The following is a 186,295-nucleotide window of genomic DNA, read 5'->3' as shown; positions in this document are numbered from 1 at the left end:
CTGTGGGAATGGCATATCCGTTATGGGCGATGAGGGTGCCTCGTCATGGTGCCTGAAGCCGTCGCCGCCGGAGACTCGGAGGCACTCCTCAAGAGCGGTGGCGTCAACGTCGGAGCGACTAGATGCATAAAATTGAGCACTATAATGGTTGAGGTAGGCGTTCGTCAATGGGGGTCGACCGCTCTGGTGAGTTTCAGAAGGCGGATTCTATGGTTATTTCAGGCGGCGACCTCACGTGGTCAGGGTGTCGCCTCACATACTCCGCCACTTTGAAAGGACAATCATCATGGGTACGACAATGGCTCGCCGTATCGCAAGTGCCGGCTCACTCATCCTGCTGACCGCAGGCGCTCTTCTGATTCCGACTTCGGCAGCAAGTGCTGCTGAGAGGGACGGTGTCTGTGACGTTGGAGAGGTCTGTCTCTACTACAACAGCAACGGGGAGGGCTCGCTTTCTGATTTCAGCGGCTCCATCCCCAACTACGGTGGCAGTCAGCCCAACTGCTATGAGTTCAAGGGGTCTGGAAATGGGCAAGGCAAGTGCGTGAAGAATAACGCGGCCTCGGTCTGGAACCGGACGGGCCGGTCGGTGACAATTTACTACAACTCCAACCACTCAGGACCTAGTCAGACGATCCCTGATGGTGAGCCGGTGAACCTCCGACCTGAACTCAAGAATGAGAATGCGTCGCATGAGATTAACGACAACGTTAAGTTGTGCGTGAATGGGAACTGCCCCGTATAGTCTGGGCTGAGCTGATGGAGTGTCGTCAACAGTGGTGCCAGCCGACGTCAACAGATGTCGGCTGGCACCACTCTCGTCATCCACACTCCCGTGGTGTCTTTTTCGCTTTGCCCGGTAATATTGGTCGTGCTGAGAGTGCTTGCTTGGAGGTGTCCTCATGGGTAGAGAGACATCGGGGCTCATCCCCGAAGAAGGCGTCACCGGGAGAATTCCATTCGACGGGCAGTGGCTGACTGAGATCAGCCCCACGCGCCGCGTCCCGAGCCACGGGACCGATCTGTTCGCCACCACGTACGCGCTCGACTTCCTCGCCGTCGACGATGACGGTCGCACGGCGCCTAAGCGCAGCCTGCGTACGGTCTTCGCCACCGAATCGCCAGAGCTCTTCTACGCCTTCGGGCGCCCCCTGTACTCACCCGTTGCAGGAACTGTGGTGTCTGCTCACGACGGCGAACCCGACCATGAGGCGCGCCGCTCCATGCTGACACTCATCCCGCACGGATTGAGCCAACCCCGGCGGATTCGGCGGGGACTGACCGCGATCCTCGGGAATCACGTCATCATCCGGGTTACGGGCAGCCCTTATTACGTTGGACTCGTGCACCTTCAGCGAGGGTCTGTTCAGGTGTCGCCAGGTGAGCGGCTGCGCGCCGGCGATCAGATCGGCAGATGCGGCAACTCCGGGAACTCCACGCAGCCCCATCTCCACATTCAAGCCATGGACAGCCCTGATGCCTATGCCGCCAAGGGGGTCCGCTCCGGTTCGAGGAGTTCCGGCAACGCAGCCCGCAGCAAGATGCTCCCTGGGAGTTTCGCCGGCAGTCGTGCCCCGAGCAGGGCTCGATCATCGCTCAGCCTTGAGGCGACGCTACAGAATGAGCCTCGGATCCGGCGGATGTCCCCTCGTGGGGCCGCCGCGCCCTGATCGTGGCAAGAAGCGGGGATCGGCCTACGGCGCAGTACGCAGTTCCCGCTCGGAGACGTACTTCTCCGGCGAGGACTGCATTCTCCTGCAAGCCTCTGAGATCCGGCCGCAGTCGTGTGGGGGAGAAGTACGTCCTGGATGGACAACGCAGTCCCCAACCCGCACCATTCCGGTGTCCACACAGCGGACATGAACGCTGCGGCGACGTAGGGGTCCAAGCGGAACTCCCGAGATTCCGGGGTCGTCGTCCAACCGCATCTACTGTGGAGCCAGCCATGTCGATGTGTGGACACCGAGTCGCTGACGCGACGCGGGAGAAAAACAAAGGCATCAGTTCGGATCATTTAATGAGATGAATTTTGCGACCGAGGCATGAACTTCTGGATTTCCGGCCCAGTATGCATGCCTGGCGTCCGGAATCATGAATACTTCCGCATTTGGGATTCGATTTCCAAGGATTGCTGCGTTGCCAGGATCGGAGATAGGGTCGTTCGTGCCGTGCAGGATCAAAGTGGGGGCCGTAATGTTTTCTGGGGCTGGCCCGTCAGGGCGGTCTGAGGCCTTGCTGTGGATGCTCATTGCTTCCGGTGAATGAGGTGGGGGGAAGACGCTGGTGGCTTGTTGAGGATTTGCTGCGATCCAAGGATCCGGATAGAAGAGTGAAACTAGTGCGCTTGGGTCGCCGGATGCTAGGGCCGCTGCTCCAGTGGTAGGGCGAGGTAGTCCAGTTCCGTCACCAACGCTGGTGCCCCCAATGATGAGTGTAATAATGCGATCTGCATGCTCCGCTCCGAGCCACTGAGCAATTCTTCCTCCCATTGAGTGTCCGTAAACGTGCGCCCTGTCGATGCCTGCGTGATCGAGGATGGTTACTACATCCTTTGCGAAATCTCTCGTCGACCATTCTGAGTTCAGTGGCGCTGTGTTCTGGCCGGTGCCTCTGTGGTCAAGGAGTACGATGGTTCGATTGGTGAATTCGCTGAGAACGGAGTCCCATCCGTGGTGGTCGAGTCCCCTTCCTTGGATAAGCACTAATGGAGGTTTGGGTGATAATGTGTTTCTTATGGAGTACCAAAGGCTGCCGCCGTTTGACAGTGTCACAAAAGTCATGATTCGATCATATCATGAAAACTTAAAAGCTGTTCGCTGGGGTGGTGGGGATGATGAGATTGCGTTCACGAGTGGGAGATTGTTTTTACTGTCAGTGGCTCTTGTGTGTGGTTCCGTTTGCATTCTTGTCTCGAATCGTCCCCTGAGTCTCACGTCCTCTCTCTCTGTCATTTTGACGCCTAGACTAACCCTATTCTCTCCTCTTGAGAAGGAATCTGAATAAATGCGTTTATGTCAGCCAGGCTGTGATGCCGTGGATGATGGCCGCGATCGACGGGCCGATGATCATGGCCACCTCTCTGCGTCGGATACCGATGCCGGCGTCGACGATCTGGACCACCATTGCAGCCATGAGGACCAGCCTCACGGTAGTGATGTCTGAAGCGGCGACAAAAGGTACGGCTGCCGTCATCACGCCGAGGGGAACCGCTCGAGCCGCATACATCTGAGCGAAGAACCTCTCCCCGGCGCTGACCTCTCGCGACTTGCTCATGATCTGAGGTTGGAAGACAGCCAGCAGTGATGACAACGTACTGATTGTTGCGGCGATAGCGTTGAGAATCTGAAGTATGGCAATCGGCACCGTTAATCACCTGAGAGGAGGAAAGGTGGAGAGAGCCTCAGCCGGGGATCGCGCTGCCGTCGTCGCCCTCGCCCATGCGGATCCGCCAACGTCTTGAACCGCCGTCGGACTGGGAACCGGAGGGCATACGGACCATGCCCTCCTGGGCGATGGTCGACACGAGCCTGCCGGATGAGTCGAAGACCTGTGCGCGCGCCATGCCGCGGCCGCCCTGTGAGGACGGGGAGTCCTGCACGTAGAGCAGCCAGTCGCCCATGTCCACGTCCCGGTGGAACCACTGGGCGTGGTCGAGGGTCGCCAGACTCATGCCCTCGCTGCGCCAGGACAGTCCCTGGCTTCGCAGCACCGGCTCCAGCATCACCTGATCGCACACGTAGGCCAGCAGTGCCCGGTGCACAGTCTGGGCGGTCTGCTCCGGGATGCGGCTGCGCGAGCGCATCCACAGGTGCTGGCGACCGACACGCTCCTTGGTGGGGCGCAGGTAGAGATTGCCCTCCACGTGCCTGAGGTCGAAGGCCGCCGTTCGCCCCAGGAAACGCGCCACCGGATGGTCGATCGTGCGGAAGATCTCCAGAGCGCTCGTCAAGTCCTCAGGGCGCGGAACCGAGGGGGCAGAAACATGGAGGTCGGCCCCCTCCTGCTCCTCCTGGAAGGAGGTGAGCATGGTGAGGATCGGCGTGCCCTCCTGGGAAGCGGTGGTGCGTCGTTGGGAGAAGGACCGCCCGTCGTGCAGGCGCTCGACGGCGAAGGTGATCGGTGTGTCGGGCTGCCCGCCCCTCATGAAGAAGGCATGGACCGAGTGCGGCAGACGTTCACCGTCACCGTCGTCCTCGATCGTGGCCGCCGCGGCAAGCATGCCCTGGGCAACCACCTGTCCTCCATAGACCCGGCCCGAGAGCTGGGGCAGAGAGCCTCCGGAGAAGATGTCCTCCCCGTCACCCGCCGCCAGGTTGAGGATCCGGGTCACCGACCCGAGAGGCTCCTCCGTGGCGGCGGGGACGGGGTAAGGGACTGTCACAGGCCGAGCTCCTCCAGGATCGGCAACTGAGCACGCACCGCCGTGCGCGCGTCCTCGGCCGTCGCTGCGTCCAGGGCGATCCTCGCCAGCTCCTGGCACTCGGCGAACGTGACGGACTTCAGGACGGCGTCGACATCCGGCAGCGCGCGTGCCGTCATCGACAGAGAGGCGACTCCCAGACCCACGAGGACGGTCGCCAGTGCCGGGTCCGCTGCGGCCTCACCGCACACGCCCACCGGGCGTCCCTTGGGGGAGGCCCCTTCACACGCGGTACCGATCAGACGCAGGACGGCCGGCTGCCAGGCCGTGGACAGGTCGGCCAGCGAGGACAGCAGACGGTCGGCCGCCATGACGTACTGGGTGAGGTCGTTGGTACCCACGGAGGCGAAGTCGGCGTGCTCGAAGAGCTTGTCGGCCATGAGCGCGGCGGAGGGCACCTCGATCATCATGCCGGCCGTCTTCAGACCGTAGGAGCGGGCCTTCTGCGTGAAGGCCTCCGCCTCCTCGGCCGTGGAGATCATCGGGGCCATGACCCACACCTTGGCCTCAGTGGCGGCCTCGGCCTTGGCCAGGGCCTCGAGCTGGTGGTCCAGGACCTCGGGGTCGCGGCGCGTCGTGCGGTAGGCGCGCACACCGAGCGCCGGGTTGGCCTCGGTGGCGTCGGTCAGGAAGGGCAGCGGCTTGTCCGCACCGGCGTCAAGCGTGCGCACCACGACCTTCTTGCCGGGGAACGCCTCCAAGACGCCCTGGTACGCCTCCACCTGAGCCTCCACCGTGGGCTCCTCGGGCTGGTCCAGGAAGCAGAACTCGGTGCGGAACAGGCCGATGCCCATGGCCCCGGCCTCTGCGGCACTACGGGCGCCGGCTGCGTCACCGACATTGGCCAGCAGCTGGACCTCGTGGCCGTCCTTCGTGGCTCCGTCACCGTTGAAGACGCGCACTCGCGAGGCGATCTCCCTGGCCCGGCGCAGAGCATCCTCGGAGGGGTTGAGGGTGATGCTCCCCTTGGTGCCGTCGACCAGGACGATATCGCCCTCGGCCAGTGCGTCAGTGACCTCCTCACCGGTGCCGACGATCGCCGGCATGCCCAGGGCTCGGGCCAGGATCGCGGTGTGCGAGGTGGGGCCGCCCTCGGAGGTGATGAAGGCGATGACCTTCTCGGGGTCCAGCAGCGCGGTGTCGGCCGGGGCCAGATCCGTCGCCACGAGCACGAAGGGCTCAGGCAGACGGGGGATTCCCGGCATCGGGGACTCGGTCAGGACGGCGACGATGCGGTCGCGCACGTCCTGGACGTCACGAGTGCGCTCGGCCATGTAACCGCCCAGCGACTCCAGCATGGCGGCCAGTGTCCCTGCCGACTCCCACACGGCTCGCTCTGGAACCAGGCGCTTCTCGCGCACCATGGCCTGTGCGGTCGAGGTCAGGGTGGGGTCGGCCGCCATCTGTGCTGTGGTCTCAAGGAGGGTTCGGGCCTCGGCCTTGGCCTCGGCCGCGGACAGCTCCAGGCCCTTCTTGACCTGCTGGGCCGCCAGTGCGATGCGCTCGCACTCCTTCTCGACGTCGCGACTGGGCTCGAGGGTCGCGATCTCGGGCTCAGGAATGGGGGGTGCCATCCTGGCGACGGGGCCGGCCACAAGGCCAGGGCTCACACCGATGCCGGACAGAGTTGTGGAGGTGGTGTCGGACGCTGTCATGTGGTGCTCCTCATCGGAGACGAATGGGGATCATCGCTCATTGTGCCCCGACTGTGGCCGGAATGAGGCGTTTCCGCCAGGGGAATAACGAGCTCCTCTGCGGCGTCGTCAAGGCAGCTATCGTGTTCCCGTAAGGTTACGTGAGGGAACGCCGTCAAGCGAGGAAGGTGCTCCCGCACGGTCGTCTCCCGCGCGGCAGGCCCCCGCTGCCTCCGTGGGCATGCGTCCTTCCTTCCGCCCCGGATTCTTCGCCGCGGACAACGCGGAGGTGGGATAAAGTGATCGTGAGCACGAAGGGCCTCATTTGCCCGACCAAGCGCATGACTGACGGGGATTGCGTGAGGACGGCAACCGGGAAGGAGAAGCCATGAGCACTGCATCAGACATCGTCGCCGGTCTCGGCGGCCAGGAGAACATCACCGATCTCGAGCCGTGCATCACGCGTCTGCGTGTCGAGGTCACCGATCAGACGAAGGTTGATGAGGAGGCGCTGCGAGCGGCCGGTGCCTTCGGCGTGGTGCGTTCGGGCCGTGTCGTCCAGGTCGTCGTGGGGCCCACGGCGGACAACCTCGCCTCGGAGATCGCGGCTCTCTGACTGATCAGCCCGTTCCCGGCCGGTCTGCGCGGGCGCTCGGTTCCAGCACCTTCATCGCGGGGCCGGGCGACCCGTTTGTCCTGGTACGGCGTTTAGGCGCATGCCGGGAACGGGGGGCGGTCTCACCGGCTGGTCAGTCGACGGCCGGCCGACCGTGCGGTCCTGGGCACACGTTCCCCGAGCTTCTCATCCGCAGTGGCGCCATCCCGGGGCGTCGCAGTGAAACAGCTGCAGCAAAACTTCACGAGACACGGTGCGGCGGGTGCACAACCCTCAGCCGCTAGGGCACACTTGGACACTGCTAGTCCTGCTAGCACCCGCATCCCGATCCAACCCATCCATCCCCAGGGGTGATGGCGGAGCGCAACCCTGCTCCATGCCCGCTCCATGGCGCTCCACCGCACATCTGCTCACGCAAGGCTGACCCACGCACATGAACGAGTTCAACGACGACCAGCTACCTGCTTCTGAGAGCCTCAAGCAACTGGCTGAGGCGCACGGCGTCTCCACCGAGTACTGGGACTATCACGGCAACCTTGCCTCTCCCTCAAGCGCCACTCTCAGGGCCGTGCTCGCCGCGTTGGGGGTGAGCACCCACTCCGAGGAGGAGATCGGGCGCGCTCTGCGAGAGGTCGAGGACGCCCCCTGGAGGCAGACGCTCGCTCCCACGGTCGTCACGCGCGGCGGTGTCGAGTCCACCGTCCCCGTCTACGTGCCCGACGGCGCCAGGGTGCGGGTTCGCGTTGAGCTCGAGGACGGCGACGTCCGTGAGCTGACTCAGACCGAGGACTGGACCGTGCCCCGGGAGGTGGACGGCATCAAGCGTGGCCGCGCCTCCTTCATCCTCGGTGCCGATCTGCCCCTGGGGTGGCACCGGATCATCGCCGAGGTCAGCCCCGGCTCCAGCTCCACCGACCAGGCGGCCCCGCAGGGGGCTCACGCCGCACCGCCCGCCGACGGCGAGGCGGACACCGTCACAGTGACCTCGGCTCTGGCGGTCACCCCCAACCACCTCGATCTGCCCGAGTCCCTCGGTGAGCGCGGTTGGGGAGTCATGACCCAGCTGTACTCGACCCGCTCACGCAGGTCGTGGGGGACCGGCGACACTGACGACCTCACTGAGCTCGCCGCCTTCCTGGGGGACCAGGGGGCCGACTTCCTGCTCATCAACCCGCTGCATGCGGCTGAGCCGGTGGCGCCGATGACTCCCTCGCCCTACCTGCCGGTGACGCGTCGCTTCGTTAACCCGCTCTACATCCGGCCGGAGAACATCCCCGAGGTGGCCCACCTGTCCGGCCCCAAGCGCTCGCTGGTGCAGTGGGCCTTCGAGGAGGTCAAGGACAGTGACCTGAGTGCCGAGCCGATTGACCGCGATGCGGTGTGGAAGGCCAAGCGCGAGGCCCTCGAGGTCATCTTCGCCGCCGGTCGCTCCTACTCCCGTCAGCGAGACTTCGAGCGCTTCCGCACCGAGCAGGGCGAGGGTCTGGAGCGCTTCGCCCTGTGGAGCGCGCTGGTGGAGAAGCACGGGCCCCTGCAGTCCTGGCCCGCCACGCTGCGGGAGGCGGACTCCGCATACGTGGCCAACGAGGCGCACCAGCTTGCTGAGCGCATCGACTTCTTCGCCTGGTTGCAGTGGATCGTCGACGAGCAGCTGGCCCGTGCCCAGGCCGAGGCCCTCGCCTCGGGGATGGCCCTGGGCATCATGGATGATCTCGCCGTGGGTGTGCACGCGCAGGGCGCGGACGTATGGTCCAACCCGGAGGCATTCGCCTCCGGAGTCACCGTGGGGGCCCCGCCGGACATGTACAACCAGCAGGGCCAGAACTGGTCCCAGCCGCCGTGGAACCCTGAGTACCTGGCGCGCAGCGCCTACGCCCCTCTGCGTGACATGGTGCGAACGGTCCTGCGTCACGCCGGCGCACTGCGCGTGGACCACATCATCGGCCTGTTCCGCCTGTGGTGGATCCCCGAGGGCATGGGCGCGGACCACGGCGCCTACGTGCGCTACGACCACGAGGCCATGCTCGGCGTCGTCCTCCTGGAGGCTTACCGGGCCGGCGCCGTCGTCATCGGTGAGGACCTGGGAACCGTGGAGCCCTGGGCGCGCGACTACCTGGCCAGTCGCGGTGTGCTGGGAACCAGCGTCCTGTGGTTCGAGAAGCAGCACGACGGTTGGCCCCTTCAGCCCCAGGACTACCGCAGGCTCGCCCTGTCCACGGTCAACACCCACGATCTTCCCCCGACTGCCGGCTACCTGGCTGACGAGCACGTCGATCTGCGCGAGCGCCTCGGCCTGCTCACTGAGCCGGTCGAGCAGGTGCGTACTGAGGCACGCATTGAGCGTGACCGGATGACCGCCCGACTGCGCGAGCACGGTCTGCTGGGGGACGCACCCACGGAGCGTCAGGTCGTGGAGGCCCTGCACCGTTACGTGGTGCGCACCCCCTCGGTCCTGGTCGGTGTCGCTCTGGTCGACGGCGTGGGGGAGCGGCGCGCTCAGAACCAGCCCGGCACTGACCAGGAGTACCCCAACTGGCGGATCCCCCTGGCCGACGGTGCGGGCGAGGTTGTCCTGGTCGACGACCTGCCCGAGAACGCACGCCTGGGCAGCCTGCTGAGCGTCGTACGAGACGAGATGTCCCCGCAGGACTGAAGACTCTCGGTCCGAGCTCACCGGACCAGACGGGCCGGAGCCGGGTAGGCCGCTGAGACGCTGTGGTCCCGACTGTCACACCGACGGTCGGGACCACACGTAGTGCAGGCGGGGCCGGATGAGACCGGACCCGTGCTCGGGCCTAGGCCCAGGTCACAAGTGTGTCGCCGGCTGTGACCCTGCGGCCGGGTGACATCGGCTCCACAACGGACTCGTCGCCCTCCAGGGCGATGACTGGGACGATCGGGTTGAGCCCACCGGCCTCGATTCGAGCGGGGGACCAGCTGATGACGGGACTGCCCGCATCGACGGTCTGTCCCTCATCGGCCAGGAGAGTGAAGCCGCTGCCCCCAAGACTCACGGTGTCCAGCCCCAGATGGACCAGGATGCTGCGGCCGTCATCGTTGGTGACGACGTAGGCGTGGGGGTGGATCTTCGTGAGTGTCCCACTGATGGGGGCCAGGGCGCTGACCTCGTCCCCGGAATCGGGGTCCGGGGAGACAGCTACACCGGGGCCGACGATCTTGCCGGAGAAGACGGGGTCGGGAACGTCGTCGAGAGCGATGACGAGACCGGATACCGGGGACTGGACGGTCAGGCTCACCGCAGGTCCTCGATGTCCTCCGCGATCGTGTCCGCGTTGGGGCCGACCACGACCTGCACGATATCGCCGAGCTTGACGACCCCGTGCGCGCCCGCGGCCTTCAGGGCAGGCTCGTCCACGAGGGAACCGTCCTCCAGCTCGCAGCGCAGCCGCGTGATGCAGGGCTCGATCTCCACGATGTTGTCGAATCCTCCGAGAGCGTCGACGATGCTCTGTGCCTGAGACATGGGTTCCTCCTGGGTCTTCCCGGGCGGCTGCCGGGATCGGTGGGTGATGGTGCCGAGATGAGGCATCAGGACGTAGGGGAGGTGCAGTCAGGTGCGGCACCTTCGCCGGTACCGGACTAATGGTCCATACCAGTACCCCATGGTACAGGTCGCTCGGAGGTTGTCCAGTACCGGCCTTCAACGACTCCTCAAGGCTATGAGCGGTCGGGGCGGAAAGCGGGCTTGGGTGCGGCCACCGGGACCCACAGGGTGTAGCGGTCGGCTCGGAACAGGGTGCGCGAGTAGTCGATGGCGCAGTGCTCGTGGAAGGTGCGTCGAGTGATGTCCAGGGTCGGGGCGCCCTCCTGGACGGACAGCAGTGCTGCCTCCGGGGCCGTGGCCGCGTGGGCCTCGATCATGTCCTCTCCCCACTGCGGCGCCAGGCCGGCCTGGGACAGCTCGGCGTAGACCGAGAAGTTCGGGCTGGTGCGCAGCAGATCGGGAAGGAGCCCTGCGGGGATCCAGTTCTCCTCGATCGCCATGGGGATGGCGTTGGCGGTCAGTAGGCGACGCAGGTGGTGGACCTCGGCCCCCACCTCGAGCTCAAGCGCCTCCGCCACGCTCTCCTCGGCGGCAATGGTCTCGGCCTGCAGCATGACGACACCGGGTTCCATCCCGCGCCGCTGCATCTCCTGAGTGAAAGAGGTCAGCCGAACCTGCAGGTCGAGCTTCGGGGGTGCCACAAATGTCCCCTTGCCCTGATGCCGCTCCAGGATGCCGTCGACGACGAGGGTGTCGATGGCCTGGCGCACGGTCATGCGGGAGACCTCGAACTGCTCGCACAGCTCACGTTCGGACGGCACCGGGCTGCCGTTGGCGAGCCCGTTCCTGACCAGATCCAGCAGGTGATTGCGCACAATGACGTACTTTGCCGGCTTCTTGCCTGCGTTCTTGGGCATGGGGCTCCCCTGGTTGACAGTGAGTGGAGGCGGCCAGAGAAGGGGGTGGCCGCGACCACTGCTTCCGCTCCGTCGCGTCGACTTTCATATCATTATGGCCGACGAGCTGTATCCCGCGCTTGACATTGAAGGGTCTATCGGTTTTTCTGGTGGTACTGGTCCAGACGTGTTCGGTGTCGATCCGTCCCGACTACCACCGTCATGGTGGCTATCTCTGACGCGGCAATGCAGCCGCTCGATCCTGAACTGGAGAACATCATGTCAGACAAGAAGAAGACGGGCGGCGCCTTCGCCCTTGCTCAGCGTCTGGGGAGATCCCTGATGCTGCCCATTGCCACGCTTCCGGCGGCGGGTCTGCTGGTGCGTCTGGGGCAGGCGGACATGCTCGGGGCCGAGGGGCTCGCCTCGAAGCTGTCCTGGGTGCAGCCCGTCGCAGACATCTTCGCCGCGGCCGGTGGGGCAGTCTTCGACAACCTGCCCCTCATCTTCGCCGTCGGCGTCGCCGTGGGCTTCGCCAAGAAGGCCGACGGCTCCACCGGGGTGGCCGCCCTGTTCGGATACCTCATCTACCGAGCCGTCACCTGGACCATGTCGCCCATCATCATGGGCAAGCCCGACCCCCTGAGCAAGGAGACCCTCGACTGCCTCCACTCCTTCGACCCTGCCACCGGCAAGATCGCACAGGTCGGCCCCTGGAACCAGGGAGTCAAGCTCTGCGACATCCCCACCCAGACGCCCATCAACTACGGCGTCCTGGGCGGAATCGTTATCGGCGTCGCCGCCGCCCTGCTCTGGCAGCGGTACTACCGCGTCAAGCTGCCCGACTGGCTGGCCTTCTTCGGCGGACGCCGCTTCGTCCCGATCGTCACCTCCGGCGCCTCCCTCGTCATCGCCCTGGTCATGTCGGCGATCTACCCCGCCTTCAACTGGCTCATCAACGAGCAGCTCGGCGGCTGGCTCATCCATGCCGGAAACTCCAAGGGCGTCAGCGGCGCCCTGGCGGTCTTCGTCTTCGGTACCGTCAACCGGCTGCTCATCCCCTTCGGCCTGCACCACCTGCTCAACTCCGTGCCCTGGTTCCAGCTCGGCTCCTGCCAGACGGCCTCCGGGGACACTGCGCACGGTGACATCACCTGCTTCTTCCAGGGCGTGGACGGTTCGAACTCGTGGACCGGAGGCTTCATGACCGGCTTCTTCCCGATCATGATGTTCGCGCTGCCCGCTGCCGCACTGGCCATCTGGCACACGGCCAAGCCCGCCAAGCGCAAGGCGACCGGTGCCCTCATGATCTCGGTGGCCCTGACCGCCTTCATCACCGGTATCACTGAGCCCCTCGAGTACGCCTTCGCCTACGTGGCCTTCCCGATCTACGCCGTCCACGCGGTACTCACCGGATCGTCCCTGGCCATCGCCAACCTGCTGGGCGCCAAGGACGGCTTCGCCTTCTCCGCCGGAGCGATCGACTACCTGCTCAACTTCGGCAAGTCCGCCGAGCTCTCCGGAGGCGTGGTTCGCGGCCCGCTCATGATTGTCATCATGGGACTGGTGTACGCCGTCATCTACTACTTCCTCTTCAGGTTCCTCATCGTCAAGTTCGACTTCAAGACCCCTGGGCGCGAGGACGACGACGTCGACGCCTTCGCCGCCGCGCAGGCCGCCGCCGCCAAGTCCACGGGCAAGAAGCCTGCGGAGTCATCCCGGCGCTGAACGATTCGGGTACTGGGACGTCGGGGCCGGTACCTCACGGGCTGGGGCCGAGCGCGTCATGCGCTCGGCCCCAGCTCATTGCGTTCTCCTGAACCCGGTGTCCGGGCCGGAGCACGACGCGGCTAGTGGATACTCGAGCTCTCAGCGGCTTGCGCCCTGGCCACGCGCAGCGTGTCATCGAGGTTCTCGCGCACGATCCGTCGCAGCGCGGCCGGTGCCTGGGCGTGGGACTCCAACCAGCCCGTCAGGGCGGTGGCCGGGTCATCAGCGCCCTCCAGGCCCACCGTGACGCAGGACCACAGGCCTGTCAGCAGATTCTCGGCCATGTGGAAGGTTCTCGAGGACCATACGGAGTCGATGGCCTCCACATACGCGCCCACGAAGGGAACCAGCAGTTCAGGGCGGCGCTCGACGTTGGTCAGGCCCCGCAGCACGCGCACCTGGGTCTCATTGGGCATGGAGGCGTCATCGACGAGCGCTCGCCACGTGGCCTGCTTCGCCTCCGGGGTCGGAATCGATGCGCGAGCCTCGGCGGCGCGCTCCCGTCCTGTGGTCGTGCGGTCCCGAGCCTCCTCGGCACGGATCTGCTCCTCCCCGCTGCGGCCGGCGGTCACCAGACCGATCAGCAGGTCCCACCGCAGATCCTGGTCGATGTCGAGCCCGCCAAGGGTCTCGGTCCCCTCCAGAAGACCGGCGACGACGTCGAGCTGCTCTTCAGTGACGGCGTGAGCGGCCAGCGCCCGGACCAGCTGAAGCTGCTTGTCACTGCCGTGCTGGGCGGCTCGAGCCAGCTCCAGCAGCCGGTCGGCCGTTCCCGGAGCGAGATCTCGGCGCGCGGTCGGGGGCAGGAAACCGGACAGGCAGGTGGTGACCCGGCCCAGAAGACCCTGGATGACCGAGGAGTGCTCCTCCACGGCCAGCGCCCGCAGTGCCGCTTCAAGGAAGCGGGAGGCGGCGAGCTCGCCGTCGCGCACCATGTCCCAGGCCGAGGCCAGGACGATCGAGCGCGGCAGGGACTCGGAGAAGGCCTCGATGTGATCAAGCCCGAAGGACAGAGACGCCTCATCGAGGCGCACCTTGGCGTAGGTGAGGTCGTCATCGTTGAGGATCATGACGTCGGTCCGCTCAGAGCCGACCAGCTCGGGAACCTCAGTCATCTCGCCGTCGACATCGAGCTCGATGCGGTGGGTGCGCTCCAGGCGCGCCTCGGCGCCCCTGCCGGTCAGGCTGTAGCAGCCGATCGCCACTCGGTGCGGGCGCAGAGATGCCGGCGAGTCGGCGGGGATCTCCTGACGGACGGCCGCCTGGGTGATGACGCCGTCGGCGTCGGTGGCGAGCTGCGTGCGCAGGGTCGTCACGCCGGCCTCCTGAAGCCACAGACGGGTCCAGGTACCTAGGTCGCGGCCCGAGACCGCCTCCAGCTCACGGAGCAGGTCGCTCAGCTCGGCGTTGGCGTAGGCATGCGCCGCCAGGTAGCGCTGGATGCCGGCGAAGAAGTTGTCCCTGCCCACGTAGCCCACGAGCGCGGCCAGGACCGAGGCTCCCTTGGCGTAGGTGATGCCGTCGAAGTTGACCTCGACGTCGTGAAGATCGTTGATCTCTGCGGCCACGGGGTGGGTGGAGCTGAGCTGGTCCTGGTTGTAGGCCCATCCCTTCTCCAAGGTCTGGAAGGTCGTCCAGGCCTGGTTCCAGCGGGTGATCTCGGCAGTGGCCAGGGTGGAGGTGTACTCGGCGAAGGACTCGTTGAGCCACAGGTCGTTCCACCAGGTCATGGTGACCATGTCTCCGAACCACATATGTGCCAGCTCGTGCAGGATCGTCACAGCTCGCCGCTCCACGCGGGCCTCGACGGGCCTCGAGCGGAAGATGTAGTCATCACGGTGGGTGACGCAGCCCGCGTTCTCCATCGCCCCGGCATTGAACTCGGGAACGAAGATCTGATCGTACTTGGTGAAGGCGTAGGGAGTGGCGAACAGGTCCTCGTAGTAGGCGAAGCCCCGCTTGGTCAGGTCCAGGATCTCCTCCGAGTCCATGTGCTCGACCAGGCTCTTGCGGCAGTAGACGCCCAGGGGCACGGTGCGTCCGTCGTCGGCCACGTACTCGTCGGTCGCACCGACGTAAGGCCCGGCGACGATGGCCGTGACATAGGAGCTCATCGGTTCGGTGGGGGCGAAGACGAAGGTGTGAGCGTCCCCTGAGCCGTCGGGGGCCTCAGTGGGAGTCGGCTCAGGAGTGGGGGAGTTGGACAGCACCGTCCAGCTCGACGGTGCGGTGACGGTGAAGGTGAACGAGGCCTTGAGATCGGGCTGCTCGAAGACGGCGAATACCCGCCGGGAGTCGGGGACCTCGAACTGGCTGTAGAGATAGGTCTCGCCATCGGCCGGGTCGGTGAAGCGGTGCAGTCCCTCTCCGGTGTGCATGTAGGCGCAGTCGGCGACGACGACCAGTTCGTTGTCTGCGGCCAGATTCTTCAGTGCGATGCGCGAGTCCGCGTAGACCTCGGCCGGGTCAAGAGGGAGTCCGTTGAGGGTGATGGAGTGGACAGTCGGTGCAACGAGGTCGATGAAGGTGGAGGATCCCGGTGCGGCCGCGAACCGTGCCGTAGTGGTGGAGCCGAAGACCGTCTCACCGCGCGTGAGATCGAGGACGACGGCGTAGCTCTGGGTCTGTACGGTTGCGCTGCGCTCGGCGGCCTCAAGACGAGTCAGGTTCTGGCCGGGCATAAGAACTCCTGTCTGAAGGGGAAGCGCGGCCCATGGGGGCGCGCCGGGCGATTGTCTCACCTTCTGATCGGCACTGGCAGCGCCTGGAGCGCTGCATATAACGGCGCCGGGGGACGACACGTCACATGTCGTCCCCCGGCGCCGAGGCTGTTCCCGTGGTTCGGGGAACGTCAGCGGATCAGGTCAGATCGGCTCAGGCCTTGTTGCGGCGACGCAGGACCAGCGCTGCGCCTCCGGCCACGGCGAGGAATGCGGCGATTCCGCCGAAGATCATGCCGTTGGCGCCGGTGTGGGCCAGAGACCGGTCGCTGTCCTTGGTGGTCTCACCGCCGGCCCGGTTGTCCGAGGAGGACTCCTTGGCGTTCGAGTTCAGGTTGTTGACCTTCTGATCGGTCCCACCCTTGTTGTCGCCACCGGCCTGCTTGCCGCCGGCGTTGGCCTGCTTGTCACCGGCGTTGGCGTTGCTGTTGTTTCCGCCGTTGTTGCCACCGGCCTGCTTGTTGCCGCCGCCGTTGTTCTCGGAGGCCTTCTGCTCAGCGGCCTTCTGCTCGGTGGTCTGCTGCTCAGTGGCCTTCTGCTCAGTGGCCTTCTGCTCGGTGGTGGTCTTGTCGCCACCGCCGTTGGCCTGCTTGTCGCCGCCACCGTTGTTGTTGCCGCCGTTGTTCTCGGAGGCCTTCTGCTCAGCGGCCTTCTGCTCGGTGGTCTGCTGCTCAGTGGCCTTCTGCTCGGTGGTCTGCTGCTCAGTGGTGGTCTTGTCGCCACCGCCGTTGGCCTGCTTGTCGCCGCCACCGTTGTTGTTGCCGCCGCCGTTGTTCTCGGAGGCCTTCTGCTCAGCAGCCTTCTGCTCGGTGGTCTGCTGCTCAGTGGCCTTCTGCTCGGTGGCCTTCTGCTCGGTGGTCTGCTGCTCGGTGGTGGTCTTGTCGCCACCGCCGTTGGCCTGCTTGTCGCCGCCACCGTTGTTCTCGGAGGCCTTCTGCTCAGCAGCCTTCTGCTCGGTGGTCTGCTGCTCAGCGGCCTTCTGCTCGGTGGTCTGCTGCTCGGTGACCTTCTGCTCAGTGCTCTCAACGGTGAAGGTGTGGTTGGAGACCGTGGTCACGGTCTGGCTGGTGGCCGTCTCGCTGTGGTGGGAACCGGTCAGCACCAGGAGGTACTCGCCATTGGCCGCGTCAGCGGGAGCGGGCAGGTTGCCCGTGAGGTTGCCGTTGGCGTCAACCGTCAGCTCGCCAAGGGTGTAGGTGATGCTGGAGTCGCTCTTGCTCTTGAGCACGACAGTCACCGTCTCGCTGGCGTAGAAGCCCTGGGCGTTGAAGGTGAAGGTCTGGGCCTGGCTCTCTGTGCGGGCGGAGACCTCATAGGAGCCGGTGATGCGCGTGTCGTCGAAGTAGATCTGAGTCTGCTGCTGCGTAGTCACCTGGGCCATCTCAGTCTTGCCGCCGTTGGTCGTGCAGCCGGCGCCGATCTTCCACCCCTCGGTGGTAGTGGCAGCAGAGGTGCCGATGGACTTGATGAGAGCCGCCAGATCGAGGTCTGAGGTCCAGCTGCCGTCCGAGGCCGCTTCGGTCTTGACGACGTCGGAAACGGTGCCGTCCGGTGCGTACAGCGCGATGCCGACGGTGGCCTGCTTCCCGGTGCAGCCGGTTCCCGAGACAGTGAAGGACGTGTTGGAGCTGGCGGAGACGAAGGTCTTCTCCTGGGTGATCTTGAAGCTGCTGCCCTCGCTGGTCTTGCCGGGGGCCGGCGTGGCCTCGGCGGTGCTGCTGGGAGCCGAGCCGGGTTGAGTGGTGCTGCTGGGGGCCGGCGTGGCCTCGGCGGTGCTGCTGGGAGCCGGGCTGCTGGAGCTGCTCGGGGTGCTCGGGCTGTTCCGGTTGGAACTGTTGGCAAGAGCAGGGGAGGCAATGAGCGAGGCTCCGGTCATTGCGGCCACCGCGCTGGCTGCGGCCAAGGGGCGTCCAAGACGCATGTGTCCTCCTAGGTCTGACGGGGGAACGATGGGTGTCGGTGATCCGATTTCTTCACCGACTCGTTATCTACCGTAACGAGGAATAGGGCGGGGGCGCGGGTCTCCGAGGTGATACCAGTCACATACGGGAGTGTCCTCGCTCACGTGAGAATATGGATGGCGGCTCGGGAAGAGCGACGAAAGACTGATACGGCGGGGAACGCTCGGGGTGTCGGTGGTCGGCGATTAAGAGGCTGCTGGTCGACAGGTTTTGGGGCTGTACCCATAGCGGGCCAGCAGGGCGCGCGACTCCTGGTTGGGCGAGACGATGATCGATTCGTCCCGAGGCCCTGTCGGAAGGTCGATGATCGTCGTGGTGGCTCCGGCCCTCCTGGCTTTCGAGGCGCTGCGTCCCAGCGCGACCAGGTCGCTGAGTCCGGTGCCTGAGTCCAGGGTGATGTTGCCGGCCACGGTGTGCGCCAGCTGATGGAGTGCGACTGGGTTACTGGCCTTCTGTCCAACGGCGGACAGCACTGCCTGCATGACGGTGGTCGTGGACTGTGTGCGGCGCTGGGCGCCATCGGCCTGATTCATGGTCACCCACGTGCCGTCGCGCAGAATCTCCGGGTGCCGTGAGCGGACAAGAGCCAGGGCGTCGATCCCACTGAGCCGGTGGCGTCCGGGATGGGTGAGATTCAGTCCGGTATAGGCGTCCCGAACCGGCTCGGGAACGTCCACCTCAATGCCTCCCAACGAGTCGATGATGGTGGCGAACTGAGCCATATCGATGGTCACCAGATGCGTGACGGGGATCCCCAGGCCGGTGCACAGGGCATCGACCGTGTTCTGCGGTCCGGGGACGTAGGTGGTGGCCAGGCGGTCCAGCTCCCTGCCCCTGCTGTTGATGGTCAGGTCCCGGGGCAGGTTGATGACGGTGAGCCCCTCCTGGGAGGGACGTACGAGGGCGATGACATCAGCGCGGGAGCCCTCCACCTCCTGAGTGCTTCCGTAGCGGTTCTGGTCGCCCGGCACGGTGGCGCGGGAGTCGGTCCCCAGGATCAGCCAGGTCTCGCCGGCTGTCGGAGAGGACGCGGAGGGCATGGCGATATCGACGCGTGCGGGGCGATGAACCAGGACGGCCACGTCCGTGCCCAGTGCCAGAGCGGTCGTCATCACTGCGGCGCTCAGGCCAACGACGATCCTGCGTCGCCGCGACCAGTGCCTGATGCCATGGCGGCCGCTGCCTCGGCGGTGCTGCAGGGGCCGGGAGGAAGCGGCGTCGGTGGGGTCCCCAGTGTCGGCTGAGGCGGCTGAGGAGCCTGCGCTGTGCTCGTCGTTGGAGGTGGAGTCCATGGTTTCAGTGTCCGCTGCGGGGCGGTGCTATTGCCGGAAGGCGCGGTTGTGCGCGCCGTATGAGGGGTGCGGGATAGAAAAAAGCCGCCGGGGAGACGGCACGCGGTGGTGCTGTCTCCCCGGCGGGATGTGTTCCCAGTCAGACTGGGGGGATGCGATCAGGCCTTGCGGCGACGCGCGATGAGGGCGCCACCACCGATGACCACGAGGGCCGCGGCAATGCCGCCGAAGAGCAGGCCGTTGGCACCGGTCTGGGCCAGGGGCTTGTTGGAGGTGGAGGCCGCCGGAGTGGCGCCGTTGTCGGCCGGGGTGTTCACGCTGCCACCGTTGGCGGGAGCGGTCGGGGCGGCGGTGGCGCCGTTGTCGGCGATGCTGTTGCCGTCGTTGGCCACGAGGTCGAAGCGGTGGTCCTTGACGACGACGGTCTTGGTGCTGCTGCCGCCCTCGCCGTAGCGGGCTCCCTCGATGGTCAGCGTGTACTCGCCGTCGTCCACGTTGGCGGGAGCCGGCAGTTCGCCCTTGACGTTGCCCTCGGCGTCAGCCGTCAGCTTGCCGATGGGGTAGGTCTTGGAGGGGTCGGTCTTGCTGACCAGGGTGAAGGTGACCTCCTCGTTGGGGGAGAAGCCCTTGACGTCCATCTTGAAGGTCTGAACGCCCTTCTCGTCGGTGCTGATCTCGTAGGTGCCCTCCACCTTGGTGTCGTCGAAGGCGATGCCCTCCTGTGCCTGGCCCTTCTCCTCGCCGTAGGTGACGCAGCCGGCTCCGATGGACCAGCCGTCGGCCGTGCCGTCCGTCTTGGCCTCAACGCCGGTGGACTTGACCAGGTCGGGGATGTCCAGGGTGGTGGACCAGTTGCCCTCAGCGTCGGGGGTGGCCTTCACAATGGTGGACATAGTGCCGTCAGGGGCGTACAGGGCGACACCGACCACCGCGTCCTGGCCGGTGCAACCCGTTCCGGACACCGAGAAGGCGGTGTCCGTGGGGCTGACGATGTTCTGCTGGTCGTCGGCGAACTTGATGCTGCCATCGGCCAGGGCGGGCGAGGCGGCGAGGGAAGCGCCGATGGCGGCAGCCATCACGCTCGCGGCGGCCAGGGGGCGTCCAAGACGCATGAGTACTCCTAGGTCTACGGGTGTAGGTGGCAACCGGTGAGACGGGGTGTCACCGCGTTGTTATCAACCTTAGCGTTCTATGGGAGGAGGTTCCATCGTTTTCTGTGAATGAGGTATCGGCCTCAGTGCCGAGTAGTTGCGGCTTATCTTATGTGGGCCAATGGGTTCTGGCTTGCGGGTGCGGTTCCGAGCGCCCGGATCCGTTACCAGATGGAGACCCGTTTGTCCGGGGCCAGCCACAAGGCGTCGTCGGACGTGACGTCGAAGGCCTCGTAGAAGGCGTCGACATTGCGCACGATCCCGTTGCACCGGAACTCGGCCGGCGAATGCGGGTCCACGGTCAGAAGCAGCTCGGCGTAGTCCGGGCGGCTCTTGGAGCGCCAGATCCGAGCCCAGGAGTAGAAGAAGCGCTGTAGACCAGTGAGTCCGTCGATGACGGGAGCCTTCTCCACTGAGGGGATACCGGCGTCGGCCAGGGCCAAGGAATATGCCTTGAGGGCGATGCCCAGGCCACCCAGGTCGCCGATGTTCTCCCCGATGGTCAAAGCGCCGTTGACGTGCGGGATCTCGGTGTCCTCCGTGCCCGCTGCCCGGTGCTTGTCGACGACGACCTCGGGCGTGTAGGCGTCGTACTGGCTGATGAGCGCGCTCGTACGCTCGGTGAAGGCATCCCGGTCCTCCTGAGTCCACCAGTCGCTGACCTTTCCGGTGCCGTCGAAGGTGGAGCCCTGGTCGTCGAAGCCGTGGCCGATCTCGTGGCCGATGACAGCGCCGATCCCCGCGTAGTTCACGGCGTCGTCGGCCTGCGGGTCGAAGAAGGGAGGCTGAAGGATCGCAGCGGGGAAGACGATCTCATTCATGGTGGGGTTGTAGTAGGCGTTGACCGTCTGCGGGGTCATGTGCCACTCGTCGCGGTCCACCGGCTTGGACAGCTTGCTCAGCGAGTAGGCCATATCGGCCCGCTCCACGCTGCGCACCGAGGCCAGGACGTCCCCGGGGACGATCTCGACGGCGGAGTAGTCGCGCCAGCGCACCGGGTAGCCGATCTTGGGGGTGAACAGAGCCAGCTTCTCCAGGGCCCGTTCCCGCGTGGCCGGACTCATCCACTCCAACGAGGAGATGGACTGGCGGTAGGCCTCGATGAGCCGGCCCACCAGGGTCTCCATCATTGACTTGTGCGACGGCGGGAAGTGCCGCTCCACGTAGATCTCGCCCAGCGCCTCGCCCAGACAGGACTCCACCAGGCCGACGCCGCGCTTCCAACGGGGGCGCAGCTCGTCAGTCCCCTGGAGCGTGCGGCCATAGAAGTCGAAGTTCTCCTCCACGAAGGCTCCTGACAGCAGGGTGGCGCGTCCGTGAACGACGTGCCAGGCCGCCCAGGCCTTGAGGTCCCCCAGGTCGGTTTCCTGCCAGACGCCGGCCGCGTGGGGGAGGTAGTCGGGCTGGGTGACGATGGTCTCGTTGAGGAAGACGGTCTGCTCGATGCCGGCGGTTCGGGCGGCCGCGCGAATCCCTTCACGCCACTCGTGCCAGGGAAGGCCAGGCGCCGAGTCCACGATCTCCTGCCAGGACATCGGGTTGTTCATCTTCTCCACGTCACGGCATGTGACGCGGTCCCAGTGGCCCTTGGCCAGGGCGGTCTCCACGGCCATGACCCGCTCGGCGAGGTCCTCACCGGAGGCGCCGAAGGACTCCGTCAGACCCGCCAGCACCAGCATCCTGGCCACGTGCGCCACGTAGGCCTGGCGCAGCGGGGCCTGAGCCTCCTCGCGGTAGTACGACTCGTCCGGCAGCCCCAGCCCCGACTGGCCGATCCAGCTCGTATAGCGCTCCGGGTCGTTGATGTCGACCTCGACATCCGCACCGACGACGCCCATGAAGCCGATCGGCGTCATCTTGCCCAGCGCTCTGGCCAGCTCCTCCTTGGAGGAGGCCCCCAGCACCGGCGCCAGCTCCTCAGTCAGTGGCTCGGCCCCGAGCTCCTCCAGGTGGGCCTCGTCCATGAAGGCCTCGTAAAGGGCGCCGACTCGGCCCCGGTTGGTGGCCAGGACCTCCGGGGCACTCTCGGACGCAACGGAGGAGAAGTGCTTGGCGAGCTCCTCGACGATCTGGCGGCAGGCGGCCTCGGCCTCGTCGCGCAGCGTGGTGAAAGCACCGCTGCTGGGGCGGTCCGCCGGGATCTCGGCGGTGGCGAGCCACTGGCCGTTGACGAATCGGAACAGGTCGTCCTGGGGGCGGATGGAGGTGTCGGTGTGCCCCGTCTCCAGCACTCCGGCGAGAACCTCGCCGGCAGTGGTGCCGGAGGCGCTCGCCGGCTGAGAGTCCCGGATTGGTGAGTCGGATGAGGAGCCGGTGGGAATCGGTGAGGTCGCGGAGGCGTCAGTCATAGCGGACACGCTAACCCGGTCCGGTGCCGTCCGGCGTCCTGACAGCACCCGTGCCCTCATGGTGCGAAGCGCTGTTCGCGTGAGGCACAATTCTGCCCATGCGCATCCATATTGCCTCCGACCACGCCGGTTTCGAGCTCAAGAGCGCCGTGATCGAGCACCTGAGGGAACAGGGGCACAGCGTCGTCGACCACGGAGCCCACTCATACGACCCGGATGACGATTACCCCGCCTTCTGCCTGGCCTGCGGGGAGGCCGTTGTGGCCGACGCCGGCAGTTTTGGCATTGTTCTCGGGGGGAGCGGCAACGGGGAGCAGATCGCCGCCAACAAGGTCGACGGAGTGCGCGCCGCCCTGGCCTGGTCGATCGAGACGGCCCGACTCGGCCGGCAGCACAACAACGCTAATGTCGTCGCCGTCGGAGGGCGCATGCACGACCTGGACACGGGAATGGAGATTATCGACGCCTTCCTCGCCGAGCCCTTCAGCGGGGATGAGCGCCACGCGCGTCGTATCGCGCAGCTCACCGACTATGAGCGTCGCATTCACGGGGACGCCAAACCGGCAGCGGATCCCGGCGGCGCCTCCACCCCCACCGGGGCCTGAGCATGCCGGAGGGGCACACCATCCACCGGCTCGCCGCCGCCCTTGACGAGCTCTACGGTGGTCAGAGCCTGCGCGTGCGCTCGCCGCAGGGGCGTTTCGCGGACGGAGCGAGCCGTCTTGACGGTCAGGTCCTCCTGGGCAGCCAGGCCCATGGCAAGCACCTCTTCCTGCCCTTCGGCCCTCGCGCCGACATGTCCCTCGACGACGCCTCCGTCACCTGGCTGCGGATTCACCTGGGCCTCTACGGGGCGTGGACCTTCGACGGCGACCGTGAGTTCACGGCGCCCCACGCCATCGGGGCGCCGCGTCGGCGCGTCGGTGAGCGCGGCGAGCATGCCCTCAAAGGTGGGGGAGGGTCGGCCCTGGCCGGGCTGAACGGTGGGAGCCTCGAAGCCGAGGGGCAGGATGCAGCCACGCATGGGCCCGCCCCCGAGGAGTGGGAACCGCCCGAGCCGCGTGGCGCGGTGCGGCTGCGGCTGCTCGGCGAGCACGGGGTGGCCGACCTGACCGGGCCGGCGGCCTGCGAGCTGCTGGACTCCGAGGGCGTGGCCGCCGTGCGCCGTCGCCTCGGCCCGGACCCGCTGCGTGCCGACGCCGACGTCGAGTCCTTCGTGGCCAAGGCGCGCTCGCGGCGCAAGAGCATCGGGGAGCTGCTCATGGACCAGGCCGTCATCTCCGGAGCCGGCAACATCTACCGGGCCGAGACGCTCTTCCGGGTCGGGGTCTCGCCGTTCCGAGCGGGCAACCGCATCAGCCAGGAGCGGCTGCGGGCCATCTGGGAGGACCTGCGTCCCCTCATGGAGTACGGGGTGGCCACCGGCTTCATCACCACCGTCGACCTCGACGACGTCCCCGACCCCCTGCCACCTGACGACCCCGAGGCCGGCCGGTGGTACGTGTACCACCGCACTGGCCGTCCCTGCCTGCGCTGCGGGACCCCGGTGGCGGAGCGGGAGGTCGCCTCCCGCCGGCTCTTCTGGTGCCCGACCTGTCAGGCCCACTGAAACCGGCTGGTGACCCTCCGGGTCCCACTAAGGTGGCGGCATGTCGAACGCCTCGCCCGCCCTGCACTCCTCGAGCTGGTCCTCCTCGACCGCCGGCCTGCTGACCCGCGACCATCACCTGACCGTTCCCCTGGACCGCAGCGGGCAGGGGGACTTAGCCCCGGACGGCACGGAGACCATCACTGTCTACGCCCGTGAGATCTCAGTTGCCGGCATCGACCCGGTCTCCCGGCCGCCACTGGTCTTCCTTCAGGGCGGGCCGGGCTGCGAGGCACCCCGCCCCAGTGCCGACTCCGGGCTCGGCTGGATCGGTGCGATCCTCGAGCACCACCGACTCATCCTCGTCGACCAGCGCGGCACCGGAGCCTCCAGCCCGGTGGACCGGCCCGATGCCGCCGGCACCCCAGTAGACACCGCCCGGCTGCTCACTCATCTGCGTGCCGATGAGATCGTCGAGGACTGCGAGGACCTGCGCCGCGCTCTGGGCCTGGAGCGCTGGAGCCTGCTGGGCCAGTCCTTCGGAGGGTTCTGCGTCACCCGGTACCTCTCCGAGCATGCCCAGAGCCTGGAGAAGGTCTACATCACCGGTGGCCTGCCCGCCGTCGGGCACAGCATTGACGAGGTCTACGCCCTCAGCTACGAGGCGATGCGCCTCAAGAGCGAGGAGTACTACGCCCGCTTCCCCCAGGACCGCGACCGCATGGCGTCCCTGGCTGAGAAGGCCGGTCGGGGCGAGCTGAGGACGGCGGCTGGAGACCTCGTCGGACCTGAGCGCCTGCGCTCGCTCGGCGCCCTGCTGGGTGGAGCCGGGGGCGCGGACACGATCCACTACCTCCTGGAACGCGACCCCGACTCATGGGCCTTCCGCTACGACCTGGGACAGTGCCTGCCCTTCGGCGGCAGGTTCCCGCTCTACGCCGTCATCCACGAGTCCTGCTGGGCCGACACCGGCACCACCGACTGGGCGGCCCAGCGGGTGCGCCCCGCGGTCTTCGACGACGATCCCACCCTGTTGACAGGTGAGCACGTGCGCCGTGATGCCTTCGTCGAGGACACCGGCCTGCACCCCTGGCTGGAGGTGGCAGACCTCCTGGCCGCGCACGAGTGGCCGGCGCTCTACGACCCGACCCGCCTCAGGTCCACGACGACCCCCGGGGCGGCCGCCGTCTACGCCCGCGACGTGTTCGTGCCGATGACCACCTCCCTGGAGACGGCCGCGCTCATCCCCGGCCTGCGCATCTGGATCACCAGCGAGTACGAGCATGACGGCTCACGCGCCTCCGGCGGCCGGGTCTTCAACCGCCTGCGCGACCTGGCCACCGGAGTGGTCGCCCGCTGACCGGGTGCATGAGTGCGCTCAGCGGGTGCCCCAGGGGCTTGCCGGAATACTCGAGGGACGGCATGAGGCGGTCTCCGGGCCACTGAGAGGCGGCTCAGATGTAGATGGTCGGATCCATCATGAGCTCGGGGTCGGTGCGAGGGTCGCGGGCTCGGCTGGGTACGCCCACGGCGACATAGCCCTGCGGGAGGTTCTTCACCAGGACCGCGTTGGCACCCACCTTGGCCCCGTCCTCGACGACGACCGGCCCCAGGACCTTGGCGCCGGCTCCGATCTGCACATTGTTGCCGATGGTGGGATGACGCTTGCCGGGGCTCATCGACACCCCGCCCAGTGTCACTCCGTGGAACAGCAGGACGTCGTCGCCGACCTCGGCCGTCTCGCCGATGACCACGCCCATGCCGTGGTCGATGAAGAAGCGCTCACCGATGACTGCGGCCGGGTGGATCTCGATACCGGTGAAGTTTCGGGCGGCCTGAGACAGGGCGCGCGCCGCGAAGCGGTGCCCCTTGTGCCACAGCTTGTGGGCGGCCCGGTGCGCCCACAGGGCGTGGACGCCCGGGTAGAGGAGGGCCACCTCCACGTTGGAACGGGCGGCGGGATCGCGCCTGCGGGCCGTGGCTAGGTCTTCGCGGGCCAGGTCCAGAAGGGACCGTTCGGAGTTGTGCATGGTGTGCTCCTCTGGTGGGTGACGGTGCGGCCCAGGTCGGCTTGTGAGCCTTCACCTCACCCGCTGCGCCGGTGACAACACCGACGGCGGCTCACCTGTTCCCAGGATCGCCGCCGTCGGGGCCGTCAGTCGAGGTAGTCCTTGAACAGAGGCGTGGACAGGTAGCGCTCACCGGTGTCCGGCAGGACGGTGACGATGGTCTTGCCCTCCAGCTCGGGGCGCCTGGCCAGCTCGCTGGCGGCGGCCAGAGCAGCGCCCGAGGAGATCCCCACGAGGAGGCCCTCCTCCGCCGCGGCACGGCGTGCGTAGGTGATGGCGACGTCGGAGTCGATGTGGAGCAGCTCGTCCCAGATGCCCTGGTCGAGGATCTCGGGAACCACGTTGGGGCCCAGACCCTGGATCTTGTGGGGTGCGGCCTGCCCCTCGCTCAGCAGCGGGGACTCGGAGGGCTCGACGCCGTAGATCCTTACCCCGGGCTTCTCCTGGCGCAGAACCTGGCCCACACCGGTCAGCGTGCCCCCGGTGCCGATGCCGGCTACGAAGACGTCGATGTCACCCCCGGTCTGCTCCAGGATCTCCCGGGCCGTGGTCTCGCGGTGGACCTTGGGGTTGGCGGGGTTGGTGAACTGGGATGCCAGGATCGAGTTGGGGATGGCCGCCTGGATCTCCTCAGCACGCTTGACCGCCCCGGCCACGCCGCCCTCAGTGGTCAGCACCAGCTCCGCACCGAAGGCGCGCATGATCGCCCGGCGCTCCTTGGACATGGTCTCGGGCATGGTGATGATCACCTTGTAGCCCAGGGCCGCACCCACCATGGCCAGGCCGACTCCGGTGTTCCCGGAGGTCGCCTCCACGATGGTGCCGCCGGGCTTGAGGTCACCGGACTCCTCTGCGGCGCGCACGATGGACAGAGCGATGCGGTCCTTGACCGAGGCGGCCGGCTCGAAGGCCTCCACCTTGGCCAGGACGGTGGCGGGGGCTCCATCGGTGACACGGTTGATGCGGACCAGGGGAGTGTTGCCGACCAGGGCGGTTGCGTTAGGTGCGTACGTCATAGTGATGTCCTTCGGATGTGGGTTGGGTGAGCCCTGTGGCTGCGGTGACCGGCGGCGCTGCGCGATGAGGCGACGTCGGGCCCGCAAGAGCTCGTGAGAGGAAGAGAAATGGGGACGGTCCGCGTCCGTCAGGGGTGGCCACGTCGTACGGAGTGGCTCAAACAGCAGGGGTGACCGCCTGCTCCGGGAGCGCCGGGCATGCGCGCAGCGGTACGCGCACAGATGTCATGGCCTGGCGCCCTACCGACACCGGCAGCAGCACGCGGGCGCGATGGGCATGGAGGACATGGCGGACACGGTGCACATGACGGTCATAACCATCACGGGTCCTCCTCTGTTCCTCAAGGCGACTGACTGCGCCTGCCTGGGCGTGACTGCTCATAGGGTCGTCCGGGGCTTGGTGCCCCGGCCGTTGGCGAGAACCCTACCCCGTGACCGACGGCGATCGCCACATCCGTCCGTCATCTGTTCGCATCGTGGTCGCGTACCCGTTGACGATCACGCGTGCCGCGAGGGCGTCTCAGGGGGATCGGGGAGCCCGATCGTCGTCAGGTCGGGGACACAGGTACTTCGACCAGCCGGCTGCCGGCCGGTTCGGCCCTCCCCTCGCCGCGAGTCAGGGCCGCCAGCGGAGCCTGCAGGAGCGCAGGATCGGCGCAGGAGGTGGCCAGTACGAGGACCGCGTGGGTCGGTCCCCAGATCGTCTCCTCAACGCGAATGGTCGGGACCGGGATGGTGGCACTGTCCTCCACCGTTGGCCCCGAAGTCGCGGTGCGATCGCGGGAGCGCAGCTCGGCCTCGATCCTGCCGGCCTGAGCCACTGGCACCCGCAGGTCCCATAGGTGAAGCCGGGTCAGGGTGACGCGTGCGGCCGCATGCAGTGCTTGAGCGGTTGCCTCGGAGTAGGCGCGTACCAGGCCGCCGGTTCCCAGGAGCGTTCCGCCGAAGTAGCGGGTGACGACGACGGTCGTGTTGGCCAGTCCCGTTCCCCGCAGCACGTCGAGCATGGGCTGGCCGGCTGTGCCGGAGGGCTCGCCGTCGTCGTTGGAGCGCTCGGTGGGCGGGGGAGGGGCGGCCAGGGAGTGTCCGTCCGAGAGGTCGGTGAGCGTCAGTGCCGAGCAGTGGTGGCGTGCGTCGGGGTAGGTGGAGCGCACGCTTGCGATGAAGTCGCGGGCCTCACTCATGGAGTCCGTGCGACAGGCGCGCGCCAGGAAGTGGGACTTCTTGATCTCCACGTCGATCTCGGGCTGCTCCCCGTGGGCCAGAGTGATGAGCCCGGGGGATCCCTGCTCTTGAGATGGTTGGTGCGATGGTGTGTGAGGGGCTTGCGGGGCCATGGCAGGATCCTCGCACGGAGCGGCTGCGGGACCGATGTCACACGTATTGAGGCGGTCCTGGACTGGAAGCGGTCCCGGCGATGTCGTTATGGTGTCCCTCGGTCCAGTTTCGAGGGGTCGTCCGATCCCCAGGTTCATGAGAGAGGAGCGGGCCCATGGCAGTGCCGAAGCGGAAGATGTCCCGCAGCAACACCCGCAACCGCCGCTCACAGTGGAAGGCCAAGCTCACCGAGCTCAACACCATCCGCGTCCAGGGCCGCGAGATCTCCGTGCCTCGCCGTCTGGCGCGGGCCTACAAGGAGGGCCTCATCGAGCAGTGAGGTTGCCGGTGGAGGGGTGAAACCCTTCATCCATGCGGGTGTAGCTCAATGGTAGAGCCTCTGCCTTCCAAGCAGATTGCGCGGGTTCGATTCCCGTCACCCGCTCTGTGAGCCGAAAGGGGCCGCTCCTCGGCGGTCCCTTTCGTCACGCCACGGGCTGTGGCGCAGTTTGGTAGCGCACCTGCTTTGGGAGCAGGGGGCCGCGGGTTCAAATCCCGCCAGCCCGACCGGAGAACCCCGGCACGATCATCATCAGGAAGGAGGCGTGATGGCTGACAGCATCATCCCGGCTCTCGGGGCGTGGTGGCGCAGCAAGGGGCAGCGGCGCGACGCCGGCGCGTTCCTTCCAGCCGGGGCTTCAACCACTCCCTACGACGGCTCTGCCGTCCCGGTAGGCTCCCGCCGGTTCACCTTCGAGATCGCCTACTCGGCCGATGCGGGCTCCCAGCTGGACCTGCGCGTGAACTGGTTCAGTGAGGCGAAAAAGAAGGTCTCTGGCCCGTTCGACTTGAAGAGTGCGCCGCTGGCTGCGGGGCAGGGGGCGACGGTCGTCGCGGAGGTTGAACTGCCCGCTAACCCGAGTCCCCTGTGGCTTCCGTCCGTTAGCGTCCCTGCGGCAGCGAGCGACGTCCTGGTCTCATCGCTGAAGGTGTATGAGACTCCGGTCCCGCCGGCCCCGGCCGGCCCGTCCGTGACTGTGTGGGATGGGGGCCGTGAGGTCGCGGCGACCGTGACTGTGTGGGACGGGGAGAAGGAGATCCCCGTCAGTATCCAGATCCAGGCATAAGGGGAGTCATGGCAGACGAGAAGACCGAGTACTGCGGGCCGTCACAGGTAACCATCAACATTGGGGCATCGGGGGTGAAGATCAACGATGAGGGGAAGCCGCAGGCCCCGGCCGGAGACCTGTCGGCGTACGTCACCCGTGAGGCGGCGGACGCCGCCTACGCGACCAAGATTCAGGTCAACGGCATGGGTGACAGCATCCGTGCTACGCGGAACACCGCGGAGCAGACGAAGGCCGACGCGGCGAAGGCCGCCGAGGTGGCAGGGCAGGCTGAGGCGCTGACGCAGCAGCTTGCCCGGAACATGGTCCGGTTCGCGCCGGTGGTCCGCCTCGATGCGGGTCAGCCGGTCCCGGCCGGCACTCCGCTGGGGGCGGTCATCGTCCGCTCGGCGGATCCCGTATCCGCGAGCCCGACCCTGTTCCCGCCGATCAGTGAGTGGCCGAAGGTGAGCGCAGCGGAGACCGGCGACGGTGTGCGCCTGGACTCCCAGTACCCGGTGCTCGCTCCTGGCCTGGACCAGTTGAAGCCCTCGGAGGGGACGTGGCACCTGACTGTGCGCTACTCCTACCCGGGTGGGAACTTCGGTGAGGAGGAGGGGCAGGCGGCCCTGTACACGGCTCGCCGCTTCCAGGAGGCCGGGCACCCGGCGCAGGTTGACCAGGGCGCCAAGATCACAGACCTGACCGTCCGGAAGGGCGACCATCAGGTGCTCGAACTGGATATCCGGCCGCGTGAGGTTGACCCGAGCGTGGGTGACGTGTGGGGCGTCTGGTTGGAGGCTCCAATCCCGTCGTTGACGGTTCACGACGTCGTTCTACGCCGTACTGTCTGACGGCTGAGATGGCTTCTTGAACAGCTAGGCGCCTCCGCTACCTACCCGGGTAGTGGGGGCGCTTTCGTCGTCTCTGAGGGTGCGTTTTTGGCTTGATTCCGGGGTCTGCGTGGCGTCTCGGAAACATGGCGCGTTGATGGCTGGTTTTGGGATGGCTGGTCAGTGGTTCGGTGAGTGTTTTCAGGGGGTCACCCTTGGGATGTCACCTGCTTTGGGAGCGGGGGCCGCGGGTTGAAATCCCGCCAGCCCGACTCCTCGTCCTGTGGGCGACAGCATGATGTCCAGGTCGTCTCAGGGGTGCGTCGATGCCGGATGTGTGGCTCGTGAATATGTCGATGCGGCCGACGGCCATGACGCACCGTGCCCGGCGTCTCCGCCTGTGTCCAGACTCATGCGCCAGGTGCGGGCGCAGCATCGATCCCACTGCCCGTTTGCCCTAAGATGGCACGGATTGACGCCACAGACGCGCGTCGGCCGAACACCTCCGAGCGTGTCGGTGTTACCGCAGAACTCAGACCTATGGGAGCAACCCCCGTGAAGACCACTGTCGAGAATCTTGACCCCAGCCGCATCAAGCTGACCGTCGAGGTCCCCTATGAGGAGCTCAAGCCCAGCCTGGATGCCGCCTACAAGGAGATCGGCTCCCAGATCCAGGTCCCCGGCTTCCGTCGCGGTCACGTCCCCAACCGGGTCATCGACCAGCGTGTCGGTCGTGGGGCCGTCATCCAGGAGGCCGTCAACAACAAGCTCTCCGACTTCTACCGGGACGCCATCACCGAGGCCGAGCGGGTCCCCATGCTCCAGCCCGAGGTCGACGTCGTCGAGCTGCCCAACGCCACCGGTGAGAACGGCGGCCAGCTCGCCTTCACCGCTGAGGTCACCGTTCGGCCCGTCATCGAGCTGCCGGACCTGAGCAAGACCAAGCTGACCGTGGACGCCGTCGAGGTCACTGACGAGGACGTCGACACCGAGCTGGACAACCTGCGTGCCCGATTCGGCTCGCTGAAGTCCGTGGGTCGCAAGGCCAAGACCGGTGACTTCGTCACCATCGACCTCAAGGCCGTCATCGACGGCGAGGAGGTCGACTCCATCTCCGGCGTCTCCTACGAGATCGGCAAGGGCAACATGCTCAAGGGCCTAGACACCGCTCTGCGCGGTCTGAAGACCGACGAGTCCGCCACCTTCACCACTGAGCTGGCCGGCGGCGAGCACGCTGGTGAGCAGGCCGAGGTCACGGTGACCGCCACCGCCGTCAAGCAGCGTGAGCTGCCCAAGGTCGACGACGAGTTCGCCCAGCTCGCCTCCGAGTTCGACACCGTCGAGGAGCTGCGCGAGGACCTCGTCAAGCAGGTCACCGAGCGCAAGACCGGCGAGCAGGCAGTCGCCGCCCGTGATGCTCTCCTGGAGCACCTGCGCAGCGAGGTCACCTTCGATGTGCCTGAGGCCGTCGTTGAGGCCGAGGTCGCCCAGCACCTTCGGGCCGAGGGCAAGGAGGGCGACGAGGAGCACGCCAAGGAGATCCGCGAGGACATCGTCACCGGTGTGCGCGACCAGATCATCCTTGATGTCCTGGCTGAGGATCTCAAGGTCGGGGTGGCTCAGGACGAGCTCCTGGAGTTCCTCTTCCAGACCGCTCAGCAGTACGGCATGGAGCCCGCCCAGTTCCTCCAGGGTGCTCAGCAGGCCGGTCAGATTCCCGCCTTCGTCTCCGAGGTCGCTCGCAACAAGTCGCTGGCCATGGCGCTGCGCCAGGCTGCAGTGGTTGATTCCAAGGGTGAGACCGTGGACCTGTCCGCCTTCATCGGTTCTGATGAGGATGACGCCGCCGCGGCAGCAGAGGCCGCTGCCGTTGCTGCGGCGCAGGACGCCGACTCCGCTGAGGACGACGACGCCGAGTGAGTCCACGGCGCTCGGACGCATGAGTTGACGTGCGTTCCCGCCGCTCACGCGGGACGCTCCGTGTCAAAGAGATGGGCCCACCTTCTGGAAGAAGGTGGGCCCATTGCCGTATGGAGAGGCGTTGTTGGGACGGGGCTGCCTGCGTCGGCTGGACGTGTCCCGGATGAGAATCAGCTCGCCGTGACAAGTTCCTTGCGCTTGGGACGGATGACTCCGAAGTTGCGCTCAGGAATCGCCATTTTGAAATAGTAGGCAACCCCGATGGGAACCACGATGAGACTGACGAAGAGACAGTAGAACGGCTGGAAGATCAGCCACTTGTTGCCGTGGTCCCAGTGAAGCCACACGATAGCGGCGTAGTAGATGAACAGTGCGAGCAGAAGCGTCCATCCGGGATTCACAACGGCTATCCACCTGAGGACGAACATGCTGATCACCACGATGCCGCTGTACAGCCACAGGAAGGGGTGCTGGAAGACGAATCTGAAATTGACGATGAATAGTCTGAAGGAACCACCGCTCCATGCGATCCGCTGGCGCCACCAGGCGTACAGCGTGTCGGGTGCATTGGTGTTGACGTGGGCAAGAATATGGACGGCCTTGTAACCCAGTGCGTCTCCGATGATTCCGGACTCGATGTCATTTCCCTGGAAGAACAGCGAGTGGCGGGCCATGATCTGACGCATGACGTCGGTCTTGCCAATATGAAGGGCGCCGCTGAGCAGCCATGGCATGATCCTGCGGGCGCGCATTGAGACGACGTATTCGTGGCGCTGCATCTGGACGATGAAGGGGCCCTTTTTCTGGGGCACGATGGTCACCGAGGCGAAGTCGGCCTTATTGGCCACCAGGGCGCCAATGATGTGGGTCAGCGGCTCCTGCGCCGTGGTGTCGGCATCAAGGCAGACAATGTAGGAGTTGAGAGGCGCGGCCAGCAGTGCGTCACGTACGACTGTGTCCCGGGTGATGCCCGAGGTGCTTCGCTTGCGCCCCACCTTGCGCGGGACGTAATCGCTGCGGAAAATCCTGAATCCATAGCGAATGGCGATGTCCTCAAGATCGCGGTAGAACTCCTCAGACTCACCGGAGGTGGTGCACAGGACTACTCGATTGCCGTAGGGGCGTAGGTAATCCGCGTTCTGCAGGTACTTGACATTGCCGTAGATCGGTACGAGGACGCTGAAGTCATCTGAGGTGATGTTCGAGTTCAGCTCCACAGCCTTGTACCACTTTGAGGTGATGCCGGCCCAGATATCAATTCCGATCCAGAAAAGAATTCCCACCAGCAGGGTAATGACGATCATGCGGTGGTCCTCTCTGGTACATGGAGTTGTGCGAGCGTGCTGAACACGGGTAACCCCTTACTGGGTGGTGCGGCAGGCGGAAAAGACGTGCTGTTCGAGTAGGGACGGGGTTATTGAATGTTAAAAGAATGTGGTAGGCTGACGACGGTGAGGAGCGGAGCTTTGGTGGCCGTCAGGCAGGCGGATGCTCCAGCGTTCTCGGGTGGATAAAATCGATGGTGCCACGCCCGTCTCGCTGATGCCACGGTGTGGGAAGCGGGTCACGTTAAGATCTCGGGCGCCTACAATCTAACCTACGGACGATTTAGTTTTCCTACAAGGGTACGTGAGTTGGCTTACCGCCGCTTCGCCTCCGGGTGCTCGAGTGAGGCGCAACACTGCGCGTCATGCTCCAGATGAAGTCCGGTTGCCCGGGTGCTGCGACGCGCCTGGACAGGGTGTTTGATTTAGTGGATCTCACAAGGATGTGGGGTGGGGGCGAACACCTCAGTGCTTCGCTCCCCACCCCATGCGGTGGCGGCCGTCGACCGGCCGGCTGCTGATTGGTGGCGGTTGCCCGCTCCTGGGCTACTTCTCGGTCGCCGCAACGACCTTGTCGACGTCGACCATCACCAGCTGCATGCGGCACGGCGTCACGGCCGTCAGGGCGTGACGGTCGCCGGGTGCCAGATAGATGACGTCCCCGGCTCCCATCCTCTCGGTGCGCTCGCCGATGGAGAAGTCCATCTCGCCCTCCAGGAGCGTGACGATCACTGCCCGGGGGGAGGAGTGTTCGGTGAGGACCTGACCGGCGTCGAAGGTGAAGACGACGGTGCGCAGGATGTCGTTATTGACGACGACCCGCGAGGTGGTGGCCTCCTCGGAGATGGGGAGAGTGGCATTGAGACCGAGCCGGAACAGGGACTCGGTGGATGGGGTGCTGGATGAGGGGGGCATGTGTGCTCCTTCGGTGCTGGACGATGTGGGTGATGAGGGCGGTGAGGGTTGTGAGGGCCGAGTCGACCACGCCATGAGGCTGTGGCATCCCGGGTGCCGGACGACGACCGTCAGGGCAGACAGTACCGGTGACGCGGCCGAGGGGTGCTCCGTCGGGGCTCCGACCACCTGAGGAGACGCCGTGATCGTAGAGGGATGCTCGATGTGGGTCCTCCCTCGGCCGGTGCACCTGCGCCGTTGGCGAAAAGGGTGCGATGGCGGGCATGGTGGCCGGGGCCGTCGCGTTAGCGTTGGCGACACCGACCATGAGAGGACTGACGTGAGCGAGCTCTACACACCCGCTGCGGTCGCCCCTCCCCAGGCAGCCGACGCCGCTGGCGCGGGTCTGGGGTTGACCGACTCCATCTATAACCGACTCCTCAAGGAGCGCATCATCTGGCTCGGATCCGAGGTGCGTGACGACAACGCCAACGCCATCTGCGCTCAGATGCTTCTGCTGGCCGCCGAGGATCCCGAGCGGGACATCTACCTCTACATCAACAGCCCCGGTGGTTCGGTGACTGCCGGTATGGCCATCTACGACACCATGCAGTACGTCCAGCCCGACGTCGCCACCGTGGCCACGGGCCTGGCCGCCTCCATGGGACAGCACCTGCTGTCGGCCGGTGCCAAGGGCAAGCGCTACCTCACCCCGCACGCCCGCGTGCTCATGCACCAGCCCTCCGGCGGTGCAGGGGGCTCCGCCACCGACATCCGCATCAACGCCGACCTCATCATCAAGATGAAGCAGGAGCTCGCAGAGATCACCGCGGCCAACACCGGGCACACGGTGGAGGAGATCATCGCCGATTCCGACCGCGACCACTGGTTCTCGGCCCAGGAGGCCCTGGAGTACGGCTTCGTCGACCACATCGTGCGCTCCAGCCGGGAGATCGGCAAGCAGAACGGAGACAACTGACATGTCCTCGACCCGTCCCTACTTCGAGGCCATCGCCCGCCAGGCCGGTGCCATGCCGCAGGCCCGCTACGTGCTGCCCCAGTTCGAGGAGCGCACCGCCTACGGCTTCAAGCGTCAGGACCCCTACGCCAAGCTCTTCGAGGACCGCATCGTCTTCATGGGCGTCCAGGTCGACGACGCCTCCGCCGATGACATCATGGCCCAGCTCCTGGTCCTGGAGTCCCAGGACCCCGACGGCCTCATCACCATGTACATCAACAGCCCCGGTGGATCCTTCACGGCACTGACAGCCATCTACGACACCATGCAGTACATCAAGCCGCAGGTGCAGACCGTCTGCCTGGGGCAGGCGGCCTCCGCCGCCGCCGTGCTCCTGGCCGCAGGCAGCGAGGGCAAGCGCCTGGCGCTGCCCAACGCGCGCGTCCTCATCCACCAGCCCGCCATGGAGGGGATGCAGGGGCAGGCCAGCGACATCGAGATCGTCGCGAACGAGATCGACCGCATGCGCTCCTGGCTGGAGGACACCCTGGCCGCGCACACCGGTCGGGACCGAGAGAAGATCCACGCCGATCTCGAGCGCGACAAGATTCTCACGGCCACAGCCGCCAAGGAGTACGGGATCGTGGACCAGGTGCTCACGTCTCGCAAGGCCCCGGCCTCCCCGCACTCCTCCTGAGGAGTTGTCGGGGTGCTGACCGGGCAATCGACGCTGTGCTGATACTGCGTGCGGTGCTCCCCTCCGCGATCGGCGGGAGCGCCGCACGCACAGTCGGTGGAAATAAAACTCGCAAACGCTGGCAGCGTGTTGCTCAACGTGGCATATTGCGGACTGGACACGCCGCCATGTCCTCGGCGCACCTGCCGACTCAGCCCGTAGGCTGACGCAGGGCCGCCCGGGCGCGGGGGGCCGATGACGAACCTGGAGGAAACTGTGGCACGTAACGCTGAGAGTGTGGATCTGCTCAAGTGCTCCTTCTGCGGCAAGAGCCAGAAGCAGGTCAAGAAGCTCATCGCCGGGCCCGGTGTCTACATCTGTGACGAGTGCATCGAGCTGTGTAACGAGATCGTCGATGAGGAGCTGAGCGACTCCGGCGCCGGTGTGCCTCTCGAGTTGCCCAAGCCCCAGGAGATCTTCGACTTCCTCAACCAGTACGTCATCGGTCAGGAGGCCGCCAAGCGCGCCATGAGCGTGGCGGTGTACAACCACTACAAGCGTGTCCAGGTCAAGGAGCGCTCCGTGGCTGAGGGCGACGGCCTGGAGCTGGGCAAGTCCAACATCCTCCTGCTGGGCCCCACCGGGACCGGTAAGACACATCTGGCCCGAACGCTGGCTCGCCTCCTCGACGTCCCCTTCGCCATCGTGGATGCCACGGCTCTGACCGAGGCGGGGTATGTCGGTGAGGACGTGGAGAACATCCTCCTCAAGCTCATTCAGGCCGCTGACGGCGACGTCAAGCGTGCTGAGAAGGGCATCATCTACATCGACGAGATCGACAAGATCGGTCGCAAGGCGGAGAACCCCTCGATCACCCGCGACGTCTCGGGTGAGGGCGTTCAGCAGGCACTGCTCAAGATCATCGAGGGGACAACGGCCTCCGTGCCGCCCGGCGGCGGGCGCAAGCACCCGCACCAGGAGTTCCTGGAGATCGACACCACCAATATTCTCTTCATCGCCGCCGGCGCCTTCGCCGGTATCGAGGAGATCGTGCGCCAGCGTCAGCGCAAGGAGTCCGGTGCCCAGATGGTGGGCTTCGGGGCGCAGCTGACCAGTAGCACCGGCTCGCAGGACGTCTTCACCTCGCCGGTGCGTCCCGAGGACCTTCACAAGTTCGGCCTGATTCCCGAGTTCATCGGCCGCCTGCCCGTCATCGCCACGGTCCAGGACCTGGGAGTGCGTGAGCTCGTACGCGTCATGACCGAGCCCAAGAACGCTCTGGTCTCGCAGTACCAGTACCTCTTCAGTCTCGACGGCGTCGAGCTGGAGCTGACCGATGCGGCCATTGAGGCGGTGGCCTCCCTCGCCCTGGAGCGCAAGACCGGTGCCCGTGGGCTGACCTCCATCGTCGAGGAGGTTCTGGGGCAGGCCATGTTCGAGGTCCCCTCTCTGCCTGAGGTCGGGCGCGTCGTCGTCGACGCCGATGCCGTCAGGGGTACCGGGAAGCCCAACTACCAGTCCGGATCGGGCACGTTGCGCTCGACGAACAAGGTGGGGGAGCGGAGTCGGACCGCATGAGCGAGGGGCAGGGCGGTGTTCCTCCGCAGCTGGCCGTCTACCGGGACACCATCGACAACCTCGACGCCGCCCTTGTCCATCTCCTGGCCGAACGCTTCCGCTGCACCCAGCAGGTCGGCCTGCTCAAAGCCCGGCTGGACCTGCCGCCGGCCGACCCCGGGCGCGAGAGGCAGCAGGTGGCGCGTCTGCGGGCCCTGGCCGAGGAGTCCGGTCTTGACCCGATCTTCGCCGAGAAGTTCTTCACCTTCATCGTCGCCGAGGTCATCCAGCACCACGAGGAGATCCGCGACGACCACGAGGCCGAGCGCACCAAGCCGACGGAGCCGTAGGAGTCAAGAGTTGATCCCGCGAGCAGCCGGGGGCGTCCGCCTCTGCCGTTGATCCTTCTCAGTTCTGCGACGGTGAGACAGTGGTGCTGGGGACGAGCGGCGTACGCGTGTAGAGAGCCTCGATCTCGGCCGAGAAGCGCTTCTCCGCCTCGGCGCGACGCACCTTGAGCGAGGGGGTCAGCAGGCCGTTGGCCACCGTGAAGTCCGTGGGCAGCACCTCGAAGGTGCGGATCGACTCCGCCCGTGAAACCGCCTCATTGGTCCGGGCCACCGCCCTCTCCAGGGCGGCGCGTACCCGCGGGTCCCGGGCGGCGTCGACGACGGTCATCTCCTCCAGCCCGTGGGAGGACAGCCACAGCGGCAGCATCTCCGCATCCAGGGTGACGAGTGCCCCGACACATGGCCGGTTCTCGCCCACGACGAGCACCTGACTGACCAGCGGGTGACCCCGCAGACGGTCCTCCAGCGGGGCCGGAGCGACGTTCTTCCCCCCGGCGGTGACAATGAGCTCCTTCTTACGCCCGGTGATCCTCAGGAAGCCCTCGGCGCCTTCGAAGGAGCCGATGTCCCCGGTGCGCAGCCAGCCATCGGAGGTGAAGGCCTCGGCCGTGGCCTCGGGGTTGTCGTGGTAACCCGCGAAGGTGCCGATGCCTCGAACCAGGATCTCTCCGTCGTCATCCAGGCGGATCGCGCAGCCGGGAAGCGGGGTGCCGACCGTCCCGATCCGGGTGGCGTCTGGCAGGTTGACGCTGCACGGTCCCATGGTCTCGGTCAGGCCGTAGCCCTCCAGGACGGTGACCCCGGCGCCGCGGTAGAAGTGCCCCAGGCGCTCGCCCAGAGGCCCGCCCCCGGAGACCACGTGCGTGACCTGCCCTCCTAGTACGGAGCGCAGGGTGGAGAAGACGAGCCTGTCGAAGGCGGCGCGCTGAGCCTTGAGCCGGCGAGATGGTCCCTCGGGCGTGTCCAGGGCCCGCGAATAGGCGATCGCGGTCTTGGCCGCCAGGCGGAAGACCTTCTGCTTGGCGCCGGTCGCCTTGGCGTCCGCAGCGTTGTAGATCTTCTCGAAGACCCGTGGCACGGCCAGGACCGCCGTGGGTCGGAAGGAGCCCAGGTCGTTGACGAGATTACGCACGTCGGGCACGTGCCCCAGCACACCCGAGCGCGAGCAGACGATCGCGATCTCCACGAACCGGCCGAGCACATGGGCCAAGGGCAGGAACAGCAGGAAACGGACCTCGGCCCCGCCCAGGACCTCGGGTACGTGCGGGCAGACGTTGACGCATAGGTGCACGAGGTTGCCGTGGCTGAGCTCGACGCCCTTAGGGCGGCCGGTCGTGCCGGAGGTGTAGACGATCGTGGCCAAGGACTGTGAGGTCAGGGTCGCGGTGCGCCGGTCGAGCTCGCCGGCGTCCACGCCTCGACCGGACTTGATGAGCCCCGGGACGTCCTCGCGCTCGACGCACAGCACCTGCAGACTCTCCAGCTCGGGCACGGTGGAGGCCAGTGCGCCGACCATGGAGGCCATGGCCTCGTTCTCCACGATGATGAGCTTCACGCCGGCGTCGGTGAGGATCCACTGGGCCTGCTCGGCCGAGGAGGTCTCGTAGACGGGGACCACGACCAGGCCCGCCTCCCAGGCGGCGAAGTCCAGCAACGTCCACTCATACGACGTGTGCGACATGATGCCGACGGCGTCTCCGGGCTGAAGACCTCGGGCCACCAGTCCCGCGGCCACTTCACGCACCTGGGTGCGGAAGGCGCTGGCGCTCATCTCCCGCCAGCGCCGTCCCAAGGGGGACTTACGGGCGATGAGCCCGCCGTCGGGACTGCGGCGCACGCGCTCGGCCAGCGCCCAGGGTGTTGTCATGCCGTCATGAACCGGGACCAGGAGCTCGGTGGTGTGCTCTCCGGACGAGGCGGAGGGGTTGGAGTCGGCTGGTCGGGCGGAGGCGTCGGTCATGGTCGTAAGTATGCCCGCCTGAGGCGAGTGGTGACGTTTGCTCCCGTTTACTCCTGCGGTCCTTTGCGTGTGGAGCTGTAGATGTCCGCGATGACGTCGGCGTGGGCCTCCATGACCGGGCCGCGCTTGACCTTCAGCGACGGGGTGAGCAGGCCGTTGGTCTCAGTGAAGTCGGTGGCCAGCACCCGGAAGGCGCGGATCGACTCGGCGCGGGAGACCGCGCGGTTCGTGCGCGCCACGGCCCGGTCCAGGGCGGCGAGCACCTGCGGGTGGGAGGATGCCTCGACCACGTCCATGGCCGCCAGCCCGTGGTTGCGCAGCCACTGGGGGAGCATCTCCTTGTCCAGTGTGATGAGTGCGGAGATGAAGGGCTCCCCGTCCCCGATCACGAGCACCTGGCTGATGAGCGGGTGACCGCGCAGGCGGTCCTCGAGCTGGGCGGGGGCGACGTTCTTGCCGCCGGCGGTGACGATGAGCTCCTTCTTGCGTCCGGTGATGCGCAGGTAGCCGTCATCATCGAGGGCGCCGATGTCGCCGGTGCGGAACCAACCGTCGGCGGTGAAGGCCTCGGCCGTGGCCTCGGAGTTGTTGTGGTAGGTGGAGAAGACGCCCATGCCGCGGACCTGGATCTCGTCATCCTCACCGATGCGGATCTCGTTGCCGCAGACGGGCGGACCGACGGTGCCGATCTTGTTGAGCCAGTCGGTGTTGACGCTGACCGGGCCGATGGTCTCGGTCAGGCCGTAGCCCTCCAGGATGACCAGGCTCAGTCCGCGGTAGAAGTGCCCCAGACGCTGTCCCAGCGGCCCTCCACCGGAGATGATGAAGCGGGCGTTGGGGCCCATGAGTCCCCGGATCTTGCGGAAGACGAGACGATCGGCCACGGCGTGCGCCCGACGCAGGCCGCGGGAGGGGCCCTCCGGGGTGTCCAGGGCGCGGGAGTAGGCGATGGCGACCTTGGCGGCCCAACGGAACAGCTTGAGCTTGGCGCCGCTGCCGGCCTTGGCGTCGGCGGCGTTGTAGATCTTTTCCAGGACGCGCGGGACGGCCAGGATGTAGGAGGGGGCGAAGGACTGCAGGTCGGGCAGGAGGGTCTTGGCGTCTGGGGTGTGGCCCAGCACGCCCTCGCCGGCCAGGGACAGCAGCTGGAGGCAGCGGGCGTAGACGTGGGCCAGCGGCAGGAACAGCAGCAGGCGTACATCGCCGCCCCACAGGACGCCGGGCAGGTAGCGCACCCCGTGATAGGGGATGCCGACGGCGTTGCGGTGGGTGAGCTCGACGCCCTTGGGGCGGCCCGTGGTGCCGGAGGTGTAGATGATGGAGTAGACGTCGTCGACCTTGAGGGCGTTGGTGCGCTGGTCGACCTGGGAGGGGCTGACGCCCGAGCCCGCCTGGACGATCGTGGTGATCGCGTCGGAGTCCAGTGCCAGGACCCTCACCGGCTGCTCGATACCGGCGACGGCGCCGCGTACGAGCTCGGCCAGCGTGCCGCTCTCGGTGATGACCAGACGCACGTCGGAGTCGGTGACGATCCACTCGACCTGCTCGGCCGAGCTCGTCTCGTAGATGGGCACCGAGACGAGGCCCGCGCGGGCGATGGCCATGTCCAGGAGGAACCAGTCGTAGGAGGTGTGCGCCATGATGCCGACAGCGGTGCCCGGCTCGAGCCCCATGCCGATGAGACCCGCGGCCACGTGGGCCACCTCCTCGCCGAAGGCCCGGGCCGAGACCTCCTGCCAGTCCCCGGACAGGGGTGACTTGCGGGCCACGAGCGGATGGTCACCGCTGCGGGCGATGCGATCGGCGAGCAGCCACGGAACCGACCAGTGCGCCTCGGGCTGGAAGGGGATCTCAGTGCTGGAGACCCCGTCGGCCATGTGGCCGGGATAGCGCGGCGGCCTGGTGCTGGTGGCCTGGGGCGAGGAGTGGTGAGAGCTCACGGCCTCATTGTGTCAGGCGGCGGAAAGGGCGGCGCACCGTTGAGGTGAGAGAAGGAGAGGGTGGCTGTGGAGGTTTTCACAGGAGGTGTGCAGCGGTCCCGTGGAGATCGTGGGGTGTGGGGGATGGCAGGGGAGCCTGTGGTTCGGAGGTTCCTCTCAAGGCATCCGAGATGGCGAGTGAAAAATGGCTTGACCGGGAGATTGCAGATGTGTAACGTGCCTCTCATGCCCAAGTCGACGCGCGTCGACGATGTGGGTCCTTCCGGAACGGAGCCGGTGGGCTCCGCAGCAGTTTCAAGGAGGAAACACACATGACACCCCTACCCCGTCGTCAGTTCATCCAGGGCTCAGCCCTGGCTGCGGCGCTGGCCTCAGTCGGGGCCTGCTCCACCTCACGCGGAGACGACGACGGTCCCGTCACCTTTGAAGGCACCGGACCAATCACCTGGGTCCAGGGCAAGGACAACTCGGGCGGCAAGGTGCAGGCCAGGATCGATGAGTGGAACAAGGCCAACCCCGGCGAGGAGGTCAAGCTCATCGAGCTCTCCGCCGAGGCCGACCAGCAGCGCACTGCCCTCGTCAACGCCGCCAGGATCAACTCCAACGCCTACGACGTCGTCTCGCTGGACAATGTCTGGGTCTCGGAGTTCGCCGCCAACCGGTGGGTGGTCGAGCTGCCCCAGGACGAGCTCAAGAATGACGACATTCTCGACCCCGTCTGGAAGACGGGCGTCTACAAGGACAAGCTCTTCGCGGTCCCCTTCGTCACAGACGCTCCGATGATGTACTACCGCAAGGACTTCCTGGCGAAGGCCGGTGTGGCGGTCCCCAAGACCTGGGATGAGGTCAAGGCCGCCATCGATAAGGTCCGGGCGCTGCCCGACCACAAGGACATCGGGGGGTTCGGCGGTCAGTTCGCCAAGTATGAGGGCCTGACCTGCTGCGCCTCGGAGTTCATCCACACCGCCGGCGGTGGCTTCTACAACGACGATGCCCAGGTCATCCTCGACTCCACCGAGTCAGCCACCGGTCTGCAGTGGCTCATCGATGGCTTCGCCAAGGGATACATCCCCAAGGAGTCCCTGGAGTGGAAGGAGGAGGACGGACGTAACGCCTTCGAGTCGGGCGACCTCCTCTTCTACCGGCAGTGGCCCTACCAGTACGCCAACAACAAGGAGTCCCTGGGAACGGACAAGTTCGACGTCGCACCGCTACCGAGCATCGAGGGCAAGCCCTTCGTCTCCACGCTGGGTGGGCACAACTGCGCCATCACCAAGGGGTCCAAGAACAAGGCGACCGCCTTGAAGTTCGTCAAGTGGTGGATCAACGAGGAGTCCCAGCGTTACCAGCTCAAGACCCAGACGCTCGCCCCGATCCTCGGATCCCTCTACGACGACCCCGAGCTCCTCAAGGAGTTCCCCTACCTGCCGATCCTCAAGAAGAGCCTCGAGAACGCCAAGAGCCGCCCTCAGGCCGTCTACTACGGCGACGTCACCGCGAAGATCCAGGACAGCATCTATCCCGCGATCCAGCAGCCGGGGAGCCGGTCCTCCAAGGATGTCATCGCCGGCCTGAGCGGCAGCCTGAAGAAGCTGGAGGGGTAAGGCCACAGCAACGGCCGCCGCAGCGGGCGGTGCCCCCTGAGACAAACCGGTCATGTCAACAAGGACGGTCAAAGGACAGTCATGAGTACCACGACGCACTCCGAGCAAGTCGTCAATCACCAGTCCAAGAGCTCTAAGGCGCAGGCCCGTCTGGCCTGGATGCTCATCTCGCCCACGGTGCTGGTGCTGACGATCGTCATCCTCATCCCCATCGCTCAGTCCCTCTACCAGTCGCTCTTCGGGCGTCCCCGGCTGAAGGACGACGGCTTCTTCTCCACCACTGAGCCCTTCGTTGGGCTGAAGAACTACACCGACATCTTCTCCAGCGCCGGTGAGAGGTTCTGGGTGGCCTTCTACAACACGACCCTCTTCGGCGTGGTCACCGTGGTCCTGGAGACCGTTCTGGGCGTGGCCATGGCGCTGATCATGCACAAGGCGATGAAGGGACGCGGCATCGTGCGTGCCTCCATCCTCGTGCCCTGGGCGATCCCCACCGCCGTCTCCGCCATCCTGTGGGGCTGGATCTTCAACCAGAACGGCGTCGCCAACGCCATCCTGGGCCAGCACGTCATGTGGGCCTCAGGGGATCTGAGCGCCAAGATGGCCATCATCATCGCCGACGTGTGGAAGACGGCGCCCTACATCGGGCTGCTCACCCTGGCGGGGCTCCAGCTCATTCCCGACGAGGTCTATGAGGCCGCCAAGATCGACGGCGCGAGCGCCTGGAAACGCTTCACCTCCATCACCCTGCCGCTGGTCAAGCCCGCGCTCGTCGTGGCCGTGGTCTTCCGTGCCCTGGACGCCCTGCGCATGTTCGACCTGCCCTACATCCTTATCGGCCCCAGAAAGGGCAGCGTGGAGACCCTCTCCATGCTGGTCCAGGACGAGAGCTCCAACTCGCGCTACGGCAGTGCCGCGGCCTACGCCCTCATCCTGTTCCTCTACGTCTTCGTCTTCGCCGTCGCGTTCTTGAAGATCACCAACACCGACATCAGTGGTAACGACGAGGCCCGACGCAAGCGCAATGAGCGCAAGCTGCCGGTCAGTGCCTTCTTCAAGCGCTCCGGCTCCTCCACCCCGGCCTCCCAGACGGCTACTGAAAGGAGCCAGCAGGCATGAGCACCTCCACCGCTGCACCGGTCCGCAAGACCAAGAGGGACTGGGGAAGCCTCTTCTCTACCGTCGGAATCGTCCTCATCGTCATCTACTGCCTGGCGCCCTTCTACTGGATGCTGGTCTCCTCCCTGCGCCCCGACAGTGAGATCTTCGAGAACAGCTGGTGGCCCCGCCACCCCTCCTTCGAGAACTACAAGGCGGTCTTCTCCGAGAAGAACGACTTCGCCAACGGCCTCATCAACTCCCTGGTCGTCTCGATCATCGTGACGATCGTGGCGCTGGCGGTGGCGACCTTCACCGCCTACGCCCTGGCGCGCCTCGACTTCCGGGGCAAGGGTGTGCTGATGCTCCTCATCATCGCCACCTCGATGTTCCCGCTCGTGGCCATCATCGTGCCCCTGCTGAAGAACTTCGCCGCCTGGGGCTGGACGGACACCTATCAGGCGATGATCGTCCCGGATCTGTCCTTCTCCCTACCACTGGCGGTGTGGAACCTGACGAGCTTCTTCCGGCAGATGCCCCAGGAGCTCGAGCAGTCCGCCATGGTTGACGGATGCACCCCCGGCCAGGCCTTCCGCAAGGTCATCCTCCCGCTGGCCGCGCCGGGAATCTTCACCACCGCCATCATCATCTTCATCGGCGCCTGGAACGAGTTCCTCGTGGCCGTCACGATGATTATCAACCCCTCCATGCAGCCGGCCACGGTGCTGCTGTCGAAGTTCACCGGGGACTCCCAGTTCAACACGCCCTTCGGCTCACAGATGGCGGCCGGAGTCATCATGACGCTGCCGCTGGTCGTCATGGTGCTGCTCTTCCAGCGCCGGATCGTGGCCGGACTGGCCGCAGGAGGTCTCAAGCAGTAGGGGCGGCTGCAAGCCTGGGCTCGGCTCACCGGAGAGCCCGCCCATCACCCGTTCGTCTCTGTGGGGCGGCACTACCGCACTGACGCCCCACAGAGATCGTTCGGGACGACGCTGGTCGTCTCCCGACCTCCCACTCCCTCATCCCTCGTCTTCTCTTTCACCTGGCCGCAGTGCCGCGGCCCGACATAGGACCTGTTCATGACCTCGACCAGTGCCCGTCAGCACGGACTTGTATCGCGCACCGACACCGACGCCTGGTGGCGCGATGCCGTCATCTACCAGATCTACCCGCGCTCCTTCGCCGACGCCAACGGCGACGGTATCGGCGATGTCCAGGGGATCCGGGAGCACGTCGACCACCTGGTGGCACTCGGCGTGGACGCCGTGTGGCTCTCGCCCTTCTACCCCTCACCCCAGGTCGACGCCGGCTACGACGTCTCGGACTACTTCGACCTGGCCCCCGAGTACGGCTCCCTGCAGGACCTCGACGCCCTCATCGCCGACCTCCACGAGGCCGGCATCCGCGTCATCGTGGACCTGGTCCCCAACCACTCCTCCGACCAGCATCCTTGGTTCCGTGCCGCCCTGGAGGCGGGGCCGGGGTCCCCCGAGCGCGACCGCTACATCTTCCGCTACAGCGACGACGGCGCCCCGAACAACTGGGGATCGCTCTTCGGCGGGCCGGCCTGGCAGCCGGTGGAGCCGCTCACCGGCCGCAGCGAGGACCGGGGCTGGTACTACCTCCACCTGTTCGCAGCCGAGCAACCCGACTTCAACTGGTCCAACGAGGACGTCCACGAGCACTTCCGCACCTTCCTGCGCTTCTGGGTGGAGCGCGGCGTCGAGGGCTTCCGCGTGGACGTCGCCCACGGTCTGGTCAAGGCCGAGGGTCTGCCCGACGACGACCTCGGCCCCGACCGGTGGAACGTCGCCGGCTCCCCGGATGAAGACACGGCCCACGAGAAGCTGCCCGATGTTGGACCCGCCTTCAACCAGCCCGGGGTTCACGACATCTACCGCGAGTGGCGCCGTGTCCTGGACGAGGTCGGCACGGACATCCTCCTGGTCGCCGAGGCCTGGGTGCCCACGGAGGCTGATGCCGCCCAGTACGTGCGCGCCGACGAGATGAGCCAGGCCTTCAACTTCCCCTTCCTGGGCGCCGGATGGGACGCCGACGAGTTGCGCCGCGTCATCGATGTCTCCCTGAGCGAGTACGGTGCCGTGGGGGCGCCCGCCACCTGGGTGCTGTCCAACCACGACGTCGTGCGCCACGCCTCCCGCCTGGCCTACCCCGCCGACATGGACACCGACCCCGGGATCGGCCCCATGGACCCCCAGCCCGACGCCGAGCTCGGCCTGGCCCGAGCGCGTGCCGCCACCCTGTTCATGCTGGGACTGCCCGGCAGCGCCTACCTCTACCAGGGCGAGGAGCTCGGACTGCCCGAGCACACCACCATGGAGGACGAGGCTCGTCAGGACCCCCTGTGGGAGCGCACCAACCACCTCATACCGGGGCGCGACGGATGCCGGGTCCCTCTGCCCTGGACGCGGGACGGGGCCTCCTACGGCTACAACGCCACCGGCCGCACCTGGTTGCCCCAACCCGAGGGCTGGGGCGAGTACTCGCCCCAGGCCCAGGAGGGACGCGAGGACTCCACCCTCACCATGTACCGGCGGGCCATCGCCCTGCGCCGCGAGCTCCGACTCGGGCGCGGGGCAGTGGAGTGGCTGGACAGCGAGCCCGGGGTCCTGCACCTGCGCAACGGCACCACTGGGATCGTCCTCAACACCACCGAGCAGCCGGTGGCGATCGAGGGGGCCGGCAGGCCCCTCATCACCTCCTGGCGCCGGAGCGAGGTTGAGGGAACGGAATCAGTGGATGCGACGGGCGCCGTGGATGCCGTCGTCGTGCCGCCCAACGGCGCCTGCTGGCTGGGGCCCTCTGCTGGAGGAACCGATGGCGGCGACCCGCGCTGACGTGGCCCGGGCGGCGGGCGTGTCGCCCTCGACCGTCACCTACGTCCTGAGCGGTCAGCGCTCGACGAGCTCGAGCACCCGGGAACGAGTCATGCGGGCCGTGCGCGAGCTCGACTACCACCCCAACACCGCCGCCCGCTCACTGGCCTCGCCGGTGCTGCGCACCGTAGGAGTCCTCTTCCGACGCCAACGCTCCACCATCGACGCCAACGACCTGGACTACGTCGATGGTGTGCGCCGTGCACTGGCGCCCAGCGGGATCCAGGTCGTCATCCCGGTCATGACCTCCTCGGCGCCGCTGATCGAGCTGCGCTCGCTCGTGCGTTCCGGCGCCCTGGGCGGGGTGGTGCTCATGGACGTGGCCGACGGCGATGAGCGCGAGGCGATGCTGCTGGAGGAGAAGGTCCCTGCCGTCCTCATCGGCTCCTCCGATCGCGCCGGTGGGGCGCCCGCTATTGACGCGGACTTCGCTCAGTTGGCGCACGCCGGCGTGGAGCACCTGTCCGGGCTCGGGCACCGCCGCATCGTCGCGCTCATGCGGGAGACCGCCTCCGACGACGCTCATGCCCGTCAGAACCAGGCCCACGAGCTCCTGCGCGCCGCGCAGGAGCTGGGAGTGGATGTCCTGGTGCGCCAGGTGCCGGAGGCGGCGCTGGCCGGCGCCGACATCGTCGAGGCCGGCGGCCTCATCGAGGGGTGCAGCGCCGTCCTGTCCAACAACCCCGCCGCCGTGGTGGGACTGGCCTGTGCGGCGCAGGCCCACGGGCTGTCCGTTCCCGCGGACCTGTCCGTGCTCACCCTCGGGGTCACGCAGGACAGCGGCCGCCAGGGGGAGGCCTTCAGCGAGCTCAGTGTGGACCGTGAGGCCATGGGGACTGAGGCGGGCTCACTTCTCCTGAGCCGCCTCAGGGGGGAACCGGATCCGCCCCAGCGCCGCAGGCTCATACCCGCGGTCCTCACCGACCGCGGCTCCACGGCACGCCATCAGGAATAGTCGGAGCCGCTACGGAATGCGTCCACCCCCTACTCCGGGAGCCCCACATACTTGACGAAGCGGAAGGAGAGGTCCTTGTCCATGCCCGGGGCAGAGGGGGCGGGGTGGTGCTCGTTGAAGAACTCCACGATGTGGAAACCGCACTTGTTGACGTAGAAGTGGATGTTGCGCACCTCGAAGTAAGGGGTCACCAGCTCCCACACCCGCACATCGGGGTACGCCTCCTCGATGGCGGTCCATGCGCGTGCGCCGATGCCGCGTCCGTGCGCGCTTGCATTGATCGCGAGAATCTCGATCTCTCCGCGATTTCCCTTCACTGTGAGGATGACGCCGCCGACCGCAGTACCGTCCTCAATGATGCGCAGAGCCTGGGCCTCGGACCTGTTGAGTGACTCCTCAATGTCCTCTCGCGGAAGGATCGGAGGGGCGGCGGGGTTGACGGTTCCGTCCTCGAGCAGGAACGTGTCGATGAATGAGGCTCGTGCGTCGCCTACGAAGTGCTCGAAGGCCTCCTGCAGGTCGGCGATGAAGGACTCGCGGCCGGCGGGTTCCAGGGGTTCGAGGTTGATCGTCATCGGGACCGGTGTATGAGATCGCAGGCAGGCAGCGATGAACATACCTGCGACGACGGTGGCGCCGCCCCGAAGAGGGGGGCGGCGCCACTGTTCAACAGAGGACCGGGGCCTTGCGGCTTACTTCTTCTTGGCCGGGGCCTCTCCGAGCTCGGCGGCGGTCACGGTCACCTGGGAGGCGCCTTCAGCCGAGTCGGCTGCCGGGGCGGCCTGCTCCACGGTGAAGGGACCGGTGACCTTGGCGGCCTCGGTCAGATCCGCACGCACCGCCTCGATGGCCTCGGCGTACTCGGGCCGGTCGTCAGCAACGGCCAACGTCACCGAGAGGATCGGCGTCTTCTGACTCGTCTTGGCCTCCGACTTCACCTTGCGCAGCGCCGCCAGGGCGACTCCCGCACGGGCTACCAGCTCGGCGTCGGCCCCGGCGGAGGCCTCCCGCAGACCCTCGGACTGCGGCCAGGCGGCCCGGTGCACCGAGCCGGTGCGGTACCAGCTCCACACCTCCTCGGTGGCAAAGGGCAGGAAGGGGGCCAGCAGGCGCACGAAGGTGTCCACGGCGATCGCCAGCGTCGCCCGCGCCGAGCGGACGGCGTCGGCGTCGTGAGAGCCGTCGAAGTTATTGGCCCGGTCCTTGACCAGCTCGATGTAGTCATCGCAGAAGGTCCAGAAGAAGGACTCGGTGACCTCCAGGGCCCGGGCGTGGCCGAACTCCTCGAAGGCCGCCGTGGCGGTGTCGACGACGTCGGCCAGAGCCGCCAGGACCGCGCGGTCGATCGGCTCGCTGACCACCGAGGCATCCAGGCAGGGGGCGGGAGCCGCGGCCACGGTGGCCTCGTCGGCGTCCCAGGGGATCCCCATGGACAGGGCGAACTTGGAGGCGTTGAGGACCTTGATTGCCAGGCGCCGGCCGATCTTGATCTGGGTCTCCTCGAAGGCTGCGTCCAGGCCCAGGCGGGCCGAGCTGGCCCAGTAGCGCACGGCGTCGGAGCCGTACTGCTCCAGCAGGCCCATGGGGGTGACGACATTGCCCTTCGACTTGGACATCTTCTTGTGATCGGAGTCCAGGATCCAGCCCGACAGGCCGGCGTTCCGCCACGGCAGGGCCGCGAACTCCAGGTCCGCGCGCACCACCGAGGTGAACAGCCAGGTGCGGATGATGTCCTGCCCCTGCGGGCGCAGGTCCATCGGGTAGACCCGGCTGAAGAGGTCCTCGTCGCTTAGCCAGCCCGAGGCCAACTGGGGCGACAGGGACGAGGTGGCCCAGGTGTCCATGATGTCGAGCTCGCCGACGAATCCGCCGGGCTCGCCCCGCTGGTCCTCGGTGTAGCCGGCCGGGACGTCGGAGGACGGGTCCACAGGAAGCTCGGACTCGGCCGGCGTCAGGATCGCGTCGTAGTCGACCTCGCCGTCGGCGTCGACCTTGTACCACAGCGGGAAGGGGACGCCGAAGAAGCGCTGACGCGAGATCAGCCAGTCGTTGTTGAGGCCGCGCACCCAGTTCTCGTAGCGCACGCGCATGAAGTCGGGGTGGAACTCCAGCTGGCGGCCGCGCTCGAGCAGCTCCTCGCGCAGGTCGGTGCCGGAGGCCGGGTTCGTCCACTCCTTACCGCCGTTGCGGATGTACCACTGGCGGGAGGTGACGATCTCCAGGGGCTTGTCGCCCTTCTCGAAGAAGTTCGTCTGACGGACCGTCTTGACGGGCTCGCCGCGCATCTCACCGGTCTGGGCCAGGCGGGCCACGAGGGCCTCGCGGGCGGAGAAGGCGGTCTTGCCGGCCATGGCCTCGTACATCTCGCGGCCGGCCTCGGAGGTGATCCACTCGGGAGTCTCCGTCTCGATGCGCCCATCCTTGCGCAGGATCGCGCGCAGCGGCAGCTGAAGGTCGCGCCACCAGTCGATGTCCGTGGTGTCACCGAAGGTGCAGCACATGGCAATGCCGGCGCCCTTGTCCTTCTCCGCGGCCGGGTGCGGCAGGACCGGCACCTCGACGCCGAAGACGGGGGAGGCCACCGTGGTGCCGAACAGGGGCTGGTAGCGCTCGTCATCGGGGTGGGCCACCAGGGCCACGCAGGCGGGCAGCAGCTCGGGGCGGGTGGTCTCGATGCACACGTCGACGCCGTTCTCCACCGGGGCGCCGGCGGCCTCGGCCTTGGCGGCGGCCTCCTCATCGACGATGTGGAAGGCCAGACGGTGGTAGAAGCCGGGGTACTCGCGAGACTCCAGCTCGGCCTGGGCCACCGCCGTCTGGAAGGTGACGTCCCACAGGCCCGGCGCCGCCGCCTGGTAGGCCTCACCGCGCTCGAGATTGTGCAGGAAAGCGGTCTGGGCGACCTTGCGGGCCCGCTCGCCGATGGTCTGGTAGGTGTGCGACCAGTCCACGCTCAGGCCGAGCCTGCGCCACAGGGCCTCGAACTGCTTCTCGTCCTCCACTGTCAGGCGCTCGCACAGCTCAACGAAGTTGCGACGCGAGACCGGCACCTGGTCGCGGGCCTTGATCGACTTGCCCTCACCACCGGTGTGCGGGGGAGTGAAGTGAGGGTCGTAGGGCAGGGAGGGGTCGCAGCGCACCCCGAAGTAGTTCTGGACGCGGCGCTCGGTGGGCAGGCCATTGTCGTCCCAGCCCATGGGGTAGAACACCGCCTTGCCGCGCATGCGCTGGAAGCGGGCCACGGTGTCGGTGTGGGTGTAGGAGAAGACGTGCCCCACGTGCAGGGAGCCGGAGACCGTCGGCGGCGGGGTGTCGATCGAGAAGACCTCGGCGCGCTCGGCGCTGCGGTCGAAGGCGTAGGTCCCCTCGGACTCCCAGCGCTCGCCCCAGGTGGTCTCCAGGCCGTCGGTCGACACCTTGGCCGGCACTCGCGGGCTGTGGGGCTCGGAGGGCAGCAGGCGGCTGGACGATGACGAGGGAGCGGCGTGGCTCGTGGGGGTCTCAGACATGAGGTCGATTCTGTCACGACGCGGCCCGGGCACTCGACACGGTCCGGTGTGAGGTCGGTGGGCGTCGGTGCTGCTCCACCTGCCTAATGGATGAGGAAACGGGTTACGAAATGGGTGCTGATTGGTACGCTTGTACCAACACGGATCGAGGGGGACCCGAAGCGGTCCCGGGCCGTAGTCGAGGAGGACGCACATGGATGAGGAGCCGGTGGAGAACAAGGACCCAGTGGCGCAGACGATGTCGGGCGTCTCCCGGAACCCCTCTGCCGGGTCCGGTGCGGACGCCACCGACCGTCTGCGGGAGCTCAGTGAGAACGCCGGCGTGCTCAGTCGCAAGAACGCACACCTGGCCAACGCCCTGAGGGCCGCGCGCCAGGAGCTGGCGGCCCTCCACGAGGACGTCAAGGCCCTTCAGCTCCCACCCCTGGCGCACGCCACCGTCCTGGCCGTGGACGCCACCGCGCGCACCGCCGACGTCTCCATCGCCGGGCGGCGCCACCGGGTGGGGGTGGGGCCCGCCGTCGTGTCCTCCTCCCTCCACCCGGGTGACGACGTCGTCCTCAACGAGCACCTCGTCATTACCGACACCACCCCCTCACCGCGCTTCGGTGAGGTCGTCACCGTCAAAGAGACCTACGACGACGGCACCGTCCTGGTCCTGGCCCGACACGACGAGGAGCAGGTCCTCAGCCTCTCGGCGACCCTGAGCGACCACCGCCCCCGGGTCGGCGATGCGCTCGTGGCCGACCTGGCCGTGCGCATGGCGCTGCGCCCCGTGGTGCGCTCCGAGGTCGAGGAGCTCGTCCTGGAGGAGGTGCCCGACGTCGGATACGAGGATATCGGCGGACTGGGCGAGCAGATCGAGCTCATCCGTGACGCCGTCGAGCTGCCCTTCCTGCATCCTGACCTCTATCGCGCGCACCAGCTCACCCCGCCGCGCGGCGTGCTGCTCTACGGCCCGCCCGGTTGCGGCAAGACGCTCATCGCCAAGGCGGTCGCCGCCTCCCTGAGCGCGGGTGGGCGCGGTGAGGCCTACTTCCTCAACATCAAGGGGCCCCAGCTGCTGGACAAGTACGTGGGGGAGACCGAGCGACGCATCCGCGTCATCTTCGCCCGAGCCCGGGAGAAGGCCGCCACTGGGGTGCCCGTCGTCGTCTTCTTCGATGAGATGGACTCCCTGTTCCGCACCCGCGGGTCTGGGCGGTCCTCGGACGTGGAGACCACCGTGGTCCCGCAGATGCTCGCCGAGATCGACGGCGTCGACGAGCTCGACAACGTGGTGGTCATCGGCGCCACCAACCGCGAGGACATGATCGATCCGGCGATCCTGCGACCGGGCCGCCTCGACGTCAAGATCCGTATCGGCAGGCCGGACCGGGACGGCGCCGCCGAGATCCTGGCGACCTACCTGACGCCCGACCTTCCGATCAGCGAGGAGCTCCTGGCCGCCCGCGGCGGCGCGCAGGGAGCGGTGGACGCTCTCATCGAGCAGGTGGTCGAGGCCCTCTACACCCGCCGCCGCGCCACCGAGATGGTCGAGCTCACCCACTCCGATGGGCAGGTCGAGATCCTCCACGTAGCCGACCTCGTCAGCGGCGCCATGCTCGCCAACATCGTCGACCGGGCCAAGAAGGCGGCCGTGAAGGACCTGGTCACCAACGGGAGGCGCGGCCTGACGCGAGAGCACCTGCACCGCGCCGTCATCGAGGAGATCATGGAGAACGAGGGCCTGCCCGCCACCGTCCACCCCGACGACTGGGCCCGCGTCAGCGGACGGCGCGGCACACCCGTGGTCTCCATGAGCGTGCTCCAGCGCTCGCGGGAGGAGTGAGAGCAGTGGCGCCGGCGAGTACCCAGCGGGCCCCCGGCCGTGAGGTCACGGTCATGGGCCTGGAGACCGAGTACGGCATCCTCGGAGCCGAGCCCGAGGACGTCGTGGCCGCCTGCCTGGATGCCGAGGGCGAGGTGGGGCGCAGCCGGGGCGTGCGCTGGGACTACTCCGGTGAGTACCCCCTGCGTGACGCCCGTGGCTTCGAGATGGACCGCTCAGCGGCCGATCCCTCCATGCTCACCGACATCCCCGGAGCCGGGTCCGTCGAGGCCCCCGTCCCCGGGCGGGTGCGCACCACCGCCGTCGTGCGTCTGACCGCCCAGGAGGAGGCATGGCAGCGCGGTACCGCCACCTGCGTGGGCACTGGTGGGCGCCTCTACGTCGACCACGGGCACCCCGAGTACGCCACTCCCGAGTGCACCGGTGCCGCGCAGGCCGTCCTTGCCGACCGGGCCGGGGACCTCCTGGTGGCCAGGGGCGCCGAGCGGCTGCGCCGTGGCGGCGTGGAGGCCCGACTGTTCAAGAACAACGTCGACGGCAAGGGCGCCACCTACGGCACCCACGAGAACTACCTCGTGCCCCGCACCCTCGACTTCGATGACCTCGTCGAGGCCCTGGTGCCCCTGCTCGTGGCCCGCCCGCTCCTGGTGGGTTCCGGCCGGGTCGGCACCGGCACCGTCGCCCATGGCGCCGACTTCCAGATCAGCCAGCGGGCCGACTACCTGGAGAGGATCGTCGGCCTGGGCACCACGGTGGACCGCCCCCTGGTCAACACCCGCGACGAGCCCCACGCCGACCCACAGCGCTGGCGCCGTCTCCACCTGGTGGCCGGCGACGCCAACTGCTTCGACACCATCGCCTGGCTCAAGCTCGGCATGACCGCCCTCGTCCTCCAGGTGCTGGCCGACGGCGTCCCCGCCTCCTGGCGCCGCCTGCGCCTGGCCGACCCCGTGGCCCAGGCCCGGGACGTCTCCCGCGACACCCGCCTTCAAGGAGCGCTCGAGCTCGCCGATGGCCGGCGCCTGAGCGCCCTGGAGATCCTGGAGCACTACCTCGAGACGGTGCGCAGCCATCTGAGGGACCACGGCCGCCCCGCTCCGGCGCCGACAGGCGACCCCCTGCGCCCGGACCTGGCAGCGCTGGCCGACGGTGCCGACACCGAAGGTGCCGAGACCGGTGCGATTCTCGCCTTCTGGGAGGCCTCACTGGCCTCACTGCGCGAGCTTCAAGCCCAGTGCGCCGATGGCGACAAGCCGGGGGAGCCCCAAGGAGCCGCCGGACACCTGGAGTGGGTCGCCAAGAAGCAGCTCCTGGACGCCACCGCCCGTCGCCATCCCGGCACCCGCGGACACGACGTCCTCCACGCCGTCGACCTGGCCTGGTCCGAGCTCTCCCCGGCCGGACGGGGCCTGGCCGAGCGGGTGCCCGCCGGCGTCGACGCACGTGGCGGGCTCAGCGACGAGGCGGTGGAGGCGGCCCTCGCCGAGCCGCCCACCACGACCCGGGCCTGGCTGCGAGGTAGGCTCGTGAGCACCTTCCCCGGGCAGGTGGTCGCCGCCGGTTGGCACTCCATGGTCCTGGAGACCGGTGAGAAGGCCCAGCGTCGCCTGCCCCTGACCGACACCCTGTCCTTCACCCGCGCCGCCACGGCACCGGCCCTCAAGGACGCCGCCGACGTCGTCGAGGTCCTAGCGCGCCTCACGGGCGAGCTCCCCGGCGACCCGGGGCGGGCCGCCGAAGCAGTGACCACATCCGCCACCCTGTCAGGAGAGCAGACATGAGTGAGTTCGCCCAGCCATCCCGCAGCCGCCAGGACGACCCCGCCCCCGACGACGACCCGACGCCCGCCCCCGCCGGCCCCGCCCGAGGCCAGGGCCTGGACTCGGTGCTGGACATGATCGACGACGTCCTGGCCGTTGATGCCCAGGAGTTCGTGCGCGGCTTCGTCCAGAAGGGCGGCCAGTGAGCGCCAGCGCCCCGGGGCCGCGCGTCACCGGCCTGGAGACCGAGTTCGGCGTCCTGTGCACCCCCGCCGGGCCACCGGAAGCGGTGAAGGCGGATCTGCCGGATGTCGAGCGGGCGGCGGCGCTCATCTTCCGTCACCGGCCGGCCGGCTACCGCAGCACCAACCTCTTCCTGCCCAACGGCGGGCGCCTCTACCTCGACATCGGCGCCCACCCCGAGTACGCCACCGCCGAGTGCGTGAGCGTGCGCGACCTCGTCGCCCAGGATCAGGCTGGGCGGGCGATCCTGGCGGCCATGGCGGAGAGCGCCGCCACGAGCCTCGCCCACGCGGGGACGGCGGTCCGCTTCCACCTCCTGGCCAACAACACCGACTCCGCCGGCCACACCTACGGCTGCCACGAGAGCTACTCCGTGCCCCGTCACCTGCTCGATGATGCGCCCGGGACTGAGAGCGTCGACGTCGGGCGTGGTGAGGTCACCATGGCGGTCCTCACCTCCTTCTTCGCCACTCGCCCGGTCCTGGTCGGTTCCGGGAGACCACTGGAGCCAGGTGCCGCCGGCAGCGGCACGGAGGCTCGGGGATCGGGGGACGAGGATGCCTTCTGGGGTCTGTCGCCGCGTGCGCCGCACCTCAAGGCCCTGACCTCGGCCGACACCACCGGGCAGCGCGCCCTGGTCAACACCCGCGACGAGCCCCATGCCGATGCCACCCGCCTGCGCCGCCTGCACGTCACCTGCGCCGACACCACCATGGCCGAGCCGACGACGGGACTGCGCAGTGCGGTGACCCTCCTGCTCCTGGACGCCCTCGAGGCCGGCTGGGACTTCACCGACCTCATCCTGGCCGACCCGCTGGCCACGCTGTCCGCACTGGGGGAGAGCCCCTGGGGAGACGTTCCCGCCATCACCGTCGACGGCCGCCGCCTGAGCGCCGTCGACATCCAGGAGGCCTTCCTGGAGCGGATGACCTCCTACCTGGGCGACGCCGGAGTACCGGACTTCCTCCGCGGTGCCGAGCACCTGCTGGAGGACCTGGCGCCACGCGTCATCTCAGCGCTGCGCCGTTACGACGACGGCGCCATCGACACCGAGATCGACTGGGCCATCAAGCGTCGCCTCATGCGCGCCCAGCGCGAGCGCCACCCCCAGCTGTCCGGTGATGCCCTGGGGGCCCTGCGCTCGCGGGTGGACCTGGCCTACCACGACCTCAACGCCGAGACCGGGCTGGGGCCACGCCTGGTCACCCAGGGGGCCATGGCGTGCCTGTGCGAACCGGAGGAGATCGAGCGCGCCCGCCACACGCCCCCGGCAACGCGCGCCGCCCTGCGGGGGGCCTTCGTGGCGGCCTGTCTGGAGGTGGGCGCCGACTTCTCGGTGACCTGGGAGAGCCTGCGCCTGGACTCACCACCCACTGCTCCCGTGGACCTGCCCGACCCTCTGGCGACTGTGAGCGACGCCGCCGAGTCCTTGACTCAGCGGGTGCGGTGCCTGCGTCCCGAGGAGATGCACCGCATCGACCTTGTGGGACGCGGTGGCCTGGGCGCTCCGGGCTAGGCTCCTCAGAACCTCGCCCGGCATCCTCAGCGCCGGTTCACTACCCGGTTCTCCCGTCTTTTCAACGGTTAGTCCTGATCGTCCTATAGCTGCTCCGTGCCTGTTCGGCCCTTGCGGGAACCCCCGAGAAGGAGTACACACTTAGGTATGCCTCACCAAAGCCGGTGAGGTGCTGACGAGAGGATCCGGTATGGCCGGCACAGCCAGTTCAGTCAGGTCAGCAGCGACCAACCCCGCCAGTGGCAACGGTGGTGCCCGGGCGGCGAACATCGCCTCGCCGCGCAACCTCATCAACGTGGGAGTCTTCACCGCCCTGTACTTCATCGCTCTGTTCGCCTCCGGGATGCTCGGGGCGATCCACCCGATCATGATCTTCATCGGCGGGATCATTGGCATCATTGTCGAGGCGATCATCTGCATGCTCTACGTGGCCCGGACCCGGGCCTTCGGCGCCTACGCCATCCTGGGGCTCATCATCGGCATCCTCATGGTCGCCACCGGACACGCCTGGGTCACACCCCTGGTCGCAACCGTCCTGGGACTCGCCGCCGACGCCATCACCCGCGCCGGTGGATACGCCAGAACCGCCACCAACGCCCTGGGATTCGCCGTCTTCTCCATGTGGGCCATCAGCCCGATCCTCCCGGTGATATGGGCCTCGGACGCCTACTTCGCCGACATCCGCGAGTCCATGGGGGACACGTACGCCAGAGACCTCCAGTCGCTGATCAGTATGAAGTTCCTTCTTGGGTGGATACTCGTCATCGCACTCGTGGCCGGTGCCAGCGCTCTGCTGGGAATGAAGGTGCTGCGCAAGCACTTCGAGCGCGCAGGCGTCGCCTGAGCATGCGGCGCTCACAGATCTCGATGTCCCCGGCCGGCCCGGCGGCGCCGGGCCCGCAGAGCCGCTCGCTCCTCGACGCCCCGTTCGGGGCGCGCCCCCGCTCCGGCGTCGGCGCTATTGCCCGTGTTCGCGCCGATCCGCGCAGCAAGTTCCTGCTGCTCCTGGTGTGCAACGTGCTGGTGATGGGGGTTGCCCCCACCGGCGCTGTCGGACTCATCGCGGTCCTGGTGGGGATGCTCATCGCCCTGGACGAGCCGGTGCGCGTCCTCATGAGCTACTGCGCCATCACCGCGATGTTCTGGGGGCTGACTCAGCTGCCTCAGTGGTGGCCGAGCGGGCTCGCGGTGTTCCTCGGGGTCGTCGCCTACTGGCTGCTGCGCTTCGCCATCTCACTGTCTTTGGGGGCGTGGTTCGTCACCACCACCCGTGTGAGCACCCTGTTGGCGGCCCTCAACCAGCTGCGCGCGCCGCGGTTCCTCACCATTCCGCTGGCGGTGCTCTTCCGGTTCGTGCCGGTGGCCCTCGATGAGGCCAGGGGCGTCATCGAGGCCATGCGGCTGCGCGGCTACAGCGGCTCCTACCTGTGGCGCCACCCGCTTCAGTGCATTGAGAAGCTCGTAGTGCCCGTCCTGGCCGCCTCGGCCCGCAGCGCCGACGACCTCTCGGCCGCGGCTCTCATCAGGGGGCTAGGAGGCGGCGGCCGCCCCACCGTCGTCGATCGTCTGCGCTTCGGGAGTGCCGACGCCGTGCTCCTCGCACTGAGCGCCGCCATGGTGGCTCTCGCGCTGCTTCCCGTCCCGGGGGCGTGGTGGTGACCCCGCTTGATGAGACGAGGCTGGGCATCAGAGGCGTCTCCTACGCCTATCCCACCGGCCAGCAGGTGCTCGACGGTGTCGATCTGGATGTCGCCCCCGGAAGCCTCACCCTCGTGTGCGGGGCCTCGGGGTCGGGCAAGTCCACGATCCTGCGGCTGCTCAACGGCCTCATCCCGCACTTCCACGACGGCGAGCTCACCGGTCGGGTCCTCGTCGGGGACGAGGAGGTCTGCGACACCCCGATCGAGCGCTCCGGCCTGCGCACCGCCACGGTCTTCCAGAATCCCGCCTCCCAATTCTTCACGACCACCGTGGCTGACGAACTCGCCTTCGCGCCCCAGAACTACCAGGTCCCCGCGCCGGAGATCCGGCGACGTCGCAACGAGGCCCTGGAGACGCTGGGCATCACCGACCTGGCCGACAGGGAGCTGCGCGGCCTATCCGGCGGCCAGACCCAGAAGGTCGCCTGCGCCCAGGCCCTGGCCCAGCAGACCCCCGTCATCCTCCTGGACGAGCCCACCTCCAACCTGGACCCGCGGGCGATCGACGACGTGCGCGCCGCCATCGAACGGCTCAAACAGGCCGGCCGGACCCTCGTGGTGGCCGAGCACCGCATCTACTTCCTGCGCGGCCTCGTCGACGAGGCCGTCATCATGGGGCGGGGACGCGTCCTGCACCGGATGGGCGGAGAGGAGCTGTGGCGGATCGAGGACGAGCGGCGCAGGCGGCTGGGCCTGCGCACCCTGGAGCGGCCCCGCCTGGCTACGAGCCCCGAGCCCGTCGCAGCCCGGACCGGCCACGCGGATAGGACGGCCGACGACGTCGTGAGCAGCGGCGTCGAGCATCCCTCCCGCGCGGCCGGTGGCGCGCTATGGGCTGAGCCCAACGAGACTTCCGGAGGTCTGCAGGAGGGCGGTCTGCGCATCGAGAACCTGAAGGTCGAGCGCGGCGGCCGCCTCATTCTCGACATTCCCGAGCTCTTCTTTCCCGCAGGTGCGATCACCGGCGTCATGGGTGCCAACGGGATCGGCAAAACAACCCTGGCGCGAGCCGTCTGCGGTCTGCAACGCGCCCGCAGGGGCGTGCGCATCTCCCTGGACGGCAAGGAGCTCGCCACCGGGCAGGCCTTCCTCGTCATGCAGGACGTCCACCGCCAGCTCTTCGCCGAGTCGGTCTCCCAGGAGGCCGGCCTTCCGCAGCTCAAGCGCCTCGACCTGGCCGACCTGGCCGACCGTCACCCGCTTTCGCTCAGCGGCGGGCAGAAGCAGCGCCTCGTCATCGCCACCGCGATCGACCAGGACGCCCGCGTCCTCATCCTGGATGAGCCCACCTCCGGTGTCGACCACCGACATCTCGTGGCCATCGCCGCTGAGCTGCGGGACCTGGCGCGCGAGGGGCGCGTCGTCATCGTCATCAGCCACGACATCGAGTTCCTCAACGAGTGCACCGACCACGTCATCGAGATCGAATGACATCTAGGTAGATAATGATAATGATTTGCAAACATGACGATATCCGAGTAGACGTGAGGCCGTCGCGCTGACGCGCCTGAGGCGGTGCGTCCCCGGTGCTCCGGCACGGCGTCGGACTGTTCACCGTGACCTGCGAGAACACACGAGGAGAAGACATGAGTCCCACCAACCGCACAGCGACATCGACTGGGCAGGAGCGGCCCACCGTGCGCACGTCGTCACGCTCGGGCCTGGCCGACTCAGCGCTCGGAACCCGTCACCTCATGACGATCGCCGCTCTGGCCGTGGTCTCGATGATCCTCCTGGTGCCCCTGAACTACCTGGCCCCGGCGGCGGGAGCCTCCCGAGACGCAGTTCTCCTGGGCTGCGCGATCATGGGACTGTGGCTCGTTCCCTTCCTGCTGCCCGCCACCGTCGTGCGCCGCCCCGGCGCCGTGATGATCGCGGCCCTTCTCATGGGGATCATGAGTGTCTTCACCACTCCGACGGGTCCCGCCGCCATCGTCGGCACCCTCATCGGCGGAGCCTTCGTCGAGGCGCCCCTCGCCCTCATGCTCTACCGGAAGTGGACCTGGTGGTCCTTCCTGATCTCGGCGACGACCTTCGGCCTGCTCAACGGCATCATGTACGTCTCCGTCATGAGCGCCTCGGCGGGCATCGCCTCGGCAAGTGCCGGCGTCATCATCGCCGTGGTCTCGGCACTTGTCGGTGGTGCCATCACCATCGTCCTGACCCGGCTGCTCAACCGCGCCGGCGTCGGCATCGACCACCGCGCGACCGGCCGTGCCTGATTCAGCGCTCGCCGTGTCCGACGCGCCGGCGGTGGAACAGCCGCATGGCGGGCCGGAAGGATCGGCCCTGGTGAGGATCGAGGGGCTCAGTGTCCACTACCTCGGACGCGAGAGCTGGGTTCTGGACTCGGTGAGCCTCACCCACCTGCGCGGTCGGGTCACAGCCGTCATCGGTCCGTCGGGCTGCGGCAAGACCACGCTGGTGCGTGCCCTGTGCGGTCTCATCCCGCACTGCCTGCCCTCGGAGTACTCCGGCAGCCTGAGCCTGGACGGCACCGAGGTCGCAGATGCCACTGTCCAGACCCTGGCCGAGACCGTCGCCTACGTCGGTCAGAGCCCCGACGCCGCTGTCGTCACCCGCACCGTCCACGACGACGTCGCCTTCCCCCTGCAGAATCTCTGCCTACCCCGCAGTGAGATCACCTCGCGGGTCCACGAGGCCCTGCGCGGGGCGGGCCTGATCGAACGCATCTGGGACGACCCCTGGACGCTCTCAGGCGGACAGCGTCAGCGGCTCGCCGTCGCCGTCGCCCTGGCCATGCACCCCCGGCTCCTCGTCCTCGACGAGCCCACCAGCACCATCGATACCACCGGCCGCGAGGAGTTCTACGACCTCATCTCCTCTCTGACAGCCTCCGGCACGGCGGTCGTCGTCATCGACCACGACCTCGACCCGGTGCTACCCATCGTCGACCAGGTCCTGGCTCTCGACACCGTCGGAGGCATCATCGCCGTCGGCACCCCGCGTGAGGTCTTCATGGGGCACCGCGGTGAGCTGACCGACGCCGGCGTATGGATGCCCCGGGCGCTGCGCGACGTCGAGGGTGGCCTGCCCGCGAGCTCTTCCGCACCTGAGGCACCACTGACCTGCGCCGAAGCCGGAATCCGAGTGCCGCGGCTCGCTGATCTGTGTGCGGACGTCGAGGTGCGCTACCTGGAGAAACAGATGCAGGACTCCGCTGAGAGCTGGCAGCAGGTTGAGTCCATCGACACCCGCGACGCGCTCGCCGGCCGCACCCGGCCGGAGCCCAGAACCAGTGTCGAGCTGGTCGACCTCGAGGTACCGGGGCGCTCGCCCAGCGTGTCCATGCGACTGGGTGGCGGAGAGCTCGTGGGGCTGGTCGGCCCCAACGGCGCGGGCAAGTCCTCGATCCTGTCCGCCCTGGCCGGTCTCGTGCGCTCCACCGCACGCAAGGCGGTGGTCGGTGGCCGGGACGTCGGCAAGGGAAGGCACCTGGTCGGATACGTCTTCCAGAACCCCGAGCACCAGTTCGTGGCCACCACCGTCGGAGCCGAGCTCGCCGTCGGAGGGACCTCGCAGGCGAGGGTCGACCAGCTCCTTGAGCAGTTCCACCTGACCGCCCACCGGGACCACCATCCCCTGATCCTCTCGGGCGGCCAGGCCCGGAGGCTGTCGGTGGCCACCATGGTCAGCGAGGAGCGCGACGTCGTCGTCCTGGACGAGCCCACCTACGGGCAGGACTGGGACAACACCCGCGAGCTCATGGACTTCATCGACCAGCTGCGCCATCAGGGGCGCACGGTCATCATGGCCACACACGACCTCGAGCTCGCCCTGGAGCACTGCACCCACATCATCGCCCTGCCGGGACCGACGTCGCGAACCCGAACGGTTCCAGCCTCGGTGCAGGAGGTCGCCGCCGCCGACGACGTGGATGAGCCGGCGGAGGCGTCCGGCACCGGAGCAGCGGACTCGTGCACCGGTCTGCCCGAGCCCGCCCCGGTGCCGCCCCGGCCCCAGCCACGGCGAGGCCTGTTCACCTCGCTCAACCCCCTCACCCTCTTCGCGTCGGTCCTGCCGGTCATGGTGATGGTCTTCGCTCTGCGCAACCATCACCTCAACCTGGGCGTCCTACTGGCCTCCTCGGTCCTGGTCATCGCCGCGCGCGCCTCCCTGCGACGCACCATGGCCTCGGTGATCGCCCCTTGGGCGGTCACTGCGCTCATGATCTGGATCCTCAGCAGCGGAAGCCACCACCAGGAGACCGCTGCGCGCCTCTACGACCTGGGTGACGCGGTGACAGGAGGGACCGGCATCGGTGCGCTCGTCGCACTCGTCCTCGTCTCCGGCGTCTCCACCGACCCCGAGGCCCTCATCCGGACCCTGACCACCACCTTCCACATGCCCTACCGACTGGGGGCGGCAGGCACCGCGGCCATCGCCTTCATCACCCGCTTCCAAGACGACTTCGTGCTCCTGCGCACCGCCAGGGCGCTGCGCGGAGTCGGTGACCGCTGGGGGCCGCTCGCCCCCGTGGTCCGCTGGATCGGATCAATCCTGCCGCTGATGATCCTGGCCATCCAGCACGCCGAGCGCGTCGCCCTGTCCATGGACTCACGTGCCTTCGGTGCCCACCGACGGCGTACCGAGATGACTGACGAGCCCTGGAGAGCACGAGACTGGGGAGTCGTCGTTCTCACCTGGGCGCTGGTCGCCTTCACCTGGAACACCCTCCGCTGAGGAGAGAACTATGCCCGACCAACCGACTCACCAGACAACTCACCAGGCAATGAAACGCTTCACCGAGGAGCCGGCCGACCACTCCGGGCAGGCCGGCGGCTCCGTGCGTCCCGGCGTCACCGTAGGCGAGCTCATCCGGCCGGCGCGCCCGGCCATGATCGTCACCGGGCTGCTGACCGCCGTCGGAGCGCTGATGTCCATCGTCCCCTTCGAGGCCCTGCGCAACATGGCGGCCATATGGCTGGGCGAGACCTCCCCCGAGGGCTGGCGCGGCAGTCTGTGGATCTGGGCGGCCATCGCCGTCGGGGCGCTCTTCGCCTCCCAGGCCCTCTACCTGGCCGGCCTCGGGATCACCCACCTGGCCGAGGCCCGGCTGCGACACCACCTGCGTGAGCGGGTCGTCGACGCCATCAGCAGCCTGCCCCTGGGGCGGGTGGCACAGATCCCGCACGGCACCATCCGCAAGATGGTCTGCGACGACACCACCTCCATCCACACCCTCGTCGCCCACGTCCCCGGGGACGCCACCAACGCCGTCGTCATGGCGGCGGCGGGGACGGCCTATCTGCTGTGGACCGACTGGCGCCTGGCCTGCGCACTGGTGGGGCTGTGGGTACTCGCGCTGGGAGCGATGCTCCTGACCCTGTCCGGCCTGTCGGGCATCACCGAGCGCTTCGGCGCCGCTCAGACCGCGCTGGCCGCCGCGACCGTCGAGATGCTCGAGGGCATCAAGGAGATCAAGGGCTTCCAGGCCACCGACGCCTCCCGCACCCGCTTCAGCCGGGCGCGCACCGAGTTCTCCGGCCTGTCGTACGAGTGGGTGAGCAGGTCCGGGAAGGCCATCAGTGCCATGACCGCGGTCCTACGGCCCTCCACGGTCTTCGCCACGGTCGCGGTCCTGGCCGTCCTGTTCACCTCCCAGGGGTGGACACCGCTGTCAGCGACCCTGCCGTTCTTCCTGGTGGCCCTCGGGCTCCCGGAAGGGCTCATGACCCTCATCGGCCTCATGCAGCACATGTACGAGTCCAGGATGGCCGCCCAGGCCACCGCCGACCTGCTCTCCCTGCCGCCGATGCCCGAGGGAACCCGTAACGACGGTGAGGGGCCCGCCCCCGGGCGCGTCGACGTCGAGGACGTCACCTTCTCCTACGAGGCCGGCTCCCCGGTCCTGCACGGCGTGTCCTTCACCGCCGAGCCGGGAACCGTGACAGCGCTCGTCGGCCCCTCCGGTGGTGGCAAGTCGACCCTGGCCCGCCTCATCGCCCGCTTCCACGACGTCGACGACGGCGCCGTACGCATCAGCGGCGTCGACGTGCGCGACGCGACTTTCCCCTGGCTGCTCTCTCGCGTGGCGATCGTGCTGCAGGACGTGGCCCTAGCCCACGACTCCGTCCACGACAACATCGCCCTGGGACGTCCCGACGCCACCCGGGAGCAGGTCGAGACGGCCGCCCGGGCGGCCTGCATCCACGAGCGCATCACACGTCTGCCCCACGGCTACGACACGATCCTGGGTGATACGGGCGGGTTCCTCTCCGGAGGGGAGCGTCAGCGCGTCACCCTGGCGCGCGCCTACCTCCAGGACGCCCCCGTCCTCGTCCTGGACGAGGCCACCGCCCAGGCCGACCCGGCCTCCGAGCGCGACATCCACCAGGCCCTGTCCCGGCTGGCGGCCGGGCGGACCGTCATCATCATCGCCCACCGCCTGTCCACGATCCGCGACGCCGACCAGATCCTCGTCGTCGACGCCGGACACATCACCGAGCGCGGCACGCACGAGGAGCTGCTGGCTGCAGACGGCCGCTACGCCGCCATGTGGAGCAGCCAGGACCTGAGCGAGGCGACCGACGCCGCGGCGTTGACCGCCCAGGTCGAACAGCTCGGAGCCGAGGCGGCCGGGCAGGAGGAGAAGTAGCCATGTGGAAGCTGCTGATGAGAGTCGTCAACGCCGCCGAGATGCGGACCATCACCGCCTGGTTCGTCGCCTCCGCCGTCCTTCAGGGCCTCACCCTGGCCCTCATGATCCCCTTCCTGCGCGCCCTCTACTCCCGCTCGGAGTCCCTGACCGCCTGGCTGATCGCAGTCGTGCTCACGGGGGTGATCACCGCCGCAGTGGACACCACCGCCATGCACCGCTCCTACCGGGTCAGTGTCTTCGAGGTCTGCGACACGATGATCGACCGCATCGCCGATCACGTCCTGACCCTGCCCCTGGGCTGGTTCAGCGCCGAGCGGGAGGCCGCGGTCGTCAACGCCACCTCCAAGGAGGTCAACACCCTCTCCCACCTGGCCTCCATGGTGATCCCCAACCTGTGCAACGCCTTCATCGTCCCGCTGGTCATGCTGGCGGCCACCGCCGTCGTCGAGTGGCCCCTGGCGATCATCATGGCCGCCACCATCGTCCCGCTGGTCCTCGTGTGGCGGCTCATGGAAGATGCCACCACTTGCGCCAACGAGATGGAGGACCGCACCTCGAGCGCCGCGGCCGGACGCCTCGTGGAGTTCGCCCGGCTCCAGCCCGTGCTGCGCGCCACCGGTGTCACCAAGACGGGCTGGGCGCCGGTGCGAGCCGCCCTGGAGGCCGACTCCGCCTCCACCCTGGACGGCTTACGGGTCAAAGGCAGACCCGGGCAGTACTTCAACCTCATCGTCAACATCGCCTTCGCCCTGGTCATGGCGGCTGGACTGTCACGTGTGAGCGGGCACAGGCTCGACGTCGTCGGATACCTCGCGATCATGGCCGTTACCGCGCGCACGCTCCTGCCACTGACCAAGGCCGCCATGTACGGCTCCGAGGCCGACAACGCGAAGGTCGCCCTGCGGGCCGTGGGGGACATCCTCGACGCGCGTCCCCTGCCCGACCCCGAGCCCGGTCAGGAGATCGAGCCCCGGGGAACCACGATCACCCTGAACGACGTCTCCTTCTCCTACGACGCCGGCCGCCCCGTCCTGGCGGGAGTCTCCCTGAGCGCACCACAGGGAAGAGTGACCGCCCTGGTGGGCCCGTCAGGGGCGGGCAAGTCCACGATCCTGCGCCTGGCGGCCCGGTTCTGGGACGTCGACGACGGGACCGTCACCATCGGCGGCGCACCGGTTCGCTCCATGCGCGCCTCGACGATCATGGGCATGACCTCCATGGTCTTCCAGGACGTCTACCTGTTCGACACCACGATCCGCGAGAACCTGCGCATCGCCCGACCTGAGGCCACCGACGCCGAGCTGGCCGACGCCGCCCGACGCGCCCGCCTGGACCGCGTCATCGAGGCGCTGCCGCACGGGTGGGACACGCAGGTCGGTCCCGGCGGGCTGAGCCTGTCCGGTGGGGAGCGCCAGCGCGTCGCCATTGCTCGGGCCTTCGTCAAGGACGCACCCATCCTGCTGCTCGACGAGATCACCTCGGCCCTGGACGGGGAGAACGAGTCCGCCATCACCGAGGTGGTGCGCGAGCTCTCCGAGGGCCGCACCGTCATCGTGGTGGCCCACCGCCTGTCCACCGTCCGCCAGGCCGACGAGGTCGTGTTCCTCGAACCGACCGAGGCCGGTGCCCGCGTGGCCCAGCGTGGTACGCCCCAGGAGCTGGCGGCCGTTCCCGGCCCCTTCCGCGAGTTCATCGAGGCATCCACGACCTCCTCGCGCTGGCACATCCGTCAGGGGTGAGGCGGGGCCGCTTCAGGTCAGACGACATGGTGGGCAGACGCTGTCCCGTACCGGTTGGTATGGGACAGTGTTTCTGTTGTTATGAGAACCCTCAGAGCCCTGTGAAACCTTCTGGTAATACTGAGTGGTATGTTAGATACCAACCGGTACGGATCGGTCTGGTGGTCGATCAGGTGCTCGGTTCCAGGTAGTTGAACGAAAGGAGGGGGCTTCATGGCCGACGTACTAGCCATTGAGGACCTTCACAAGCACTTCGGAAGTGGGCCGCACGCGGTGAGAGCCAACGCCGGCGTCACTATGCGGGTGGGTGCCGGCGAGGTGGTCGGGCTCCTCGGGCACAACGGCGCGGGCAAGACCACGCTGGTCAACCAGGTGGTGGGGCTGCTGTGTCCGACCTCCGGGAGCATCAGGCTCGACGGGGTTGACGCCGTCGCCAACCCCGCTCTCGCCCGTCGCCTCACCAATGTCCAGGCGCAGGCCAATGTGCCCATCACCGGGCTCACGCCCCTGACGGCGATCGACCTCGTGGGGCGTATACGAGGAGGGCGTCCACGTCAGACGCGCAGGCGCGCCGAAGAGCTGATCGACGCCCTCGACCTGGGGGAGTGGGCCAGGACTCCCGCGCAGAAGATCTCCGGTGGAGTTGCCCGTCTGACTGCCTTCGCCATGTGCGCCGTCGTCCCCGGGCGCCTGGTCATCCTCGATGAGCCCACCAATGATGTCGACCCGGTACGCCGGCGCCTGCTGTGGGACCAGATCCGTCTTCTGGCCGAGGCCGGGGCGGCGGTCCTCCTGGTGACCCACAACGTGCGGGAGGCCGAGCGGGCAGTCGACCGGCTCACCATTCTGGACCACGGCCACGTCATCGCCGAGGGAACCCCCGCGGCACTCGTGGCCGGCCACGGATCTCCCTTCGTCCTGGAGGTCAGCCGGATTCCTGGCCGGCGGATCGAGCCTCCCGCGGGAACGAGCCTGACGCAGCACGACGCCGTGCGCGCATCCGTGGCGGTGGACTCTCAGCGTACGACCCAGGCCGTGGAGTGGGCCGCTCAAGCCCTCAAGGACGGAGCAATCGAGCGCTACGAGCTGGCACCGATCTCACTGGAGGACGTCTACGTCGATCTCACCGGGAGTACGGGAGAGGAGGTGCGCCGTCATGCCGCCTGAACCGTGTGAATCCGTGGGAGTCCCGGCCCGTCCCGATGATTCGCGTCATCCCCGCGCTGCTACGTAGGCGCGGTGCGACTCCAGTCCCCAGAGAAACATGAAACGTAAGGAGAATCCAATGCCTGCTCCAACCAGTGCCACTGCTGAAGCGGCCCCGGCTAGTGAGACTGTTCTCGAGGTCGCGTCCCAGAAGACTTCGCTCTGGCGTCAGCTCGGCCTGCTCATCCAGTGGCAGTTCCGTCGCAGCCTGCCCGTGCTTCCTCTCTTCATCATCGTCCAGACGCTGCTGTCCGTCTCAATGGTCCTGGGATACGGGCTCATTGCGGGCCACCCAGGCCGCGAGGCGAGCCTCTACCTGGCCGGCGGCGGCCCGGCGATCGCGCTCATCTCGCTGGGCCTCATCATGACGCCTCAGTGGGTCTCCCAGTCCCGCACTGAGGGCAGCCTGGACTGGATGCGCACCCTGCCCGTCCCCAGGGTCGCCTTCCTCCTGGCAGACCTCGCGATCTGGACCGCTCTCGCACTGCCCGGCCTGGTTGTGGGCGTCCTCGTGGCCAACGCCCGCTTCGACGTCGACCTCGCCCCGCAGTGGTGGCTGGTGCCCGGCGCCGTACTGGTCGCTCTGACAGCGGCCTGCATCGGATACGCCATCGCCACGCTCCTGGCTCCGGCCCTGGCTCAGATCCTCTCCCAGGTACTTGCTTTCGGCATCATGCTGTTCTCGCCCGTCAGCTTCCCCGCCGACAGGCTCCCCGACTGGGCCCAGGAGATCCACCGCTGGTTGCCCTTCGAGCCCATGGCTCAGGTGGTGCGTGCGGGACTGTTCTCCGACGACGCCAGCATGCCCGCCCGTTCCTGGGGCCTCCTGGGCGGATGGTGCCTGGTGGCCGTCGCCGGAGCGTCATGGGCCCTGGGAAGGCGGCCTTGAGTCGGCCGGGATGCCCGAATGGTTGGAGCCCGGTGGGGGAAGTGACGAACGTGGAGGGGGAAGTGCCGTGAACCCCTTTCTGAGGGGCCTCCTCTACAGTGGGGGCATGACCGCCAGGAGCTCTGCCCGTGGGCCGAACAGTGACAGTGATGACTCCGGGGCCTCCGCCTCTGATGACATCAGGGAGGCGACGCGCGCCCTCAATGAGGCGATCACCGCCTTCTCCCGTGCAGTGGGGGCGGCCGGTCAGGGAGCGCGCCGGAGCAGTGAGAGTGCGGTAGCGGCCTCCCTGGACCTCGCCTCCCGGAAGCTGGCCTCCGCCTCTACTGCAGTCAGCGGCGCCGCCCCGGGTCGGGGCGGTGGACGCCGTCGGAGCGAGGAGACCAGGGCGCGGATTCTTGCTGCTGCCAGGGAGGTCTTCGCTGCCAAGGGCTACGAGGGGGCGTCTGTCAGTGACATCGCCTCGGCGGCTGGATTCACCAAGGGCGCCTTCTACTCCTCCTTCCCCTCCAAGGAGGCCCTGTTCCTGGAGGTCGTCACCTGTGGTGAGGAGAGCTCGGATGAGGCCGCTCGGGAGATGGCGAGCCCCGAGCAGTGGGGCGAGCAGCTCCAGGAGCTTCCCATGGAGGATGTTGTCCTGCACCTGGAGACCTGGCTCTACGCGATTCGTCATGAGGACTCCCGGGACCGGCTGGCCGGAAGCTGGCGCCGCTGGTTGAGAGAGACCTCCCTCCTGGTGGCCCGTTCCCATGGACGCCGCGAGCCGAGCCAGCAGGATGAGGAGACGGCCTTCGGGCTCCTGGCGGTGGGCATCTTCGGCCGCGTGAGCGCCGCAGCCACCACCTCGCAGGAGGTCGAACCCATCGTTCAGCGCCTGTCCGAGCGGCTCCTTAAGGATGGCCGTGACTGATATGCCTCTCCGCCGAGAGCGGCATGTTTCGCGTAAAGACACGGACAACGGTTGTCTTCCGCGAACAGTGTCCTTCTCGATGGAGGAAGGGGCTCGCGGTCAGGCGACCTGCTCCCGGTAGCGGTGGACCACCAGCTCAGCGACCGCCGGGTGGTCGCCGATGGGAGCGGCCACGACATCGGCGCCCGTGGAGTGCAGGGTCCGGTGGAAACGCCCTTCCGCCAGCAGGTAGGTGGCCACACCCACCCGCCTGGCACCCTGGGCTCGGGCCGAGCTCACCGCGTCACGGACGCAGGGGCGTGCAGCCGAGAGGTAGGCGGGCGTTACCTTGCGCCCCAGACGTGCCTCGAGCAAGTGGGTGATGGCCTCGACCTCCTCCAGCGCCGCCGCCTGACGCGACCCGGCCGCCCCTAGGACAACATGGTCGAGCCCTGGGAGCCCGCCCAGGGGCGCGGAGGCCTCCTGGAGCCGCTGCGCGACGGCCTCCACCAGGTGCTCTTCGATGCCCAGGTGCCCGGTGACCGTCCCCGATCCGTGCCGGTCCACCACAGCCGGTACGTCATTGAGGACGTGATGGCCGCGGGCCAGGAAGAAGGGCAGCACCACCGGATTCACCAGCCCCTCCAGCGCCGTGGTCGGGTCCGGGGGCTGGAGCTCGATGTAGCCGGTGCGCACCTCCACCTCCGGCAGGATCGTGCGGACGCGCTCGGCGGTGCGGGACAGGACTGAGGACGGCCCGGGCCGGCGCGAGCCATGGGCCAGCAGTACCAGAGGACGAGTACTCATACCGGCTCCACCACCAGATCTGCACTCGTGCGAGAACGAACCGGGTCGACCGGCCTCGGCCCGATGGGCTCACCGGAGGTGAGAGGCTCGTCCGGTACAGCGGCAGGTGCGTGGCCGCGCTGATGAGTGGATCGGACCTCCTCAAGCGCCTGATCGGTCTCCTCGCGAACATCCTTGGCACTGGCCTGCGCCTTGCGGATCGCCAGGGTCAGGAAGGCCGCCCACACCACCCCGAGCGTGCCGTACAACAGGAACCCGGTTCGGGCCGAGGCCTCGGCCCAGGACAGCAGGACCCGCAGGTTCGTGGCCAGGATCAGTCCGCCGACTGCGGTACCCAGCACCGCTCCGGGCAGACGGGAGACCAGCCAGGCGGAGATCGGTGCAGCCACCAGTCCACCGGCCAGCAGGGTCAGGACGATCCTAAGGCTGATGCCGGCGGTGCCCAGTCCGGTGAGGAAACCGGCCGAGGCCGCCACCGTCACCAGGAACTCCGAGGCCCCCACTGAGCCGACCACGGTGCGCGGCGCCGTGCGACCGCCCGTGAGCAGCGTTGTCGTCACCACCGGTCCCCAGCCGCCACCGCCGGTGGCGTCAACGAAACCGCCCACCATCCCAAGGGGAACCAGGAGCCGTCTGCCGTGCGGGGAGCGCCTGCTGCCGGAGCCTCGGGGCGGGCGCAGGGAGAAGCGCCCCAGGACATAGGCCCCCAGCAGGATCAGCAGGCTCGCCGTCACCGGGGTCGCCGCTCGGGTCGACAGGTGAGCCAGGACCGTCGCTCCGCCGAAGGCCCCCACCGCGCCGGGCAGCCCCAGCCGGACCACCAGGCGAGGGTCGGTATTGCCCAGCCGCCAGTGGGAGGCCCCCGAGGCCAGGGTCGTGCCGATCTCAGCCAGGTGCACCGAGGCCGAGGCCAGTGCCGGGCTCAGACCGGCCAGAAGCAGCAGGGAGGACGAGGTCATGCCGTACCCCATCCCGAGAGAGCCGTCGACCAGCTGAGCGGCCAGGCCGACGAGGGCGAGAAGAACAAGCTTGCGCATCAGTGACTCCGGGACATTCGGTCTACATGCGCCGAGGCGGGCTCAGGCGGCGGGGCTCGCCGGCCGGGCCTCCTCAACGACTCGGTCAGCCCAGTACGGGCTCAGAGTGACGACGTCGCCGATGACGATGACCGCGGGGGCGGTCACGCCATACCGGGCGGCGACGTCGGCCAGACATCGCAGCTCGGTGGTGGTCACGCGCTGGTCGGGGAGGTAACCGCGTTCGATGATCGCTGCCGGAGTGGCCGCATCGCTGCCGGCCTCCAGCAGGGAGACGACCGAGTCCCGCAGTCGGGAGACCCCCATGAGCAGGATGAGGGTGTGATCGCGGCGCTGGGGGAGCACCCCGAGATCCGCATGAGCCGTGATGACCGAGAAGCCGCGCGACAGGCCCCGGTGGGTCACGGGGATCCCGGCCGCCGCGGGCACGGCGATGGCACTGGTGATCCCCGGGACGACCTCGACGGCGACACCGGCCGCGCGACAGGCGGCCGCCTCCTCCCCGCCGCGCCCGAGCACGTAGGGGTCGCCGCCCTTGAGACGGACCACCCCCTTGCCGCGGTGGGCCAGGTCGACCAGGAGCGCATCGATCTCCTCCTGGCTCAAGACGTGCCGGCCGCGCCGCTTGGAGGCGTCGATGACCTCGGTTCTGGGGTCAAGGTCCTCCAGGAGGTCCCGGGGCGCCAGCGCGTCAACGACGACCACGTCCGCCTGGCCCAACAGCTCCAGGCCGCGAGCGGTGATGAGGCCGCTGCTGCCCGGGCCACCGCCCACCAGCGCCACCCAGCCGCCCGTTGAGCCGGTGGAGCCAGCGGGTGCATGGGGGGAAAGTTCGCGAGCCATGCCTCAGCCCCTGCCTGAGGAGGCGGTCGCAGCGGGGTCGGAGCTGCCTGAGCCCGCCAGCTGCACCATGCCCGCGCCGAGCGTGCCGCCCTCGTGGGCGTCGATGAGGAGGAAGGCTCCGTCGGACCGGGAGACCGAGTAGTCGGCCAACGGCACCGGTGAGGCCAGGCGCAGACGCACCAGGCCGATGTCGTTGAGCTCAAGGGCGTCCGCCGGAACCGTGGTCAGGTCGTCCAGGTCGAGGCGGCCCTCAATGGTGCCCACGATCGCCTGGACCGTCTGAGCGCCGTGCTTGAGCAGCACTCGCGCCCGGGGACGCAGGGGCTGCTCGCTCAGCCAGGACACGCGGGCGGCGACCTCGGTGAGCACCTGGGGCGCGTCGCCCGCCGCGGCCAGGGTGTCACCGCGGGCGACGTCGACGTCATCGGTCAGACGCACCGTCACCGACTGGCCCTCGACGGCCTCATCCAGGCTGCGCTCGCCCAGGTCAATGCCGGCCACGTGCGAGCGCCTGCCCGAGGGCAGGACCACCACGGGGTCGCCGACGCGCACCGTGCCCGAGGTGATCTGCCCGGCGTAGCCGCGGTAGTCGCGCAGCTCGGGCGCCGGCGCCGCCCCCTGAGGGCGGACGACCAGCTGGACCGGGAGGCGGAAGGCGCCCTCATCGCGGGCGGTGGGCAGGGACTCCAGGAGCCCCAGCAGGGTCGGCCCCACGTAGAAGGGAGTGCTGGACGAGGCCTCGACGATGTTGTCGCCCAGGAGCGCGGAGGTCGGCAGGACATGGATCTCGGCCACGCCCAGCTCCGCGGCCACGGCGCGGATATCGGCCTCGATGGCCGCGTAGACCTCGGCGGAGAAGTCCACCAGGTCGATCTTGTTGACCGCGACGATGACGTGCGGGACCCGCAGGAGGGCGGCGACCGCCAGGTGGCGGCGCGTCTGCTCCAGGACCCCGTTGCGGGCGTCCACCAGCAGCACGACGACGTCGGCCGTGGAGCAGCCGGTGACCGTGTTGCGGGTGTACTGCACGTGTCCGGGGCAGTCGGCCAGGATGAAGGAGCGCTGCGGGGTGGCGAAGTAGCGGTAGGCGACGTCGATCGTGATGCCCTGCTCCCGCTCGGCCCGCAGACCGTCGGTCAGCAGCGCGAGGTCGGCACTGGTCAGGCCCCTGTCCAGGCTGACCTGCTCGACGGCGGCCAGCTGGTCCCGCAGGACGGACTTGGAGTCGAACAGCAGGCGGCCCACGAGCGTGGACTTGCCGTCGTCGACGCTGCCGGCCGTGGCCAGTCGCAGCAGCGAGCCGGTGGTGGCGGCGCGTGCCTCGGCCTCGGCGGGGATATCGGTGAGGGTGGGGGTGCTCATCAGAAGTAGCCCTCCTTCTTGCGGTCCTCCATGGCCGCCTCGCTCAGGCGGTCATCGGCGCGGGTGGCTCCCCGCTCGGTCAGGGTGGAGGCGGCGACCTCCAGGACGATGTCGCGGTTGGTGGCGGCGTCGGACTCGACGGCGCCGGTGCAGGACATGTCGCCCACGGTGCGGTAGCGCACGGTGCGGGTGACCACCTGCTCGCCGTCGCGCAGCCGGTTGACGCCGCCGGCCGCCAGCCACATCCCGTCACGCAGGAAGACCTCGCGCTCATGGGCGTAGTAGAGGTCGGGCAGGGCGATGTCCTCGCGCTCGATGTAGCGCCACACGTCGAGCTCGGTCCAGTTACTCAGGGGGAAGACCCGCACGTGCTCCCCGGGGCGGTGGCGGGGATTGAGCAGGTTCCACAGCTCGGGGCGCTGGTTGCGCGGGTCCCACTGGCCGAACTCGTCGCGCAGGGAGACGATGCGCTCCTTGGCCCGGGCCTTCTCCTCGTCGCGGCGTCCGCCGCCGAAGACACCGTCGAAGCCGCCCTCCTCGATGGCGTCGAGAAGCGGGATCGTCTGAAGCGGGTTGCGGGTGCCGTCGGTGCGCTCACGCAGACGACCGTCGTCGATGTAGTCCTGGACGCGGGCCACCACGAGCCGCAGACCGAGGTCCTTGACCGTCTTGTCACGGTAGGCCAGCACCTCGGGGAAGTTGTGGCCGGTGTCCACGTGCAGGACGGGGAAGGGGATCGGAGCGGGCCAGAAGGCCTTGCGCGCCAGGTGCAGCATGACCACGGAGTCCTTGCCTCCGGAGAACAGCAGCACGGGGCGGCGGCACTCGGCGGAGATCTCCCGGATGACGAGGATGGCCTCGGCCTCCAGGACGTCAAGAATGTCCAGGGTCTCAGTGGTGGCGGGCGCCTGGGAAGGGGCGGTGAGACCGGCCGGTTCGAGCTCCGGCGCCTGGGCGGGGGAGGTGGCTGGGGCCGGACGGGGGTGGGTCAAGGTGATGCTCATAGGTGGATTCCGCATTCTGTCTTGGTGAATCCGGCCCAGCGGCCGGAACGGGGGTCGTCTCCGGGTCTGACTCGCGCCGTGCACGGGGCGCAGCCGATCGAGGGGTATCCGTCGTAGAGGAGGGGGTTGATGAGTACGCCGTGCTGGTCGGCGTAGCCGGTCAGGTCCTCCATGCTCCAGGCGGCCAGGGGGTTGATCTTGACGATCTCGTGGGTGGCGTCCCATCCGATCAGCGGCGTGCGGGTGCGGGTGGGGGCGTCCTCGCGTCGCACGCCGGTGGCCCATGCCTCGTAGCCGCTCAGGGCCCGGGCCAGCGGCTCGACCTTGCGCAGACGGCAGCAGGCGGCCGGGTCCCGTGACCACAGGTCCGGCCCGTAACGCTCGTCCTGCTCGGCCACGCTCAGCTCGGGAGTCACGTCGACGACGGTGACGTCCATGGTGGCGGCCACCGCGTCGCGGGTGCCCACGGTCTCCGTGAAGTGGTACCCGGTGTCCAGGAAGAGGACGTCGACGCCGGGCAGGACCCGGGAGACCACGTGCGGCAGGACGGCGTCGGCCATGGAGCAGGCCACGGCCAGCGTGTCGGGGAAGTTCTGGGCCGCCCACTGGGCGACGTCGAGGGCCGGGGCGTCGTCACCGAGCTCGCGCGCGCCGGCCTCGGCCAGTGCGCGCAGCTCCTCGGCGGACCGCAGCGGGGCCCGGCCGGCGCCCCGTGACCTCGAGGCGGCAGGAGCACGTTGCGGCAGGCCCAGGGGCCCCCGGGCACTTTCGGCGATCACGGCGTTCACTGCAGGGCCTCCTCATCGGCTCGGTGCGCCCACTGGGCGAAGGTCTCCTCGGGGAGGCGCTGGTCCAGGTAGCGGCGCACCAGGCGCTCGACGTAGTCAGTCAGGCCGGAGGCGGGAACCTTGAGGCCCCGGACCGTGCGACCCAGGCCGGCCTCTGCGCGTCCGTCGGCGGCCAGGCCGCCGCCCAGGTGAACCTGGAAGCCGGGCATCTGCTCGCCGTCGACCGTGATGATCTGGCCCTTGAGACCGATGTCCGCGATCTGGATGCGGGCGCAGGAGTTCGGGCAGCCGTTGACGGTCAGGGTGATGCGTCGCTCGAGGTCGGTGTCCGCCAGGCGCGCGTCGAGCTCGGCCGAAACTCGCGCCGCCAGCTTCTTGGTCTCCACGATCGCGAACTTGCAGAACTCCAGCCCGGTGCAGGCCAGGGTCGAGCGGGTGAAGGCGCCCGGGTCGGGGTCGAGCCCCAGCTCCCGCAGGCCTGCGACGGCGTCATCGACTCTGTCAGCCGGCACGTCCAGGAGCAGCAGGTTCTGCAGCGGGGTCGTGCGCACCCGGTCCGAGCCGACCCGCTCAGCCAGGTCGGCCAGGCCCAGCAGGACGTCACCGCTCAACCGACCGACGGGCGGCTTGGCCCCCACCCAGAAGCGGCCGTCCTTCTGCTCGTGGACGCCGATGTGGTCGGAGTCCCCACTCGGCTCCTCAGGTGCCGGGCCATCGGGTAGGGCACGCCCCAGGTAGTCGTCCTGGAGGACCTGGCGGAACCTCTCCGGCCCCCACTCGGCCATGAGGAACTTCAACCGGGCCTTGTTGCGCAGGCGCCGGTAGCCGTAGTCGCGGAAGATGCGGATGACGCCGTACCAGACGTCGAGGGCATCCTCCGGGGTGACGAAGGCCCCCAGCCGCTGGCCCAGACGTGGGGCGGTTGACAGGGCACCGGCCACCCACAGGTCATAGCCGGGACCGAGCTCGGGGTGGTTGACGCCGACGAAGGAGATGTCGTTGATCTCGTGGAGGATGTCGAGGCTGGGGGAGCCGGTGATGGCCGTCTTGAACTTGCGGGGCAGATTGGCCAGCTCGGGGTCGCCCAGGTAGGTGTCCTTGATGGCACGGGCCAGCGGGGTCGGATCGATGATCTCGTCCTTGGCGACGCCGGCCACCGGCGAGACCAGGAAGCCCCGGGGCGTGTCCCCGCAGCCCTCGATCGTGGTCAGCCCCACCGACTCCAGGCGCTGCCACATCTCGGGCACGCTCTCGATCTCCACCCAGTGGAGCTGGATGTTCTGGCGGTCGGTGATGTCGGCGGTGCCGCGGGCGAAGTCGTTGGAGACTGAGCCCAGTACCCGCAGCTGCTCGCGGCTCAGGCTTCCGCCGTCCAGACGCACCCGTTGCAGGAAGTAGCGGTCGGAGAGCTCGGAGGCCTCCAGCTGGGCGGTGCGGCCGCCGTCGATTCCCTGCTTGCGCTGGGTGTACAGACCCCACCAGCGGAAACGGCCGTTGAGGTCATCGGGCGCGATGGTCTCGTAGCCGCCGGGGCCGTAGATGCGCATGATCCGGTCGCGCACCGCCAGCGGTGCCCTGTCCTGCTTGAAGGCCTCGTTGTCATTGAGCGGCTTGCGCCCGTCGAGGGCCCACTGGCCGTTCGACCGGGCCTTGCGCGGAGGGCGCACGGTGCGGGCGGGTGGCGTGACGGTGGTGGTCATTGCTCCTCCATGACGGTGGTGTGTCATTGGCGCGTGAGGAGCGTCCGGGGTCGGCCTGGTGTGCTGCTGCGTGCAGAGCCTGCAGGGCCGTTCGGTTGGCGTCAGCCGTCTCAACGGGGCCTTCCGGACGCTTCATTGCGCCGGATACCTCGTTGCGGGGTGAAATCCCCGTGGTGTCAGGCGCTGGTCAGGCCCGACAACACATGACCGCATGGGCACGCAGAACGTCAGCGGGATAAGCACCGCTGAGAAGAACTGCGTGAGGGAAGGTCATGGCCAGAACATTAACCATGCATTTACCTGGCGACAAGCAAGAATGATCTGTGCTTCGAGTCACGGTAGAGCCGTTGAGGGGCGCTTTATCCAGTCAGGACGGGGAAAAGGTCGCACTGCCGCACACTGCCCCCGTGGTGGCGTGCGGCAGTGGTGTGGGTCCTTGGGCCTGCGCCTGCGCTCAGGTGCCCAGCTCGCGATCCCGCTCGGCGATGGCCTCGAAGGCGCGCACGACGGCGTCGGAGAAACCGGCCCGCTCCAGGGCCACCATGCCCGCCACCGACGTGCCGCCGGGGGAGCAGACCGCGTCGATGAGATCGGCCGGGGTGCGGCCGTTGCCTCCCTCGGCGGTGCGCTGAGCCTCGGTCTGCACGGTGCGGGCGGTCCCCAGCACCGCCTGAGCCACGATCTGGACGGCCAGGGCCTTGGGGATGCCGCCCATGACGCCGGCGCGCGCCAGGGCATCGATGAAGGCGCACACCAGGGCGGGGGAGGAGCCCGCCAGGCCGATGAAGGAGGAGAAGTCCCTCTCCTCCAGGATCACGGTGCCACCGATGGTCTCCATGAGGGTGCGCACTGTCTCCAGGTCCTGAGTGCTCGCACTGCTCCCCGGCGCCAGTGCCGTCATCGACTCGCCCACGGCGGCGGCCATGTTCGGCATGGTGCGCACCACCCGGGTCCCGTCGGGCAGCATCGACTCCAGACGCTCCAGGGTCAGGCCGGCCGCGATGGAGACCACCAGGGGCCTGCTGCTGGCGATGGCCTCCGACAGCCGGGGCAGGACGTCGGGGATGACGTAGGGCTTGAGCCCCAGGATGAGGATGTCGCTGCGTGAGACCAGCTCGGCGGCGTCGGCCACGTGGACAGCCCCGACCTGCCCGGCCAGGCGCTCGGCGGAGCCGTGCTTGCTGGTCAGGAGCAGGTGTCCGGCCGGTGTTCCCGCGGCCACGGCCCCTCGCACAATGGCGCTGACCATGTTGCCGGCGCCGATGAACCCGATACGCATGAAGGCCTCCTGCTCGTCTGCGACGTGAGGCCATCACCGTACCGCGACGCCGCACCGGGCGGTGCGACTTCCGGGGTGCCGGTGGTCTTCAGAGCACCATGGCGGCGATCCAGCCGGCGATGAGCAGGGGGATGTTGAAGTGCAGGAAGGTCGGGATGACCGAGTCGCGCATGTGGTCGTGCTGCCCGTCGGCGTTGAGTCCGGCCGTCGGCCCCAGCGTGGAGTCCGACGCCGGTGAGCCGGCATCCCCCAGGGCTCCGGCGGTCCCGATGAGGGAGACCGTGGCGACTGGGGAGAAGCCCAGGGAGACGCACAGCGGCACATAGATCGCCGAGATGATCGGCAGGGTGGAGAAGGACGAGCCGATGCCCATCGTCACGATGAGGCCCACGAGCAGCATGACGAAGGCGGCGGCGGGCCTGGAGCCCGCGAACAGGGAGGTCGCCGACTTCACCAGCGGCTCGATCTGCTTGGTCTCCTTCAGGACGGCGGCGAAGCCCTGCGCCGTGATCATGATGAGCCCGATGAGGGCCATCATCCGCATGCCGCCGGTGAAGACGTCGTCGGCCTCGGCGATGGTGACGACCCGGGTGGCCATGAACAGCAGCAGACCCGTGAGCGCCCCGACCAGGAGCGGGTCGGCCTCGGACTCCGTCCAGGTCAGGAAGGTCTGGACCATGAAGCAGGCGACGACGGCGACCAGCGCGATCGCCACCTTGTGGCGGTCGATCTCGACCGGGCCGGAGACATCTTCGCCCGAGCCGGTGCCGTTGCCGGTGTCGATCCGGTAGGCGCGGGGCTTGCGATAGGTGACGAACACGGCGATGAGCAGCCCCGAGACCATGCCCAGCGCCGGGATCCCCATGGCGTGGGTGGCTGAGATCTGGGAGACGTCCAGGCCCGCCTCCTTGATGTTGGCGTAGAGGATGTCGTGGAGGAAGACCCGTCCGAATCCCAGGGGCAGGAACATGTAGGTGGTGACCAGCCCGAAGGTGATGGCGCAGGTCACGGCGCGGCGGTCCAGCTGCAGGCGGCTCATGACGATGAGCAGTGGCGGAACCACGAGAGGAATGAAGGCGATGTGAACCGGGATGAGGTTCTGACTCATGACTGCCATGGCCGTGAGCCCGCCCAGCACCAGCATGGTGGTGGTGCGTACGGCCTTACGGGAGGCGGACTCGTCCTTGTTCTCGATTCTGCCGATGAGCCAGTTCGCCAGCAGTTGGGGCAGGCCCGAGTGCGCCACCGCCATGGCGAAGGCCCCCAGCAGCGCGTAGGACAGGGCGATCTTGGCCCCGGCGGCCAGCCCGTTCTGGAAGGCGACCATGGTGTGGCTGATGCCCAGGCCGGCGCTCAGCCCGCCTGCGAGTGCGCCGACGAACAGGGACAGGACCACGTGGACGCGCAGCATCGCCAGGATGAGCATGACCAGGACGGCGAGGATGACGGCGTTCATAGGGGGCCTTCCGGTGGGGCCGACTGTGCTGGGCTTCGCGAGCGGGCCTGGGTGAACCGGTGCGAATCGAGGCCGATTGTGCCAGGTGAGCGTGACGGGGACGTATCGTGGGCTCATGAGCGAGAACCGCAAGAACGTCACTGTCGACTCCGTACCGGCCCGCCGAGCCCTCGTCACCGGGGCCTCCACCGGCATTGGTGCCGCCACTGTTCGGCTCCTGCGTTCCCACGGGTGGGAGGTTGTCGCCACCGCGCGTCGGGTGGAGCGTCTTGAGGCGCTGGCCGCCGAGACCGGCTGCACGTGGGTGGCCGCCGACCTCCAGGAGGCCGGCGACGTCGAGCACCTGGCCAGTGAGGTGCTTGCCGAGGGGCCTGTTGACGCCGTCGTCAACAATGCCGGGGGCGCGCTGGGAGTCGACCCGGTCGCCGAGGGCAGCGCCCAGGAGTGGGCCACCATGTATGAGCGCAACGTGCTCGCGGCCCTGCGCGTGAGCCAGGCCTTCCTGCCGGGGCTGCGGGAGCGGGGCGGGGACCTGGTCTTCCTCACCTCCACGGCGGCTCACGACACCTACCCCGGTGGGGGCGGCTACGTGGCGGCCAAGCACGCCGAGCGGATCATCGCCAGCACGCTGCGCCTGGAGCTGGTGGGTGAGCCGGTGCGCGTCATTGAGATCGCCCCCGGCATGGTGGCCACCGAGGAGTTCTCCCTCAACCGCCTTCACGGGGACGCGGAGGCGGCCGCGAAGGTCTACGCCGGTGTCGCCGAGCCCCTGAGCGCCGCCGACGTCGCAGCCTGCATCGCCTGGACGCTGGAGCTGCCCGCCCACGTCAACATCGACTCCATGGTGGTGCGGCCGCGGGCCCAGGCATCCAACACGCTGGTGGCCCGGGAGCAGTAGGGGAGCAGGACCGTCGGACATAGGTGGTCCACAGGCTCGACCTGCCCCGAGCACAGCGCGGGTTCCTAACGTCTGTTCCAGCCCCGGCCGGGCCGGGAAACAGACTGAAAGGACACCCATGAGCAAGCACGTCTCCTCCGGTGGCGACGCCACTTCCTCCCAGCGCGACGCGGCCACGGAGAGTCTTCCCACCAGCGACGCCGTCGACGCCGCTGCGCAGCGCCTCTCGCAGGGCGCCACAGGCAGTGACGGCGTCGAGGATGCTGAGGACGTCAAGAACACCGTGGACGCCGTTGACGCAGGCACGCTGAGGGCCGAGGCCCCCGCCAAGGACGTCACGCAGGACTCCGCCAAGGGCTCCGGGACGGCTCGCTCGGCGGCTGCCGGCAACAGCACCGCTGACACCAGGCTGGGCGGGGCGTGGGCCTCTCCGGATGCTCAGAACGCCGCGACCATCGGCGTCGTGCCCTCCACGTCCGCGGCGGCCAAGAAGGCCCGCAAGGCTCGTGGGCCCTGGTACCGCCGTCGCGCCGTCGTGGGCGCTGCCGGGGTGGCGCTGCTGGCGGGCTCCTTCGGGGCCGGGTGGGGGACCAACGAGCTCCTCAGCTCCGGCTCCCAGCACGGTCAAGCCCAGCAGCAGGGAGGCGGCAACGGTCAGGGCATGCCCGGAGGGGGTCAGGGAGGTCCTGGCGGCGGAGGCCCTGGTGGTCAGGGTGGCCCCGGCGGGCAGATGCCCGGTGGCGGCCCCGGTGGTCAGGGCGGACAGGGCGGCCCCGGCGGACAGAACGGCCAGGGCGGTCCGGGAGGAGGCTCCGGTGGAGCCGGCCGGACCACCCCCAACGGGGACGCCTCCGGTGGCTCCGGCTCGGGCTCGAGCGGCGACCAGCAGTCAGGCTCCGGCTCGGGTGATGGCAAGCAGAAGGGCGGCTCGGGCTCCTCGGGTGTCCTTCAGCAGCAGGACGCCTCTCCAAGCGCCCAGGGCTGAGAGCGCCGGCGCCACCGCCCACGGATCAACATTTTCTTCAGGGACGACGCGTATCCGTGTCGTCCCTGAAGTTCTTGTCGGTGTGTGCAGAATCGGTTACGGTCTCTGGCACATCTCGCACCGCTCACCCTGATGACACGGAGGAGAGGGCCCCAATGACTGACGCACACCCCCGCATGGCGCTGGGCACCATGCACTTTGGAACCCGCCTGTCCGCCACCCAGTCCCGAGAGATCCTCGACGCCTACCTGGATCTGGGCGGCCAGTGGATCGACACCGCGAACTGCTACGCCTTCTGGGGATCCGAGACCGGCCTCGGTGGCCAGAGCGAGACCGTCATCGGCCAGTGGCTCGCTGATCGAGGCGTGCGCGACCAGGTGAGGATCAGCACCAAGGTCGGTGCGGAGCCGACCCGCCCCCACGGTTTCCCAGACGTCGTGGAGGGCCTTGGTAGGGACACTGTCAACCGAGCCATCCGGGACAGCCTGCAGCGCCTGCAGACGGAGCGCATCGACATGTACTGGGCTCATATGGAGGATCGGGAGCAGCTGGTCGCCGATGTCGCCGAGACCTTCGGTGACCTGGTTGACCAAGGGCTGACCGCACGGATCGGGCTGTCCAACCACCCGGCCTGGTACGCCGCCGCAGCCAACGTGCACGCCCAGCAGCGGGGTGCGTCCGGATTCAGCGCCCTGCAGCTGCGGGAGTCGTATCTCCACCCGAGGCCGGATACCCCGGTTGAGGGTGAGGACCATCCCCACGGGATGATGACGATCGAGAGCAAGGACCTCGCCGAGCGCTGCGGTCTGGACCTGTGGGCCTACACGCCGCTGCTCACCGGCGCCTACGAGCACCCGGAGCGCCCGCTGCCCGAGGCCTACAGGCATCCAGGGACTGACAACCGGCTGACGGCGCTGCGCAGGTGGTCGGACAGCCTGGCCATGAAGCCGAGCCAGGTCGTCCTGGCCCTCCTCAACGCCCAGCACCCGTCCATCACCCCGATCGTGGGCGTCAGCAGCGTCGCTCAGCTCACTGACGCGGTCGAGGCCACCCGTTTCAGCCTCCCGGAGGAGGCTGTCGAAGAGCTCAACGCAGCCGGCTAGACCGAGCGGATCCGAGCCGGCGCCGGCACTGCGCCGCCCACAGATCGACCTTTTCTTCAAAGGCGACGCGTATTCGTGTCGTCTTTGAAGTTCTTGTCGGTGTGTGCAGATTCGGTCACGGTCGCCGGCTCTGAGACAGGTGGACACCCGGTCGCTATTCCACCGCCGGGTGTGGGGAGGACGACGTCGCCGAGGCGGGGTGCGAACTGGCCCCGGATGCATGCCGCCCACTACACTCCCCGGAGCAAAGGCACCGACCCGGCCATCACCGGCGAGCCTCCGGAAGAACCGGACCTCGGCGCACCAGCGCCGTCGGCCCTCAGTAGAACCGGACGGGACAGCCCGTCACAGCTGGAAACGAAGCGGTCGTGCAGACCGTCCCGGTCGGGGCGCGCAGCACGGCAAGCGAGGTGGTACCGCGGTGCGGCACCAGCCGGGCACCAGGCCCGGCCGGGAGCCGACGTCGTCCTCGTCAGGCCCCGGGCACCCGCCCGAGGCGGCAGGAACGAGTGAGACGAGAGCACACCGCGATGGCTGAGAAGATGGCTGACAGCACCACCGCCGGCGGCAGCGAGCCGACCGGCGCCGCCTTCTACCCCCTGCACCGCACGGGGGAGCAGATCGACCCCTCGCCCTCCTTCCCCGCCATTGAGGAGGACGTCCTGGCCTACTGGAAGGCCGACGGCACCTTCCAGGCCTCCATCGACAACCGCGGCGAGCCCTGCGACGAGTTCGTCTTCTACGACGGCCCGCCCTTCGCCAACGGTCTGCCCCACTACGGCCACCTGCTGACCGGATACGTCAAGGACGCCGTCGGGCGCTACCAGACCCAGCGGGGCAAGCGCGTCGAGCGTCGCTTCGGCTGGGACACCCACGGTCTGCCCGCCGAGCTCGAGGCCCAGCGCCTGCTCGGTATCGACGACGTCACCGAGATCACCCGCCCCGGCGGCATCGGCATCGAGAAGTTCAACGAGGAGTGCCGCAGCTCCGTCCTGCGCTACACCAAGGAGTGGGAGGACTACGTCACCCGCCAGGCCCGCTGGGTCGACTTCGACAACGACTACAAGACCCTCGACCCCGACTACATGGAGTCGGTGCTGTGGGCCTTCAAGCAGCTGTGGGACAAGGGGCTGGCCTACCAGGGCTACCGCGTCCTGCCCTACTGCTGGCACGACCGCACCCCCTTGAGCAACCACGAGCTCAAGATGGATGACGATGTCTACCAGGACCGGCAGGACAACACGGTCACGGTGGGCCTGCGCCTGGAGGAGCCCCTGCGCCAGGGTGCCGAGCGCCCCGAGCTGGTCCTCATCTGGACCACCACGCCCTGGACCCTGCCCTCCAACCTGGCCATCGCCGTGGGCCCCGACGTCGAGTACGTGACCGTCCACGTCGATGAGGGCCTCGACTCGCCGGTGGCCGGCCAGGACGTCGTCATCGCGAAGGACCTGCTGGGCGCCTACGCCCGCGAGCTCGGCGAGGAGCCGCAGGTCGTGTCCACCTGCACCGGGGCCGACCTGGTGGGGCGGCGCTACCACCCGATCTTCGACTACTTCGACGACGCCGCCCACCGGGCCGAGGGCGCCGCGCCCGGGCCGAAGGCCTGGACGATCATCGCCGCCGACTTCGTCACCACCTCCGACGGAACCGGCCTGGTGCACATGGCCTCGGCCTTCGGTGAGGACGACATGATCGCCTGCACCGAGGCCGGCATCGAGACGGTCGTCCCCGTTGATGACGGCGGCTGCCTGACCGAGGAGGTGAGCGACTACGCCGGGCTGCAGGTCTTCGAGGCCAACAAGCCCATCGTCGCCGACCTGCGCGACGGCACCGGCCCGCTGGCCCGCCGCGACGAGAACCAGCGCGCCGTCCTGGTGCGCCAGGCCTCCTACGTGCACTCCTACCCGCACTGCTGGCGCTGCCGCAAGCCGCTCATCTACAAGGCCGTCTCCTCATGGTTCGTGCGCGTCTCGGCGATCCGCGACCGCATGGTCGAGCTCAACCAGGACATCGACTGGTACCCCGGTCACATCAAGGACGGCATCTTCGGCAAGTGGCTGGCGAACGCGCGCGACTGGTCGATCTCCCGCAACCGCTTCTGGGGCGCCCCCATCCCGGTGTGGGTCAGCGACAACCCCGACTACCCGCGCACCGACGTCTACGGCTCCTACGCCGATCTCGAGCGCGACTTCGGCGTGAAGGTCACCGACCTGCACCGCCCCTTCATCGACACCCTCGTGCGGCCCAACCCCGATGACCCCACGGGCAAGTCCATGATGCGCCGCATCCCCGACGTCCTGGACTGCTGGTTCGAGTCCGGCTCGATGCCCTTCGCCCAGGTGCACTACCCCTTCGAGAACGTCGAGTGGTTCGAGTCCCACTACCCGGGCGACTTCATCGTGGAGTACATCGGTCAGACCCGCGGCTGGTTCTACACCCTCCACGTCCTGGCCACCGCGCTGTTCGACCGACCCGCCTTCACCTCCTGCGTCTCCCACGGCATCCTCCTGGGTAACGACGGGGCGAAGATGAGCAAGTCGCTGCGCAACTACCCGGACGTCTCCATGGTCTTCGATCGCGACGGTGCCGACGCCATGCGCTGGTTCCTGCTCTCGGCGCCGGTCATGCGCGGAGGCAACCTCGTGGTGACCGACAAGGCCATCCGCGACACCGTGCGCCAGGTGGTGCTGCCGCTGTGGAACACCTGGTACTTCTTCGCCCTCTACGCGGGTCAGGTGGGGGAGTCCGGCTACGTCACCGACGGCGTCGACCTCGACGACGCGAGCCTGTTCGCCAAGCACGGCGGCCTGCACGTCATGGACCGCTACGTCCTGGCCCGCACCAAGGACCTGGCCGAGACGGTGGCCGCCCAGATGGACGGCTACGACATCACCGGGGCCTGCGCCACGATCCGTGACTTCCTCGACGTGCTCACCAACTGGTACCTGCGCACCTCGCGCCAGCGCTTCACCGACGGTGAGACGGCTGCCTTCGACACCCTGGCCACCGTGCTGCGCGTGCTCACCGAGGTCATGGCGCCGCTGGCGCCGCTGGTGAGCGAGGAGATCTGGCGGGGCCTGACCGGTGGGCGCTCCGTGCACCTGACCGACTGGCCCGTGCTGCCCGACCACGTCGCCAACCCCGAGCTCGTCACGGCCATGGATGAGGCCCGCGCGGCGGTCTCAGCCGCCCTGAGCCTGCGCAAGGCCGAGAAGCTGCGCGTGCGCCAGCCGCTTCGCAGCCTGACCGTCGCCACGGCCGACCCGGCCGGGATGGCCCCCTTCCGCGAGCTCGTGGCCGAGGAGGTCAACGTCAAGGAGGTGCGGGTCCTGGACGCCGAGTCCGCCGGCTACGAGGTCCGCACGGACCTGGCCCTCAACCCACGCGCCTTCAGCCCCGAGGTCCGCAAGCTCACCTCCAAGCTCTTCGCCGCCGTCAAGGCAGGGGAGTGGGTGCTCACCGAGGACGGTGACGTGCGCTTCGACGACGTCCTGCTCGATGGCACCCCGGTGGTCCTGGAGGCGGAGGACTCCGCCTTCACCCTGACCACCCGCATCGAGGTCGATGACGACTCCCTGGCCGCCACCATGCTGCCCTCGGGGGCCTTCGTCGTCCTGGACACCGCCCTCGACGACGCCCTGGAGGCCGAGGGCTGGGCCCGTGACCTGGTGCGTCTGGTTCAGGATGAGCGCAAGGCCGCAGGCCTGCACGTGGGGGACCGGATCCGCATGGAGCTGAGGGTCCCGGAGGACAAGGGCGCCTGGACCGGTGCCCATCTGGACCTCATCAAGCGGGAGGTCGGCTGCGTGGACGCCTCCGTCGTGGCGGACCCGGTCGCCCAGGAGCCGACCGCCACGGTCGAGAAGGTCTCCGAGACGAGGGATCGCTGATCCGACACGCTGGTCGATTAACTTTCCGATTACCTGAGGGATAAGGCAGAATAAATCCGTCGCTCGGTCACCAGGGCTTGGCTGAGCAGCGGCGCCTCCCCTTCCCGCGGGTCGCCTCTCCCATCTCCCGGCAAGTACGCCCCCTGCCGCCACGGTGACGGCAGGGGAAGCGTTGTGCGCGGCTTCCTCCCTGGGGGCGAGCTCGCTGGCCGCCTTGGTTTTGAGAGGTGCGGACGATGAGTATCAGGGGCACTGCGGAGTCCATTCTCCCCCTGCCGGCTCAGGGCTGGCTGAAGCGGGCGATCTACCGCCGTAACTGTCGTCTCTCGCCTCCCCAGTACCGCTCCGCCCTCAAGCACTGGTACTGGCTGTTCAAGTGCCGCCCCTGCCACCTGGAGGCGCCGCGCACCATGACTGAGAAGATCCACTGGCTCAAGCTCTATGACTCCACCCCGCTCAAAGGGCGTCTGGCGGACAAGTACCTGGTGCGCGAGTGGGTTGCCGACACGGTGGGGGAGGAGTACCTCGTCCCCCTGCTGGGTGTGTGGGACTCGCCCGACGAGATCGACTTCGCCTCCCTCCCCAACAGCTTCGTCCTCAAGGCCACGCACGGCTCGGGATGGAACATCCTCGTGCCGGACAAGAGCGCTCTTGATCGAGCCTGGGCTCGTCGGCGACTCAAGAAGTGGCTCGGCCTGCGTCAGGCGATGAAGGGCGGCTTCGAGCTGCACTACGAGTACTGTGAGCCGCGCATCGTGTGCGAGCCCTTTCTGCGTGACGGTACGGGAGGGCTGCGGGACTACAAGTTCATGGTGTTCGACGGCGTCGTCCAGTTCATCTTCACCGTGGACAGGCGTGCGGGTCGCGCGATGCGCGGAACCTACCTCCCGGACTGGACCCGAGCGCCCTTCGAGTACACCTGTGAAGCCGTCCGTTCCCCAGACGTCCCCCCGCCGAGCGGCCTGGAGACCATGCTCCTGCTGGCCAGCAGGCTCGGGAAGGGATTCGCCTGCGCGCGCGTCGACTTCTACGAGGTGAGGGGGCGCGTCTACTTCGGCGAGATCACCTTCACCGACGCCGATGGACTGTCCGACTTTGCTCCCCCTCGCTACGATCGTATTTTCGGAGATCGCATCATCCTGCCTGAGAAGAAGTCGTTCAAAGGTGTCATACTGTGATGGTTTAAAACGCGAGGAATGGCTTCTGTAGGTCTTCTACGAAGATTGTCGAATCCGGTGGGTGGGACCCTTCAATTTCCTCGATGTACATGAGGGCTTTCTCATTAAAACTTCTGGTCGCTTGCCTTGCCGGGGCTCCCGCGTGTTACTGTCTGTCTCATTAATTCCGGCACTCCTTCATGGGGTTTCATGGCTGTTACTTCATGTTAGTGAGTGCCGCGCCCTATCAGTCCTGAATAATGGCAGGTGATATGCGGATGACGCTCGAGGACCTTCTTCAACTGACTCGTCGACGCCTTGGATCTCTCGCTCTGGCGGTTATGATCTGCGTACTTTTCTCAATAGTGTTCGCTTTCGTGTCGCCGAGCTCCTACACGGCGAACGCTCAGGCGTACCTGCATGTAGAGGTGGGAGGAGATCCGGCGGAGAACACGCAGTCCCACTACAACGCGGCGCAGCTCGCCGGCATGAAGGCTGACGCCGTTGTCCCGGTCTTCACCTCGGAGGCTGTCGCCCAGCGAGTAGTGGACTCTCTCAAGCTCGACGTCACCCCCGAGGAGTTGGCCTCCTCGGTGTACGCGGCGAGGACACCCGAGACCGTGTCGGTGCAGGTATCCGTCAAGGCGTCCTCCGCCCGCCAGGCTCAGATCTTGGCCGATGAGGTCATCCGACAGGCCGCAGCAGAGGTGGAGGAGCTGGAGGGCGCCGACTCCCCAGTACGGATCTCTCTGCTGTCCTCCGCCGAGCTGGCGAGCGCCACTCGGTCCCCCGCCTTGGTCACCTGTGTGGCGGTGGGGCTGCTGGCCGGGCTGGTCCTGGGCTATGTGTGGATTCTTGTCCAGGAGCTGCTCGACAAGAGCCTCAAGGGGCCTGAGGACGTGCGCGAGGCTTTGACGGCGCCGGTGCTCGGCGTTCTGCCGAAGGATCCCTCGTCCCTGCGGCTGGGGCGAGGTGTGCGGGCGGAGGTCGAGGAGCGGCTGCGTGCCACCCGTACCAATCTGCTTCACGCCTTGTCTCACGGGGCTCGGCAGGTTGTGGTCGTCACCTCGGCCGGCCCGCAGGAGGGGGCCTCGGAGACGGCTGCCGGCCTGGCGCGGGTCCTGGCCCTATCCGGCCATCGAGTCGTTCTGGTCGGAGGGGACCTGCGTTCGCCAAGCACTGTCGGAGCTCAGGGCGGTCCAGGACTCGCAGAGGTGCTGGCGGGTTCGGCGCGCCTCAGTCAGGTCCTGGTTGAAGGGGAGGTGGCGGGCCTGGAGCTCCTGCCTGCTGGTGAGATGCCCGAGAATCCCTCCGAGCTGCTCGGCGGCCGCAACATGAGTGACCTCCTGCAACATCTGGCCTCGGACCGCATCGTAGTCATCGATGCTCCTCCGGTCTGCCGCTTCACCGATGCCGTGGTGCTGGCCGCATGTGCCGGCGGCGTCCTTCTTGTAGCGCGAGCCGGGCGCACCACTGCGGAAGGGCTCCGCGAGGCGGCCCTGGCTGTGGGGCAGGGCGGAGGGCACATGCTCGGAGTGGTGCTCACCAATGTGTCCGATGTCGGGCGTGGGGGGCAGGGCATTCAGGTCGGTGCCACTCATGCAGAGAGAGCAACCGTCTAGCCTTCTCCTTCCCCGAGTGCGGAACTCGTGTGCAGAAGAATAGGTCGCACCGTCAAGGAGTTTATTTAAATGTTACCTTGCGGGAGATCTGATATCTGTCAGTGGTGCACACCTTCGGTTCCGGTCGAAACTGAGCTTGTCACTTCAAGTATTCAGGTAAGAGTTGCCTGTGGTTTTGTCTGACCGCGCCAACCCGGATCTGTTGATAAACGATGATCGAGGAGAAATCTCCTCAGAAATATTCCAATCGGTGGTGTTCGGTGTTAGATTGATGCTGATCATTAAAAACGGAAGTTGATCTTGATGGTGCCATGAGGTTCCGTCTGCCGTTTTCCGCACCATTTCCTCCTGTTCAACAGTAGGAGCTGCATCCCCAAGTCCGTCCCGCGAATCAGTGAAACCTGTTCGCCCATCCGCAGATTGAAACCCTGATGACATTTGAAATCTGTCGCTCCCACCGGCGTCACACGCTTGATCGGAGTCCCTCACTCTCAGGCGGTGTGTCTCTTGCTTGTCAGCTGGGTCAGCGGAGCGTGACGACTCATGCCTGAAGCACGTCAGAACTCCCACGGCGTCGCAAGCCGTGATGAGCGCAGGGCCGAGGCGCGCCAACCTGGCGTGCCGCTACCCGCACGATCCCTCGAAGAACAGGGGGGAGGCACCGCCGGCGGTTCCAGGGCACCGGGCTCCGCCCCCATGAAGCCGTCGGACTGCAGCGCGCTGAGGACGGGCTCCTCCCTGTGCCGGCTCGAGCCCCTCGCTCTGATGGTCGTCGATTTCCTGGCCACCTATGTGGCTCTGTTCTGCGCGGCGTGGGGGACCACGAAGTGGGCGACCGCCACAGGCGCGACCGGCGGCCTCCTGGCCATCGGCGTGCTCGGGATCGTCAACGTGGGAGTCTTCGCCACCTTCAAGATGTACAACAGTCTGTGGCGCTACGCCTCGATGGCGGAGGCGCTGAGGATTCTCTACGCGACCGTCGTCGGCTCGGTCTGCGGTGATCTCCTCTTCTCCCTGGCCTTCGATGGTGGGCTGTCGGTGCGTTCCTACGTCATGGCCTGGGCGCTGCTCGTCATCATGACCGCGGGAACTCGCCTCGCCGTCCGGGCGCTGTGGCACAGCCGAGCCCAGCGCAGCGCTCGAGCAGGTGAGCGAGGCACCCGCCCCCGCACCCTCATCGTCGGAGCCGGGCAGACAGGCTCGTTGACCATTAAGCGCATGCACCTGGGGGACGAGGACATGTGCGGAGAACCGGTGGCCCTTGTCGACGACGACGTCACCAAGCACGGTCGCCACGTCCACGGCGTCAAGGTCCTCGGCTCGTGTGACGACATCCCCCGCATCGCCCAGGAGTGCCAGGCCGAGCAGATCGTCCTGGCCTGCCCCTCAGCCCTGGCCTCCGAGCGTCAGCGCATCCTGTCCATCTGTCTGACGACGGGCCTGAGAATCCTCACCCTCCCGAACGTACGGGACCTGGCCCAGCAGGATGACGGACGGATCGCGCTGCGGGAAGTCGAGATCTCCGAGCTGCTCACCCGTGACGAGGTCGCCTTCGACTCCACGGGGATGGGGTACGTGCGCGGCCAGGTCGTCCTGGTCACTGGCGGCGGCGGCTCCATCGGCTCTGAGCTGGTCCGCCAGCTCATCGAGGCCCGACCGCGGCAGATCGTCATCTTCGACGTCTACGAGAACACGGCCTACGAGCTGCTCCACGAGATGCAGCCCAAGGCCACCGAGCTGGGGGTGATGCTCTCGGTCGTCATCGGCTCGGTGACCAATGAGCGCATCGTCCGCGACTGCTTCGAGCGGTACCGGCCCAAGGTCGTGTTCCACGCGGCGGCGCACAAGCACGTGCCGCTCATGGAGGACAACGCCCGCGAGGCCGTGGAGAACAACGTGCTGGGCACCTGGATCGTCTGCCGTCTGGCGGAGGAACTCGGCTGCAGCCACTGCATCCTGGTCTCCACCGACAAGGCGGTCAACCCCACCAACGTGATGGGGGCGACCAAGCGACTGTGCGAGCTGGAGATCCAGGCCCTGGCGCAGACGAGTCGCACCACTGTCTTCGCCGCCGTGCGCTTCGGCAACGTGCTCGGCAGCCACGGCTCGGTCATCCCGCTGTTCAGACGCCAGCTCAGATCAGGTGGGCCGCTGACTGTCACCCACCCGGACATCACCCGTTACTTCATGACGATCCCCGAGGCGGCCCAGCTGGTCATCACCGCCGGGTCAATGGCTCAGGCCGGAGAGATCTTCATCCTGGAGATGGGGCAGCCCGTGCGGATCTACGACCTGGCCGTCAACCTCATCAAGCTCTCGGGCCTGCGAGTGGGGCGTGACATCGAGGTGGCCTTCACCGGGCTGCGCCCGGGCGAGAAGCTCTATGAGGAGCTGCAGATGCATGACGAGGAACTGCGTCCCACGGAGAACACATCGATCCTCGTCTCCACGGCACCGCCGCCCACCAGGCTGGAGGTGGAGGACAAGATCGCTCGGCTCATGGCCTGCCTGTCCGAGGGAAGCGAGCAGATCAAACGGGAGCTGGCTCGTGCGGTGCCCACCTACCACCCACGTCTTGAAAACAGTACGAGTACGTCGTCGACAATGAGGAAAGCTGGCTGATGCGTGTCGATTTCTCACCCCCGGACATCACCGATGCCGAGTGCCAGGAAGTGGTGGATGCCCTGCGATCGGGCTGGATCACCACGGGGCCGCGCACCAAGACCCTGGAGAAGCAGGTGGCGCAGCGCTGTGGAACCACCCGGGCCGCCTGCCTGAACTCCGCGACCGCCTCCTTGGAGCTGACCCTTCGAGTCCTCGGCATCGGCCCAGGGGACGAGGTCATCGTCCCCGCCTACACCTACACGGCGTCGGCCTCCCCGGTCGTGCACGTGGGCGCCACCCCGGTTCTCGTCGACGCCGGTGAGGCCGACGGCGGTTACGGGCTGGACCCCAGTGTCCTGGAGTCCGCCATCACCCCGCGGACCAAGGCCGTCATCCCGGTCGACATCGGCGGACGCATGTGCGACTACCCGGCCCTGCGCGCGGTCGTCGACAGCCGCAGCCACCTCTTCACCCCGGCCGGGGCCGTCCAGGAGGCGCTGGGACGCGTCGCCCTCGTCGCCGATGGCGCCCACAGTTTCGGCGCCCGGCGCGACGGCACGCCCTCGGGCAGCGCCGCCGACTTCACCACCTTCAGCTTCCACGCCGTGAAGAACCTGACCACCGCGGAGGGCGGCGCCGTCACGTGGAGGCCGGAGCTGGGCCTGGACGAGGAGCTCTACCGCCAGTACATGCTGCTGTCCCTGCACGGGCAGAGCAAGGACGCCCTGTCCAAGACCCGCCTGGGGGCCTGGGAGTACGACGTCGTCAGTCCTGCCTACAAGTGCAACATGACCGACGTGTGCGCCGCGATCGGCCTGGCCCAGATGACCCGCTACGACTCGATGCTCGAGCGTCGGCGCCAGATCATCACCCGTTACGACCAGGCCCTGGCGCCGGCGGGCGTGACGTCGCTGCGGCACTACGAGGACGGGAGCGTCTCCTCCGGGCACCTCTACCTGGCGAACCTGCCGGGTCTGGGGGAGGATGAGCGCAACGAGTTCATCGAGCGCATGGCGCGCGCAGACGTGGCCTGCAACGTCCACTACAAGCCGCTGCCACTGCTGAGCGCCTACCGTAACCTCGGCTTCAGCATCGAGGACTTCCCACGGGCCCACACCCTCTACGCCAATGAGGTGAGCCTGCCTCTGCACACCTCATTGACCGACGAGCAGGTCGACTACGTCATCAGCTGCGCGCTCGAGGCGCTCGCGGCGATGGGGCGATCATGAGGATGCCGCCCTGGGAGGACCTGCCGGCCGCCCTGAGGACCGATGAGGTTCGCCCCTACTACGAGGCACTGTCCCGGCGCGGACTCCAGCTGCGGCTCAAGCGCCTGCTCGACGTCGTCGGAGCGACGGTCCTGATGGTGCTGCTCGGGTGGCTCTTCATCATCCTGGCGGCCCTCATCAAGCTGGACTCGCCCGGACCGGTGTTCTTCCGCCAACGGCGGGTCACCCAGTTCGGGCGCGAGTTCCGGATCGTCAAGTTCCGCACCATGACACACCGGCCGGCCGACCCGGGGGACCAGATCACCCGGGGGAACGACCCCCGGGTCACGAAGGTCGGTGCGGTGCTGCGCCGGTACCGGCTCGACGAGATCAGCCAGCTCATCGACATCCTGCGCGGCACGATGAGCTTCGTGGGGACCAGGCCGGAGGTGCCCGAGTATGTCAACCAGTACACCCCGCAGATGCGGGCCACCTTGCTGCTGCCGGCCGGGGTCACCTCCACGGCCTCCATCGAGTTCAAGGATGAGGCCGAGATCCTGGCGGCCGCCCCGCCGGACCAGGACGCCTACCTCACCCAGGTCCTGCCGGCCAAGATGCGCCTCAACCTGCGCGACGTCCAGAACTTCAGCATTGGGCGAGATCTGTCGATCGCGCTCCGGACCGTGTTGGCGGTCGCCACATGAGACGCGCAACGACGACACCTAAGGAGCAAGCATGACAGCAGGTGCCAAGCACGATCGCGAACCGGATGCCGATCTGGTCTCCGTCATCATGCCGACATACAACTGTGGCGCCTTCATCGCCGAGACCATCGCCACCGTCCAGGGCCAGACCCACCCCCGCTGGGAGCTGCTCGTCGTCGACGACTGCTCCACCGACGACACCGCCGATGTGGTCGGGGCGCTGGCCGAGGCCGACCCCCGGATCCGGTACGTGCGGCTGGAGACCAACAGCGGTGCCGCCATGGCCCGCAACCGGGCGATGGAGCTGGCGCAGGGGCGCTACATGGCCTTCCTGGACTCCGACGATCTGTGGCACCCCGACAAGCTCAGGCGCCAGATCGACTTCATGACCTCGCGCGGCGTCGCCATGTCCTGCACCGCCTACGCCCAGATCGACGAGCAGGGCGTTCCCACCGGGAAGATCGTGCGCAGCCCGGCCAGGACCAGCTACAACCGCCTGCTCCTGGACTGCCCGGTGGGCAACTCCACCGTCATGTACGACGTGGCGCGCCTGGGGAAGTTCGAGGTGCCCAACATCAGGAAGCGCAACGACGACGCGCTGTGGCTGCGCATGCTCCGCACCGAGCCCTACATCTGGGGAATGCCGGTCGTGCTCATGAGGTACCGGCTCCGCTCGGGATCGGTGTCGGCCAACAAGCGGAGCCTGGTCAAGTACCACTGGACGCTCTACCGCGACATCGAGCATCTCAGCGTCCCCCGCTCCGTCTTCCACATCGGCGTGTGGGTCCTCATCAAGACCCTCAAGGTGAAATGAGGGCGAGCGTTAACAGGACGACCAGTTCCCCGGACCGGCCCGGGGCCGACGGAGGGAGGCCGGCAATGAGTCAGGAACAGTCTGTGACCCCGCAGGACTCCGGGGGCGGGCCCCTGAGAGTCCTGCAGATCAACTCATCGATCTCGCGGCGTTCCGGAGTCATGAGCGTGCTCATGAACTACCTCAGGCACATGGACCGCTCGCAGGTGGTGTTCGACTTCTTCTGCTATGCCACACCCGACGAGACCCACCGTGAGGAGATCGAGTCACTGGGTGGGCGCTGCTACGTCATCGATGCCGGGAACCGCATCGGTCGCATCCGGTCATCCCTGGGGCAGCTGCTGGAGCAGCACGCGGGGCAGTACCCCGTGGCGCACCTGCACGACCCCATCCTGTCGCGCTTCCTCTACCCGGTGGCCCATCGCCGCGGGGTGCGTGCCTTCGCCGTCCACTCACACGCGACGGCGTACTCCGACTCCCGGTTGCGCAGCCTGCGCAACTGGCTCGTCTGCCGCAATATCGGGGCCTACTCCGATGCCCGCCTGGCCTGCTCACGGGCGGCCGGTGACTTCCTCTTCGGCTCGGGTCGCTTCGAGGTGGTCCCCAACGCGATCGACGTGACCACCTACCGCTTCCGTGAGGCGGTCCGTGCCCAGGTGCGCGCCGGGCTGGGGCTGGGGGACGCGCCCGTCGTCGGCCATGTGGGGCGGTTCAATGAGCAGAAGAACCACCGGTTCCTCATCGACGTGTGCACCGAGCTGCTCCGTGTGCGACCCGAGGCCCGCCTCATGCTCATTGGCGACGGCCCGCTGCGACCGGGCATCGAGGCAGTGGTGGCCGAGCGCGGTCTGAGCGACCGCGTCCTGTTCCTGGGGGACCGCAAGGACGTTCCTGATCTTTACCAGGCCATGGACATGTTCCTCCTTCCCTCTCTCTACGAGGGGCTGCCGATGGTGGGGGTCGAGGCGCAGTGCGCGGGGCTCCCACTGGTGTGCTCCGACGAGGTGACCGAGGAGGTCGCGATCGGGGAGGTCTCCTTCCTGCCACTGGATACGCCGGCGGCTCAGTGGGCACAGCGTGTCAACGAGGCCCTCGACCACGGGCGAGACCCGCGGCGCAGGGCGGAGGGTGAGGCGGCCGCGCGCACCGCGGGCTTCGACATCACTCATGAAGCCGACCGGCTGGCGCACCGTTATCGTGCGCTGGCGGAATGGTGATGCCGGAGCATGTGGATCCACTACGCGCTATTCGCCACCTTTCTTCTGCCAGCGGCCCTCCTGGGGCTGAGAGGCCGTGCTGACCGGCGAGGCTCCCCGGCCATCCTGGTCGTGGCCTTCGTGGCCTTCGTGGCCTTCTCCTCCTTGCGAGCCGTCAGCGTCGGCAATGACACGATCGAGTACCACCGCGTCTTCGAGGCGATCAAGGCGACGACCTCCCTCCAGGAGGCCTTCACCGTCAGCCGCTTCGAGTACGGCTACGTCCTGCTCAACTACCTGGTCAGCCGCATCACGGACGACTTCAACGTCCTGCTGCTCATCATCTCGGTGTTCGTCTACGGCTCAGCGGTCCTGTTCATCAAGCGATACGCCGCCAGCTACTCCCTGGCGGTCCTCCTCGCCTTCGGCATGTCCGCCTTCTACGACTTCATGCTCTTCGCTCGACAGAGTGTTGCGGTGGCGATCTTCCTGTTGGCCGTTCCCGCGCTCATGGAACGCAAGCTGTTGCGCTACGTCCTGCTCATCGTGCTCGCCTCCCAGTTCCATGTCAGCGCCCTGCTCCTACTCATCGTCTACCTCGTCTCCGCCATGCGGCTGAGCACCTTCGGGGACTGGTTCAAATGGGGCACCCTCATTGGGGCCAGCATGCTGTCGCTGAGCTGGGTGATGAACTCCCTTGCGGCGTCCTCCGCCTACTACGGTCACTATCTCAACACCGACTACGCCGACGGCGGGGTGCGCTCGGCCACCGTTCTGCTGATCGTGGTGCGCATCCTTCTCATGCTTCTGGCGGCCACCTGCGGCTGGGCGGCCGCCGTGGAGGAAGACCCCTCCGGGCGTACCCGCAGTCTCCTGGCACTCGCCGTTGCCGACATCGCCATGGTGACGGTGTCGCTGGGCTTCAACCTCGTTGATCGTCTCGAGATGTACCTGACGATGCCCTTCGTCGTCGGCCTGGTGAACATCACGGTGCGGGGGCGGAGACCTGAGCGCTCCTACATCGGCGCCCTGCTGGTGATCATCGCCTTCGCGGCCTCCACGATCTTCTTCCTGTACCGCCCTGAGTGGTACCACCTCTTTCCCTACCGAACCGTCTTTGAGAAAGGGATCCCGTGATGGAATCTGTCCATTCTGCGAGTTCGTGTAGAACCGATGTCAGCGATCTGAGCGGTGGCTGCCAGCGGGAGAGGTGCGACTCCAGCCCGACGTGGAAGGTGCAGTTCGGTGTCGGCGAACTATAAGGACCGCATCGCATTCTTGCTGGGTAACACCCTGGTCTTTGCCCTGGGGGGTCTGGCGGTCAAGGCGGTCTCCCTGGTTCTCATGCCGTTGTACACGACCGCCTTGACGGCTGGTGAGTACGGAACGGCTGAGCTGCTCAACAGTGCGATCGAGATCGTGCTGCCGTTGCTGTCGGCGGGCGTGGTCGAGGCCCTCTACCGTTTCTCCATTGATGACGACGTTCCCAAGGAGGAGCTCTTCGCCGGCTCCCTGGTGGTCCTGGGCGGGGGTGTCGTGTGCGCTGGGGTGCTGTGCTCCCTGGCCGGCGCTGTGTGGGACGTCAAGCACGCTGTGTCCTTCTTCGTCCTGTTCTGCTCGGTGTGCGTCTTCAAGGCCACGACTCAACTGGCCCGTGGGTTGGGCCATGTGCGCCGTTTCGTGGTCTACGGGCTCATCAATGCGCTCGCCATGGTCGTGGCCACCTACGTGCTCCTGGTCCACGCACACTTGGGTGTGAAGGGCTACCTGTGGTCCTTCACCATCGGCTACCTGGTGGGTGGCATTGCCGCCTTCCTGGGGTCGGCCGAGTACCGGCTGCTGGTGCCCTTCCGGGTCGATCGTGAACTGCTGCGCCGGATGCTCGTCTACAGTCTGCCGCTCGTGCCTAATCTGCTGTCGTGGTGGTTGGTGAGCGTTTCAGGCCGGTACGTGGTCCTGTGGGGCAGCGGAGTCGCGGCTGCTGGGCTCTTCACGGCGGCGAGCAAGATGCCTGCGCTGGTCAACATCGTGGCCTCCGTGTTCCAGCAGGCATGGCAGTACTCGACTGCCCGAGAGATCAGCTCTCCTGACCGTGGAGCCTTCTTCGGCATCGTGATGAGGGGATACTCGCTGGCGACCCTGTCGGTCGCCGGGCTGGTCATCGCCCTGAACCGGCCGATCTCCAGGGTGATGCTCCAGGCCGAGTTCGCCGAGGGGTGGCGCTACGTCCCCCTGCTCATGCTGGTCGCCTCCTTCGGGGTCATCAGCATCTTCTTCGAGAGCTTCTACCAGGCCTTGAAGAACAGCGGTGTTCTCATGGCCTCCACCGCGCTGGGGGCGGTGGTCAACGTGATCCTCGGTGTGGCTCTCGTCCCGTTCATGGGGCCGTGGGGCGCAGGTCTGTCCGGAGCGGTGGCTTACATGCTCGTCCTGGTGGTGCGAGCATGTGATCTTGGGCGCCGCATCAACCTGCCCATAGACCGCCCTCGCCTCACCTACCAGCTCGCGCTGCTCATCGGTATCACTGCGTGCATGTCCTTCGACGGCGGCTTATGGCTGACTGCCATGGTCTGGACCTGCCTGGGGCTGCTGGCAACCAGTGACATGACGGTTCTCACCAGCAGCGCTCGAGCTGTGACGGAGTCCCTGGGACGTCGGAATGGGCGACTGCTGCGCCGGCTCTGACAGGGAATCCCCGCGCAGAATGTGAACGGTGGAACGACTCTGTGGGATAAGAAACGATGTAGTGCCCCGCTTGTGAAATTGCTTTTGTGTCCACCGGTGTGTTTTGTCTTAACTGTACAGTGCGGTGATCCCTGTTGTCTTTCCGTGATGTCTGTGAGAGAGCCAATCTTTGGATACAACGTATCCTTGTCGAGCCGACCTGGCTGGTCGAATTGAAGCATCTTGCCAATGCAAGAAGGGAAGATTATGAAGCGTATTCTTCTTTTGGATACATCCGTTGGTTCTCTCAATATGGGGGATGAGATCATTGGGCGATCCATTGAGATGAACTGGCGCGAACTGTTCTCCTCGAACTATGTCATGCGCCTGGCCACCCATACCCCGATGTACACGCCTGCACAGTATCTTCTGTCCAAGCGTCGGCTCAGCATCTTCAAAGGAGCTGACATCAAGCTCCTGTGCGGCACCAACGCCCTGTACACGAATATGCTGCGGCCCCTGCCGACGTGGAACATCAACTACCTCAACTGCGGGATGGCCACAGGAACGGTGTGCCTGGGCGTGGGTGCGGGGGCCAACTCCTCATCGGTCAACCTCTACACACGGGCCCTCTACCGCAAGGTGCTGTCCCACAAGGTCGTGCACTCGGTGCGGGACGAGCGCACCAAGCATCTCCTGGAGCGGGTGGGGCTACGGGCCTGGAACACCGGCTGCCCCACCCTGTGGGGACTGACCTCCGAGCACTGCGAGACCATTCCCCACGCCAAGGGCGACGAGGTGGTCTTCACTCTCACCTCCTACCACCCGAACCCGCGCAAGGACCGGGCGATGGTCGACGTGCTGCGCAGGAGCTACTCGCGATTGCACTTCTGGCCCCAGTCCATCGACGACCTGAGCTACCTGCAGTCGCTGGGAGTGGCCGACGACGTCGAAATCGTCACGCCGAGCCTGGCGGGATTCCGGGAGGTGCTCGACCGAGGCGTCGACTACGTGGGGAACCGCCTGCACGGGGGCATTTTCGCCCTGCAGCGCAAACGACGCGCCATCATCGTGGCCATCGACTACCGCGCGAGGGAGATGGCGAAGGACTACTCCCTGCCGCTGGTGGAGCGCGACTCCATCGAGACCGATCTGGCCGACCTGGTCGAGTCCTCCTGGCCCACCAGGATCCACGGCCTGGACTTCGACCTCATCGAGAAGTGGAAGGCCCAGTTCGGTGTCGGCAAGCCATAAGGGGCGCATGAGGCTCCTGCTGGGCAACACCCTGGTCTTCGCTCTGGGGGGTCTGGCGGTCAAGGCGGTCTCTCTGGTGCTCATGCCCCTGTACACGACCGCCTTGACGGCTGGTGAGTACGGAACGGCCGAGCTGCTCAACAGTGCGATCGAGATCGTGCTGCCGCTGCTCTCCTTGGGTGTGGTCGAGGCCCTCTACCGTTTCTCCATTGACGACGACGTTCCCAAGGACGAGCTCTTCGCCGGCTCCCTGGTGGTCCTGGGCGGCGGCATCGTGTGTACCGGGGCGCTCTGTGCCCTGGGCAGTGCCTTGTGGGACATGGAGCACGCGGCGGCTTTCTTCGCCCTGTTCTGCTCGGTGTGCGTCTTCAAGGCCACCACCCAGCTCGCCCGAGGGCTGGGCCATGTGCGCCGCTTCGTGGTCTACGGGCTCATCAATGCGCTCGCCATGGTCGTGGCCACCTACGTGCTCCTGGTCCACGCACACGCGGGCATCGAGGGCTACCTGTGGTCCTACTCCATCGGCTACCTGGTGGGTGGCATTACCGCCTTCCTGGGGTCGGCCGAGTACCGGTTCCTGGCTCCATTCCGGGTCGATCGTGAACTGCTGCGCCGGATGCTCGTCTACAGCCTGCCGCTCGTGCCTAATCTGCTGTCGTGGTGGCTGGTGAGCGTCTCAGGCCGGTACGTGGTCCTGTGGGGCAGCGGCCTGGCATCCGCTGGGCTCTTCACCGCAGCGAGCAAAATGCCCTCACTCATCAACATCGTGGCCTCCGTGTTCCAGCAGGCCTGGCAGTACTCCACCGCCCGAGAGATCAACTCACCCGACCGCGGCGCCTTCTTCGGCTCCGTTCTACGGGGCTACTCCCTGGCCACTCTGACGGCCGCGGGCCTGGTCATCGCCCTGAACCGGCCGATCTCCAGGGTGATGCTCCAGGCCGAGTTCGCCGAGGGGTGGCGCTACGTCCCCCTGCTCATGCTGGCAGCGACCTTCGGGGTGATGACCATCTTCTTCGGCACCTTCTACCAGGCTCTCATGAACAGTCGCATGCTCATGGCCTCCACCGCACTGGGAGCAGTGGTCAACGTGATCCTCGGTGTGGCTCTTGTGCCCTTCATGGGCCCGTGGGGCGCCGGCCTGGCCGGAGCGGTGGCCTACGCCCTCGTCCTGGTGGTGCGGGCCCGAGATCTCAGGCACCGCATCGACCTGCCCATGGACCGGCCTCGCCTCACCTACCAGCTCGCACTGCTCAGCATCATGGCCGTGGGCACGTCCTACGACGGCGGCTCATGGCTGAGCGCCGCAGTCTGGGCCTGCCTGGCGCTCCTGGCGACCAGCGACATGACGGTTCTCACCAGCAGTGCTCGAGCGGTGGCCGGACCTCTAACCTGCAGGGTGGGGCGGCGCTGACTTCGCGCCGCCCCACCCTGCTCACCGCCGTCCGATACCCCGGTAGCTCCATCCGGCCGCCTTCCAGGCCTGCGCGTCCAGGCAGTTGCGTCCATCAATGACGTAGCGGGTACGCACCAGGCCGGCCGCCTGGGCGGGGTCGAGATCCTGGTACTCGCGCCACTCCGTGCCGATGATGACAAGGTCGGTTCCCCCCAGGGCGGACTGGGCGGAGGCGGCGACCTCGTAAGGACGGTTCGTCCTCTCGGCGAGGATCGGGCCGGCGGCCGGGTCATGCACGACGACTCGCTCGACCATGCCCGACAGCTCCACGGCGAGATCCAGGGCGGGGGAGTTGCGCATGTCGTCGCTGTCCGGTTTGAAGGCGGCCCCGAGTACCGTCACCGTGGCTGCGGACGTGCGCTCACCGAGGATCTCCTTAACTGTGCGGATGACGCCTGCGCGCATGGTGTCGTTGACCCGATCAACCTCTGCGAGGAAGGCCAGGGCGTCGCCGACGCCGAGCTCGCCGGCACGGGCCTGGAAGGCGCGGATGTCCTTGGGCAGGCAGCCCCCACCGAAGCCGATACCGGCCCGCAGGAAACGGCGGCCGATACGGTCGTCCATACCGATCGCCTCGGCGAGAGCCGTCACGTTGGCACCCGCGGCGTCGCAGACCTGGGACATGGCGTTGATGAAGGAGATCTTCGTGGCCAGGAAGGCGTTCGCACTGATCTTGACCAGCTCGGCAGTGGCGTAGTCCATGACCAGGCGCGGAGTGCCGGCGGCCAGGATCTGTGCGTAGACCGCGTCCATCGTCTCCTGGGCGCTGGCAGCGGCACCGGGATTCTCCGGCAGGCCGTAGACCATACGATCCGGGCGCAGCGTGTCCTGAACGGCGAAGCCCTCCCGCAGGAACTCCGGATTCCACAGCAGCAGCGCCCCGGCCGGCTCGATCAGCCGGGCCAGACGTGATGCGGTGCCAACGGGCACCGTGGACTTGCCGGCGACAACCTCGGGGCCACTGGTGCAGTGCCCCAGGTGGGGGAGCATGGAGGTCACGGCTGCGTCGACGTAGGTCATGTCCGCCGCCCCCGACTCGGACTGTGGGGTACCCACGCCGATGAAATGAACCTGAGCGCCCTCAATGGCGGAGAAGTCCTGGGTGAAGGTCAGGCGCCCGGCCTCCACGTTACGAGCCAGAAGACCTTCCAGCTCGGGCTCGAAGAACGGGGCCCTGCCGTCGCTCAGAAGATTTACCTTGCGAGCGTCGACGTCCACGCCCACTACATCATGTCCAAGCTCCGCCATTGACGCAGCGTGAACAGCGCCGAGATATCCGCAACCAATCACTGACAAACGCATGGAGAAAGCCTAGACGGGCATGTGGGGGGTGTGTCTACCCCTATATCCATAAGGTTCCCTGGTGAATTCCTCAAACATTTCACCGAGAATTAGGATGTATTCATCGAGTTTTTATCCAACGATCATGGTATTCGCATTGTTGGGGGTGATAAGTCGTGTTGGCTGCTCAGAGAGATTTAAGGAGAAATTGTTGTGCGCATGTCCGGGTCCTGCTGTGAGAGATTGTGCTCAGATGATTTTCCTGTCATTCATCGTGACGGAGGCGCGCGTCTGTGTTCGTGGCTTCACGCGTCAATGAGGCAGGCGACTCCGTGGTCGTTCGGATCGCGAGAGTCCAGGGGGTGTCCAGAGGTGTGGAGCCTGCGCTGCCGCAACGCGCGCTGGACAAGCGGTCATCCCGTCGGACGTCGGCCGGCGGGAGTCCAGGGGAGTGGTGCGGTCCGCCCTGGAGCCTCGGCTAGATTAGGGCGGGGCGGGAGCACGTGAGAGAGCCTCTGTCCAGCCCGCCACGTCGAGTAAAGGATGGCACAGTGCCCGCAGACGACGACTCCAAGCAGATCAGTCCCGGCGCCGCCTTCGGCATCCCCGAGGGTGCCACGGGGGAGGAGGTCGTCGACGCCGTCTTCGGTGAGACCGGTGTCGACCCTGATCTCCTGCCCTACCTGGAGGCCGCGGGCGCCCCAGATCCGGCCGAGGGGCTGAGCGTCTCCGTCTCCGATCTTCAGGAGGTCGGTGCTCAGCAGGAGGCCGACGCCGAGGCTCAGGACCGTGAGGACCTTGAGGCTCTGCGTGAGCTCGTCGCCGCCAACATGATCCCCGGCGGTGACGCCGACCGCCTCGAGGAGCTCCTTGCCGAGGCCGACGCCGACGACTCCGATGACTGGGACTCTTGGGAGCCCCAGCTTCCCGACGACTCCGAGGACGAGCACTTGCGAGACCTGGAGGCCGCTGCCCGCGGCGTCGAGGTCTCTGCCCGTATGCGCGAGGTCGAGGCCGAGATTCTCGCGCGCGCTCCCGAGCACCAGGTCCAGCCCTCCCTGGAACGGGTCGAGGCCGTCCTTGATCTCCTGGGCAACCCCGAGCGCACCTATCGTACCGTTCACATCACCGGCACCAACGGCAAGACCTCCACCGCCCGTATGACCGAGCGCCTTCTGGCCTCCGGCGGCATGCGCACCGGTCACTTCACCTCCCCGCATCTGGCCACCATCCGTGAGCGCATCAGCCTCGACGGTGAACCGATCAGTGAGGAAGGGTTCATCGCCGCCTGGGAGGACGTGGCCCCTTACGTCGCCATGGTCGACGAGCGCTCCCAGGCCGCCGGTGGGCCTCGCCTGTCATTCTTCGAGGTCCTGGCCGTCATGGCTCTGGCCGCCTTCGCCGACTATCCCGTCGACGTGGCCGTCATCGAGGTGGGCCTGGGCGGGCGATGGGACGCCACGAACGTCATCGGCTCCGACGTCGCCGTCATTACCCCCATCGGGCGCGACCATGAGCGTTGGCTGGGCTCCTCGATCACCGAGATCGCTCACGAGAAGGCCGGCATCATCAAGGACGGCTCCACCGTCATCGTCGCCCATCAGGTCCCCGACGCCGCTGCCGAGATCGAGCAGGCCGCAGCCTTGCACCGGGCCGTTGTGCGCCGCGAGTGCGATCCGGAGGAGGATCCCACCTCGCCGGAGGCCGGTGTCCTGCGGGTCCTCGACCGCCAGCTCGCCGTCGGTGGTCAGCTCGTCACGCTGGCCACCGCCGCAGCCGTCTACGAGGACGTCTTCGTCCCCCTGCACGGGGAGTACCAGGCCCGCAACGCCCTGCTGGCCCTGGCGGCCGCCGAGGCGATCCACGGCGGCCGCCAGGTGCCCGCCCGCATCGTTGAGGATGGTTTCGCCTCGGTCACCAGTCCCGGCCGCCTGGAGGTCCTGCGCTCCTCGCCCACGGTCCTGGTCGATGCCGGACACAACCCCCACGGCATCGAGGCCCTCACCGGGGCCATCGAGGAGGCCTTCGGCTTCCAGCACCTCGTTGCAGTCCTGGGCGTCATGGCGGACAAGGATGCCGAGGGCATCCTGGCGGGCCTGGAGCCCGTGACCGATGCCGTCGTATGCGTCCCCATCGACTCGCCCCGGGCCATGGACGTCGACGACCTGGGCGAGGTCGCCCGGGAGGTCTACGGCGCCGACCGTGTCGTCGTGAGCCGGCAGCTCGGCGAGGGCGTGGCTCAGGCCGTCGCCCTGTCCGAGGGGCACGACACCCCGTTGACCGCCTCGGGAGTCCTGATCGTCGGCTCCGTGGTCCTGGCCGCAGAGGCCCGCGCCCTGTTCGGCAGGCCCTGATCCGTCCTGGTTTTCTAGCCCACCTGGTTTCCCTGGGCGTCGTGGACCGTGGTGTTCGATTTGTCGAACGACGTCCCGTTCCAGCTCAGGTCGGCGCTGCCCGTGCCTGAGCCGGTGTGCGTTCCGGTGGTATCGGTGGGGAGCTTCTCGTTGCTCCACTCCACGTGCAGGATGTCGCCCCGGGGTTCCAGTGACGTGATAACCGGCTCGTGGGATTCTGCGCCACCGATCCTCGACAGGTCGTAGGAGGCGACGAGACTCAGTTCGTCGTCGTAGAACGCCAGGGAGGGGAAGGCTGCCGATCCGCCGCCGTTGCAGGTCAGTGCCACGGCGGTGGTGGGAGTGCCGTCGAGGATGTAGGTGGCCGAGGGGTCCTCGATCCTGGCGAATCCTCCGAAGCTCAAAGAGGCCTGTCCGCCGGAGAAGGAAACGGGGCCGCCGGCTGTGCAGGTTGAGGGCAGGGGCAGCGAGGCATTGAGGAGCGTGCTGCGGTCGGGGGCGGTGTTCGCCGGTGTGGGACTGGGGCCGTCAGTGGCCTGCGTCGACGGAGATGAGGATCCCGATGCGGTCTGCGTCTGTGCTGCGGACGGCTTCGGCCCGCCCCCGGATGGAGAGGCGGCTGCTGAGTGTGAGGCCGAGGGTGTCTCCTGAGCGGATGGGGCGGATGCGGCTTCGGAGGATGTTGTGCCACTCATGCCGCAGGCGCTGAGTGTCAGGGTGCACAGGAGTGGGAGTGCTGGCAAGGCTCGTCGGACTCGGGCGGGGAGGTGTTGAGGGCGGTGCGGGCGAACGGGCTCACTGCTGCTCACGGGAGACCATCTTTCTTGTGGAGAGAACGGGGATGAGGGTGCTACGCCCAGAGACTTGGGGCGTCGCTTCCGGAAACCAGTCACATGACATATCACACAAAAGGACGTGTCGACGACTTGTGCACACAAGTGCATACTTGTGTGCACAAGTCGCTCGAGGGTGAGTCCTCCGATTCCATCCCGCCTCCCACAGGAGCCCCGCATGTCATTGACGGACAGCGTCGTCTACCAGATCTATCCCAAGTCCTTCCGTGACTCCACCGGTGACGGCGTAGGTGACCTGCGCGGCATCCTTGAGAAGGTCGACTACATCGCCTCGCTGGGGGTGGATCATGTCTGGTTCAACCCCTTCTTCCCCTCGCCGGGCCGGGACAATGGTTACGACATCTCCGACTACTGCGCCATCGACCCGGCCATGGGAACCATGGAGGACTTCGAGGACCTTGTCGCCGCCCTGGGGGAGCGCGGCATCGGCGTCATGCTGGACATGGTTCTCAACCACGTCTCCACCGATCATGAGTGGTTCCAACGGGCCCTGGCTGGAGACCCCGCCTATCAGGACTACTTCTACCTGCTGCCGCCCAAGGAGGACGGCTCGCTGCCCACCAACTGGGTCTCCAAGTTCGGCGGCCCCGCCTGGGCGCCTTTCGGTGACACCGGCCTGTACTACCTGTGCCTCTACGACCGTACCCAGGCGGACCTCAACTGGCACAACCCGGCCGTGCGTGCCCAGGCCGCTGGAGTCGTCAACTTCTGGCGCTCCAAGGGCGTCAAGGACTTCCGCTTCGACGTCATCAACGTCATCGGCAAGACCCTGCCGCTTGAGGACGCGCCCGCCGACACCGATGACCGCTACATGTACACCGACGGCCCTCTTGTCCATGACTACCTGCGTGAGCTCTCGGCCGCCAGCTTCGGTCAGGATCCCGACGCGATGACCGTCGGCGAGATGTCCTCAACCACCGTCGAGGCCTGTGTCGGCTACTCCAACCCGGCCAATGGTGAGCTGAGCATGGTCTTCAGCTTCCATCACCTCAAGGTCGACTACGCCGACGGCGCCAAGTGGACCCGCATCCCCTACGACTTCGCCGCTCTCAAGCGCATCCTCAACGAGTGGGCCCTGGGTATGCAGGCCGGTGGCGGCTGGAATGCCCTGTTCTGGAACAACCATGACCAGCCCCGCGCCATCGACCGTTTCGCCGATCCCGTGAACTATCACGTCGAGTCCGCGACCATGTTGGCCACTGTCATCCACCTGCTGCGCGGAACTCCTTATGTCTACATGGGTGAGGAGATCGGCATGACCGACCCTGCCTACCTGTCCATTGAGGACTACGTCGACGTCGAGGCCCGCAATGCCTACAAGGAGCTGACGGCCGGCGGCATGGAGCCCCATGAGGCCTTCGCCGTCGTCCACTCCAAGGCCCGCGACAACGCACGCACCCCCATGCAGTGGAACGCCGATCCCACCGGCGCCGGATTCACTACCGGCAGGCCTTGGCTGCGGCCCACCAACCAGGGAGCCGTCAATGTCGAGTGCGAGGAGGCGCAGGGGCGGATCCTGCCCTACTACCGGCGCCTCATCTCCCTGCGTAAGGAGCTGCCCGTTATCTCCCGTGGTACCTACGCTCCCTACCTCATGGAGCACGAGGACGTCCTGGCCTACATTCGCGAGCACGAGGGCAGCCGTCTGCTGGTCCTGTGCAGCTTCAGTGACCATGGCGCCGAGGTCCCTGTCCCCGAGGGCTTCACCACCGCCCGCATCCTCATCGGCAACTACGACGGCAACGACCTCTCGCGCAGCCCCGGTGGGCTGCCCGTCGTCGCCGACCGTCTTGAGGCAGGGACGCTTCACCTGCGTCCCTACGAGGCCATCGCCCTGCTCGCCTGAGTCGGCCGCCCTCGACCCCTTTCTTCCTTCTGCCTTTTGCCCGCCCCGGAGAGCTGCCGAGCCGCCCTCCCCGATACCGCCGTACCCATCGCGCTCCGAAAGGAACCCTCCATGTCCGAACCAGATCAGGACCACGTGGTCCCCGTCTCCGCTCCGATGGCGGGGACGGTCATCGACCTCTCCGACGTCCCCGACCCCGTCTTCTCCTCCAAGGCCGTGGGGGACGGGCTCGGGATCGAGCCCGCCGACGACGGCGCGATCGTCTCGCCGGTCGACGCCACCGTCACCATGGTCGCCGGCACCGGTCACGCCATCGGCTTCAAGAGCGAGTCGGGCCTGGAGGTCCTGCTGCACCTCGGCGTCGACACCGTCGAGCTCGAGGGCGCCCCCTTCGACCTGAGCGTCAAGGTCGGCGACACCGTCAAGGCCGGACAGTCCCTGGGCACTATGGATCTTGGGGCCGTCCGCGCCGCGGGCAAGGCAACCACCGCCATCGTGGTCCTGACCAACACGATCACTCACCTGGCCGACCTGAACGTCACCACGGGGAGGACGGACGCGGGTGCCGTCGTCGCCACCGCCTCGCTCAAGGTTGAGGGTGATGCTGAGGCATCGGCAGATACCGCGAGCACCGAGGTTGATGCCGATACTGCCGATGCTGCCGATGGGGCACGCACTGACGGCCTCACCGGATTCGACGCCACCGCGGCCGACATCGTCGCCGGTATCGGAGGATCTGACAACGTCCGCTCCGTCCTGCACTGCATCACTCGCGTGCGCTTCTACCTCAAGGACGAGTCCCTGGCTGACGACGAGGCTGTGGCGGACCTCGACGGCGTCATTGACGTGGTCAAGTCGGGCGGCCAGTACCAGGTGGTCATCGGCCCCGACGTCGTCGACGTCTACGACGCCGTCGTCGCGCAGCTGCCGAACGCGGGGGCCGACGATCAGGTCGCCGACGTCGAGGTCGTCGAGCGGCCCACAACCCTGTGGGGCTGGGTCAAGCTCGGCTTCTCCTCCCTCATCGGTGTCATCACCGGATCGATGATCCCCGTGGTGGGTATGCTGGCGGCCTCCGGAATCCTCAAGGGTCTCCTGGCGCTGCTCGTTCAGTTCAAGGTCGTCACCGAGGCCTCCAACACCTTCCACTTCATCGACGCCATGAGCTCGTCGATGTTCTTCTTCCTGCCGATCATCGTCGGCTTCACCGCGGCCAAGCGTCTGGGGGCCGACCCCATCGTCGTGGCCATCATCGGCGGAGTGCTTTGCTACCCCTCCGTGGTGGACATGTCCAAGAACACCGACGACGTCATCACCGTGGGGCGCACTGTCTTCAATGCCGACTTCTTCGGCATCCCGGTCTCTCTGCCCGCCGGCAACGCCTACGCCTACTCGATCTTCCCCATCATCGTAGGGGCCTGGCTCGCCTCCAAGATCGAGCCCTGGCTCAAGAAGGTGCTGCCGGCCGTCATCCGACCGATCTTCGGGCCGCTCATAGAGATCTTCGTGGTATCCGCCCTCATTCTGCTGGTCTTCGGTCCCGTCGTCATGCTCGTCTCAGGTGGGATCGCCACCGTCATCAACGCGGTGCTGGGCTTCAACTACACGCTCGCGGGTCTGCTCATCGGCGGCTTCTACCAGTGCCTGGTCATCTTCGGCCTGCACTGGGCGGTCATCCCGATCATCTCCTCCGAGCTCGCCAACCCCGGTTACTCCCACCTCAACGCCATCGTCTCGGCCACGATGATCGCCCAGGGCGGTGGCGCCCTGGCCGTCTGGGTCAAGGTGCGTGACGCTCGCATCAAGCGCATGGCTGCCCCTGCCACGATCTCAGCCTTCTGCGGGGTGACCGAGCCGGCGATGTACGGCCTCAACCTCAAGTACGGTCGCATCTTCATCACCGCCTCGATCGGCGGTGCCGTCGGCGGGCTGCTCACTGGACTGCTCAACGTCAATATGTGGGGCTTCACCGGAGGCTTCGTCGGCTTCCCGTCCTTCGTCAACCCCAAGGGGATGGACGCCTCCTTCACCGGCTTCTGGATCGCCGGGGTCGCGGCCCTCCTGGTCTCCTTCCTGTGTACCTACTTCTTCGGTTTCAAGCAGGCCGACTTCGACAAGGAGCGCACGGTCAAGAAGGTCCGCCTCGGCAACCGCGAGCCTGTCGCCAAGTAGGACGGTGGCGTACTGACGCCGACGTGCTCAACGAGCCTGTCCCGCCGCTGTCAGTGGAGTGGTGGCCCGGCAGCATCCTGAGATGCAGTCGGGCCACCGGCCTGTGCGCGGGTTCTCGCGGAGCGCTCGGAGCTCGAGGCTCTGTCGGGGGCTGTGCTTTCGGCTCAGCGCTCGGCCGGCAGCCGGTGCGCGGTGTCCTGGAAGGCGAAGTCCACGGGGGAGTGGCGCGAGCGCGTGTACTCGAAGAGCGCCCCGGCCGAGTCGAAGGTCGCCGAGGAGACGACGACGACGCAGTCCATTCCTTCCAGGTGGATGAGCCGGCGGTCCTCATCCGTGGCCCGCTCCACCGTGATCCGCCGGGTCGCGCTGGCCACCCGCACCCCGAGGACCTCCTCCAGGTAGGCGTAGATCGAGGACTCGACGATCTGCTGGGTCAGCTGAGGAACCATCGAGGTCAGGAAGTAGCTGGTGTCCACGATGAGGGGGACGTCGTCCAGCAGGCGCAGCCGCTTGACTGAGATGATCTCAGCCCCCTCGGTCATGCCGGAGGCCATAGCCATCTCTGCGTCGACCACACCCTCCTCCAGGGAGATCATGTGGGTGCTCAGAGGGATCCGGTTGCGCGCGGCGGCCTCCTGGAGCGACTCGATCCCCCCGACCAGGAAGGTGGAGGTCTCGCGTGGTCGGGAGATCACCTGGATGCCCCGCCCCTGCATCGTCTGGACGTAGCCCTGGGCCACAAGCAGAGCGAGTGCCTTGCGCACCGTGTTGCGGGTGCACTTGAACTCCTCGGCCAGCGTGTTCTCCGAGGGGAGCAGCTCGAGGAAGCCGTAGGCACCTGACTCGATGCGTCCGCGCAGGGTCTGGAAGATCTGGTTGTACTTGGCCTGGGCCACGGGGCGGCTCCTCTTCCTGAGGCTTGGCGACGGTCGGTGGGCGACTGGTGTTGCACCTGAACCTGTGCATACAAGTATCACGTCGTCGGCCTCCACCGCGCCACCCTCGGAAACGTGTTCGTTCGTGCTGTTCAAACGCTACTTCCCTGTCCCAACGAGCGAGGTCATCGGGTGCGTGAGAGGATGGAAAAGCGAGCGGGCGATGAGCACCTCGTCGGCCTGCTCCGGTGCCTCCCACGGGCGTTCCCGGGATGCACCGGGACCCATCGGGTCCGTGCAGGGCCCGATCACAGCCACATGGTCGTCCTTCACCCTCGGGTGCATGGCGGTCAGGCCCGGAATCAACACCTGCCAAGACCCGAGAAGGAAACACCATGTCTTTGGACGCTGCCTGGGCCCTTGACTGGGCCCGTCGCGCCGCCGAGCTGATCGCTGAGAACCGCACAGAGCTGACCGAACTGGACCGGGCCATCGGAGACGCCGACCACGGGGACAACCTGGACCGCGGCATGAAGGCAGTGGTCTCCAAGCTCAATGCGGCTCAGCAGGCCGGAGGCATGCCGGCGAATCCCGGAGGAGTTCTCAAGTTCGTCGCCACCACCCTCATGGCCACCGTCGGCGGTGCCGGCGGGCCGCTGCTGGGAACGGCCTTCCTCAAGGCCGCCCGCTCCAGCGAGGCCGCTGCCTGGGGGCCAGGGGATCTGGCCCGCGCCCTGGAGGAGGCCACCTCAGGGCTGGAGGTCCGGGGACACGCCAACAGCGGGGACAAGACCATGGCCGACGCCTGGCGCCCTGCGGCGGTGGCCGCCAAGGAGGCGGCCGAGATCGGGGAGGACGAGGTCGGCGTCCTCGCCGCAGCCGCTCAAGCCGCTGTCAAGGGCGCCCAGGACACCGAGCCCCTCCAGGCCCGTCGCGGTCGGGCCTCCTTCCTGGGGGAGCGCTCTTGCGGCCACCGAGACCCTGGAGCCCAGTCCTCTGCGCTCATTCTTCAGGCCGCTCTCGAAGCCGCCCGTGACCGCTCCTCCGACAGGCTCCAGGTGGTCGAGCAGGCCTGATCTCGGCTCTGCCGTGGCAGGCGGGGGCCCGGACCCGTTATGGTCCACTCGGTCCCTCACCCGCCAACCCAGCAAGGAGTCCCGATGGCCAGCACGTCCCAGACCGGTCGCATCCTCGTTCTCATCAAGCCCGACGCCGTCGAGCGCCGCCTCACCGGCGAGATTCTGCGTCGTATCGAGGCCAAGGGGTACGCCCTGACGGCCCTGAAGGTCCTCGCCCCCACCGACGAGATCCTCGCCGAGCACTACGCCGAACACGTGGACAAGCCCTTCTACCCCGGTGTCGTGGAGTACATGACCTCCGGCAACGTGGTGGCCGCAGTCGTCGAGGGCCAGCGTGTCGTCGAGGGCGTGCGCAGCCTCATGGGGCCCACCGACCCCACCACGGCCGCCCCCGGCACCATCCGCGGAGACCTGGGACGCGACTGGGGAACCCCCGCCATCCTCAACCTCGTCCACGGTTCGGACAGCGACGAGTCCGCCGCCCGAGAGATCGCCATCTGGTTCCCCGAGCTGGCCGACTGACTCGCAACCCGTCCCACAGAGCGCTTGACGGCTGCCATCAGACGACGATGGTGCGCCTCCCTTCATGGGGAGGCGCACCATCGTCGTCGGTATGTGGTCGGTGAAGGCGGATGAGGACCGTGCTCAGGCCCGCTCCGCCCTCCTGAGGACCTCCTTGAGCGGGACCCGGGCGCCGGTGCGGGTGACGGCCCGGGTGTAGATCGCCGCCGCCACGCGCACCAGCAGCGGAAGGAAGACGAGTGCGATCCCCAGGGCGATCAGCTGCTCGGTCCAGGAGGAGATCCCCAGCACCAGGCGCGCCGGCATCATGAAGGGGGCGAAGGGCGGCAGGTAGGACAGCACTCGGAAGGTCACGCTGTTGGTGTCCCCAGTGGCCATCATGAAGCTCAGGACATAGGGGATCATCGAGAGCATGACCAGGGGCATGCTCACCGAGCTGACGTCCTCCTGCCGGCTCACGAGTGAGGCCGCGGCCCCGAAGGCGACCGCGAAGATCGCGTAGCCCACGATCATCCACACGATCATCGCGACGAGCACGCCGTCCAGGTTGAGACTGATGTCCGGCATGACTCCCGTTGCCTTCGCGGTGATGACCCCGGCGACGGCGACGACTCCCGTGGTCAGCACCGAGGCGATGCCGATCCCCAGGATCTTGCCGGCCAACAGTGAGCTGGGCCGTACGCAGGCCAGGAGGATCTCCACGATCCGGCTCGACTTCTCCTCCACCACTCCCTGGGCGATGAACTGACCGCCGCCCATGATGGCGAACAGCAGCAGGATGTCGATCGTCATGAGGATCGCGTAGCGCGAGCCGAAGTCGGCGGAATCGCGCTGAGGGGCATGGAGCGCCGTGACCTCAGGCTTGGCGGCACTGAGCTGCGAGGCCACCTGGGCGGGATCGCCTCCCAAGGATGCGATCTGCTGTCCCAGAGCCGCCTGCTGAAGGAAGGCCGTGACCCCAGAGACGACCGCGTCGTCAGCCGACTTCTCCACAGTGATGGTGGGGGCGGAGCCGGAGACGTCGAGAACCATGTCCACGTGCGGCGTGCCCTCGGGGGCGTCGTCGGCCAGGACGTCCTTCGCCTGGTGCGCGGAGACGTCAACGAGCTCAATCGTCTCCCCGTTGGAGGCGGCCACCTTGTCCAACCCGGTGGCCTGGGCAACCGTCACGCCCTTGAGTCCGACCCGGTAGGCCTGGTCCTGGCCCGAGGTGTAGAGCTTGATACCGACGATGCCGCCAATGGCGGCGATGAGCAGCACCAGGGTCAGGATGATGGTCGACTTCTTCAGCAGGTGCGCCCGCAGCTCGCGGCCGGTGACCAGGGCGATCTCCTGACGGCGAGTGATAGGGGTGGTCCGGTCGCTCATCGGCGCGCCTCCTTCTTCTCGTTCGTGTCTGCGGTCCCCTCACGGGCGGCAGTGGTGAGGACGTCCCGGAAGATCTCGGTGAGCGGGTGGCGCACCGGGCCGAGCTCGCGCACCGTCCCCAGGCGCTGAGCGGTACTCAGCAGGTCCTGCTCATCGGCTCCCTGCGCGGTGATGACCAGGCGGCCGGCGTCATCGAGGTCGATCGTGGGGGCGGGCAGGTTCTGCAAGGAGCCGGCCTCCACCGGTGCGCTCCCGGCGGCCTGCTCGACGACGACCCGCCATCGGGGTGCCTCGGTGGCCTGCAGCTCGGGAACCGTGCCGTCGGCCATGAGCCGGCCGGAGCGGATGATGACCACCCGGTCACACAGGCGCTCGACGACGTCGAGCTGGTGGGAGGAGAAGAGAGTGGGCACCCCGGCGGCCGCCCGCTCCAGGATGACCTGGCTCATGACGTCCACGGCCACCGGGTCCAGGCCGGAGAAGGGCTCATCGAGAATGAGCAGCTCGGGGTCGCTCACCAGCGCGGCGGCCAGCTGGACGCGCTGCTGGTTGCCCAGCGACAGGCTCTGCACCTCGTCGCCGCGGCGCTCCTCCAGGCCCAGGCGCTCGGTCCACTGGTTCGCGGCCGTCTTGGCGGCGGAGGTGGACAGTCCGTGGAGACGGGCCAGATAGATGAGCTGCTCGGCCACCTTCATCCGGGGGTAGAGACCGCGCTCCTCGGGCATGTAGCCGATGGTGCGTCGGATGGAGGCGTCCATGGGGGCGCCCTTCCAGGTCACGGCGCCGGAGTCGGCGGCCAGCACCCCCATGACGATGCGCATCGTGGTGGACTTGCCCGCTCCATTCGCGCCGACGAAGCCGACGATCTCACCGCGGTCCAGGGACAGGGAGAGATCATCCAGGGCCTGCAGGCTCCCGAAGCGTTTGGATAGGCCGGACAGTACGAGCATCGTGGCTCCTTGGGGTTCGGGGACGAGGGGTGGGTGGGGCTGGTGAAGCAGGTGCACGCGCTGCGTACCCGGCCGTCGCGATATGGAAAGTCTGCTTGTCCAGCGCGGTCGTGTCAAGTCCCTTTGTCGTTTCTGTCTCCGTCAGAACCGCCTGCGCTGTTAGGGTGGCACCCGTGCATCTCAAGACGTTGACGATCAAGGGATTCAAGTCCTTCGCCTCGTCAACCACCCTCCGCCTGGAGCCCGGCATCACCGCCGTAGTCGGTCCCAACGGGTCCGGCAAGTCCAATGTCGTCGACGCCCTGACCTGGGTCATGGGGGAGCAGGGCGCCAAGAATCTGCGCGGCGGCTCCATGGCCGACGTCATCTTCGCCGGCGCCGGCTCCCGTCCGGCCCTCGGGCGTGCCGAGGTCTCCCTGACCATTGACAATACCGACGGCGCCCTGCCGATCGACTACACCGAGGTCACCATCTCGCGCACCCTGTTCCGCGGCGGCGGGTCGGAGTACCGGATCAACGGCAGCCCCTGCCGCCTCCTCGACGTCCAGGAGCTCCTCAGCGACACCGGTCTTGGGCGCCAGATGCACGTCATCGTCGGGCAGGGACAGCTCGACGCGGTCCTGAGCGCCACACCGGAGGACCGTCGCGGTTTCATCGAGGAGGCCGCCGGCGTCCTCAAGCACCGCAAGCGCAAGGAGCGCGCCCTTCGCAAGCTCGAGTCCATGGCCGCAGACCTCGCCCGAGTCTCCGACCTCGCCCAGGAGCTGCGCCGCCAGCTCGGCCCCCTGGCCCGGCAGGCCGCCATCGCCCGGCGCGCCCGAACCATCCAGGTCGAGGTTCGTGACGCCACCGCCCGGCTCCTGGCCGACGACGTCGTCCAGGCCCAGTCCCTCCTGGAGGCCGGCGACGAGGACAAGGAGGCCTTGGCACGGCGCCGCAGCGCCGTCGAGGAGGCCGAGCGCGTTGCCAGGGCGCGTCTGAGCGAGCTGGCCGCCATCGAGACCACCTCCGCCCAGCGCCTCGCCCGCGCCGGCAGTATCTGGGAGGAGCTCACCGGTACTGCCCAGTCCCTCGGTGCGCTTGCGGACGTGGCCGGCGAACGGATCCGGCTCCTCGCCTCCGCCCCCGCCCCGAGCCACGGCACCGATCCTGAGGAGCTCGAGCGTCGGGCAGAGGCCGCGGACCGGGAGGAGGCCGAGCTCGCTGACACCGTCGAGGCCGCCCGCACCGCACTCAGTGACGCCACTCGAGCGCGCGCGGACGCGGAAACTGCCGAGAAGGCGGCGGACCAGGAGCTCTCGGCCGCTCAGCGTCGCGTCTCAGAGCGACGTGAGACCATCGCCCGTGCTGGCGGGCGCGTCGCCTCCGCCAGGAGCCGCCATGAGGCCAGTCTGGCCGCTCTTGAGCAGGCGCGCAGTGCGCTACGGGCCGCTGAGGCTCGTGAGGACGGCGCCCGGACCGCCCTGGCTGAGGCCGGGGGAGTGACCGCACCGGCGGAGATGGCCAACGGTGGTGGGCGGGACGACGCCGGAGCACCAACGCGGGCGTCCGCCGAGGTAAGTGCGGCGGCCGATGTGGCGGCCCGAGCCGCGGACGCCCATGACGAGGCCACGCGTCACCTGGCCGAGGCCCGTGAGGCTGTCGCGGCCGCGACCGACGCCCGCAGAGAGGCCGCCTCCGACCGGGCCACCTGGGCCGCAAGGCGCGACACCCTGGCCATGTCCCTGCGCGGCCAGGACGGCACGGCCGCGCTGCTGCAAGCCGGTATTGATGGTCTCCTCGGGCCGCTCGCGGAGCACCTCAGCGTCGAGCGTGGCTGGGAGAACGCCGTCGCCGCCCTCCTGGGCGTGCTCGCTGAGGCCGGCCTGGCCGCCGATGCCGAGGTGGCCCTGGTCGGGCTGGATCATGCCCGCAGCCAGGACATCGGGGCAGTGCGGCTGGTGCTGGCCGACGATCCCTCACTGAGCGCTCCTGCCGATGCCGATGATGAGAGTGTGTCGGTCCCCGGTGGCGGAGCACTGGCTGCTCGCGGGCTCGTCAGTCCTGCGCAGTCGGGGCCGGGACGTCTCGGTCAGGTCCTGGACGGACTGCTCAAGGGCTCCTGGGTGGTCGAGGACCTCGAGGCCTCCAGGGCCCTGCGTGCCGAGCTGCCCGACGCCGTCGTGGCCACCCGCAGTGGCGACGTCCTGGCGCCCGGCTGGGTCGCCGGGGCCGGTCGAGGGGCCTCGTCGGTCCTCGAGCTCACCGCTGCCCACGAGGAGGCCGACGCTGAGGCCGCCGCTGCCGCGCAGGCCGAGGCGGAGGCGGACGCCGCCCTGGAGGAGGCTCGTCGCCAGGAGGATGCTGCTCGCCAGGCGCTCAGCGAGGCGCTGTCCGCCCTGCGCCAGGCCGACGCCGAGGCCGCTCGGGCGGCCGAGGCGATGGCCCGTTTGACCTCCGCAGCCCATGCCGCCGCTGAGGAGACCGGGCGTGCCCGCCGGGTGCTGGAGCGTGCCGAGGCCGAGTCGGTTCAGCGCACCGCCGAGCTCGCAGCCGCCACTGCCGCACTGGCCGAGGTGGAGGGGGAGTCCGAAGGCGCCGACGGTGTCGGTGGGTCGGAGGCGGCGGGCGCCTCGGGGGGAGGCCGCCCCGACAGCCTCGAGCGCGCCCTGGAGGCCGCCCGCCAGGAGCGTGAGGCCGCTGCGGACGCTGCGCGGCAGGCCCGTGCCGTCGAGACCGACGCCAGGCTCGCCCTGCGTACGGCCGAGGAGCGCGAGCGCTCCAGCCGAGGTCGCGCCGACTCGCTGCGGGCGGCCGCGCGTCGTGAGCGGGAACAGCGTGCCGCAGCCGAGCGCGCCCAGCAGCTCCGCAGCGCCCAGCTGGCGGTTGCCACCCACGTACGGGACCAGGCGCGTGCCGCTGCCGAGGCGGCGCGAATCAGCGTTCAGCAGGCAGCCGATGAGCGTGCGACCATCGAGGCCGAGCGCGCCCATGCCCTGGCCGCCACCAATGAGGTTCGCGAGGAGATCGACCAGCTGACCAAGGAGCTCGGCAGTCTCACCGATGCTGCCCACCGGGAGGAGGTGGCCAGGGCTGAGCAGCGCATGCGTCTGGAGGCCTTGGCGGAGCGTGCCATGAGTGAGCTCGGCCTGGAGCTGGAGCCCCTCGTGGAGGAGTACGGACCGCACATGCTCGTTCCCGAGCTCATCGAGGACGCTGACGCCGCCTCCGGTTCTGATGCTGACCCCGCCGGGGACCGGGGTGGTACTCGTGCCTTGCCCGGCGTCGGGCATGCGGGCCGTCCCTACGTGCGTTCCGAGCAGGAGAAACGTTTGGCCAAGGCCTCGCGCGACCTCGCCCGGCTCGGCAAGGTCAATCCGCTGGCCCTGGAGGAGCATGCCGCCTTGGAGCAGCGTCACCAGTTCCTGGCCGCGCAGCTGGCCGACCTCAAGCGCTCGCGAGACGACCTGCTGAGCATCGTCGAGGAGATCGACGCCCGGGTCCAGGAGGTCTTCGCCCAGGCGTACGAGGACACCGCCCGCCAGTTCGCCTCCGTCTTCGACAGACTCTTCCCCGGAGGAGAGGGGCGGCTGGTGCTCACCGATCCCGATGACATGCTCACCACCGGCATCGAGATCGAGGCGCGCCCCGCCGGCAAGAAGGTCAAGCGACTCTCCCTGCTCTCAGGAGGGGAGCGTTCGCTGGCCGCCGTGGCCCTGCTGGTGGCGATCTTCAAGGCGCGCCCCTCGCCCTTCTACGTCATGGACGAGGTGGAGGCAGCCCTGGATGACACGAACCTGGGGCGGTTGCTCGAGATTTTTACCGAGCTGCGGCGCTCCAGCCAGCTCATCATCATCACCCATCAGAAACGGACCATGGAGGTGGCTGACGCTCTCTACGGCATCACGATGCGTGACGGGGTCACCAAGGCCGTCTCGCAGAGGCTGGCCCAGCCCGACCGCGGTACGGCTGTGACTCCTGATGTCTGAGTGAAACTTGAGGGCTATGTGATAGACTGCTTACAACATGACGTTCGTTTTCAGATTCGAGCCATCGTCATGTCAGGAAGTTGTCAGGTTTTGTTGTTGATTGGACGACAAGTGCGCGCAAAGTCTAGTCAGATCGCATTTCGCAAGGCAGAATCCTAGCCATGGGTGTCATGATTCTTCCTCTCGTTGTCGTGCTGGTTGCGAGCCTGCTTGTGCTCGGCATGGTTTGCGCCGAACGCTTCCCGGTGCGCTCCTGGCCCTCACGCATTCGCGGCCTGGTTCGCACCTCGCAGGAGGTGCGCCTGGAGGAGCAGGATGTTGAGATCGAGGTCGTGCCCCAGGAGGCCCGTCTCTCCGACCTCATGACGCGCGAGGGGCCGGCTGCCTACGTCGGGACCGACGACTTCGGAGGTCTGGTCGGCGTCGTCGGAAAGGCTATGGATGCCGCGGAGAGGACCCGCGGCTCTGCCGGCTCCCGGCGCCGCGGCCAGGTGCATGAGCCGGCCGCCGGCGGACTGTCTCAGGTTCAGAGGTGAGCGGCGCGGCGATCGTGTCGTGAAAACTATGGTCGTCGATTATTTTCACGACTAGGTGAGGTTGCGGCGTCACTGCTTTTGGATAAAGTTCTGACCCTGGGAGATCATCGTTTCTACACCGTCTCGCACTTTCTCTCACTGCCTCCATGGTGCTTTGGGGTAAGAGCGATACGGCTCAACGGGCAATGACACTGCGAGAGAGATGCCCGTCCTGCAGCACGTCCACAGGCGTGCTGCAGTTTTCTTATCGCCACGACTGGGCTGTGCGTCCGTGCCCTCGGATCCTTCGCAGGTAAGAGGCAATCAGGGGAGGCCGACCCTGCCACAGCGAGCCCATGATCGGGCATGATGGGCCCATGGAACCGATCCTTATCGTTCTCGGCATCATCCTGGTCATCGTCCTCGGAGGAGGGCTGTGGCTCTATGCCGGTAGGCGGCGGAGCCAGGTCCCCGACGAGATCAGTGCCCACAAGCCGATGTCCGTTGAGGACCTTCTGCCCTCGGAGGGCGAGGATGCCGAGGAGGAAGCGGAAGAGGAGGCCGGCGTCGAGCCGGCTGCGACGCTGGAGTCCCCTGAGTCCATTCCCGGCCGCATGCAGCGCCTCCGCGCTCGCCTGGCCGGTGCCGGCGGCTTCGGCAAGGCGGTCCTGTCCGTCCTGTCCCGAGGCGACCTCACCGAGGAGGATTGGGAGGAGATCGAGGACACCCTGCTCACTTCCGACCTCGGTATCGAGGTGACCACCTCCCTCATGGACGAGCTGCGCACTCAGGCCAAGGTTCTGGGCACCTCCGACCCCGAGGCCGTGCGCACCGTCCTGCGCGCCGAGCTGCTCAAGCTCGTCGACCCCACGCTGGACCGCTCCCTCAACCTGAAGCGCCCCACCCCGGCCGAGGGAGCCCAGGGAACGCCCGCCGCCGCCATCCTCATGGTGGGTGTCAACGGCACCGGCAAGACCACCACCTGCGGCAAGCTCGCCCGCGTCCTGGTGGCTCAGGACAAGACCGTCGTCCTGGGGGCTGCCGACACCTTCCGCGCGGCTGCGGCCGAGCAACTGAGCACCTGGGGCGAACGTGTGGGCGTCGACGTCGTGCGCTCGGAGAAGGAGGGCGCCGATCCCGCCTCAGTCGCCTACGACGCCGCCCGCGAGGCCGCCGGTCAGGAGGCGGATGTCGTCGTCGTCGACACCGCCGGGCGCCTGCAGAACAAGGCCGGTCTCATGGACGAGCTGGGCAAGATCAAGCGCGTCATGGAGAAGATCGCCCCGGTCGGTGAGATCCTCCTGGTCCTGGACGCGACCACCGGCCAGAACGGCATGCGCCAGGCCCAGGTCTTCTCCGAGGCCGTGGGCGTCACCGGCATCGTGCTCACCAAGCTCGACGGCACCGCCAAGGGCGGCATCGTCGTCACCGTCCAGAAGGAGCTGGGCGTGCCCGTCAAGCTCGTGGGCCTGGGGGAGGGCGCCGACGACCTGGCCCCCTTCGACCCCGAGGGCTTCGTCGACGCGCTGCTGGGCTGAGCCTGCGGGCTGACGAGCCCGAGCGGACCGCCTCGCAACCGGCCACCCGCCTCTCCTCGGAGCGTGGGTGGCCGGGGCAATCGGACCGGGCGGAACGAGCGTCCGCGTCCTCGTCCTACTTCGCGCTACTCAATGATCCAACCCTTCTGGGCGGCGATATGCACCGCCGCGGCGCGGGTGGGTGCGCCGGTCTTGGCCATGGCCTGGGAGAGGTGGTTGCGTGTGGTGCCTTCAGAGAGGTTAACGCGCCGGGCGACCTCGGCGACGGTGGCTCCGTCGGCGGCGGCCTGTAGCACCTCGGTCTCACGGGCGGTCAACGGGGAGTCCCCGAAGACGAGCGAGTCGGCGGCCAGCGCCGGGTCGACGACTCGCAGCCCCGCATGGACCCGGCGCACTGACTCGGCCAGATCTGTGGCCGGAGCATCCTTGACGACAAAGCCGTGGGCCCCGGACTGGACAGCGCGCCGCAGGAATCCGGGGCGCCCGAAGGTGGTGACGATGAGGACCTTCGTGGCCGGCAGCCGCCCCAGGAGCCTCGCGGTCGCACTCAGCCCGTCGGCGCCGGGCATGTCGACGTCCATCAGAACGACGTCGGGTCGGTGCTCGAGTGCGACGGGAAGGACGTCGTTGCCGTTTCCGACCTGGGCGACGACCTCGATATCGGTTTCCAAGGTGAGCAGCGCGGCCAACGCGCCGCGCACCATGGCCTGGTCATCGGCCAGCATCACTCGGATCATCGATCATCTCCGTCGTTTGAGGTTCGTTCAGAACCGGCGCCTCGACAGCAGCTGCGGTACGCACCCGGCTCAGTCCGTCGCCTTGTGAGTCAGCCGAGAGGATAGACGACGGGCGCTCACCCTCAGAACAGTGCCCTTGCCGCTGGAAGGTGTCCGGTGGTGAGGTCGGCGCCGTTGTCTTGGCAGCGCTGACGCAGCCCCTCCAAGCCGTGACCGTCACTGGCGCCAGACGATTCGAGCCCGATACCGTCGTCGACCACCTCGATGGAGTCGGCGGTCAGGCTCACCCGGCAGTGCGAGGCGTGGGCATGACGCACGACGTTGGTGACGCCCTCGCGCACCACCCAGGCGAAGAGCTCACGCAGCTCCGGATCGACGACCTCGACGGTCAGCGGTAGGTCGGCGCGGACGCCGGCCGACGTCAGGACGTTCGTGGCCCGGGCCAGCTCGCCGGCCAGGCTCAGCTCGCGGTAGCTGTTGACAGTGGCACGCACGTCGGCCAGGGCAGAGCGCGCCAGGGACTGCACCTCGGTCAGCTCCGCCTTGACCTGATCGGAGGCGGTGTCGACGAGTCTGGTGGCGAGCTCGGTCTTCAAAGCGATGACAGTCAACGAGTGTCCCAAAATGTCGTGCATGTCCCGGGCCATGCGGTTGCGCTCCTCGTTGATCTCCAGCTCATGAGTGCGCTGCTCCAGAATACGGGCCACACGCCGCTGTTCCATGATGTAGCGCCCGAAGACGCAGGCGCCGCCCGCGCCGAGCAGAGCGATCCACGCGTCTTCACTTGCGGACCAGGACGGAATCATCCTGGGAATGAGGAACAGAATGCCGGTCAGGATCGCGATAGGTCCGATGGCCGCCTGCCAGGGCAGGGAGAAGGCCAGGACGACGGCCAGGAAGACCACCGGCTGCAGGCCCGGCGATCCCACTCCGAGGGCGGCCCCGCTCGCCGTGAGCGCTCCGACGACGATCAGCGACAGGCTCAGGCGGCTGGGCCAGGTCAGCCCTTGTCGGACCCGCCTCACGCTGAGCGAGCAGGCGGCGTACAGGCATGCGCAGGAGACGATGGCACTGACCGCGCCCCACACCCCGCCGTGGGACCCTCGTGCCACGCCCGCCCGGACGACCGGAACCATGAAGGCGGCCCACACGATCCCCCAGCCGACCGCCACGACGCGGGTGCGGCGCGCCCGCGCCTCGGCCAGGGAGGAGGCGCGGGCTTTCATGACCCTGATGGTACTCACGAGCTCACACCCGGGCGGTGTCGCGGCCCATCCTCCAGGCGGCCCCGCCCAGGAAGACCGTGAGCCAGGTCAGGACGTTGACCACCCACCACCAGGAGAAGCTCTCTGCGCCCATGGGCCACAGCGCCAGGTTGTGCAGCCCGTACATAGGGGTGAGGCTGCCGATGCGATCCATGGTGGAGCCCGGCGTCAACGGGATGAACATGCCGCCGAGGAAGGCGAGCAGGGCCATGAGGGGGCCGACCACCTGCATGGCGTTGTCCGAGGGCAGGAGATAGCCGACGAACAGTCCGAAGGCGACGAAGACCAGGGAACCGAACCAGATGATGAGTGCCGAGGAGAGCCAGACCTTCGTGGGCATCTGCGCGTGACGCAGGGGGCCGCAGGCATAGACAGCGCCGATGGCCAGGGCGCTGATGAGCATCCCCACGATCGCCTTGGCGGTGATGTAGGCGATCGGCTTCAGCGGCGTCAGGCGCAGCTGGCGGCTCCAGCCCGAGGCCCGCTCGGTGCTCACGGCCGCTCCTGCCCCGGTGGTGGTCATGAGTGCGCCGTACAGGGCCATGCCGATCATCATGTTCGCCACGATGTTGCCGTTGCCGTAGGGCGTGGCCGAGTAGTCAGTGGTGGTGAACATGAGGAAGAAGGCCACGGGCAGCAGGACGGAGAAGATCATGGACCGGCGGTTGCGCAGGCGCCGGCGCACCTCGAGCGACAGCAGGGGAAAGCTCAACCCTCCCAGCGGCGGCGCGGTGCGGGAGGACAGATCGAGGCGCTTGACTACTGATGAGGCGGAGGAGGACGAGGAGGACTGAGAAGAAGACATTGCGGTTCCGGTGGAGGACGTGGACGGGAGGGGGACGGTTCTGCTGGGGTGGACGGAACGGCTCATGCTGACGCTCCGGCACTGGGGGTAGAGGCGCTGTCGCTGGTCAGGGCCATGAAGGCGTCCTCCAGGCCCCGGCTGGTGATCTCCAGGTCCTTGGCCAGGTGATCGCCGAGGAGGAGTGCGGCAACGGCGTCGGTGTCGGTCGAGCTCAGGGTGAGTGCGCTGCCCAGGACCTCGATGTCGTGGACCCGGCCGCGTGCCCGCAGATCGGCCAGGGCGTCATGCAGCTGATCGGCTGTGCAGGTCAGCGTGGCTCGTAGGCTGCGCCCGCTCACGGAGGCGCGGATCTCGGCCGCGGTGCCGTCGGCGATGATGCGCCCATGACGCATCAGGATGATCCGATCGGCGAAGGCGTCGGCCTCCTCGAGGTAGTGCGTGGCGAAGACGATGGTGCGCCCGTGCTCGGCGTCGGCGTGGATGGCCTCCCAGAAGCCGCGACGCCCCTCGACGTCCATGCCGGTGGTCGGCTCATCGAGGATGAGCAGAGCCGGGTCGCTCACCAGTGCCATGGCGAAGCGCAGGCGCTGCTGCTGGCCGCCTGAGCACTTCTTGACGATGCGTGAGGCGAAGTCGGTGATGCCCGCGCGCCGCATGGCCTCCTGGGTATCGATCCGGTGGGAGAAGAGGCTCCCCGTCAGCTCCACCGTCTCGCGCACGGTGATGTCGGGCAGGAGCCCGCCGGTCTGCATGACGGCTGTGACCAGACCCCGGTCGACTGCCCGGCGTGGGCTCATCCCGAAGGTGCTCACCTCGCCGCTGGTGGGGCCACTGAGTCCCAGGATCATGTCAATCGTCGTCGTCTTGCCGGCGCCGTTGGGCCCCAGGAGGGCGACGACCTCACCTGGGCGAATGGTCAGGCCGATGCCGTCGACGGCGGTGACGTCTCCGAAGGACTTGTGCAGACCGGTCAGCCTGACTGCGTCTGCGGGCTCTGTCATGGGAGCCGTCACGGGAGCAGCCCGGAGTGCGGGCTCCTGGGCGGACCGGGTCGTTGTTGTGCTCATGGCTCAAGACTCGTGCCACGTCGGCTGCGATCCATGGCCCATCGGTCACTACTTGCTCATGACATATCTCAGGGGTCGCCAGGTGGTGATGTGTCGCAGGATGCCGGGAGAAAACCCGAGTTCGGGGTGGGAGAGGAGGACGAGGGGGAGCCGAGGCCCCGAGGCATGATGCGGCGGGAGCCGCCCCCTGGTGAGTGTGGGCTCAGTCCCGGTCCGGGCGCGGGGGAGAGGGCGGGACCCGCTTGCCGCTATCCTGGGTCGCAGTCGAGGCGATCGCCAAGGCCCGCGGCCATGGACGTTCCCCCTCATCCGCCCACAGTCTCCCGACCAACGCGCCCGACGGCGCCAGGAAGGACCATCGCGTGTTCGGCAACCTCTCCGATCGCATCACCGCCTCCTTCAACCAGCTGCGCGGCAAAGGTCGTCTCACCGAGGCCGACGTCAACGCCACGGTCACCGAGATCCGTCGCGCCCTCCTGGAGGCCGACGTCGCCCTGCCCGTGGTGCGCGCCTTCACCTCCGCGGTGCGTGAGAAGGCGGTCGACGCCGCCCGCTCCCAGGCCCTCAACCCGGGTCAGCAGGTCGTCAAGATCGTCAACGAGGAGCTCATCGAGGTCCTGGGCGGCCAGACCCGGGAGATCCACTGGGCCGATCGCGGCCCCACGATCATCATGCTCGCCGGTCTCCAGGGCGCCGGTAAGACGACCCTGGCCGGAAAGCTCGGACGCTGGCTGCGCGACCAGGGCAAGCGCGTCCTGCTGGTGGCCTCCGACCTCCAGCGCCCCAATGCCGTCACCCAGCTGAGCGTCGTCGCCGAGCGCGCCGGGGTGCACGTGTGGGCGCCCGAGCCCGGTAACGGTGTGGGCGACCCGGTGGCGGTGGCCCGCTCCGGTGTCGAGCAGGCGCGCGCCAACGGCTACGACGTCGTCGTCGTGGACACCGCCGGCCGCCTGGGCGTGGACGCCGAGATGATGGATCAGGCGATCCGTATCCGCGACGCGGTCTCCCCCCACGAGATCCTCTTCGTCCTGGACGCCATGGTCGGTCAGGACGCCGTCAACACCTCGGTCGCCTTCCGCGACGGCGTCGGCTTCACCGGTGTGGTGCTCTCCAAGCTCGACGGTGATGCCCGCGGTGGTGCGGCCCTGTCCGTTCGCGGCGTCACCGGCGCCCCGGTGCTGTTCTCCTCCACCGGTGAGGGCCTGACCGACTTCGAGCGTTTCCACGCCGACCGCATGGCCTCGCGCATCCTGGACATGGGTGACCTGCTCACCCTCATCGAGCAGGCGGAGCGGACCCTGGACCGGCAGGAGGCCGAGGACGCCGCCGCCAAGCTCGCCAAGGGCACCTTCACCCTCGACGACTTCCTGGGCCAGCTGCGCCAGATCCGCAAGATGGGCTCCATGAAGAAGCTCCTGGGCATGATGCCCGGCATGGGGCAGATGCGTGAGGCCCTGGACAGCTTCGACGAGCGCGAGGTCGACCGCATCGAGGCGATCGTGTGCTCCATGACGCCTGCCGAGCGCAAGGACCTGTCCATCCTCAACGGCTCTCGCCGCAGCCGCATCGCCAAGGGGTCGGGCACCACCGTCCAGGCCGTCAACGAGCTCGTGGACCGCTTCGAGCAGGCCAAGAAGATGATGGAGGCCATGGCCTCCGGTGGCATGGGGGGACTCGGTGAGGGCGGTCCCATGCCCGGCATGGGATCGCTGCCCGGCATGGGCAAGCACTCCAAGGCCCGTCAGGCTCCCAAGGCCAAGCGCGGCAAGGGAGGCAAAAAGGGCCGTAGCGGCAACCCCGCCAAGGCCGCACGTCAGGCCAAGGAGGCCGCAGCCGCCAAGCAGGCCAAGATCGAGGCCGGACAGGGCGCCGCGCCCGCAGCCGGTTCCTCCTTCGGGCTCGGTGGAGGCCAGGACGGCGCCTCCGGCTACGGGATCATGCCTCAGGCCCAGCCGCAGGCTCAGGCCGGAGCGCAGCCCTCGGGCGACGACGTCGCCGACGCCATGGGCGCCCTGCCCGAGGACCTGCGCCGCCACCTCGGGCTGTAGGCTCCACGGCACTCGGGAGTCGAGGCGCGGACTCGGACTTCATCGGAGCCGCCGGAATCGGGTCAGTCGTCGGGAGACGGGGCCGTCGCGCCCTCGATGACGGTGCCCTGGTGGAATACCGCCTGCCAGGTCGAGCCCCGGCGACGGTAGAGCGTGGATCTTCGAGTGACGCGACTTGGCGTCCGTAGGATATAGAGGACCTGGACGACGTCGTCGGCAAGAATGTGGGACTCAGCTTCCTCGATTCGGTATCCATCGGTGAGGGAGTCCGCATGGGTTCCCTCTAAGCGTCCCAGGACGATCTCCTTGACCTCGCTACGACTGTAGCGTCGTCCCGAGGCGCCGACCTCGTTGAAGTCCTCCGCGATCTGCTCATCGAAGGAGCCGACGTCCCAGATCAGCTCCGGGCGGTGGAAGATCGGTTCTCGTCGAATCAGTTCATGTCGCTGTGATGAGCTCTCCATCCCTCTCTCCATCCCTGCCCCTCTGCGCTGTCGACGGTTTGGGACCGACTGGGCTATAGCCGGCCGTTGGTCTCGGCGGTGCGGGCCGCCTCGGTGCGTCCGCCGGACGGCACGTTAGCCGAGTTCCTCTCGACGGGTGATCGAACTGGTCACGGTGAGGGACCCACCGGCCGGGCCGACGCAGTCCTCTGTGGGCGATCTCGCACCGAGTGGTGGGGCGGTGCCCCGGCTCGGGCTGGCAACCTCGTCGGAGGCTCTGGCAGAATGTCCGGCTGTACTCGATTGGACGTCGGTCCCTCTCCCGGCCCCGGTCGCGTCTCGGCTCACGCCGGAAACCGTTGCTTGACCCCACCGGGGACCAGCGCGCGCCAAACCATCCAGAACCAGGAGTTCAACCAAGTGGCAGTCAAGATTCGCCTCAAGCGCATGGGTAAGAAGTTCGCCCCCTTCTACCGGGTCGTCGTCCTCGACTCCCGCAAGAAGCGCGATGGCCGTGTCATCGAGGAGATCGGCGTCTACGACCCGATGCAGGAGCCCTCGCTCATCAGCATCGACTCCGAGCGCGTCCAGTACTGGCTCGGTGTGGGCGCCCAGCCCTCCGACGCCGTCTACAAGCTGATCAAGATCACCGGCGACTATCACCAGTTCAAGGGTCTCAAGGGTGTGGAGAGCACCCTCAAGGTCAAGGACGCCGACGCCGCGACGGTCGCCAAGGAGGCCGCGGTCAAGGCCGCCGCCGACGACGCTGAGAAGCGCAAGGCCGCCGCCGCCAAGGCCAAGGCCGACGAGGAGGCCGCTGCGGCGGCCGAGGCCGCCGAGTCCAAGGCTGAGGAGCCCGTCGAGGGCCAGGCCTCTGATGAGGCCACCGCCGAGGAGGCCTGAGATGCTGGCCGACGCCCTCGAGCACCTCGTACGGGGCATCGTCGACAACCCTGACGACGTCACCGTCACCTCCCGGTCGCTGCGCCGCGGCGACCTTCTGGAGGTGCGGGTCAACCCCGAGGACCTCGGCCGAGTCATCGGCCGCTCGGGCCGTACTGCTCGAGCACTGCGCACAGTGGTCGGAGCGCTGGCGGACTCGCCGGTGCGCGTCGACGTCGTCGACACCGACCGCCGCTGAACGCAGGGCCTCCAGGTCGGTACGGCAGTCTGTGTCGGCCTCGGCCGGTCTGATCGATCACCACGAGTGCCCGGTTCCCGCAAGGGGGCCGGGCACCGTCGTGCTCCTGGGGCTGCGCGCCCCCGCGTCTTCGTGCGACGACAGCCGCCGACAGGAGGGTGCACTGTACCGAGTTGGCCAACCTCACCCCATCGGTGCGCCACCTCATCCCTGTGGCCGATGGGAACGCAGACCGCAGCGCGGTAGGTTGGCGTCAGACATTCAGGCTTTCCGGCCAAACCGTTCCATGCCCCGATCCCAGGAGAACAGGTGCTGCTCACCCTTGCTGTCATCGGTCCCGCCCATGCCCTCAAGGGCGAGGTGCGTCTCGAGATCCGTACCGATGACCCCGAGGGGCGTCTCGCGCCCGGAACCACCGTCCCCACAGAGCCGGCCCACGCGGGTCCTTTGACGGTCAGTCGTCTGCGCTTCGACGGCTCCCGCTGGTTCGCCGCCTTCGAGCAGGCCCGTGACCGCACGACCGCCGAGGCCCTGCGAGGCGTGAGGCTCCTGGTCGAGACCGACACCGACGACCCCGATGACGAGGACTCCGAGGAGTCCTGGTACCGCCACGAGCTCGTCGGCCTGCGGGCGCTGAGCGTCTCCGGCGAGGAGCTGGGGGAGGTCACTGACCTGGAACCCGGCGTCGCCCAGGACCGACTCGTGGTCACCACCCCCGAGGGGGACGATGTGGCCGTGCCCTTCGTCGAGGCGCTCGTCCCGGCCATCGACCCTGAGGCCGGGACGGTGACGCTGGCCCCGCCCGGCGGCCTGTTCCCCGGACGCGGTGAGGCGGAGGAAGCCAGGTGAGGATCGACGTCGTCACCATCTTCCCCGACTACCTCAAGGTCCTGGACCTCTCGCTGATCGGGAAGGCGGCCGACCGAGGCCCCCTCGACCTGCGCGTCCACGATCTGCGAGACCATGCCCACGACCGGCACCGCACCGTCGACGACACGCCCCTGGGCGGTGGGGCCGGCATGGTCATGAAACCCGACGTGTGGGGCGAGGCCCTTGATGAGGTGCTCGGTGCGGACGCCCCCGGCGTAGGCCGTCAGGTGCTCATCATCCCCACCCCCTCGGGTGAGGTCTTCACCCAGCGCACCGCCGAGGACCTGGCCGGCGCCGACTCCCTGGTCTTCGCCTGCGGCCGCTACGAGGGCATCGACGCGCGCGTGCCCGAGCACTACGCCTCCCGCGGTATCGAGGTGCGCGAGCTGAGCATCGGTGACTACGTGCTCAACGGGGGAGAGGTCGCCGCCGTCGTCATGATCGAGGCCATCGCCCGTCTCCTGCCCGGAGTCCTGGGAAACCCCGAGTCGCTGGTCGAGGAGTCCCACGGAGCCGCCGGCCTGCTGGAGTACCCCGTCCACACCCGCCCCACCCGGTGGCGCGGACACGAGGTCGACCCCGTCCTGCTCTCCGGTGACCACGGCCGTATCGCCCGAGCGCGACGGAACCAGTCCATCACCCGCACCGTCGAGCGCCGGCCCGACATGATCCAGGCCCTGGATCCCGCCGGCCTGGACCGTGAGGACCGCGCGGTCCTGGCCGCCAAGGGATGGGCGGTCCCGGCCGGGGCTGACCACCCGGTTCCGGTGCGCCTTCGCAACGCCGCCGCCCACGACGCCGACGCCCTGGCCGCGCTCGCCGCCCGCACCTTCCCCGATGCCTGCGGGAACGTCATCGCCCCCGAGTTCCTCGACAGACACATCGCCACCACGCTTGTTCCCGAGCTGTTCGCCACCTGGGCCGACGATGACCGCGTCGACCTCGTCGTCGCCGAGCTGGTCGAGCCTCCCTCAGTACGGGATTCCTCCCCTGGGGTGGAAACGGGAACGCGCACCACTCCGGCTCTGGTCGGCTACGCCGCGGTGCTGCGCGAGCAACCCGACTCCGACGGTGAGCAGCCCAAGGGGATCGACCCCCGTCCCGCCTGCGTGCGGGCTCGCGGGGGAGAGGTCGTCGGTGAGCTGTCCAAGGTGTACGTCGACTCCATGATGAGGGGATCCGGACTCACCCCCGCGCTCATGGACGCCGTGATGCGTCAGGCCGCCGCCCATGGAACGGGCCTGCTCTGGCTCGGCACCCACGTCACCAACAAGCGCGCCCAGAAGGCCTACAAGCGGGCCGGCTTCCGCCAGGTCGGTACCCGTACCTACAACGTCGGTGGCCAGGACGCCCACGACGTCGTCATGACTCGGCGGACAGGAGAAGGCCTATGAGCAGCGGACCCGACCAGAACCTTCAGGACAGGACCGACGGTGATACGGATGAGGCAATGACCCCGGGGAAGAACCTGTGGGCCGACAGCAGCCTCCAGAATGACCGCCGGGACAAGGGCGGCACCCACAAGGACAACGCCGGGGCCTTTGAGACAGCTCAGTCCGCTTCGTTGGGGGAGCGGCTCGTCTTCCGTCTCAAGCAGTGGGGCATCACCCTGTCCTACCTGGTCGTCGCCGTGGTGATCATCGCTCTCATCCGCACCTTCATCATCCAGAGCTTCACCATCCCGTCGGGGTCGATGGAGAACACCCTCAACGAGGGCGACCGTGTCACTGTGACGATGTACGACTCCGACAAGGTCAACCGGGGTGACGTCGTCGTCTTCACCGATCCGGACCACTGGCTGACGACCCAGGAGCCCACTGGCCTGCAAGGCGCTGCGCAGGACTTCCTCGTCGCGATCCGTATCTTCCCCCAGAACGCCGGCCATCACCTCATCAAGCGGGTCATCGGAATGCCCGGCGACCACGTCGTCGCCGATGGGAAGGGCTCCTTGACCGTCAACGGTGTCGAGCTCCACGAGGGCTATCTCAAGCCCGGCCGGTCGGCCTCCGACCTCGCCTTCGACGTCACCGTTCCCGAGGGCTACATCTGGGTCATGGGAGACAACCGTGCCAACTCCTCGGACTCCCGCTACCACCAGAACGACGTCCACCGCGGCTTCGTGCCCATGAGCAACGTCGTCGGCGTCGCCAAGAACGTCGTATGGCCCTACTCCCACTGGTCCAGTCTCAGCTCCGGACACGAGACCTTCTCCCAGGTTCCCGAGCCGACGTCCACCCCGACGGAGCTCCCCGCCGGACCGGCCGCGCCCGCCCCGGCGAGCACGCTGGCGGGCTCCGAAGGCTGATCGCACCCGGATGCGTGCTAGGGCGGGAGAAAGGCGTGAACTCAGGCACGTCGAGGCTGACGCACTCGTCCGAGGACTGAGCCTGTGGCAAACTGAGCGGGCACTTGGGTCCTGCGGTTCCTCTGCCACTGGGGAGGCGACCGCTGTGAAGGAGCCCAGGAGCGTCCACCTCCGGCGCTGCCCCATACGGCGCGGCGCCGCCGAACCAGCACTCCTGACCAGTGGCACGGGTGTGGAGAGAAACATGAACCTGATCGACGAGATCAACGCCGCATCACTGCGCGACGACATCCCCTCCTTCCGTCCTGGGGACACCCTCAAGGTCCACGTCAAGGTCGTTGAGGGATCCCGCACCCGCGTCCAGGTCTTCCAGGGCGTCGTCATTGCGCGCCAGGGCGGCGGCGTCTCGGAGACCTTCACCATCCGCAAGGTCTCCTTCGGTGTCGGTGTCGAGCGTACCTTCCCCGTCCACACGCCCTCCATCGAGAAGATCGAGGTCGTCACCCGGGGTCAGGTGCGCCGTGCCAAGCTCTACTACCTGCGCAACCTGCGCGGTAAGGCCGCCAAGATCAAGGAGCGTCGCGAGGACTGAGCGCCTGCACTCTCGAGGCGGCGCCCGGAGCCCACGGGTTCCGGGCGCTCGCCATCTCTCGCCGCCGTGCAGCGGCGGTCCCACGTACATCAATTCCGGGGAAGGAGCACGGTGAGACCGGTGCAGGAAGGGACCGACGACGTCGGGCTGGACCTGAAACAGGCCGATCCCTCTCAGATCGGTCGGACCTCCAGGTCCGCGATCACTCCGGCCTGCAGCTCTCCGTCCGCGGACTCCCCCCAGGAGACCTGCACGGTTCCTGATGCGGCTGGAGAAGCTCCGAAGCCGGCCCCGGTCGACGACAGCGATGAGTGGGATTACGACCCGTTCATCGACCCGGACGCCGACCCCGAGCCCGATGACGAGCTCACCGAGCTGCCCCCCTCCATCCAGCCCCGCCGGCACGTGGCCCCCGCCATCCCTCCGCCGCAGACCAGCTCCCTGTACCAACGGGTGATCAGGCTGGTGCTTATTGTGGCAGTCGTCATCCTCGTCCCGGCTCTCCTGCGGGCCTACGTCGTCCAGATCTACGAGATCCCCTCCGGCTCCATGGAACGCACCCTGCGTGACGGGGACAAGGTCGCGGTCCCCATGTACGGCTCCGACGACGTCGAACGGGGCGACGTGATCGTCTTCACCGACCCTGATGACTGGCTCCATGTCAAGGAGCCGACGGGGCTGCGCGGCGCCGCCCAGAAGGTCATGGTCTCAGTGAACCTTCTGCCGGAGAACACCGGCCATCACCTCGTCAAGCGGGTCATCGGTGTCGGTGGCGACCATGTGGTCGCCGACGGGAAGGGGACCCTCAGCGTCAACGGCGTTGCGGTCAAGGAGCCCTACGTCAAGGACGGTCAGTCCCCGTCCCTGACCTCCTTCGATGTCACCGTCCCCCAGGGCTACGTGTGGGTCATGGGGGACAACCGCAGCAACTCGGCCGACTCCCGCTACCACCGCGACGACGCCCATGGCGGTTTCGTGCCGTTGAAGAACGTCGTCGGGGTGGCCAAGGTGGTCTTCCAATGGTCGCACCCGAGCCGGTGGGGGACTCTGGGAAGAGGGAGGAGCTCCTTCTCAGACGTGCCTGCGAGGGAGGCCTCAACGCCGTCCGCGTCGCCCTCGCCTCCCGCTGCTCCCACAGGCGACGGGGAAACGGCTTCTGAGGAGGAGGCATCGTCGCAGGCCCCCGACGGCAAGGACTCCGATGACGTCGGCGCTGCCGGTGAGGAGCCCGGCAACGACGACGGGCAGCACACCGAGCCCGGGTGGACGGCCGACGGTCCGGATACCTCCGGAGGCTTGGCCGACCAGGAGCAGGTCCCGGGGAGAACGAGATGAGTCCTCGGGGACGCACCCGCCCCGACCGGTGCCTGGAGAAGGCGCTGCTTGAGACCTACGACTATGTCGGCGGTCTGGACGAGGTCGGTCGCGGGGCCCTGGCCGGACCGGTCAGCGTCGGCTTGGCGATCGTGGCGCGGCGCACCGATGACGACTTCCCCGAGGGGCTCGCCGACTCCAAGCAGCTGACGGCCCGGGCGCGCACGGGCCTGGTTGATCCTGTACGCAGCTGGCTCGTGGACTGCGCCGTCGCCCATGCCTCACCTGCTGAGATCGATGAGTACGGCATCGTCGGAGCCCTGAGGACGGCGGGTCTGCGGGCTCTGCAGCAGGTCGCTGAGCGCGGCCACGCCCCCGGCGTCATCATCCTCGACGGCGTGGCCGACTGGCTCACCTCGCCCCAGCCCGACCTGCTCACCGCCCTGGAGGACGCTCCCCCCTCCAGGTCCGCTCCTGAGCCCGCTGCGCTTCCGTCCACCCCCGCGGTGCGCATGGAGGTCAAGGCCGACGCCAGGTGCGCCGTCGTCGCCGCCGCCAGTGTCCTGGCCAAGGTTGAACGAGACGCCCTCATGGCTGGTCTCGACGATCCCGGCTACGGGTGGGCCTCCAACAAGGGCTACGCCTCTGCGGCCCATATCAAGGGACTCACCGCCCTGGGTGCCGGCGACCAGCACCGACGCAGCTGGCACCTGCCCGGCCTGGACCAGCGCCACGGCCGAGGCAGCGCCTGATGCGGCTGCCCGACTCCAGGGCGACTCCCGGACAGGGCCGACTCGCCCCCGCCGCCTGCCGCCTCCAGCGGCCGCGGGCAGGCATGATGGCCCGGTGAGCGCAGAAGACCTCGAGTCCTATGAGAACGAGCTGGAGCTCTCGCTGTACCGGGAGTACCGCGACGTCGCCTCCCTGTTCTCCTACGTGGTGGAGACCGAGCGGCGGTTCTACCTGGCCAACGCCGTCGACGTCCAGGTACGCACCAACGGCGGGGAGGTCTTCTTCGAGCTCACCCTCGAGGACGCCTGGGTGTGGGACATCTACCGTGCCTCCCGGTTCGTGAAGTCCGTCCACGTCGTCACCTTCAAGGACGTCAACGTCGAGGAGCTCACCAAGCTCGAGATGGACATCCCCTCCTAACCTTTCCGATGCTGCGCCGCCAGTTCTGGCCGCATCCGTTCCGCTGACCGGCCCCGCTCACCGGGGGCCACAGGACCTCTTCCGGCAGCGTTGTCCACAAAGCCGATGGGGCCGTGGCGCGCACCGGCTGATCCGGCCTCAGGCTAGTGGCGGAGGTGATCGGGATGACCGACCAGGTCGTAGTAACCACAACGGGAAGAACGGTGATCGCAGCGAGATGCGGTGATCACGTGCCCACGCAGGCCGCCCGGAGCCCGGGTGGTTCGGGATCCGCTCCCGCAGGAGCGTCCCGCCTGCGCACCGGACGCCGTGGCGAGGACCTTGCCGCCACCTACCTGGAGGACATCGGCTGGCAGGTCCTGGAGCGCAACTGGCGCCCGGAGCACGGCCTGCGCGGAGAGCTCGACATCATCGCCCTGGAGCCCACCCACGCGCACCGGGAGCCGAGCAGTGCGCCCGCCGCCGAGTCAGGTGCGGCACGGACAAGGCCGAGGCTCGTCATCGTTGAGGTCAAGACCCGCAGCTCCCTGCGCCAGGGGCCACCGGCAGCCGCGGTCGACGCCCGCAAGGTCGCCCGACTGCGCGCCCTGGCGGCTGCCTGGGCGACCACCCATGAGACCCCGCCGCACACCGGCATGCGCCTCGACGTCGTCTCCATCCTCATGCGCGACGCGCGTCCTGCGCTGCTGCGCCACCACCGGGCGGTGGATGCGTCATGGGGCTAGCGCGCACGCTCGCCGTCACGCTGACCGGGCTGGCCGGGCACATCGTTGACGTCGAGGCTCACTCCGCCCAGGGTCTGCCCGGATTCACCCTCGTGGGCCTCCCCGATACCGCCGTGCGCGAGTCGCGTGAGCGCGTTCGGGCCGCGTTGAGCACCTGCGGCGTCACCTGGGGCGAGCAGCGCCTGACCGTCAACCTCTCCCCGGCGGACCTGCGCAAGAGCGGGACTGGACTGGATCTCGCGCTCGCTCTGGCCGTCCTGGGAGCACGCGGTCGGCTCGGACGGTCCGCAGCCGGGCACCTGGGACGGACCGTCTACATCGGCGAGCTCGGGCTGGACGGCTCCGTGCACTCCGTCCGTGGCGTCCTGCCCAGCGTCCAGGCCGCGGTGGCCGCCGGGGTGGAGGAGATCGTCGTCGCCCAGGAGGCCGCAGCCGAGGCCGAGCTCGTCCCCGGCGCCCGGGTCACCGCCGTCAGACACGTCGGTCAGCTCGTCGAGCGCTACGGAGGGCGACTGAGCGCTGCCGTGGCGGCAGCGGTGGAGCAGATCACCGAGGCAGCAACAGACGATGCCCCGACGACCCCTCCCCACGACGCCGAGCTGCCGGACCTGGCGGACGTCGTCGGGCAGACCGAGGCCCGGCAGGCCCTCGAGGTCGCCGCCGCCGGGGGCCATCACCTCATCATGGTGGGGCCCCCGGGAACAGGGAAGACCATGCTCGCCGAGAGGCTTCCCTCCATCCTGCCGCCCCTGGAGCAGACGGATGCCGTCACCGTCACCTCCTTGCACTCCGTGGCCGGAATCTTCGACCCCGCCCGCGGACTCATCACCCGGCCGCCGTTGCGCGCGCCGCACCACACGGCGACTCGGGCCGCCGTCGTCGGAGGAGGCTCCGGTCTGCCCCGCCCCGGAGACGTCTCCCTGGCTCACCGCGGTGTGCTCTTCCTCGACGAGGCCCCGGAGTTCAGCGCGGGCGTCCTGGACTGCCTGCGCCAGCCGCTGGAGTCGGGAATGGTCACCATCGACCGCGTGGGCGGGCGAGCCAGCTACCCGGCCGCCTTCCAGCTCGTGCTGGCCGCCAACCCCTGCCCCTGCGGCAAGGCCGGTGGCCGCGGCCTGGAGTGCACCTGCACCTCCCTGCAGCGACGGCGCTACTTCTCACGACTGTCCGGTCCGCTGCTGGATCGGGTCGACATCACGGTCGAGGTCGGCGCCGTCAGTGCCGCCGATCTCGCTTCCGCGGGCAGTGGAGAGTCCAGTGCCGCGGTGGCCCGGCGCGTCCTACGTGCCCGCCGGGCCGCGGAGCGCAGACTGGCCAGCACCCCGTGGCGCCTCAACGCCGAGGTCCCCGGCTCCTACCTCAGAGGCCCCGACGGTGGACTCAGCGCTCCACTCAGCCGCCGGCTCATGACCGCCCTGGAACGCGGGGACCTCTCCCTGCGCGGGGTGGACCGGGTCCTCAGACTGGCCTGGACCCTCGCCGACCTCGAGGGCGTCGACTCCCTCGCCCTCACCCACATCGGGACCGCCCTGGCCCTGAGAACCTCAGGAGTGCGTCCATGAAGCTGCCCTACGACATTGAGGATCCGGCGTTGGCGCGCGCAACCTGGTCCCGTCTGGCCGAGCCCAACAGCGCCACCGCAGCCATGGTGGTGGGCCGGCTCGGGCCGGGCCCCGCCCTGAGGTGGCTGCTGGAGGAGGCCATCGACTCCTCAGGACAGGTACGCAGCTCCCCACGCCCACCGGTGTCGGAGCCGCCCCCGGGGACGAGCAGCGCCGGCGATATCAGTACGTGCTGGGCTCAGGTCGCTGCCCGGTGGGTGCCGCGCCTGGAGGGACTCGACATCCGCCGTGAGCTCGATGTGCTCGACCGTCTCGGTGGGAGCCTCATCCTCCCGGGGGAGCCCTGGTGGCCGCCGGGGGTGGACGAGCTGGAGCACCCGCCCTTCTGCCTGTGGGTGCGTGGCGACCCATCGCTGCTGGTCAACGCCGCGGACCTGAAGAACAAGGACAACGGGGGAGGGGCGCCCGGGGCCGTTGGGGACGACGACGCTGAGAGCGCCACAGGCGCCGGTCAGCCCGTACGCGAGCAGCGGATGCCGGTGGGACCGGCCAGCGGACTGTGCCTGGCGCTGGTGGGGGCCCGGGCCTCCACCCGGTATGGTGAGAGCGTCGCCACCTCCCTGGCCTCAGGGGTGACGGCCAAAGGCGGCCTCATCGTCTCCGGGGGAGCCTTCGGCATCGATGCCTGCGCGCACCGCGGAGCACTGCAGGAGGGGCCAACCGTGTCGGTCTCCGCCGGGGGCGTGGATCGCCTCTACCCGGTGGGAAACACCGGGGTGCTGGAGGCGGTCATCGCCTCCGGGGCACTGGTGGCGGAGGTGCCACCGGGCTGTCAGCCGGGCCGCCACCGGTTCGTCTCACGCAACCGCCTCATCGCGGCGATCTCCAGGGCGACGATCGTGGTGGAGGCGGCCTGGAGATCAGGCGCCCTGTCCACCGCCCACCGTGCCCTCGAGCTGGGCAGGCAGCTGGGCGCCGTTCCCGGCCCCGTGACCTCCATGTCCTCGGTCGGATGCCACCGTCTCCTGCGAAAGGGGGCGGTCTGTGTCACCGACACCGACGACGCCCTGGAGCTGCTGACGCCCCTGGGCACCGTCGACGCGGATGCCGCCAAGGAGCAGGACCCTGAGCTGATCGGCGGAGGTCTTCTCGACGGGCTGGCCCCGGATGCCTCCCTCGTCCTGGATGCCATGCCGGCCCGTGCGGCGGCGAGCACCGAGTCCATCATCCGCTCCTCAGGGCTGTCGCCGAAGGAGGCGACATCGGCGCTGGGGATCCTGGAGCTCTCAGGGAAGGTGGAGCGCACCGCCACCGGTTGGAAGCGGCGCAACCGGAACCGTTCACGTGGCCGGGCCGGCGGAGCCTCTCTCGACTGAGGCGCGGGCACGACGTACGCGTCTTGTCTCCCTACTTCTGAGGCATGTGAGTGTCACACACCGGAGCGCCTCAGTCCTGCGCCGAGTCCTCGGTGCCCGTCGGCCGCGTCGTGCTGTCCAGCAGGGGGAGGTCCTCGACAGTGACGATCCGTGCGGTCAGGGCGTAGTCGACCAGGGCGGTGCGCCGGTAGGAGGCGTGGGAGCGGGGCCCTCCGCGCATGCCCTTGACGCCGATACGGTCGAGCTTGTAACAGATGTTGTCCAGCTTGCGGTTGAAACGGGTAAGGGTCCAGCCCAGGCGGGCCGCCGCGTCGGCGTTGCGGGGCAAGTCGACCGGGCCGGTGCCGGTGCGCCTGAGCCAGGGCTCAGCCAGTGCCAGGATCGCCAGGTGCTGGCTGGGGGTCAGGGTCACCATGCCCACGGTTGCCTCACCGGTCTGGGGAGCCAGCGAACGCGGCTGAGCGGTCTCGTAGCCGGGGAGGGGGACGGTCAGCAGGATCTCATAGGTGGTCGAGCCTGCGGTGAACACGATGGCCATCTCGGGAAAGACCAGCGGCACCCGGGCTCCGGGAGCGATCCAGGAACGGGAGGTACCGGACCTCTCGGTCAGGGTCGCCCCGATGTGGGAACCGACGTTGGCGACCCACCACAGGCCCGTGTCGTGCTCCAGGATGAGGAACCTGCGGTGCAGGAACAGGTTGTCGGCGTCGAGCACGAGATCCCCCTCGCGCCCGATACTGAAGTGCGTACCGGGCTCGACGTGGTACAGCTCACCGACGAAGTCCACGAGCAGGGGCTCGGCAGGTGAATTCGTCATGGTCCCTCCTTCTTCCTTGGTATTCCTTGATTGCATGGATGTTCCTTGAACGTCGGTGCTCGTGCGGCTGTCGGTGGGGCCTTGGACAGAGATCGGCTCACCCCGCGCTGCCCGCCCCGGGTGTGTCGACGCAGGCGACGGCGGCCTCCGACGAGGCCCCGCTGGAGTCCCGAGCGACCACCTCGATGCAGGTCCGTGCACTGACCGGTGTGACAGTGACGCTGGTCTGCCTGGTCTCCTGCACCGGAAGCAGCTGGCCCGGGTCGGAGATGCGGTACAGGAAGACCACGTCGCTGCCGCTGGAGTCGTAGGACCAGGTGGCTGAGACGCGCTCCTCGGCCTGTGCGACCCTGAGGTCCGTGACGGCGGGCAGTATCCCGGCACCGGGAACGGCCCCGGGCGGCGCGGTGGTCGCCGGTTGGGCGGTGGCCTGCTGTGTCCCGCCCTCTCCTCGCAGCACCGACCACACTCCGATCGCGGTCAGGCTAACCACGACGGCGGCGCCCAGAACGGTGACGGCCACGGCTCGCCCCGACAGGCGTCTGGGCTGCCTCCTGAGGCCCGCCTCAGCCTCGTCCGTGCCTGGAGCACCCGCCGCGCCCTCGGCCGCATCGTCCTCGGAGAGGGGAGTGGCCCAGGGCTGTGGGGATGATGTCGTCGAGGCGGATGAGGTACTCGCCCGGTGCCCCGGGAGGACCGCCCCCTCCGGGGCGGGCTCGACCTCGTCGTCGTTCCTGCGCCCGGGGCGGCTGCCGAGCACCTCGGGCATGAGTGGCCCCGCGGATGGCTGCGGCACCGAGAACCGGGGACGGGGCCGGTCGCGCTGCGAGGCGGCGCCTGTGGACTGGGCCTCGACACGACGGGGCGCGAATGCCGTGGCGGCGTCGTCATGCCTGTGGGCAGCGGGCACCGTTCCGGTCGGCCCGTCGGGGTTCACCGTGACGACCGGCCGCAGCATCGTGGAGTCCTGCTCCCCGTCCCCACCCGTCTCCTCTCGGGGCGCCTCCTCCATGACATCCAGCTGGGTGGTGGCCAGCTGCAGGTCGGTCTGAACCTGTTGCAGCGCTCGAGCCAGGGCGACGGCGCTGGCATACCGTCCTCGGGGGGACTTTGACATCGCCGTGATCAGGACCCGCTCGAGCTGCTCGGGCACGTCGCGTCGTCCGATCGGGGGAATCGGTCGGTGGAGTACCCGGTCGAGCATCGAGAGCTGGTCGTTGCGGTCGGAGCCGGAGACGTCGACGTGGGGCGAGCGCCCCGCCAGCAGGGTGTAGATGGTCGCGGCCAGAGCGTAGACGTCCGAGGCAGGTGTCAGACTCTCCTGGTCGAGCTGCTGCTCGGGTGAGGCCCATGGTGGGGAGGCCCCACCGAACTCGTCCTGCTCGACGCTGAGTCCAATGGGTGCGGCGATCCCGAAGTCGCCGAGCACAGGGCGCCCGAAAGGGGTGACGAGGATATTGGCCGGCTTAATGTCGCGGTGGAGGTAACCGACTCGGTGAATGGTCTCCACCGCGCCCGCCACCTGGATTCCGATCTCCAGGGCGCGTGTGAGCGTCAAGGGCTGTGAGGTGGCCAGCTTGCCCAAGTGGGGCGGGGGACAGTACTCCATGATGAGGTAGCTGCGTTCCTCCTCCACTGTCCCGGCCCCGTAGACCGACACGATGGAGGGGTGTGACGACAGCCGGGCCATGAGGTCCGCCTCGGTGGTGAACCGGTGGTGGTCGCGCTCGCTTCCTCCTTGCCGCAGGATCTTGACCGCCACGTCGCGGCGCGGCACCTGCTGCTCGTAAAGGAAGACGTCGGCGAAGCCTCCGGCGCCCAGGAAGCGCTTGGGCCTGGCTCCAGGGATCGGTGGCCCCTGCGGGGGAGCGTTCCTCTTGGAGGACATCATGTCTCACGTTCCACAGTCAGGGTGGTGTCGTCACCGATGTCGATGACGTCCCCGATGCGCAGAAAGAGCTGCTGGTGCTCGGGCACCCGGCGGGGCTCCTCCCCGGCGCGCAGCAGGAAGGTGCCGTTGGTGGACCCCAGGTCCTCCACACTCATGTCCCAGTCCTCGACCCGTATGGCGCAGTGAGTCTTCGAGATCGACTTGCCCGGGCTGGGGACCGCGAGCAGATGGGGGCTCTGAGCGGCGGTGGTGCTGGTGCCCTGGGGTACTCGGCCGATAATGACGTCGGTGTCCAGAACCGCGGTGGCACCGGAGGAGACACGCAGGATCCCCAGGACCGGTCGTTCGACCTGGCCTGTCCTGGAGGTGATGGCGGCATCGCACTCGCGGCACGAGGAGGCGTGCACAGGATTGGGATGCCCCGCCTCGCAGAAGACGGCCAGCACACTGGGGCCGGTGCCGGACGGCTCATCGAACTCGGCCATCGTGGCCTGCCCGCCCAGTGCATCCCGGGCGGCATGAAGCCCGGCGGCCGAGACGGTGCGCCCGTCATGTCGCCAGTGCTCACCCGAGGGGGCGGAACCGTTCGGGGAAGCCGCCTCCACACCGTTGTCCGGGGCCGGTCCATGAGTCGGGAGCGGTTCATCCGCCTGCGCCGAGTGCGCCTCGGGAGGGGAGCTGGAGGCGTCCTCACCATGGGGGGCGGCCCGGTGGCGACCAAGCCCTCCGGCGATCCGGGCCAACGGATCCACGTCCTCGGAGGGGACCGAGCGGGGAGCCCCCGCTTCGCCCTCCGTCATCATGGCGTGCTCGAAGAGATGACCGACGTACTCGTCCTCGACCCTCTGCTCGCGTATCTGCGGGTCCGCGGCATCGGCAGCCGCCGGAACGTCGACGGGTTCCAGTACCGCGGCCGGGTTCCCGGGCTCCTGCGGGGAACCCGCACCGGCCAGCATGTCCAAGGACTCCGGTCCCAGCGTCCGTCCGGGATCGGTGGAAGCCGGGTGGGCGGCCTCCCTCCGGTCCTGCGTCGCAGGTCGGGATGACGGCGCCGGCGGGGCGGCCTGCTCCGGGACGCCTGCCGCCCGAGCCTGCTGGATGATCTCCTGGACCGCTGATGGAAACTGTGCCTCCTCGGCCTCGTGAGCACCGGACAGAGCCGGCGGGGACAGCGGGATCTGGTGGGATCCGAACCCGATGTGCAGCTGTGCGGCTCGGACGATCCCCGACCGCAGAGGGAGGAACTCCTCGAGGTGTTCGGGGCCGGCTGTGCGCCCAGCGGCCGGGGCGAGCTCGAGGATGCACTGGTTGACATGGTCATAGCGGGACTCCTCCCACACGACGACCTCGGAGGCGCTGAAGCTGCGCTCGCCATCGGCGGTGTCCAGGTGGAGGCTGAAACGCCCCCGGGCGGCCACTCGCAGCTCCTGGCCGTCGATGGCCATCATGAGGAAGTCGGGAAGGGAGAAGACCTCGTTGTCGTGCAGCCGGCTCAGGCTTCGCAGCAGGTCGCCGAGGGATCGGTGCTCACCGAGCTCGGTCCACATCGCCTCCATCGCCGGCGCACTCCCGTCGAGGGCGAGGACGCCGCCGTCCGCGACGGCAACAAGGATGTCGCCTGGTACCCAGCGTGTCAGCATGTTCATGGACAGGACCTCCTGGAGGCGGGGGTGGGGACGGTGGAGTCGGAGCCGGTGGCCCGGGGCAGCGTGGTGTCGTCGACCTGTGTGTCCTCCCAGGGAGGGAAGACATCCACGACGTCGACGACGATGACGGTGACGTTGTCTCGTCCGCCAGCGGCCAGGGCCAGGGCGACCAGTTCGTGGGCCGCATTGCGCGGGTCGGGCACGGACCTGGCCACCATCTCGATGAGGGATTCGGCGACGTGCCCGTTCAGCCCGTCCGAGCAGATGATGAAGCGGTCGCCCACGGTGGCCGGCAGAAGGTACTGGTCGGCCACCACCTGGTCCCCGCCGCCGGCCCCCAGCGCCCGGGTGATGACGTTGCGGTTGCGTGATGACAGTGCCCGGGCCTGGTCCAGCTGGCCGGAGTCGATGAGTTCCTGGACCTCGGAGTGGTCGTGGGTGACCTGGGAGAAGGACTGCGTGGACAGGTGGTAGGTGCGTGAGTCGCCGATGTTCACCACTCGCAGGCACGGAAGCGCTCCCTGCCGGGAGAGCAGCAGCCCCGTGAGTGTCGATCCGGGGGCGCGTTCCCCGGTCCCCAGAGCGGCCACGTTCCGTGCGGCGAGGGTCAGCCGCCTGTTGAACTCCCGCGACGTGACGAAGGTGCGCCCCACGAGGTCCTCGAAGGCTCCCACGGCGTGAGCCGAGGCGGTACCTCCCGAGCGGTGTCCCCCCATGCCGTCCGCGACGAGGAAGACCGGGGAGCCGGCCAGCAGCGAGTCCTCGTTATCCGTGCGGACCCTGCCGACGTCGGTGGCCGAGCCGTGACGCACGACGAGGCGGACCTCCTGAGGGAGCAAGGCCGCATGAGCCGCTGGATGCGCTGTGGTGGAGCTGTTCATCTCATCATCCCGTCTCAGCGCCCCACCGTGAATCGGCGTCGACCGAAATGGACGATGTCGCCGACGCCGGCCCTGACGCGCTGGCCCTCACCGGCGGTCGTCAGCGCGCCCTCAGGAGCCTCCACCGTGGTGCCGTTGGTGGAGCCCAGGTCCTCAACGAACACATCGGTGCCCTCAAGGACGACGGCGACATGGGTCTTGGAGATGGAGAATCCCGGATCGTCCACGGCGACGGTGCAGGCGCCCTCCCAGGGGGCGACCGCCTGCGGATCGCGGCCCAGCAGGACCGTGCCCGCAGTGCCGAGGTCGACCCGCTGCCCGGTGTCCAGCAGGAGCGAGGGCGCGGACCGGGTGGCGGTTCTGGCAACGGTGCGGTCCATGGGGTCCTCCTCGGCGCAGGGGTCCGCGGAAGCCCAATGATCCTGCGACTCCATCGGCGCCGCTCCGGATGCCACGGGGGAGTCGGCCTGCTCCTGACGCGTGGACAGCGGTGAAAGGGGCGTCGAAACAGGATGTGCCGCGGCTGGATCGCCGTCGTGCCCTATGGAGGATGGCTCCGGGTGCATGGGCCGTCGGGCGGGTGCTGCTGTCTCCTCCGGCTCCCCGGATCGCCACGGGACCTCGGTGATGAACTCCTCGGCGCCGGAAGCAGCCGCGGAGGCATCTGCGCTGCGAGTCTCGGACGGTGCCCACCACTGGGGGCTGAATGCTTCATCCCCGTGCGCCGATGATCGTCTGCCGGTTCCCCTCCCCGAGGGCTCCTCGACAGCATCGGTGTCCTTGTCGGTGACGACGATGATGTCACTGATCCTGTCGAACCAGGAGCGACCGCTGCGGTCCTCAGAGATCAGGTAGATGATGACGGCTCCAATACCCAGGGTGAGGGCGGAGACGGTCGACAGGACCAGTAGTTTGGAGATGGCGTTCAGACCGGGTCTTCCTGGGAGGCTCCAGCGCAGCCAGGAGAGGCCCACGACCCTCATCCCGAGGGTCTGTCCACGTCTCCACAGGTCAATGATCTCGAACCAGATGACAGCCACCGCTCCCAGGAACGCGAACACGGCCGCCACCGCGATGGTCACCGTGGAGCTCAGCTGCACGGCGATCACGGTGGGCAGCAGGCACATGGTGCTGATGAGGGACACCACCACTGCGTCGACGACCAGTGCCGTGGCGCGCATACCGGTGCTGGCCGACTGGAGGCCTCGCAGGTGGGCGGGGGAGCCGTGGGTGACTGGCGAGACCGGGGAGGGCCCTACTGATCCTGTCGTCATCAGTCGTCTCCTTCCGGGGAGGGCAGTGAATCCGTGGCCGACTGATGCGGCGGTCTGCGCAGGCCCGATGGGCTCAGACGGCTCGGCCACCAACGGCGCGAGCCGACCGGGGAGGGCGTCGGAGCGTCGCCGTGCCGAGACGATCCGACGCCTAAGGGCCGCCCAACCGGTGCGCGGCCGGGATGACGTCTCAAGGAGGTCACCGAGAACCGGGCTACCAGACGGCGGTACCGGGAGGTGCGAGAGGCCAGGGCCCGACTCAGGGTGTCGGTACTGTTCCAGGCACTGGCCTCGATCGCGTCGGCCATGTCCTGGCCGCTGAACACCGTGGAGTCCACCAGCTGGGCCAGGCCGCCAACGCTGTCCGAGGCCGGGGACGGGCGGAAGGTCAGCCCCGGGTTCGGCTCGCCGGAGACGAAGGAGTCGAGGTAGAGGGCCTGCTCACTGCGGGTGGTCGCGCGTGGAACCCCGGTACGCAGGTCCGTGGCGTAGTCGATGAGCTCGTTCCACGAGCCGGTGATGCGATCCTTCCGACTCGCGGCCCGGCGCCGTCGTCGACGACGCCATGCCTTGGCCGCCACGATGATGATGAAGGGCGCGGCGATGATCGCCAGGACACCGGCCGCCTTGGCAGCCAGGAGCAGCCAGGCCAGCCAGGGGCTGGGGCGGTCCGAGTCGTCGTCGCGGTCGTCGTTGGTCTGCGGCGTCAGATCGGCGGGGTCCTGAGGCGGCACAGGTGGCTGGAGCACCTGGGGACGAGGATTCGGCTTGGGCCGGGGAACCTCCGTCTGGGGCTTCTGGTCACGGGGCGGAGTGGGGTCGAAGGCCACCCAACCCACGGAGGAGAAGCTCACCTCCACCCAGGCGTGGGCGTTGGTCCCGGTGATCGCCTGGGCGCCCCCGGAGTAGGTCTCGGGATAGAACCCCAGGACCACGCGCGCCGGGTAGCCCGCCTGCCTGGCCATGAGCGCCATCGCGACGGCGTACTGCTCGTCGTCACCGATCATCGGCTTCTTGGGGTCCAGGAAGGTGGTCAGGCGCGAGGTCGAGTGGCTCGGTAGGGAGAGCTTGTCACTGCCGTCGGAGTAGAAGCCCTGACTGGAGAAGGTCTGCGCCATCGTCCGGATCTTCTCTGCGGGAGTGGAGGCGTCGCCGATGAACTCGCTCAGGCGGGTCCCGGCCGACTCCGGCACGTTGCTCGTCTCGGGCATCGTCAACATGGTGAGCGCCTTGTCACTGAGCTGGGCATCGGTCCATGTCGGGGTGTCGACGATCGTGGTCGTGTAGCGATCCCCCTGAGTCAGGCCCTGAGTGGTGATGGCCGACTCCAGCGGCTCGGAGTAGTACAGGGACTCCTGCAGGCTCGTGGCACGATCACCGGTGAAGGCGACCGACTGCATCTGACCGCCCCCGGGCATCCAGTAGCCCGCATAGTCCTTGATCGTCACCGTCAGGCTCGTGGTGCTGGTGCCACCGGGCAATGGCTCATCGGTGACGGTGGAGCCCACCCGCCGGAACCCCTCCGCCGAGGCGTCGGTGCCCACACGCATGACGGTTCCGTCATAGGCGTCCAACGTGGCCAGACGAATCCTCTGTCCCTCCTTGAGCCCCTCAACCGTGAAGAGTGTCGAGTCCTTCTGGTTGTCGACCCAGTAACGGAAGGACGTCAGCGGTGAGGCGTAGGCCGACAGGTCCAAGGGAGGCCTGACGTGGTCGCGCAACACATCTCGGCGGCCTCCGGGCTCGATGACGGGGGCCAGGGTCGTGGCGACGGTGACGGCGAGCGCCAGCATCCCGGTGGCGCCTGTGACAAGACGGACCCGGGCACGACGCCGTGAACCGGGCCTGCCGACGATCCCGTGCCCTGCCGCGATACGACCCCGCTGTTGCAGGTGCGCCATCCACACCACGGCGACCACCAGGGCGACGGCAGCCGCCGGAAGCGCCAGCGGAGCGCGCTGCGAGCCCCACAGGATCCCGATGAGTCCCAGCACCGCCACGGCCGCCAGGGCCCAGCCCTGACGCCTGCCGGCTCGCAGCGCGATCGTGACCGCCACCAGCGAGCACAGCATCCCACTGAGGTAGGGGACGATCCCCGGGCCGACGAAGGACGCCGCCGGAGGCGCGATCGTCAGCAGGTCCTTCCACGAGGTCACCGCGCCGACCACCAGCCCCTGAAGGGTCGCCATGGTCGGCACGCCCCACCGACCCGTCGTGGTGGGGAGCGCCAGCGGACCTCCCACCAGGAGGTAGGAGATGATTGCGGCCAGGAGGACCTCCAGGGGGTTCCATCGCCACCAGGCTCCGGCCAGTCCCACGAGCGTGCCAATGACGATGCCCCCGGCGACAGCGACATAACCGCTCAGGGCCCCGAAGACTGCCCCGTGCGTGGCTCCCGCTGCGACCAGCAGCAGCACAACCGCCCCCAGACTCACCCAGTCCAGGCGACGGGCTGACGATCCGCTGCCGGTCGAGGCGGTCGTCGCCGTGCCCCCGCGGCCACCGGTAGGCAGACCCTCGGGAGGATCGGGGCGAGTGCGTGACCCACGAGCGATCATGAACCGGCCTTTCTCATCGCAGGCGCCAGATGCTCCAGGTCGGGCAGCGTCACCACGGGCAGCCCCGCGACCTTCTGCGAGGCCAGGCGCTGACGGCCGTCGATCCTCAGCGCCAGGCAACGGGTACTGGCCGGTAGCTCGGCATAAGCGCGGTGGAGGGCGGCCGCCGGGGTCCTGGAACCAGTGACCAGGACGGCGACCGATGCCTGAGGCACGGCACTGACCGCCTGCCGGGTCAGGCCGACCATGTCACCTGCCCCCTCCACCGGATCGAGCGTGGTGAAGACGTCCAGCACTCGCGCCCCCGTGGGCAGGTAGGGGTGACCGGCCTGAGTGACCAGGCTGATCTCCCGGTTGTCCCGCACTGCGGCCAGCAGCAACGAGGCGCTCGCGGACACCGAGGTCTCGAAGTCCTCCTCCTCGTCCCAGGCGTGAGGATCCAGGTCGTGGACGACCAGGAGATGGGCCCTGCGGGTCTCCTCGAACTGGCGCACCATGAGGCGCCCGGTCCGGGCGGTGGTCTTCCAATGGACGTTGCGGCGATCATCACCGGGGGTGTACTCGCGCAGGGCGTGGAAGGACACGTCCGAGCTGGAAAGGTCCGGGGTGACCGCTCCCTCGATGTCTCGGATGAAACCGATCGCCGTCGAGTCCAGGTTGACGGTGCGCGGGTGGATGAACAGGTCGACCGGCTCGGTCCAGTTCTGTGAGCGTCGGACCAGGCCCAGTGCGTCCCCGCGGATGCTTCGGACCGGTCCCACCGTGATGACTCCCCGATGCCGGGTGGGCACGGTGAAGACCTCCTGGTGCTCGGAGCCCGGGGAGATGCGCGGAATATCGAAGACGGCCAGTCCCTGGCCCACCGGCATCTCCACCGTCGCCGGTCGGGTGGCGCGCCCCGAGGGCGGAGACAGGTACAGGGAGCCGAGTGCCGGATCGCCGACGACGACCCGGGTCGAGACCAGGGCGAGCCGCACCCGGTAGGTGGCTCGCCCCAGCGCCTGGACCGCCGCCAGCACCATCAGGGTGGCCAGGGCCAGGGCGATGACCCAGGCCTCCATCCAGTGTCGGCTGGCGCCCAGGTACCAGGAGATGACGAGCACCAGGAGGCAGACCCGCCCCAGTGCGGTCACCGTCGTGACCACGCTGCTCAGCAACGAGCCGCAATCGCCCAGCACCGGCCCCACCACGGGAACGGCTCGTAGCCGTACGGCCAGCGCGGACATCCGCTTCAGCACGGCCGCGCCTGCTCGCCGCAGTGCTGCCAGAGCACGCAGGACCGTTCCGGCCACGGCCGGCACCGCCGCGCGTGCTGCGGTCGACGTCCGCCTCAGCGCGTTCAGTGTCCGTCGAGAACGCCTCGGACCGGTCCTCAGCGGCGCGGAGGAACCCAGTGGGGCGGGTGAAGGCGCCCGCCCGACCCCCGGGTCTCCAAGAACTTCCTGATCCGGTGAGCGGGGGTGGGCGCCGGGGTCTGGGCCCGGTGTCGTCGCAGCCATGAGGTCCTACTCCTGCACTGTGGGGACGGGGACGACCTCCAGGGCCTCGGAGATGACAGCCGACGGCGTGGCTCCGGCGAACTCGGCGTCGGGGTCCATGACCAGGCGGTGGGCCCACACGACCTGGGCGAGCATCCGCACGTCGTCCGGGACGACGTAAGGCCTGCCCTGAGCGGCCGCCCAGACCCGCGCGACCCGCGCCATCGCCAGCGCCCCTCGCGTCGAGACCCCGATACGGGTGCTCTCCGAGGCGCGGGTGGCGGCCGCCAGCGCCGCGATGTACTTCACCACCGAGCGCTCCATGTGGTTCTCCGCTGCCAGGTCGGCCATGGAGGCCACGGCGCTGGAGGCGATGACGGCGCTGAGCGACTTCGACCGGTCCGGGGTGGCACTGCCCTCCAGGACATCGGCCATCGCCTCCTCGTCGGGATACCCGACGGAGGTCTTCATGAGGAAGCGGTCGAGCTGGGCCTCGGGCAGGCGGTAGGTGCCGGCCTGCTCGATGGGGTTCTGGGTGGCGATGACCATGAAGGGGCGCTCAGTCGTGTGGCGCACGCCGTCGACCGTCACCTGGGACTCCTCCATGACCTCCAGGAGGGCCGACTGGGTCTTGGGGCTGGCCCGGTTGATCTCGTCGGCCAGGACGATCGAGGAGAAGATCGGGCCGGCGTGGAAGTCCCAGGTGCCCGTCTTCTGGTCGTAGATCGTCACGCCCGTGATGTCGCTGGGCAGCAGGTCGGGGGTGAACTGGATGCGCGAGTGCGTCCCCTGCACGGTCGCCGCTATGGCCCGGGCCAGGGCTGTCTTGCCGGTTCCGGGGGCGTCCTCGAGCAGGAGGTGCCCCTCGGAGAGCATGGTGGCCAGTGCCAGCCGAATGACCTCGGTCTTGCCCAGTAGCGCCAGCCCCACGTTGTTCACCATCCGGGCGAAGGTGTCGGCGAACCAGGTCGCGTTCTCATTCGTCATAGCCATTGATCGCCCTCGCTCTCCGTGGGGTGCTGACTGCGGTGAAGGGGGCCGTCCCGGTGAGGAGCCCCGGCGGCTGATCGGTGTGGGGACGTGCCCGGTGTCGACGTTCGACGGGGGCGGGTACCGGCTGCTACGTGCATGTGAACCAGGTCCCCCGATCCTGATTGGACATCAGAATGGTGTTGTAACCGCCCTGCCACCTGGGGCGGCCGCTGTACCCACCTGAGCCGTCGACCGTGAGCGTGGTGCTGACCTCACGTTGGTTCCAGGTTCCGCTGCAGGTCACGGTCGAGTTCGGGGGCCAGTCCGAGAGAGTCACCTCCTGGTACCGGGCGTTCTGTCCCGCGCACCCTCCGACGTTGCACCGCCCTTGGCCGCTGAGCGAGCCGGCGTAGTTCCTGGCGAAGGAGCGGGTCGTCGCCTCGGCGCAGTTCTCCTGGCCCTCGCGCGAGCCCTGCTCGGAGGAGGACTGCACGGCGCGGATGCACACGCGTGTCGTGCTGCCCTCCGTGACGCTCCACTGCTGGGAGCCTGAGGCGCCGGCGTCATCGCTGGCGGACGGTCCGCTCAGCTGGTAACGGGTGGATCGCCCGCCGTCGCCACCGCCGGACCAGGAGCAGGAGACAGTGGTGGCTCCGCTGGCCGAGCAGCTGATGGTCGGCGAGGCAGGTGGGCCGAAGGGGGTGACGCTGCCGGCACTGACCGTCTCCGAGCAGGAGGTGCTCCCGGTCTTGGACCCGCAGACACGTACGTACACGGTTGAGGCACTGCCGTCACTGAGGCCGTTGCCACTCAGGTCACTGACGGACTGCCAGGAGGCCCCGTCGGTGCTCCACTGCGTGGACAGCTCCCCGGCGCTCCATCCGTTGCCAGCCGAGGCGCTGGCTGACAGTGAGATCTGGCGGCTGGTGCCGGTCGCACTGACACCCTTGACACTGGGGGCCGGTGGGCGTCCCACGACCCAGGTCGAGGTGGACTGTCCCGGTGAGGTGTGGGTGGATGCATTGGCGGAGTCATTGGTGGCCGTCACCGTGAAGGTCACCTGACTCTGGGAGGTGTTGACACCCTCCAGGGTGGTTGAGCGGTTGTCCGCGCCGGAGACCGTCTTGGAGGCCCCGGTCGAGGATGTCACGGTGTAGTACTCGATCGGTCTGCCGTTGGTGTTGGATACCGGCCCCCAGGAGACGGCGACGGTGTCCGAGGAGCCGCCGCTGCCGAGATTGGCCGAGGCGGCCTGCACCGAGCTGACCGGTCCGGGCCTGCCGTTGGGGGAGACCGCCAAGGAGGCGGAGGACCACTGCTGGCTCTCACCCTTGGCGTTAACGGCCTTGACCACCGCGGTGTAGGCCGTCCCGTTGCTCAGTCCGGAGAAGGTGGCGCTCGTGCCCGACACCGTCTGCTGCTGGCCACCCGGGCTGAGAGCGACGACGTATCCGGTGATGGCCGAGCCCTGGTTGGACGGGGCGGTCCAGGACACGCTCACGGAGCCGTCACCGGCGGTGGCCACCGGCTGGGGGACCGTGTCCGGGACGACGTCGATCGAGGTGGTGGCCGAGGCCGAGGCATCGGAGTCGCCGACCTCGTTGTGGGCCACGACGTGGAAGGTGTGGTCCTTGCCGTTGGTGCGGCCCTCCATGAGACAGCTGGTGACCGTGCCGCAGTCCTGGGAGTCGCCCTGCGTCTCGTCATAGACGGTGAAACCGCTGATCGGCGCACCGTTCGCCTGTCCTGCGGTCCATGAGACCAGGGCCGTTGACGCGCTGCTGGAGGTGGCCGAGACCGAGGTCGGTGGACTCGGCCGGCTGCGCACCGTCACCTGGACCGTGCCCTCGACCTCGCGTCCGGCGTCACCGGTCTTGTCCCCGACCCGGTAGGTGATGACTCCTGTCCGGGCACCGGCTGCGGGCGTGATCGTCAGGGTCGAGCCGGAGCCCGTGACCGTGATGCCGTCCGGAGCCGCAGGAGTGCCCACGAGGTGGATGGGGGAGCCGGGGAAGGGATTGACGGCGTAGGAGGAGATGTTCACGGTGGTGGCCTTACCGGCGTCTGCGCTCACTGATGCCGGCGAGAGCATGATGAGGGGCTTGGAGGAGGAGACGATGCTCACCGGCGTCGACCCCGATCCCTGTGCCCCGGAGCCGTCCTTGACGTCGATCGTGAGCGCCCCCAGGGACCCCTTCGAGGCTCCCGAGGGTGCTGCCACTGACAGGGTCTTGCCGCTGATCGAGGCCTCGACACCGGCGGGGACGTCTCGCACCGAGTAGGTCAGATCGGCCGGCTTCTCCCCGTCGGGGTCCGTGGTCCACAGCGACACGTCGACCGTCGTGGTCTCACCGGGGGCCACCTCGACGGCGGTGGGGGCGATGGTGGGCGGGCGGTTGTCCCCGGGGGTCACCGTGATGGGAAGCGTCAACCAGGCGGTCTTGCCACTGGAATCGTTGAGGTCCTTGCCGTCGGTCACCTCCACGGTGACCGAGGAGGGGCCGGAGTAGTCGGGACGCGAGGCGAAGGTCAACGTGGTGGAGTCCTTGACCAGGTTGGAGCCGTCCCACCCGGCGGCGGCCGAGACCTTGTTTCCGTCGGTCAGCTGCACGCTGCGGCCGTCACGGGTGAGCACGTAGTCACGCAGCGCGATGGACAGGGTCTCTCCGGAGCGCACGGTCAAGGGCATCTTGCTCGTGTCGACCTCGGGCTCGGTGACCACCGATCCGGGGACCTCGACCAAGGCAGAGGACGCCAGCCCACTGGGATCCGTGACCGTGTAGAGCACGAAGCGGGGCTCGTCCCCCACCTCGATCGTCAGTTCCCCGTTCTGCCCGACGCTCGCGCCCTCGTCCTGGGTGGTGATGGTGGCGGCGCTGATATCGCCGTCCGGGTCCTCGTCGTTGTCCAGTACCGGGACCTTGACGGTCCGGTTGGATCGGGCCTGCGCCTTGCTGATGCGGTCGTCGCGGGCGATGGGGGCCTGGAGAGGCGCCGAGGCGGACACCACCAGGGTCACCATGCCGACGACAGGCTCGGAGCGGCCGTCCGTGACGCCGTACTGGACGGTGTAACTCCCCTCCGCGCTCGGGGTCTTGAGCCTGACCCGTGAGCCGTCGGCCGACGGGGACACACCCGAGTGCTGGCCGGAGATGAGGGATGAATCCAGGGACAGGGTGTCCCCATCCGGGTCAACATCGTTGACCAGCACCGGGATGGACAGGTCGACGCCGGGTCTCGCGGTGACGACATCTGCCACGGCGACGGGTTTCTGGTTCGTCTTCCCGGCGGGCGCCACGCCGACGCGGACCACGGCTGAGGCCGTCTTGCCGAGGCGGTCCTGGACGGTGTAGCTGAAGACGTCTGTGCCTGAGGCGTTCGGAGCGGCCGTGTAGGTCAGGGATGATCCCTCCAGCTCCACGCCGCCCAGACGCGGCGAGGACATCAGCCCGCTGAGGCTGACCGAGTCGCCCTCGGAGTCCAGCCCCTCCATGGGGATCGGGATCGTCACCTTCTCCCCGGCCACGGCCCACCCGGTGACGTCCTTGGGGTGCGGGGCCGTATTGCGCTCGTCGTCGCGGGCCACGACGGTCAGGTTGACGCTGGCCGAGGCGACGTTCCCCTCCGAGTCGCGCACGCTGTAGATGATCCGTCCGCTACCCGGCTGCTCCCCGGCGCGGAAGCGGACGACGTCGTCGGAGACGAAGGGCTCGCCCATGGTCGGATCGATCTCGTGCTGGAGATCGGACTGGACACTCATATCCAGTCCCGTGGGGGAGCGGTCGTTGTCCAGGACGCTGATACCGCCCACGTCCCCGGCTCGCACCACGAGCGTGTCATCGGTGAGCTCGGGAGGTGTGGTGCTCGGTGCGGCCGGGACCGGGATGACCTGGAGCGTGCCCTCAGTCGTCCCGGCCGCGTTGGCCAGCGTGTATGTGACCGTGGTGGTCTCGGTCAGTCCGTTGGGAGCCGTGATGCGCAGGAGGTGGTGCTCGAGGAGGGCCACCACCAGGGGGCTGCCCTCGGGGGTGCGTACGGACTGCACGCTGAGCACCCCGCCCTGCGGGTCGGAGTCGTTGTCCAGGACCGCCGACAGCGCCTGGCCTCCCGTTGGCAGCGTGATGACGTCGTCCTGTGCCACGGGCAGCGCGGACTGGTCGACCTCGATGGCGTCGACCCGGATCACGCCCTCCGTGGCGGAGGGCCCGTCACTGGCCGTGTAGGTCAGGTAGAAGGTACCCGCCTTGGACGGGTTGAGCGTGACGACCCCGAGGCTGACGTCGGCTGTGGCAGTCAGTCCCTCGGGCGCCTCCCCCACGGAGGCCAGGCGCAGGGTGTCGCCATTGGCGTCAACGTCATTGGCCAGCGGTGAGACCTGACCGGACTGGCCCGCCGGGACGACGACGTGGTCCGCGTTGGTCACCGGGGGCAGGTTCTCGTTGCCGTGCACCTTGACCGTCAGGCGGCCCTCGGTGTCCTCGCTGCCGTCGGAGTAGGTGACGGTCAGGTCCGTGCTGCCGGTCGTCTGGCCCATGTCCTTGACCGTGATGGTGCCGTCGGCCCGGTACGTGACGTCGAATCCCGAGGGGAAGGAGATGCTTTTGAGGTAGACGGGGTCGCCGTCGGGGTCGAGCCAGTCGTCGGAGACGTTGAGAGTCGTGCTCGCTCCGGAGGCGAGGTCGAGCGAGGAGATCCGTTTCTGCTCGGGGCCGTCGTTGACGGAGAAGGGATGGACGTTGAGGGTGACGTTGGCGCTGGACTGCGCCTGACCGTCATCGACGGTGTAGGTCAAGGACGATGAACCCGTGGCGTTGTCGTCCACTGCCACCTGGAGGGCGGCGCCGGAGCGCACCCGGCCCACCTTTCCGAAGGACGGTTGAGAGGTCGCGGTGGCCACCAGGACGTCACCGTCGGGATCGGTGTCGTTGGCGATGACCGGCAGGTAGGAGGTCCGTCCGGGCCGCACGCCGAAGGAGTCGTCCTGGGCCTCGGGAGGGGTGTTCTCCTTGGACCGCTCCTGAGTGGCCTCGTCCCGGGTCTCGGTGGACGTCTCGTCGGAGTACTCCTCGCTCTTCGTCTGGGAGTTGATCTGCTCCCAGTTGTCGACCTGGACCATGTTCTTGTCCGGCAGCCACACGCCGCCGGTGGGGATGTCGTTGAGGACGATGACGTCGCGGTTGGTGCGGAAGACAGCCTTCGAGACGTTGTTGAGCGTGGGGACGGGGATGTCGACGTCGTCGCCGGTGCCCGCACAGTCCCGTAGGAAGGAGCCCTTGACTCCCCAGGCCGCGTAGGCGCAGCCCGAGTGCTGCGCGGGCCGGGAGGGGCTGCCGCCGGTGACACCGGGGGAGATCGACGAGACCTTCCCGGACAGGCTCACGCGAAGCAGCCCGGACGTCGAGGAGACCAGGACCTCATCGGCCTGGGGGCCGGGGACCTGGAGCTGGAGGTCGTCCCCGGACAGGGAGGCCGACTGACCTCCCGGGAGCACGAGGGTGCCGCTGCGGCGGTCGAGGACCACGCTCTTGTCTCCCACCGCGCTGACCTGCAGCTCGGCGTCGTTCGCCAACGTGGGCAGGGGCGTGGTCGAGATGTCGTTGACGGAGCCTCGGGGCGTGACCGTCTTGACGGTGCCGGTCTTGAGCGATGCGACGTGAGCCGAGCCGTCGGTTCCCATGGCCAGGATGGCACCGGGCATGTCGGAGATGGTGGGAGGAGCTGACGACTGGCTGAAGGTGGGGGCCTCCGAGGCGCTGGCGACCCAGACCCTGCCCGTGGCTGGATCGGCCACCCCGATGCGGCCCCCACCCAGCTCCATGGATGATGAGCCGGATGATGTGTTCGGCGGCATGAGGGTCGTACGGGCCACGTCGATCTGCGTGTAGCTGTCCGAGGACGAGTCGGACATGAAGACCTGGGAGCCGGACTGGTCGACGTCGAAGCTTGTCGAGGAGGTGCGCAGCCCCCCGTCGAGCGTCTGCGAGGGGTAGTTGAGGTGGGCGACCATCTTCATCTTCCCGTTGGTCACCCACACTCCGCCGTCATGAAGGTCGACGTCATGCGTGACCATCCCCGGATGCAGGACGATGGCAACCAGAGCCGCAGCGGTCAGTACCGCGATGACGCCGACATAGACACGGCGTCTGGACAACCGTTTCACAGTGCTGTGCTCCAGCAGAAATAGGGATGGGCCAGGGGGGATGGCGCTCGTAAGAACGACCAAGATTTTAACTTCCTTGTTGGACGGCAACAACCACTCCAAATGTGGGGGGACACGGAGGGGGAGTGGATTTTTTGTTGGGATCAAGCAGAAGGGGTGGCCTGCTCACATAACGCTGCCCGGATGGTTGTTATGAACTTGTGATTCGACTGGTGAGGTTGCGCGCTAAATCAATGTGGTCACGTCTCTCCAGGGCGTGGATACTGCCGCCTTCCGATGGAGGCGGTCCGTGATGGGGTCCTCATGCGGTGAGTCGAGCGGCTGCTGGTGGCTGTGTTGATGGATGCGGGTCGTACGGGATTCTGGCGCGCTTGAGCCTCTTGTTGCCGCTGGGGTGCAGCTCGCCTTGGACCGATGAGCCCGATCCTCTGGTTCCTGGTGCTAGTGGGGTGTCGGGGGCCAAGTGGGTGCCGTCGACGTGGAAGCCGCCAAGGAGCAGGACCTCGAGCTGACCGGGGGCGGACCTCTTGACGGGCTGGCCGCGGACGCCTCCCTCATCCAGTAGCCGGCCGACGACCCTCAATGAATCGACCTATCGCATATTGTCGATATGTGGGTTATGGTGCTGGTGTCGGTTCGCGTCGCCGCGCTGGATACGGGCGCAGACCGCTTGAGGCGGCGGACGGTCGGTGTCAGCGGAGATGAGAGGTAAGGAGGGGCATGATGGTGCAGCATCTGAGTCGTGCTGTCGGTGGTCGGGTGAGGGGAGGGGCGATTGCCTGCGCAGTGCTCGCAGTGGGATGTTTAGCGCTCGGGGGAGTGTTCGTTCGGCTGAGTGAGATCGGACCGATCGCCACCGGCGGCTTCCGGTCTCTGATCGCAGTCCCCATGCTGCTCCTGCTCGACACCGGGGTCGGACTGCGGCGCGGGTCTCGAGTGCGGGAACGCATACCCCTTCGTGACCATGCCACCATCGCCCTGGGCGGCGCTCTCCTGGCGATCGACCTGTGCCTGTGGAACATGTCGTTCTTCCACACCACGCTGGCCGAGTCCAACCTCCTGGCCAATCTTGTCCCCTTCGCCGCGGCGATCTACGGGTGGGTGCTCTTCAGGGACGTTCCTGACGTCAGACTCGTTTCTCCGGCGATCCTGGCGATCGGGGGGCTGCTGCTCCTGACCCCGGTCGGTGTTCATACGGACCCAGGGCACCTGCTCGGAAACGCGATGGCCTTGGCCACGGCATTCTTCTACACGGGATTTCTTGTTGTCGCCCAGGGGCTGCGAAAAAGATATCCCGCGCCACGTATCATGGCACTACTCAGTTTATGGTGCGCTGCGGTGTGCCTTGCGGTGGCGATACCGCGCGGGGAGAACCTGCTTCCGCGTTCTGCGTGGGGCTGGCTGCTGCTCGTTGTCCTGGCGTTCACCTCTCAGATACTCGGGCAGACACTCATGGCCCACGCCATGCACTTCATGTCGCTGCAGCTGGGGTCGCTGTTCGCCCTGCTCCAGCCCATAGCCGCAGCCGCCTACGCCTATATCCTCTTCTCCGAGACCCTGACACTTTCTCAGTTCCTCGGTGTGGTGGTCCTCATCGTCAGCATCTACTGGGCCAAGCTCGTCCTCGGCACGTGATGCGTCTCGGCGTCGGAACGCCGGTTTCAGGACGAGTGATATGCTCGCTCGAAACTCGAGCCATGGCAGAGAGAGGGGGCGGGAGGGGCGATGTCGGAGGATGTGCAGAGTCATTCGGAAGGTTATTCGGATTCTGCGGACCTGGGTGTGATGGTCGACGCCCTCAAGGTTCTCGCTCATCCGGTGCGCCTCCGGATTCTTCAGTGGCTCCGAGAACCTCGGGCGGAGTTCCCTATCGAGCAGGGGATCGCGGATCCCGATGAGTACGGGGTCTGCATCAAGCAGATCACCGACAAGGTGGGGCTTGCTCAGTCGACCGTATCAGCCTTCATGCGGGCCTTGGAGCGTGAAGGTCTGGTGACCTCCACACGTATCGGGAAATGGACCCACTACAAACGCGACGAGAAGCGCATCGCCGAGATCCGCTCACAGGTCGCCACGTTGCTATAGATCATCTCCCTCATGTCATTCGCCAGTGAGGACCGTCATCAAGGGGGTCTGCCATGTCGAGGACGCGTGCTGATCTGCTCGCCTCCTACCGCAGCTACCTGGCCCTGCAGCGGGACCTGTCCCAGCACACCGTGCGCGCCTATCTCGTCGACATCAGTGACCTGCTGAGCTTCCTCGGCGTCGGTGAAGGGGACGCCGAGCCTGTCGACCCCGCCCTGTCCACCCTCGACCTTGCGGACCTGCGGGACTGGCTCGCTGCGATGGCCGCGAGTGGTCACTCGCGTGCCACCCTGGCCCGTCGCTCGGCCTCGGTGAGGACCTTCTCCTCCTGGGCCTTCGAGGCGGGAGTGCTCTCCTCAGACGTCGCCGCACGTCTGCGTGCGCCCCGCGTCGACAACCGCCTACCCGGGGTACTGACGACCCAGCAGGCCTCTCAGCTGCTCAAGACCGCTGCGGATCTCGCCTCGGACGGGGAGGTCCTGGCTGTGCGCGATCTGGCCATCATCGAGACCCTGTATGCGACCGGCGTGCGGGTATCCGAGCTCGTCGGCCTTGACGTCACCGACCTCGACCACTCCCAACGGACCCTGCGAGTCCTGGGGAAGGGCCGCAAGGAACGGACCGTCCCCTACGGGCTGCCGGCTGCTAAGGCGCTGGAGGCGTGGCTGCGTCGGCGCGGAGAGATCTGCGCCGTCGACGCCGCAGGAGGTGCCCTCTTCCTCGGGGCACGGGGGCGGCGTATCGATCCGCGGGCGGTGCGCGACGTCGTCCACCGTCTGTGCGCGGCCGCCCAGGTCCCCGACCTGGGCCCGCACGGGCTGCGGCACAGCGCCGCCACCCACGTCCTGGGCGGGGGAGCGGACCTGCGCAGTGTCCAGGAGCTCCTCGGCCACTCCTCTCTGGCCACCACGCAGCGCTACACCCACGTCTCGGCTGAGCGCCTGCGCAGCGTCTACGAACAGGCCTTCCCCCGCGCTTGAGACGGCGAGCACGTCCCTGCCACGACACCGTGGTGGGCTGACCCCGGGTGAGTCCTGGCCCCCATGGACACCCCGAAGTCGTGCCGGACCCGAGGGTCGGCCAGTGGGGGAGCGCGGCTCAGGGCAGGCGGGCCAGACGGCGGGCGATCGCGATGTGCAGCGAGAAGCTGCGCTGCATCTGCTTAGTGCTGTGGAGGTTCATGACGACGTGGGCGCGCTGGCGCGGGTAGAAGAAGCTGTGTACCGCCCACAGGCCCACGCCTCCCACCGGCTCGGGCAGGCCCCGCAGGACCAAGGGCAGGAACTCACCGAAGCGGATCGTGGCCAGGCCCGTCCCGTAGTGGATGCCCGGGCGCAGGCGGGAGCGGGGCCGGGTCAGGCGCGCCAGCAGAGCCCGGTCGAGCAGGTCTCCCTCATGCAGGGCCTCCTGGAACCGCACCATGTCCTCCAGGGTTGTCACTGCGCCGCCGTCAGCGGACCCGGCGGACAGCGCCCTGGCATGGCTGATCTCCGCACCCTTGACCCAGACCGGAGCGATCGTCAGACCAGCCAGCTCCTCATCGGTGGCCGTGGAGTGCGGCTGACCCGTGCTCGTCATGCCTGCCGGCTGAAACACCTGGGTGCGCAGCGCCTCGTGGGTGGACAGGCCGGTGACCTCCTGGAGCACACACTGAGCCAGGGCATAGCTGCCGTCCCCGTAGGCGAAGCGCTCACCGGGCCGGCCCTGGGGCGGCAGTCCCGCGCACTGCGCCAACACCTCGGCCAGGTCCCACCGGCGGTCGGGTTGGCGCACAAGGCGGTCCAGCGAGCACTCGGTGGCGTGCCCGCGCGGAGGCTGTAACGGGTCGGGTAGCCCTGAGCGGTGGCTGAGCAGGTGACTCAGGGTCAGGTCCCGGGACAGAATGACGCCGGGAGCGGCGGGTAGCGCGGACAGATCGATGCTCGGGGCGAGCTCGCCGATCGGCGCATTCAGGGACAGCAGTCCCTGCTGGGCCAGGCGCGCCGCCGCGACCGCCACGAAGGGTTTTCCCGCGCTCGCGGTATGGAAAGGTAGGTCGACCTCACCGAAGGAGAACCTCACCCCCGGGGCGATGATGAGCACCTGCGGGGCCGGCAGGTCTGGGCGTCGCTTTGCGGCCATCCTCTGCAGCCTGGGACGCAGGGAGGACTCGAGCCAATACTGAAGGGACTCGGAGGGCCTCATGTCTCCACCTCTCTCAACAAGATGCCTTGGAAGGGGATGTGTCCGAAAGCTCACCACTCTCCACGACCTCCCATCATCGGAAGGAATGTCGGCGAGATCAAGCGTCGATCACCGGTGCTACTGGACCGGCTTGAGGCGGATGACGGCCGGTTGCAGCAGGCGCAGCGGGTTGATGTACGTCTGAGGGCCGGTGCGAGCGCCCCAGTGCAGGGCGCAGACCCCGTCTGAGCGGTGCCCCGCCAGGAGGGTGCCGATGACCTGCCCCGCACCCACTGTGTCGCCGGCGCTGACGGTCGGTTCGACCGGCTCGTAGGTGGTGCGGATCCCGTCTGCGTGGTCGACGGAGACCACCGGACGCCCTGCCACCATGCCGGCGAAGGCCACCGTCCCCGCAGCGGCGCTGCGGATCTGAGTGCCCTCCGCAGCCGCAAGATCGACTCCCCGGTGCCCGCGGCCCCACACGACGGCGGGCGGGTCGAAGTCCTCCACCACGGTGGCCGGTGCGCCGGTCGGCCACCGGTAGCGCCCCCGCGGGCGCTGGGGACCCTGGGGCCGGTCCGTCCCCTCCTGACCGCTCGTCCCCGTCTCCTCATCGAGCAGGGAGACGAGGTTGACGCTCGTGAGGAACGAGGGCGAGGTCAGTGAGGAGGCGGCTTCGGCCGGCTCCGACGCAGTCCCCGTCAGGTCGGTGGGCGCCGGGTCCTGGAACTGCGGGGCCGGAACTGTGGTCGCGGCAGCGCCGGTGAATGTGCACATGCCGTGAGCCGCTGGGGTGCCGGGGAGTGCGGCGAGTGAGCTGCAGGCGGTCAGGGCTGCTGTCAGTACGGCGAGACGGCGGAACAGGAGGCGGGGAGGATGAGGAGTCGTGCGACGTGCTCGGGCTTTCCGGATTCGGCGGGGTCGCCGGGGATGTTCTGGGTGCATGCCCTCAGGGTGCGGGCCGATCGGCCTTGGGCGCTGGGGACGTCGTCGGCCCTGTGGAAAGCGCTCTCAGGAATCGGCCTGTGGTGACCGGGACTACTCCGAATACGGCTGATTCGGCCTCGGCGGCTGGTGCAGCCCTGTGGTAGCCTCACCCCCGCAGCATTCTGCGGATCGCTCCGGCGTCAGCGGGAGACGGGCCCGGAGTGCTGACTTCGCGTGCCTGCACCCGAGCATCTCGGGACGTCCCTCCGGGCGACACGGTCGCGGTCCCGGTCATCACGGTTCGCCACGGTGAACGGGTGGCCGTGCGTCGCAGGCACCAGGCCCCATCCGCGCCGGCTTCCAGCCGGTCACCGACTTCGGTGCGCGTTCGCAAGCGTGTGGAATCACGGGGAAGAACCCAGAAGAAGAACCCTGGGACGTCTCCGAGCGCCGCTCGGCCGTCCCCCGAATAATCGTGCGTCGAGCAACCTCTCGGCACACACGGAAGGACCGTCATGGCCGTCGTTACCATGCGCCAGCTCCTTGACAGCGGTGTCCACTTCGGGCACCAGACTCGTCGCTGGAACCCCAAGATGAAGCGCTTCATCCTCACCGAGCGCAACGGCATCTACATCATCGACCTCCAGCAGTCCATCGAGGGCATCAACACCGCTTACGACTTCGTCAAGGAGATCGTCGCTCGCGGCGGCAACATCCTGTTCGTCGGAACCAAGAAGCAGGCCCAGGCCGCCGTGGCCGAGCAGGCCCAACGCGTCGGCATGCCCTACGTCAACCAGCGCTGGCTGGGCGGCATGCTCACCAACTTCTCCACCGTGCGCGCCCGCCTGGACCGCATGAAGGAGCTCGAGCAGATCGACTTCGATGACGTGGCCGGCTCCGGCCGCACCAAGAAGGAGCTGCTCATGATGCGCCGCGAGAAGGACAAGCTCCAGCGCACCCTGGGCGGTATCCGCGACATGAGCAAGCTCCCCGCGGCCGTGTGGGTCGTGGACACCAAGAAGGAGCACCTGGCCATCTCCGAGGCCCAGAAGCTCGGGATCCCGGTCATCGCCATCCTGGACACCAACTGCGACCCGGACGAGGCCACCTACGGCATCCCCGGCAACGACGACGCCATCCGCGCCGTCACCCTGCTCACCCGCGTCGTCGCCGACGCCACCGCAGAGGGCCTGCTGGCCCGCTCCGGCGGCCGCGTCCGCACCGGTGAGGAGGCCGAGGTCGCCCCTGCCGACGCCGAGCCGCTGCCCGAGTGGGAGGCCCAGCTCCTCGCCGGAGCCGAGGCCGACGCGCCGACCTCCGAGGCCGCTGAGACCGCCGAGGCCCCTGCCGCCGAGCAGGCCTGAGCTCGGGCGCATCGCCTCAGCTCTTCGTTCACGGCGCGGCATCCGCGCTGTGAACGCCTCTACTCGTCCTTTTTCACACGTCTATTAGTCACTGACTGACCAGGAGACATTCATGGCGAACTACACCACTGCTGACATCAAGGCGCTGCGCGAGAAGACCGGCGCCGGCATGCTCGACGTCAAGAAGGCCCTCGACGAGGCCAACGGCGACGCCGAGAAGGCCATTGAGATCATTCGCGTCAAGGGCCTCAAGGGCATCGCCAAGCGCGAGGGCCGCGCCGCCTCCGCCGGCCTCATCGCCGCCAAGGTCGTCGACTCCGGCAACGGCCAGGTCGGCGTCCTCGTCGAGATCAACGCCGAGACCGACTTCGTGGCCAAGAACCAGAAGTTCCTCGACTACGCCGAGCAGGTCCTCACCGCTGCCCTGGACTCGGGCGCCACCGACGCCGAGGCCCTGGCCGAGGTCGAGGTCGACGGCTCCACCGTCAAGGATCTCACCGACGGCATGCAGGCCGTCATCGGCGAGAAGATCGTCGTGCGTCGTGTCGGCCGCCTCGAGGCCGACAAGATCGAGCTCTACCTGCACCGCACCAACCCCGACCTGCCCGCCCAGGTCGGCGTCCTGGTGGGTACCGACGCCAAGGCCGCCGAGGTGGCTCACGACGTCGCCATGCACATCGCCGCCTACTCCCCGGCCTATGCCACCCGCGACGACGTGCCGGCCGAGGTCGTGGACAAGGAGCGCGCCATCGCCGAGGAGACCACCCGCGCCGAGGGCAAGCCCGAGAAGGCCATCCCCAAGATCGTCGAGGGTCGCCTCAGCGGCTTCTTCAAGGAGAACGTCCTGATCGACCAGGCCTTCGCCAAGGACCCCAAGACCACGGTCGGCAAGGTCGTTGAGGCCACCGGCGGCGAACTGACCGGCTTCGTGCGCTTCCGCGTCGGCGCCTGATCCGCTCACCGTTCAGGCCGGCGCGCCCAGTGAGTGGTGAGGCCGGCTCCACCGGTGATATCCGGAGATGTCCGGGGCGGGGGCACGAGCACCATGCTCGTGCCCCCGCCCCGTCTTGTCGTCCCTTCACTCATCGACATCCATCAACCTCTGCTTCCGGGGAGCACGTCCTCACGCATGTCTCAGCGTGGTCCTCATCCCATGGCGTGTCTGACCGCCAGGGTTGACGCTCATCGTGGCCCGGTGCCCCCGCGGACGGGGTAGGCTGTGCCAAACCTGCCCACCGAACCCAGGAGACATAGCGCAATGAGTCAGGAACCGGCTCGTGACGACCGCGTCGCCCACGGCACGCACCCCAGACGTGTTCTACTCAAGCTCTCCGGTGAGGTCTTCGGTGGCGGATCGATAGGTCTGGACCCCGACGTCGTCTCCGACGCCGCCCGTCAGATCGCCGACGCCGTGCGCGCCGGAGTCCAGGTCTCCGTCGTCGTCGGAGGCGGGAACTTCTTCCGAGGCGCCGAGCTCTCGTCGCGGGGCATGGACCGCGCCCGCGCCGACTACATGGGCATGCTGGGAACCGTCATGAACGCCCTGGCCCTTCAGGACTTCATCGAGAAGGCGGGGGTGCCCGCCCGTGTCCAGACAGCCATCGCCATGGGGCAGGTCGCCGAGTCCTACATCCCTCTGCGCGCCATCCGTCACATGGAGAAGAACCGCGTCGTCGTCTTCGGCGCCGGTGCCGGCCTGCCCTACTTCTCCACAGACACCGTCTCGGCCCAGCGCGCCCTGGAGACCCACTGCGACGAGCTGCTCGTGGGCAAGAACGGTGTCGACGGCGTCTACACCGCCGACCCCCGCAAGAACCCCGAGGCCCGGCGCCTCGATCAGCTCACCTACGAACGCGCCCTGGCCGACGGCCTCCAGGTGGTGGACGCCTCCGCCTTCGCCCTGTGCCGCGACAACGGTCTGACCATGCGCGTCTTTGGCATGGGGGAGCCCGGAAACATCACCCGCGCCCTGCTGGGTGAGAGAATCGGGACACTCGTCAGCTGCGACTGACTCGGCTGCGGGCTCCGACGGGCCGCTCACGGCCCCGTTCGAGATCCGTGACCTCCTACGGCCCAGACGGCCAGCACACCCTCTCACTCAACCCGCAGCCATCCCCGCGATGGCCGATCACTACCTGACGAACCCACGACCGCCCAGCAAAGGAAGCACCATGATCGACGACGTCATGCTCGAGGCCGAGGACAAGATGGATAAGGCCCTTCAGGCCGCCAAGAGCGAGCTGGCCACCATCCGCACCGGCCGCGCCAACCCCTCGATGTTCAACGGGATCGTCGTGGACTACTACGGCGCACCCACCCCGCTCCAGCAGCTCGCCTCCCTGACGATCCCCGAGGCCCGCACCGTCCTGGTCAGCCCCTTCGACCGCTCCGCCATGAAGGACATCGTCACCGCCATCCGCGAGTCCGACCTCGGCGTCAACCCCACCGATGACGGCACCGTCATCCGCGTCACCCTGCCGGCGCTGACCGAGGAGCGCCGCAAGGACTACGTCAAGCTCGCCCGCTCCCGCGCCGAGGACTCCCGCGTCCAGGTGCGCGGTATCCGCGGCAAGGCCAAGAAGGAGCTCGAGGCCATCAAGAAGGACGGCGAGGCCGGCGAGGACGACGTCAAGCGCGCCGAGCACGAGCTCGACGGTCTCACCAAGCGTTTCGTCGAGCAGATCGATACCGCACTGAGCGCCAAGGAGAGCGAGCTCCTCGAGGTCTGACCCGCCTCGTCCCGGGATCGGCCGCGTCTCCACCCGGCCTCCCGCCTCTGTCCCGTCAACCCCTGTGAGCCCCGTGTCGACTCTGCTGAACCCGCGCCCCACGCGCAACCACGACCCCCTGCCCGCCACCGGGCGGGCGGGACGCAACCTGCCCGCCGCCATCGGGGTGGCGGTCGCGCTCATCGCCGTGGTCCTGGGGTCCCTGGCCTTCTACAAGGTCATCTTCGTGGGCGTCGTCGTTCTGGCCGTCTGCGGTGCACTGTGGGAGCTGGCGGCTGCCTTCGCCCGCAAGCGCATCCGCCTGCCCCTGGCGCCGCTGTGGCTGGGGACCCTGGGAATCTCCGTGTGCGCCTGGGAGGTGGGAGCGGAGGCGGCCTTCGGGGCCTATGTCGCCACTGTCGGGGCCTGCGTCCTGTGGAGCTTCATGGACCAGGCCGAGGCGGAGGTCGGTACCGTCCTGGAGCAGGCCGGCCATGACATCCCTCGCACGGAGGCCCATGACGAGGTCCGCCGCTCGCGCTCCAGTGCTGCGGCCGCCTCGGTCTTCGCCGCCACCTACCTGCCCTTCCTGGCCGGCTTCGCCGTCCTGCTCCTGGTGCAGGATCACGGAGTGGGAAAAGTCATGATGCTCATCGCCCTGGCGGCCGCCAACGACACCGGCGGGTGGATGGCCGGCATCACCTTCGGCCGTCACCCCCTGGCGCCCTCGGTCTCGCCCAAGAAGTCCTGGGAGGGGCTCATGGGCTCCCTGCTGGCGGCGGTGGCGACCGGGGCCGGCTGCGTCTGGGCCATCGACGGCCCCTGGTGGGCAGGAGCCGCACTGGGGGCCTGCACCGTGGTCGTCTCCACCCTGGGCGACCTGGGGGAGTCCCTGCTCAAGCGCGACCTGGGACTCAAGGACATGGGCACGCTCCTGCCCGGACACGGCGGAATCATGGATCGGCTCGACTCGATCCTCGTGGCCGCTCCACTTGTCTACGCCTTCACCCTCCTGGTGAAATAGGGACGGCATGCCGCACCCACCCCTATCGACCAGCCCGGCCCTCCCCAGCCCCGGGACACGAGGAGCACGAGCGTGAGTCCATCGCGAGTACAGCAGCGCCCCCGGCGCCCGCAGCCCGTCAGCATCACTGGGCGGCCGCGTGACGGCCAGGTCCAGGTCATGCCGACCGACCAGCCCCCGGAGGGCGCCACCAGCCCGGACGCCAAGCCGCGCCTGTCCTTCGCAGTACCGGCGGCGCGCGGCAAGGCACCTCGTCACCTGGCCGACCTCGATCTGGCCGGCCGCAAGGCCGCCTGCAAGGACTCGGGCCTGCCCTCCTTCCGGGCGGACCAGCTCTCGCGTCATTACTTCACGCACTTCACCCGTGACAGCGCGGACATGACCGACCTGCCCGCCGCCCAGCGCGAGCAGCTGTGCGCCGACCTGCTGCCCGAGCTCATCACCCCGGTACGCGCCCTGCGGGCCGACGGCGGGCGTACCATCAAGCACCTGTGGGAGCTGCACGACGGCGTCCGCGTCGAGAGCGTCCTCATGCGCTACAAGGACCGCACCACCCTGTGTGTCTCCTCCCAGGCCGGTTGCGGCATGGCCTGCCCCTTCTGTGCCACCGGTCAGATGGGGCTGACCCGTAACCTCTCCACCGGGGAGATCGTGGAGCAGGTGCGCCACGCCGCCCAGGCCTCGGCCGCCGGGGAGCTGACCGGGGGACCTGCCCGACTCTCCAACGTGGTCTTCATGGGCATGGGCGAGCCGATGGTCAACTACAAGAACGTCGTCGGCGCCCTCCACCGGCTCATCGCCCCGGCCCCGGAGGGCTTCGGCCTGTCGGCCCGCGGTATCACCGTCTCCACCGTGGGGCTCGTTCCCCTCATCCGCCGGCTCGCCGGTGAGGGGCTGCCGGTGACCCTGGCCGTCTCCCTGCATGCCCCCGACGACGAGCTGCGCGACGAGCTCATCCCCGTCAACTCCAAGTGGAAGGTCGGTGAGCTGCTCGACGCCGCCCACGACTACTTCCTGGCCACCGGCCGGCGCGTGTCCATCGAGTACGCACTTATCAAGGACATGAACGACCATGCCTGGCGAGCCCAGCTGCTCGCTGACGAGCTCAACCGCAGGGACACCGGATGGGCCCATGTCAACCCCATCCCGCTCAACCCCACCCCGGGATCCATCTGGACCTGCTCGGAGGTTGCGGTTCAGGATATGTTCGTTGACACGCTCCGGCGTGCCGGAATTACCACGACAGTGCGAGACACTCGAGGCAGCGACATCGACGGTGCCTGCGGTCAGCTCGCGACCGAGGTACTTAACCAGGAGAGGGCCAAGACGACATGAGCGACATGTTCCCCAAGTCAGCGCTCCTGCGACCGGGCTACCGCCCCGAGCAGGTGGACCGCTACTTCGAGACGGCTCACGAGATCTACGACGCCGGTGAGCTCGACGAGATGGACTCCGAGGGTGTGCGCACCGTCGCCTTCGACGTCGTTCTGCGCGGTTACCAGCCCCAGGCCGTGGACGCGGCTCTCGACCGGCTCGAGGCCGCGTTCCTCCAGCGCCGGCGCGCGGCCTTCGTGGCCAAGAAGGGCCGCCAGGCCTGGATGGACCAGGTCACCCAGCTCGCCACCACCCTCTACCCGCGTCTCCTGCGTCCGGCCGGCGAGCGCTTCGCCCCGGCCTCCGGACAGGGGTATGACAAGACTGACGTCGACGCCCTCATGGACCGCATCGCCGGCTACTTCGACTCCGACACCACCCTGACCTCCAGCGAGGTGCGCGGAGCGGTCTTTCGTCGGGCCCGGGGGAACAAGGCCTACGGAGAGCCCAGTGTCGACCGCTACCTGGCGCGCGTCGTCGAGGTCCTCCTGTCCGTCGAGTGAGTCGAGCCCGTCGAGCACGTCCTGAGGAAACCCACCACCCCATGACCAGCCATGCACCACCGCCCTCCTATATCCCACAGCGACTGGTCCTCCTGGGATCCACCGGGTCGATCGGCACCCAGACCCTCGAGGTCCTCACCCGCCTGGGGGCGGCCGCTCCGCAGGTGGTCGCCCTGGCCGCAGGTGGATCACGCCTGGACCTCCTGGCCCGCCAGGCCATCACCTGGGAGGTCCCCGTCCTGGCCGTCACCGGTGGGGGAGAGGATCTCGGCGGCCGCCTGCGCCAGGCCTTGACGGCCGCAGCCGCCCAGGCCGGTCGCCCCGACCCGGTCACCACCATCCTCACCGGCCCCGATGCCGCTACCACGGCGGTCGAGGCCGCCGGACTGGGAACCCACGACACGGTCGTCAACGGCATCACCGGCTCCGTGGGTCTGCTGCCCACGCTGGCCGCCCTGAGCAACGGAGCCCGCCTGGCCCTGGCCAACAAGGAGTCCCTCGTCGTCGGGGGCGCCCTGGTCCGCCAGGCGCTCACCCGACCCGGCCAGATCGTTCCCGTGGACTCCGAGCACTCCGCCATCGCCCAGGCCCTGGCCAGCGGCCGCCATGAGAAGGGACTGACCAGTCCCGTCGTCAGCGGGCGCAGCGACGTGAGACGGCTGGTCCTCACCGCCTCCGGTGGCCCCTTCCGCAGGCGCAGCCGCACCGAGCTCACCGGGATCAGTGCCGCCGCCGCCCTCAAGCACCCCACCTGGGACATGGGGCCGGTGGTGACCATCAACTCCTCGACTCTCATCAACAAAGGACTCGAGCTCATCGAGGCCCACCTCCTGTTCGATGTGGCACCCGAGCAGATCGACGTCGTCGTCCACCCCCAGTCCGTCGTCCACTCCATGGTGGAGTTCACCGACGGCGCCACCATAGCCCAAGCCTCACCGCCCGACATGCGCCTGCCCATCGCCCTGGGGCTGACCTGGCCCGAGCGTCCCGACCTGTCGGGCATGGTGACTCCCAACGACTGGCGCGAACCAGTCAGCTGGACCTTCGAGCCACTGGACGACGCCGCCTTCCCCGCCGTCGACCTGGCCCGTAGCGCCGTGGCGGCCTCGGACACCCACCCGGCCGTGCTCAACGCGGCCAACGAGCAGGCCGTCGCAGCATTCCTCGCCGGCGGCCTGGAGTGGCTGGACATCGTTGAGATCGATGCGCTCGTCGTCGGCGAGCACGAGGGCCTGACCTCCCCGAGCCTCGACGACCTCCTGGCCGTGGAGACCTGGGCGCGCGCCCGCGCCGACGAGCTCATCGCGGTACGAAACGGAGGAGCAGACTCGTGAGCACCACCCTGACCTACATCCTGGGCATCGTCATCCTCATCATCGGGATCGGTGTCTCGGTGGCCCTTCACGAGCTCGGGCACATGATCCCCGCCAAGAGGTTCGGCGTGAAGGTCCCCGAGTACTTCGTCGGCTTCGGCCCGAGGATCTGGTCGTTCAAGCGCGGAGAGACCGAGTACGGCGTCAAGGCCATCTGGTTGGGCGGCTACGTCAAGCTCGTCGGCATGCTGCCGCCCGCCAAGCCCGGCAGGCCGGACCGCAAGCGCAAGGACGGAAGCCTGGGCATGGTGGGTGAGGCGCGAGCCGAGGCCCTGGAGGAGATCCAGCCCGGAGAGGAGCACCGGGCCTTCTACCACCTCAGCGTCCCCAAGAAGCTCATCGTCATGGCCGGGGGAATCCTCACCAACCTGGTCCTGGGGATCGTGCTGCTGGCCGTGGCCATCGGCGCGGTCGGTATCCCCGGACGCACGACGACGCTGTCAACCGTGGCGCCCTGCGTCTCGTCCAACATCGACGCGGACGCCCCCTGCCAGGACTCCGACCCCGTCGGACCCGCCAGCGCTGCCGGCATCAAAGTCGGCGACAGGATCGTCTCCTGGGGCGGGGTGAAGGTCTCCTCCTGGGAAGAGCTTCAGGCCCGGATCGCCGCCACAGGCACCCGCCCCACCCAGGTCGTCATCGAGCGCGACGGAGCCGAGCGCACAGTGAGCGTCACCGCCGTCGAAGTCCAACGCACCGTTCGCGACGCGCAGGGGGCCCCGGTCAAGGATGCCTCCGGGGCCGTGCGCACCCAGGCCCGCCCCTATGTCGGCATCTCCCCGTCGCTGGGAACCATTCCCCTGAGCCCCGCCAAGATCCCGGGCCTCATCGGACAGGCCATCGGAGGGACGGTCAAGGCCATCGCCACCCTGCCGGTCGGCCTCTATCACGCCGTCCAGGCGGCGCTGGGCATTGAGCAGCGCAGTGCCGACAGCGGCGTCGTGGGACTGGTGGGCATGGGGCGCATGGCCGGAAATGCCACCAGCGGCGGTGCTGCCGGAGGTGGAGAGGTCCCCCTGTCGATGCGGGTGAGCACCATGCTCATGCTGCTGGGCAGCCTCAACCTGGCGCTGTTCGCCTTCAACCTGGTGCCGCTGCTGCCGCTGGACGGCGGGCACGTGGCCGGGGCCTGCTGGGAGGGCATCCGGCGCTCGATCGCCAAGGCGCAGGGCAAGCCCGATCCGGGACCGGTGGACACTGCCAGGATGCTGCCCATCGGTCAGGTCGTCTTCGGCCTGCTCATTGTTATGGCCCTGGTCCTGGTCTGGGTGGATATCGCTGCGCCGCTGTGAGGTCCATGATGGCGGGGTGCTCCGGTGCCGGCGGGAGCGATGCCACACGCCCGCGGTACAGGGCCGGGCAGGGTGGATGACATACTGGTCGGGTGACTGAAGCGATCGCTCTTGGCATCCCCACCATGCGTGCCCAGGCCCCGGTCCTGGCGCCGCGCCGACCAACTCGCAAGATCAAGGTCGGCAGCCTCAACGTCGGCGGAGACGCGCCCATCACAGTGCAGTCCATGACCACTACCAAGACGCACGACATCGGTGCCACGCTCCAGCAGATCGCCGAGCTGACGGCCTCGGGCTGCGACATCGTGCGCGTGGCCTGCCCCACCGACAAGGACGCCGAGGCGCTGCCGATCATCGCCAAGCAGTCGCGCATCCCCGTCATCGCGGACATCCACTTCAACCCCAAGTACGTCTTCGCCGCCATCGAGGCCGGCTGCGGCGCCGTGCGCGTCAATCCCGGCAACATCCGCAAGTTCGACGACCAGGTCGCCGACATCTGCAAGGCCGCCTCCGACGCCGGTGTCTCCCTACGCATCGGCGTCAACGCCGGAAGCCTCGACAAGCGCCTGCTTAAGAAGTACGGCAAGGCCACCCCCGAGGCGCTCGTGGAGTCCGCCACCTGGGAGGCCGGACTGTTCGAGGAGAACGACTTCCACGACTTCAAGATCTCCGTCAAGCACCACGACGTCGTCACCATGGTGCAGGCCTACCGGCTCCTGTCCGAGGCCGGCCAGTGGCCCCTTCACCTGGGCGTGACCGAGGCCGGCCCCGCCTTCCAGGGCACGATCAAGTCCTGCGCCGCCTTCGGCACCCTGCTCGCAGAGGGCATCGGCGACACCATCCGCGTCTCCCTGTCGGCGCCTCCGGTTGAGGAGGTCAAGGTGGGCACCAAGCTCTTAGAGTTCATGGGTCTGCGTCAGCGCCAGCTCGAGATCGTCTCCTGTCCCTCCTGCGGTCGGGCTCAGGTGGATGTGTGGACCCTTGCCGAGGAGGTGGAGGCGGGACTCAAGAAGGTCACCGCGCCGTTGCGCGTGGCCGTCATGGGCTGTGTCGTCAACGGCCCCGGCGAGGCCCGTGAGGCAGACCTGGGCTGCGCCTCGGGCAACGGCAAGGGGCAGATCTTCGTGCGTGGCCAGGTGGTTGAGACCGTCCCCGAGGACCAGGTCGTTGAGACCCTCCTCAAGCACGCCGAGGTCATGGCCGCTGAGATGGCCGAGGAGCTCGGTGAGGATGCACTGGCCGGCACCGCTCCCATGGTCTCCGCCGCCGGTTGAGGACCGGTGAGGGCGGGAAGCGCAGAGCTCCCGCCCGGGCCTGACGGACATGGGCTTCCTACGGCACCGTGATCACGAACGCGATCAGCGTCGCGCCGATCGCCTGACACCGGTCCCCGCCGACCGGGTCTCGGGCGTCATGTCGCTGTGCGCACTCGATCCGGTCAGCGCCGTGAGCCTGGTCCAGCAGATGCAGCGCTGGTCTCGTTGGGGGCGCGGCGACGTCGTCGCTCTGGGAGGACTGGCCCGTCCTGTCGCCGCGGCCTGGTCGGTGGGTTCTCTCATGCTCTTCGGCCTGGCCGGACGCCCAGAGCACGGTCTGCGAGCCGCGGATGCCGGTGAGATCTGGGCGCTGGCCGAGCACGCCCGCCCTCGCCTCTCCAGGCGCGGCTCCGTGTCGGGACCGGCTCGAGACGTCGCCGCGATCTGGGGCGGGCTCAGCGAGCAGGGAGCGCGTGCTCGCCATGAGCGCTGGAGGCAGCCGGTCCTGACCGCGCCCCGGGTGGGCGGGGGACTGGGGAGTGCGCACCTGCGTCGTCGTCCGTCCCTGGCCTGGGTGGGGAGGTCGGTCCGTCTCGCCCGTCCTGATGAGGACGGACTGGTGCTGCCCGCCTCGGTGGACATGTTCAGCGGGGAGCTCGGCTACGACCCCACCGTGGACGGTCCCGGTTACGGCCGCCACGTCAGCTGGCTCATCGAGCAGGGACGCAGCTACATCGTGCTCGATGACGGTGCCGGTCACCCGGTTCAACCCGGCTCGCCTCGGGCCGTGGCCTTCAAGGCCGATGTCGGGGCCCTGTGGCGCTCCCCGGCCGGCTGTGTCGCCCAGCTGACCGGGGTGTGGACGCGCCCCGACCTGCGTGGGCGAGGAGTCGGGGCGGCGGCTCTGGCCAGCGTCGTGGACGCCGTACGTCGCGATCATGTCGGGGCCGACGGCGTTGTCAGCCTCTACGTCAACGACTACAACGCCCCCGCCCTGGCGCTCTACCGGTCTCTGGGGTTCGTGCAGGTGGGTCTGTTCGCCACCGTGCTCCTGTGAATGTTCCCGGTGGGACCGCAAGGACGATGCTGTTTTGTTACACAGCGCCTGCAAAGTCATGGTGAACAACATATGGAGCGTCTTGGGCGGCTCGCCTACGATCACCAATCGTGCGCAGTACGGATGACGTCGACTCCGAGACCACGGAGCGTCAGAACAATATCGAGGTATGGAATGACCTCGTATCACCCAGAGACTTGATTGTCTGTCTCCTGATATCGGTGATATGCGTCGTCGCGGCGGTGCTGTTCTCCGTTTATCTCGGAGGCAAGCCGCTCTTCTGGGGGCTGGGGGCCTCCACCATCGGTTTTATCGCCTGCTGCCTCCTTGTGACTCCTAAACGTGAGGTCACCATTGTCGATGAGCTGAACGTTGGGGCGAGTGAAGGGGAAGACCGGTGACTGTGAGCCTTCTCCTCATGATGGTGGTCGCCATCCTGGCTGCCGTGGTCCTCTACACCTTCATCGGTTTCATCCCCGGGACCGATGAGACCGGGGTGCTGGCCCCCGTCACTCTGGCGATCATCCTGGCTGGGGCACCACCGCACGTGGTGCTTGCCTTCTTCATCTCCGCCGTGGTCACGCTCAACCTCATGAACGGGATCCCGACGGCGCTGGTGGGACTGCCCGGCGGAGTCATGTCCGCTCCGCTCATGGATCACGCCATGGTGCTGCGCAACAAGGGCCTGGCCTCAGACACGATCCGGAAGATGGCGGTGGGGTCGGCCATTGGAACCCTTATCTCCATTCCCCTGAGCTTCCTCCTTGCCGGTCTGCTACTGCCCATGGCCGACTGGATCAAGTCCAACTCCGATATCGTCCTGGCTGCCGGAGCCGTGATTCTGGCCCTGCTCGGAAAGAACCGAATTCTCTCCCTGGTATCGATTCTTCCCATGGCACTTCTGTTCCAGGCGCTTCCGGCGCTCTACCGAGGGGCGGGGATTATCCCTGAGAAGGCCAGTGTCAATACCTCCTTCTTCCTCGGGATCACCGTGGGGCCTATGCTCCTGACCCTCCTGGAGCTGCTCAATGCCAAGCGTCGGGAGGCACTGCCGCACGGCAATCGCACCAAGGCCGAGCTGCTGCGATCCGGTTTCGAGCGACAGGCGTTGTGGCCGGGGCGGCTCATCACGAGGTCCGAGGGCTGGTGGAGCGCCGCCATGGCCGCCGTCTCCACCCCGCTGTTCATTCTCAGCCCGGTGGGCCTGACCTTCCTGCTGGGCGAGGCCTCCGTGGCCCGCCAGAAGGAGGACCGGGTGCCCCGCGCGCAACGTGCAGTGACTGTCATGAGCGCCCTGACCCACTCGACCTACCTGGCCGGCGTCATCATTCCGCTGGTGGCGCTCGGGGTCCCGATCTCCGGTGTGTCCGTCGGCCCCGCCGGTCCGCTGTTCAATGCGGGCTCGGTCTACACCAAGCAGCACAACCTGCACCACCTGCTGGACCTGCCCGGATTCATCATCACCGTGACCATCGGGGCTCTTGCCGCGGTTGCGATCACGTACGTCATCGCCGTGCGCTGGTCCTCGCAGATCACCTACTTCGTCATGCGTCGCATTCCCCACGAGGCGGTGCTGGCGCTGTTCGTCGCCTTCGTCCTCCTGCTGGCCTACATCGACGCCGACCAGAAGGCAGGTCTGGCCAATGTCTTCGGGGTCCTGCTTGTGGGAATCGCGTGCGGGTCGCTCAACCGACTGGGGGTCTCCTACGGCGTCCAGTTCATGTCCCTTTACGCGGCTCCCGGCATCGTCAAGGCCCTGGCCGCTCTGGCCTGACCTCCTTCTCGCGGGATGCGGCGGAGGTTGGGGACCGGCCTCCGCCGCACGTCTGTTGCGATCGGCCACGCGAGACTCCGATGTTGAGTCCTGATACCAGCACTCTATGAGTCAGTCGGAGTAAAAGGCAGAGGGGTCGATCCCCCTTGACGGAAGCACCTGGTGACGGTTACGTATCGCTGCGGTGCGCCAGACGGGTCAGGTCGACGCCGAGCAGACGGGCCCGCTCGGCGGTGCTCCCGGTGACGAGAACATCGGTGCGACGCAGCTGGGAGACATCGGCCGCTCCCAGCAGGGTCATGAGGATGCGCACGTGCTCGCTCCAGGTTCGCAGCTCTTGGCGCAGGGCCTCGGGGCCCTCCTTGACCAGGGTGCGCAGGACGTGCCCGGAGGCGCCGACGGCGCAGGCGCCCAGGGCCAGCGACCGGACGACGTCGAGCGGGTTGCGCACGCCGCCGGAGGCCAGTACCGGCAGGCTGACCGGCTCCGATCCGCTCAGCGACTCCAGCAGGCACAGCGCCGTCGACTGGCCCCAGCCGACCAGGTAGGACAGGTCGCGCTGCGGTCGGCGCTCGTTCTCAATGGCGATGAAGTCCGTGCCTCCGGCCCCAGCCACGTCGACGGCCGCGATGCCGGTGCGCGCCAGGGCCTCGATCGTCCGGCGTGAGAGCCCGAAGCCCACTTCCTTGACCACCACCGGGACGGGCACGGCCGCAACGATGCCGGCGATCGCCTCGCTCCAGCCGGTGAAGTCGCGGTCGCCCTCGGGCATGACCAGCTCCTGGGCCGCGTTGAGGTGGATCTGCAGGGCGTTGGCCTCCAACATCTCCACGGCCTGCAGTGCCTCCTGAGGGCTGACGGTCGGTCCGACATTGGCCAGGACGAAGGCGCCCGGGGCCCGGTGTCGGATGACGTGGAAGCCGTCCGCCCGCTCGGGGTCACGCAGGGCCACGTGCTGGGAACCGCAGGCGATCGCGACTCCCGCCTCAGCGGCCGCCTCGGCCAGACCGGCATTGATAGCCGCTGTTGCCTGCGTTCCGCCGGTCATGGCGTTGATGTAGAACGGGACCTCCCAGCGGCAGCCCAGGACGGTGGTGCCGATATCGACCTGCTCGGCGCTGACCCCCGGCAGGCTGTGATGGATGAAGGAGACGTCGTCGAAGGCGCCGGCGCGGTCCTGACCGTGCAGACGCATCGCCAGCTCCAGGTGCTCGTCCTTACGGGAGGCCCGTTGCGAGGTGAGGGGCTCGTGGCTCATGGGGTGACCTTAACGGGGGAGGCGGTCGAGGAATCAGCACGTGCCTCAGCGGCGTCGGCTGCGCAGGCAGCGGATGAGTCCTGGCTGTAGACCGACAGGTCCAGAGGGCGTATCCCGGCCGTCTCCCACGCGGCTCGCAGTGCAAACAGGTCCGTGGCCGGTGGGCACAGGGCGATTCCGCAGTCCCCGCCCCCAGCGCCAGAGCTCTTGGCCGTGGCACCGTGGTCGAGCGCGATCTCGACCAGTCTCACCAGCTCAGTGGTCTCGATGGTCCGGCCGCCGATCCGGCTGAGCCCGGCCAGAAGAGCCCTGTTGCGCGCGATCTGGCGCATGATCCGGGCGGCGTCATCATCCTTGATCGCGGTGATGAGACGAGCCAGGCAGTCCTGGCTGTCGCGCAGGAAGACGGCGTAGTCATCGGCCCCGTGGGATCGGGTCTGGACGTCGGCGACCAGGGCCGGGGTGGAGGCAGGCGCGCCGGTCCAACCCACCTGAAGCCGCAATGAGGGAGACGGCAGGCGGCGGACGCTCAGACCTGGCCAGTCCGCCTCCACGAGATCGCTCATGCCACCGGCCCCGGCTCGCTGCCGGGCCCGGCGCAGCCACGAGCGGTCGGGGGAGGTGTAGGCCACCCACCCGGTCATGGCGCTCGCGGCGATGTCTCCTCCTGAGCCGATCGGCTGGACCGTGTCACTGGCCAGCATCGCCAGCTTGTAGACGGTCAGGTCGTCGGCGGCCAGGCCGTAGAAGGCGGCGACGGCGCGCACCGTCGCCACCGTCACCGCCGATGATGAGCCCAGTCCCAGCTTGCGCCCGTCGTCCTCCTCCAGCTCGCTGGAGACGCTCAGGTCGAAGGAGCCTGGCCGGCCGCCGCCCTGGGTCACCAGCGCCTCAACGACTCGGATCGCCGAGATGATGTAGTCGTCCTCTCCTCCGACTGCCTCGGCCTGGCCGTCCTGCGGTCGGCGGCGCCAGGGCCTGGAGCCGGTGGCGTAGAGCCGCGAGCTGATCGTGCCCGCGTGCCCGCCGGCGGGGGAGCAGGGCGTGATGCGTACGGTGATGAATCGGTCGACGGCGACCAGGACCGCTCGGTGGCCGGGCTCGACGACGGCGTACTCTCCGGCGATGTAGAGCTTACCCGGCGCCCTGGAGACGACATCGCCGCCGTGAGAGGTCAGGGGCATGGGCCCTCCTCGATACGCACCCCGCCGCCGGGACGCCTCACCGAGACGGTGGTGCCGCTCAGACGGTCCCGCAGCGCGGCGGCGACCTCCTCGGCGCGGGCGCCCTCGGTGAGGACCTTGACGTTGGGTCCGGCATCGATCGTTGCCCAGACGGGCAGCCCCTCCTCGCGCATGGCGCGGATCGCTTGCAGTGCCGCTATGGTCTGCGGCAGCCAGTAGATGATGCCCGGGCGGGCCGCGATCATCGTGGCGTGCATGCCCAGGGCGTTGCCCTCGACGATCTCCCCGAGCCGTGCCAGGTCGCCCGCCCGGACCGCTTCCAGCGCCACCTGAAGGTCCCTCCCGCTGGCCTCGACCCAGGCGGGGAAGAGAGGGGAGGACGACATGGTGGCCCGCATGGCCCGGGTCGAGCTGATGGGCTTGTAACGCTGCGAGAGCACGACGACGACCATTGCCAGGTCCATCTCGCAGGCGACCGGCTCGGCGTAGGAGGAGGCGTCGTCGTGGCCCGCGTTCCACAGGACCAGCCCACCGAAGACGGAGCGGGTCGCCGAGCCCGAGCCGCGTCGGGCCAGTCTGGAGAGCTCCCGGCCGTCGAGATCCATGCCGGCGGCCCGGGAGGCCGCCGCCGCAAGCGCCGCGAAGCCCGCCGCCGAGCTCGCCAGGCCGGCCGCCAGCGGGACCGAGGCCCGGGAGGTGACGGTTGCCGGGGCGGTGACGCCTGAGCGGGCGCGCACCAGGTCGAGGAACCGGGTCACTCGCCCCAGCTCCACGGCGCTGGGGGAGGCCCCGTTGATCGTCACCGAGTCTGCGGCGCCGTCCCCGCCGTCGAAGGAGACCGTCGTCGTCGTCCGGGTGCCGCCGAGGGTGAGGGACAGGCTCGAGGTGGCGGGGATCGCCTGTGCCTCATCGACCTTGCCCCAGTACTTGATGAGCGCGATGTTGGTGTTCGCGCTGGCCGTCGCGGTCGCGATGGCGGACGGGGAGGAGCCGGCAGCGGCTCCGGGGGGTACGGCGGTCACTCGTCCACCTCGCTGATGCGCATCCGGTAGTTCCAAGTCGCCGGCGCCCCCGCCCGTTCCAGAGCGGCGCGCACCCGGCGCGCGGCCGGCTCGCCGGTCACCAGGGCGATGACGCAGCCGCCGAGCCCCCCGCCGGTGAGTTTGGCGCCCAGTGCCCCGGCGGCGCGGGCGGCCTCGGCGAGATCGTCGAGGACCGGCAGGCTCAGGCTGAGCTCGGCCAGGACCGTATGCGCCTCGTCCATGGTGGCTCCGAGCGCCTGGGCGTCGGCCTGGTCCAGGGCCATGATCGCGTTCTGGGTGAGTGCCCCCAGGCGGTTGATGCGCGGACCGATGTTGTCCGGATCGTTCTCGTAGCGCCGGCGCAGGCCGCCAACGGCCTCTCGGGTGGAACCGTGGATCCCGGAGTCGGCGATGACGAGGGAGGCGTTCTCAATGCGCTGGCTCAGGGGCCGCATCTGCCCTCCCTGGAACCGGATGGGGCACGGGGAGCAGGTGGCGGCGGCGTCGAGCCCCGACGGCTTGCCGTGAGCGATCTGCTCGGCCATCTGCGTCAGGGCGAACAGCTCGTCCGCGGCGGCCTCGCGTCCGCAGGCGTCCAGAACCGCACGGATGATCGCACCGGCCGCCGCGGCCGACGAACCGAGCCCGCGCTCATGGGGGAAGTCGCTGACGGTGGTGATCTCAAGGGCCTGGTCCAGGCACCCGGAGAACTCCCGGGCCACCTCGAAGGCTCGCGCCACGCTGGCGAACCGGGGGCCGGCCTGCGTCAGGGGGCCCGAGTAGCCCAGGCTGGTCAGCGTGGAGGGGCCCGAGGTCGGTCTCGCAGTGGCTCGCATCCGCAGGTCCTGCAGTGGTACGGCGACGGCGGGGTGGCCGTAGACCACGGAGTGCTCACCCAGAAGAATGGCCTTCGCCCACGTCTGGCCGTGTCCCTCGCGCATGGAGGAGTGCCTGTCCATATGCTTCCTTGCCTGTGGTCCGCGAGCAGGGGGACGTGACGCGGGCCGAATTCAGGGATAAGAGGGTCGACGAACCCTCCGATGGGATGGAGCGTATCGGGCCCTTCTCGAGGGCCGCAAGTCGTCCCTGACCAGCGTCAAGGCCTCCGGTTCGCCCTGTGCGTCGTCGTTGGTCAGCCGGTCCCGAATCGCGTGATCTCGTACGGTCGGGCGGGCTCCGTTGGGGCCGTGGCGTCAGACCCCGTAGGATCACCCCGTGCTGCACAGACTCTCCACCTCCTTCATCCGAACCCTGCGCGAGGACCCGGCTGACGCCGAGGTCGCCAGCCACCGCCTGCTCGTGCGCGCCTGCTACATCCGCCGGGCCGCCCCCGGGGTGTACACCTGGTTGCCGCTGGGCCTGCGAACGCTGCGCAAGATCGAGGACATCGTGCGCCAGGGGATGGATGCCATGGGCGGCCAGGAGGTCCACTTCCCGGCTCTCCTGCCGGCCGAGCCCTACCAGGCCACCGGACGCTGGAACGACTACGGCCCCACCCTGTTCAAGCTCCACGACCGCAAGGACGGGGACTACCTGCTGGCTCCCACCCACGAGGAGATGTTCACCCTCGCGGTCAAGGACCTCTACTCCTCGTACAAGGACCTGCCGGCCATCGTCTACCAGATCCAGACCAAGTACCGCGACGAGGCCCGCCCCCGCGCCGGCATCATCCGCGGACGCGAGTTCGTCATGAAGGACTCCTACTCCTTCGACATCGACGACGCCGGGCTGGCCGCCGCCTACCAGGCCCACCGTGACACCTACGAGCGGATCTTCGCCCGCCTGGGTCTGGACTACGTCATCGTCAACGCCATGGCCGGTGCCATGGGCGGCTCGCACTCCGAGGAGTTCCTGTACCCCTGCGAGATCGGCGAGGACACCTTTGTGCGCTCCTCAAGCGGCTACGCGGCCAACGCCGAGGCCGTCACCACCGTGGTCCCCGATCCCGTGGACGCCTCCGGCATCGGCCCGGCGCGCGTCGTCGACACCCCCGACACCCCGACCATCGACTCCCTGGTCGACCTGTGCAACGAGGCCTACCCGCGGTCGGACGGGCGGGCCTGGACGGCCGCCGACACGCTCAAGAACGTCGTCGTCACCCTCATCCACCCAGATGGTGAGCGTGAGCTGCTGGTCGTCGGCGTGCCCGGGGACCGCGACGTCGACATGAAGCGTCTGGAGGCCGCCGTCGCCCCCGCCGAGGTCGAGATGGCCGGCGACACCGACTTCGAGACCCACCCCGAGCTCGTGCGCGGATACATCGGTCCCACCGCCATCGGCCCGAACTCCCCGCTGCGCCGCGTGGAGAGGCTCGACGACGGAACCGAGGTCCTCACCGGCTCCGTGCGCTACCTCGTCGACCCCCGGATCGTGGAGGGGACCAGCTGGGTCACCGGTGCCAACACCGACAAGAAGCACGTCCTCGACCTGGTCATGGGCCGTGACTTCACCGCCGACGGCACTATCGAGGCCGCCGAGGTCCGCGAGGGCGACCCCGCCCCCGACGGCTCCGGCCCCCTCCACCTGGCCCGCGGCATCGAGATCGGCCACATCTTCGAGCTGGGACGCAAGTACTCCCAGGCCCTGGGGCTGACCGTCCTGGATGAGAACGGCAAGGCCCGCGTGGTCACCATGGGCTCCTACGGCATCGGCGTCAGCCGCGTCATGGCCGCCCTGGCCGAGGCCAACCACGACGACAAGGGACTCACCTGGCCCGTCCAGATCGCCCCCTACCACGTGCAGGTCCTGGCCACCGGCAAGGACCAGGCCGTCTTCGACGTCGCCGAGCGGATCGCCTCGTCCCTGGACGCCGACGGCGTCGAGGTCCTCTACGACGACCGCCGCAAGGTCTCCGCCGGCGTGAAGTTCGCCGATTCCGAGCTCCTCGGCCTGCCCTACACGGTCGTCGTCGGCCGGGACCTGGCCAAGGAGGGAACCGTGGAGATCCGTGACCGCCGCACCGGTGAGCGCCGCTCCGTGCCCGCCGACGCCGCCGTAGCCGAGATCAGCGCCACCGTCCGCGACGCCCTGGAGGCCGCCCGGAGCCTGTGACAGGTGGCGCCGGTATCGGCGCGAGGCGAACACCTCGGACCCGGCTGCCCCTCCTGGCTCCTGTACTGGGTCCCGGCGGCGCCGCTTCAACGCCGGCTCTGGCCCGAGCCCCTTACTCGGGGCGGCATACTGCACGAGGGTCGGGTGCTACCTGGGGGAGGGTCGGGGGTACTCCACGAAGGCCCGGCTTTTGTGCAGTACGTACAACCCCTGGGCAGTAGATCCCCACTCTCGTGGAGTGGGTCGGCGAGAGGCGGGGGCGGGCTTCCTCACCCCGGGGCCGGAGGCCCCAACGATCCGGTGCCGCTGGTGGAGCGTTGCTGCTACATGCGAGGCGACGAGTCCTCCGGGGATCTCCATCGCAGTGGGTTGCGCTGGTACTGCCGTTCGAGCTCACTCGACGTCGCGGTTGCGTCTTGGGGCCGCGGCTGCCTGGATGTCGGCCAGGCGCTCCTCTGTCTCCTGCTGCTCAACCACGTGCTCGTGGGCCGGGTTGAAGACCTTGTCGATGGGACCCAGAACAGCTCCGCGCGGGTCGGGCCTGCGACGCCGCCAGTAGATCCAGCCACGGCGCTCCATCCGCAAGAAGAGCTGGTCCACGGCCGCCAGGGCGGCGACGACGGCCAGAACTGCTACGAGGAGGCGCACGTCAGGCGGCGTAGCCGGGCAGGGAGGAGAAGTCCGCGCCCCAGGCGGTGGCGCGCCGGGCGGCGTCGACCGCACCGGTGACGGCCGCTTCACGGGCCGGACTGGAGGCCTTGGCGGAACCGGCCTCCTGCACCTCTGACGACACGATGTTGGACCACACCTGCCGGGCCCAGAGCACCTGGGTGCTCACATTGGGGTCGGTGGACTCGCTCGGGGCGGCGTAGGCGCTCAGCCGCTTGTCCTCAGTGCCCGCGGCCACCGCGGCATTGACGACGGATGTGGCGGCCTTGGCGTCGGCGATCGCCCGAGTGCGCTGGGGGTCGTCGCTGCGCGCCGCGAGCTCCTCCATGGCGTAGCGGGCGGCGTCGTAGGAGGTCAACAGGCCGGAACTGATCTTGCTGCCCTGCGCCACCTCCGCCCGTGGCGTGTCCGCCGAGCTCGGCGGCTTGAAGAGGTCGTGCTGGAGACTCCAGGCCACTGTCAGTGAGGTGAAGAGCCGAGCGTCCTGCTCCGAGGCGGCGGCGATCGCCGCCCTGCGGGCCAGCGTCGATCCATCGGCCAGGGCCGTGGCCAGGTCTTGCGCGGAGGCTCCCGCCGAGGCCGACGGCACCGGAGCAACCGTGGGGTAGGAGGACGGCACCTGCGAGGGCCACGGCTGCCATACCCCACCCAGGGTCTCGAGCTGGGCGTCAGCCGTCTGCTTCACCCCCTCGGCCAGGGTCGTGGTCGTGGAATCCGCGCTGCCGGACTGTGCGACCACGCCGGCGGTGGAGGAGATGAGCGCGGCCTGCCTGGCCAGACCGTCACGGGTGGTCTCCGCCGCCGAGGCCGAGGGCAGGGACGCCGGGGAACCCTTCCCCAGGCGCAGTCCGCAACCGCCCAACGCCGCGGTCAGAGCCGTCCCCACCGCAAGCACTGCGGTGCGGCGCGTCAGGCCGTGGCCCGCCGCACCCGTGTCGGCACCGGCTCGGAGCCTGCCACCGACTCGGTCACCGTAGGGCGACGGAATGCCGTTCGACTGGGCGGGGAGGGGATTGCGGCGAGTGTTCACCGGGGAATCCTCCCACAGACGGCAGGTAGCATGATCCCGACCTCGACCACCTCGATCATGTCGACCACGTCCGCCCGATCCTCTGCTCGGGCCAGTATGGGAGGAAGAACGACCATGGCAGCCCATGATCCGCGTAAGGATCCGCGCAAGCGCGCTGACGTACTGGCGCGCAGTCTCACCGATCTGCTCGTCCCCGTCGTCAACGATGCCGGGCTTCATCTCGAGAGCGTGGAGACCACCAGGGCGGGCAAGTACTCGGTCGTGCGCGTCTTCGTGGATCTGGCTGACGGTCCCGGAGACCTCGATCTCGACTCCCTGGGACCCGTGACCGCGGCCGTCTCCCAGGCCCTCGATGAGGCCGACCCCGTCAAGGGGCAGTACACCCTCGAGGTCTCCACCCCCGGAGCCGAGCGAGAGCTGACCACTCTGCGTCACTTCCGGCGTGCCGTTGGTCATAGTGCCCGGGTGCGCACGGCCGACGACGAGCTCACCGGCCTCGTCACCGCGGCCGATGAGGACGCCGACGCCAGTGAGCACAACGGCGGCATGGTCGGGATCGAGGTCGACGGCGTCCAGCACCGCATCGCGCTGGGGGACATCACCGAGGCACGGATGGTGGTGGCCGGGTTCTAGAGCCGGGCAACAGGCCGAAGATCCATAGGATGCTCCCCGCGGATAGCGACCGGGAATAATGTATGTCCTGATAACTGATAGGTTGACGGACCTGCCCGGGAAAGACGTGATGGACCATCCGGCCCGTCACGGACTACCGTCAACGGGAACCCAGTGCACACCCGCTTCAGCGGACCAGAGAGGACCCAAGGACCCATGGACATCAATATGCCGGAGCTGCGAGGCGCTGCCGACGAGCTCGGCATTGACCTGGACAACCTGCTGCCCGCTATCGAGGACGCCATCCTGGGGGCCTATTCCAAGGTCCCCGGAGCGATTCGGGGGGCCCACGTCGAGATCGACCGCCGCACTGGGCACATGAGCGTTCTGGCCCCGGAGGTCGACGAGGACGATCAGCCCACGGGGGAGTACTTCGACGACACCCCCGACGACTTCGGTCGCATCGCCCAGGCCACGGCCCGCAGCGTCATCGTCCAGCGCATCCAGGACCGTCGCGACTTCGAGGTCCTGGGCGCCTTCAAGGACAAGACCGGTGAGCTGATCTCCGGCACCGTGGAGCAGGGACGCGACCCCCGCATCGTGTACGTGCGCCTGGACGAGGAGCACGAGGGCATCATGCCTCCCCATGAGCAGGTCCCCGGCGAGCGCTACCGCCACGGCGACCGCGTGCGCGCCTACGTCACCGACGTCTCACGCGGCACCCGCGGGGCTCAGATCATCCTGTCGCGCACTCACCCGGGGCTGGTTCGCAAGCTCTTCGAGCGCGAGGTTCCTGAGATCTCCTCGGGGGACGTCGAGATCGTCTCCGTCGCCCGGGAGGCCGGCCACCGCACCAAGATGGCTGTGCGCTCCAAGGTTCGCGGCGTCAACGCCAAGGGTGCCTGCATCGGCCCCATGGGGCAGCGGGTGCGCGCGGTCATGACCGAGCTCGGTGGAGAGAAGATCGACATCGTGGACTATTCGGAGGACCCGGCCCGCTTCATCGCCAACGCCCTGTCCCCGGCCCGCGTGGCCGCCGTGGGCGTCATCGACTCCGAGGAGCGCACCGCCCGCGCCATCGTCCCCGACTTCCAGCTCTCCCTGGCCATCGGCAAGGAGGGGCAGAACGCCCGTCTGGCTGCCCGTCTGACCGGCTGGAAGATCGACATCCACGCCGATGCCGAGTCCGGTGAGATCACCCCCGGTCAGGGCTCCCAGTCCGACGACGTGACAGGTCCCTCAGAGCTGAGCGACTGAACCGCCCCGCGGGGCGATGTAGACTTTCCGGCGGACCTTTGCGGGTCCTGCGCCGGGATTCCTCGGCCGTGGTGCCCGCGTCAGCGGCTGCAGACCAGCGGAAGGACACCGACGGACGGTGGTCACCATCCCCCACGTGCCCGAGCGCACCTGTATCGGCTGTCGACAAAGGGCCCCGCGGACGCAGCTGCTGCGTCTCGTGCTGACGTCGGGCGGTGAGCTCGACGTCGATGCCCGGGCCGTCAGACCCGGGCGCGGCGCCTGGATCCACCCGGATCCGGCGTGCCTCGACCTCGCTGAGCGACGACGCGCCGCTCCACGTGCCCTGCGCACCGGCGGACCACTGGATGTGGCCCGGGTGCGCGGGTTCCTGGAGCGGGGAGTGGTCAATGACGGCGAGACCCCCGCTGCCCGACCGGGTGAGCGGACCACCGATAGCGAAGGCGGGTAGGAAGCCGATGGGCACCCGATGAGTACCCAGCGATGAGCTGCCTCTAGAAGCACCCACCCCTGTCCGGGGTGGGAAACCGGACAGGAGAAATGTGGCTAAACCACGCGTTCATGAGCTTGCTAAAGAGCTCGACCCCACTGGCAAGAAGGTCACCTCGAAGGTGATCCTGGCCTGGCTCAAGGACCAGGGAGAGTTCGTCAAGGCGGCCTCCTCCGCCGTTGAGCCACCCGTCGCTCGTCGGGTTCGCGAGCACTTCGCCGCCCAGGTGCAGGAAGCGCCGGCGGACACTGCGGCCGACAAGTCGGCCAAGACCGCCTCTCAGGCCCCCAAGCCCTCCAAGGGCGCTCCCAAG

General features: G+C 68.1%; 147 protein-coding genes, 2 tRNA genes and 2 pseudogenes. 94 read left to right on the top strand and 57 right to left on the bottom strand.

The features are described 5' to 3' along the window. Positions 1 to 286: 286 nt before the first annotated feature. Positions 287 to 745, top strand: coding sequence for a peptidase inhibitor family I36 protein (locus tag BKH28_RS10205; RefSeq protein ID WP_178388863.1), 459 nt, complete (start codon positions 287 to 289; stop codon positions 743 to 745). Between the two features lie 157 nt (positions 746 to 902). Further along, positions 903 to 1,606, top strand: a pseudogene (locus tag BKH28_RS10200) (M23 family metallopeptidase). A gap of 394 nt (positions 1,607 to 2,000) precedes the next feature. Here BKH28_RS10200 and BKH28_RS10195 read toward each other — a convergent pair. The 4 genes from BKH28_RS10195 to ptsP all read right to left on the bottom strand — a co-directional run bounded on the left by BKH28_RS10195 (position 2,001) and on the right by ptsP (position 6,075). Further along, positions 2,001 to 2,780: an alpha/beta fold hydrolase gene (locus tag BKH28_RS10195; protein WP_075418692.1), complete on the bottom strand. Its 780-nt coding sequence runs from the start codon at positions 2,778 to 2,780 to the stop codon at positions 2,001 to 2,003. 229 nt (positions 2,781 to 3,009) lie between these two features. After that, the gene (locus BKH28_RS10190) at positions 3,010 to 3,273 is read right to left on the bottom strand and encodes a hypothetical protein (RefSeq protein ID WP_256695740.1); all 264 of its coding nucleotides are present in this window, start codon (positions 3,271 to 3,273) and stop codon (positions 3,010 to 3,012) included. Between the two features lie 127 nt (positions 3,274 to 3,400). Continuing rightward, positions 3,401 to 4,381 (bottom strand): acyl-CoA thioesterase, encoded by a 981-nt coding sequence (locus BKH28_RS10185; RefSeq protein WP_075418691.1) that lies wholly within the window; start codon positions 4,379 to 4,381, stop codon positions 3,401 to 3,403. Continuing rightward, positions 4,378 to 6,075, bottom strand: a complete 1,698-nt coding sequence (gene ptsP, locus BKH28_RS10180) for a phosphoenolpyruvate--protein phosphotransferase (protein ID WP_075418690.1) — start codon at positions 6,073 to 6,075, stop codon at positions 4,378 to 4,380. Before ptsP ends, BKH28_RS10185 begins: the two co-directional genes overlap by 4 nt. Positions 6,076 to 6,442: 367 nt before the next feature. Here ptsP and BKH28_RS10175 point away from each other — a divergent pair, with 367 nt between their 5' ends. Next, positions 6,443 to 6,670, top strand: coding sequence for a glucose PTS transporter subunit EIIB (locus BKH28_RS10175; protein ID WP_070659179.1), 228 nt, complete (start codon positions 6,443 to 6,445; stop codon positions 6,668 to 6,670). 433 nt (positions 6,671 to 7,103) lie between these two features. Then, positions 7,104 to 9,323: a 4-alpha-glucanotransferase gene (malQ, locus tag BKH28_RS10170; protein WP_075418689.1), complete on the top strand. Its 2,220-nt coding sequence runs from the start codon at positions 7,104 to 7,106 to the stop codon at positions 9,321 to 9,323. Positions 9,324 to 9,465: 142 nt separating this feature from the next. Here the strand turns inward: malQ and BKH28_RS10165 are convergent, their stop codons facing one another. The 3 genes from BKH28_RS10165 to BKH28_RS10155 all read right to left on the bottom strand — a co-directional run bounded on the left by BKH28_RS10165 (position 9,466) and on the right by BKH28_RS10155 (position 11,092). Beyond that, positions 9,466 to 9,927, bottom strand: coding sequence for a PTS sugar transporter subunit IIA (locus BKH28_RS10165; RefSeq protein ID WP_075418688.1), 462 nt, complete (start codon positions 9,925 to 9,927; stop codon positions 9,466 to 9,468). Then, positions 9,924 to 10,154: a glucose PTS transporter subunit EIIB gene (locus tag BKH28_RS10160; RefSeq protein ID WP_009397277.1), complete on the bottom strand. Its 231-nt coding sequence runs from the start codon at positions 10,152 to 10,154 to the stop codon at positions 9,924 to 9,926. The genes BKH28_RS10165 and BKH28_RS10160 overlap by 4 nt, the downstream gene beginning before the upstream one ends. A 194-nt stretch (positions 10,155 to 10,348) precedes the next feature. Next, positions 10,349 to 11,092 (bottom strand): GntR family transcriptional regulator, encoded by a 744-nt coding sequence (locus BKH28_RS10155; RefSeq protein ID WP_075418687.1) that lies wholly within the window; start codon positions 11,090 to 11,092, stop codon positions 10,349 to 10,351. Positions 11,093 to 11,350: 258 nt separating this feature from the next. Between BKH28_RS10155 and BKH28_RS10150 the strand changes: the two genes are divergently transcribed. Continuing rightward, positions 11,351 to 12,799, top strand: coding sequence for a PTS transporter subunit EIIC (locus BKH28_RS10150; RefSeq protein ID WP_075418738.1), 1,449 nt, complete (start codon positions 11,351 to 11,353; stop codon positions 12,797 to 12,799). 122 nt (positions 12,800 to 12,921) lie between these two features. On the opposite strand, the gene pepN is transcribed toward BKH28_RS10150, so the two are convergent. The 5 genes from pepN to BKH28_RS10125 all read right to left on the bottom strand — a co-directional run bounded on the left by pepN (position 12,922) and on the right by BKH28_RS10125 (position 22,313). Beyond that, entirely contained in the window at positions 12,922 to 15,522 is a 2,601-nt protein-coding gene (gene pepN, locus BKH28_RS10145) for an aminopeptidase N (RefSeq protein WP_075418686.1), read from the bottom strand. A 193-nt stretch (positions 15,523 to 15,715) separates the two neighbouring features. Further along, entirely contained in the window at positions 15,716 to 17,482 is a 1,767-nt protein-coding gene (locus BKH28_RS10140; RefSeq protein WP_075418685.1) for an LPXTG cell wall anchor domain-containing protein, read from the bottom strand. A 225-nt stretch (positions 17,483 to 17,707) separates the two neighbouring features. Beyond that, entirely contained in the window at positions 17,708 to 18,814 is a 1,107-nt protein-coding gene (locus tag BKH28_RS10135) for an LCP family protein (RefSeq protein ID WP_075418684.1), read from the bottom strand. 158 nt (positions 18,815 to 18,972) lie between these two features. Next, the gene (locus BKH28_RS10130) at positions 18,973 to 19,926 is read right to left on the bottom strand and encodes an LPXTG cell wall anchor domain-containing protein (protein ID WP_075418683.1); all 954 of its coding nucleotides are present in this window, start codon (positions 19,924 to 19,926) and stop codon (positions 18,973 to 18,975) included. A gap of 203 nt (positions 19,927 to 20,129) precedes the next feature. Then, positions 20,130 to 22,313 carry a M13 family metallopeptidase gene (locus BKH28_RS10125; protein ID WP_081380113.1) on the bottom strand — a complete coding sequence of 728 codons (2,184 nt, stop codon included), beginning with the start codon at positions 22,311 to 22,313 and terminating at the stop codon, positions 20,130 to 20,132. Positions 22,314 to 22,411: 98 nt separating this feature from the next. Between BKH28_RS10125 and BKH28_RS10120 the strand changes: the two genes are divergently transcribed. The 3 genes from BKH28_RS10120 to BKH28_RS10110 are packed head-to-tail and all read left to right on the top strand — an operon-like array spanning position 22,412 to position 25,261. Continuing rightward, positions 22,412 to 22,918 (top strand): ribose-5-phosphate isomerase, encoded by a 507-nt coding sequence (locus BKH28_RS10120; protein WP_075418682.1) that lies wholly within the window; start codon positions 22,412 to 22,414, stop codon positions 22,916 to 22,918. A 2-nt stretch (positions 22,919 to 22,920) separates the two neighbouring features. Next, the gene (locus BKH28_RS10115; RefSeq protein ID WP_075418681.1) at positions 22,921 to 23,922 is read left to right on the top strand and encodes an Fpg/Nei family DNA glycosylase; all 1,002 of its coding nucleotides are present in this window, start codon (positions 22,921 to 22,923) and stop codon (positions 23,920 to 23,922) included. Positions 23,923 to 23,962: 40 nt separating this feature from the next. Then, a complete protein-coding gene (locus BKH28_RS10110; protein WP_075418680.1) occupies positions 23,963 to 25,261 on the top strand; it encodes an alpha/beta fold hydrolase in 1,299 nt (432 codons plus the stop codon). A 94-nt stretch (positions 25,262 to 25,355) separates the two neighbouring features. Here the strand turns inward: BKH28_RS10110 and epsC are convergent, their stop codons facing one another. The 3 genes from epsC to BKH28_RS10095 all read right to left on the bottom strand — a co-directional run bounded on the left by epsC (position 25,356) and on the right by BKH28_RS10095 (position 28,323). Next, complete coding sequence (gene epsC / locus BKH28_RS10105; protein ID WP_075418679.1) at positions 25,356 to 25,931, bottom strand: serine O-acetyltransferase EpsC; 576 nt, start codon at positions 25,929 to 25,931, stop codon at positions 25,356 to 25,358. 125 nt (positions 25,932 to 26,056) lie between these two features. After that, complete coding sequence (gene cysK, locus BKH28_RS10100; protein WP_075418678.1) at positions 26,057 to 26,986, bottom strand: cysteine synthase A; 930 nt, start codon at positions 26,984 to 26,986, stop codon at positions 26,057 to 26,059. Positions 26,987 to 27,534: 548 nt separating this feature from the next. Further along, positions 27,535 to 28,323: an IMPACT family protein gene (locus tag BKH28_RS10095; protein ID WP_075418677.1), complete on the bottom strand. Its 789-nt coding sequence runs from the start codon at positions 28,321 to 28,323 to the stop codon at positions 27,535 to 27,537. A gap of 155 nt (positions 28,324 to 28,478) precedes the next feature. Here BKH28_RS10095 and rpmF point away from each other — a divergent pair, with 155 nt between their 5' ends. From rpmF to tig, 6 genes are all read left to right on the top strand, one after another. After that, positions 28,479 to 28,643, top strand: coding sequence for a 50S ribosomal protein L32 (gene rpmF / locus BKH28_RS10090; protein ID WP_003784449.1), 165 nt, complete (start codon positions 28,479 to 28,481; stop codon positions 28,641 to 28,643). Positions 28,644 to 28,677: 34 nt separating this feature from the next. Continuing rightward, positions 28,678 to 28,748 (top strand) — tRNA-Gly (locus BKH28_RS10085). A 48-nt stretch (positions 28,749 to 28,796) separates the two neighbouring features. Then, positions 28,797 to 28,870, top strand: a tRNA-Pro gene (locus BKH28_RS10080). A 41-nt stretch (positions 28,871 to 28,911) separates the two neighbouring features. Then, positions 28,912 to 29,430: a hypothetical protein gene (locus BKH28_RS10075; protein WP_075418676.1), complete on the top strand. Its 519-nt coding sequence runs from the start codon at positions 28,912 to 28,914 to the stop codon at positions 29,428 to 29,430. Positions 29,431 to 29,438: 8 nt separating this feature from the next. Continuing rightward, the gene (locus tag BKH28_RS10070; protein WP_075418675.1) at positions 29,439 to 30,263 is read left to right on the top strand and encodes a hypothetical protein; all 825 of its coding nucleotides are present in this window, start codon (positions 29,439 to 29,441) and stop codon (positions 30,261 to 30,263) included. A gap of 534 nt (positions 30,264 to 30,797) precedes the next feature. Further along, positions 30,798 to 32,162 (top strand): trigger factor, encoded by a 1,365-nt coding sequence (gene tig, locus BKH28_RS10065; protein WP_075418674.1) that lies wholly within the window; start codon positions 30,798 to 30,800, stop codon positions 32,160 to 32,162. 170 nt (positions 32,163 to 32,332) lie between these two features. Here the strand turns inward: tig and BKH28_RS10060 are convergent, their stop codons facing one another. Next, positions 32,333 to 33,466, bottom strand: a complete 1,134-nt coding sequence (locus BKH28_RS10060) for a glycosyltransferase family 2 protein (protein ID WP_075418673.1) — start codon at positions 33,464 to 33,466, stop codon at positions 32,333 to 32,335. A gap of 567 nt (positions 33,467 to 34,033) precedes the next feature. Beyond that, positions 34,034 to 34,402: a cupin domain-containing protein gene (locus BKH28_RS10055; RefSeq protein ID WP_075418672.1), complete on the bottom strand. Its 369-nt coding sequence runs from the start codon at positions 34,400 to 34,402 to the stop codon at positions 34,034 to 34,036. A 319-nt stretch (positions 34,403 to 34,721) separates the two neighbouring features. Here BKH28_RS10055 and BKH28_RS10050 point away from each other — a divergent pair, with 319 nt between their 5' ends. The 4 genes from BKH28_RS10050 (at position 34,722) to BKH28_RS10035 (ending at position 37,922) form a co-directional block, all read left to right on the top strand. Further along, positions 34,722 to 35,360: an ATP-dependent Clp protease proteolytic subunit gene (locus tag BKH28_RS10050; RefSeq protein WP_003786603.1), complete on the top strand. Its 639-nt coding sequence runs from the start codon at positions 34,722 to 34,724 to the stop codon at positions 35,358 to 35,360. Between the two features lies 1 nt (position 35,361). Next, positions 35,362 to 36,036 (top strand): ATP-dependent Clp protease proteolytic subunit, encoded by a 675-nt coding sequence (locus tag BKH28_RS10045; protein ID WP_075418671.1) that lies wholly within the window; start codon positions 35,362 to 35,364, stop codon positions 36,034 to 36,036. 255 nt (positions 36,037 to 36,291) lie between these two features. Then, entirely contained in the window at positions 36,292 to 37,593 is a 1,302-nt protein-coding gene (clpX, locus tag BKH28_RS10040) for an ATP-dependent Clp protease ATP-binding subunit ClpX (RefSeq protein WP_075418670.1), read from the top strand. Beyond that, positions 37,590 to 37,922, top strand: coding sequence for a chorismate mutase (locus tag BKH28_RS10035; RefSeq protein WP_075418669.1), 333 nt, complete (start codon positions 37,590 to 37,592; stop codon positions 37,920 to 37,922). The genes clpX and BKH28_RS10035 overlap by 4 nt, the downstream gene beginning before the upstream one ends. Before the next feature lie 58 nt (positions 37,923 to 37,980). Here BKH28_RS10035 and BKH28_RS10030 read toward each other — a convergent pair whose 3' ends face one another. After that, positions 37,981 to 39,882 carry an AMP-dependent synthetase/ligase gene (locus BKH28_RS10030; RefSeq protein WP_075418668.1) on the bottom strand — a complete coding sequence of 634 codons (1,902 nt, stop codon included), beginning with the start codon at positions 39,880 to 39,882 and terminating at the stop codon, positions 37,981 to 37,983. A gap of 47 nt (positions 39,883 to 39,929) precedes the next feature. Continuing rightward, the gene (locus tag BKH28_RS10025; protein ID WP_256695770.1) at positions 39,930 to 41,759 is read right to left on the bottom strand and encodes an AMP-dependent synthetase/ligase; all 1,830 of its coding nucleotides are present in this window, start codon (positions 41,757 to 41,759) and stop codon (positions 39,930 to 39,932) included. Positions 41,760 to 42,133: 374 nt separating this feature from the next. Here BKH28_RS10025 and BKH28_RS10020 point away from each other — a divergent pair, with 374 nt between their 5' ends. The 5 genes from BKH28_RS10020 to BKH28_RS10000 all read left to right on the top strand — a co-directional run bounded on the left by BKH28_RS10020 (position 42,134) and on the right by BKH28_RS10000 (position 48,376). Next, positions 42,134 to 43,426 (top strand): ABC transporter substrate-binding protein, encoded by a 1,293-nt coding sequence (locus BKH28_RS10020; RefSeq protein ID WP_075418666.1) that lies wholly within the window; start codon positions 42,134 to 42,136, stop codon positions 43,424 to 43,426. Positions 43,427 to 43,507: 81 nt separating this feature from the next. Further along, positions 43,508 to 44,545, top strand: a complete 1,038-nt coding sequence (locus BKH28_RS10015; RefSeq protein ID WP_075418665.1) for a carbohydrate ABC transporter permease — start codon at positions 43,508 to 43,510, stop codon at positions 44,543 to 44,545. Next, positions 44,542 to 45,405, top strand: coding sequence for a carbohydrate ABC transporter permease (locus BKH28_RS10010; RefSeq protein ID WP_075418664.1), 864 nt, complete (start codon positions 44,542 to 44,544; stop codon positions 45,403 to 45,405). The genes BKH28_RS10015 and BKH28_RS10010 overlap by 4 nt, the downstream gene beginning before the upstream one ends. A 198-nt stretch (positions 45,406 to 45,603) precedes the next feature. Beyond that, positions 45,604 to 47,382, top strand: coding sequence for a glycoside hydrolase family 13 protein (locus BKH28_RS10005; protein WP_075418663.1), 1,779 nt, complete (start codon positions 45,604 to 45,606; stop codon positions 47,380 to 47,382). Beyond that, positions 47,363 to 48,376, top strand: coding sequence for a LacI family DNA-binding transcriptional regulator (locus BKH28_RS10000; RefSeq protein ID WP_075418662.1), 1,014 nt, complete (start codon positions 47,363 to 47,365; stop codon positions 48,374 to 48,376). The genes BKH28_RS10005 and BKH28_RS10000 overlap by 20 nt, the downstream gene beginning before the upstream one ends. Positions 48,377 to 48,405: 29 nt before the next feature. Here BKH28_RS10000 and BKH28_RS09995 read toward each other — a convergent pair whose 3' ends face one another. Both BKH28_RS09995 and valS read right to left on the bottom strand, forming a co-directional pair. After that, positions 48,406 to 48,951, bottom strand: a complete 546-nt coding sequence (locus BKH28_RS09995; RefSeq protein WP_075418661.1) for a GNAT family N-acetyltransferase — start codon at positions 48,949 to 48,951, stop codon at positions 48,406 to 48,408. A gap of 117 nt (positions 48,952 to 49,068) precedes the next feature. Next, a complete protein-coding gene (gene valS / locus BKH28_RS09990; RefSeq protein ID WP_075418660.1) occupies positions 49,069 to 51,885 on the bottom strand; it encodes a valine--tRNA ligase in 2,817 nt (938 codons plus the stop codon). Positions 51,886 to 52,078: 193 nt separating this feature from the next. Here valS and arc point away from each other — a divergent pair, with 193 nt between their 5' ends. From arc to BKH28_RS09920, 14 genes are all read left to right on the top strand, one after another. Then, positions 52,079 to 53,716 (top strand): proteasome ATPase, encoded by a 1,638-nt coding sequence (gene arc / locus BKH28_RS09985; protein WP_075418659.1) that lies wholly within the window; start codon positions 52,079 to 52,081, stop codon positions 53,714 to 53,716. A gap of 5 nt (positions 53,717 to 53,721) precedes the next feature. Further along, complete coding sequence (locus BKH28_RS09980) at positions 53,722 to 55,497, top strand: proteasome accessory factor PafA2 family protein (protein ID WP_256695724.1); 1,776 nt, start codon at positions 53,722 to 53,724, stop codon at positions 55,495 to 55,497. After that, positions 55,494 to 55,682 (top strand): ubiquitin-like protein Pup, encoded by a 189-nt coding sequence (locus BKH28_RS09975; RefSeq protein ID WP_003786115.1) that lies wholly within the window; start codon positions 55,494 to 55,496, stop codon positions 55,680 to 55,682. Before BKH28_RS09980 ends, BKH28_RS09975 begins: the two co-directional genes overlap by 4 nt. After that, entirely contained in the window at positions 55,679 to 57,235 is a 1,557-nt protein-coding gene (locus BKH28_RS09970; RefSeq protein WP_075418658.1) for a proteasome accessory factor PafA2 family protein, read from the top strand. Before BKH28_RS09975 ends, BKH28_RS09970 begins: the two co-directional genes overlap by 4 nt. Before the next feature lie 190 nt (positions 57,236 to 57,425). Next, complete coding sequence (locus BKH28_RS09965) at positions 57,426 to 58,079, top strand: MptD family putative ECF transporter S component (RefSeq protein WP_075418657.1); 654 nt, start codon at positions 57,426 to 57,428, stop codon at positions 58,077 to 58,079. A gap of 2 nt (positions 58,080 to 58,081) precedes the next feature. Next, positions 58,082 to 58,894 (top strand): energy-coupling factor transporter transmembrane component T, encoded by an 813-nt coding sequence (locus BKH28_RS09960; protein ID WP_075418656.1) that lies wholly within the window; start codon positions 58,082 to 58,084, stop codon positions 58,892 to 58,894. Continuing rightward, positions 58,891 to 60,366 carry an ABC transporter ATP-binding protein gene (locus BKH28_RS09955; RefSeq protein WP_075418735.1) on the top strand — a complete coding sequence of 492 codons (1,476 nt, stop codon included), beginning with the start codon at positions 58,891 to 58,893 and terminating at the stop codon, positions 60,364 to 60,366. The genes BKH28_RS09960 and BKH28_RS09955 overlap by 4 nt, the downstream gene beginning before the upstream one ends. A gap of 155 nt (positions 60,367 to 60,521) precedes the next feature. Beyond that, positions 60,522 to 61,157, top strand: a complete 636-nt coding sequence (locus BKH28_RS09950; RefSeq protein ID WP_050998558.1) for an ECF transporter S component — start codon at positions 60,522 to 60,524, stop codon at positions 61,155 to 61,157. Positions 61,158 to 61,227: 70 nt separating this feature from the next. Beyond that, positions 61,228 to 63,639, top strand: coding sequence for an ATP-binding cassette domain-containing protein (locus BKH28_RS09945; protein WP_075418655.1), 2,412 nt, complete (start codon positions 61,228 to 61,230; stop codon positions 63,637 to 63,639). A gap of 49 nt (positions 63,640 to 63,688) precedes the next feature. Continuing rightward, on the top strand, positions 63,689 to 65,554 hold the full coding sequence (locus tag BKH28_RS09940) for an ABC transporter ATP-binding protein (RefSeq protein ID WP_430515701.1): 1,866 nt from the start codon (positions 63,689 to 63,691) through the stop codon (positions 65,552 to 65,554). A 2-nt stretch (positions 65,555 to 65,556) separates the two neighbouring features. Continuing rightward, the gene (locus BKH28_RS09935) at positions 65,557 to 67,296 is read left to right on the top strand and encodes an ABC transporter ATP-binding protein (RefSeq protein ID WP_075418654.1); all 1,740 of its coding nucleotides are present in this window, start codon (positions 65,557 to 65,559) and stop codon (positions 67,294 to 67,296) included. A gap of 213 nt (positions 67,297 to 67,509) precedes the next feature. After that, entirely contained in the window at positions 67,510 to 68,463 is a 954-nt protein-coding gene (locus BKH28_RS09930; protein ID WP_075418653.1) for an ABC transporter ATP-binding protein, read from the top strand. A 118-nt stretch (positions 68,464 to 68,581) separates the two neighbouring features. After that, positions 68,582 to 69,391, top strand: coding sequence for an ABC transporter permease (locus BKH28_RS09925; protein ID WP_075418652.1), 810 nt, complete (start codon positions 68,582 to 68,584; stop codon positions 69,389 to 69,391). A 106-nt stretch (positions 69,392 to 69,497) separates the two neighbouring features. Next, positions 69,498 to 70,301, top strand: a complete 804-nt coding sequence (locus BKH28_RS09920) for a TetR/AcrR family transcriptional regulator (protein ID WP_075418651.1) — start codon at positions 69,498 to 69,500, stop codon at positions 70,299 to 70,301. A gap of 99 nt (positions 70,302 to 70,400) precedes the next feature. Here BKH28_RS09920 and BKH28_RS09915 read toward each other — a convergent pair whose 3' ends face one another. The 9 genes from BKH28_RS09915 to BKH28_RS09875 all read right to left on the bottom strand — a co-directional run bounded on the left by BKH28_RS09915 (position 70,401) and on the right by BKH28_RS09875 (position 80,556). Beyond that, positions 70,401 to 71,087, bottom strand: a complete 687-nt coding sequence (locus BKH28_RS09915) for a sirohydrochlorin chelatase (RefSeq protein WP_075418650.1) — start codon at positions 71,085 to 71,087, stop codon at positions 70,401 to 70,403. After that, on the bottom strand, positions 71,084 to 72,124 hold the full coding sequence (locus tag BKH28_RS09910) for a sulfite exporter TauE/SafE family protein (protein WP_075418649.1): 1,041 nt from the start codon (positions 72,122 to 72,124) through the stop codon (positions 71,084 to 71,086). The genes BKH28_RS09915 and BKH28_RS09910 overlap by 4 nt, the downstream gene beginning before the upstream one ends. Before the next feature lie 42 nt (positions 72,125 to 72,166). Next, entirely contained in the window at positions 72,167 to 72,967 is an 801-nt protein-coding gene (cobA, locus tag BKH28_RS09905) for a uroporphyrinogen-III C-methyltransferase (protein ID WP_075418648.1), read from the bottom strand. A gap of 3 nt (positions 72,968 to 72,970) precedes the next feature. Continuing rightward, positions 72,971 to 74,329, bottom strand: coding sequence for a sulfate adenylyltransferase subunit 1 (locus BKH28_RS09900; RefSeq protein WP_075418647.1), 1,359 nt, complete (start codon positions 74,327 to 74,329; stop codon positions 72,971 to 72,973). After that, positions 74,329 to 75,333, bottom strand: coding sequence for a sulfate adenylyltransferase subunit CysD (cysD, locus tag BKH28_RS09895; protein ID WP_075418646.1), 1,005 nt, complete (start codon positions 75,331 to 75,333; stop codon positions 74,329 to 74,331). Before cysD ends, BKH28_RS09900 begins: the two co-directional genes overlap by 1 nt. Further along, positions 75,330 to 76,121: a phosphoadenylyl-sulfate reductase gene (locus tag BKH28_RS09890; protein ID WP_075418645.1), complete on the bottom strand. Its 792-nt coding sequence runs from the start codon at positions 76,119 to 76,121 to the stop codon at positions 75,330 to 75,332. The genes cysD and BKH28_RS09890 overlap by 4 nt, the downstream gene beginning before the upstream one ends. Beyond that, positions 76,118 to 77,821: a nitrite/sulfite reductase gene (locus tag BKH28_RS09885; RefSeq protein ID WP_075418644.1), complete on the bottom strand. Its 1,704-nt coding sequence runs from the start codon at positions 77,819 to 77,821 to the stop codon at positions 76,118 to 76,120. Before BKH28_RS09885 ends, BKH28_RS09890 begins: the two co-directional genes overlap by 4 nt. Positions 77,822 to 78,275: 454 nt before the next feature. Beyond that, positions 78,276 to 79,100 (bottom strand): pyrroline-5-carboxylate reductase, encoded by an 825-nt coding sequence (gene proC / locus BKH28_RS09880; protein WP_075418643.1) that lies wholly within the window; start codon positions 79,098 to 79,100, stop codon positions 78,276 to 78,278. Between the two features lie 88 nt (positions 79,101 to 79,188). Further along, the gene (locus tag BKH28_RS09875; RefSeq protein WP_075418642.1) at positions 79,189 to 80,556 is read right to left on the bottom strand and encodes a Na+/H+ antiporter family protein; all 1,368 of its coding nucleotides are present in this window, start codon (positions 80,554 to 80,556) and stop codon (positions 79,189 to 79,191) included. A gap of 115 nt (positions 80,557 to 80,671) precedes the next feature. Here BKH28_RS09875 and BKH28_RS09870 point away from each other — a divergent pair, with 115 nt between their 5' ends. The 15 genes from BKH28_RS09870 to BKH28_RS09795 all read left to right on the top strand — a co-directional run bounded on the left by BKH28_RS09870 (position 80,672) and on the right by BKH28_RS09795 (position 102,066). After that, positions 80,672 to 81,454: an SDR family oxidoreductase gene (locus BKH28_RS09870; RefSeq protein ID WP_075418641.1), complete on the top strand. Its 783-nt coding sequence runs from the start codon at positions 80,672 to 80,674 to the stop codon at positions 81,452 to 81,454. 118 nt (positions 81,455 to 81,572) lie between these two features. After that, the gene (locus tag BKH28_RS09865; RefSeq protein ID WP_075418640.1) at positions 81,573 to 82,439 is read left to right on the top strand and encodes a hypothetical protein; all 867 of its coding nucleotides are present in this window, start codon (positions 81,573 to 81,575) and stop codon (positions 82,437 to 82,439) included. 155 nt (positions 82,440 to 82,594) lie between these two features. Further along, positions 82,595 to 83,542, top strand: a complete 948-nt coding sequence (locus BKH28_RS09860; protein WP_075418639.1) for an aldo/keto reductase — start codon at positions 82,595 to 82,597, stop codon at positions 83,540 to 83,542. 530 nt (positions 83,543 to 84,072) lie between these two features. Beyond that, positions 84,073 to 87,432, top strand: a complete 3,360-nt coding sequence (gene ileS, locus BKH28_RS09850) for an isoleucine--tRNA ligase (RefSeq protein WP_075418637.1) — start codon at positions 84,073 to 84,075, stop codon at positions 87,430 to 87,432. 236 nt (positions 87,433 to 87,668) lie between these two features. Next, complete coding sequence (locus tag BKH28_RS09845; RefSeq protein WP_075418636.1) at positions 87,669 to 88,610, top strand: ATP-grasp fold amidoligase family protein; 942 nt, start codon at positions 87,669 to 87,671, stop codon at positions 88,608 to 88,610. Between the two features lie 407 nt (positions 88,611 to 89,017). After that, the gene (locus BKH28_RS09840; RefSeq protein WP_256695704.1) at positions 89,018 to 90,211 is read left to right on the top strand and encodes a polysaccharide biosynthesis tyrosine autokinase; all 1,194 of its coding nucleotides are present in this window, start codon (positions 89,018 to 89,020) and stop codon (positions 90,209 to 90,211) included. A gap of 765 nt (positions 90,212 to 90,976) precedes the next feature. Then, entirely contained in the window at positions 90,977 to 92,833 is a 1,857-nt protein-coding gene (locus BKH28_RS09835) for a polysaccharide biosynthesis protein (RefSeq protein ID WP_075418733.1), read from the top strand. Next, entirely contained in the window at positions 92,833 to 94,044 is a 1,212-nt protein-coding gene (locus BKH28_RS09830) for a DegT/DnrJ/EryC1/StrS family aminotransferase (RefSeq protein ID WP_075418634.1), read from the top strand. Before BKH28_RS09835 ends, BKH28_RS09830 begins: the two co-directional genes overlap by 1 nt. Further along, a complete protein-coding gene (locus tag BKH28_RS09825) occupies positions 94,041 to 94,727 on the top strand; it encodes a sugar transferase (protein ID WP_075418633.1) in 687 nt (228 codons plus the stop codon). The genes BKH28_RS09830 and BKH28_RS09825 overlap by 4 nt, the downstream gene beginning before the upstream one ends. Positions 94,728 to 94,758: 31 nt before the next feature. Next, complete coding sequence (locus tag BKH28_RS09820) at positions 94,759 to 95,541, top strand: glycosyltransferase family 2 protein (RefSeq protein WP_075418632.1); 783 nt, start codon at positions 94,759 to 94,761, stop codon at positions 95,539 to 95,541. 65 nt (positions 95,542 to 95,606) lie between these two features. Next, positions 95,607 to 96,758 (top strand): glycosyltransferase family 1 protein, encoded by a 1,152-nt coding sequence (locus BKH28_RS09815; protein ID WP_075418631.1) that lies wholly within the window; start codon positions 95,607 to 95,609, stop codon positions 96,756 to 96,758. A gap of 9 nt (positions 96,759 to 96,767) precedes the next feature. After that, positions 96,768 to 97,874 carry an EpsG family protein gene (locus tag BKH28_RS09810; protein WP_075418630.1) on the top strand — a complete coding sequence of 369 codons (1,107 nt, stop codon included), beginning with the start codon at positions 96,768 to 96,770 and terminating at the stop codon, positions 97,872 to 97,874. A gap of 108 nt (positions 97,875 to 97,982) precedes the next feature. Beyond that, complete coding sequence (locus BKH28_RS09805) at positions 97,983 to 99,422, top strand: lipopolysaccharide biosynthesis protein (protein WP_075418629.1); 1,440 nt, start codon at positions 97,983 to 97,985, stop codon at positions 99,420 to 99,422. 228 nt (positions 99,423 to 99,650) lie between these two features. Beyond that, a complete protein-coding gene (locus tag BKH28_RS09800) occupies positions 99,651 to 100,655 on the top strand; it encodes a polysaccharide pyruvyl transferase family protein (protein WP_256695696.1) in 1,005 nt (334 codons plus the stop codon). Between the two features lie 7 nt (positions 100,656 to 100,662). Further along, a complete protein-coding gene (locus BKH28_RS09795; RefSeq protein WP_075418627.1) occupies positions 100,663 to 102,066 on the top strand; it encodes a lipopolysaccharide biosynthesis protein in 1,404 nt (467 codons plus the stop codon). 21 nt (positions 102,067 to 102,087) lie between these two features. Here the strand turns inward: BKH28_RS09795 and BKH28_RS09790 are convergent, their stop codons facing one another. Further along, the gene (locus BKH28_RS09790) at positions 102,088 to 103,410 is read right to left on the bottom strand and encodes a UDP-glucose dehydrogenase family protein (RefSeq protein ID WP_075418626.1); all 1,323 of its coding nucleotides are present in this window, start codon (positions 103,408 to 103,410) and stop codon (positions 102,088 to 102,090) included. 530 nt (positions 103,411 to 103,940) lie between these two features. Here BKH28_RS09790 and BKH28_RS09785 point away from each other — a divergent pair. Beyond that, on the top strand, positions 103,941 to 105,743 hold the full coding sequence (locus tag BKH28_RS09785; RefSeq protein ID WP_075418625.1) for a bifunctional folylpolyglutamate synthase/dihydrofolate synthase: 1,803 nt from the start codon (positions 103,941 to 103,943) through the stop codon (positions 105,741 to 105,743). A gap of 14 nt (positions 105,744 to 105,757) precedes the next feature. Here the strand turns inward: BKH28_RS09785 and BKH28_RS13430 are convergent, their stop codons facing one another. Further along, on the bottom strand, positions 105,758 to 106,438 hold the full coding sequence (locus BKH28_RS13430; RefSeq protein WP_143224130.1) for a hypothetical protein: 681 nt from the start codon (positions 106,436 to 106,438) through the stop codon (positions 105,758 to 105,760). Positions 106,439 to 106,754: 316 nt separating this feature from the next. Between BKH28_RS13430 and BKH28_RS09770 the strand changes: the two genes are divergently transcribed. Beyond that, positions 106,755 to 108,443 (top strand): alpha,alpha-phosphotrehalase, encoded by a 1,689-nt coding sequence (locus BKH28_RS09770; protein WP_075418622.1) that lies wholly within the window; start codon positions 106,755 to 106,757, stop codon positions 108,441 to 108,443. A gap of 111 nt (positions 108,444 to 108,554) precedes the next feature. Next, complete coding sequence (locus BKH28_RS09765; protein WP_075418621.1) at positions 108,555 to 110,615, top strand: glucose PTS transporter subunit IIA; 2,061 nt, start codon at positions 108,555 to 108,557, stop codon at positions 110,613 to 110,615. Positions 110,616 to 110,779: 164 nt separating this feature from the next. On the opposite strand, the gene BKH28_RS09760 is transcribed toward BKH28_RS09765, so the two are convergent. After that, positions 110,780 to 111,511 carry a UTRA domain-containing protein gene (locus BKH28_RS09760; protein WP_075418620.1) on the bottom strand — a complete coding sequence of 244 codons (732 nt, stop codon included), beginning with the start codon at positions 111,509 to 111,511 and terminating at the stop codon, positions 110,780 to 110,782. A gap of 374 nt (positions 111,512 to 111,885) precedes the next feature. Between BKH28_RS09760 and dhaL the strand changes: the two genes are divergently transcribed. Continuing rightward, on the top strand, positions 111,886 to 112,566 hold the full coding sequence (gene dhaL, locus BKH28_RS09750) for a dihydroxyacetone kinase subunit DhaL (protein ID WP_075418618.1): 681 nt from the start codon (positions 111,886 to 111,888) through the stop codon (positions 112,564 to 112,566). 84 nt (positions 112,567 to 112,650) lie between these two features. After that, a complete protein-coding gene (gene ndk / locus BKH28_RS09745; RefSeq protein ID WP_075418617.1) occupies positions 112,651 to 113,091 on the top strand; it encodes a nucleoside-diphosphate kinase in 441 nt (146 codons plus the stop codon). A gap of 123 nt (positions 113,092 to 113,214) precedes the next feature. Here ndk and BKH28_RS09740 read toward each other — a convergent pair whose 3' ends face one another. Beyond that, positions 113,215 to 114,459, bottom strand: coding sequence for an ABC transporter permease (locus BKH28_RS09740; RefSeq protein WP_075418616.1), 1,245 nt, complete (start codon positions 114,457 to 114,459; stop codon positions 113,215 to 113,217). Then, positions 114,456 to 115,409, bottom strand: coding sequence for an ABC transporter ATP-binding protein (locus BKH28_RS09735; protein WP_075418615.1), 954 nt, complete (start codon positions 115,407 to 115,409; stop codon positions 114,456 to 114,458). Before BKH28_RS09735 ends, BKH28_RS09740 begins: the two co-directional genes overlap by 4 nt. 173 nt (positions 115,410 to 115,582) lie before the next feature. On the opposite strand from BKH28_RS09735, the gene smc reads away from it, so the two are divergent. From smc to ftsY, 3 genes are all read left to right on the top strand, one after another. Continuing rightward, complete coding sequence (gene smc, locus BKH28_RS09730; protein WP_075418614.1) at positions 115,583 to 119,377, top strand: chromosome segregation protein SMC; 3,795 nt, start codon at positions 115,583 to 115,585, stop codon at positions 119,375 to 119,377. A 161-nt stretch (positions 119,378 to 119,538) separates the two neighbouring features. Next, entirely contained in the window at positions 119,539 to 119,913 is a 375-nt protein-coding gene (locus BKH28_RS09725; protein WP_075418613.1) for a hypothetical protein, read from the top strand. A 356-nt stretch (positions 119,914 to 120,269) separates the two neighbouring features. After that, a complete protein-coding gene (ftsY, locus tag BKH28_RS09720; RefSeq protein ID WP_075418612.1) occupies positions 120,270 to 121,430 on the top strand; it encodes a signal recognition particle-docking protein FtsY in 1,161 nt (386 codons plus the stop codon). Positions 121,431 to 121,555: 125 nt separating this feature from the next. Here the strand turns inward: ftsY and BKH28_RS09715 are convergent, their stop codons facing one another. From BKH28_RS09715 to BKH28_RS09700, 4 genes and pseudogenes are all read right to left on the bottom strand, one after another. Next, positions 121,556 to 122,167, bottom strand: coding sequence for a response regulator transcription factor (locus BKH28_RS09715; protein WP_075418611.1), 612 nt, complete (start codon positions 122,165 to 122,167; stop codon positions 121,556 to 121,558). A gap of 69 nt (positions 122,168 to 122,236) precedes the next feature. After that, a pseudogene (locus BKH28_RS09710) lies at positions 122,237 to 123,393 on the bottom strand (sensor histidine kinase). A 22-nt stretch (positions 123,394 to 123,415) separates the two neighbouring features. Continuing rightward, positions 123,416 to 124,144 carry an ABC transporter permease gene (locus tag BKH28_RS09705; RefSeq protein WP_178388866.1) on the bottom strand — a complete coding sequence of 243 codons (729 nt, stop codon included), beginning with the start codon at positions 124,142 to 124,144 and terminating at the stop codon, positions 123,416 to 123,418. A gap of 155 nt (positions 124,145 to 124,299) precedes the next feature. Further along, entirely contained in the window at positions 124,300 to 125,304 is a 1,005-nt protein-coding gene (locus BKH28_RS09700; protein WP_178388860.1) for an ABC transporter ATP-binding protein, read from the bottom strand. Between the two features lie 362 nt (positions 125,305 to 125,666). On the opposite strand from BKH28_RS09700, the gene ffh reads away from it, so the two are divergent. Beyond that, positions 125,667 to 127,352 carry a signal recognition particle protein gene (ffh, locus tag BKH28_RS09695; RefSeq protein WP_075418608.1) on the top strand — a complete coding sequence of 562 codons (1,686 nt, stop codon included), beginning with the start codon at positions 125,667 to 125,669 and terminating at the stop codon, positions 127,350 to 127,352. Positions 127,353 to 127,414: 62 nt separating this feature from the next. Here ffh and BKH28_RS09690 read toward each other — a convergent pair whose 3' ends face one another. Continuing rightward, the gene (locus BKH28_RS09690; protein WP_075418607.1) at positions 127,415 to 127,816 is read right to left on the bottom strand and encodes a DUF4440 domain-containing protein; all 402 of its coding nucleotides are present in this window, start codon (positions 127,814 to 127,816) and stop codon (positions 127,415 to 127,417) included. 399 nt (positions 127,817 to 128,215) lie between these two features. On the opposite strand from BKH28_RS09690, the gene rpsP reads away from it, so the two are divergent. From rpsP to BKH28_RS09630, 12 genes are all read left to right on the top strand, one after another. Beyond that, the gene (gene rpsP, locus BKH28_RS09685) at positions 128,216 to 128,698 is read left to right on the top strand and encodes a 30S ribosomal protein S16 (protein WP_075418606.1); all 483 of its coding nucleotides are present in this window, start codon (positions 128,216 to 128,218) and stop codon (positions 128,696 to 128,698) included. Between the two features lies 1 nt (position 128,699). Next, positions 128,700 to 128,936 (top strand): RNA-binding protein, encoded by a 237-nt coding sequence (locus BKH28_RS09680; protein WP_003786440.1) that lies wholly within the window; start codon positions 128,700 to 128,702, stop codon positions 128,934 to 128,936. A gap of 309 nt (positions 128,937 to 129,245) precedes the next feature. Continuing rightward, positions 129,246 to 129,785 carry a ribosome maturation factor RimM gene (gene rimM, locus BKH28_RS09675; RefSeq protein ID WP_075418605.1) on the top strand — a complete coding sequence of 180 codons (540 nt, stop codon included), beginning with the start codon at positions 129,246 to 129,248 and terminating at the stop codon, positions 129,783 to 129,785. After that, on the top strand, positions 129,782 to 131,200 hold the full coding sequence (gene trmD, locus BKH28_RS09670; RefSeq protein ID WP_075418604.1) for a tRNA (guanosine(37)-N1)-methyltransferase TrmD: 1,419 nt from the start codon (positions 129,782 to 129,784) through the stop codon (positions 131,198 to 131,200). The genes rimM and trmD overlap by 4 nt, the downstream gene beginning before the upstream one ends. Further along, positions 131,197 to 132,111, top strand: coding sequence for a signal peptidase I (lepB, locus tag BKH28_RS09665; protein ID WP_075418603.1), 915 nt, complete (start codon positions 131,197 to 131,199; stop codon positions 132,109 to 132,111). The genes trmD and lepB (BKH28_RS09665) overlap by 4 nt, the downstream gene beginning before the upstream one ends. A gap of 244 nt (positions 132,112 to 132,355) precedes the next feature. Next, positions 132,356 to 132,703, top strand: a complete 348-nt coding sequence (gene rplS / locus BKH28_RS09660; RefSeq protein WP_003786428.1) for a 50S ribosomal protein L19 — start codon at positions 132,356 to 132,358, stop codon at positions 132,701 to 132,703. A gap of 111 nt (positions 132,704 to 132,814) precedes the next feature. Next, positions 132,815 to 134,038, top strand: coding sequence for a signal peptidase I (gene lepB / locus BKH28_RS09655; RefSeq protein WP_075418602.1), 1,224 nt, complete (start codon positions 132,815 to 132,817; stop codon positions 134,036 to 134,038). After that, a complete protein-coding gene (locus tag BKH28_RS09650; RefSeq protein WP_075418601.1) occupies positions 134,035 to 134,769 on the top strand; it encodes a ribonuclease HII in 735 nt (244 codons plus the stop codon). The genes lepB (BKH28_RS09655) and BKH28_RS09650 overlap by 4 nt, the downstream gene beginning before the upstream one ends. Before the next feature lie 94 nt (positions 134,770 to 134,863). Beyond that, positions 134,864 to 135,169, top strand: a complete 306-nt coding sequence (locus BKH28_RS09645; RefSeq protein ID WP_075418600.1) for a DUF2469 domain-containing protein — start codon at positions 134,864 to 134,866, stop codon at positions 135,167 to 135,169. Between the two features lie 164 nt (positions 135,170 to 135,333). After that, on the top strand, positions 135,334 to 135,894 hold the full coding sequence (locus BKH28_RS09640; RefSeq protein WP_081380111.1) for a YraN family protein: 561 nt from the start codon (positions 135,334 to 135,336) through the stop codon (positions 135,892 to 135,894). Further along, on the top strand, positions 135,885 to 137,456 hold the full coding sequence (locus tag BKH28_RS09635; protein ID WP_075418599.1) for a YifB family Mg chelatase-like AAA ATPase: 1,572 nt from the start codon (positions 135,885 to 135,887) through the stop codon (positions 137,454 to 137,456). Before BKH28_RS09640 ends, BKH28_RS09635 begins: the two co-directional genes overlap by 10 nt. Beyond that, positions 137,453 to 138,832, top strand: a complete 1,380-nt coding sequence (locus BKH28_RS09630) for a DNA-processing protein DprA (RefSeq protein WP_075418598.1) — start codon at positions 137,453 to 137,455, stop codon at positions 138,830 to 138,832. The genes BKH28_RS09635 and BKH28_RS09630 overlap by 4 nt, the downstream gene beginning before the upstream one ends. 70 nt (positions 138,833 to 138,902) lie before the next feature. Here BKH28_RS09630 and BKH28_RS09625 read toward each other — a convergent pair whose 3' ends face one another. From BKH28_RS09625 to BKH28_RS09585, 9 genes are all read right to left on the bottom strand, one after another. After that, positions 138,903 to 139,649 carry a hypothetical protein gene (locus tag BKH28_RS09625; RefSeq protein WP_075418597.1) on the bottom strand — a complete coding sequence of 249 codons (747 nt, stop codon included), beginning with the start codon at positions 139,647 to 139,649 and terminating at the stop codon, positions 138,903 to 138,905. A 97-nt stretch (positions 139,650 to 139,746) separates the two neighbouring features. After that, positions 139,747 to 141,540, bottom strand: coding sequence for a serine/threonine-protein kinase (locus BKH28_RS09620; protein ID WP_075418596.1), 1,794 nt, complete (start codon positions 141,538 to 141,540; stop codon positions 139,747 to 139,749). Beyond that, positions 141,537 to 143,186 carry an FHA domain-containing protein gene (locus tag BKH28_RS09615; RefSeq protein ID WP_075418595.1) on the bottom strand — a complete coding sequence of 550 codons (1,650 nt, stop codon included), beginning with the start codon at positions 143,184 to 143,186 and terminating at the stop codon, positions 141,537 to 141,539. The genes BKH28_RS09620 and BKH28_RS09615 overlap by 4 nt, the downstream gene beginning before the upstream one ends. After that, on the bottom strand, positions 143,183 to 144,067 hold the full coding sequence (locus BKH28_RS09610; protein ID WP_075418594.1) for a PP2C family protein-serine/threonine phosphatase: 885 nt from the start codon (positions 144,065 to 144,067) through the stop codon (positions 143,183 to 143,185). The genes BKH28_RS09615 and BKH28_RS09610 overlap by 4 nt, the downstream gene beginning before the upstream one ends. Before the next feature lie 14 nt (positions 144,068 to 144,081). After that, complete coding sequence (locus tag BKH28_RS09605; RefSeq protein ID WP_075418593.1) at positions 144,082 to 145,341, bottom strand: RDD family protein; 1,260 nt, start codon at positions 145,339 to 145,341, stop codon at positions 144,082 to 144,084. Beyond that, positions 145,341 to 147,899, bottom strand: a complete 2,559-nt coding sequence (locus BKH28_RS09600; protein ID WP_075418592.1) for a transglutaminase domain-containing protein — start codon at positions 147,897 to 147,899, stop codon at positions 145,341 to 145,343. The genes BKH28_RS09605 and BKH28_RS09600 overlap by 1 nt, the downstream gene beginning before the upstream one ends. Continuing rightward, entirely contained in the window at positions 147,896 to 149,191 is a 1,296-nt protein-coding gene (locus BKH28_RS09595; RefSeq protein WP_143224129.1) for a DUF58 domain-containing protein, read from the bottom strand. Before BKH28_RS09595 ends, BKH28_RS09600 begins: the two co-directional genes overlap by 4 nt. A gap of 213 nt (positions 149,192 to 149,404) precedes the next feature. Beyond that, positions 149,405 to 150,370, bottom strand: a complete 966-nt coding sequence (locus BKH28_RS09590; protein WP_075418590.1) for an AAA family ATPase — start codon at positions 150,368 to 150,370, stop codon at positions 149,405 to 149,407. Between the two features lie 127 nt (positions 150,371 to 150,497). Further along, entirely contained in the window at positions 150,498 to 156,500 is a 6,003-nt protein-coding gene (locus tag BKH28_RS09585) for an Ig-like domain-containing protein (protein WP_075418589.1), read from the bottom strand. Between the two features lie 729 nt (positions 156,501 to 157,229). Here BKH28_RS09585 and BKH28_RS09580 point away from each other — a divergent pair. The 3 genes from BKH28_RS09580 to BKH28_RS09570 all read left to right on the top strand — a co-directional run bounded on the left by BKH28_RS09580 (position 157,230) and on the right by BKH28_RS09570 (position 159,574). Further along, positions 157,230 to 158,144, top strand: a complete 915-nt coding sequence (locus BKH28_RS09580) for a DMT family transporter (protein WP_075418588.1) — start codon at positions 157,230 to 157,232, stop codon at positions 158,142 to 158,144. Positions 158,145 to 158,234: 90 nt separating this feature from the next. Next, complete coding sequence (locus BKH28_RS09575; protein WP_075418587.1) at positions 158,235 to 158,594, top strand: ArsR/SmtB family transcription factor; 360 nt, start codon at positions 158,235 to 158,237, stop codon at positions 158,592 to 158,594. Between the two features lie 53 nt (positions 158,595 to 158,647). Next, positions 158,648 to 159,574: a tyrosine recombinase XerC gene (locus tag BKH28_RS09570; RefSeq protein ID WP_075418586.1), complete on the top strand. Its 927-nt coding sequence runs from the start codon at positions 158,648 to 158,650 to the stop codon at positions 159,572 to 159,574. 118 nt (positions 159,575 to 159,692) lie between these two features. On the opposite strand, the gene BKH28_RS09565 is transcribed toward BKH28_RS09570, so the two are convergent. After that, complete coding sequence (locus BKH28_RS09565; RefSeq protein WP_256695675.1) at positions 159,693 to 160,715, bottom strand: serine hydrolase domain-containing protein; 1,023 nt, start codon at positions 160,713 to 160,715, stop codon at positions 159,693 to 159,695. Positions 160,716 to 160,895: 180 nt separating this feature from the next. Beyond that, positions 160,896 to 161,534 (bottom strand): M23 family metallopeptidase, encoded by a 639-nt coding sequence (locus BKH28_RS13850; RefSeq protein WP_256695673.1) that lies wholly within the window; start codon positions 161,532 to 161,534, stop codon positions 160,896 to 160,898. A 665-nt stretch (positions 161,535 to 162,199) separates the two neighbouring features. Between BKH28_RS13850 and rpsB the strand changes: the two genes are divergently transcribed. From rpsB to BKH28_RS09495, 13 genes are all read left to right on the top strand, one after another. After that, complete coding sequence (gene rpsB / locus BKH28_RS09555) at positions 162,200 to 163,048, top strand: 30S ribosomal protein S2 (RefSeq protein WP_075418584.1); 849 nt, start codon at positions 162,200 to 162,202, stop codon at positions 163,046 to 163,048. Between the two features lie 112 nt (positions 163,049 to 163,160). Then, positions 163,161 to 164,000 carry a translation elongation factor Ts gene (tsf, locus tag BKH28_RS09550; RefSeq protein WP_075418583.1) on the top strand — a complete coding sequence of 280 codons (840 nt, stop codon included), beginning with the start codon at positions 163,161 to 163,163 and terminating at the stop codon, positions 163,998 to 164,000. A 306-nt stretch (positions 164,001 to 164,306) separates the two neighbouring features. After that, on the top strand, positions 164,307 to 165,059 hold the full coding sequence (gene pyrH / locus BKH28_RS09545) for a UMP kinase (protein WP_075418582.1): 753 nt from the start codon (positions 164,307 to 164,309) through the stop codon (positions 165,057 to 165,059). A 160-nt stretch (positions 165,060 to 165,219) separates the two neighbouring features. Then, positions 165,220 to 165,777: a ribosome recycling factor gene (frr, locus tag BKH28_RS09540; RefSeq protein ID WP_075418581.1), complete on the top strand. Its 558-nt coding sequence runs from the start codon at positions 165,220 to 165,222 to the stop codon at positions 165,775 to 165,777. Between the two features lie 73 nt (positions 165,778 to 165,850). Continuing rightward, on the top strand, positions 165,851 to 166,780 hold the full coding sequence (locus BKH28_RS09535; protein ID WP_075418580.1) for a phosphatidate cytidylyltransferase: 930 nt from the start codon (positions 165,851 to 165,853) through the stop codon (positions 166,778 to 166,780). A gap of 72 nt (positions 166,781 to 166,852) precedes the next feature. Next, a complete protein-coding gene (gene rlmN / locus BKH28_RS09530) occupies positions 166,853 to 168,115 on the top strand; it encodes a 23S rRNA (adenine(2503)-C(2))-methyltransferase RlmN (RefSeq protein ID WP_075418579.1) in 1,263 nt (420 codons plus the stop codon). Beyond that, entirely contained in the window at positions 168,112 to 168,657 is a 546-nt protein-coding gene (locus BKH28_RS09525) for a DivIVA domain-containing protein (protein WP_075418578.1), read from the top strand. Before rlmN ends, BKH28_RS09525 begins: the two co-directional genes overlap by 4 nt. Positions 168,658 to 168,698: 41 nt before the next feature. Further along, a complete protein-coding gene (gene dxr, locus BKH28_RS09520) occupies positions 168,699 to 169,991 on the top strand; it encodes a 1-deoxy-D-xylulose-5-phosphate reductoisomerase (RefSeq protein ID WP_075418577.1) in 1,293 nt (430 codons plus the stop codon). Further along, positions 169,988 to 171,322 carry a M50 family metallopeptidase gene (locus tag BKH28_RS09515; RefSeq protein WP_075418576.1) on the top strand — a complete coding sequence of 445 codons (1,335 nt, stop codon included), beginning with the start codon at positions 169,988 to 169,990 and terminating at the stop codon, positions 171,320 to 171,322. The genes dxr and BKH28_RS09515 overlap by 4 nt, the downstream gene beginning before the upstream one ends. Before the next feature lie 92 nt (positions 171,323 to 171,414). After that, the gene (gene ispG, locus BKH28_RS09510; protein WP_003783958.1) at positions 171,415 to 172,596 is read left to right on the top strand and encodes a flavodoxin-dependent (E)-4-hydroxy-3-methylbut-2-enyl-diphosphate synthase; all 1,182 of its coding nucleotides are present in this window, start codon (positions 171,415 to 171,417) and stop codon (positions 172,594 to 172,596) included. A 49-nt stretch (positions 172,597 to 172,645) separates the two neighbouring features. Then, positions 172,646 to 173,635 (top strand): GNAT family N-acetyltransferase, encoded by a 990-nt coding sequence (locus BKH28_RS09505; RefSeq protein WP_081380109.1) that lies wholly within the window; start codon positions 172,646 to 172,648, stop codon positions 173,633 to 173,635. A gap of 110 nt (positions 173,636 to 173,745) precedes the next feature. Continuing rightward, entirely contained in the window at positions 173,746 to 174,036 is a 291-nt protein-coding gene (locus BKH28_RS09500; protein WP_075418575.1) for a hypothetical protein, read from the top strand. Further along, positions 174,033 to 175,409 (top strand): tripartite tricarboxylate transporter permease, encoded by a 1,377-nt coding sequence (locus BKH28_RS09495; protein ID WP_075418574.1) that lies wholly within the window; start codon positions 174,033 to 174,035, stop codon positions 175,407 to 175,409. The genes BKH28_RS09500 and BKH28_RS09495 overlap by 4 nt, the downstream gene beginning before the upstream one ends. 169 nt (positions 175,410 to 175,578) lie before the next feature. Here the strand turns inward: BKH28_RS09495 and fni are convergent, their stop codons facing one another. Genes fni through mvk form a run of 4 tightly spaced genes read right to left on the bottom strand, consistent with a single transcriptional unit; the run spans position 175,579 to position 179,832 of the window. After that, the gene (gene fni / locus BKH28_RS09490; protein ID WP_075418573.1) at positions 175,579 to 176,667 is read right to left on the bottom strand and encodes a type 2 isopentenyl-diphosphate Delta-isomerase; all 1,089 of its coding nucleotides are present in this window, start codon (positions 176,665 to 176,667) and stop codon (positions 175,579 to 175,581) included. Further along, positions 176,664 to 177,851 (bottom strand): phosphomevalonate kinase, encoded by a 1,188-nt coding sequence (locus tag BKH28_RS09485; RefSeq protein ID WP_075418572.1) that lies wholly within the window; start codon positions 177,849 to 177,851, stop codon positions 176,664 to 176,666. The genes fni and BKH28_RS09485 overlap by 4 nt, the downstream gene beginning before the upstream one ends. Then, positions 177,842 to 178,873 (bottom strand): diphosphomevalonate decarboxylase, encoded by a 1,032-nt coding sequence (gene mvaD, locus BKH28_RS09480; RefSeq protein WP_075418571.1) that lies wholly within the window; start codon positions 178,871 to 178,873, stop codon positions 177,842 to 177,844. The genes BKH28_RS09485 and mvaD overlap by 10 nt, the downstream gene beginning before the upstream one ends. Beyond that, positions 178,870 to 179,832, bottom strand: coding sequence for a mevalonate kinase (gene mvk, locus BKH28_RS09475; protein WP_075418570.1), 963 nt, complete (start codon positions 179,830 to 179,832; stop codon positions 178,870 to 178,872). The genes mvaD and mvk overlap by 4 nt, the downstream gene beginning before the upstream one ends. Positions 179,833 to 180,088: 256 nt before the next feature. On the opposite strand from mvk, the gene BKH28_RS09470 reads away from it, so the two are divergent. After that, positions 180,089 to 181,924 carry a proline--tRNA ligase gene (locus tag BKH28_RS09470; RefSeq protein ID WP_075418569.1) on the top strand — a complete coding sequence of 612 codons (1,836 nt, stop codon included), beginning with the start codon at positions 180,089 to 180,091 and terminating at the stop codon, positions 181,922 to 181,924. Between the two features lie 393 nt (positions 181,925 to 182,317). Here BKH28_RS09470 and BKH28_RS09465 read toward each other — a convergent pair whose 3' ends face one another. Together BKH28_RS09465 and BKH28_RS09460 are read right to left on the bottom strand one after the other, a co-directional pair. Next, positions 182,318 to 182,572 (bottom strand): hypothetical protein, encoded by a 255-nt coding sequence (locus tag BKH28_RS09465; RefSeq protein ID WP_075418568.1) that lies wholly within the window; start codon positions 182,570 to 182,572, stop codon positions 182,318 to 182,320. A 1-nt stretch (position 182,573) separates the two neighbouring features. Then, the gene (locus BKH28_RS09460) at positions 182,574 to 183,623 is read right to left on the bottom strand and encodes a Tat pathway signal protein (protein WP_075418567.1); all 1,050 of its coding nucleotides are present in this window, start codon (positions 183,621 to 183,623) and stop codon (positions 182,574 to 182,576) included. 114 nt (positions 183,624 to 183,737) lie between these two features. Between BKH28_RS09460 and rimP the strand changes: the two genes are divergently transcribed. The 4 genes from rimP to BKH28_RS09440 all read left to right on the top strand — a co-directional run. Further along, the gene (gene rimP / locus BKH28_RS09455; protein ID WP_075418566.1) at positions 183,738 to 184,256 is read left to right on the top strand and encodes a ribosome maturation factor RimP; all 519 of its coding nucleotides are present in this window, start codon (positions 183,738 to 183,740) and stop codon (positions 184,254 to 184,256) included. A gap of 195 nt (positions 184,257 to 184,451) precedes the next feature. Further along, positions 184,452 to 185,492 (top strand): transcription termination factor NusA, encoded by a 1,041-nt coding sequence (gene nusA, locus BKH28_RS09450; protein ID WP_075418565.1) that lies wholly within the window; start codon positions 184,452 to 184,454, stop codon positions 185,490 to 185,492. A gap of 118 nt (positions 185,493 to 185,610) precedes the next feature. Then, a complete protein-coding gene (locus tag BKH28_RS09445) occupies positions 185,611 to 185,943 on the top strand; it encodes a YlxR family protein (RefSeq protein ID WP_075418564.1) in 333 nt (110 codons plus the stop codon). Between the two features lie 91 nt (positions 185,944 to 186,034). After that, positions 186,035 to 186,295: translation initiation factor IF-2 N-terminal domain-containing protein (locus tag BKH28_RS09440; RefSeq protein ID WP_143224127.1), on the top strand; the 261-nt coding region annotated here is incomplete at its 3' end.

It is taken from the genome of Actinomyces oris (assembly GCF_001937665.1).
Taxonomy (GTDB): domain Bacteria; phylum Actinomycetota; class Actinomycetes; order Actinomycetales; family Actinomycetaceae; genus Actinomyces; species Actinomyces stomatis.
Note: the sequence above shows the minus strand (reverse complement) of the source record. Positions and strands in the feature narration are given on the sequence as shown.

Excerpts from the sequence above, each read along its gene's own strand:
- BKH28_RS10175 (WP_070659179.1), top strand. The coding sequence starts at position 6,443 with ATGAGCACTGCATCAGACATCGTCGCCGGTCTCGGCGGCCAGGAGAAC.
- BKH28_RS10195 (WP_075418692.1), bottom strand. The coding sequence starts at position 2,780 with ATGACTTTTGTGACACTGTCAAACGGCGGCAGCCTTTGGTACTCCATA.
- BKH28_RS10120 (WP_075418682.1), top strand. The coding sequence starts at position 22,412 with ATGCGCATCCATATTGCCTCCGACCACGCCGGTTTCGAGCTCAAGAGC.
- frr (WP_075418581.1), top strand. The coding sequence starts at position 165,220 with ATGATCGACGACGTCATGCTCGAGGCCGAGGACAAGATGGATAAGGCC.
- BKH28_RS09910 (WP_075418649.1), bottom strand. The coding sequence starts at position 72,124 with ATGCGCAAGCTTGTTCTTCTCGCCCTCGTCGGCCTGGCCGCTCAGCTG.
- dhaL (WP_075418618.1), top strand. The coding sequence starts at position 111,886 with ATGTCTTTGGACGCTGCCTGGGCCCTTGACTGGGCCCGTCGCGCCGCC.
- BKH28_RS09600 (WP_075418592.1), bottom strand. The coding sequence starts at position 147,899 with ATGATCGCTCGTGGGTCACGCACTCGCCCCGATCCTCCCGAGGGTCTG.
- cobA (WP_075418648.1), bottom strand. The coding sequence starts at position 72,967 with ATGGCTCGCGAACTTTCCCCCCATGCACCCGCTGGCTCCACCGGCTCA.
- BKH28_RS09795 (WP_075418627.1), top strand. The coding sequence starts at position 100,663 with ATGAGGCTCCTGCTGGGCAACACCCTGGTCTTCGCTCTGGGGGGTCTG.
- BKH28_RS10015 (WP_075418665.1), top strand. The coding sequence starts at position 43,508 with ATGAGTACCACGACGCACTCCGAGCAAGTCGTCAATCACCAGTCCAAG.
- BKH28_RS09505 (WP_081380109.1), top strand. The coding sequence starts at position 172,646 with ATGGGCTTCCTACGGCACCGTGATCACGAACGCGATCAGCGTCGCGCC.
- BKH28_RS09875 (WP_075418642.1), bottom strand. The coding sequence starts at position 80,556 with ATGAACGCCGTCATCCTCGCCGTCCTGGTCATGCTCATCCTGGCGATG.
- BKH28_RS10190 (WP_256695740.1), bottom strand. The coding sequence starts at position 3,273 with ATGAGCAAGTCGCGAGAGGTCAGCGCCGGGGAGAGGTTCTTCGCTCAG.
- BKH28_RS10060 (WP_075418673.1), bottom strand. The coding sequence starts at position 33,466 with ATGATCGTCATTACCCTGCTGGTGGGAATTCTTTTCTGGATCGGAATT.
- BKH28_RS09765 (WP_075418621.1), top strand. The coding sequence starts at position 108,555 with ATGTCCGAACCAGATCAGGACCACGTGGTCCCCGTCTCCGCTCCGATG.
- BKH28_RS09650 (WP_075418601.1), top strand. The coding sequence starts at position 134,035 with ATGAGTCCTCGGGGACGCACCCGCCCCGACCGGTGCCTGGAGAAGGCG.
- BKH28_RS09570 (WP_075418586.1), top strand. The coding sequence starts at position 158,648 with ATGTCGAGGACGCGTGCTGATCTGCTCGCCTCCTACCGCAGCTACCTG.
- BKH28_RS10035 (WP_075418669.1), top strand. The coding sequence starts at position 37,590 with ATGAGCGAGGGGCAGGGCGGTGTTCCTCCGCAGCTGGCCGTCTACCGG.
- mvk (WP_075418570.1), bottom strand. The coding sequence starts at position 179,832 with ATGGACAGGCACTCCTCCATGCGCGAGGGACACGGCCAGACGTGGGCG.
- BKH28_RS09725 (WP_075418613.1), top strand. The coding sequence starts at position 119,539 with ATGGGTGTCATGATTCTTCCTCTCGTTGTCGTGCTGGTTGCGAGCCTG.
- malQ (WP_075418689.1), top strand. The coding sequence starts at position 7,104 with ATGAACGAGTTCAACGACGACCAGCTACCTGCTTCTGAGAGCCTCAAG.
- BKH28_RS10140 (WP_075418685.1), bottom strand. The coding sequence starts at position 17,482 with ATGCGTCTTGGACGCCCCTTGGCCGCAGCCAGCGCGGTGGCCGCAATG.
- BKH28_RS09575 (WP_075418587.1), top strand. The coding sequence starts at position 158,235 with ATGTCGGAGGATGTGCAGAGTCATTCGGAAGGTTATTCGGATTCTGCG.
- BKH28_RS09870 (WP_075418641.1), top strand. The coding sequence starts at position 80,672 with ATGAGCGAGAACCGCAAGAACGTCACTGTCGACTCCGTACCGGCCCGC.
- BKH28_RS09625 (WP_075418597.1), bottom strand. The coding sequence starts at position 139,649 with ATGACGAATTCACCTGCCGAGCCCCTGCTCGTGGACTTCGTCGGTGAG.
- BKH28_RS10055 (WP_075418672.1), bottom strand. The coding sequence starts at position 34,402 with ATGCCCCCCTCATCCAGCACCCCATCCACCGAGTCCCTGTTCCGGCTC.
- BKH28_RS10045 (WP_075418671.1), top strand. The coding sequence starts at position 35,362 with ATGTCCTCGACCCGTCCCTACTTCGAGGCCATCGCCCGCCAGGCCGGT.
- BKH28_RS09615 (WP_075418595.1), bottom strand. The coding sequence starts at position 143,186 with ATGAACATGCTGACACGCTGGGTACCAGGCGACATCCTTGTTGCCGTC.
- BKH28_RS09835 (WP_075418733.1), top strand. The coding sequence starts at position 90,977 with ATGGTCGTCGATTTCCTGGCCACCTATGTGGCTCTGTTCTGCGCGGCG.
- BKH28_RS09920 (WP_075418651.1), top strand. The coding sequence starts at position 69,498 with ATGACCGCCAGGAGCTCTGCCCGTGGGCCGAACAGTGACAGTGATGAC.
- BKH28_RS09790 (WP_075418626.1), bottom strand. The coding sequence starts at position 103,410 with ATGCGTTTGTCAGTGATTGGTTGCGGATATCTCGGCGCTGTTCACGCT.
- BKH28_RS09715 (WP_075418611.1), bottom strand. The coding sequence starts at position 122,167 with ATGATCCGAGTGATGCTGGCCGATGACCAGGCCATGGTGCGCGGCGCG.
- proC (WP_075418643.1), bottom strand. The coding sequence starts at position 79,100 with ATGCGTATCGGGTTCATCGGCGCCGGCAACATGGTCAGCGCCATTGTG.
- BKH28_RS09965 (WP_075418657.1), top strand. The coding sequence starts at position 57,426 with ATGGCCGGCACAGCCAGTTCAGTCAGGTCAGCAGCGACCAACCCCGCC.
- BKH28_RS13850 (WP_256695673.1), bottom strand. The coding sequence starts at position 161,534 with ATGTGCACATTCACCGGCGCTGCCGCGACCACAGTTCCGGCCCCGCAG.
- ndk (WP_075418617.1), top strand. The coding sequence starts at position 112,651 with ATGGCCAGCACGTCCCAGACCGGTCGCATCCTCGTTCTCATCAAGCCC.
- BKH28_RS09995 (WP_075418661.1), bottom strand. The coding sequence starts at position 48,951 with ATGACGATCAACCTCGAACCCCTGGAACCCGCCGGCCGCGAGTCCTTC.
- rplS (WP_003786428.1), top strand. The coding sequence starts at position 132,356 with ATGAACCTGATCGACGAGATCAACGCCGCATCACTGCGCGACGACATC.
- pyrH (WP_075418582.1), top strand. The coding sequence starts at position 164,307 with ATGAGTCAGGAACCGGCTCGTGACGACCGCGTCGCCCACGGCACGCAC.
- ptsP (WP_075418690.1), bottom strand. The coding sequence starts at position 6,075 with ATGACAGCGTCCGACACCACCTCCACAACTCTGTCCGGCATCGGTGTG.
- ftsY (WP_075418612.1), top strand. The coding sequence starts at position 120,270 with ATGGAACCGATCCTTATCGTTCTCGGCATCATCCTGGTCATCGTCCTC.
- BKH28_RS09605 (WP_075418593.1), bottom strand. The coding sequence starts at position 145,341 with ATGACGACAGGATCAGTAGGGCCCTCCCCGGTCTCGCCAGTCACCCAC.
- BKH28_RS09830 (WP_075418634.1), top strand. The coding sequence starts at position 92,833 with ATGCGTGTCGATTTCTCACCCCCGGACATCACCGATGCCGAGTGCCAG.
- BKH28_RS09930 (WP_075418653.1), top strand. The coding sequence starts at position 67,510 with ATGGCCGACGTACTAGCCATTGAGGACCTTCACAAGCACTTCGGAAGT.
- BKH28_RS09525 (WP_075418578.1), top strand. The coding sequence starts at position 168,112 with ATGAGCGACATGTTCCCCAAGTCAGCGCTCCTGCGACCGGGCTACCGC.
- BKH28_RS09680 (WP_003786440.1), top strand. The coding sequence starts at position 128,700 with ATGCTGGCCGACGCCCTCGAGCACCTCGTACGGGGCATCGTCGACAAC.
- BKH28_RS10130 (WP_075418683.1), bottom strand. The coding sequence starts at position 19,926 with ATGCGTCTTGGACGCCCCCTGGCCGCCGCGAGCGTGATGGCTGCCGCC.
- BKH28_RS09770 (WP_075418622.1), top strand. The coding sequence starts at position 106,755 with ATGTCATTGACGGACAGCGTCGTCTACCAGATCTATCCCAAGTCCTTC.
- BKH28_RS09950 (WP_050998558.1), top strand. The coding sequence starts at position 60,522 with ATGAGTCCCACCAACCGCACAGCGACATCGACTGGGCAGGAGCGGCCC.
- BKH28_RS09735 (WP_075418615.1), bottom strand. The coding sequence starts at position 115,409 with ATGCTCGTACTGTCCGGCCTATCCAAACGCTTCGGGAGCCTGCAGGCC.
- BKH28_RS09975 (WP_003786115.1), top strand. The coding sequence starts at position 55,494 with ATGAGTGAGTTCGCCCAGCCATCCCGCAGCCGCCAGGACGACCCCGCC.
- BKH28_RS09860 (WP_075418639.1), top strand. The coding sequence starts at position 82,595 with ATGACTGACGCACACCCCCGCATGGCGCTGGGCACCATGCACTTTGGA.
- BKH28_RS10070 (WP_075418675.1), top strand. The coding sequence starts at position 29,439 with ATGGCAGACGAGAAGACCGAGTACTGCGGGCCGTCACAGGTAACCATC.
- BKH28_RS09935 (WP_075418654.1), top strand. The coding sequence starts at position 65,557 with ATGTGGAAGCTGCTGATGAGAGTCGTCAACGCCGCCGAGATGCGGACC.
- tsf (WP_075418583.1), top strand. The coding sequence starts at position 163,161 with ATGGCGAACTACACCACTGCTGACATCAAGGCGCTGCGCGAGAAGACC.
- BKH28_RS09815 (WP_075418631.1), top strand. The coding sequence starts at position 95,607 with ATGAGTCAGGAACAGTCTGTGACCCCGCAGGACTCCGGGGGCGGGCCC.
- rpmF (WP_003784449.1), top strand. The coding sequence starts at position 28,479 with ATGGCAGTGCCGAAGCGGAAGATGTCCCGCAGCAACACCCGCAACCGC.
- BKH28_RS10125 (WP_081380113.1), bottom strand. The coding sequence starts at position 22,313 with ATGACTGACGCCTCCGCGACCTCACCGATTCCCACCGGCTCCTCATCC.
- BKH28_RS10155 (WP_075418687.1), bottom strand. The coding sequence starts at position 11,092 with ATGCCCAAGAACGCAGGCAAGAAGCCGGCAAAGTACGTCATTGTGCGC.
- BKH28_RS09640 (WP_081380111.1), top strand. The coding sequence starts at position 135,334 with ATGACCGACCAGGTCGTAGTAACCACAACGGGAAGAACGGTGATCGCA.
- rpsB (WP_075418584.1), top strand. The coding sequence starts at position 162,200 with ATGGCCGTCGTTACCATGCGCCAGCTCCTTGACAGCGGTGTCCACTTC.
- dxr (WP_075418577.1), top strand. The coding sequence starts at position 168,699 with ATGACCAGCCATGCACCACCGCCCTCCTATATCCCACAGCGACTGGTC.
- BKH28_RS09825 (WP_075418633.1), top strand. The coding sequence starts at position 94,041 with ATGAGGATGCCGCCCTGGGAGGACCTGCCGGCCGCCCTGAGGACCGAT.
- BKH28_RS09635 (WP_075418599.1), top strand. The coding sequence starts at position 135,885 with ATGGGGCTAGCGCGCACGCTCGCCGTCACGCTGACCGGGCTGGCCGGG.
- BKH28_RS10160 (WP_009397277.1), bottom strand. The coding sequence starts at position 10,154 with ATGTCTCAGGCACAGAGCATCGTCGACGCTCTCGGAGGATTCGACAAC.
- lepB (WP_075418603.1), top strand. The coding sequence starts at position 131,197 with ATGAGCAGCGGACCCGACCAGAACCTTCAGGACAGGACCGACGGTGAT.
- nusA (WP_075418565.1), top strand. The coding sequence starts at position 184,452 with ATGGACATCAATATGCCGGAGCTGCGAGGCGCTGCCGACGAGCTCGGC.
- BKH28_RS09740 (WP_075418616.1), bottom strand. The coding sequence starts at position 114,459 with ATGAGCGACCGGACCACCCCTATCACTCGCCGTCAGGAGATCGCCCTG.
- BKH28_RS10075 (WP_075418676.1), top strand. The coding sequence starts at position 28,912 with ATGGCTGACAGCATCATCCCGGCTCTCGGGGCGTGGTGGCGCAGCAAG.
- valS (WP_075418660.1), bottom strand. The coding sequence starts at position 51,885 with ATGTCTGAGACCCCCACGAGCCACGCCGCTCCCTCGTCATCGTCCAGC.
- BKH28_RS09620 (WP_075418596.1), bottom strand. The coding sequence starts at position 141,540 with ATGATGTCCTCCAAGAGGAACGCTCCCCCGCAGGGGCCACCGATCCCT.
- BKH28_RS09960 (WP_075418656.1), top strand. The coding sequence starts at position 58,082 with ATGCGGCGCTCACAGATCTCGATGTCCCCGGCCGGCCCGGCGGCGCCG.
- BKH28_RS09565 (WP_256695675.1), bottom strand. The coding sequence starts at position 160,715 with ATGGCCGCAAAGCGACGCCCAGACCTGCCGGCCCCGCAGGTGCTCATC.
- BKH28_RS10005 (WP_075418663.1), top strand. The coding sequence starts at position 45,604 with ATGACCTCGACCAGTGCCCGTCAGCACGGACTTGTATCGCGCACCGAC.
- BKH28_RS09845 (WP_075418636.1), top strand. The coding sequence starts at position 87,669 with ATGAGTATCAGGGGCACTGCGGAGTCCATTCTCCCCCTGCCGGCTCAG.
- BKH28_RS10115 (WP_075418681.1), top strand. The coding sequence starts at position 22,921 with ATGCCGGAGGGGCACACCATCCACCGGCTCGCCGCCGCCCTTGACGAG.
- BKH28_RS09590 (WP_075418590.1), bottom strand. The coding sequence starts at position 150,370 with ATGGCTATGACGAATGAGAACGCGACCTGGTTCGCCGACACCTTCGCC.
- BKH28_RS10150 (WP_075418738.1), top strand. The coding sequence starts at position 11,351 with ATGTCAGACAAGAAGAAGACGGGCGGCGCCTTCGCCCTTGCTCAGCGT.
- BKH28_RS09865 (WP_075418640.1), top strand. The coding sequence starts at position 81,573 with ATGAGCAAGCACGTCTCCTCCGGTGGCGACGCCACTTCCTCCCAGCGC.
- BKH28_RS09900 (WP_075418647.1), bottom strand. The coding sequence starts at position 74,329 with ATGAGCACCCCCACCCTCACCGATATCCCCGCCGAGGCCGAGGCACGC.
- BKH28_RS09885 (WP_075418644.1), bottom strand. The coding sequence starts at position 77,821 with ATGACCACCACCGTCACGCCACCCGCCCGCACCGTGCGCCCTCCGCGC.
- BKH28_RS09610 (WP_075418594.1), bottom strand. The coding sequence starts at position 144,067 with ATGAACAGCTCCACCACAGCGCATCCAGCGGCTCATGCGGCCTTGCTC.
- BKH28_RS10095 (WP_075418677.1), bottom strand. The coding sequence starts at position 28,323 with ATGGCCCCGCAAGCCCCTCACACACCATCGCACCAACCATCTCAAGAG.
- BKH28_RS10025 (WP_256695770.1), bottom strand. The coding sequence starts at position 41,759 with ATGGCCGACGGGGTCTCCAGCACTGAGATCCCCTTCCAGCCCGAGGCG.
- BKH28_RS09580 (WP_075418588.1), top strand. The coding sequence starts at position 157,230 with ATGATGGTGCAGCATCTGAGTCGTGCTGTCGGTGGTCGGGTGAGGGGA.
- BKH28_RS09915 (WP_075418650.1), bottom strand. The coding sequence starts at position 71,087 with ATGAGTACTCGTCCTCTGGTACTGCTGGCCCATGGCTCGCGCCGGCCC.
- BKH28_RS10000 (WP_075418662.1), top strand. The coding sequence starts at position 47,363 with ATGGCGGCGACCCGCGCTGACGTGGCCCGGGCGGCGGGCGTGTCGCCC.
- epsC (WP_075418679.1), bottom strand. The coding sequence starts at position 25,931 with ATGCACAACTCCGAACGGTCCCTTCTGGACCTGGCCCGCGAAGACCTA.
- BKH28_RS10020 (WP_075418666.1), top strand. The coding sequence starts at position 42,134 with ATGACACCCCTACCCCGTCGTCAGTTCATCCAGGGCTCAGCCCTGGCT.
- BKH28_RS13430 (WP_143224130.1), bottom strand. The coding sequence starts at position 106,438 with ATGAGTGGCACAACATCCTCCGAAGCCGCATCCGCCCCATCCGCTCAG.
- cysK (WP_075418678.1), bottom strand. The coding sequence starts at position 26,986 with ATGACGTACGCACCTAACGCAACCGCCCTGGTCGGCAACACTCCCCTG.
- BKH28_RS10010 (WP_075418664.1), top strand. The coding sequence starts at position 44,542 with ATGAGCACCTCCACCGCTGCACCGGTCCGCAAGACCAAGAGGGACTGG.
- BKH28_RS09485 (WP_075418572.1), bottom strand. The coding sequence starts at position 177,851 with ATGCCCCTGACCTCTCACGGCGGCGATGTCGTCTCCAGGGCGCCGGGT.
- ileS (WP_075418637.1), top strand. The coding sequence starts at position 84,073 with ATGGCTGAGAAGATGGCTGACAGCACCACCGCCGGCGGCAGCGAGCCG.
- BKH28_RS09940 (WP_430515701.1), top strand. The coding sequence starts at position 63,689 with ATGAAACGCTTCACCGAGGAGCCGGCCGACCACTCCGGGCAGGCCGGC.
- BKH28_RS10030 (WP_075418668.1), bottom strand. The coding sequence starts at position 39,882 with ATGACCGACGCCTCCGCCCGACCAGCCGACTCCAACCCCTCCGCCTCG.
- BKH28_RS09820 (WP_075418632.1), top strand. The coding sequence starts at position 94,759 with ATGACAGCAGGTGCCAAGCACGATCGCGAACCGGATGCCGATCTGGTC.
- BKH28_RS10110 (WP_075418680.1), top strand. The coding sequence starts at position 23,963 with ATGTCGAACGCCTCGCCCGCCCTGCACTCCTCGAGCTGGTCCTCCTCG.
- BKH28_RS09925 (WP_075418652.1), top strand. The coding sequence starts at position 68,582 with ATGCCTGCTCCAACCAGTGCCACTGCTGAAGCGGCCCCGGCTAGTGAG.
- BKH28_RS09630 (WP_075418598.1), top strand. The coding sequence starts at position 137,453 with ATGAAGCTGCCCTACGACATTGAGGATCCGGCGTTGGCGCGCGCAACC.
- BKH28_RS10135 (WP_075418684.1), bottom strand. The coding sequence starts at position 18,814 with ATGGACTCCACCTCCAACGACGAGCACAGCGCAGGCTCCTCAGCCGCC.
- BKH28_RS09700 (WP_178388860.1), bottom strand. The coding sequence starts at position 125,304 with ATGAGCACAACAACGACCCGGTCCGCCCAGGAGCCCGCACTCCGGGCT.
- pepN (WP_075418686.1), bottom strand. The coding sequence starts at position 15,522 with ATGCCCGGCCAGAACCTGACTCGTCTTGAGGCCGCCGAGCGCAGCGCA.
- BKH28_RS10205 (WP_178388863.1), top strand. The coding sequence starts at position 287 with ATGGGTACGACAATGGCTCGCCGTATCGCAAGTGCCGGCTCACTCATC.
- BKH28_RS09810 (WP_075418630.1), top strand. The coding sequence starts at position 96,768 with ATGTGGATCCACTACGCGCTATTCGCCACCTTTCTTCTGCCAGCGGCC.
- fni (WP_075418573.1), bottom strand. The coding sequence starts at position 176,667 with ATGAGCCACGAGCCCCTCACCTCGCAACGGGCCTCCCGTAAGGACGAG.
- BKH28_RS09690 (WP_075418607.1), bottom strand. The coding sequence starts at position 127,816 with ATGGAGAGCTCATCACAGCGACATGAACTGATTCGACGAGAACCGATC.
- rimP (WP_075418566.1), top strand. The coding sequence starts at position 183,738 with ATGGCAGCCCATGATCCGCGTAAGGATCCGCGCAAGCGCGCTGACGTA.
- arc (WP_075418659.1), top strand. The coding sequence starts at position 52,079 with ATGGATGAGGAGCCGGTGGAGAACAAGGACCCAGTGGCGCAGACGATG.
- cysD (WP_075418646.1), bottom strand. The coding sequence starts at position 75,333 with ATGAGCATCACCTTGACCCACCCCCGTCCGGCCCCAGCCACCTCCCCC.
- BKH28_RS09800 (WP_256695696.1), top strand. The coding sequence starts at position 99,651 with ATGCAAGAAGGGAAGATTATGAAGCGTATTCTTCTTTTGGATACATCC.